Genomic DNA, 230686 nt, shown 5'->3' with positions numbered 1-230686 from the left:
CGCTCTTCATTAGCAGCTTCAGCTTTAGCCTCTTCCCAGATACGGGCATGAGAAACAACGATACGTTTAGCATCTTTGTTAAACTCAATGATTTTAAAGTCATTGGTTTCTTCAGCTTTTATAGTACCACCATCTTCTTTAGCCATATGTTTAGTAGGTACGAAACCTTCAACACCATAAGGTAAAGCAATAACAGCACCTTTATCAGTTACCTTAACAACAGTACCCTGGTGAATTGAATCTACTGTAAAGATAGTTTCAAAAGTATCCCAAGGGTTTTCTTCCAATTGTTTGTGGCCTAAGCTCAATTTGCGGCTTTCAACGTCAAGTTCAAGAACAACTACGTCTAATGTATCACCAACTTTAGTGAATTCATTAGGGTGGTTAACTTTTTTCGACCATGAAAGATCAGAAATATGGATTAATCCGTCGATACCTTCTTCGATTTCAACAAATACACCGAAGTTAGTCATGTTTTTAACTACGGCAGTATGTTTGCTTCCGATAGGGTAGCGCTCAGCAACATTTTGCCAAGGATCTTGAGTCAGTTGTTTGATACCCAGGCTCATTTTACGGTCGTCTCTGTCCAAAGTTAATACTTCAGCTTCGATTTCATCGCTAACTTTCAGGAATTCCTGAGGGCTGCGCAAGTTTTGTGACCATGACATTTCTGAAACGTGGATTAAACCTTCAACACCAGGAATGATTTCAAGGAAAGCACCATAATCAGCTACAGTAACAATTTTACCTTTAACTTTAGAACCAATAGTAAGATTAGTATCTAAAGATTCCCAAGGGTGTGGAGTCAATTGTTTTAAGCCCAATGCAATACGTTTTTTCTCGTCATCAAAGTCAAGAACAACTACATTGATTTTCTCATCCAGGCTCAATACTTCTTTTGGATGCTCTATGCGGCCCCATGAAATATCAGTGATGTGAAGTAAACCGTCTACGCCACCAAGATCGATGAATACACCGAAGTCTGTGATGTTTTTAACGGTACCTTCCAATACCTGACCTTTTTCAAGTTTAGATACGATCTCAACTTTTTGGCTTTCCAAATCATCCTCAATAAGGATTTTGTGAGATACCACCACGTTTTTAAACTCGTGATTGATCTTAACAACTTTGAATTCCATTGTTTTACCCACGTATACATCGTAATCGCGGATAGGTTTGATGTCAATTTGTGAACCTGGTAAGAACGCTTCAACACCCATGATGTCAACGATAAGACCACCTTTAGTACGGCTTTTAACAAATCCGTTGATGATTCTGTCATTGTCAAGGGCTTCATTGATGGTCTCCCATGATCTTTGTGTTTTAGCTCTTTTACGAGATAAGATTAACTGGCCGTTAGCATCTTCAGGGGCTTCCACGAATACGTCAACTTTATCGCCAACTTTCAAATCAGGTGTATCACGGAATTCAGAAGTAGATACCAGACCGTCCGATTTAAATCCAACGTTCAATACCACGTCTTTGTTGTTTATGGAAACAACAGTACCGCTAATGATTTCACCCTGAGTGATTTGATTGAAAGTATCGGTATACATGTCTTCAAACTTTTTACGGTCTTCATCAGAATATTTTCCGAATACTTTATCATCTGCATCCCAGTCAAAATCCTGATCTGGTGTAGCTAATGATGATTTGATCTGTTCGATCGACACTGAATCAGCTTCTGACTCAATAGTCTCTTTTTCAGCAAGACGAGCGTCTGTGCCTTGTAGTTCGGCTGTTTTAGCCTCTAGTTCTTTTTCTGCTACTTGTTTTTTAGCCATTAAAATTAAATCTCCTTTTCCCCGTTAGGGACGGCAAAGATAAGAAATATTCTTTTTAAAGAAAAGATTTTTTTTGTAAACGTTGTTGATTTTGAACCGATTGTCGCACAGTTATGTGCACCTATACGCAAAAACTCGAGTAAGAAAATAATGCAAGAACAGGATCGGGGTCAATAATCAGCCAAATCATTTTGATTTTATTAGGCAAATATCCAAAGTACTTTTTAAATGCACTGCTAAAATGTGTTGGATATCTGTAACCCATTTTTCTGGCCAGCTCTGCTATGGTAATGTCTTTTTCCAGCAGCATAGATTTTGCCTGTTCCATTTTATGCTGGTTCAGATACCCATATACCGTAGTTCCAAAAGCAATCTTAAAGTTACGTTTCAGGTTAAACTCATTCGTGCCCACCATATGTGCAAGCGTGCGGAGCGAAAACTGACTTCCCGTGTCATTGGTGAGGATTTTCTGTACTTCATACATCTTATCAAGCTCATCTTTTTTAAGCTGGTACTTGATATCCCCATTTTTCAACTGTTCATATTGGGACAATTGCAGTACCAGCAGTTCGAGTGCCTTCGATTCCAGGAATAGCTTTTCGCAGAAGCCTGTATGGCCAGAAGTTTTCAAGGCATTTAGTATCGCTATTATTTCTGGGGTAATGTGTAAGTTGAATTTCGAAAAAACTGCTGCCTTATCTTGCTCAGTTCCTTTTTTTAAATTTATAAAGCCTGTATGGTCATGGGGGAGATACCTGGAAAGAAACAAGTAATCAATAGTTAAGAATATCACGTCATGTTCTTCATGTTCGCTATGAAGCTGTAGCTGATGATGGTTCAGTAACAGGTTGTGCTGCTGATCTTTCAGCACCAGCAATGGTTTCTTTGAATTTGGAAGCTGGTAATTTAACGTGCCCTTTAACACAAACATCATTTGCAAACTTTGCTCAGGCCTTTTTTGCGCTTGGTTAAGTTTGTGAAAAGATGCCGCATTTTTGGAATAGCTGATAGAAATTTCTCTTTTTAAATTAAATAGGTGATCGGTAATTTCTCCCTTTAGCGTTAAATCTTCTCCTTTTGGCGTCATAAGCAGCATATATCTTTGCGGCGAAGTTATGGTTATTAAGACTACTTCTAAAGAAGCTATAAAAAAGTTACAATATATAGATGAAACACTGTTTACTCCTAATCCTGATCTTTTGCTTTAGTACTGTTGCCCTGGCGCAAACAGGCACCCTTTCTGGTAAGGTAACTGATGATAAAGGAAAGGCAGTGGCAGGTGCTACCATTACGCTAAAAGAGCTTAACAGATCAGCGATGACTGACGACAATGGGAGGTATGAATTAAAGGCTGTAAAATATGGCAGCTATACGCTGCTGGTCAGTTCAATTGTTACCCAGGGGGAAAGCATGACCGTGAAACTGACCGGAGCCAGTATCACTGCAAATGCCGTAGTAAAAGCCGTTAAAGACAAAGAACTAAGTGAAGTCAGCGTGCAGGGTAAGACAGAAAAGAGAAAGTTGGAGACGTCAGGGTTTGCCGTGGCTATCATTGAAACGAAAGATGCATCACTTAGAAATTTAACTACTAACGAACTACTGGACAGGACAGTTGGTGTTCGGGTCAGACAAAATGGAGGAGTAGGCTCAAATGTTGAATATAATTTGAATGGCATGTCGGGCAGTACTATAGGGATCTTTATCGACGGAATAGAAACCTCCACTTATGGCTCATCTTTCAACCTGAATAATATTCCTCCGGCGATGATCGAACGTATAGAGGTCTACAAAGGAGTGTTACCTTCCCATCTGACCGGAGACTATGTCGGGGGCGCTATTAATGTGGTGCTAAAGAAAGACGCTTCCCGCAACAATGCAACTGTTGCGATGTCTTACGGATCATTTAACACCTATAATGCTGATGCCAGTATAATCCTGCGGGATAAAAAAACAGGCTTGTCATTCAGAGGATCGGGTTTCTATACCTTTTCAGACAACAGTTATGAAATGTGGGGCAAATTCGCAAAATATACCGATAGAAACGGGATATTAATTCGGGATTTTAGGGCGAAAAGATTTAATAACACTTATAAATCCATTGGAGGACGCTTTGAAGCAGGGTTTACCGATGTAAAATGGGCAGACCAGTTTTTCCTGGGCTACAATATATCCGACACTTATAATGAGATACCACATGGTACTACGACTGGACAACCTTATGTAGGGCGTTTTGCCGAATACCAGGCTCATGTACTCACCTTGAACTACAACAAGAACAATCTTTTCATAGACGGGTTGTCGTTGAATATCAACGCAGTAAGAAGCAGCCGCTATACCTATGTACAGGATACTGTAACTACCTTATACAATTGGGATGGCAATCCTTTAATACTACATACGGATTACATGATTGAAGCAGGTGAACCGCCAATAGTCATGAAGTCTCCCATGAATGGCGCGCAACAAGGAATCCCTACAATCAGCCAGGTGGATAGAAAGATAATAAATTCGCGTTCAAATTTGGCATATACTGTTGTTCCTGGTCACAGAATTTCCCTGAACCACAAATTTGAAAGGACCGATAGAGATGATAAAAATCTTTTGAGACCGGTCAATAAGGACCTAATTACCGAAATACAGGTGGCCAAAAATATTGTGTCTGCAAATTACGAAGCGCAAACCTTTGAGAATAAGCTGCGTACCAATGTGCTTGTAAAGTATACCGCAAACAGTACCATGCAGACCGACCCTCAGGCCACGTATAATGCAGATGGTTCCTATCTGCTCAATCCACAAACATCACGAACTTTTAATGACAACTTTGGGTACGGTGCTACCGTTTCCTATAATATCATACCCAAACTTTTTTTGATAGCTTCCATGGAGAACAGTTACATCATGCCCACGGAAGAGCAGATGTATGGAAACCTCGAGAATAACATTTTGCCCAACTTAAATCTGCTTCCTGAGCAGAACATCAATTACAATATTGGTTTTCGGCTGGGGAGTCTGGATTTTGGCAAACACAAGATCTCATTTTACAGCAGTGCATTTTGGCGTAATGGATATGACAAAGTTACCAGGCAAACGGTCGATAGCGTAGTAACCGATTCCGACCTGGACATACAGGCGACCTCATTTATCAATCTCGGAAGAACGCAATCGAGAGGGGTAGAAGCAGAGGTGATCTATGTGTTCAACAACAAATTGAATGCCTCTCTCAACTTTTCAAAGTTCAATGCTTTATATAAACGGGACCGCGATGAGAACGGAACGGTAGACGATCGTTATAACCTTCAAATCCCCAATGAGCCTTTTTTCACTGTCAACGCAAACATTCAATACAGGTTAAATAATCTTTTGCAGCGCAAATCCATCACCAACGTTTATTACAATACAGGCTATGTAGGCGCTTATGATATTGCATGGCATCCATCCGAAGGAAGTCTTACGCCTGCTCAGTTTTCGCATGATTTAGGGGCCAGCTATCGTTTCCCCTCGGGAAAGATCATCGCCAGTTTTGATGCAAAGAACATATTCAATTCGGCCCTGTACGATAATTTTGGTGTTCAAAAACCAGGAAGAGGAATTTATTTTAAGCTGAATTACACGATAGGCAAATTTTAAACAGAAAGTAATTGATAACAATAAATAAATAAAAATATGAAAAAAGGACAATTGTTAAGAGGAGCACTTTTTGGTGCTGTGATTGCATCCCTGACATTAGGAGGCTGTAAAAAAGATAATGAGCCAGCTACTGACGATAAGCAGGACGATACGCGATGGATCACACTTACTGCGGCACTAAAACAAACAACTGATGGTGATGGCAATGGTGGTACCTTGGTTTATGCCATTAGCCATGACCAGGCAATTAATCCGGCATACGAGTTAGATATTTTCCCGGTAGGTAAAGGTTTAAAGCTTGAGTCTCCCCGCACATCGCGCGTACAGGCATCAGCAGACGGAAAATATTTATATGACATTCAGTATACTGGTGCCGACGGAGGTATTTTCCAAAAATTCAGAGTTGATGGAGAAGGTAAGTTTGTAAGAGAAGGTAATGAAGTTAACGCTGCCATTATCTTGGGTACATCTCCCCGTTGGGTAAAATCAACCGAAGGAATAGGTGTTGGGGTAAGTATTGCTACCGAGACAGCATATACCGGAACATTTCCTGCAGTAACCTTTGGGTCTATTAAATCCACTGCGGCAGTAGCATCTCTTAATCTTGACAATCCAAGTATCTTAAATACCGCTTCATTTGAAGTCCCTTTCACCGCAGAAGAATTGGCGCAGGGTTATTCAATCGGACGAATTGATATGCCTATCATCAACCAGGCAAAGAATAAAGTATATATTGGAGGTAATCTCTCTAAAGTCAATCCAAACGGCACTCCTACCCAGAATGCAACCTCTGGAGTCATATCATGGCCGAGTGACGCTGCGAATATTAAAGGTACGGTAACTATAGTTCTTGATTACCCGACATTGAAAAACCCGAAGCTAATTTGGTCTACGAAAAGTAAATACGGCAATAATGGATACCGTACAATGATTCAGCATATTGGCGATGATGGTCACGTTTATCAGGCTACAGGAACTGGGCCTACTGCAGCTTTTCCACATATTCTGCGTATAGATAAGAATACAAACGATTACGACAATACGTATTTGTTCGATTTATCTCAGGCATTGGGTGTTACTGGTGTAGCAGGCATTAAAGCATGGAGGTATCTTGGAAACAATAAAGGTTTTGTGATGTATGACATCAACAAAACTGGAGGATACCTGGCCCTGATAGATTTAAATGCCAAGACAGCTACTAAAATTGCAACAGAATATGAAGCAAAGCTGAACTTTGACCAACACCAGAGCATCGCTGTTCAGGGAGATAACGTGTATGTTCCATTGACCCCAGTAAGCGAAGCTGGAAATGTATTTGTCTACAATTGGAAAACGGGTACGCTTACTAAAGGCGCTAAATTGGCAAACGGTACAGGACACCGTTTTATCGGTGCTTATTAAGCTAATACGAATCCCTAAGTAAAAACAATAAAAAGGAGGTGCCGGAAAAAACCAGGCACCTCCTTTTTTTATGATAACTTCCGGGACTTTTTATGTCTGCCAAGCCAAATGATAAAGCCGGTAATGGGCAAACTTGCGGCTATTAAACTCGCTAAGAAAGCCATTATCTTTCCAGGAAGGCCAAGTACTGCCCCGACGTGGATATCATAGTTCATCCTGGCCAGCTTATCTGCTGCTGTAGCATTCGCAAACTTGCCATACATATGCGCTACTTCTATTTCTTCCAGCGTATATTGGTCATAAAACAGATAGTCTGCCTTCCAATAAGTACCTGGATCGGGGTTAACTGATAACTCCACTGAAGAATGCTTACCATGGGGAGGATGCACGTCCATACTGCCTTTAAAACCGGGTCTTTCAGCGCTCGCCTTTGCCCAGAGAATATCTTCTGCCGGAGCCTTGCCAGCAGCCAGCGCAACTAATTTTGCATCAGATGCACTCTTTGATACACTTTCTTCAAATGGGGTCGCTTGTTTACCTCCCGAAGAAACCCAATACACTGACTTTGCAAACCACTGGAAGCCCATCACCAAGCCAGAGAATGCCAGGAATATCAATATCCAGGTCATATAAAAGCCAAATACATTGTGCAGGTCATAGTTTACCCGGCGCCACCTGGCATTCCATTTTATCGTAAATCGTTTTTTGCTGGCCGCTTTGTTCTTAGGCCACCAAAGTATCAGTCCGGAAAATAAGAGGAAAGTGAACAATAGCGTAGCAGTGGCCAGCATTGGCTGCCCGATATCAGGAGGCAGCCACAGGTAGTAATGCCCCATAATCATGATCCTGAAAAAATCCCAGGCCATGTCCTTCACTTTCAGCACTTCACCTGTATACGGATTTACATATATGGTCCAGTAATAGTCTTCTCCTTCTTTAAAATACGATACTACACTAGCCCTACCTTGCTGATAGCTTATACTGTGTGCCTCCTTGTCCGGAAGGAGGCGGTTGGCAATTTTCTTTATCTCAGAGGGTGGGAGCAAAGGCGTATTTCTGATCTCCGCATACCTGTAAGATTGTACCGCATCTTCTATTTCCCGCTGAAATGCCAATATGCATCCGGTGATACCCAAAAAACACACAAACAGCCCGGATGTTAATCCGAGCCATAAGTGTATTTTTCCTATCCAGTGTTTTAACCGGTATTTATTCTTACTGACCATTAAAATTTATAAGTTATGCTCAACCTGTAATTTCTTGGTGCTTCAGTTTGCCAGTAATAATAATCACCATAAGAAGCACCACTATAAAGATACTTGTCAAGAATGTTAAACACATTAGCTGTTAAGCGTAATTTATCCTTTTCCCAAAAAATACCGCCGTCCAGTTTAAAATAGCTAGGCATTTCCTGAGTTCCTGCGCCTCCCCATGACCAGGTGCTGCGATCGGCCTGGTAACTGAAGCCACCTGATATTCCGGTGCCCTTTAGTGCTCCTTGTTGAAGTTTATAGCTCAGCCATGCATTGGCATTATGTTTAGCATATCCTGTTATTTTAGTTCCAACAGGGATAATTTCTCCATAAACCTCAGTTTCTTTACTTATCCTTGAATCTGTCAGTGCATAGTTAGCTACCAGGTTCAATCCGGTAAAGATCTCTCCGCGCAGGTCAAACTCGATCCCCTTGGTTCTGCTTTGTCCCAATTGTAAAGAGAAAGGGGCAGCAGGGGTGCTGGTTGGATCAGGTGATAATTCATTATTTTTAAGAATGCGGTAGGCAGCAAGGGTGGTATTCCAGCGACCATCAAACCAATCTTTCTTTATTCCGAATTCAATGTTGTTACCTGTCACAGGTTTAGGCTGTTCCCCGCTTCTCAGCGTACCTATCTGTGGAATAAAAGTCTGGTCATACAAGGCGTATACAGCAGTCTGATTATCAACAGAAACACTTAAGCCTACCCGTGGCGTAAATTTCTTGTCTTCTGTTACGGTACCATATTCAGATTGTTGTACGAAGGTATACCTCCCTGCCAGTGTCAATCGGATCTTGTTTTCCAGAAAGCCAAGCTCATCCTGCAGGTATAAACCGGTATACGATTGGTTAACCTGGTTATTTGCACCTCTCAGGTATAAACTTTTGCTACGATCGAACTGTGGTATTCCATTTACAGGAGCCCCATAAACCGGATGGTAAATATTAAATGGCTTAGTATCATTGTCAAGTGGAGCTGCCTGCCCCCAGTCGTAATAACGCTCTTTACTACCCAGGTCCAATCCAACCAATATACGATGGTTAACACTTCCAGTTGTAGCACGGCCATTCAAGAATGCCTGACCAAATTTGTATTTCAATGCCGCATCAAAATTATAAAGATCACGAATGATATCGCCATTGGCTGCTACCGATGATGGCCATATATCACTGGATATCTGACTATAATCTATATATGCCAATTGTGCTGTAAACTTCCAGTCGGCATTCAATTGGTGTTGCATGTTTAAAAATAGGCTATGCTCTTTGGCAATATTTGGTTCTATGCCGGGTTCAGACATGGTAAAATCCCTGGGCAATGTTGCATAACCATCCGGTGCAAAGACATAAGCCGATCCTAGATCGGATAGTTTAACATGCTGGTAATTGTATTCAGCTGTCACTAATGTTTGATCATCAATTTGATAACTGATTACAGGGGCTATGCTGTAGCGGTCGTTGTACTCATAGGCACGGTGTGAGTTTTTACTTTGTCCCATTAAGTTCAACCTGTACAAGAGTTTGCCAGACTGGCTCAGCTTGCCGTCCAGGTCCAGCGTGCTGCGGTACATATCATAACTGCCCAATGTAAATGAGGCTTCACCATTAAAATCTTTTCCTGTAGGCTTTTTCGTTACTACATTGTAGATACCACTCGGTTCGCCATTTGACATCATAAAGCCAGAGGGGCCTTTCACAAATTCAATATGGTCTACAAAGCTCATGTCTTCCGTAAGCGGACCCCAGTCTGATGTTAAGTTTATACCGTTTCTGAACGCTGCCGCCCTTGCACCACGGGTGTTTACACGGGTGTAGATATCTCCCCAATGTTCCAATCTGGTTAGCCCGCTTACATTCCTGATTACACCATCACTCATGCTGGTGATTTGCTGGTCGGCTAGTGTAGCAGAGGTAATCACCTGGATATTTTGCGGTGCTTCCAATAAAGGCCCGTCCAATCTTAGGGAAGAAGAAGGGGCATCAATCTTATATTTCTTTTTATTACCTGATACGACTACCTCTTTCAGCTGATCTGAACTTTCAGATAAGGTAAAGTCAAGATAACTGGTCTGGCCTTCTGTTACGGTCACCGTTTTCTCCGCAGCTCTCAGGCCTATTGCTGATACACGGATGGTATAGGTGCCGCTTCTTACTTTTTGGAAAGTATACTCGCCCTTGGTATTCGTGGTTGAAACAGTAGCCCTTTCTTTCAAACCTACTGTTACATAGGCTGCAGGGTCGCCGTCAGCTGTAATTATCTTACCTTTTATACTTCCTTGCTGCGCATATGCGGAAAAGGAGAACACTAGCAGGATAGCTGTTAAACTAGATTGTAAAATTCTATGCATCTTTATTTGGATTAATTCTAATTAAGCACAAAGAAAGCACCTATTCTGATATTATCAAAATTTATTTAGAATTAATCTAAGAAGAATACACTTGATCTTTATTTCCAACCGCCTCCCAATGCTCTATACAGGTTTACTACCGATTGAAGCCTTTGAAGTTTATCGCTCGTACTGCTAAGTTGTGCAGCCAAGAGACTTTGTTCTGAGGTCAGTACGTCTGTATAGTTGGTCGCAGAACTGTACCTGAGCAGTTCTTTGGTAAAATCTACCGCCTTAGTCAGGGCTGCTACCTGTTTTGCTCTGGTAGTCTCTTTTTCAATTGCAGTTTGGTAAGAAAATAATGCGTTTGACACTTCTTGTCCACTAGTCAGCAGGCTTTTCTGGAATTCATAAAATGCTATCTGCTGTTGTGCTTCGGCAGTTCTCAACCGTGCTTTATTCAAACTCCTGTTAAAAATAGGCTGGCTCAGGCCTCCGATTAAATTATAGAATATAGAGTTGTCAAAAAAGCTCTTTAAATCAAGCGTCGACAGACCACCATTTGCGGTCAGAGTCAACGCAGGATAGAAGGACGCCCTCGCTACGTTCTTATTTTCAAATGCTGCCCTGAAAGCAAATTCTGCCGCCTGCACATCTGGCCTGTTCTGCAGTAATTGTGCAGATACCCCTGTTTTCAGATCAGTGTAGGATTGCTGCTGATCCAATGTGGTACGGGCTACACTACCGGCGCCTTTTCCTAAAAGTATACTTAATGCATTCTCTGTTTCCCTGATGTTTCTCCTCAGGTCAGGAAGCGTTACCTGAGCAGCATACAAACTGGCTTCACTTTGTACCACTGCTGCACCGTTTACCACTGCGCCTTCTTTTAGCGCTTTCATGGTTTCTACGCCCTGTTCCCTGCTTTTGATGGTTTGCTCAGTGATGGCCAGTTGCTGATCCAAAGCCAACAGGCTATAATATGAGTTGGCTATGCTGGCGATTAACTGGGTCTGCACTGCTCTCTTAGCTGCATCCGTCTGCAATAAAGAAGCATATGCCGATCTTTTGGCACTGCTCAGCCTGCCCCAGATATCTGCTTCCCAGCTGGTGCTCAACTGTGCCCTGTAGGTCTGGGTCTCCGTATTGATATTAATCCCCGGCGGAAAATTTAATGCGGCCCTCGATTGCTTGGCATCAGTTACCGACAGATCTGCTGAAAGGCTTGGCAACAAAGCGGCCTTGCTCTGAAATAGCGTAGCCTCCGCAATTTTGATCCTTTCCACTGCCTGTTTTAGATCCAGGTTTTCATTGATGCCTTGTTCTATCAGCGTTTGTAAGGTAGCATCGGTAAACAGGCTTTTCCATGGTAGATCAGCTATTGTGGTGCTGTCGCCGGTAACGCCCGTACTTTCATTTCTATAAAGCCCATTGCTGTTCAATGCCGGGCGCTCGTACTTTTTTGCAACACAAGCCGTCAGTGTCAGTATCGAAAAACCGATGATAAAGTGTTTATTGTATCTGGTGTTCATGTGTTCTTTAAATTAATGCTCGCGCTTGTCAACCTCTGGAAAATCTATTCTTCCTTGCTCACCATAACCCTCCTCAAATGGAGATTTATTACTAACCCTTTCCTGAAGACGCTGGAAAACGATGAATAATGCAGGGATAACGAATATCCCAAATATGGTCCCGATCAGCATACCGCCTACCGCACCCGTACCGATAGATTTATTACCTGCTGCTCCCACACCGGTCGACAGCATCAAAGGCAATAAGCCCAGGATAAACGCAAATGAAGTCATCAAAATAGGGCGAAGACGTGCAGTAGCGCCACTGATGGCCGCACTCACTATCGACATCCCTTTCCTTCTCCTGTCTACCGCATATTCTACTATCAAAATGGCGTTCTTGGCCAACAATCCAACCAGCATGATCAGCGTTATCTGCGTATAAATGTTATTGTCTACCCCAAAGATCTTGTCAAAGATAAACACCCCTGCCAAACCGATAGGAAGAGATACCAATACCGCCAAAGGCAATAGGTAACTCTCATATTGCGCACATAGTAAAAAGTAAACGAATATTACACAAAGCAGGAAGATAAAAATGGTCTGGTTTCCTCCAGCCATCTCCTCGCGGGACAATCCTGAAAATTCATAGCCATATCCTGCCGGTAAATGTATTAAAGCTTCTTCCTGTACTGCTTTTAATGCGTCACCGGAACTGAATCCGGCATTAGGACTACCCGTTACCGCAATAGAGGTAAAGAGGTTAAACCGCGATATAGCCTGCGGACCATACACTTTTTTAAGCGTAATGAAATTGCTGATAGGTGCCATCTCGCCACTTGAGTTCCTGACATATATGCCGTTTAAAGTTTGCAGATTGGCCCTGTACTGTGCATCTGCCTGGTACATTACCCTAAATTGCTTGCCAAACTTGTTGAAGTTGGAGGCATATACCCCACCATAATAGCCTTGCAATACACCCAAAACATCACTTACGCTCAGCCCTGCCTGTTTTACTGTAGCCACATTTACATCGATCTGGTATTGAGGAAAATTAGGATTGAACGAGGTAGAGGCAAACTGGATCTCAGGCCTTTTGCTCAGTGCTGCCAGAAAATCATTCCCGATTTTGTTGAATTTATTGATATCTCCACCCGTTTTGTCCTGCAACTGAAATTCAAATCCACCGCTCGTTCCAAAGCCCTGAATAGTAGGAGGGGCAAAGAATATGATTTTTGCGCCTTTAATAGTGGCTGTTTTGGCAAACAATTCTCCAATGATGGTCTTCACATCGCGTTTGCGCTCATCCCAGGGTACTAATCTGGAGATCACCATACCATACGAACTTCCTGAACCGCTGATCATACTGCGGCCCACGATCCTCAGCGAGTTTTTAATCTCGGGGATGGTATGTACTATGCTGTCTATCTGTTCGATAACCTCTCTGGTGCGTTCCTGTGAAGTAGCCGGAGGCAATGAAATATCGGACATAATTGTTCCCATATCTTCATTTGGTACAAACCCTTTTGGCGTGGTATTCATCGTCCAGATCAATATTCCCACAAAGGCAAGGATTCCCAGACCCGCCAGCCATTGTTTTCTGGCCAGAAAGCTTACCGATCTTTTGTAGCGGTTGGTCATCAGGTCAAACGACGTATTAAATGCCGTATAAAAACGCTGCAAAAATCCTTTTGGTTTGCCATGATCTTCTGCATGGGGCTTTAACAATAAGGCACAAAGCGCAGGACTTAATGTCAATGCGTTGATGGCCGAAAGTATGATGGCAATGGCCAGTGTCAGACCAAACTGTTTATAGAATACGCCAGACGAGCCCTGGATAAAGCTCACCGGGATAAATACGGCTGACATCACAAGCGTGATGGAAATGATGGCGCCGGTAATGTCTTCCATGGCATCGATCGTTGCTTTTTTGGCCGATTTATAGCCATGGTCCAGCTTGGCATGGACAGCCTCAACGACGACAATTGCATCATCTACCACAATACCGATGGCCAGTACCAAAGCGAAAAGGGTAAGCAAGTTGATCGTAAACCCAAATAAATTCAGGAAGAAGAAGGTACCTATAATGGCTACGGGAACACTAATAGCCGGGATTAATGTAGAACGGAAATCCTGAAGGAACAAAAACACCACCAGAAACACCAATATAAAAGCTTCTACCAGTGTATGGATTACTTTTTCAATTGAAGCATCAAGAAAATCATTAACATTGATCAGCGTATTGTAGTGCACACCCTTTGGGAAAGATTGTGACGAAGCTTCCAGCACTTTAAGCGCACCTTCTATTACCTCTTTTGCATTTGAGCCCGCAGTTTGATTAATCGCCACCCCGATAGATGGTCTTCCGTTAAACTTACTGGTACTGGCATAACTTTGAGCACCAAGCTCTATCCTGGCAATATCCCTTAGCCTAAGTACCTGTCCGTTATCCGCCGTTCTGATGATAATATTGCTAAACTCAGTCTCATTTTTTAAGCGGCCGGAGTATTTCAGGGTGTATTGAAATGACTCCCCTCCCTGTTCTCCAAACTGTCCGGGAGCAGCCTCTATATTCTGCTCGGCAAGGGCTGCGCTGATGTCACTGGGAATCAAGCCATAGGTAGCCATCACATCCGGCTTCACCCAGATCCGCATGGAATAGTCCATCAAACCAAAGGTGCTTGCATCACCCACACCGGCAATCCTTTTTATCTGCGGGATTAGGTTGATGTTGGCATAATTCTGCAGGAATTTCTGATCGAAAGATGCACTATCACTATGCAGCGTAAAGATCAGTACGTTACTGGCCTGTCTTTTGGCAGTAATCACACCCGACCTTGTCACCTCGGCCGGAAGTAAACTAGCGGCCCTGGCTACCCGGTTCTGCACGTTTACTGCTGCCAAATCGGCATTGGTACCCAATTTAAAATTGATGGTAATCGTAGCCGTACCATCATTGCTGGCACTCGAGGTCATATAAGTCATGTCCTCCACACCGTTGATCTGCTCTTCCAGCGGGATCACCACGCTGTTCATCACCACATCGGCATTAGCACCCTGATAGGATGCCGAAACCTGCACCGTAGGAGGGGCAATTTCAGGATATTGGGATACCGGCAAAGTAATCAGTCCCAATATACCCAGTATCACTATAATGATGGATATAACCGTTGATAAAACGGGTCTCTCTATAAATTTCTTAAACATATCGTCTTATTTGCTGATTTCACTATAAACTGAATCTGCATTTTTCTCATCAGGCTTGATCTCCATACCGTCTTTTAGCGACTGAAATCCCTCCAGCACAATTTTATCACCTGCCTTAAGGCCTTTAGTTACCACATAGAAATTGCCTTTTGCAAGCTCCATAATCTCTACCTCAGTATTTTTGATGATTCCCTTACTGTCTACCACATATACAAATTTTTTGCCCTGCAGATCGATAGTCGAATTTTGAGGAATAAGCAGTGCATTTTCCAGATGCTGCGGAATGCGCACCGACGCACTTGCCCCGCTTCTGAGCAACATGGATGGGTTGGAGAAGGTAGCCCTCAGACTTACAGAGCCGGTGTTTGTATTGATCAGTCCGTTGATAGACCCTACTTTACCATTTTCAGCATAGGCTGATCCATCAGACAATACCAATGATACCGGAGGAATATTTTTTATCTGTGCCTGAAGGTCTTTTCCCTTATAGTTTCTTGAAAAATCAAGCAGTTGCTTTTCATTCATAGAGAAATAGGCGTAGACCTTACTTATATTGGAAACGGTAGTCAGCGGTTGCGTGCTGGTTCCGCTTACAAGGCTACCGGTTTTGAAAGGGATACTGCCTATCACGCCATCTACCGGGCTGGTGATACGGGTATAGCCCAGATTGACTCTGGCATTTACCAGTTCCGCTTTAGTCCTTGCCAATGCGGCCTTGCGGCTCTGAAGTGTTAGCTCTGCAGATTCAAGATCATATTTGCTGATGATGTCCTTTTCCACAAGCGGTCTTGTTTTATTTACCTGCAGTTGGGCAGCGTTTACATCAGCCTCGGCACTACTAATGGCGGCGTTGGCTGTCCTTACCAGTTGTTCGTATTGAGGGGCATTGATGCTAAACAGCAACTGGCCTTTTTTAACAGCCGCACCTTCGTCTACATATATTTTTTCTATAAAACCATCTACTTTGGGTCTGATGTCTACATTTTGAATGCCTTCCAGCGTTGCAGGGTAATCAGTTTCCAGCGAGGTGGATATGGCACTTAGGGCAACCACAGGGTAGACCTGTACCTGGGCAGCAGGAGCTGCACCCTTTTTCTGGTCATTTCCACAAGAACTAAATAAAATAAGTGCAATCAATGATAAATAGATAGATTGTATAGCTGTTTTCATAATTGGCAAAATTATTCATCCTGATAAAAAGTTAGAACATCAAATTGTAATGTTTATTGAAGAATGTATTTGTAACTAAACATTTGCAAAAAAAGCGTCAAGTGATTGACTTTTTATATTTTATAGTCAAATGGTCGGTGTTTGTCGGTACAAGATACTGGCTACACAGATAGATGATCCTGTACTTGTTGCAGTGCAAGTTCCAGCTGTTCAGCTTCGGAAAGTGCAGTATTGTCCAGTATGATCGCGTCCTCGGCACGTGTAAGCGGACTTTCTTTACGTGTGGTATCTGCATAGTCTCTATGCGCAAGGTTTTCAAATACTTCTTCCAGTGTGATGGTGGTATCGCCCTTGCTTCTCATTTCTTTAAAACGGCGCTCTGCCCTGATCTTAGGGTCGGCAGTCATGAAGAATTTAACTTGCGCATCGGCAAATACTGTGGTGCCAATATCCCGCCCATCCATTACAATGTTCTTAGATTTGCCCATGCGCTGCTGCTGCCTGACCATTTCCCTGCGTACCAGCTTATTGGCAGAGACTTCACTTACGCTTTCAGATACCGGCATTTGCCTGATTTCTTCTGATACCTCTTCTCCGTTTAAAGTAATGTGTGATTGGTAATCTCTTGAATGAAAATTTAATTCTATGTGCTGAAGTGCATCGATGACTGCTTCATTGTCTGCCATGTCAACGGCATTCCTGATGAAAAACAACGTTACTGCCCGGTACATCGAGCCGCTGTCTATATATATAAAGCCCAGTTTCTTTGCCAAAGCCTTTGCCAGGGTACTTTTTCCGCAAGAAGAATAGCCATCAATGGCTATTACCAGGTTTTTTCTCATCAAAACAAAGTTAATATTTTCCACGTTATGATGTGCTTAAGCAGTTTAAAAAAACAGCTGGCTACTGTTTGATGTGATACGTTTTATTTATAGCCCGGTTCGCACTTGTCCTGTTAGAATTTCTTGGTAGTTAATTGTCCTTTTCTTGCAATTTCAGCGAGCTAATGGTAGCTCAGTTAAAGAAGCGGTCTGACTACCTTCGTAGCAAAACCAATTTCAAAGAATGATTAATCCACTATGAATCCATGTTTTTGTAGAAATACTTGGATTAAAGTTGGACTCAACTTGGACTCAACCTGGATTGAGTATTTACGCTATATGGCGACTTTCGATTCCTTGCCCGAAAAAAAATATTTTTGTATTTCGTAAAAGCGCACATCCAGATTAAGGTTCTGAACTGCTAAACGCCAGGATTGATGATTAAAAAATTAATCTTAAAGTTAAGGGTGTGGTTGGTTTATCCGGAATCTTAATTTTATTATCTTTGCCCGTATGTTGCCGAATAAAGAAGACATTTTAAAATTTGCTCAATTCAGGGCTTCCAGAAGCGGGGGTAAGGGCGGCCAAAATGTAAATAAAGTTTCTAGTAAGGTGGAGCTGGTTTTTAATGTTGCTGAGGCTGATTTTTTTACCGGAGAGGAGCGGGCACTTATTAACGAGAGGCTGGCACACCGGCTGGATCAGGAAGGCAATTTGCATGTTGTCTCGCAGGAAGACCGCAGTCAGCTGATGAACAAGGAACGAACCATTTTAAAGTTGATCGGTATATTGAAAATAGCCCTTCACGTCCAGAAAGTCAGAAAGCCTACTAAAACACCTAAATCTGTGATCAGGAAACGGCTGGCAGATAAACAAGCCAATGCATCCAGGAAAGAATCCAGGCGACGTCCGGCTATAGATTAGTCAAAGCGATAATACATGCTGATGGCCCCAAACTGGTGCCCCGGCGCCCTGCTGCGGACTTCTTTTGTTCTCAGGTACACACCAAAATCGAAAGTGAAGCGGGGGGAACTGTAATTGAGACCCAGTTTCTGTTCAAATACGATGGGTTGTATACCAAATGTAACCGGACTGTCATTGTTAAACATACTGCCCTGAACCGTTGCATCATAAATTATATAATTAAGCTGCGGTCTTGTGTAAAAAAACAATTCTCTTGGCATAAAAGAGCTGGTTTTCTGTTGGTTACTGATCACTGAATTTGTCGCCCCTGAGTTGAATAACTGGTTGATGCGGCCTATTCTGAAGAGAAAACCTGCACCCACTGCATTAAAGATCGTTCCTGCGTTTGCGTAACCTTCAAAAGAAAGGTCAGTAGTATTGTCTTCAGAACGGCTGATGAGCTTGGTATATTGGGCAGATAGATTGATGCTGTTTTCATTTTTAATCTGATATTCCCAACCCGCCAGTTCGTAAAACCCGATGGTATTATGCAGCAATTCCTGTCCGGATTGCGAAAGAGAATTGGGGCCTGTGGTGCCTAATTCTACAGCCATTTTAAAAACGCTTTCTTTTTTACTATACCAGCTCATAGCGGCGCCGGCATACAAGTATCCGGCAAAGGGGCGGTCCTGTCTGTCAGGGTCTGGCGAGTAGCCTGACCTCGGGTTAAAGATTTTTTGCCCTGCAGAGATCTCAAAGATCTTTTTTTCTAAACTTTGTTTAAGATGTTCCTGATTTGTAGCATGGCGGAAATGGATGTACAAGCCGTTGGTATAGTACATGTCTGATCCCTGTGCCAGATAGGAATCGTTATCACTTCTGAAACCGAATTCATTTTTGAACGATTGTCCTTTGCTGCTGTTCGCTAGTATTGTACATAGCGCAAAGATCAGGTATAGTTTATTTTTCATTAATATGGTTCAAAAAAAACTCCGGTAGGTCTGTACCGGAGCTTATAATATTGCTTTTTGCTGAAATTAGAAAGTATAGCCTAAGCTAATTCCACCGTAGTATGGGATAAAGAAATCTTTACCAAAGATAGGCGTGATACCTGCGCGAAATGAAAATCCGGAATCCATAGGCTGCAGCCTGTAGGCGAAACTCATGGTCCCTATCAGTGTGCTGCCGCTGTCATCGCCATCATCATCACCTCCAAAATCCAGAAATGACCCGTCAACGGTTGCCGTGGCATAAGTAGCACCCAGACCTATTTCAAAATAACGTCTTTCCTTGCCCAGAAGGTAATTCAGAGATACCGGAACCGTAGTCACACTACTCCCATCGGATGAGATATGGCCAACGCCGATGCGGCCTCCCAGACCATCCCTTTTGTTGGTAAATCTCGAATCGTAGTTAGCAGTCAGGGTAAGGCCCTGTCCGCCAAGTTCAATAAAAATATTCTGTGCACGCTGACTGGCAGCTTCCTGTGCAACAACTTTAGCCGAGCAGAATGCCATGAACAAAAAGCTGCATACCAATGATAATTTTTTCATTTTTAAATATTTAATTTATAAGGTTATGAAGGCAGGCCTATTTATTTGATCCATAGGCCCGGCTTGTATTCCAATATTAAGTAAAAATTGATTAGTTAGCAATTACCTTTGGTTTTATTTCCAGATTTTGAGGATTCTTTACTTTTTCTTTGGTGAGTGCCAGATCAATAACCTCTTTCATTTCAGACACGTAGTGAAAATTAAGGTCTTTGATATAGCTTTCCTTTATTTCCAGAATATCCTTGCGGTTGGATTTGCATAAAATTACATCCTTGATGTTTGCTCTTTTGGCGGCAAGTATTTTTTCTTTGATTCCTCCTACCGGCAGCACTTTTCCGCGTAAGGTGATCTCTCCTGTCATGGCCAGGTTGGGTTTTACCTTGCGCTGAGTAAAGGCCGAAGTCAGTGCGGTAAGCATGGTAATCCCTGCTGATGGTCCGTCTTTTGGCGTAGCGCCTGCAGGTACGTGTACATGGATGTCCCACTGGTCGAAGAGCAGGTGGTCTATGTCAAACAGTTCGGCATGTGCACGAAGATAGGCCAGTGCTATAATGGCAGACTCTTTCATCACTTCGCCAAGGTTTCCCGTAAGGGTCAGTTTTCCTTTACCAGGGCTTAGGCTTGCTTCTATAAAGAGGATGTCCCCGCCCACTGAAGTCCAGGCCAGGCCGGTTACTACACCTGCTACTTCATTGCCCTCGTAGAGGTCCTTATCATATATTGGTGCACCGAGTATGCGCTCTACATCTTCAAAATTCAGGTTGGGCTCGTAAGTTTCTTCCATAGCGATCTTTGTAGCCACACCACGCACCAGTGAACCTATTTTCTTTTCCAGACCACGTACTCCTGATTCCCTGGTATAGTCTTCGATTACTTTTTCTATCAGCGAAGTTTTTAAAGAAATGTCTTTTGTTTTGATACCATGCTGATTTTTTTGCTTTGGCAGCAGGTACTTTTTGGCGATCTCTATCTTTTCTTCGATGGTATAGCCGTTGACTTCAATGATCTCCATACGATCAAGCAGGGCAGGCTGTACCGAGCTTAAAGAATTGGCAGTGGCGATAAAAAGTACGTTTGACAGGTCGTAGTCTGTCTCCACATAATGATCATTGAATGCATTGTTCTGCTCAGGATCAAGTACTTCCAGCAAAGCTGATGAAGGGTCGCCCCTGAAATCCGAACCTACCTTGTCAATTTCATCCAGTACAAATACCGGATTTGCAGCGCCCGCCTTTTTAATAGACTGAATAATACGCCCAGGCATGGCGCCGATGTATGTTTTTCTGTGTCCGCGTATTTCGGCCTCGTCCCTGATGCCGCCCAGTGCCATGCGCACATACTTTCTGTTCAGCGCTTTGGCGATGGACTTGCCAAGAGAAGTTTTACCCACTCCCGGAGGGCCTACCAGACAGATGATAGGGGCCTTCATGTCGCGTTTAAGTTTTAATACGGCAAGGTATTCTATGATACGTTTTTTGACTTTCTCCAGTCCGAAATGATCTTTATCGAGGATGCGCTGTGCTCTTTTTAAGTCGAAATTATCTTTGGTAAAGTCATTCCATGGTAGGTCCAGCAGCAGCTCCAGGTAATTGATCTGTACGGAATAGTCGGGCGCAGCGGGGTTCATCCTGCCTAGTTTTTCCAGTTCTTTATTGAAGTGTTTGCTAACGGGGGCAGACCATTTCTTTTTCTTGGCGCGTGTCTCTAAAGCTTCGTATTCCAGGTCAGAAGAGTTGCCGCCCAGTTCTTCCTGGATGGTCTTTAGTTGCTGGTTTAAGAAATAATCTCTTTGCTGTTTATCGAGGTCGGTACGTACCTTAGACTGGATCTGGTTTTTAAGCTCGAGCATCTGAAGCTCCAGTGTCAGCAGTTCCATTACCATGGTAGCACGTTCGCGCAGATTGGTCATTTCCAGCATCTTTTGCTTATCTGCCACATCTGCGTTCATGTTTGAAGAGATGAAGTTGATCAGAAAGGAAGTACTCTCAATGTTCTTCAGCGCAATCCCTGCTTCGCTTGGAATATTGGGCGAAAGCTGGATGATCTGACTGGACATCTCCTTGATGGAGGCTACGAGTGCTTTAAATTCTTTATCGCTTTTATGCTTAGCTTCGGTAAACTTACTGATGGTTACTTTGATATAAGGCTCTGACTGAACTTCTTCCAATAAGCGGAAGCGTTGCTTGCCCTGGATGATCACGGTGGTATTTCCGTCGGGCATCTGTAGCATTTTGATCACGTGTGCTACCGTGCCCACGCTGTTGAGCTGTTCAAAGGAAGGGTCTTCTATAGAAACATCGCGCTGGGAAACCACGCCAATGGTCTTGTTGCCTTTGTAGGCATCCTTGATTAGCTTTATGGATTTGTCCCTACCTACGGTGATGGGGATGACCACACCCGGAAATAAAACAGTGTTTCTTAAAGGCAGTATGGGAAGGACTTCCGGTGTTTCTTCGTTGTTCATTTCATCTTCGTCCTGTTGGGACATAAGCGGAAAAAACTCAGTATCCTCGTTTATGATTGGTAGTGCGTTACTAAAATCAAACTGATCTTGTTTACTCATTAAATAACTCTTAAAATTTAAAAGCGACAATCTGACAGTATGTCGATTGCAGTGTAATCATTTGTATTGAATAACCGTAATTTCAACTCCTGTGCCAAAGTCAAAAGCGGCGATTTTCTATGTTAAAAAGTCAGGCTTAAAAATATTCCGCTACAGGCTGATCATATTTTTATTTATCTTACGTTTATTAGTAGTAATTTGTAAATGGTATGATAGCTGTCAATTTAGATCTTTTGGCCTGTATCTGCAAAATAGTTTATACCTTTATTAAGGGATCGGGTTAAAACTAAATATATTTATTATTAAATAAAAGTTAATGAACTATTTCAAACACTTCGCATTGATATTGCTTGTTATTTCCGCAAAAAATAGCATTGGACAAAATTATGATAAAATTGCCATGCAGGCAATGATGAAAGGTGACTATAAAGGTGCGGTAGCGCAGCTGGAAAAGGCAGAGTCTAAAGACCCAAATAATGCAGGTGTAATAAAGATGCTGGGTTATTCTTATTTTCAGTGCGGTGATTATGACAATTCTATTTCTACCTATAGCAGGTTTATTACTTTAAAGCCATCTGATTATTCTGCCTATTATTACCGTGGTAAAGCGAGGCTTAACTTAGCCAACGACCCTAAGGAGTCTTTGAACCAGATGAGGGAGAGCTTTTACCTTTCATCCATTAAGGATTTCACAAAAGCCATAGAAATAAAAGGGGAAGATGATCCGCAGTTGTTGCAGAACCGTGGACTGGCTTACAAGGATTATGGTATTTATAAATCATACAAGATTAAAAAGTCGGCTGAAAAGACTGCATGTATAGCACTGTTTAATAATTCGGTGGCTGATTTTCAGAGTATTTTAACTTCTCAGCCTCAGCGTAAGGACATAACTTCTCTGGTAGAGTATGTTAAAGCACAGATAACCAGCCTTAAATAAGCTAAATATTATGGAAACTTACCGCTGATCTGGTAACGCTTGTCGGACAGGAATAAAATGTTTTGCGCCTTTTTTACCTGGTAAATGCTATCAGGATAATAGATCAGGGTATCAGTAGAGTGGTATAAGAGGTTGATGTTTTTGACAACGATCCGGAAACCTTTTAGCGCATTCAGTTGCGTGCTGCCTTTTTTATAAATTATAGTCAGTTCCTTTACCGGTATCTTTTCATTGTCAGTAGTGTATTGCTGGTCGCCATTTACTTTGGTGATTTTGAACAGGCCTTTCCAGGCAGTCTTATTGATGTCAGCATCTTTAAAAATTTCCAGCTCCTTTCTCCAGTCGGCTATGCGGGTTGTTTTTGTTTCAGATGAATCATTTACCCTTACTGTTTTGACAATGAGCGGTGCAGCTTTTGACAGCCGGATGCTTTCCTGTTCAAAATAGCCCTTCAGGTCAAAATAAGTTAATTCATTCTTTTGCATTTGCTCTGGTGTGCTCTGACAGCCGCAACAAAGCAAAAGAATGAAAAAAGATGCTGTTTTATAATTCATTATACCAATACGTTGCCGGTCATAATCTCCGGCTTTTGGATGCCTAATATTTGCAGAATGGTAGGGGCAATGTCGCCCAGTTTACCATCTCTGATGTTTTTGTAGTCATTGTCTATTAAAATACAGGGAACCAGATTGGTAGTATGTGCGGTATTGGCAGAACCGTCCTTGTTGACCATAAATTCTGAATTGCCATGGTCTGCTAAAATGATGAAGGAATAACCGTTTTCGATGCCTTTATTCACCACAATTTCCGCGCAGGCATCAGCTGTTTCTACTGCTTTTACTACAGCCTCAAATACGCCCGTATGTCCTACCATGTCTGGATTGGCAAAGTTAAGACATACAAAATCTGCCCATCTGCTTTCCAATTCTATTGAAATGGCTGCAGTAATGCCAGCAGCACTCATTTCTGGTTGCAGGTCGTAAGTTGCTACCTTAGGGGAGGGGACCAAGATCCGCTTTTCATTTACAAATTCAAGCTCACGGCCTCCGGAGAAGAAAAAGGTAACATGCGGGTATTTCTCGGTTTCCGCAATGCGGATCTGGTTCTTGTGATTTGCTTCAAGTACTTCACCCAGGGTCTGAGAGAGGTCGTCTTTGGTAAAGACAACTTTTACATGTTGAAAACTCTCGTCATAGGTGGTCATTGTGACATAGTACAGGTTTCGTTTGTGCATGCCAAAATCAGGATAGTCGGCCTGACATAACACCGAAGTGATCTCCCTGCCCCGGTCTGTCCGGTAGTTGAAGCAGATGACCACATCGCCTTCATTGATAGTTGCCAATGCTGATCCGTCGGCTTTTGTTACCACAATAGGTTTGATAAATTCGTCAGTAATGCCATCGCGGTACGATTGTTCTATGACTGCTATGGGGTCTATGGTGGGTTGTCCCACACCAGCAGTAAGCAGGTCATACGCAAGTTTAACCCTTTCCCATCTGGTATCCCTGTCCATGGCATAATAACGTCCTATCAGACTGGCTATCTGCCCTGTCGAGCGCTCTAAATGATGACTGAGATCTTTAATAAAATTTAGTCCTGAATTAGGGTCTGTGTCCCTTCCGTCCATAAAAGCATGAATGAACACATCTTTCAGGCCTTGTTCGCCAGCCGCATCGCAGAGGGCTTTAAGGTGGTTGATGTGTGCATGTACACCACCGTCAGACACCAATCCTATAAAATGTACCGGCTTATTGTGTGTCCTGGCGTAGGTGAAAGCCTCCACTAAAGTTTCATTGCTGTGGAGTGTCCTGTCGCTGATGGCCTTGTTGATCCTGCCAAGTTCCTGGTAAACGACACGGCCTGCGCCGAGGTTCATATGGCCGACTTCTGAATTCCCCATCTGGCCTTCAGGCAAACCAACCGCTTCGCCTGACGCCTCCAGTTTTGAATTGGGATAATTTAATAGTAATGAGTCAAAAAAAGGAGTATTGGCTGCATATGCTGCATCAGAATTGTCTTTTTTGCCGTATCCCCAACCGTCAAGAATAAGTAGTACTAATTTTTTATCATTCATTGTTGTTCTGCTTTTTATTTGATGTATTCAAGCCATAGATGGCGAGGCAATTTTAACTGCTAATCGATATAACAAAGATAAGGCAAATATATTAATGGCATAATTTATGTATCAATATAGTATTAGCTATATACATATCATGAAGCCGCTACCTTATTTCTTGGTTCTGTTAGTGCATTTTTCCTCTTTTGGGGCCATACAGGCAGATATAGTCGATGGTTTGTCCGCACATTTTAAGGGGGCAAACTCCAAGGAAATTGCTGCGCATTTTTCTTCTTCCATAGATCTGATCATAATTGAGGAAGAAGATGTATATTCTAAAGCTCAGGCGGAACAGATCCTGAGAAGTTTTTTTACGAAGTATGTTCCTGTAAAATCATCGGTAATCCACCGTTTAAATACCAATCCGAATTATAGATATGGCGCGCTTTCTTTGGCAACCAAAAACGGTACATTCAGGGTATCTATTACCATGAAAAAGACAGGCAATGCTTTTTTAATTACGGAATTGAGAATTGAGGCTGAGAAATAGTTGTAAAAAATGCTATTTTTGGGTTTAAATTTAAGTTTTGGATAAGCAAATCATAGATCAGTTTATAAAAAATGCGATAGCTGAAGATCTGGGCGACGGGGATCATACTTCACTTTCTACCATTCCAGCGGATGCACAGGGACAGGCAAAGTTGATCATTAAAGAAGACGGTATTGTGGCTGGAGTAGCATTGTCTTTAGCCATTTTCCGGTATATTGATCAAAATTTGGATATTAAAGTATTGATACAAGATGGGGCATCCGTTAAATACGGAGATATTGTGCTCACTGTATCGGGGAGTACACATTCGATTTTGCTGGCTGAAAGGCTGGTGCTTAACTGTATGCAGCGCATGAGCGGTATTGCTACAAAAACCAATCACATCGTAAGGCTGTTGTCTTCCTACAAAACCAGGTTGCTTGACACCAGGAAGACCACACCCGGATTGAGATATCTTGAAAAATGGGCCGTCAGAATTGGAGGTGGGGTAAATCACAGAATTGGGTTGTATGATATGATATTAATTAAAGACAATCATGTTGATTATGCCGGTGGCATTGCTAAAGCGATCACTTCGGCACAAAAATATTTAAAGGATAAGGGCAAAGGCCTGGAAATAGAAATAGAAGTGAGGAACCTGGCTGAATTGAATGAGGTGCTGGCCATAGGAGGTGTAAACAGAATTATGCTTGATAACTTTAGTTTTGACGACCTTGTAAAAGCTGTTGGCATCATTGATCACAAATACATCACGGAGGCTTCCGGCGGGATTACCGAAAGTAATGTTGCTGAATATGCTGCCTGTGGAGTAGATTTTATTTCTATGGGTGCACTTACACATTCGGTGAAAAGTTTAGACATGAGTTTAAAGGCTTTTTAGGTATGATTTCTATCTATTCTATTTCTGCTGTTTTACTGGCATATCTCTTTGGTTCAATCCCTACAGCTGTATGGCTTGGTCAGGCTTTTTATGGAGTAGATGTACGGGAATATGGCAGTGGCAATGCAGGCGCGACGAATACTTTCAGGGTGCTGGGTAAAAGAGCCGGTATTGCCGTGATGACCATAGATATTGCTAAAGGATACACTGCTACAAAACTTGCCTACTTTATAGGTCTGTCCGTTACGGGCCCGCAAAATTCTTCTCAATTTATAAATTATGAGCTCGCACTGGGTGTTACCGCGGTAATGGGACATTTATTTCCAATATTTGCTGGCTTTAGGGGAGGCAAAGGAGTGGCTACGCTTTTTGGAATGATTTTGGCAGTTAACTTTCCGGCAGCTATGCTTTGTGTTCTTGTTTTTGTTGTAGTGTTATTGTTGACTAAATACGTTTCCTTAAGTTCTATATGTGCAGGTTTTACCTTCCCATTAAGTATTGTGTTCGTATTGCAGTCCTCCATAAAGTCAGAGGTTTTATACGGTATGTGTGTTTGCGTATTGATTTTGGTTACCCACCAGAAAAATCTTGAAAGGCTACTGAAAGGCAAGGAATCCAAAGTGTATTTGTTTAAGAAAAAGGCAGCTTAGAAACCTGCAACGGCTTTATATCTAAAAACAAGTATTACTATCATGAAAAAAATCTTATTAATAGGCGTGACAACTATCGGGCTGGCGTTTTCGTCTTGTTCTACGGTTCCCCTTACTGGCAGAAGCAGGCTTAGCCTCGTGAGCGATTCACAGGTATTGCCTATGGCTTTTCAGGCCTACAGCGAATTCTTAACAGAGAATAAAAATGTAGTCTTACCTTCGTCAAATGCCCAGGCGCAGCGGGTAAAGAATGTTGGAAACAAATTGATTGCCTCGGTTAAAAACTATATGAACAATAATGGACATGCTGCGCTGATCCAGGATTATAAATGGGAAGTTAATGTGGTTCAGAGCAAGGAATTGAATGCATGGTGTATGCCAGGCGGTAAGATTGTGGTTTATACAGGTATTTTACCTGTAACCATGGATGATGCCGGGTTGGCTACGGTAGTAGGACATGAGATAGCCCATGCCATTGCAGGGCACTCTGCCGAACGGATGTCGCAGGAAATGGTGGCTCAGGGCGCCGGTGCTATTGGAAATGTGGCCCTGGCCAATAACCCAAAAACCCAGTCTATATTTAATACTTTATATGGAGTAGGAACGCCTTTGGCAATGCTTAGTTATGGACGTAGCCATGAGCTGGAAGCGGATAGATTAGGACTTATATTTATGTCTATGGCCGGCTATAACCCTCAAAGTGCTACTGCATTCTGGCAACGAATGGCTGCCGCATCCCAGGGAAGCCAGAAACCACCTGAATTTTTAAGCACACACCCGAGTGACGCTACCCGCATCGCACAGATACAGAAGTATTTGCCAGAAGCCCAGCGATATTACAATTCACCTTCGGGAATTCCAAAAAAATAAAGATAAGGCTGTCAGAAATGATGGCCTTATTAGTTTTTAAGGGTTTGGATAATGGCAGATGCTTTGAGCATACACTCCTCATATTCATCGCAGGCATCAGATGCATAGGTAATGGCACCGCCAACCTGAAATGACAGGTATTTTGTTGCAGCATGGTAGCAAATACTGCGGATGATTACGTTAAAATCAAAATCCCCTTCTGGATTTATATAGCCAAAAGCACCCGAATACACTCCGCGTTTGCTGAATTCGTATTGTTCGATTAGCTCCATTGCTTTGATTTTTGGCGCACCGGTCATTGATCCCATAGGGAAGGTGTTTTTGATGGCATCTATGCAATGGATATTGGGTGCTATGCTGCAACTGATGGTAGAGATCATTTGATACACCTGTGCGAAGCCGTAGATGCCAAACAGTTCGGCTACCCGTACACTGCCTTTTATGGCACTTTTGGTCAGGTCATTTCTTACGAGGTCCACGATCATCACATTCTCTGCTTGTTCCTTAGTGTCCTTTTGTAATTCGGCTTTAATCAGTGCATCCTCTTCAGGATCAGCACTTCTTTTTGCCGTTCCTTTAATGGGCTGTGAGATGAGCTGATCCCCGCGTTTGCAGAGAAAGCGCTCGGGACTGGCAGACAATATATATTGATCATTGATCTTGAAAAAACCCGAAAAAGGAGTGGGAGAGATGTGGTTGAGCTTGCGGTAAACGGTTAAAGGATCGATGTGTGCGTGTTCGGCAAAAAACTCCTGGCAGAAGTTAACTTCATAAATGTCGCCCCGGACAATGTGCTGCTGTAGTTCTTTGACTGTTTTAATATAGGTTTCCCTGGAGATTTTACTTTTAATATCGATCGAACTGACAGTGTGGTCTGTTACAGTCATCTCATCGATCAGATCTAAGATATCGTCGTTGCCGATGGCTATTTCAATTTCGTCGTCTTTGATAAGGATTAAATACTGTGGGACGAAGAAAAACAGATCGGGAAACAGCAGGCGATCAGAATTGCCGGAATGGAGTTGTTCGACATCATTTTTAAGGTCATAACCCAGTACTCCGAATATCCAGTTTTGATACTGGTCATAAAATGATTTCAATTTGTCAAATGCCTGATCATCAGAATGGAGGGTCAACTGTGCACGGTCTCCCACGGCCAGTAGCAGGTCATATTTACCATAACTGTCGGAATACCCGTTGGAATCATAACAGGCAGCAATATGGAAGGTATTGGCCCATTGTAATGCCTTTTGCTTAAAAGAATGTAGGTCCTGAACTTTCATTTACGTGCGCAAATGTATACAATATGGATCAAATAGTGCTAAATAGAGAAGGCGGCCAATAGCCGCCTTCTCTATTTAATATATTGTCTTTAATTAAGGATTAATGTCTGTACCCTGTCCGGACCTACTGAAAGATACTTAACAGGTACTTCCAGTTCTTGTTGCAGGTAGGAGATGTAATCAGCAAGTTTGGCCGGGATCTCTTCTACCTGGCTAACTTTAGTTACGTCAGTCTTCCAGCCTTCGATGGCTTTTAAAACCGGAACTGGTTTTTCGGTGATGATATCATATGGCATATAATCTATTGTTTCTCCGTTATGCTCATAGTGTGTACACGCATAAATGGTATCGAAACCATCCAGTACATCTGCTTTCATCATGATCAGGTCAGTAACACCGTTGAGCATAATGGCATATTTAAGTGCAGGCAGGTCTATCCATCCACAGCGGCGGGCACGTCCTGTGGTAGCACCAAATTCATGGCCTACCTGACGAAGATTCTCTCCTATTTCATTGTCAAGTTCTGTTGGGAAAGGGCCTCCGCCAACACGTGTACAATATGCTTTAAAAATACCGAACACACGGCCTATTTTATTGGGGGCAATCCCCAAGCCTGTACAAGCGCCTGCAGTAGTGGTATTTGATGAAGTAACGAAAGGATAAGAACCAAAGTCTACATCCAGCAGCGTGCCTTGTGCGCCTTCAGCAAGTACAGTTTTTCCTTCTTTCAGGTAACCGTTTACAAAGTGCTCGCTGTCTACATGCGGAATGCTTTTGATGAACTCGATGGCCTCAAAGAAAGCGGCTTCTTTTTCGGTAAGGTCAAATTCAAAATCATAATGAGAAAGGATCTCTTTATGCTTTTCTACCAGTTTATTGTAGCGTTCTTTGAAGTCAGGTAAGGTAGTGTCACCTACTCTCAGCCCGTTTCTGCCTGTTTTATCCATATAAGTCGGACCAATACCCTTTAGGGTTGAACCAATCTTATCTTTGCCCATTTTCTGCTCATTTGCAGCGTCGAGCAATTGATGGGTGGGTAAAATTAAGTGGGCCTTGCGTGCAATGACCAGTTTGCCTTTTGCGATAGGATCATGACCGGCATTTCTAAGATTGTCCAGTTCCCTCTTCAGGATAATCGGATCAATCACAACCCCGTTTCCTATTAAGTTCATTGTTTTTTCATTGAAAATACCAGATGGTATGGTATTTAGAACAAACTTTTTACCATCAAACTCTAAAGTATGTCCGGCATTCGGACCGCCTTGAAAACGAGCTATCAAATCATATTGCGGACTCAATACGTCAACAATTTTACCTTTGCCTTCGTCGCCCCATTGCAGGCCCAGAAGCACGTCTACTTGCGTCATTATTTAAATTTAAAACTAGAAAATATTATAATTGGATAGGTTAACTTGCATGTTTAATGTCGGCATTCTGTGTATTCATTGCTGCTTTCGCGGAGCAATCAAAGCAGAAGCCATATAAGTTCAGGGAATGATGTTTGATCTCAAACTTTAATAAATCGCCAACCATGCTCTGTATCTGATGGATGCGGGGGTCGCAAAATTCTACAACCTTACCGCAGTCGATACAAATGATGTGGTCGTGCTGATGATAGCCATAAGATTTCTCAAACTGTGCCATGTTTTTTCCAAACTGGTGTTTGGTTACCAGGTCACACGAAACCAAAAGCTCTAGCGTATTGTATACTGTAGCCCTGCTAACGCGGTATTTTTGGTTTTTCATATGGATGTAAAGGGTTTCTACATCAAAATGATCGTCTCTGGAATAAATCTCTTCTAAGATGGCAAAACGTTCAGGTGTTTTTCTCAGACTTTTATTTTCGAGATAGGCTTCGAATATTTTTCTTACCAGCTCGCTGTTGTGGTTTGTAGACATAGTTTTTAAACTCCTTTCAAAGGTACCAATTTTTATATAAAACGCTAATCATTTAAAAGTATTTTTAAGCATCAAACCTGGTCACTCCGGTTACCCCTTTTACTTGTAACAGATTTTCGATCAGGTTGTCCAGGTGTTCTTTGTCATTTACAAAGATCCGGATCGACCCGTCAAAGATCCCATTGTCGGTATCAACGGTAATAGAGCGCATATTTACCTTAAAATCATTTGAAATTACTTTGGTGATGTTGTTGATCAGTCCTACATCATCAATTCCGATGATGTGTAATCCTGTCAGAAATGTAAGTTCCTGCTGCCTGTTCCATTTAGCTTTTACCACCCGGTAGCCATAGTTAGCCATCAGTTGTGCTGCATTCGGGCAGTTGGTCCTATGGATCTTGATCCCTTCATTTACGGTGACAAAGCCAAAAACATCATCTCCCGGGATCGGGTTACAGCAGGCCGCAAGGGTATAGTCTATTTTTTGGAGGTCCTCTCCAATCAGCAGGGTATCAGATTCAGGACCTTTTACCTTTTTAAGCAAGGTATCAATCTGCTGGGGTTCATTTTTCTCAGCACCTCTGTTTTCTATTTCTTTTTCGCTTGCCAGATAATCTTTCAGATCTTTTACCTCGATCTTGCCATTGGCAACAGCGATGAAAAGTTCCTGCATGGAAGGCAGTTTAAAGAAATAGGAAAGTTTATTCAGGTTATCGGTGTTGTAAGTTATTTTTAAGGATTTAAGCTTGCGTTCGAGGGTTTCTTTGCCCAGTTCAGCTATTTTTCGCTTTTCTTCTTTTAATGAAGACTTGATCTTTGATTTGGCCTTGGCAGTAACGACGATATTGAGCCAGTCTTCTTTTGGTACCTGTTTGCCTGAGGTGATGATTTCTACCTGATCCCCGTTTTGCAGTTTGTAAGATAGCGGCACGAGCTTATGGTTTACTTTAGCACCGATACATTTTGCTCCTACGTCAGTATGGATCTCAAATGCAAAATCAAGGGCAGTAGCGCCAAGCGGCAACTGGAGCAATGCTCCTTTGGGAGTAAAAATGAAGATCTCATCAGAAAACAGGTTCATTTTGAAATCATCCAGAAAATCCAATGCATTGGCTTCCGGATTGCTCAACATTTCCCTTACTTTCATGATCCATTGATCCAGGCCATTGTCGTTACTGGATTCTTTGTACTTCCAGTGTGCGGCAAATCCCTTCTCGGCTATTTCATTCATTCTCTGTGTCCGGATTTGTACTTCTACCCATTGGCCTTTAGGCCCCATTACGGTAGTGTGCAAGGATTCGTACCCGTTTCCCTTAGGGGAGGATACCCAGTCGCGCAGCCTGTCGGGATTGGGCCGGTACAGATCAGTGACGATTGAATAGGCTTTCCAACATTCCGCCTTTTCATGTTCAGGTGCACTGTCTAATATAACCCTAACGGCAAACAAGTCATAAACTTCCTCAAAGGGAATGTTTTTGCTCTTCATCTTATTCCATATAGAATGAATAGATTTAGGTCTGCCATAGATATCCGCTGTCAGGCCCTGTTCAGCAAGTATTTCATTGATAGGATCTACAAAACGTTTGATAAACAGCGTTCGTTCTGCTTTCTTTTCATTTAACTGGGTAGCTATGTATTTGTAGGTGTCAGGCTCCAGATATTTCATGGAAAGATCTTCGAGCTCAGATTTGATGGCATAAAGGCCTAATCTATGGGCAAGAGGTGCATACAGGTAGATGGTTTCAGAAGCAATTTTTAGTTGCTTCTGCCTTGGCATGAAATCCATCGTCCGCATGTTATGCAACCTGTCGGCCAATTTAATCAATATCACCCGGACATCATCCGCCAGTGTAAGTAGCATCTTTCTGAAATTCTCTGCCTGCAGGGAACTGTTATAGTCAAAAACGCCCGAAATCTTAGTGAGCCCATCTATGATCTTGGTGGTTTTTTTTCCAAATTCACGCTCTATATCTTCAAGGGTGATATCAGTATCTTCCACCACGTCGTGCAGCAATGCGCAAACAATGGAGGTAGTGCCAAGACCTATTTCCTCTGCGGCTATCTGGGCAACGGCGATGGGATGGTATATATATGGTTCGCCAGATTTTCTGCGCATGTTTTTATGGCTTTCGAGTGCCATATCAAACGCTTTCCTGATCTCTTTTTTGTCCCCTCTCTGAAGTGTTGGTTTACATGCACGCAGAAGCGCCCGGTATCTTTTTAAGATCTCCTGCTTTTCTACTTCTAAATCAATCACTAACGCATTTTTCATTTATTTATAGTTTGCTTATCATTGGTGTGTTAATCTTTTTTTCCTGTTAGGACTTACTTTGTTTTTCTTCCAGATCAGGATCTTTATAAGTTTTTTTACAAATATCGTTCCTGCAGAACAATAAACCATTAAAATTTAAGTTTGTCAATGTAATGGATAATTGTTTTATTTACGTAAAAAAGTACAAATATTTATCTGCAAATGGTTATATTAGAATGATTTTAATATAACTAGATACAAAATAGCAGTACCTTTACAGGAGCATAAATTTATGAAAATTAATAGGTTATTTATTCTGTTTATTGTCATTATTAGTGTTGCTTCAGCAAAGGCACAGGTGGGAGTGGTATCAGTAAAAATGCCTGAACTGGGTAAAAATGATACCATTCGGGTAGCGGGTACAAATGTTGACGGAGAGATGATCCCCTGGATCCCCCTGAATGAAGTGGTCATTTACGGCTATCGGATATTTAAAACACCGGCCGACAGAACTGCCTATAATAAATTGAGGTACAATGTAATGAAAGTAATGCCTTATGCACTGTATGCTAAAAGAAGGTATGAGCAGCTGGAAAAGGACATTGCGCTTACTGAAGATAAAAAGGTACAAAAGAAGCTGGTAAAAAACTGCGATAAAGAGATAAAAGACATGTTTAACCGCGAGATCAAGGAGCTCACGATTACCCAGGGACAGATATTAACTAAGTTGATAGACAGGGAGGTAGGACGGACAACCTTTGATATTGTGAAGGAAACTAAAGGAGGGTTTACCGCATTTCTGTATCAATCGGTAGCGCGTGTGGTGGGGCATAACCTAAAAAGCACTTATAACCCACAGGAAGAAAGGGATATAGAATCTATCATCATTTCCTCCGGATTTTACCAATAAACCATGTCTGATCAAGCAACAAGCATTCACCAATTTGGGATAAAACTTATCAATGGTAAAGAAAAGAAACTTTCTGAATATAAAGGTAAGGTGCTTTTGATTGTGAATATAGCCTCTGAATGTGGTTTTGCACCTCAATTACAAGAATTGCAGCAGCTCAGGGATGTGCTTTCTGGTAGTGATTTTGAGGTTTTGGGATTCCCTTCTAATGATTTTGGCAGACAGGAGCCTCTTGACGGGGAGGATATCGTTACCTTTTGTGAAGTGAATCATGGAGTTCAGTTTCCTGTTTTTCAAAAAATCATGATCCGTGGCGACCAGGCACACCCGCTTTACAAATTCTTAACTAAGACCTCTACTCCAAGATGGAACTTCCATAAATACTTAATTAATAAAGAAGGGGAGGTAATAGATTATTTTTTTCCTTTTACCAAGCCGCTTTCCTCCAAGGTAAGAAAGAAAATACAAAAATTGCTTTGACAACAAATTCGTTTTAAAAACCATCATGAAATTAGATATACTGGTATTGGCTGTACATCCCGACGATGCGGAATTAGGGTGTTCGGGTACTATACTTAAACACATAGCACTGGGAAAAAAAGTAGGCATCGTAGATTTTACAAGAGGCGAGCTGGGTACAAGGGGAACCGCTGAGACTAGGGATCAGGAAGCCGCAGATTCAGCAAAGATTTTAGGTCTTCATACCCGTGAAAATTTAGGGTTTAGAGATGGGTTTTTTAAAAATGATGAGGCCCATCAGCTTGAAGTGATCAAAATGATTCGTAAATACCAGCCTGAAATAGTGTTGTCTAATGCGTTGGAAGACAGACATCCTGATCATGGCAGGGCAGGGGATTTGGCAAATGATGCTTGTTTTCTATCCGGTTTGGTGAAGATCAATACACAACTGGATGGAAAAGAACAGCAGGCATGGAGGCCAAGGCTGCTGTTTCAGTACATCCAGGACCGCTACCTTAAACCAGACATCATTGTAGACATTACCCCATATATTGAAACCAAAATAGCATCAATTAAGGCATTTAAAACCCAGTTTTTCAATCCTGAACTGGATGCACCTGATACTTATATTTCCTCGCCGGATTTCTTTGAGAGCGTAATTGGAAGGTCCCGCGAATATGGAAAATCTATAGGGGTAACTTATGCAGAAGGTTTTACCTCGCGCAAGTTCCTTGGGATCGATAACCTTTTTAATTTGTTTTAAGGAAGCAGTTCAGGTAGTATCTTTTCCATTACAGCGATACCCTCATCGATGTGTTTTTTCTCCATGCAGAGTGATGGCCTGAACCGTATTGTCTGGCTACCGCAACCAAGGAACATTACATTATTCTGTAACCCCTTTTGTATAAAAGTGTCACGCATGCCTTTATCCGGAAAATCAAAAGCACATAGCAGACCTCTTCCGCGCACATTGCTCATATGGCTATATTTTGAAGCCAAATGTTCCAGCCTGGTTTTTAAGTATTCACCAACTATGGCGGCATTTTCACAAAGATTATCTTCAGCTATAATCTGCAGTATTTGCGATGAACGGACCATATCTACCAAATTTCCTCCCCAGGTAGAGTTGATCCTTGATGACACCTTAAATACATTGTTTTCTACTTCATCTACTTTTTTGCCGACCAATATGCCGCATACCTGCATTTTTTTACCAAATGCTACAATATCGGGACGTGCCTTTTCACTAAAATGCTGATGACACCAGAATTTGCCGGTTAGTCCAACGCCGGTCTGCACTTCATCGTAGATTAAAAATGCATCGTTTTCATCAGCCAGGGCCTTAAGTTGGACCAGGAATTCTTCTCTGAAGTGATTATCTCCACCCTCAGATTGAATAGGTTCAATGATTATGGCGCAGATGTCATCTTTGTTGTCAGCAAAAGCTTGCTTTATTTGGATTATGGACTCTTCTTCAGTTTTCCGTACCTGATGCAGGTTATCTCCTTCCAATGGAAATTTTAATACAGGGGTCGAAACCCTTGGCCAGTCAAACTTAGCGAACCATTTAGTCTTATCAGGAAGGGTATTGGTTAAGCTTAATGTATAGCCGGTTCTTCCATGAAAAGCTTTTTCAAAATGCAGGACTTTAAAACCCTTTTCTTCTTTACATCCTTTGGCAAAGTTTTTTTGAACCTTCCAGTCCATAGCTACCTTAAGCGCATTTTCTATGGCTAATCCCCCGCCTGCGATGAAAAATGCATGAGGTAGATAGTCCGGTATACCATGTTTGGAAAATGTATCGACAAATTGTGCATATTGCTGAGTATAGACATCTGAGTTGGAAGGATTGGCCAATGCAGCTTGTAAAAGATTGTCCTTAAAGGCCTCATCATTGATCATCTTTGGATGGTTATATCCCAATGGAACAGATGCAAAGCAGGTGAAAAAATCTAATAACGTGCGCTTATTTTTAGAATCATAAATATATACCCCATTGCTTTTCGCGATATCGTAGGTCAGGTCAAATCCATCCGCTAAAATATGCTTGCTTAGTGTCTCATTTACTTTGTCAGGGCTTATATTTAGTTGATACATAGTTTCTTGTTTAGGTACTTGCCAAAAGTAATCAAAACCCAACGAAGTACCCAACATGTGCCAGGTAGTTTATTGCACTACTCCATTATTGGCTATCCTGCTTATGGCAAATTTTCCTTTCGATAGGTCTGTATCTTTATCTCTGCCCCAATCTCTGTCTTCCCTGAAATCTTCATCAGCGTGAAAATAGTATACCGGTTTTTTAGGAAATGAATACTTGGTGGCATGGGGTTCATGGTGATCAGCTTTCGTTTTCATAGGGATTATTTTTTAAGGATGCGAATTAGCTTTCTATAATTTAAAAGATTAACAATCCTCATGATAAATGGTTTTTTTAAAAAAAAAGTTCAGCATAAAAGAAATTATTGGCTATGTTTATTTGCAATGCGACCGATCAGATTCTTTATCATTACCACAATTTTGCTAAGTCTGGCAAGGTATACGGATGCCCAACAGGTTCATGCTATTGATGACAATGTTCCCCATTATATTTTTAGGTATGGTGAAATTGAAAGCCTGGAGGATAAAACACGGGCCCTGACTTTTGAAGAAATCCTAAGTCAGGAAACGGATGCCCAATTTAAACCAAACAAAATTTCCACGCCAAAGACTTTCAATGCTAATTCTGTTTACTGGTATAAGATTAAGATAAAATCCCTTCCCCAATCAAAAGAGAATTGGATACTTGAATTTTTTGATCAGACAATTGATGACATAAATTTCTACGCCCCAGATCAAAATGGAAAGTACGAGCATTTTAGATTTGGCGCGCAATACCGGTTTAGTGAAAGAAAATATCTTCATAAGAATTTCTTGTATGATCTTGACAATTCAAAACCCGGAATAAAAACCTATTATATAAGTATCCGGTCATCGCAGGTGGCGAGTGTTATCGTAGTGCTGAGACATATGCGCTGGTTTGTCCAGTATTCAATAAAGGAGTATATTCTTTTTGGATTATTTTATGGGATGGTTGCCGTATTTGGGTTGTATAATCTTTTGATGTATTTAGCTATCAGGCAGATCCAATACCTTTATTATGTACTCTATAATTTAAGCATTGGGCTATACGAAATGTGTATAGATGGAGTAGCGTTTCAATACTTGTGGCCTGATTATCCTGATTGGAACAGGTATGCTTATGGACCTGCCTTATATTTAACCAGTTTGTTTGGTTTACTTTTTACCTTGAATTTCTTGTATGTCAGAAGTAAAGCCCCAAAACTTTATTGGCTTATTATCTTCATAATTGTGCTTAGGACTGGATTTTTCTTTTGCTGTATTTATAATCCTCATTTATTTACTTATAAAATAATAGAAATACTGCCTGTAGGGGTAGCCCTGACTGCGGGTATATATATATTTAAGGGAGGCTATCGTCCTGGTCAGTTTTTTGTAATAGGGTATTCATTTCTGCTGCTTGGTTTTCTTGTAAAATTGCTTGTCCTTATCAACGTTCCCTGGTTGCCTTATGGACCGATCTCGCATTACAGTTTAAGTATCTGCTTTGTAATAGAAATGGTATTGGTATCCTTTGCCATCGGCGATAATATCCGCACATTGAGAAAGAAGAAAGAAAAGGTGCAGAAGCGCATTATCACCCAGCTCCAAATAAATGAACGTTTGAAAGATACGCTAAATAGGGAACTGAGTAGTTTGGTGGATGAGCGAACAAAAGAGGTGATGGATAAAGCTGCAATTATTGAGAAGCAAAATGAAGAGATTTCATTAATGAATGCAATGCTGGAAAAGGATAATCAGGAACTGCACCTTAATATTGAAAAAGTAACCAGGGCAAGGGTTATGTCGCATGAAGTTGATTTTGCGGAGTTCAGCAAGATTTATCCTGACAGGGAAACCTGCTTTAAATATCTTTCTGAGCTCAAATGGGTAAATGGATATGCTTGCAGGAAATGCAGTAATGAGCATTATCTTTCGGGTTCGCTTCCTTTCAGCAGAAGATGTACGAAGTGCGGTTATGATGAATCAGTGATTGCTTATACCATTTTTCAGAACAGCAGGATTCCCATCAATAAAGCATTTTATATGTTGTTTTTGGTCTATTCAACGAAAGGAAAGATTACATCATACAAATTGTCTGAGATGTTGTTAATACGGCAAAGTACGTGTTGGGCGTATAACAGCAAAATGCAAAAAATACTTTCAGAGCGAAAAAGTGAGCTAAAGAATGCCGGAGAAGGAGGATGGAACAGGCTAATCTTTGAATCTTGATATGCCTTAAACCGGATAATTTATGCCGATTGTAAGAAATAACATAGGCAGGCCTGTTTTTTCTAATGTTTTTTTAGCGTATCGCTATAAATTCTTTCCATTCTCTAAATGTATCATTATCAAGGATAAGGCATAATGCCGCTTGTTGCTGAAGCGTATTGGGTTATGGTGTAACATTCTATTTATCAGTATGTTGTGATCTTTTTTTCTTGCACTTATGCTATCATTACAATAGCTTTACATTCGTTAATAACCAAATTTAAACCAAACCGAAATTACATGAACAAAACTAGACCTAACCATTCTTAAATCCGCCGCGTTCCCCTGGTTGTGTACACTTTACTTACAGGCATAATCTTAATAGCATTGATCAGTTTTTGTACTGATCCGATATAAAGTAACTACATACTTTAACCAGCCAAGGGAATTTTTAGCCTGAAAATTATTGATCAATAATAACTTCTAAATCAATTACTAAAAGTATTATGAATTTTAAATTTTATCTTTTTTTAAAGAAAATCAGTTTTGCAAACGTTTTCATACTTGTATTACTGGTCTTAATATCCCAAAAGGGGCTTGCTCAGGAGCAACTGAAAGTCAGGGGTTCAGTAAGGGACTCTGTAGGCATTGTTCCCGGAGTCGGCGTGGCTGTAAATGGCACAGCCATTGGTACCTCGACCGACGGAAATGGAAATTACAGCCTCAATGTGCCAACAAGCGGAACCCTGGTGTTCACATTTGTCGGCTTCGTAACACAGCGGTTCGATATCAAGAGCCTGAAAGCTTCGTCAAACGGAGATTATGTCTTGGACGTAGTACTGATGCCTGATGACAATGCGCTGGAAGAAGTTGCCGTCGTCGGTTTTGGTGTACAAAAGAAGACTACAATGGTTGGAGCGGTGACCACAATTAACCCAAAGGAATTGAAAGGGCCCACAAGTAATCTTACTCAAATGCTGGCCGGTCGCCTGGGCGGTGTAATCGCTTATCAGCGAAGCGGTGAACCGGGTTCTGATAATGCTAACTTTTTTGTAAGGGGGCTGGGTTCCTTTGGCGCCGGGCAGGTTAGTCCACTGATCTTGATTGACGGAGTGGAGTCTACGCAAAATGACCTGGCAAGACTTCAACCAGATGATATTGCTAATTTTTCTGTGCTGAAGGATGCAACAGCAGCGGCAGTATATGGGGCACGTGGTGCCAACGGTATTATTCTGGTAACGACTAAAGTCGGGGAGTCGGGAAAAACGAAATTCGGTTTCCGCGTTGAAAATACTGTCTCAGGTAATACAGAGAACTTTCAGTTTGCAGACAACATCACTTATATGAAACTGGCCAATCAGGCCGCGCTTACCAGAAATGAACTGGCCCTGCCATATACGCAGACAAAAATTGACCGCACCGCTGCGGGTGCAAATCCTTACTTGTATCCAAGCAATAACTGGATTGACCAGATCATAAAGGATTATACGGCCAATCAGCGGTACAATATGAATGTTTCCGGTGGTGCCGACAAAGCACGGTACTACATTGCCGGCACCTTCAATGTTGATAACGGTGTATATAAAGTGGATAAGCTCAATAATTTCAATAATAACGTAAAACTGTTAAATTATTCCATTAGGTCAAACGTTTCTATTCAGTTTACCAAAAGCACAAAAGCAGAGGTCAGGGTGTACGGTCAGTTTGATGATTATAATGGCCCGCTCGGTGGTGGTAAACAGATTTTCCAGACTGCTATTGCGGCTAATCCAGTGATGTTCCCGGCAATGTATCCGGCAGAATATTCTACAGGTTTGAAACATCCTATGTTTGGGAATGCAATAGTACCCTATATTCAGGGATCATCACTCGGTGGCGGACTATATAACAATCCTTATGCACTGCTTGTACAGGGATACCGGGAGGAAAACAAATCTAATCTGCAACCTCAAGTAGAGCTGCATCAGGATCTGGAAGCGCTCATTCCGGGATTAAAATTTAGGTTTATGGGCTATGTTCAGCGAAATTCTGCATTCTCAATCAGCCGTGGATATAATCCATTTTACTATTCAGCCAATTCATTAGATGGTCAGGGAATCAGTTTGACAGCAATCAATCCTGGTGGCCCGGGCTCACTCGGAATTACAGGTAGTGAATACCTGAGTTACGGAGAGGGACTGAAAGAAATAAAATCTGCGTTGTATACTGAAACAGCATTAAACTACAATAATGTGTTTAAGGAAGACCATGCTCTGGGAGCGATGGTGGTAACCACCATGAGAAATTCACTCAGCGGAAACGCAGGCAGTTTGGAACTGTCACTGCCAAAAAGAAACCTGGGTGTTTCCGGAAGGGTAACTTACGGCTACAAAGAAAAGTATCTTACAGAGTTTAACTTTGGATACAACGGAACAGAACGTTTTGCCGCCAATAATCGCTATGGTTTCTTCCCGGCGATAGGTTTTGGCTATAATGTGTCTAATGAATCTTTCTTTAAACCTTTGACAGGTGTAATCAGCAAATTTAAATTAAGAGGCACGTATGGTATGAACGGGAACGATGCTATAGGTAGCGATACCGATAGGTTCTTCTACCTGTCAAATGTCAACCTTAATAACGGACCGGGTGCATCATTCGGTGAAGATCCGGGAAATTTATATACGCGTCCAGGCATAACTGTGCTTAGGTATGCAAACGACAGGATTACCTGGGAAACTTCAAGACAGCTCAATCTGGGTACAGACATCTCCCTTTTTAACGCCATAAACCTGACGATTGACGCTTACAGAAAGACCACTTCCAACATACTTCAGACCAGAAGTGCTGTGCCTACTACAATGGGTCTGCTTGCATCGGCTGTAGCCAATGTGGGTAAATCTCAGAGCCAGGGTATTGACTTTCAGGCAGATTATAATAAATCGTTTGGTCGTAAAACCTGGATGCAAGTGAGGGGTACCATGACGTATGCTACTAATAAGATATTGTTTTTTGATGAGCCAAGTTACCCGGCCAGCACAAGTTACCTCAGCAGAGTTGGCCGTTCTTTTGACCAGCAACTTGGCTTCGTAGCGGAGCGCTTGTTCACGGATGATATCGAGGTGGCTAATTCACCGAATCAAAATGCGATCTCGGGCGGTGTACCAGTAAGAGGTGGTGATATTAAATACCGTGATATGAATAATGACGGCGCGATCAATAATGATGACCGGATTTACATGGGGCTGCCTACTACACCTGAAATTGTTTATGGCTTTGGATTCTCTCTTACTCAAGGAAGTTTTGACTTAAACGCACAAATGCAGGGCTCAGCACGCTCCTCTCTGTTCATCAATTCCGGAGGCTTCAATTTCGATAACCTCAGTCAGAGCGGTATTTCACCATTCGTACAGGCTGGTGGCTACCAAAGCGGCTTGCTAAGCGCCATCGCTGACGATCATTGGTCAGAGGACAATCGTAATGCATATGCTTTTTGGCCGAGGTTAAGCAGTGTACTAGCGCCCAATAATACAGTACGGTCCAACTGGTGGATGCGTGACGGTGCATTTCTGCGTCTGCAGCAGGTCGAGGTTGGATTCACACCAAAAGAAAAGTTACTGACCAGATTCGGACTCAGCAACCTTAGGATTTATGCGAGCGCGAGAAATCTTTTCGCCTTCAGTAATTTCAAGCTGTGGGATCCTGAGATGGCCGGAAACGGTTTGGATTATCCACTTCAGCGGGTTTATAATATTGGTTTAAATGTTGGTTTTTAGTAGGAGGATGAAGATGAAAAATAATATAAAACATGCAGCAAAGGGTTTTTTAAGACCTATTGCTCAATTTAAAATGCTAGCGCTCTTGATACCTGTACTTTTGATAATCTCTTCGTGTAAAAAGTATCTGGATATAGTACCCGACAATGTCGCTACTATAGATAATGCTTTTACCAGCAGAAATGAGGCAGAGAAGTATCTGTTTACCTGTTATTCCTATTTGCCTCAAAATGGAGGTGCGACAACCAATATAGGATTGCTGGGAGGGGACGAGATATGGATCCCTAAATCAAGAAGGGGCACGCTGGAAAATTTCAATATGTCATGGGACATTGCCCTGGGCACTCAAAACGTCGGTTCGCCGCTCGCGAACTTCTGGGATGGCGCAAATACTGGCGGCTCCGGTCTATGGAAAGCTATCAGACAATGCAATATTTTTATTGAAAACGTGTCGGACAATAGCAAAGTGCTGGACCTCACTCCCGATGACAGAGCAAGATGGCTGGGCGAAGCAAAGTTTTTGAAGGCTTTTTACCATTATTATTTATTGCGGATGTATGGTCCGATTCCTATAATGGACGGAAACCTGGATATTTTTGCGTCTACGGACGAAATGAAAGTAAGGCGTTTGCCATTTGATGAATGTGTAGATTACATCGCTAAATTACTTGACGAAGCTACGGTTGACTTACCACTGATCATTGGCGACAGGGGTTCTGAGCTGGGAAGAATTACAAAACCTATTTCGCTATCCATCAAGGCAAAATTGCTTCTGTTAGCGGCCAGCCCATTGTTTAATGGAAATCCTGATTACATAGGTTTTAAGGACAATCAGGGTGTTCTGTTGTTTAACAGTACATTTCAGCAGGCTAAATGGGAGCGTGCAGCGGTTGCAGCAAAAGAGGCTTTAGACGCAAGTGAAACGGCTGGCCACGTTTTATATAAATTTCAGCCGATTGGTTTTAAGATCTCAGATACTACTGCCCTGCAAATGAATATCAGAAATGCCATAACAGAAAGATGGAATAACGAAAAGATCTGGGGTTTATCAAACAGTGCAGCCGGTAACCTTCAAAGAGCTGCAATGGGTGCTTTAACTACTGCCTTCAATCCTAACAATTCAAATGGGCAGTTGTCCGTTCCGTTAAAGATGGTAGAACTTTTCTATACCAACAACGGGGTGCCGATTACAGAAGATAAGACGCATAATTTCGTCAACAAGAACCAGTTGCGTACGGGAGTAGCAGAAGAACGTTTTTACATCAGTCAGGGATACCAGACTGCCAGGATAAACTTCGACCGTGAGCCGCGTTTTTATGCCGATCTTGGTTTTGACGGGGGTGTTTGGTATATGATCAACAATAACCCAAGTCCGAATGGAACAGACAACGGGACTTTCTTCATGCAGGCCAGGTATACCCAACCAGGTAACTCCGGTGCTGAAGGATACTATAATGAAACGGGATATTTTGTGAAAAAACTGGTAGACTGGAACCTGGTAAATTCAGCGAGTGCCAACACAGTTAGAAACTATGAATGGCCTGAGATCAGACTTGCAGAGGTTTATCTCATGTATGCGGAGGCATTAAATGAAGCAAAGGGCCCGGGTGAGCAAGACATTTTTACCTACCTTGACAAAATCAGAGAAAGGGCTGGTCTTGCAGGCGTAAAAGAATCATGGACCAACTACTCAACTAATGCTGCAAAATTTACTACAAAGGAAGGACTCCGTGCCATTATCAAGCAGGAGCGGGGGATAGAACTTGCGTTTGAAGGAAGCCGCTTTTGGGATTTGCGCAGGTGGAAAGATGCTGTTACGCAGTTAAATGCACCAATAAATGGCTGGTCAATTTCTCAGACCAATCCGGTATCGTACTATCAGCCCCGGACAGTATACCAACAGACCTTTGTAGCGCCAAGAGATTATTTATGGCCGATCAGAAATTCCAACATTATTATAAATTCTAATTTGGTTCAAAACCCAGGATGGTAATTAATTAAAAATTATTAAAGATGAAAGTATTAAAGTCACTGTTGATAATACCGATACTCATTATCGGATTATCTGGATGTAAGGAATCGAAAATAGGCCCGCAAACAAATAACACCACTCCTCCGGGACCTGTCACACAGGTAAGGGTAGTAAATGAGCCCGGTCAGGTAAAACTTACCTATAATCTGCCATCAGAGCAGGATCTATCTTATGTAAAGGCCGTTTACATGCTCGCCAGCGGTGAAGAAAGAGTGGTAAAATCCTCTTTTTACACCAATCAGCTATTGGTAGACGGGTTCGGAGACACCGAAGAACACGAGATTAAACTCTATGCCGTAAATAAAAGTGAAGTTGCTTCTGAGCCGGTTACTGTAAAAGTTAAGCCACTGGAAAATCCAATTTTTGATGTATTTAGAAGTCTAAAGGTATTGCCGGATTTTGCCGGTATCAATATCCAGGCTAAAAATATGACAAGAAGAGATATTGCAATCATTCCGATGAGAAAAGACGGTTACAAAGGCTGGGTAGCATTTGATGGTATTTACACCTCTTCTGACTCCGTTAGCCGCGATATACGTGGTCTGGATACGCTGTCTTTCGAGGTTGCCGTAATCGTAAGAGACCGTTTTCTTAATCAGACAGATACGTTATTTACCACGGTAAAACCGTTATTTGAGACAGCACTCGCTAAAAACAAATATAAAACCATGGCTCCTTCTATATGGCCTGGAGATCAGCGCTCTAATTTTTCGAATGCTGGTACCGCAGATACTGGTGTCCACAGGATGTGGGACGGTGAAACGCAAGTTTTTCCAAGTTGTGCTTATACACCGCCAACAACCACTGATGCCGGCCCGCATTCTATCACCTTTGATGTCGGTCAACTTGCCCAGCTAAGCCGGATTGTAATCTGGGATTATCCTGAAACAATAAATGGCTTAAAAACCTGGTATTATAGAGGTAATATGAAAAACTTCGAAATATGGGGCTCAGCCAATCCAAATCCGGACGGAAGTTACGACAGCTGGGTTAAATTAGGTACTTATACTTCTGTTAAGCCATCCGGACTTGTAGGGTATGGTGATCTTTCTGCTGAAGATAGAGAAATAGCAGCCGCAGGTTTCAGCTGGAAGTTTAGAGTTGATGTTCCGAAGTTGAGGTACCTGCGTATCAAATGTAATCAAAACTGGATGGGTACTCAATTCTTAATGATTACGGAAGTTCAGGTATATGGTAATCCAAACTAGGCCAATAGACAGTTTCATAACCCATTAAAAAATAGAAAATGAAAAATATTTTTAGCAAACACATTTCATTTATTATGTTGTTAGGCATCGCTATCGGCTTTGCGTCTTGCACCAAGATGAATGATTATCAGGAGTATACAAAATCGGGAGAAATTTCCTATACTGGAAAAATAGACTCATTAAAGATCTTCCCGGGACATGACAGGGTACTTGTGAAAGGTTTGTTCATTTCCGACCCCAAAGTGAAATCCCTTAGGATCTACTGGAATAACAGGAGAGATTCTGTTGTAATACCAGTTACCCGTACGAATGGTGTAGACACCTTAAAAAGAATTCTTACAGGATTGTCAGAAGGGACCCAGAACTTTGAAGTTTTTACCTACGACGGATTGGGTAATCCTTCTATCATCGTCAGGGCTAGCGCAAATGTGTATGGCGAACGCTATACCGCTTCTCTAATCAACAGGCCAATTGCTTCTGTTGAACTGGGTAATGATGGTAACACGACTGTGGACTGGGGGGATGTGGACAAAACAACAGGCGTATTGTCTTCTGAAATCGTATATACAAAAACGAATGGAACTACTGCGACGGTAAAAGTACCGGTTGCTTCTGCTCAAACAATCCTTCCTTCTTATAAGTATGGCAGTACTTTCACTTACCATACCGGATACTTGCCTGATACTTTAAGTATTGATACATTTTATACAGCAGATGCCATTATAAATGTAAAAACAAATGTGACGGAAGATTTTATCATCAATCCAGGTAAAATGGACCCTAAGAGTGCTACAGGCCAGAAATTTCAACCTGTTAGCCTATCGGAGGGCGCAGTGGTAGCTGGTAATGCAGCGACCTGGCGTAAATTGGCAGGCTGGATCTCCAATGCACAGGCAAATAACTGGGGTACAGGATTTGGTACTTATGGTACATGGGTAGAAAGAACTGCGGAGACTATCGCGAATTTTGGGACGCTCTCTCTCGAGGCGGGCAAGAACACTACAACTCCTGCGCTGAATGTAATGACCAATGGCAAAATCTATCAGACTAAGTTGCTCCCTGCAGGTGAGTATACTTTTGAGGCAAGGGTTGGTAATGCAGGTGCAAACAGCGCGATGTACCTTGTAGCCAGTGCCGGCTCAGAGCTTCCCGATATAGAAGTGTTTACAAGCAAGCCCAGCAACAGCACGTTTGCTGGTCAGCCCACCGACGCAGCTTATTTTCCGATCACTGTGGCTGCCCAAGGATACAATGTCAGTGTTAATTTTACCATACAACAGCCTACACAGGTATCATTCGGTTTTGTAGCAACGCTTAAGGGAACAACAACTACCAATCAATTTCTTAAGATCTCGGGTGTGAGAATGAAATCTCTGGCCTATTAATTATTCGTATCTTCAAATCTCAGTCTCATGCAATAAACAGCATATATGAACAGCAAAATTATTAATGGTTCTTTATTGGTCATGTTACTTTTCATGGCCATCACTACCAGAGCTTCAGAAGTTCAAATACTTGTCAACCAGGTTGCATATAATCTTAGGGGACCTAAAACGGCAATTGTTAAAAGCAATGTGCCGCTTGATAATAATCTGCGCTTTCAAATAATAACAGCAGCAGACAATGCTGCTGTTTTTTCAGGGAAGATAGAAAAGGCTCAGCAAATGGCCGACTGGGGAACGGAAGTATCTTACAACCGCATTGATTTTTCCGGATTTACTAAGACAGGTGCCTATAAGATTCAGCTTGCCGTAAACGGGAAAATCTATCAGTCCTACAACTTTACCATTGATGAAGCTGCCATTTCTAAAATCGCTATTCCGGCTATCACAGACTTTTTCTTTCATCAGCGTGCCAGCTCTCCGCAAGAACAGGAAGCAGACAAGAGTATTCTCCTGTTCGGTAGTGACAAGACAGTGGACCTAAGTGGAGGATGGTGTGATGCCTCGGGCGATGTAAGCAAGTATTTTTCGCACCTTGCCTATACAAATTTTATGCTGCCTCAACAGATTCCTATGGTTACGTGGTCTATGGCCAATACTGTGGAGGCTATTCCTGCGTTGCTTGATCAAATTGGCGCAGGTGAAAACCTCAAAAAGGAAGGACTTTATGGCGCAGATTATATCATGCGCTCATTGTCGCCCGAAGGCTATTTCTATATGACTGTATTCAGCTATTTTGATAAAAACCCAAAGGCACGCAGGGTGGTTGGCCTGCTTGCCGATAGTAAGACAACCTCCGACTATCAGTGTGCTTACCGCGAAGGCGGCGGAATGGCAGTCGCATCCCTCGCCAGGGTATCTCAATGGAAAACGCATGGTGACTTTTCTTCACAGCAATACCTTGACGCTGCAGAAAGGGCCTTCGCACACTTGCAGCAGTTCAGCACCAAATATGCAGATGACGGCAAAGACAACATCATCGACGATTACTGCGCATTGATGGCAGCTGCGGAGCTTTGGAAAGCTACGGGTAAGGAGATCTATCGTAACGAAGCCCGCAGGCGTGCAGGCAACCTGCACAAAAGACTTTCTCCTGCCGGATACTTTATCGCTAACGACAGCAAGCGACCATTTTGGCATGCTGCAGATGCAGGCCTGCCCATCATCGCATTGGCACGGTACCTGGATATGGAAACAGACGGCAAATTTAGAAATACGGCCTTATCAACTATAAAAACTGCGATTGACTATAACCTTAAAATAACCAATGAGACCATCAATCCTTTTGGATATGCCCGCCAGAGTTTTCTGTATAAGGATAAAGTACAGAACGGCTTTTTCATCCCGCACGAAAATGAAAGCGGATGGTGGTGGCAGGGCGAAAATGCCCGTTTAGGTTCACTTGCAGCGGCGGCAATAGTAGGAGGAAGGCTGGTTTACCCCGGAAAAGGCCCTTATGGAGTAAAATCTGAACTGGCAGAATTTGCAGGCAATCTGGTCTCATGGATACTAGGCTGCAACCCCTACAATATGTGTATGATGTATGGATATGGACAGAACAATGTCCCTTATATGGCCGCAATGTATGGTCATGGTACCGGAAAAGGGGGGATCTCTAATGGGATTACCGGCAAGGATGGCAGAGGGGATGGCTCCGGACTGGATTTTAAAGTAGAAGACAATGGTAATGAGTGGCGCTGGAGCGAACAGTGGATTCCGCACACAGGATGGTTTTTACAGGCAGTAACAGCAATGGCCACAAATTAAGTTAACAGAGATCACATGAGAAATAAAACAATACTACCGCTGCTTGTCCTGATGCTTTTATCAGTAGCTGTCATTGCCGGGCCTAAGCCCCCAAAATTCAAGGCCCTCGTACTCACCGAAAGAGGGGGAGGTCATGAAGGATTTGTGGTAGCAGCGCTGGAATGGCTCAATGCGTTTGCCGATAAAAATAATTTTGAAATTACGGTGATCAATGATGCCAAGAACCTGGATGAAACTTACTTGTCTAACTATAAAGTCTTTATCCAGCTAAACTTTCCGCCTTATACCTGGAGCGAAAAATCGATGGCGGCCTTTACCAAATATATAGAAGAGGGCCGCGGTGGCTGGGTGGGCTTCCATCATGCTACCTTACTGGGTGAGTTTGACGGTTATCCAATGTGGAACTGGTTTTCTGATTTCATGGGCGGCATCCGTTTTAAGAACTACATCGCTCCAAGGGCCTCAGGAACCGTACATGTAGAGCAGAAGAAACATCCGGTAATGAAAGGCCTCCCAGCTTCGTTCGTTATTCCTGATGATGAGTGGTATACTTTCAATAAAAATCCACGTCCCAATGTGAAGGTGCTGGCTACAGTAGATGAATCAAGCTATCAGCCGCCATCAGATATAAAGATGGGAGATCATCCGGTGATATGGGTGAATGAAAAGATGAAGGCGCGCAATGTGTATTTTCTGATTGGCCACCATGCCAATCTGCTAAAATCTGAAGAATTTAAAAAGATGTTTGCCAATGCCATCTTATGGGCTGCGGCCAATAAAGGAGATAATATTAAATTATGAGCATCACCATACTTAAAGCGCCAAGGATCTTATCTATTGATATCATGCGCGGACTCACCCTGTTCCTGATGCTCTTTGTGAACGACCTCTATTCAAATGGGGTGCCCAAATGGTTGCACCATACAGAAGGCAGTACCGACGGAATGGGACTGGCCGACTGGGTCTTTCCCGGATTCCTTTTTATGGTGGGGATGTCCATTCCGCACGCACTGATTTCCCGGCAGAAAAAGGGTGAAGGCAAACTTAAAATATTCGCACACATTATTTTAAGGACCTTAAGTCTTTTATTGATAGGGGTCCTGATGATGAACGCGGGTAGTTTGAATGAAGAATTAAGCGGAATCGACAGCAACCTTTGGGCAATATTGTTGTATGTTTCTATTTTCCTGGTATGGAACCATTATCCGGAAAATGGAAATAAAAAATACCTGTATGCTGGGCTGAAATTACTTGGTCTGATCGGGATTGCGGTTTTGGCATTTATATTTAAAAGAGGGGATGTTGAAGATCCTGAATGGCTGGAAATTGGTTGGTGGGGTATATTAGGCCTGATAGGCTGGGGCTATTTCGTGGCGGCTACAGCCTCTTTGTTCCTTAGATCTAAATTGATTCCGGTGATCATCTTATGGCTGGTTTTTATCGGGTTAAATATCCTTTCCCAATTAGGAATGACCGGTTGGCTGGATTTTTTAACACCTGTTTTTGGTGTAATAGTGAGCGGTAATGTCCCTTCAATTGTTTTAGCGGGACTTACGGTAAGCCTTATCTTGAGCCAGAAATCATTAGGCCCGGACAGGATCGTGCTGATCATAGCTGCTCTGGGTCTGATGTGTCTTGCTGCTGGTTTTTTTCTGCGCAACTGGTTTATTATTTCAAAAATATATGGCACGCCGAGCTGGGCATTAATTTGCAATGGAATCAGCATGCTCATCTATGCGCTATTGTACTTGATTGTTGATTGGAAAGCTAAGGTTTCCTGGGCAGGGATGTTCCAGGCTGCAGGCAAAAATTCACTGACAACTTATCTCGCCCCCGATGTAATTTATTTTATCTGCTGGGGTATGGGCTTTAATATTTTCATTTACAAACAGGACAGCAGCGCATTGCTGGCCGTGGGAGGCTCATTGGCATGGGCAGCAGCCATGATCGGTTTTGCTGTGTTGCTCTCAAAAATTCATATCCGTTTGAAACTTTAAATACAATATTATAATTCCATTAGCTGCTATGAAAAAAATAATTTTAGTATTCCTTCTGCTGACTGGCGTCCTTGGTTTTGCCAAAGCTCAGGATGTATTGCCCGTCCGTGGACTCTGCATCGCCGCACCCGATGCGGACCACCTTGACCCTTTTATCAAATTTATCGATGAAGAGCTTTCCTCGCGTAAGGTCAATACCCTGGTGCTAAGGGTAGATTTCAATTACCAGTTTAAAAGCCGGCCTGAGTTAAGAGAGAAGAATGCCTTGTCCAAAAAAGATGTACAGCAATTAGTTGCCGTTTGTAAGCGTCACAACATTCGCCTCATCCCGCAGATCAACCTGCTGGGCCATCAGTCCTGGGCAGCTAAGATCGGAAACTTGCTCAAAGTATACCCACAGTTTGACGAAACACCACATGTTCAGATGCCTGAAAAATACGAATGGCCCAATGCGGACGGACTGTATTGTAAAAGCTATTGCCCATTACATCCTGAAGTTCACAATGTTGTATTTGATTTGGTTGATGAGATCTGTGATGCATTTGAAACGGATGCTTTTCATGCCGGAATGGACGAGGTCTTCTACATCGGCGATGATAAATGTCCCCGTTGCGCCGGCCTAGATAAAGCTGAATTGTTTGCCAATGAAGTCAATAAGATCAGCAACCATCTTGTTTTAAAAAAGCGGCAGCTCTGGATCTGGGGCGATCGTTTGCTGGATGGTAAAACCACAGGACTCGGACTCTGGGAGGCTAGCATGAACAATACACACCGTGCGGTAGACCTGATCAATAAAAATGTAATGATCTGCGACTGGCATTATGACCGGCCGGACCAGACAGCTGTTTATTTTGCGATGAAAGGCTTATCTGTGATCACTTGTCCCTGGAAAAAGCCAGACAATGCAATTGCACAGACTAGAGATCTTTTAGAATCAAGAAAGTATGCAACATCAGCGCTAAAACCACGCTTCCAAGGAATGATGCAAACTATTTGGTCGGGCGCAAATTCCTTTCTGGATGAATTTTACGGACGGAAAGCAGCCGGTCCGGAAAGCGAATCTGCCTGTTTCAAAGCACTTTTTAATGAACTAAATAAATAACTTTTATATGATGAAATTAATGAAATCGTTCCTGTTTCTAGTGTTGATCAGTATTACGTATGTTGCTCAAGCGCAAAAAGTAGTGGTCGCCTATGTCACTTCCTGGACTAAAGTAATGCCCGATCCTGCCTATGTGACCCATATAAATTATGCGTTTGGTCATGTAAACAATATGTTCAATGGAATCCGTATTGACAATCCGAATCGCTTAAAACAGCTGACCGCCTTAAAAGAAAAGTCGCCGGGATTGAAAGTCATGATCTCTATCGGTGGCTGGGGAAGTGGACGGTTTAGTGAGATGGCCGCGGCAGACAGCAACCGAAATAAATTTGCAGAAGACTGTTTAAGGGTAGTCAATGAATTTAAGCTTGATGGGATAGACATCGACTGGGAGTATCCTACCAGTGCTACGGCCAAAATATCAGCATCTCCTGATGATACCAAAAATTACACCTTGCTGATGAATGCCATCAGACTCAAGATCGGTAACAACAAATTATTGACGCTGGCTTCCGTGGCTGATGCTAAATATGTTGATTTCAAGGCCATTGAGCCTGTGGTCAATTTTGTAAACATCATGACCTATGATATGGGAAATCCGCCTTACCACCATGCTGGTCTGTACAGGTCTAAATATACCAGGGGAATTAGTGTAGATGAAGCAGTAACGGCACATGTTAGTGCTGGAATGCCCTTAAGCAAACTTGTTTTGGGTATTCCTTTTTACGGACATGGAAAAGATGGCATCAAGGGCTTTATTGACTATAAGGAAATCCTGGAACTAAAAGGCTATCAAAACAAATGGGATGACCTGGCAAAGGTACCTTATCTGGAAAATGATAAAGGCGATTTTGTGTGTACTTATGAAGATCCAAAGTCTATCGCTATAAAATGTGATTACCTGCTTGGCCGCGGCATGCTCGGTGCGATGTACTGGGAATATGCCGGCGATACGGATGATGGTATTTTAAGAAAAGCAGTACATTCGGGTGTCAATAAATAAACTTGCCCTTCATGCCCATAATGCCGAGCAGTCCGCCTGTATGCAACGCCATAATCTGATCAGTTTTTTTAAAATAACCTTTAGCCGTCAGGTCATCAATGGCATAAAAAAGCTTGGAAGTATAGACCGGGTCAATCAACACCCCCTCCTGGCCGACGAATGCTTTGATATACTCAATAAGCGCGGGCTGCGTTTTTGCATAGCCGCCAAAATGATAATCTGTATGCAGTACCAGTTGTTTGGTACTGCCTGCATATTTTAACACCTCATCTGCTATAAATTCTCCTCCTTTTAAAACCGGGACCACATGCAGCATAGTCTTCAGGCCATTTGCATGTATCCCTTTTAGCAAACCAGCTGCAGTTGTACCCGTACCCGCCGCACAAAATAAATGTGTGATCCCATCGGGGCAGTCGACCATCAGTTCATCGACGATTTCTGCACATCCTTTCACAGCCTCGGCACTTGCCCCGCCCTCATCTACAAAATAAGCTTCGGGATCATCACCAAAATGAACACTAAACAATAATGGTTTATTGCGGTATTGTTCGCGGTCGGTAAAGATGAGGGTCATCCCAAAAAGCCTGCAGAGCAACAGCATCTCATTTTCTATACACGCTACAGCATCTCCGCGTACAAATGCAGTACTCTTAAACCCTTTCCGGGCGCAAGCAGCAGCGGTAGCAACAAGGTGATTTGAATAAGCACCACCAAAGGTAACCAGGTGTACTTTATTTAGTTCTATAGCTTTTTTTAGGACGTATTTCAACTTACGCCACTTGTTTCCAGATATATACGGGTCGATCAGATCATCTCTCTTTATGAGGATCTGAGCTCTGGAGTGGTGTTTTAACTGTTGTACCGGGCTGTAAATATCTGCAAACATCTGAACAAATATATCACCCTTTTATCAAAAGCCTTAAAAGGATTAAGGTTTGAAATATATTTTTCTTATCAGATAAGGGAAAAAGTTGAAGATAATCTTCACATTTTGGGTAAAATTTTTCATAACATTGGTATTAGGTAATAAATGGCATCTTATCAAATAACAGGCCAATTTCTTTTTATAAAAATGTTCTTGTTAAAAGATTAGTTTTGCAAAATGAAATTATCCCGCTTTGTAAATATAAAAACAAACAAATTAAAGACGGTTAATAATTTCTTAATATTAGACAAACAGAAATTTAATGGAAAACTTTAGTAGCACGCAGGAACAGGAAGATCAGGAACTGTATGAACATCTGAACATTGTTGTTGATAAAGGACAGTCTTTACTGCGGATAGATAAATTTCTGATGCACCGGGTAGAAAATGCTTCACGAAACCGCATCCAAAATGCCATAGAAGCAGGAAATGTACTGGTCAATCAGAAAACTATTAAGGCTAGCTATAAAGTAAAACCTGCAGATGAGATCTCCGTAGTATTTCCGCATCCTCCCAGAGACACTGAAGTTTATCCGGAAGACATCCCGCTTGATATTGTGTATGAAGATAGTGACCTGCTGGTCGTGAATAAACCTGCCGGAATGGTAGTTCATCCCGGGTATAACAATTATACCGGAACCCTGGTAAATGCGCTGGCATTTCATTTTGAGCAGTTGCCTCAGTTGCCGGGCAATGAGGGAAGGCCCGGCCTTGTTCACCGCATAGATAAAGACACATCAGGATTATTGCTGATCAGCAAGAATGAAATAACCATGACTAAACTGGCAAAGCAATTTTTTGATCATACCATCACCAGAAAATATGTAGCCCTTGCCTGGGGTGATGTCGCTGATAATGGTACAGTTACAGGTTTCATTGGCAGAAGTCTGAAGAACAGGATCGTGATGGACGTATACGATGATGAAGAAAAAGGTAAGTGGTCGGTAACACATTATGCCGTGCTCGAACGTTTAGGCTATGTAACTTTAATAAGTTGCCAGTTAGAAACAGGTCGCACACATCAGATCAGGGCACATATGAAACATATAGGACATCCACTTTTTAATGATGCAAACTACGGTGGAGACAAAATAGTTAAAGGAACCACCTTCAACAAATACAAGCAATTTGTGCAGAATACCTTCAACATCCTACCCAGACAGGCGCTTCACGCACAAACTTTAGGGTTTATTCATCCCAGTACCAAAAAATATATGGAATTTGAAGCGCCTTTGCCTCCGGATTTCGATGCGGCTTTAAATAAATGGAGAAATTACATCGTGCAACCGCAATAGTCAGAGGATAGATGCAAGAAACCTATATTTTACACAACGATGAGTTCATCGCTGCCGGCCAGCCTGTACTAACCTCGCAAAACAGAGGTTTCAGGTATGGTGATGGCCTTTTTGAATCCATGCGCATGATCAATGGGAAACTTAAATTCCCTGCACAGCATGCCGACAGGTTGCAGGGTGGCATGAAAGCCCTTAAAATAGAAGGTGGAAATCTGCTGGACGAGTACTTTTTGAAGCAAAAAACGGCCGAGCTCTGCAGAAAAAACAAACTAAAAGACAATGCCCGGTTCCGGCTTTCTATTTACCGTGCCGGTGATGGACTGTATACCCCTGAGGGCAATAAATCTGGCTATATATTAGAAGCCTCCGCATTGGCAGAGCCAACTTACGAACTCAATAAAAAGGGCCTCATCGTAGATGTATACGATGAAATGGCAAAACCGATAGATAAGCTTTCCAACTATAAGACCGCTAATTCCTTGCTGTTTGTAATGGCCGGTTTATACAAAAAGCAACACCAGCTAGACGAAGCATTCATCCTCAATCAAAACGGTTTTCTCTGCGAAAGCCTGAGTTCCAATGTGTTTGTAGTGTATGACAAACAGATCTATACGCCTGCATTATCCGAAGGATGCATAGCAGGAGTGATGAGGGGTGTGGTTATGAACATTGCCAAAAGCAATGACATCCCGCTCATAGAAGCACAGATCAACCCTGAAGTCCTGAAAGAAGCAGAAGAGGTATTCATTACCAACGCAGTAGGAGGAGTCAGATGGGTGATGGGGTATGGGAGAAAGCGTTATTTCAACGAAGTAACTAAAATGCTGAGCACAAAATTGAACCAGCTATAGCCGCATTCCTCTCAAAAACTCGTCAACCTGCATGCGTTTTTTTCCTTCATACTGAAGGTCTGTAAGTTTGATGAAACCATCTTTGGCTGCAAATTTTAAGTATGTTTTGCCGTCTGTCAGAAAGCCACCAGGAGCGATGCCCGGTTCTTTATCATCCAGTTCAGCCCTAAACACTTTCAGCGTTTTGTCATTGAGTTTTGTAAAGGCTGTAGGGTAGGGGCTTAGTCCCCTTATCAAATTATAAATTTTCTGCGCTGGCTGGTTCCAGTCTATTGCGCAGTCCTCTTTAAAGATCTTTGGTGCATGTTTTAGCTCATTACTTTGCGGCTGAGGCTGCTCGGTATAGTCATTCGCGGCTATTGCTTCAACAGTGCGCACCAATAATCCTGCACCCAGGTCCATGAGCTTATCATGCAGTTCGCCCGCCGTTTCATCTGGTTTTATACTTGTGCTTTCAGAAAAGATCACATCGCCAGTATCAATTTCATGTTTTAAGAAGAAGGTGGTGGCGCCGCTTATCTCTTCACCGTTAATGATGACATGATTGATCGGTGCTGCTCCGCGATACTGAGGCAATAAGGAGGCGTGAAGGTTGATGGTTCCCTTTGCAGGCATATTCCACACTATTTCCGGAAGCATTCTGAAGGCTACTACTACCTGCAGGTCGGCACCTATGGTTTTAAGTTCCTCAATGAAGACCGGATCTTTAAGTTTTAGGGGTTGCAATACCTTTATTCCTTTAGAAACTGCATATAGTTTTACTGCACTTTCCTGCAATTTTTGTCCTCGGCCGGCCGGCTTATCTGCGGCAGTTACCACTGCGGCCACATTAAATCCAGCTTCAACCAGCGCATTGAGTGAGGCAACAGCAAAATCGGGAGTACCCATAAAAACTATTTTCATATGTCTTTGTTTGAGATTAACAGTAATGATGCGACTGCAAAATAACTAAAATAAAACGCATATTTTACTCACACCATATGGTACAGACCTTAGAAGAAATAAAATCAAGTGGACTTACGTACGCAAGTGATAGTCAGCCAGGGATCTATAGAAAAGGCAAGCCCGGAAAATTTCATTATGAAAATAAAGACGGGGAGCGTATAAAATATGAAGACCAGTTGGCCAGGATCAAATCGCTCGTTATCCCACCGGCATGGACCAACGTATGGATTGCAAACAGAAAAAGTGCTTACCTGCAGGTTACCGGCATGGATGCGGCAGGGCGGAAGCAATACAAATACCATCCCGACTGGACTTCAAGAAGATCTGAGAGCAAATATTTCCGTCTGCTTGAATTTGGAAAGGTGCTTCCCTTGGTGAGGAAGAGAATTCTGAGAGACTTGAGAAGAAAGGAATTTGATGAGCAGAAAGTTTTAGCAATTTGCATGCAGGTCATGCTAAAAACCCTGATACGGGTGGGCAATGAATCGTACAAGCAACTATATGGTAGTCATGGACTTACTACGCTTTCCAATAAACATGTTAAGATCACGGGAAACCAGCTGATACTAAACTTTAAAGGCAAAAAGGGTGTACAGCAAAATGTAAATCTGAACGATAAGACGCTGGCAAAACTGGTTGAGAAGTGCAAAGATATTCCAGGTCAGGATCTTTTTCAATATTATACGGAAGGCAAGGAACACCGCCCTATAGACTCCGGCAGGATCAATGCTTATATTAAAGAGATTACAGGTTCGGACTTTACGGCAAAAGATTTCCGCACCTGGGGTGGGACACTGGAGGCTTTGAGACAGCTGGCCATCTGCTCTGATGATGTCAGCGACAAGCCTAAAAAGAAAGTCATCGTAGAAGTGCTGGATTGTGTGGCTGGCAAACTTGGCAATACCAGGGCTGTATGCAAAAGTTCCTATGTTTATCCTTTGCTGCTGGAAGCTTTTGAAAACGACCAGCTGGGCAAATACCTTAAAAAGGTAAACACCAAAACTTCGGTGAGTAATATGGCATTGGAGAACGATGAAAAGGTATTGATGCAGTTTTTAAAGGAAGCTCAGAAGGCAGGGGTTAAAGTTAAACAACGGGCAAGAAGCAAGCGTGCTGCCTGATCTGGCTGCGTAAATGATTCGCTGACCTCTGTAAAAATATACCGGCAGAAATAACTAACTACTATTTGAAGTTTTAAACTTCATTTCATCCCATTTTTTTAGCCGTTCTACTTCTACATTCCCATCTGCGATAAATGCATTCAGAATGGCAACGGGGTTAAATTCAATGATGTTGTGGGACCTACAATTCCTTTGATAAATTTTCCATCTAACCTTGCCATATTTATATTTTTCTCTACACTAGTCCTTTCCCTCCCTTGCATAAGTCCTGCACCTTATACAGCAGCTTTTGCCCAATGAGTTCGGTATGTCTCCGAATTTTTATGGAAAAAGGCGGGCTCAATGCGGACTGAATGCGGGCTCACTCTTAACCCATATGCAGGGGAGAAGAATTTTGCCTCTGTTTGACTTACTTAAAGTTATATTAAATGCAGGATAGTTGTTAATGATGAATTTTAAAAAGAGAACTTTAACTATATTGTAACCCGTGTATGGGAGATATGGTCTTCACAAGATTGGGATTTGTCTGAACTGTTTTTCTACTGCAGGATATAATGCCGTCGCGTTAAAGATAATTGAAGAAGGTCAACATACGTTATACGGTTTCAAATTCACTTAATTAATACTCATGAAAAAAACATTATTGATCATTTCGGTAATTATAAATATTGCACTAATGGCTTGCTTAGCGGCAACATATAAAGACAAGATTAAAAATGCTCTTGTTGATAAATACTCAGTAGTCTTTTTTGGTGATTCTTTAACTGCAAATGGTGATTGGTCAAAACTTACCGGCAACAGTGATACTAGGAGATCTGGGTTTCCAGGATTTACTTCATCACATCTTGTATGGTTATTACAAGACAATGTCATTAAGTATAATCCGGATACTTGTTATATAATGGCAGGTGTGAATGATGTTGCGGTAGGAATACCACTCAAAAGGGTACAAGAAAACTACAGCAACATTGTAGATTCATTGCTATCTTATGATATTTTTCCTGTAATACAAAGTACACTTTACACTTCCAACGATAAAAACAATGTTTTGATTGATTCTCTGAATCAATATTTGATTGTATTGGCCAAATCGAAGGGAGTAAAGTTTCTTGATGTGAATAGCGTAATGTCGAAAAACAAACAAATCATATCAGCATATTCTACAGATGGTGTTCATTTAAATAAAACCGGATATAATAAATGGGCCGAATATTTAAACTCGAACTAATAAATATAAATTGGCATCACTAAATATATATAGAGGATAGCGTCTCCTTCGACAAAATACAAAAGCCATTTTTATACTATTTCTTTTATTTTAACGTTCTAATTGTATCTAAATTCATATTCGTATGTCTATCTATCTAGAATTCCCCGCAATTGAAGATTATCCGGTATACATCCCCTTGGAACACATTGTCACAATCATTCCCGAATGGATCGTAAGCTCATTTCAAAGCTGCTCGCCAGAGTCAGGTTTGTTGAGTACGGAAGAGAAATAGCACCATGGAAATGTGCTATTCATTCAGGGTTTTGTATAAATCATCTCCACTATACTGACATAGATTTGTATTGTATTTAAAACAATATAATCATGTCAAAAATAATTCTAATTACCGGAGCCTCACGGGGTTTTGGCAAAATATGGGCAAGAGCCCTTTTACAACGCGGCGATAAAGTAGTAGCGACCGCAAGAAATTTAGCAGACCTGACTGATCTGGTGCAGGAATTTGGGGAAGCCGTTTTTCCTGTCCAACTGGATGTGAATGATCGCGCAGCTGCATTTGCTGCGGTAAACAAGGCAAAGAATCATTTCGGTCGTATCGATGTGCTGATCAATAATGCTGGTTTTGGACTTTTCGGTGCCATAGAAGAGACAACCGAGCAACAGGCGCGGGCGCAGATGGAAACCAATTTTTTTGGATTGCTTTGGGTTACCCAGGCCATTGTCCCAATTATGAGGGCCCAGCAAAGCGGACACATTATCCAGGTATCGAGCGTGCTGGGTTTGGTTGCATTACCTGTTTTGGGCTTGTATAATGCTTCAAAATACGCAGTCAACGGTTTAACAGAAACCCTGGCGACAGAGGTAAAAGATTTTGGGATCAACGTAAGTTTAATCGAGCCAAATGGATTCTCAACAGATTGGTCGGGTGCTTCAGCTTTCCAGACAGAAGCCATGGAAATTTATGCGCCGGTTAAAAAGGCATTTGCCGATGGGGCACCTGCAGATACCTGGGGTAATCCGGCAACTACCGCCGACGCGGTTTTGTCATTAATAGATGCTGAAAACCCTCCTTTACATTTCTTGTTGGGTAAAGTGGCATATCCTATGGTTAAGCAAGCCTATGCAGAGCGACTGGCCGACTTTGATAAATGGGAAGCGATTTCTGTTGCCGCCCACGGTCATTAATAAATCAAAAAAAATCGAAAATCACAGTCTGCACCAGTAATTGTGTAGATTGTGATTTGTTTTTAAAGTAAGCAATGAAACATTATAAAAATCTGAGCGAATTGCACCGTGATAATGGCTTTACACCGCCAGAAAATCCTTTGTTCAGCATCTATCAATGCAAGCATGATTGCCAAATGGGCGACCGCGAATTTACCAGTGACTTTTACATGATCGGTTTTAAAAAGGTAAAAGCAGGTAATATTTTATATGGCCGCACCAAATATGACCATGAAAGTGGCTCGATGATGTTTTTTAGGCCAAGGCAGCTGATTGAAATGAAAAATCTGCATTTGGAAGAAGATGGCTTTCTCATTTATGTACACGATGATTATTTGAATGGACATTTGCTGCACGATGAAATCAAAAAGTATCGTTACTTTGATTACGAAACCAATGAAGCGCTGCACCTCTCGCCCAAAGAAGAGCAAACGGTATGGGACCTGTACCATAAAATTGAAAGTGAGTACGCCAATAACCAGGATGAGTACAGCCGGGAAATTATGCTGGCCAATCTGGATACAATGCTCAAATATGCACAGCGGTTTTATAAAAGACAATTCCTTAACAGGGCAGTAATTGCTGGTAAGACTATAACGAGGTTTACCAACGAAATAGACAAGTATGTAGCGGGTGGATTACTTGGCCAGAAAGGCTTACCGACGGTGCATTACATTGCTGATCGATTAAATATTTCTGCAGGTTATTTAACAGATCTGTTGAAACAGGAAAGTGGAAAGACGGCATTGGAACACATCCACATTTATTTAATAGCCGAGGCAAAAAATAAGTTAATAGGAGAAGATCAATCCGTTTCTGAGATTGCTTATGCACTGGGCTTTGAAAATTTATCCTATTTTTCCAGGTTGTTTAAAAAGGAAGTGGGGATGAGCCCGAATGTTTTTAAGAAGCAATTAATTGCTTAATTACCATTTCTGCATTCCTGTTATAATATCATGCGCAACAACCTTAATTATTTATCATGATACCAAGTTTCTTGTCTTTGTTACGCAGGTCGATCCCCCCCTCGTAAACTGACTTTAAATTATGTAAATAAAAAGCCCAGCCACTTGAGCATCCCAACCGAATGTGCTGCCTGGAATTGTCATCCTGGGGGATATTGTGGTGACGTAGTTCCACAATCACGTATTCATCGAGCATACTCAATTTGACATCTACCACACTTGAACCCTCAAAAGTAAACCGGAGAAAATCTTTTCCGTTTGTACTAAGGATTTCTCCCTGCATTGGGGTCGCATCAAGATACCAGTACCAATCGTAGTGAGTACCGGTTTCCGCTGGCTTAGTAGATTCTGACAAGTTGCCTGCACTATCCTGAAAAACCACACGTTCCAGGAACCATTTTTCTAAGCTGGACGCTACTGTCCAGGCCTCATAAATTTCAGAGAGAGAAGATTTAATAGCTATGCGCTTTGTAAATGACGTCCAGTCAAAATCTTTCATTGTAAAAAGTTTAGATTGCAAGAGTTATACTGCGGTAAGAGTAAAGATAATAAACAAGCTTGAGATAGCAGACAAAGTAGTTTTCATAGTGACGACTTAAGCTAATATAAAGGCATAATTAATTTTTCATTTTTGAAAGCTTTTCAAGATCAAGGATCGTAATGTTTGTCCCTTGCCGATCGATCAATTTTTCATCTCTAAAGTCTGTTAATGTTCTGCTTACCGTTTCTGTCGCTATGCAAGACATTGCAGCTAAATCTTCCCTTGAGATAGAAAGATGATCATTTTTAATAGTTTGCTGACGATACAAACGCAGAATGGCTCCTGCCATTTTTTTTCTTACAGAATTGTAAGCTAGCTGGAGGAGTTGTTCTTCTTTATCCTGGTTATCGCGAGATAACAGATGAATAAATTTTCTGGCAACATCTGGATATAAATTGAGTACTTTTTCCATCTCCTCACTTGGAATCATGCAGACTTTACAGTCTTCCATAGCTGTTGCAGTATCAGTATGCGGGCTGTTACTCAAAACCGCATTTATACCGATGTAATCACCAGCGGCATACATGCCTGTCATCAGTTCTCGCCCGTCCTGTGACAACTTGATCGTTTTTACTCTTCCTTCTATTAACAGGTATAAGGCCCGGCCTATTTCTGATTCATAATAAATGATCTGATTCTTTCTAACCTCATGATTCCTGTGGCCTTCTATGAGCTTCGCGAATTCAGCCAGGCCGTCTGTTTTGGAAATGAGCACTTTAAATTCATTGGTTTTATTTTGTTGCTGAAGTTCGGTATAGGCTTTTTTTCTAAGACGGATTTCAATGGCATTGAGCAATTCCATGTCATCAAATGGTTTGGTTAAGTAGTCATCTGCTCCCATTTCCATTCCTTTGCGCAAATCGCTGTGATTTACTTTTGCTGTGAGAAAGATGAAGGGAATTGTTGATGTTTCTGCATACTTATTTAGCATATGCAATACGCCATAGCCGTCAAGCTGAGGCATCATAATGTCACATAAGATGATGTCCGGCAGGTGTTTAAGAGCAGTTTCGACCCCAATTTTTCCATTGTCAGCTTCATACACCTTATAGTTGGCCATCTCAAGGATCTCAACAACGTTTTCCCTTATGGCATCATTGTCTTCTATGATCAGTATTTTCTTGTTCATATTATAGGAAATGTAAGGATGAAAAGCGTGCCCTTATTAATTCTGCTTCTAAAGTCTATCTTACCCTTCATCAGGTCTGTATACCGGGAGAGAATACTCAAGCCTAGTCCACTTCCGGATATCTTACCGGTATTATGAGCCCGAAAAAATGCTTCAAAGAGATGCGTTTGATCACCAATGGGTATTCCAATACCGTTGTCGCAAATTCTGATGGTACAATTGTTATCATTGATTTTGGTATAAAACTGTATCTCACTTTCTTCTCCGGAGTATTTGATGGCATTATCAATGAGTATGACAATGCAGTTCTTTAAAAGATTTTGATCCAGTTGAATGGCCATTTCTGGTCCTCTGTGCTTGTATATTATTTTTTGCTGACCCTTCAATGCAATTTGCATTTCATCTGTAATTTCACCGGCCAGATTTGCCAGGTTAAATTTATCCTGCTTGGTATGAATTTTTCCACTGTCGAGCTTTTCCAGGGAAAGAAAGTCATTCAGCATTGCTGTCACATTTAATACTGCCTCTTTTATCTTTACCACATGCTTTCCTATATTTTGGTTTTCGTAAGGAAGCGCGTGACGTTCGATTAAGGAAGCGGACAATTGAACCAGACTCAAAGGGGTGCGAAATTCATGAGAGGCTATAGAAACAAACCTGCTTTTGAGTTTGCCGAGTTCTTTTTCTTTGTCTAATGAAAGATTGAGTTCCCTTTGGGTTTGCTCAAGGACACCTACTGTATCCCTTAAATGCTCAAGGGACAGATTCAGCTCTATTTTGGTTTGCTCCAAAACAGCAACGGTTTCTCTTAAGGAAAGTGTGCGTTCCTGTACCTGCTCTTCCAGCATCGAGGCATAGTCCTGTAACTTGGATTCGGCTTCTTTTTCCCTGCTCAAATCATGAATAAAGCCTGCATAGATGATTCTCCCCGAGTATTTAACCTCACTTACGCCAAGTCTAAATGGAAACTGGGTGCCATTTTTTGTCAGGCCTGTCAATTCTCTTCCTATCCCAATTATACTGGCTTCTCCTGTTTTCTTATACCTAAAAAGGTAACCGTCATGATGTGTATGGTCGGATTTAGGCATAAGGATAGAAATGTTTTTTCCTAAAACTTCCAGTTCTGTGTATTTAAAAAGTTTGCAGGCCGAGGGATTTATCGATTCAATTATTCCATATTCGTCTATGGTAATGAGACCGTCTATCGCATTATCGATAATCGCTTTGAGCAGAACAGCTTTTTCCATAAATTATTGATTTACAGATTATCTCAATCCGTACCTTAAAGATACAATCCAAAGCCAGCATTGTTTTTATAATGTTTTTCAATCTATTATCAGCACCTATGATTACCATCATTATTTTTAATGGGTGTTGTCATTTCTGGAAGGTGATCATTTGCCTACATTTGATTACTTATGAATAAGTTGGGAATTTACCAGGTTGCCCGTTTTGCTGCGCCTAATAATTGGCCGGTAAGATTCACCCATTTCAATTGCGTATCTTTGTACCTGATCCATATATATCGATCAACCGATGGAAAATCTTTCAAGATTAATTAAAAATATTATATCAATATCCCCGTTGCCTATGGCAATCGTTGATACTAATATGCGCTACCTTGCGGTCTCGGAAAAATGGACCCTTTTCTATAAACTGCAGGATGTCCAATTGATTGGCAGGTCGCATTATGACATATTTCCCGAGATCGGGCAGGACTGGAAAGACATCCATTCCCAATGCTTGCAGGGAGAAGACCAGAGCAATCCCAACGACAGGTTTGAACGTGCCGATGGATCTAGCATGTATCTCAAATGGGAGGTCAGGCATTTCAGAGACGAAGAGGGGAAGATCGCAGGCATGATGATGACTAGCGAGGATGTATCTAAAAACACCGGAACTGTGATCAACGAAAACAGATTCCAGCTTTTTATGGACCATTTTCCCGGACTGTGCTGGATCTCCGGAGCGGACCATTCCCTTAAATATGCCAATAAGTGCTTCTATGAAACCCTGCGCCTGACCAAAGAGATCATCGGTAAAAAGAGTGCAGAGATCTTTGGGCAAGATATTGCCTCGGCGGCAAAGACCAGAGACGAGCATGTACTGGAAACGGGCCAGGGGATTGAATTCCAGCAGACTGCAAGGGATCAGCAGGGGCATCCGCGCGTCTATAAGATCTACAAGTTCCCCTTTGTCGATTCCAAGGGAGAAGGGAACATGGTCGGTTCCATTGCTTTTGATATTACCAAGAGCATGCAGATGCGAGAAGAGCTCGACAAGAGCGAAGCCCAGTTCAAGCTGGCCTTCGAACACTCGCTTATAGGCATGGCGCTGATCAGTCCAGACGGTCATTGGAAAAGGGTGAACAAAAGCCTATGCCAGATGCTGGGCTATTCCGAGGGAGAAATGAAATTGTTATCTGTACACGAGCTTACCCACCCTGATGACCGGGAAAATAGTATGGCCATACTTAACGAACTCAGCTCTGGAAGCATCGAACGAACCAAGTTTGAAAAGCGCTATCTCCATAAGAAGGGAAACATCATCTGGGTTATCATAGCTGCCACCATGCTATATGATAATGAAGGGAGCCCACTGTACTATGTTTCCCAGATCGAGGATATCACCAAGCGTAAAGAGATCGAGAATGACCTCATACTTAGTGAGAAAAAATACCGGACCATCTTTGAGAACGTCCAGGATGTATTCTACCAGACCGACCAGAACGGAATGGTAATAGAGATCAGCCCATCAATCGAAAAATATTCTGGATATGCACGGGAAAAAATCATCGGAAAACCCGTGGCCGATTTTTATTTCTATACCCACGATAGGGAGCGAATCATCGAAAGCCTTCGCACCAACGGATTTGTGATTGATTTTGAGGTCAGGCTGAAGACCAGCGACCAAGAACTCCGGTATGCATCTGTCAATGCAAGGCTAGTGATAGAAAACGGGAGCGTTATTGCCACCGAGGGCAGCATGCGGGACGTTACTGCCAGAAAATTCCAGGAGAATACGCTTAAGGCACTTAATTCAGAACTCACCGAATCAAACCAGCAAAAGAACAAGCTACTTTCGATCATCGGACATGATCTTCGCAATCCCATAGCAGGAAGCCTACAATTGCTTGACCTGACAATCGATGATTTCGAATCAACCGATCTCCAGGAGCTGAAATCTTATCTTTTGGCTATGAGGCAGGAGCTTTTCAATGCCAATAACCTCCTGGAAGACCTGCTAGACTGGGCAAAATCGCAGTTCAATGCGGTTATCTTTATGCCTGTGCAAATTGATGACATCCAGAAACTGGTTGACAAATGTATAAAAACCATTCTGCCGATGGCCGCCAAAAAGCAAATAGAAATCACCTTTGATCTTCAGGAGGGCATTTCCCTTGAAGCGGACAGCGCAATGCTGGAGACCATCATTCGTAACCTCATGTCCAATGCGGTAAAGTTCACCCCAGTTTTTGGCAAGGTGTCATTTTCAGCAATGGTAAACGAAAAGGGAGCAAAATTTTCTGTAAAGGATACAGGTATTGGCATCCCCAGGGAAAAAATCGCCGTTCTCTTTGGACCAAGTACATTTACGACTTTTGGTACCCAAGGGGAAAAGGGTACTGGACTTGGCCTTGGCTTATGCCATGATTTTGTTGCAAGGCACAAGGGACAGATTTGGGCAGAAAGCGAAATAGGAAAGGGCAGTAGTTTCTTTTTTACAATTCCTGCAAGAACTATCCAGGATAAATGAGGTATGATTCCGTTTCCGTCACCTAAATATGATCTGTGTCGTGTTTTTCCGGTTTTAGCTCAGACTGGATCATTTCATTTTCATACTTCTTTTTATCTTTCCTGTTCCTGCGGATCAGAAAAATAATCAGCCCAATTACCGCAACCAGCACCAGGCCTACAAGTGGATAGTTTATTTCCATAATCAACTTATTAATTTCAAACCAAATTCACTAACACTAGCGTAAAGATACAGCATCTTCAGAGCGTTAGATCCCACAATTAATTGTTTAACAGTTTGTTAATAAACAACTACAGCTTTTTCGGTGGCTGTTTCACCGAATGCACAGGCTGCTCGCTTTCTTCCCTTTTTTTAGCAGGGTTTTTAAAATCAGCTTCTTCCTGCTTATAAACTTTGTCTTCTGCCTGCTTTACTGCTTTATCGCCCGAAGGCACTTTATCCTTAGGGATTTCCTCACGATAATTACTGCTGGGATTGTCATTTTTCTTTTTCGGGGCGCTATTCATAAGGCTTTGTTTAATGATACAATTATGGATACAACAAATACATCTTGCGCATTGTTTTATACTTGCTCAGGCCAGGCTGCCAGCTTGCCCTGATTTCTTTTTCAGATGCACCCGCAATGATCTGGGTTCGGAAATTGGAAACTCCGATGAGCTTTTCAATGGTGCCCATTTGGTTACTGAGCTTGCTATTAAAGAAATCCGCCTTATTGGGTGATGCCTTGTAGAGCGCTATGATCCAGGACAGGTTTAACTGCTTTGTCTTTCTGAAGTTGTCCGTATCGTAACTCCTGAGATCCAGTCCATAACACACCTGGTTCATAAATAATGGTGTTTCTGCCATTCCTTTGATGCTGGTAGGGCTGAAGGTGAAGTCGTATTTTCCTTTCAGAAAGGGCGAGCCGATTACAGTAAAAGGAAACTGGGTGCCCCTGCCATGGTTCAGATAAGTCCCTTCAAACAGACAAGTAGAAGGATAAAGCAAGATGGACTGTGCAGTATTCAAATTTGGCGAAGGCTTTACAGGCAGCACATATGGTGTGTCGTGCGTATAGTTGGCCACCTTGATAATTTTAAGCTTACACTTTAGCTTATTGTCCAGCCAGGCTTCTCCGTTCAGCATCTGGGCATATTCGGCCACGGTAAGGCCATGTACAATCGGGATGGGCTTCAATCCTATGCCCGATTTATGCTGGGGTTCCAATATAGGTCCGTCTATGTAAAATCCATTTGGATTTGGCCGGTCCAGTATCATGACCTCTTTGTTATGTGCTGCACAGGCCTCCATTACATGTTGTAAAGTATTGATGTAGGTATAAAAACGAACCCCAACATCCTGTATGTCAAAAATCATGATGTCTACATCAGCGAGGTCTTCTTTAGTAGGAGTGGCATGCTTGCCATAAAGCGACACAGCCTTGATCCCTGTTTTAGCATCTACATCATCAGCTACATGCACTCCTGCACTCGCATTGCCCCTGAAACCATGTTCCGGCCCAAAGATCTTCACGATGTTCACTCCCAGTGTCAGCAGGCTGTCTACAGAGGTCTGATTGCCGATGATAGAAGTAGGATTCACTACCATGCCAACGCGTTTACCTTTCAGATAAGGTACATATAAAGCGGTTTGTTCGGCGCCTGTGAGCAGCTTAGCAGCAGGTTTATCAATGTTCTCCGCTTTTACTTTGTACGGATTTGGTACGTTTGAATTGAACTTTATTTTGGTAGCAGGACCACAGGCCAGTAACGAAACTGCCAGCAGTACTGAGCTAAAAAAAACAGGTGTAGATGTGATCATGTCTTTTTGATATAGTATGTTATCAACAAAGCTAATGAAAAAAGGTTACGCATATTGCACAAAAAAGGGCGTTCTAAAAATCAGAACGCCCTGCTTTATTTAAATTATTCCGGTTACAGACAGGTATACTTAACTACCATCATCAGCTCTTCCAGATTGGCAGTGGCAGCCGAGAGGATAAATGGCGTATCCCATTCAAGGTCAGAACTTAGGCCCCGCACGATCTTCAGTTCATCTATCCGGGAAAGGTTCAATGCAGTTCCATCTATGCCGACAGGGAAACTTGCCGGATTATTGCTCAGTTTGCCTACAAACATCACTTCAGCAATTTCAGTATCCATCAGTTGCACCCAATACGGGAACCTCGATTTCTCGATGTTGATTTCCACCTGTCCGTTGGCCTTCAGTCTATGCCATTTGTCCTGCAGCTCGTGTTTCATATTGATCGCCAGATGCAGACCATCCTGACCCAGTCCTTGTCTGATGGCGTTGAGCTGATCTTTTACGACTGCATTTGCCGCCATTTTCATAGACGAGCCGCCTTCTCTGGCTGTGTACCTTACATGAAGAATTATATCAGAAATGGTACTGTAGTCAAATTGTTTTACTTCAGTTGGTAGTTCTATCCGCCATCCGCTCACTGCACCTGCACCTTCAAACGGCAGGTATCTTTCGTCTTTGAAACTTAACTCAAATACCCCGCTGTCATTTTGTGAACTGCTGGTCACGACCGACTGGATCGCTCCGCTGGTATAATTGAAGCGTTCGTCATTTCCAGGATCTTCTGCATATCCTGTTCCTGCCAGGTTATCTGCATTGGTATTCTTCCTGAACTTATTGCTCACTAGCGACATTTTTGCGCTCACAGAAGTGTAGGGGCCTGCTATACATGGAATACTCATGCTTACAGATTTTAGCCTTCTGAAATATTGCCCAGGATTATCCAGGTCGTACAGCACCTCGGGAATTTCAAAATCGCAGATGCCTGAAGCTTTAAATCTGGCGAGTGCCAGCGGATCCAGCTGTGCCAGCGACACATGTTTGGTGATTTCATACTGGCGTTTGTTTTTGTCCAGGTAGCCTGTTTCCATTCGCTTAATGTCATGGATCAGCTGGTCTGCGCTTTGCAGCCCCTTTTTCATGCTGTCCCAGTAGCCATAGGAGATATATGTATCATCATTGCCCAGTTCAAACTTATAACATCGCTCTGCTTTCTTGGCAAAATCATGCGCCAGCTGGTAAGATTTAAAGTAAACGGAACTGATCTGTCCGACCATCCAGTCGTACAATTCCTTGTTGGTATACTTACCGCGCATAAAATCGTCAGTTTTCTTTGCATTTTCAATTTGCAGTTCATGATTTCTAAGGTCTGTCTCTGCAATTTCCTTGCGGATCTCTGCTGCTGCAATCTGCTTGTCAATAGAAGCAAGTTCTTTACCGGCCAGACGTTCCTGAAGTTTCCAGTCGGCATACCTTCTGTCATACCCGCCCAGTGTAGAAGCTCTGCTGGCTTCATAGGAAGACATGGTGCTTAGAATGTTTAAAATATCAGCACCGATACTGGTGGCGGTCGATATGGCCGATCCGCCCAGCTGCATCACTACCTGCGGAGAACCACCGAATCCGGATGCCCCCACGTGAAATTCGGGGATCATCCTCAGCGCGCCGGCCACCGTACGGACGATCTGCGATTGGAACTGATAATCGTTTGCATCTTTAAGCTTATCCAGGTTTAACTGCTCTTTTGAAATGATCTTCTCGATGCCGGCATAGTATTTCTGACGTTCTTCGGTGACCTTTTTAGTCCGCTGCAATACCTCTATCTGTTCTTTAGACTCGGTTATCTGTAGTTTTTTAATGTCTTTGACCGCATTGAGCACTTTCAGTTCCAGTTCATTTCTCAGCAATCCCAGCGATTCTGAATCTCTTTTTTCCAGCGCCTGTAGCAATGAGCTGCCCAGCGATCTGATTTCCTGGGTCAGTTCGCTTGCTTTTTGCGACATGATACTGAACCTGTAGTATGGGGTAGGTGCATTCAATCCAGCTATTACAGACGAAAGGTCCAATCCTGAAGCTGCGGCCCGAACCAGCATGGCCGGATCGATAGGAGGGGCAAACAAAGCAAGGCTCCGTTCTATGCCATCTATATTCTGACAATGCCTGATCTTAAATAATCTGTCGGCCACCAGGTTCCAGTATTCCGTCATTTTTTCGTTGTGCGGGATGCAGAAGTACAGCATCGAAAGCGTGATTGGCGGAGCGGGCAGTTCATCACCACCCTCAGGCAATACAGTCAGGTCAGGCAGGATATTTTCCAGCTCTATCAGCGCATTGCCAAAGTTGTCCAGCTTGCCTTCAATCTGGTTGTAGGTTTCATAAGGTGGTTTTACTGCCGGGCTTACGATCCTTGGTTTTGGTCCGAGTAGTTTATCGGCCAAGATGTACATCTGGGTAGCTTGTGCTATGGATTCCATGGTGTCCTGTCTGAACAGGTAATCACCCCATTCTACCAGGTTGTCTATGTATTTCATTAGCAGGGCCTTTTGATAGGCTACCGGTCTGAACCTTGCGATCACATCGGGCCTGAACGGTTTGTTTCTCCATTCTTCAATGGCAAATTCAAGCTCTTTGATCTGCGGGTTGGATGCATCGGCAGTGCCGTACATTAGGGTGTCTATGCGTTGTGCTACATAATCGGTTTCCTGGTTCAGGTAAAAAGGCTTGGTCACCCAATACTTTTGCACGCCGTTGCCCGGAAGGGCACCTGTAGGATTAAACATATAATGGAACCAGGTTAGCGCCTCTTCAAAACGCTGGTTCTTGGTCAGGCTGCCTGCAATATGAAGCGGAACCCTGAAGAACAAGTCCCAGTTATACACGCTGTAACTCCCGTCACTGGTAAAATCGATGTCCTCCACAGGAAATGAAGGGGTTTGTGTACCGTCTGGATTCTTAGCCAATGTCTGTGGGACCATGTAGATATTTGGCTCGTAATGCGCAGCGAAATTAAAGCCAGTCTTTTTGAGCTGTGTATCACGTTTCATCAGCGCCGGAATACCGTCTTTATAGAGAATGCTCCTGAGTGCGCATACAAGCGGATGGTACATGTTCTTAAACTGCTCCCCATATACCAATCCTTCAGCATCTCTCAATCCTTCTAAAAGCTTATCAAAGTCGGTATTGCCGGTTTTTCCGATCAGAAAGTTCAGTACAAAATCCAATGCTTCATATTTGGAAAGCTCTGTCAGGATATCCTGGAAATCTGCATCGGTGATCACCACCTGAACGGCTGCTTCCAGATCTGCAGGTGGATTGGTCTCAAACTCGAGGATTATTTTCTTAACCCAATTGATTACTGCATCCATCAGTTTAAACACATCAGAGGCTGTCCTCTTTTCTACATCGGTAAAGCTGTAGTCGGTCATATTTGTACCCCGTTTTAGCTCTTTCCTGTAAAATCCCGGAATCACCACATAGGCATGTTTGCTGTCCTCTTTAAAATAGGGAAGGAGCGTTCCCAGCGGGAGCTTAAAGCCTTGCCTTTTGTATGTAGAAGATTCTTTATTTAAGATCAGTTGGAACAGCTGATAGATCAATGCGATCAGGTCAATGTTGGTAAACTGGTGCGGATAGGAGATGCGGAATTTTCCCGGTGTTTTATTCAATAACTGAAGGAATGAAAATTGCGAAATGCCGTTTCGTACCGCCAGATCGTCGGGCGCTATCTGCACCAGTTCCTGGTAGCGCTGCGCTTTAAACTCAGCATCTTTAAAATCGGGCAGAAAGTCAGGGAAACCTGCATTGCCCTGGAATACCAGCTCAGGGTAGCCTTTGCAGCCCGCGATATTAAATATACCATTGATGTTGTGGTAATCGTCACCCTCCCACGTACTGCTGAATATACATACCTGATCGGTTGGCTGTGAATAGATCAGGTTGTATTTGTCTTTTACAAAATAGCTTTCATCATTGGTGAAGTCATTAGGCGTTAGCACGGCATCCCGGGATATTTTTTTTGGCTGCCATTTTTTGTTGGTGTATTCACTGATGGCCAATTGGATTTTCAGTTTGCGTTTAGGCTTGTCATTGTCTACATAACCACCCTGATCTGATGCTGCAGGCACTTTAGATTTCTGGTCGGGATTGGCTTCTTCACTAAACATTGGCCAGGCCAGGTGCAGCCTGTTGTTCCTGCTGAATGCCAGCAGGTGGTCACCATTGATGTCCAGTTCCACTTTCTCCCATGGTGTCCAGTAGCGCTCGTTCTCAAACCTTCTGTAGTAATAGATGGAAGGTTCGCCGCCTTTGGTGCGGGCAAAGACATGCATGTTCTGCGTAGCCGTATCATACCAGGTGGCCATGACTTCCAGGAAGGCAATGTTGTCGAGTTTTTCGAGATATTTCTTAATGGCTTCTTCGGCGGTATCATTGGTCAGTTCATTTTGCTGCAGCTCATTGATAAACTCAGTGAGGAGGTATGACTTCTCATCGCTCAGCGTTACATCGTAGTAGTTTTCGGGATATAAGAACACTTTGCGGTTTGCTTCCCATACGCGGTAGTTCTTCATCCATTTCCATTGGTCCCAGCTTGGATCTTTGTCCATATCAGCAATTGCATCCGGTTCCAGTCCCATCATGCAGCGCTGTACAAATAGCTGTATGCTGTTATGTGCCTGGACAATTCTTGACGAAGGCATACAAGCTTCCATCTCCACGTCGACCAGGAAGTAATCATACAGGTCGTTTTCAGACTTGATCTCTGGGTTGGTAGCCAGCAAATAGGTGATCAGTGCATCTCTTTTTTGCGGGCGTACTTTGTCCATCACTTCTTTAAGTGTACTCAGCCAGGTGTCTTCATCATACCTTGATTTGAGACTGGTCCTCAGGTCACTTACCTCTGCCGCGCCAAGAGCCGGGCGGATGTATCCCTTGATCTGCGCTACGGATGCATCCAGCATCCTGCCCATTTCTGCAGCCTTGAGTACACGGTCTATGTTTGCAGATTTTGCATAGTTTGCAATGTCAAAAGCAGCAAACAGGTGGGCATCCAGTTCTTCCAGGAATGTTTTGTCATATGCGGTCAGTAAAGATAGCGCATCAAAGAAATCATTGCTGCTGGCCGTTCCTGCAGGTAAGGCAAGCAAATCTGCCAGGCTGAAAAAAGAAACGGGTTTTTCCGCATCCAGCGGATTGGCAACAGGGCCGAATTGCCTGGAGAAGGCTACTATTTTAGCAAAGTCCAGGTATTTTGTAAAACTGGCGGCGGACTGTCCGCTCTCAAATGGAATATCGTCCAGTTCCAGCCATTGGATGGTAGCGCTTGCATTGTTGCTTAAATACCATTGTACCTCTGTTTCGCTTAGTTTGAAAGCATTGACCAAGGGGAATAGTTTGTACAGCAGTTTAATAGCCAGGTATTGATCTGGATAATTGGTAGTGTCAATGGTATTGTCGAAATTATCTGTAAGTAAGGTAGATACAGGGTCGGTTCCGGGAGCGGTTTTTTTTAATAGGGCATACTTCAAAACAGGAGCAGCGATGGACAGGTCTGTTTTGAATGCCGCAGCAATGGTCTGTTCCAGCAGGGTCTTTTTGCCAATACTGATCTGACGATCCGCTATGGCATCCAGCAATTCTTTGATAAGGCCTTTCTGTTCATTACTGGTATCTGCACCTGCGGCAACTACGTTCAATGCATCGATAGCCGCGTTGATTTTTGTTCTGCTGATCGTGGCATCTAGTTTCTCATCTATAAATGATTTGGCATTTGCTGCCGTTGTCCATTCTTTGCCCAGATAACCAACGATGGTTTTGACATCTGCTTCCGTTACTCCCTCAAGTCCTGAAAGTACTGCAGTCAGTGTTTCGGTTTGCTCTTCGGCATTCAACAAAGGGTTGTATTTTGAAGAATTTTGCGTGATTACCGCTTTGTAGGCTGTTTTCATCTTATTGAGGATTTCCTCAATTTTTTCGGTTTTAAGCTCCCTGTCGGCCAGATTGACTGCTTCATGGTTCAGTAGGAATTTTACCTCAGTAATCTTTAACGGTGAGTTTTTAAAGTCGCCGGCAAGTGCAATAAATTTAAGCATCTCTGAAGGAGAAGCAGTGCTGTCAATGCCTGACAGTTCTTCAAGCAATGCAAATTCTTCTGCTTTCATTTTTAGCTTTTTGATCAGCCGGGATGTTGCAAGGAGCTTACTTAAATTGGCATAATTTAGATTGTTATCAGGCAATAAGGGAAAGAGTAACTCCAGGTCTTTTTGTTTAAATTGCAGACAGGTGGCCAGTATGCCAGTATGGTCACTCAATGGCTGGCTGCCTGTTATGTTCTGCGGCAACAGTCTTTCATCCAGGACACCGTTTTTTGCCTTATTCAGAAATATCTGATGATAAAGTGGTTTTGCCGCATCTTCCAATAGGATCGTATGCGGAATATCACCAAAGCATCCTGTTAGTTCCTCTATCTTGATGCCGGTTTTATCTGATATTGCTTTTATTTCTGCAGCTATGATCAGAGATGGATCACCTAGTAGCCCGGCACCTAAATTTGCTTGTGAAAGGATGGCATCAAGCACCTCAAATTTCCATCCTGTCTTTTTCTGTAAGCGCAGGAAACGATGGATGCGGTCCAGCACATCCAAATCAATATTGGCGATCTCCTTTTTTGCGGTGTCGCAGGATAGGTCATTGTGACGGATGAAAAGATCTCCGTTTTTATCGATGAAGCTCAGCTTCAGTAAAAGGTTAAGGTCTTTATAACTGATACCCGTTCTGTCCATGAACTGATCGGCCTGTTTCATATAATCCAGCACATTGCCCGGAGCCGGTACATTCCAGAACCCCTGTTGGGCGGCATTGTTGTTTGGAACGGGTGCAGCCACAATTAATTTGTATTCAGCTTCCGTTAATCCAAGTCTTTCTGCTGCAATTGCTTCATTAGCGGGATTGCCTGACTTTTGGAAAACCTCCATCAGCTCCGGTCTTCCTATATCAAAACGGTTAAAATAAGCTTTTCCCTCTACGTGGTTTAGGTCGAAGGGCAACTTGAAGGCGTAGTTTTTATTACGCAGTTCATTATAAGCTTTAATGTTTACATATTCCGGAGCGGCATCCAGTTCTTCGGCGGTCGACAAGGTCTGTCTCAGCCTGTAGATTTTATAACTGTTGCCACTGATGTTCACAATCTTGCAAACTACTTTTGTATCCCTGAGGTAGTGATCCAATGTATCGGAAGACATCAAGGCTGATTCAGTTTCATGGATCAGTGCATTAGCCGTCACCGGCAATCCTGCAGTTTTTAAAGCGCTCAATAAGCTGGCAGAGATTTTCCCTTTGAAGGCGTCTGCTCCATCAGCCAATGGGCCTGAATAGTTAATGCCCTGATCCGGTGCTATTGTTTCTTCCAGCAATTCACAAACAAGGTCAATGTATTTTACAGGCGTATTTGCATTGGCGCAGCCGAGGTCTATGTCGCCCAGATCCGGTCTCCTGTTAAATAGTATACTTTTGGCATTTCCGGCCACCACACTTCTGTTACCTAAAAATTCCAGGATCTCTACCAGGTAGGCTGCCGGACTATACACTGATCTGCAGTGCTCACATGCGCAGCTGTCGGTCAGCTTAAACAAGGATTTTAAATTTGGGAAGTCCTTGCTCACGGCTTCTAATTTAGCTGCCAGCGTAGTAGTTTCAAAAGAAGCCACATCCATTACACTCATGCTGTCCTGCAGGTTGCCCAGCAATAACATGGCGCCGGTGTTCTTTGCTTCCGCTTTGCGGTATACATCGGAAGCTTCTTTTTTACTGAGTCCGGCTTTTGGGCCTATTTCATTAACAAATTGTGTCTTTCCCAGTGCTACAATACGCTGCGCAGAATGGATGCGTTCATTGTGCAATGCCATAGTTTTACCGTAATGGGGCACCAATTTAAATATCCGCTGGATGGACTTTAACGCTTCCTTAAATTCCCCGCTCTCTCTAACTGATACCTTGTTTTCTTTCAGATAGCGGTCTAAATTGTCTTTTGTCAGATCAAATTTTTCTTGTTTATTAAGGAAGGAAACGATTTGCTCCTGACCTTTAACTACCTTTTTTTTCTCTCTTTCCAATTGAGCGGTAAAGGCCACCGTAGGGAATTCCTTTTCAAGTTTTCTTACCACAGCAGAGGCATAAGTACTGATGGCCTGTGTGTCTTTTAGGTCTTTATTGCCTTTGCTGAGTTCTTTTACCCATTCTGCCTTATTAAGCCGGGCCAGTTTCCTGATGTCCTCAGGTTTTTTGATGTCCCTCAGTTTGGCAGCGTTAAGAACGGCCTCATTACCAAACCCAAATAATTTACCTAGCGCTATATTGGCTTTGGCTTCTTTTTCATCTTTTTTTGATGCAAAGAATGCAGGATCAGTAACTTTCTCAAAAAAACCGTTCAGGTCATTTTTATTGTCCGCAAAGAGCTGTTGTATTTCAGCCAGCTTTCCTTTCTTCAAAAATGAAGCAATCAGGCTGATAGCTTTCTTTGGATGTGCTTCTTTATAGTATTCCTCTGCCTGTTTACGGTATTGAGATAGGATCTCCAGATTTCTGGAGGCTAATTTGGCAACTGATTCTGAAACAATTCCTTCAGATACTGCGGTCTTAATATCTCCAATAACCTTCTTCTGATCCGCCAATGCTGTGTCAAAGAGCAGCGTTTGCAGGTCGTTGTCCAGGTCAATAGATAACCTGACGCTGCCAGTTTTTAATAAATCATTGGAAAGCAGCGTATCTTTTCTGAACAAAGCATAAAAGAAATCTGCATCTATTTTGGACAGTTGCTGCAAGCGGTGGGCCAGCGCCAGGTATTCAATTTTTTGTACAGATACTTCCAGTTCCCTGGATAGAAAGGTTACATCCTGCTGTTCATTATTTTCTACCAGGTCGGCAATGATGACGTCGTTTGCCAGGAAGGAGACATCATTTCGAAGTCTTTCAAATTCCGAACCTTCAACAGGAATTGCCACGCTGATCGTCACGTTGATCTCTTCTCTCCTGCCGGCATTGAACTTCACATCTGCCAGGGCTGATTTAAAGAGCTCGTTGCCTTTGATCTCTTCGGTTGCAAGTCCGCCTCGTTTCTGTAGCGCTTCAGCTTTTTCCAGCTCTTCAGGGCTCATCGGACTAATGCGCAGGTTGTTCTCCCCACTAAATACTTTTACTGCCAGATCGGCTGTTTTTTTACCTCTGTCGTTAACCTGTTCCTGGGTCCAGTAGACTTCATATTTTCCCTGGCTGTCGGTTTTGGCCCCCGTTATTGCGTGCCATTGTCTCATATCTACATCATATATTACTACTGTCAGGTTTGCCAGCGGGCGACCGCTTTGGTCGGTTACTTTACCAAAAACCGTATTTGGACTTTGGGTTAGGATGATTTTTGCCATGATTTTTTGTTTTATAGTTTAAATAGGTTGTCTTTTTTACCGTAGTGCTACCCCTTTCGTTAAAAACTAGGCATATAAAGCCTGTAAATCCCCTGGGTCCAGCTTCTTTCTACTTCATTAATTGTTCTGACAGTGGTAGCTGCCGGATTTAAAATGGCATCTAAAGTGGGATGATGTTGTGTAAATAATTCAGCACCAAATGCCTGTCCGCGGTTGTTGGCCAGCATGTCATATGAATCGTATCCTACATCGCTTGAAAACCAACTTGGGATTTCATCATAAATAATTTCCTTCCCGTATTGTCTGATGTCGGTTCCAAGACTGGTATTCTCAAATTCCGAAACTGCAGATGCCACAAAATGCTGCACTTTATCAAACCCCGTATGTTCACCATTCCTGGCTAGTGCTTCATATAGATGTAAAGCGGCCATTCCCTGAGTATGGTCTTCAGAACCAAATACTTCCCCTGCAAGTTCTACCCCGTCGTCTGCACCATTCAACCTTATGCTTTCATTCACCACTGCTCTCCCGAATGTAACATTGTAGTCAGCGGGAAACGATCCCCGGTATCGTGCGGTGTCACGTTGAAGCATTCTGATGCCAAATTCCATTAGGTCAGGAGCGGAGGAAGGGTCATTTATCTGATTAACTGTTCTTTGCGTTGTTATGCTTAACCTCCCGTTTCGCGATATCAGTGCTTCGCCAGATCCTATTGCTCTTTCAAATTGTGCTTCCGTCTGGCCCAAGCTGGATCTGGCACTTTCATAGGTTGTTCTATCTGCTCTTCCGGTTTCCCTGTTAATAGTATAAATGTTAGGATTACGGACAGTGTCGTCAGGATGCGCCGTATTCCACAAACTTCTCAATCCCTGTTCATTATAAGGGCCTGTAGCAGAGCTTGCGAAATCGCGATAAGACACATAATTTAAAGGGTTATTGGGGTTTGTGTCATTGAGATCTGTTGGCATGGCCTGATGTCCGCTTTTGTCGGTCAGTATGATGGGGTTGTTTTTTGTATAGGCATATAAATTTATCCCATCACCAATACCTATAGGGTCACTACTGCACCATCGGCCCAGCCACGATAGGTAATATCTGGCACTATGGTATTCCAATCCCGTCTCCTCATCCCTTTCCATTCCTATAAAGCGGTACTGTTTGGCAGTAGATTTTATAGCACTGTTTTTTGCCTGAAAGGCGGTAGTCCCAAATGGGTGATATTCTTCGTAAGTGATTACCTGAGCATTGAGATCCAGTTCCAGCCCCGCTGAACCCAGGTGATTATGTAATTTGTACCTGACCAGTTCCTTTTCGGTACCATCATCTATCTGGTTGCGTGTCTCTACCGTTACAAAGCGTTGGCCCTGGTCTATCAGACTGAGACTTACACGTTCCAGTCCCGCATTCGTCCCACTGTGCTTTTTATACAATTCGTATCCGGCTATGTAGATTCTTTCTTCTTTTTTATCAGGAACAATGCCCGGTGCAGCCTGATTTTCCGTGATCTTGCGGATACGTTGACCCGCGCTGTCGTACTGGTAATAGGTAATCTCGGCAGTGCCCCCATCCGTTCTTTTTTGCCGGATGGTCTTTACCAGCTCTTCTTTAAAATTCCAGCCCATATCCTCCAGATGAGGCATTTCTGTAATAAAGCCATGTTGCAGGTGGGTAGCATACTGATAGGTATTACTACCCAGCTGTGTACTTTTTAAACGGTTATTGGCAGTTTCATAGGTATAGGCCCTGGTCCAGTTATTTCCAGTAGCAAGGTGTTTCATCTCTAAAATATTCCCGACGTGATCGTATTGATAGCTTTGTATATAGCTGCGCACCGACATTGGATCACCGGGATTCAGTTGCTGCATGAACTGGATGTCATTCCAGTTGTCTTTGGCTGAAAAGGTCATGGATGATGTATTTTCACGGCCTGAAGCTTCCGCCAGCCGGTAAAGGGCATCATAGGTGTATTCAGAAATGGCAGCTACTTTTTGGTTGCTGAAGAATACGACAGGCACATTCTTATCCTCTATAGCTGTGATATTGCCTACTGCATCAAAAGTATAATGCCAGTCCTGAAGCGGGTCATTGTTCTGACGTTTGCTTTCCAGTCGTTTTAACCGGAAGGTTTCCTTGTCGTAATAGTAACGGGTAATTACATCATTGCCATAAATGATCTTCTCACGCTGGCCTTTTTCATTGTAATTTATGTCTTTAATGTAAATACGTTCTGCTGCTGCGCCCGGATGCAATATCGATTCACCGCTGAAGAGTCCGGCTTCATTATAAACTGGGTTAATAATGCTGCCGTCAGGGGTCTCCTGTCTGCTAATCCTGCCCATTGCATCATTGGTAGTGGCATAAATGAAGGTGTCGGTTTCCAGGTCGCTCAGCAGGTTTGCATTGATCCAGTTGGGCAGCTCTTTATATTTTTTAAATAGCCTTCTTGTGGTAGCGAGGGGCTTGGATTTAAAGTCGTAGTCAGGACTTTCGGTCAGGCCACCGGTATCGTAATGCTCAATAGGATTTCCAAGTATATTTCTTGCCTGGAGGGCAGCTTCATTGGCTCTTCCCGGCAATAACAGGCTTTCTCCATAGATCACCTTGTTTACAACATGGTCAAGGGTGGCCGTTCCATCTCCGCCAGTCACTTTGCTGGTTAAAGGGCGCTGCAAAAGATCATAGGTATATTGAAACTCATGGTTACGCTCATCCCAGGTGCGCAATGGGCCGCCAGTAACATTGAGCAGCAGCCATCGTTGTCCGGCATCCATGCTTTTTTGATAGACTTTATTACCCAGCATATCATATTTGTACTCCATAACGGTATTGCCCCTGTCATCCATCACTTTTCTTAAATTTCCTTCGACATCCAGGTTTGCCGTTGTGTGATAGTACTCATCAGAATTATCTGTAAGCTTCCTGTTGTGTTCTACCGATAAAATAGCCTTGCCAAGTGTATCAAAATGCAGTACATTGGGAGTGCTGTCATGCTTAGCGGCCTTTGCTGCGGCCAGCTGTTCTTTAGGATCATTTATAAAGTCGGATCTGGTATTGTCTGTCCGTTTCAGGTACCAGTCGCTCCTCATTACGGTATCATTGGCATCGTTAACAGTTTTTTTCCAGGAGTCAAACAGTATTTCAGAAAAGGTACCGTCGGGCATCGCTGTTTTTACCAGTCTGCCCGCGCCGTCATAGTACATTACCGGGCTTACCCCGGTTTCTACCAATTCCTTGAAGTTCTCATAGCGATGGCTGACCGAGAAATAGGATTCATACTGCTTCACAGGATTGCCCTTGTTGTTTTTAATGGTGCGCCCGTTTCCTATCCAGCGAAGCTGTGCCGGTGTAAAGGTGGATGTGTCTATCTCAGCTACGGATATACTCCCATCGGGATTAACATTTACATTTTTAGCCTTTCCGGGTTCTGCCTGTACTTTTTTCATCACAATCTCACCTGTTCCGCCGGAGTATTCAAAGCTGATCTGAACGGCAGAGTCAGGTGCTTTTTTGAAATGTTCCTCTCTGAGGATTGCGGCCACAACAGCCGGCCTACCAGTGTTTTTGTATACTTCAAAATCATATACAAAGCGTGAGGTGGCACCCCTTAGCAGGTTTTTGGCGGCGCTGGTCAACTGTAGGGAATCAGGGGCATTCAGAAAGTTTTGCACTTCAGCGGCTTCAGCCGCGCTGCTGATCTCTGTGAATCCCGTCAGCAGATCTGCTTCGTCCCCTTTGCCCATCAGCGCCACGGCTTTTACCATACCCAGTTCGTCATGGACTACCTCCGAAAAATTACCGTTAATGTCCCTGATCTTTACAGGAGCTAAGGTTCGGAAATTGAAACGCGCTACGCTGGATGTATTTCCCAGTGCATTCAGGGTTTGCTGCATCATTAAATAATAGCTTTCATACGCCACCGTTGTGGTAGCGCCATATGGATCTGTATAGGCCATTGGTGTAAAAAAGCGGGCTTGTGCATCGGCTGTAGTTTCACCGCTTAGCACAAACTGTGTAATGCCCGACCGCTGCCACCAGTTCGAATCCTCATTGCCTGCCGCATCTATGGCATGGCTAAATTTGCCTTCTGTCATCAACGCTGCCAGTGCGGCATTATTGGCCTTCGATGCATAGATATCAGTAAGTAGTTGTGGTGTATAAGCCAGCTGATATCGCTCGTAAGGTATGGCCCTGGCCGATAACTGATGCAGTGGTAGGGCTGCCGTCAGTCCGCTGTTGTAATAAACAGAGCAAATATGCTCTATTAACCTTCTTTGTGCCTTTCCGGCTATCAAAGGCTTATTCATTTCATGATATAAGGCCAGGTCAGATTTGCCGTCAGTAAGAATGTTTTTAAAATCTGCAGGCCCGTAAAAACTACCGGCCCTGGCAAGTCCTTTGAGTTCGAAAGTTTTTACCTCCGAAGGCAACCTTAAACGGTAAGCACCGGCAGATATCACGTCATTTGTATAGTGGCTTTCGGTATAAGTAATCACCGTCTTGCTTTGTTCCGATTGTGTTGCCAAAGGGATTGAAGTATCTGCAACCAGTCTGGGGTATACTACCGAAGCAGACTCCAGCACATTACCGTATTCATCCAGTTTGATGTTCAGGTTGTGCGCAATCCGGGGATCTGCTGCGTTTCTTTCATAACTATAGGTAAGGGCTTCGCTTTCTTTTACCATAAACACAGCATGCTTGTTTTTTCCTTTAGGCTGCAGCATTTCAATAAAGCAATTGTGGGTGGCTACAGAATACGGGGTCAGTTCCCTGATCCTTGACACTTCCGTATTTCCAAACTTTACCGCATCTAGCGCAAAGGTTTCTGCACGAAGGGTCATCCCTTTGCAGGCCCTTAATGCTTCCCGGAGTTCCTGGTCTGACAGGTTTTGAGGCAGTTCATCAGGCAATTCCACCTCAGGATGGCTTACTGCAAAACCCTGCCGCTCCATTTCTGCGTACCAGTAATCCGCCCTGAACTGGTTCAGTATCTTTTCTTTCCTCAAAAAAGCCCCTGTATGCTGCCAGGTTTTTGACACAACAGGTTCCTGATGCAGTGTTGCGTCTGTAATGTTTGTCGCCCCGCTCTTTTTCCAGTGTTCAAAGGTTTCGGTATCAGTCTGCTCCACCATTCCAAATCCCCTGAATTCCCCTTCTTCATGGTCGTAATATCCATGATGGTAACGGTATCCGGATACAAACTGATGACCGCTGACTTTATCAATAGTAGTGGTCTTGACTACGCAATGCACCGGGAAATGCAATTTGGTAACCCAGGGATTGCCGGCCAGTTTGTCCTCCAGGTAGAACCGGGTAGAGGCACTGTATTCAAGGCTGGTTTCCTTGCCCATATTGTTCTTATAAGAAACCAGTATGTGTGGCTTTTTGCTGTTCATCAGGTCGATGTACCTGAGGGGGGCTGCGGTATCTTTGGTAAGGGGACTAGACCAGACAATACAAGACACACCATTGCCCAGCAGGTCAGTTACAGTCACTTTTGTCTGCCCATTAATTTGCGGGAAGGCAGGTATCTCAAACGGGGTGTTGCTAAACCTGTTGCCACTCAGATTTTTATAACAGGTAAATTTATTCCTTCCAAGATAAATAATATCTGAGGTGCCCGATCCATCGATATCTGCTATTTTTATATAGTTAGGATTGAATGCCTCCTGGTGGTCAAACACAGGGGAATTGTCGATCGCTACTTTTGCGCCAAACCTTCCGTATCCTAAATTTGGCCAGTAGCACGTCTCACCGTTCCTGATCCTTACCAGGTCGGTCAGACCATCACCCGACATGTCCGCCAAAAATATCGTCTGTGTTGGCTCTGAAAAAACCATATGCGGGCCTGCTTCTTCATCAAAGGGTTTTGGGGTTCTGATAGCCGGACCATAACCCGCTCTTCCGATGGAGGGGTACCAGGTAAACACCTGGTCTTCTGTGATGAGCATATCCGCCTTTCCATCCCCATCCAGGTCCAGCATGCGGGTGTTCGGATCGCCGGGATTTGCGTTCAATACTTCGCTAAAGGAGCGGAACGGTTGCCATTCATTGTCATCATCCAGTTCGAAAAATCCTTTTGGTTCCGAGCCGAAATTTGCCAGTTGCTTGCCGCCGTCTGCATCAAGGTCAGTGAGTTGTAATTGTTGCTTCAATCCTGTAAAAGATGGTTTAGGAGTAACCAGTTTTGCCTGTGCAAATTCACCGTTGCCCAGGTTGTGTTTGTAATACCAACCATTTGCCTGCTCTGTTAACAGGCCAGAAAGCCCCTCGTTGTATAGGTCAGTAAACTGGTATTGCTGTTCGTCCAGGCCCACAGGAGCATGTACGAGATCTTTGGTCGCCACAGACCTGATCTCCCTGTTCCAGTCATGCGGCTGATAGGCAAATTCCATCGATGGAAGTGCCTTTTGCGCATAACTGCCTTCTTCATTTTTGATATATCCAATAGAAGTAATTGCAGTCAGGTAAGTGAAATCTGCTTGTGGATCAGCTGCATGAGTAAAGTCAAGGGATTTTACCAATCCTTCATATTCTCCTTCACCTGTAAAATGATGGAGCAGCATTACCCTTTTGCACAACCGGGTAGTCCTTTTTTCAAAGCCGGCACGGTAATCTGAAAATGCATCAGGCCTGAATGCCCAGTCCTGCACTTTGTTATATGGTGCTTCAGCGGCGTATTCTCCATAATCAAACAGGGTAGAAAACAGGAAATTATCTTCCTCCGGATAGGTGTCCCCAAAGGCAGTGTATGGGGTTTTATTGCCGTAAAGTACTTTTTCTAAATATACATTCGCATAGGTAATGCCGCCGTTTTTGAAACGGTTCTTATGGTGGAGCAGGCTATGATCAAAGCCAGCATCATCTTCTTTCTTATACAGGTAACGGCAGCAATTTCCCCTGTCGTCAAACATAAATTCCGGCAGCCATTCAAAGATCTTAGTGCTGTCTTTCGGATCGGTCAGTACCGAATCTGCTGTCCATCCGTATAGGGTGGTCAGGTTCTCTTTGCTGCTGATCCTCCATTTTATAATTCCACCTGCCTTTTCAGTCCAGCGTTCTATCCTGGCAAAGGATCCTTCTATGCGTGGCCTGTAACACCTGATGGTATGCAATCCGTCAGCAGCATCTTTTTCATGGATGATATATTCACCTGCTGCATCTACTGAAAAGCTGCCATCGGCCTCCTTCTTAAATTCAGGTACCAGGTCTTCGGCATCAGACAGCAGAAAGGTATCTGAATCAATGCTGTCAAGATAATGTGGCAGGCCTTTATCAGTTTTACGTTTTACAGAGGAAAGGCCAAGGTTCCAGCCAAGTCCGAAGATGCCATTTCCTGCACCCGAACTGTAAGACACGGTTAAAGCAGGTGTTGCCCCTCTGGGACTGCCCACTGGGAGCTGGAAATTAAAAGAAGAAGTACCATTTACTGCATTAACAGAAAATTTCTCGTCAATGCCTTTTAGTGCCCCGCCTCCCTTTGGCAATGTTACCGAAGGAACTTCAATGGCATTTGATTTGGTTTTACCGCCTTCAGTATTTAAAAACTGTTCTGCTGATTTATTATCTGATGCATTGTTCATTGTTTCTACAATTAGGGATGATTACAATAGGGATGATTGATTATGTCTTTATGTGACAAATCAAAATTGCAAGTTTACGGGTGCGGCATCAAGGTAGGAAGCACGGATTTTGCGCCGGTGTGTTTACGTATTTTTAGTAAGTGCTGTCACGGTAAATGCTGAGTGCCAGTACGTAATCGGTAAAAACCAATAAAAGAAACTGATAATAAACTTATTTTTGATACTTAAACCTATTTGTATGATGATCTCAGAAAAGAATCAATTCCCTATCACCGGCCGTGAAGGCGATCCCATGGACCTGGAAACCGCTTCACAATGGACTAAAAACTATCGTCGGATGCACCCCAATGAGACCGTATCCCATTTCTTCGGAAAAGAGATCCTGCAGCAGCTGATGAATCAGGAAGGCAATATGGGCATCCGCATTTATTATTCAAACAGCCTGTCCCTTACTGCATGGCAGCGCTTTATCTACTGGATCATCAACTGTCTGCGTAAATGGGCAGGGGCAGTAGGTGAGAAGCATTTGATCCTTTCCGGCGCTTCTCAGGATGGCACTGACCAATTGCCAGGCACCCCGCAAATGTTTATGCTGGCACAGCAGGCTTTGCCATGCCCGGGTGCACCAGGATGTCCAAAAAATGAGCTGACAGAAGAAAAGTAGTCATCATATTTATAGCAGCAAAATGACAGCATCAGTTTTATTAAACAATATTTCCATTATATCGGCCATCTTTCCGGTTATTGCTGCTGTCAAAAACAGGCTGTATTTGAACGACGTACTAAAAATTGCTGCAGCTTTTTTTGTGCTTTCCGCAATGTTTGATCTGCTACTGGTATTGGTCATGCAATTTGGGCTGAGTAACAATGCGCCCATTTTGCATCTTTTTATTGCGCTCAGTACCTGCTTTTTCACCTGGATATATTTTGTAGCGTTTTACAGTCCTGCTTTAAAAAAAATCACTGTCATCCTCGGTGCCATTACCCTGATCGTAGTATTGTTCAATGCTGTGGGAGGGGACGGCATTTTTGCCTATCCTTCTATATCAAATACGGCGGAAAGCATTTACCTGATCATACTGGCGCTACTTTACTTTTATCAGTTGCTAACGCGTCAGGAATTTATACACATTGAAAAACAGGCACTCTTCTGGATCAACTCCGGCGTACTCATTTATTTTTCTGTCAACATCTTTTTATTCATGCTCTTCAGCCGTATCCTGACGGAACATATCCAGAATTTCTGGGTTATTCATTCGGTTTCAAACTTAATTGCTAACTTACTTTACGCTATAGGATTACTTTGCAGACCTCAGAAAACAACATAACAAATGTCTTGATAATAGGCACCCTGGTGGTAGTGATACTGGTTGTATTCCTGTTCTTTTTTGTGATCATTTACCAGCGCAAGATGCTGACCAACCAGGTGGCGATTCAGAAACTGCAAAAAGAAAAGCAGCGGGAACTGCTGAACGCTGTATTTGAAACGCAGGAATCTGAACGGAAGCGACTTTCCGAAGATCTTCATGACAGTGTAGGGCAGGTATTATCGGCCATTAAGCTAAATCTTTACCGCCTCAATACCCTGGGTGCTGAGAACAACACGATGAGTCCTGTAATAGAAGATACGAGGGCACTCGCCGAGGAATGTATCCTGGAGATAAGGAACATCATCCAAAATGTGCTGCCTCCGCTGCTTACCGATTTCGGTCTCGGAGAAGCACTTGCCGATCTGTGTGCAAAAATGCAATCTGCTACGGGCATTCAAGTTGAATGTAAAATAGATGCACTGCCCGGGCGTTATGAGCCCATCATAGAGGTAACATTGTACCGCATTGTACAGGAATTGTTTGGAAACGCCACTAAGCACGCCCAGGCTTCTGAAATTAAGGTTTCACTGATCAGGCAGGAAGGAGGTCTGGAGATTTACTTTAAAGACAACGGCATTGGATTTAATAAAAATGAAGCAAAGCCGGGTTTCGGGCTTAAAAACATGCAGAGCAGGATGCAGCTCATCAAAGGGGAACTGGAGATTACCTCCGAACCCGGAAAGGGAACAGCTGCATTTATCACCCTGAAAATTTGATAGTTTTGCAGAATCAGAGTATATTCGCTACATAAGACATATCCCTATCTAGTATGCCTATAAGAATCGCGATAGCTGATGACCATAAAATCTTTAGGACAGGCTTAATTGCTGTATTAAAGGATGTTGACGAGTTTAATGTGGTGCTGGAAGCAGGTAGCGGCACTGAACTCATTGAACAGATAGCGACCGAAAAACCGGACCTGATCCTGATGGATATCAAAATGCCTGATATGGATGGTTTGCAGACCACCCTTTACATCCGTGAGCACTTTGAAGACATAAAGATCCTGGTGATTTCCATGTATCATGAAAATAAATATATCATAGATATGATGAAGGCCGGAGCAAATGGCTATCTGCTAAAAAATGCTGAGCCTAAAGAAATCATTCAAGCCATTAATACGGTATATCATACCGGTTTTTACTTTAATCAGCCAATGTCTGGTACTTTAATGAAGGACCTGCTGGGCTTGCAGCCATCATCGTCATCGCAAAGTGAGGCCGTACTCAACGAAAGGGAGATAGATGTCCTCAAGCTGATCTGCGAAGAAAGATCAAATGTGGAAATAGCCGATAAGCTGTGCCTCAGCGTAAGAACGGTAGAAGGGTACAGGACCAAGCTGTTTGAAAAGATCGGATCAAAAAACATTGTGGGACTCGTTCTCTACGCTGTAAAGCAGGGTATTGTACCTGTTAAATAATAATCACACTTGATACGCTCAGATTGGACAGTCGTCCGGCCTGTTTAATCTTTTTAATTTATATTTGAGTTATGAACATGACCAAACTTACCAACTCAGCGTTGTTCTTATTTCTAATTTTAATCGGGCTTAATACAAATACCTTTGCGCAAACGGGCAACAGTGCCTTCGAACCCGGGCAAGTTTGGAAGGATGACAAAGGTGTCCATATCAATGCTCACGGTGGCGGCATCCTGTATCACAAAGGTACTTACTACTGGTTTGGAGAGCACAAGGTAATAGGTCGAATAGGGAATACCGCTCAGGTAGGAGTTCATACTTATTCCTCAAAAGATTTATACAACTGGAAGGACGAGGGTGTAGCGCTGAAGGTTTCGGAAGATGCGAATAGTGATATTGTAAAAGGAAGCGTCATCGAACGCCCAAAAGTGGTATACAATGCAAAAACAAAGAAATTTGTCATGTGGTTCCACCTGGAACTTAAAGGACAAGGTTACAAAGCAGCTAGAGCAGGAGTCGCCACTTCAGATCAAATCACAGGTCCCTATACTTTCATTAAAAGCTATCGGCCAAATGCTGCTCAATTGCCATTTTATACCGCAGATGTAAAGGAAAGCGAAAAAGTAAATTGTGAGCAGCCGGCAAACACTTATGACGGTTATTTCTGCAGAGACTTACCAGGCGGTCAAATGGCAAGAGATATGACTGTGTTTGTAGATGATGACGGTAAGGCATATCACGTTTTTGCAGCAGAAGAAAATTTCACATTAAACATCGCAGAACTGTCCTCAGATTATGCTTCACATACCGGAAAATTTATTCGTATGCAGGTTGGCTTTCAAACCGAAGCACCGGCTTTATTTAAAAGAAATGGTAAATATTATATGGTCGGATCCGGATGTACAGGCTGGGACCCAAATCCCGCACGCTGGTTTGTTTCTGACTCAATATGGGGAAAATGGCAATACAAAGGCAATCCATGTATAGGCGAGGGAAGCAACCTAACTTACGGTGGTCAAAGCACGCATGTACTGCCCATCCAGGGCAAGAAAGACGCGTTTATTTTTATGGCAGATAAATGGAAACCTGAAAATCCAATAGATGGGCGTTATTTATGGCTGCCTATTACATTTAAGGGCGATGATATGGAAATCTCCTGGAGGGATAAATGGGATCTAAGCATTTTCAAAAAATAAGTAGAGTGGATCGTATCGTGCCTGTTAAATAATATTTGCATTTTATCTTCATGCAAGGGTGGATTATGGTACTTTTGTATTTTACAATTAAAGTACAGGATTGAATACAGAATATTTTATAGCGGGCCGTATAGCGGTAAAATCCGAGCGTACATTTTCTAAACTGATCGTTCGCATTGCGATAGCTGGCGTGATGCTTAGTCTGGCCGTTATGATGCTTTCTGTAGCCATTATTAAAGGCTTCAAGACTGAGATCCGTGAAAAGGTGAGGGGATTTATAGGTGATGTCCGGGTCTTTAAATTTGACCTTAATAATTCTTTCGAACTATCACCCTTTGTACCAGCAAAGGAAACCATAGCAGGCCTTAAAAATAATCCTGATGTGGAATATTTTCAGCCCTATGCTACTAAGCCAGCCATCATATCTGTAAATGATGAAGTAGAGGGTATCAATTTTAAAGGGATCGATAAAACGTTCAACTGGGACTATATCCGCAAGCACCTGGCCAGCGGAACAGTGATTGATTTTGCCGACAGTGCCAAGGCTACCAAGCAGATTATGATCTCCCAATTTACGGCTAACCGCTTAAACCTGAAGATTGGGGACCGGTTTATTATGCATTTTGTGCAGGATCCACCACGACCCAGGCAATTCACAATAGTCGGCATCTATAATATAGGAGTAGAAGAAATTGACAAAAACTTTGTAATAGGTGACCTTAACATCATTAGAAGATTAAACAACTGGAAAGCCAATGAAATAGGCGGAATAGAGATCAGGATTAAAGACTTTTCTAAACTTAAGGAAGTGTCGACCGGTATCTATTCTGATCTTGAACTCAAACTGAAATCGGAATCTGTAGAAGATTATTTTCCGGCAATATTTACCTGGCTTTCGCTACTTGACGTAAATACAAGGGTTTTACTGATCCTGATGATGGTAGTAGGAGTCATCAACATGATCACTGCTTTACTGATCATGATCCTCGAGCGCACCAATATGATCGGTATGCTTAAGGCTTTTGGGATGACAGACCTCAGTGTAATGAAAATCTTCCTTTATAATGCATTTTATCTGGTTGGGATAGGGTTGGTATTGGGAAATATATTGGGACTTGGACTCGGTTTTCTTCAATATTATACCCATATATTTAAACTCGACCAGACCTCCTATTACCTTTCTTACGTGCCCATTGAATTCCATTTTTCGGACGTGCTTTTGCTGAATGTGGCCACCGTATTTATCTGTCTCATAGTACTTCTAGTGCCGTCGATGCTGGTCAGCAAGATCAGCCCGCTAAAAGCGATCAGGTTCAAATAGCAATACCAAAAAAAGGAAAAAACTTCTTTTCTGAGGTGCAAAGGCAGCACAGTACAGGTCGCCGACCATAATAGTACAGGTTGCCGACACATTTTAATTTAGATAATATTGGGTTTAGTCACCAAATATAATCTCCCATGATACGTACAAATCTGAAGCCCTATGTCAGTTTTTTGATTTTTTTTATTGTTGCCAGTTGCACGCATGCCCAGAGTTTGACAAACTATGCGGCAAATCTTCCCGCTACTGATGCGCTGGGAAGAAAACTCCCTGAATTCAAAGAAGTGGGTGATGTTAAAAAAGGTAAGCTCATCGGTATGTTTTACTGGACATGGCATTACCATCAAGCTGCTAACAGTCCTAATAATACCACGGAATTTGTAAAAAAGTATCCTAATGCACTCAATGACTATAACGATCCAGTATGGCCTAAGAAAATAATGAATTTTTGGAATGAGCCACTGTTTGGCTTTTATACCAATTTTGATAAATGGGTCCTGTACAGGCATGCCGAAATGCTGGCTGATGCAGGAGTTGACATGATCATGTTCGACTGTACAAACGGAGATCTTGTCTGGAAACCTGCATACATGCAATTGTGCGAGGTATTTACCGAAGCGAGAAAGAATGGCATCAAGACTCCACAAATTGCGTTTATGATGGGTTTTGGGCCTACACCTGCTACCAAGAGTGCGGTGGATCAGGTTTATACCGATCTATATAAGCCCGGATTGTATAAGGATCTTTGGTTTATGTGGGAAGGCAAGCCGCTAATAATGGCATATCCGGACAATATTGCACCGGACATCAAAGACTTTTTTACCTTCCGACCGGGACAGCCTGTATACGACAAAGGTCCTGAGCGGCCAGATCATTGGGGATGGTTAGAAATCCACCCTCAGCATGGTTTTGCCCAAAACACCGATGGTAGTTTCGAACAGATGACTGTAGGTACATCACAAAACTGGAGCAAGGCAAATGGGTTGAGCGCCATGAATTATCCGGGGTCATTTGGAAGAAGTTATACGGATAAAAACGGCCATGATACACGTCCTGATGCCCACCAATTTGGTTTAAACTTTCAGGAACAGTGGGACCATGCGCTAAAGCAGAATGTGGAACTGGTATTTGTTACCGGCTGGAATGAATGGATTGCCGGGAGATTTGATAAGTGGATGGGTCAGCAAAATGCTTTCCCGGATCAGTTTGATACAGAGCATAGCCGCGATATTGAACCGATGAAAGGTGGCCATAATGACAATTACTATTATCAACTGATTAGTAATGTCCGCAAATTTAAAGGCATGCCCCCACCTGAAAAAGTATCTAAACCTAAATCAATCAAAATTGACGGCAAATTCGAAGAATGGGCCTCTGTACTTCCCGACTTCAGGTCGCATAAAGGCAATACCCTGCACCGCGATGCGGATGGGTTTGCAGGAACTCATTATACCAATACTACTGGCCGGAATGATATCATTAATGCCAAAGTCACACACGATAAGCAGTTTTTCTACTTCTACGTAGAAACTGCCGGTGATCTTACATCTGATAGTGACCCAGGATGGATGCACCTTTTTATCGATACAGATAGGAATAAAGCGACCGGATGGGAAGGATATGATTTTGTAGTAAATAGAAAATCACCCAATGGCAAGTCGTACCTCGAAAGATCCGCTTCGGGTTGGAGTTGGGGCCAGCCAACCGAGGTAAACTTTAAATACGAAAAAAACAAACTTGAAATAGCAATACCGCTTAAGGCACTAAATATAGCAGGCCCCCTAGACATTGAATTTAAATGGTCCGATAACATGCAAAAAGAAGGTGATATCATGGATTTCCTGGTTAACGGAGACGTAGCCCCATCAGGGAGATTCAATTTTCAATACACATCGAAATAAACGAGCAACCACTAAATAACCAATTATAAACTTAAATGAATCCCTAAAATGAGGCAATCACACCTTTATTCAAAGTTGTATTGTACAACAATGCTAATGCTATTAGTCTGTTGTTCACTACATGTCCGGGCACAGGACTTAATTACCATCACAGGAAAGGTCACGGACTCCGTCGATAATGCTCCGGTTCCAGGTGCGACAGTCGTTGTCCAGGGCACAAAGATCGGCACACAAACCAACACAGATGGACAATATACCATCTCTGCACCCGCTAACGCAGTGTTGGTGTTTGCCTATGTGGGATATATCCAGAAGACTATAAGGGTCAACGGACGCACAGAAATTACATTGACCCTTACGCCGTCTGACAATAAACTAGACGAGATTGTAGTAGTAGGCTACGGTCAGCAAAAGAAAATATCGGTGACAGGCGCCGTCTCTTCCATCACCACGAAAGACCTTAAACAGAGTTCCTCTGCGAGTATAGCCAACTCGCTTGCAGGCCGCCTGTCGGGGCTTACCTCTATTCAGTCAGGAGGTGGCCAGCCTGGAAGGGATGATGCGACCATGTACCTGCGCGGCGCTGCGACCACCAATGGTAAAAGTCCGCTTATTTTGATAGATGGAGTGCCCCGGGATAACATCCGTACCATTGATCCAAATGAGGTGGCTTCCATTTCCGTTCTTAAGGATGCTTCTGCCACAGCAGTGTTTGGGGTAAGAGGGGCAAACGGGGTAATCCTGATCACGACAAAAAGAGGGGAGCAGGGCAAAACCGAACTTACCATCAACGGCGAACAGAGTTTTTCTTCGTTTACCAGGGAGCCGGAGCGTCTGCATTCACTTGATTATATAGGCCTCAGAAATGAAGCGTCCAAAAATGACAACATCTCACCGCTGCCATTTACGCAGGAAATCATAGACAAGTATGCAAATCCTCTTGCGGGATTGGATCCCGCCGATCCGGACTATGAAAATAAGGCTAGAGTCAGGAACTATATGTTTCCTGACCATGACTACTACCGGGAGTTTATTGCGCGCTATTCACCACAAACAAGGATCAATACAAGTGCAAGTGGTGGTACGGAACGTGTTTCTTATTTCGTGAATGCAGCATACCTGCATCAGGGCGGAAATTTAAAAGCGGAACCCAAATCAAAGCTTGGGTACGACCCTTCATCATGGATGGACCGCTATAATTTCCGGGCCAACCTGGATTACAAAGTGACCAGCGCACTGAAAGCATTTTTAAACATCGGCAGCTACCTGGAAAAAGTAAATATGCCATCTGCAAATCTCTATGGGGGAGATACCAACTGGATGATGCGCGACCTGATTTATCAGGCGCAAAGTGTATTGCCGATTACACCCGGGCCAACCACCATTGATGGTTTTGGTGTTCCTTCCGGACTAATTGTAGATCCTGGTTATCTTGACCGCTCTGCTTTTGAGATCATGAACCGCATGGGCTACCGCAATGAGATGAGGTCTAACCTGAACTCTACCTTCGGACTGAACCTGGATTTGGGTAATTCAATTACCAAAGGCCTTAGTTTGAAAGGAATGATCTCATATGATGCTAAATCGACTTCTGCAGAACAGGGGAGTAAATCAGAGGTGCTTTACCTGGCGGAATTAAACCCGCTCACCAATGAAATGTCATATGCCATCAAACGTGCTGACGAATCACTTCTTGCCATTACCAAGGGAGTTGATTCCCGGTATAACATCAATATGCAGGCTTCTGTTAATTATAACAGGGCGTTTGGAAAGCACGATGTGGGTGGTATGATACTTGGCCAGCGTGACCATTGGGAAGTTCCTTCGGGCCAGATTCCTTTTAATGTACTTGGCATAGCTGCCCGTGCTACCTACGCTTATGACAACAGATATTTGGCTGAACTCAACATGGGCTATAACGGTTCAGAACAGTTTGCACCTAAGAAGCGTTTTGGATTTTTTCCCGCAGGGTCAGTTGGATGGGTAGTCAGTAACGAAAGCTTTTTGAAGGGTAACAATGTGCTGACCAATCTTAAATTCAGGGCCTCATACGGTAAGGTAGGAAACGACCAAATTGCCGGAAACTCCCGTTTTCTATATCAAAGTGACATCACGTTGGGCGGCGGACCGTTGGGCAGCCTGGGCGGAGGGATCAACCAGGGTCTGTTGGGCAATCCAAACATCACCTGGGAGGTAGCGAAAAAACAAAATTATGGCATCGATCTTCAGTTGATCGGTAAGTTGGGAATTACTTTTGACCATTACATTGAGCAAAGGAGCAATATCCTGATTACGCGCGGCACAGTTCCCGAATTTCAGGGAGTTCCCTTAGGTAATTTGCCTAAAGTAAATATGGGGCTGGTAGACAATAAAGGTTACGAGATTGAGCTTAGCTATAATACACCGCTTAGCAGAAGCCTTTCTCTTAATTTAAGAGGTAACTATAATTATAACCGCAACACCGTAAAGTTCTTGGATGAATCCACTCGTGATGATACTTATGCATACAGGTATCGTTCCACCGGTTTTTCTCTGGGTCAGGCTTGGGGCTATAAAGTTGACTATAGCAATGGAAACGGCTATTTCAATTCGCAACAGGAACTGGAGGACTACCTGGCAAACACCACATATGATTTTGGAGACCCAAGAGTCGGAGATTTAAAATACCAGGACTTGAATGGTGATGGGGTAATCAGCGATAAAGACCAGTCGCCAATCGGCTTTACCAGCATTCCGGGTGTCACCTATGGTTTCACCTTCGGCCTATCATTTAAGAATTTTGATTTTACAACTTTCTTCCAGGGTGTAGGTAAATATTCAACTAATTATTCTTCTCAGGGTGTATACGAAAATATTACCCGCGGAACTTATTTTGCGTACCATAGAACTGCCTGGACTGCTGAGCGTTATGCCGCTGGTGAGGAAATTACCTATCCTGCGCTGAGCACACGAACCACTACCAATCATACCGGAAATGATTTTTTCATTATGGACCGTTCATTTATCAGGTTGAAAAACATAGAGCTTGCCTACACGCTTCCGGCAAACCTGTTGAAGCCAATAGGAGTGAGCAGGTTACGTCTATACGTCAGCGCCCAGAATCTTTACACCTGGGATAAGTTAAGACTGGGCCACCTTGACCCGGAAAACAATGATGCATTGGGATATCCGGTGACCAAAATGTCAAACTTTGGTCTGGACCTAACATTTTAACCTAAGAAAGAATAATTATGAAACTCAAATATATATTACTAACCCTATTTGTCCTTTGCATAAGCTTGGGTGCTTGTAAAAAGACCCTTGATATGGCGCCGGATGGTAAACTCTCTTTAGATGACGTATTTGCTGATAATGAAAAGGTACGTGCTTTTCTAAACAGCTGTTATGCCAACATGCCCGGAAAAGGTGCAAGGTATTTCTTTTGGTCGCGCGGACCCGTGGTTTGGAGTGATGAAGCCTGGGATACGGATGCTGAAGCTGAGTCAGGCCTAATGGCAGGCCGCATGTACAATGGCAATGCATCGGCAGATAACCACCCGGCTGTAAACGTGAGTACTGAAGCAGGAAATGGAAACTATTGGGCACGGTACTGGTCGGCCATACGCAACTGCACGATGTTCATCCAGCGCATTGATGCGGTGACTGTTTCTGCCCCTGCAGACAAAAGCCGCTGGAAAGCGGAAGCTCAACTGCTTCGTGCGTACTATTATTCGGAATTGTTGAAATGGTATGGAGCCGCATTACCTATAGAGCGTGAGGTTTACGATTTTGATGCTGATTTTTCTACCATAAAAAAGGAAAGCTTTTATGATGTGGTAAAGTTTATCATCGAAGACTGTGATGCTGCGCTTGCTAACGCAGAGCTTCCATGGAGGATTACCAGCGCTGGCGAAGCTGGTCGTGTTCAAAAAGCACTCGCCGAAGCCATTAAATCCCAAATGATTCTTTTTGCAGCCAGTCCGCTTAACAATGCTGGGAAAAACTATTGGGAGGAAGCTTATCAGGTCAATAAAACTTCGTTAGCCAATCTAAAAGCAAATGGTTATGAGTTATACAATCAGGTAAATTATCCGCAGATCTATTTGTCGAATGATGCCTTCCTGGGTCCGGATAAAAATGTAAAAACTGCCCTGTTCAATGAATATTTCACACAGAATATGGCTTATTCCGCCACACCTGTAGATCGTGAAACGATCTTTCAGAGTCGTGAAGGCCAGGGGAATACCTGGGATGTCGATGGTATAGGTGCGCAGAATGGTTACAAATCAGGCACCTGTCCTTCACAGGAATTGGTTGATGCATTTGAAACAACAGACGGACAACCAATTCTCAATCTGGGCAATCCATATGCTGATGAGCAGCATACGCAGCCTAACTACAATCCTCAAAACACGCAGTACGATCCTGCCGATCCTTATAAGAACCGCGATCCGCGTTTCTACGCAAGCATTTATTACAATGGGTCTAAAAGAAAAGCACAATGGAATTTTGCAGAGGTTCCGGAGTCGTACGAAAACTTTCCAGCACCACAAGCCAACCGCACCAGGATTATCGCCACTTATGTAGGAGAACCACAGACAGGTATACATGCTACCACCAGAAGAGCTACGCGTACGGGATACTTTGAGCGTAAGTTTCTTCATCCAAATTCCGGAAATGACAATACCGTTGCCGGAGCTAACCATAAGTTATTCCGTTTAGGAGAGATCATTCTGAATTTTGCTGAAGCCGCGGCCGAAGCCGGGAAGCTGGATGAGGCTACCGATGCAGTCAACGAGATCCGGGTAAGGGTAGCCATGCCATTGCTGGCTAAGGGCCTTACCAAAGACCAACTGATCCTGCGCATCCGCAATGAGCGAAGGGTGGAGCTTGCTTTGGAAGAGAACCGCTATTTCGACGTTCGTCGCTGGACGCTTCCCACAGGTGATCTGGCCGATACAGACCAATGGGTGACAGCCATGGAGATCACCAGGAATTCAAATGGTAGTTTTACTTACAAACGCCGTCCGGTTAGACCTACAGAGCGTAAAAATTACACCAATAAGTTCCTTTTGCTGCCAGTTCCGTTAAATGAGGCCAACCGCCTTCTTGGAATCACAGGCATCAACTGGCAAAACAACGGGTGGTAATCACAATTTTATAGCATTCAACGATAAATAAGATGATGAATAATCTAAAGATCAATATACTAGCATTTACTTTTGTGGCTCTGATTTGTGTCTGGAACAAAAGTAGCGCGCAGGAAGTGCCCATTCAGATAAAAGGTACGGTAAGAGACAATCATGGCCGGCCAATCCCGGGAGTAACGGTAAATGCCGGACCCGCAAGAGGGACAGTGACCGACAATAAGGGTGAATATACACTGGTAAAAGGCGATCAGCCCCTGACTTTTTCGTACAACGGTTATGTAACCCAAAAGATTAGCACTGTTGAAAAAGAACAGCTTAATATTACACTGCAGCCCGACGCGCATAACAGAGACGAAATCGTATACCTTGGGTATACTGCTCAGCGCAGGGGCGATGTATCCGGAGCCGTATCTACGGTCAGTGGGGAAGAACTTGAGCGTGCTCCGGTGGCCAATCTTACCCAAACTTTTCCAGGCCGGTTGGCTGGTCTTACCGCACAAGAGGTCTCTTCTGAACTGTCAAGGGCTACAACTAACCTATATGTTCGGGGAATATCTGCCGCAAGAGGTGCCGGGCCTTTGGTGATGATAGATGGAATCATTAATTCTTACAATAGTAATCAGACGCTGGACTATATCAGCGCCAATGAAATTGAGTCGGTTACCCTGCTTAAAGATGCTTCTACACAGGCGCTATATGGCATACAAGGTGCCAATGGTATTTTGGTAATTACCACAAAACGCGGCAATAAAGGGGATGTACAAATTAAAACAACACTGGATCAGGCATTTCAAGAAGTGACGACCAAACCGCATTTTTATAATGCAGCAGCGTATGCGACAATGAGGAACCAGGCAGCCGTTAATGATGGTCAGAATAAACCCTTCTCAGACCAGCAGATGGAAGGTTACCGAAGCGGTACAGATGAGCGCTATCCGAGCACCAACTGGTACGATAGATACATGGAAAATTATGCTTCTATGCAGCGCGCGGCAATAAATGTGACGGGTGGCAGCGATAATGTGCTGTTCTATTCCAACCTGAACTTCATGCACCAGGGCGGTCAGTTCATTACCGACCAGACGGAGTACAATCCCAATGCAAATAACGTATGGGTAAATTACCGCTCCAATGTAGATATGAAACTCAACCGTTATCTGAAAGCTTTTGTTCGCTTAAGTGGAAATGTTAAGAGAGAACGAACACCAGGTGCAGGAAATGCTACCGTTTATAGCAGTTTGTTCCAGATACCTCCTACCATGTACGGCCCTTTAAGCCCGGATGGAAAGGTGCTGACCACACAAAATGTGGCTTCACCAACGTACGGATTGCTCAACCGTACCGGTTATGTGAGGCATACAGTCACCAATATTACTTCGCAGTTTGGGCTTGATCTGGATATGGGCTTTCTGACCAAAGGATTAACACTGAATGGTACAATGGCTTATCAGACCAACGCTGTTGGGAGTTTGAGTACAAGAGAGGATTACGAGCGATTCATCAGGTCAGGGGCCGACGACGCACTTACTTTTATTAAAAAGGGTGATCAAAATGAAACCCCGCTTGCCTATAGCAAAACACATTCTTACTATTATCACCTTACCTACAACACGGCGTTAAATTATCAGCGCGACTTTGGTAAACACAATGTAGGCGCAATGGCCTACATGTTTTTTCAAAATTTAACCAGAACCGAGACCTCATCTCCGGGCTTATTACCTTATAACCGAGTTAGTTCTGGGGCTGAGTTTAATTATGGTTATGATAGAAGGTACCTCGTCAAGTTTGACCTTGGCTATTCCGGATCCGAGCAGTATGCCAGGTCCCATAGGTTTACTGCTACACCTGCAGTATCCGCTGCCTGGGTGGCATCAAATGAGGTCTTCCTAAAGGACTTTAACTGGCTGAGCAATCTGAAGCTCCGTGCTTCTTATGGTAAAACGGCTAATGACAATAGCGGGCTTGGTCGTTTTGCCTATCTGGATAATGTTACGGTCAGCAAAGGCGGGCCAATTGGTTACCTGCAATATTTAATAACCCAGCAACAAGTTGGTAACCCTTTTGTAGAAGCGGAGGTGGCTATCAAACAAAACCTGGGGCTTGACCTTGGGTTCTTCAACGCAGTTTCTATATCAGTCGACGTTTTTAAAGAGCGAATGAGCAATATGATCGTTGGAGGTGCTGCCACTATACCGCTGTACCAGGGTGTTCCGCTCGGCAATTATCCAAGGGGAAACAATGGAGTGTTTGAAAATAAAGGCTATGAAGTGACGGCCGGTTACAATAAGGCCATCAATAAGAATCTGAGTGTTTCTATTGGGGGGCAGCTTAGTTATATCGACAATAAAGTGATCAGTGTAAACGAGGCAGTACGTACGCCTGATTATGCTTATCCAAAGCAACAAGAAGGATTTCCTTTCGGCCAGCAATTTGGATACCTGGTAGATTACAGCAATGGCAACGGTTTTTATAACACACAGGAGGAGCTTAATAACCGAATTCCGTTTAACAATGCCGAGACCAAAATCCGCCTGGGCGATCTGAAGTATCAGGATCTGAATGGAGACGGACTTATCGATTTGCATGACAGGGCGCCTATTGGTTATGGTTCTTTACCTAAATATTCATACGGAATCTCCGGTGGACTTACCTACAAGGCGTTCGACCTAAACTTCCTTTTTCAGGGGATTGGTAAATACACAACGTTCTTTAGTGGTCAGGGTGTATATGAGACAGACATCGATGGGGTCTTTGGATCACTGCATCAAAATGCATGGACAGCGGAGCGCTTTGCTAATGGCGAACCGATTACTTCACCAGCGCTTTCTATCGTAAAAAGCATCAGCCATGAGGCAAGCGATTATTATAGCTATGACCGCTCTTTCATTCGCCTTAAAAACATGCAATTGGCTTATACACTGCCTGCCAGACTGTCGAAAGCGATCACCGCTGATAAAGTTAGGTTCCTGCTGAGCGGACAAAACCTGATCACCTGGGACAATATGAAATCCAAAGACTTTGGTCCTGACGGCGGAGGTTATAATTCCTTTCCGGTATACAGAGTTTATAACCTAGGAGTAAACGTGATATTTTAATTTACCAACATGAAAAAATCAAATCTTTATATAGCCATATTGACCGCAGGGATGCTATTTTCCTGTAATAAAAAACTGGATCTTCCAAGTGATGGAAGGATCACCATGGACCAGGTATTTAGCGATTATAACCGCACACGCGGTTACCTCAATTCCTGCTATGGTTTTGCACCGGCACTTTCGGTAGACCGTGCAGGCTTCACTGACGATGCGCAGGATGCGGACGACATCACGCCGGGCTCACGCTTCCAAGCCTGGTATGCAGGGAATATTACGACGACGAATTATCCATCGGTATCTATAGACGGAAGTCCATGGGCTCGCTTGTATGAAGGTATAAGGAGGTGCAATGTCTTCATAGAAAGCATTAAAACAGCTACTGTATTTGCTACTGAAGCTGAAAAAGGAGGTTGGACTGCACAAGCACATACCTTGCGCGCCTTGTATTATCTTCAGCTGATCAAGCGTTATGGAGGGGTACCGATTTTTGATAAGCCACTGGAAATCAACCATGATTTTTCTAAAGACCGAAAGGCTACTTTTTCTGAGGTTGCCAGGTTTATCATTCAGGATTGCAATACTGCATTATCTTATCCAAATACCAGGGAAGGCTTCCCATGGGCAATCTACGAGAACCAGTTTGGCATCATGTCTAGGGCTGTAGCCTATGCTATCAAGTCGCAGACCGTAACTTTTGCGGTGAGCCCTTTATTTTCAGATGGTACATTCACGGTGGCTGAAGCCACAACCATTACCGCCGACGCCCTGGCGCAATGCCTTGCCAATGACTATAGGTTGTTCAATCTGGTTCCTGCTGCTACGGTAGCACAGAATTCATATGCCCTGTATCACTTTACGACTTCCAATGACCAGCGCGCGACAGACAAAGAGACGATTTATCAACTTGGTGGACAAATGCGCATGTGGGAATTTGCGGGCATGCCGTCTAATCCAGGTGTAACCAAAGCAGGTCCCAATCCGACTCAGGAACTGGTAGATGCTTATGAAATGGCAAACGGCCAGGTACCTATTACAGGTTATTCAGACGCGGACCAGCTGGTTCCGATTGTAAATACAGCCTCTGGATACGATCCCGAAAATCCATATGTGAGCAGAGACCCAAGGTTTTATGCTTCCATCTACTACAATGGAGCAGTGCGCTTTTTAAACCAGCCGACCGGGAAGAAAGTTGCAACCAATATAGGTGGCGCTGAAGGAATTTCGACAACCAATCGCATCAATACGCGCACAGGCTACTATACAAGGAAGTTCAACAATTCTGCTTCGGGCCGCACCAATAATGCCGATGGTTCTATCAGGCTTTTCAGGTTGGCTGAACTTTATCTGAACTTTGCTGAATGCGCCTATCAATCAGTAGGCCCAGATGCGCAGGTAACCTCCGGTTCGTTCAATATGAGTGCCAGGGAGGCCGTAAATGCTGTTCGTGCCAGGGTAAATATGCCTGCTTTTCCAGCAGGAATGTCTAAAGAAGCATTTGAAGCCAGATACCGCAACGAGCGCCGCATCGAACTTGTCTTTGAAGACCACCGCTTCTTCGATGTTCGCCGCTGGAAGATCCTAGATCAGACAGATAAATCTGTTACTGGTATGCGGATTGAAGGCACAGTGGCAGCGCCAACTTATACCCGTTTCAAACTAGGAGATAGAAATGCCCACTCAGAAAAATACCTTTTGTATCCAATAGATCAGGAAGAGGTCAACAAGGTGATGAATTTAACCGGACAAAATTGGCAAAATCCTGGCTGGCTTGACTAAATTGCATTCGATAGCCGTTATGGCCTTTCTGAAAACCGGAACAGACTATAACGGCTTTACCAAAACACCATAAAAATGAACGATAAAACAACCAAACTAACCGCGATATTCGCGCTCTCCATCTCGGTCTTTATCTATGCATGCAGTCCAAAGCTAAGTAAGAATAGGGTCGCAAAACAAGACTATGACGTTGCGGCATTTTACTGGCCAGCCTATCATTACGAACCGAAGGCCGAATTTCTTTTTCCTGACAAAAAAGGTGAATGGGAAATTATCTATAAATCGACGCCTAAAGAGCCTGGTCACGCCCAGCCAAAGGTTCCCATGTGGGGATACCTGGATGAGGCCAATCCAAAAGATATGGACAAAAAGATCACCGCTGCGGTAGCGCATGGGGTCAATACTTTCATCTTCGACTGGTATTGGTACAACGACGGGCCCTTCCTGGAAAGCTGCATCAACGATGGATTTCTAAAGGCCAATAAAAACAGGATGAACTTCTACCTGATGTGGGCCAACCACGATGCAACTACGTACTGGGCTAAGGATAACCCAAGAAAAGATTCTGTGATCTGGAAGGGCTCCGTAGACCGTAAACAGTTTGATATAGTAGTCGACCGCGTAATCAGCAAGTATTTCAAAAACCCGTCTTATTACAAGATCGATGGTGCACCTGTTTTCTGTATCTATGAACTGCATACCCTCATTGCCGGATTGGGTGGTGCCGAGCAAACCAAAGACGCACTTAATTATTTCAGAAAGAAAACAATGGCAGCGGGCTTCCCGGGGCTTCATCTGCAGGGAATTCTTTGGGGGGCGTTGCCGTCCAGCCTGGTAGGCGTGCCAGGTGAAAAAATAGAAACTCAGAACAAAGTGATGGAATATTTTGGCTTTAACAGTCTGACGAACTATTGCTGGGCACACCTGCAAAACCCTGACGGGGACTATGAGAAATGGGCCGACCTGTCTACCAATATGTGGGGCGGCTTTAGTAAAGATTTTACCATCCCATATTTCCCTAATCTTACTATTAGCTGGGATGCCAATCCAAGGTTCCCTTACAAGACAGGCTACATCAATAATCCTTCCCCTGCTAAGTTTGCGAAGTACGTAGAAAAGGCCAAGGCCTTTGCCGATGCACATCCAAATCAGCCTAAAATAATAACGGTCAATGCCTGGAACGAGTGGTCGGAGGGAAGCTACCTCGAACCCGATACCCTGCATAAAATGGGCTACCTAGAAGTGATGAAGAAAGCATTTATTAAGTAGCAGGTCGGGCAAGAAAGTCTGTACCTGGCTGCCTATGCTAAACCATCCCGCCCATTAGCGGATCTGTAAAACTGGATTTTTGATGTTCCACATGCCCGGCATATTGCTGGGCATATTTTTTATTGCCATCCAGGCGGATCGTGAAGTCATACCAATTGCGGCTGTTTATCAAATCTATCGTAACACTTAGCTCAGTTTTACCTGCCGGCAGCACAATGCTCCTTGCTTTACCGCCGTAGGCATTGTCAGCAAGGATGAATTTAAGAGCCTCATTACTGCCGGTGCCGTTTCGCTTTAAGTGGACAACCACATTACCTGTTGGTACCGTAGGCCTATTCTTTTCCCGCTCATAGCTTAGACTTACCAGCACCTGCGGATCTCTGGCATCACCACTATAACTCCGGTAAAACCCGTTGACACCGTATACTTTAAGGTCGTATAATTCATCGGCGAAATCTTTCAAAGGCCATGCATACGACACAGTGTCACCAGCCGCTACAGTAAATGCCCAGTTCCTTCCTCCACCATATACATTGTATCCTGCGCCACTGCTGCGCTCGCCAAACACCGACTTACCAGCTGCAAGATCAATCTTAAGAGCAGAACGATCAGCACTCATTCCAGCGGTCGCATATAGCTCATAAGGAATCGCATTGGCAGGTTTGATTCCTTTTTCCTGTTGCGGCACATGTTGGTTTCTCAAAGGATTTTTAAGCACTTCAGTTATTGCTTGTTCATCCAGCTTTCTGAAATTGTCAGGCAGCTTCGCATACTGTGCTTTATGGATGGATTCCAGGAAAGGTTTTCGCTCTACCGGCTTTGGCATATCGATTTTCTCTCCGTTGTATGGACGGAATACCGAAGTAAGGTCTCCGCACAAACTTCTTCTCCAGCTGCTGATGTTGTCTTCAAATACTTTCTCTCCTGTTTTATGGCTTAGAAAATGTTCCAGAAACTGAATTGAAGAGGTGTGGTCAAATACTTCTGAGTTGACATAACCACCCCTGGACCATGGCGAGACTACCACCATTGGTACCCTAAATCCCAGACCTACCGTACTTTGCCTGCTGCTTTGCTCGCTTTTGTGCACAAACTCCGGCCTGGCGTCAAGTGATGCTGAAACCTTACCGCTGGTGGGATCTTTAGGGTCTGGTGCTACAAAAGGAGGGAGGTGATCAAAATATCCGTCATTCTCGTCATAGGTCAACACAAAAATGGTCTTCTTCCATACCTCAGGGTTCTTAGTCAGGATGTCTATCGCTTCTGATAAATACCAGGCCCCATACCATGGCGAGCCAGGATGGTCAGAGAAATTGGACGGTGCCACAAGCCAGGATACAGTAGGCAGTTTACCATTGTCCACATCGCTGCGGAACTGGTGCAGTACATCTCCTTTAGGTATTTTTGCGGTCCGTTCAGTACCATTGTCATCATAGGCAATTGTTTCCAGCGTATGGTAGTCCGGGTCGTTTACATTTGTTACAAAAGCCCGTTTGTGCAAATCCAGCTGCTCGGGTGTCAGCTCTGCCAGTGTGTTTTTCTCCAAAAACTCAATGTCTTTGATCACGCGCTCCAATCTGCCCTTTAGCTTCTCGTCTGTCTTGTTTTGCAACTGCTGCTCCATTTCCAGGCGCTGTTTTTTCAAGTGTGGCAGGTGCAGCGGATGTCGCTTTACGTGATACTGCTTGAAGAACTCCATGTCATTGTCCGTAAAATTAGCCAGCCAGTCATCTTCGTCGCCGTTCAATCCTACACCCACACTTAGTTCATTCTGGTAGATCTTCCAATCTACCTTATGCTTCGATAGCCGTTCCGGGAATGTGCTCCAGTTTACCCTTTCAGATCCGTCTATAAAACCGTTGGAAACATGCGGCAGGGAGCTTTCATTTTGTTCTTCCCTGATCTTGCCTGTCCAAAAGAAACAGCGGTTGGGGCTGGTTCCCGTCAGCATAGAGCAAAAGTTGTGGTCACATACGGTAAAGGCATCGGCCAGGGAATAATAGAATGGGATATCCTCACGATTGTAATAACCCATCGTTAGCGGCATATCAGCATATTCTTTATTTCCCGATCTTTTTGCCTCCAGCCATCCATCATAATCACCGTTGTTTCTTGCGTCCACCTGGTTTTCCCAGGAATGCGGCAAGGCGTTCATCCAGGTAGCTTTAGTATCTTTTATATCAAGGCGGAAGGGCGCATAGGTTTCTCCTTTTTTATTGCTTTGCAGCCATACTGGATAGTCGTTGGGCAATCTGATAGCCCGGGGATCATTGAAACCCCTTACGCCCTTCAGCGTCCCAAAGGCATGGTCAAAAGACCTGTTCTCCTGCATGAGGAATACTACATGCTCTGCATCAAGATAGGTGGTACCTACAGCAGGATTTATGGCCATAGCCCGCTGTATAGACTCGGGTATCAGCCCCGCCATGCCCAGCGCACCGGTCAGTAGGGATGCTTTTTTAATAAAATCTCTTCTGCTTTCCATATAGTGTCTAGGAGAAAATAGGGTGGTGGTTAATTTTAAGCCAAAACTAGGTTAGGACTATAACATCAACATGAAAAACCTATTACCTTATTATAAACAAGCTGATACCTACCAGCCCTTTCTTTTCTTCAATTCTGTAATCTGCGCCAGATGGTGCCTGCCATGATGAGCATACAAGGCCACAACTTCCGATAATTTGATTGTTTTTCCATGTTCAGGATGGACAAATGCCTTTGTTAAGTCCTGGTCACTTAGCGATTTTAACAATGCTACCCAACGTATGTGCAGGCCTTCCAGCAATTGTAAGCTGGAATCTACCGGTGTGTTTTTACCATCTTGCAATTCCGCCCAACGCTCCTCAAAGTATGGCTTTATAGTAGGGTTGTCTTCAGTCAATGCCAGTTTACACCTGATATAGCTGTTTATGTGGCTATCTGCTAAATGATGGACTACCTGACGTACTGTCCAGCCCTCAGGCCTGTATTGTGTATCTAACTGTTCCTCATTTAAGGCGAATACTTCTTCTTTGAGCGCATTTGGAAGCGTTTCAATCTCCATAATAAAGGTATCTATCATCTCCCTGGAAAGCGTAGAAGGCGGTATATACTTTCCTATCGGAAAGCGAAGTTTTTCAAGCTGTTCGGTATCCATGTTTTCTATTGCTGATATTTTCGGCTCTAAGACCCAATATTTTATATAATCTTATAAATTTAACAAACCTTTTTAATTCTGTGCAGTTATAACTCATCTAACTTTAAATTACGATCATGGCAAATTTAAATGTACAACCAAAAAAGAAAAGCCAATTTTGGCTTTGGGTGATGATTATCTTTGTCCTCGGCTTATTGTTGTTTTTCTTTTTGAATAAGGACAACACCGAAACTTCCGATAAGATCGAAAACGATTCTCTCTATACCCAGCCGAACTAATCAAAGCAAATTTTCAGTGTTTCTGATGCATTTTGAATGCGTTCAGACAGCCTTCGTTTTGACTGAAATATAAATAAATAATGACAAGACTATAAGTCCAACTTTTACTAGTAAATAGTTGGACTAAACTTGGACTCAACTTGGACTCAAGTTGGATTCAGTTCGTAGGCTGATACTAGCCTGCTTCTTATCCTGCCGAAGTAAGGTGATTTAGCATTCTATAAAATTGTTGTAAACTATTTTAGTTAAATTTGCTGATTAATACTAGAAAAGTGTCGTTAGATAAATTAAAACTGAGCAAGCCATTGATTTCGGCTATGACAGATGCCGGATACATCTCGGCTAAAGAGATCCAGGTCAGAACTATGTCGAGGATTATTGGTGGTCAGGATATCATTGCAGTAGCCCCTGAGGGAAGCGGCAAGACCACAACCTACGTACTCGCGGTTTTGATGAAACTAAAATACAGCACCGATGAAGCACCAAAGGTACTTATATTGGTGCCAGATGGGGAGCGTGTGGAAGCTGTCATAGCACAGTTCAAAATGCTGAGCGGTAACAGAAACCTGCGGATCATGGGACTGTATGGTACTGGGGGGACAGAAGAAACAATCCTCGACCTTCTTGAAGGAGTGGATATTGTTGTGGCTACACCTACGCGAGCACGGGCAGTATACCTGAAACTGGGATTAAACCTAAACAGGCTGCAGATGCTGATTGTAGATGATGCTGAGGTGATTGTGAAACAGGGAATGCAATTGCCTGTTTGTGAGTTAGCAAGAAGTGCTGGCAAAGTGCAGCATCTTATTTTTACAACAGTGGTGCATGAAAAATTGAATCATATGATAGATCAGTTCCTCACTTTTCCTACTACAATTGAGGTAGAAGAACTAGGGGAGGAAAGGGTAGAGACACATCAATTGCTGCTTTATCAAGTTCCCAATTTTAAAACCAAGATCAATCTATTGAATTTCATGCTACGTGATGATGAGGTCTTTGAGAAAGTAGTAGTATTTGTAAATACCCGTCTTACAGCCCAGAAACTTAGCAAGAGCCTGGTTGCTTATAAACCTGGCGAGGTATTAGTCCTGAACCCGCTATTCTTTGACGAAGCCGGTTTTGATCATATAGAAGATTTTAAAGAAGCAAAAGGTGCAAGGATGCTGATTGTGGCAAACGAAGGTAATTCATCACCGGATCTGTCCGGTATACCATTTATCTTTCATCTTGAATTGCCAGAGCAGAAAGAATTGTTTTTAAGCAGGGTAGTGAAAAATAGTGATGAAGAGGCTGTAGCAATAACTTTTACTACTGATCTTGAACTGGCCGACCTCAGGAAAATCGAGCAGTCCCTGGGCTTCAAAATCCCCGTGATGGACTTGCCCGAAGATTTGGTGGTTGACAAAGTCGAAAAATCTCCTGGCAATAAGGTTAAAACAGTAAAAGAAACCATCGACGATTCTCCAAAAGGAGGAGGTGCATTTCACGAAAAAAAGGAAAGCAACGCCAAAAACTATAATTTTGGTATAGGTCAGAAACTAAAGATGACGATGAAGAAGAAGCATGGCTAAGAGCTAATCAATGATGCAATAAATAGCTAGTTATAGCTATTGACGCAAGCGCTTTTTATAGTCAATTTAGATCAGAAATATAAACACCTTATAAATGAGAAAATGTTTACTTCTGTTCTGGGTTTTAATTCCTTGTGTCCTTTTCGGGCAGTCTAATCCATCCGACACGGTACCCGGTATAAAAGGAGCCCTGTCGCTCCAGTTACAGGCAGGTACGCAGGGGTTAGGCGCTGATCTGCGCTATGCTGTATTGCCGGCACTGTCTCTGCGGCTAGGGGCCAGCTTCATTCCTGTGACTGTTAAAAATGCCTTCACTTTTTCAGGCTTTGAGTCCAGAAATGATGTGGACGTCAAATTCTCCAATGTTCATTTACTGGCTGATTTCGTCCCTTTTACAAATATGAAGGGCTTCAGGGTTGTTGGCGGTGCAGGTTACTTATTTGAAGCAAATGGGGGAGTCAATGTTGTACCTACGGGTAAATACAATTTTGGCGAAATTGCGCTTACACCTGCACAGGTTGGCAAAGTCAACATCGATGTTTCCTGGCAAGGGCTTGCGCCATACTTAGGTATAGGGTTATTTAAGAGCTTTCCCAAGAAGCTTTTCAACATCAATATTGATCTGGGTAGTTACTACCTGACTACACCAAAGACTACTATTGTGGGAACAGGTATGTTGTCTGGCAATGACTCCCAGGAGGAGCTCATCAACAGCAATATGAGTAGTTACCGCTGGTTGCCCGTAGCTCAATTGAACTTCAATTTTAAACTAAAATAATCCGCTACCTATGAAAAATATTTACTTTACAACAAAGCTTGTATCGACTTATATTGGCTTGGGTTTTATCTTCCTCGCTTCTCTGTCTTCTTGTAAGAAATCACCAATCGACAACGTCCGGATCGTGATTGACCCCGATGTTATTAAATATTCTATGCTTTTAGAAATCAGGGATGCCGCTGATAATAAAATAAAACCACAGGATGTAACTGTTAGTTTTTCAGGTCAGGATGCCGGACACATTTATGAGGCAGCAGGAAAGAAAAAGTTTACCGTACAGGAGGGTGTAATCAATATCGGGCTTGGGCCAGACAGAAAACCTGTCACCGGCAGCCCGGCAAAATTTACTGTAGTAGTGAATGCAAATGGTTACTTGCCTGTTACGCGTGACCTGGAAATTTCGGATGATAAAAATTCACAGGTTGTGAGTATAAAGTTAATTAACATTAATAAACCTCCTGCAGGCTTAGAGATCATACAGCAGTCTGTATCCCTTGCAAATGGAAGCGTAGCCCAGCGCGCAGCTTATGGGATATCATCCAAAGCACCATCGGTAAATAGAAAACTATCAGGTGATAAACTAAGCGCAACATCAACGGCATCAGCTACCACCCCAATTGATGATCAGACACAAGTTGTATTACCTGAAGGAACTAAGTTTTATTATTATCAGGCAGAGAATACAGGCACTGTTACCAGTACTATCAGGGTTCCCGTTTCTAAGACAGAAAATGTCGAACTAAATGAGGGTAACGGTACAGCTACATATACGCGTATAGTCGACTATGTGACTAAAGAAATCGTTGAGCCCGCTACCACCTATCGGAAAGTTAACCTGAGCAAGGAGAATGTGATCATTACTGCTGTCTATCGTAAAGGAGAGGACATTCCTTATTCGGTATATCCTTATGATATTTATAAATCATTCGATGCCAAACTTCTTACCGGCCAGACCTTAGCTGAAGATAAGATACTTTATAAAAGTGCGGTAACCAAGAAGCTTGTAGACCTCTTTTTTACGGCTAAAGTAGAGGATAAAACGGGAACTACAACTACAATACGTGAGGTAGTTGTTACCCCTGAAAATCCAATCAGCTGGTACACAAGTTTTGTATTAAATCCATCTTTTATCAATCCGGTGACTAACAAAGCTATTGTTAATGGCGACGTAATTGAATGTGGTCTGGATCCAAAAAACAAAACAACTTTAAGAACAACGGTAAAGGAAGTAATCCTTGGCAATGGCAGTAAACAATTAAGGGCAGAAAGTCAGACTACTGATATCGGGTACTATTTTCCTGCTGTTTATACGGCTGATTACAATTATAGTTTCAATACAGCGTTGTCAGCAGAAATAGCAGATGTATACAATGTTTATGGATATATATATATTGGCATAAATACTGGAAGTGCCAACCTGGGTACGCAATACAAGATCTCCCCAGATCGGGGAGCGGCAGCGTTAAGCGGAAAAATACGCTCTTTTACGCCTATTCAAATAAGCTCCGGATATACTGTATCTTATTGGGGAAAGTCCTATTCTTCTATTCCAATATCCGGTGGTAGCGGTACGTTTAATGTATTTGCCGATATAGCACAAAAACTGACTATTGAGCCCGCAGTTTCATTAGATCTAAAGTTTACCTGTCCTGGGAAGGTTGAATACCTTGGCTTTGGTACCGCATATATAACTGGTAGCGACGAAAAAGAAGGCTGGGCCCATCTCAAGAATGGAAAATGGGCTACAAATGGCTTTACTCAGGGACAAAGCTATCATGCAGAGATAAATATTGATGGAGGCCTGATCACATGGGATAATAAGATTGAAAAGTATAATTACGTTGAAAAAAAATCTCTTAAAACATGTCCTGATAAGTAATGACCAGCTATACCGGGAGCTGCCTTTTAAGGGAGCTCCTTAGCCTCATTCCAGTACACATCCATCTCAGCCAGGGTCATATCCTGCAGTGCCTTGCCGTTTGCTTTGGCTTTGGTCTCCAGATATTGAAAGCGTTTGATGAATTTCTTATTGGTTTTCTCAAGCGCGTTCTCCGGGTTGATGTTGATGAAGCGGGCATAGTTGATTAACGAAAAAAGCAGATCGCCAAATTCGCCTTCTGCTTTTTCTATGTCAATATCGGCTTGATCGGCTAGGTTGTATTCGTCTTTAAATTCCTGGAGTTCTTCCTCTACTTTTTCCCATACCTGCTCTTTATTGTCCCAGTCAAAACCCACGCCACGTGCTTTTTCCTGTATGCGGCTTGCTTTGACCAGTGAAGGCAGGCCCGCTGGTACACCCGCGAGGACAGATTTGTTGCCTTCTTTTAGTTTCAGCTTTTCCCAGTTGCGTTTTACATCATTTTCATCCTGTACTTCTACATCGCCATAGATATGGGGGTGGCGGCTGATCAGCTTCTCGCACACACCATTCAGTACATCTGTAATGTTGAAATCGCCTGTTTCCGAACCAATGCGGGCATAAAAAACCAGGTGCATCATTACGTCGCCAAGTTCTTTTTTTACCTCATCCAGATTGCCTTCCAAGATAGCGTCAGACAGTTCGTAGGTTTCCTCAATGGTTAGATGGCGGAGAGTTTCCATGGTCTGTTTTTTGTCCCATGGACATTGGGTACGCAACGTATCTAATACGGTAAGCAACCTTGTAAAGGCAGAAGCTGCATCTGGTGCAAAAGGAGGAGGAATATTATTAGGCATTGTGCTTATTTTATGATGGTAAAGGTAACTATCATTGTCGTCAATTATTCCTGTTCTTCCAGTTTAATGTTTTTTGTGATGTGATATACCTTACGCTTATGAGGCTTATCCTCGCCACCAAGTAGTATACCCCAGGGTTTTAACTGGTCTATGCGTTCAAAAATGACCTTGAGCATAGCCATATATGGAATGCATAGAAACATACCTGATATGCCCCATATCATTTCACCTACGATAATGCCAATAAAGGCGAAGAGTGCATTTATCTTCACTTTCGAGCCTACCACCAGTGGCATCAATACGTTACCATCGACTGCGTGTACTGCTACAAATGCAACCATAACGATCAGCATTTTTGCGGCACCTGCGGTGGCGAACGTGATCAGTGCGCTGATCAGCAAAGCGGTAAAGATACCTATGTATGGGATGATGTTGAAAATGCCCGAAATGAGGCCCAGTAATACGAAGTATTTTACACCCAATGCCCATAGCACCAGGATCATGATCAGGGTTACGATGATCATTTGCAAAAACAGTCCGGTAATGTATTTCTTGATGATGTATTGAATACGCGACACGATATCGCTTACTTTTTCCTTGTGCTGTTCATCAAATACTGAGGTTAGGAACCTAAACAGGATCCGTCGGTAGTTGAGGATAAAAAAAGTAAAGAGCAGCAAAAATGACAGGAAGAGCAGGGTAGAGGATAGTGTGAGCAAGGTAGCACCAAGTACGGTAGCACTGGTTGCCAGAGCGCTTGCTGTGCTGTCTTTCAGGTAGTCAATCTGATTTTTTGTATTGACATGAAACGTATTGGAGATCCAGACCTGCAGGTCATGGAAGGAGGTTTCAGCTTGTTTTTTCAACAGTGGCCAGTCTTGCCAGAGGTCGGTCATCTGATTTACCAGGAAATACATAACACCTGAAATAAACGCGATCATCAGGACGACTGATATGATCGATGCAATGCTCCTTTTAAAGCGCCATTTTTTCTCGAGGAAATTGGCCAAAGGCAGGAGCAGCAGCGACAATAGAAATGAAGTAAGCAAAGGGGCCAGCAATGTTTGCCCGATTATGGCGATATAGCCTAAACAAATGACAGAAAATAATACGAGTGCCAGTTTCGCATAGAATGGTAGCGTGATATTTTTCATAGATCAATGCCAGTCGCTGGCTTCATCTAATATAGCAATATCTTCTGTATTTAATTTCAATGCTGCAGCTCTTGTAAAATCTTCCAACTGGTCCATGCTGGTCACACTAGCTATCGGTGCAGTTACAGATGGCCTCGCTATTAGCCAGGCCAGTGCTATACCGGCCTGGTTGGCACTGTATTGTTCTGCTACTATGTCCAGTGCTTTTAGTATTTTAAATCCTCTTTCGTTCAGGTATTTTTTGATCCCGCCCCCGCGCTGGCTTTTATCCAGATCTTCTACTGAGCGGTATTTGCCTGTCAGGAAACCGCTGGCAAGCGAGTAGTAAGGGATCATGCCAAGGTTATTGTCCAGCACCATCTGCTCGTAGTTTTTTTCATAGCCTTCCCTGGCGTAGAGGTTGTATTCCGGCTGCAGGGTCTGGTATCTGGGAAGGTTTAGCCGGTCAGACGTTTCCAGCGATTCTTTAAGTCTTTCAGGCGACATGTTTGACGCGCCAATCCACCTGATCTTGCCTGATTTGACCAGTTGGTCGTATGCTTCTAAAGTTTCCTGTACTGGAGTTTCCAGGTCATCATAATGACTCTGGTAAAGGTCTATGTAATCTGTTTTTAATCTTCTTAGTGAATCATCCACAGATTTTAAGATGTATTCTTTAGACAAGCATTTCTTGTCAGAATCAAACAGGGAACCTACTTTGGTAGCGATGACCATTTGTTCGCGGTTCTTTTTCTGACGCATCCAGTTGCCGATAATATTTTCAGATTCACCGCCTTTATTGCCAGGCACCCATTTTGAATACGAGTCTGCAGTGTCAATAAAATTAAAGCCAGCTTCAGCAAAGCCGTTCAGTATTTCAAATGATTTCTTTTCGTCTATGGTCCAGCCAAAAACGTTGCCGCCAAAGGCAAGCGGATAAACCCTCAGGTCTGAATTGCCAAGTCTTCTTTTTTCCATGATATGTTGTTGCCATAACAAATATAATGCTGTAGTGTTTCCCTAAGGTATATTCTTTGTAATATTAAAATAGCTTTTTGATACTAAAATAACTGGTCCAGCAAATCGTCTTTTACTACGTTGGGCAATGTGACCTGAAGTAAGGGAGTACGCTCCATTTCTCTCCGGATGGCAAAATTGGCTTCTTTGTTCCTGGCCCAGCTTCGTCTGGCTATGCCGTTGTTGACATCAAAGAAGAGCATGTTCTTCAGCTTTTCATCCGCTGTTTCAGAGCCGTCGAGCACCATTCCAAATCCCCCGTTTATTGCTTCTCCCCAGCCCACGCCGCCGCCATTGTGGATAGATACCCAGGTAGCTCCTCTGAAACTATCGCCGATTACGTTGTGTATGGCCATATCTGCGGTGTAACTGCTGCCATCATAAATATTACTGGTTTCCCGAAAAGGGGAGTCAGTGCCGCTCACATCATGGTGGTCGCGGCCTAGTATCACCGGCGCAGCAAGCACCTGAGCTTTTACCGCTTCATTGAATGCCACTGCTATTTTAGCCCTGCCTTCGGCATCGGCATAAAGGATCCTGGCCTGCGAGCCAACCACCAGGTTGTTTTGTTTTGCTTCCCTAATCCATTTAATGTTGTCTGCCAGTTGCTGACTGATCTCCTCTGGTGCCGTTTGTTTAATTTCCTGCATTACTTTCAGTGCTATGTCGTCTGTGAGCTGCAGGTCTTCGGCCTTGCCCGATGAACATACCCACCTGAAAGGTCCGAAGCCGTAGTCAAAGCACATCGGCCCCAATATGTCCTGCACATAAGAAGGGTATTTAAAGGTTTTGCCCTCGGGCGAGATTACATCAGCACCAGCCCTGCTGCACTCCAGCAAAAAGGCATTGCCATAATCAAAGAAGTAAGTTCCCTGAGCTGTATGCCGGTTAATGGCCGAAGCATGTCTGCGCAATGATTCCTGCACCTTTTCTTTAAAAAGTTCCGGTCTTGTGGCCATCATCTCGTTTGCTGCTTCAAAAGAGAGCCCGGCAGGATAGTAGCCTCCCGACCAGGGGTTGTGCAGTGAGGTCTGATCTGAGCCGATCTCTATAAATATATTTTCCTCAGCAAAGTGCTCCCATACATCTACTATGTTTCCGATATAGGCCAGGGCTACAGTCTCTTTATTAGTTTTAGCGGTTTTAACCCGTATGGTTAGTTTATACAGGTCATCAATAAGTTCATCCACCCAGCCTTGCTCATATCTTTTCTTTGCTGCGGCAGGGTTGATCTCAGCGCATATTGTAATGCAACCTGCTATATTGCCAGCTTTTGGTTGGGCACCGCTCATTCCACCCAATCCTGCTGTAAGAAAGATCTTTCCTGCGGGGCTTTCATCAGGAGCCAGTATCATTCTGAATGCATTCATCACCGTAATGGCCGTGCCATGCACAATGCCCTGCGGACCAATATACATATAGGAACCAGCAGTCATCTGCCCGTATTGTGTTACGCCCAGCGCATTATATTTTTCAAGATCATCAGGCTTAGAATAGTTAGGCACCATCATGCCATTGCTCACTACTACCCTTGGTGCCTCCGGCCCTGAAGGGAATAGGCCCATCGGGTGACCGCTATAAATATGCAGGGTTTGCTGGTCAGTCATCTGCGATAAGTACTGCATTGTGAGCAGGTATTGTCCCCAGTTCTGAAATACAGCGCCATTTCCACCATAGGTGATCAGTTCTTCAGGATGCTGTGCTACTGCGGGATTCAGGTTGTTCTGGATCATGAGCATGATACAGGCGGCATGCTCATTTTTTGCCGGGTAATCCTGTACAGGCCTTGCATACATTTCATATTCAGGTAGGAAACGGTACATATAAATACGGCCGTACTGGTTGAGTTCCTGTAGAAATTCAGTGGCAAGCGCTGGATGCCATTCCTCAGGGAAATACCTTAGGGCATTACGGAGCGCCAGTTTCTTTTCTGCTTCGTTTAATAGGTCTTTGCGGCGTGGCGCATGGCTGGCTTTGGTGTTGTAAGGCCTTGCGGCCGGCAGTGCAGCCGGAATACCTTGTACGATCTGTTCCTTAAAGTTCATGTGCAAATGCTTAAAAGAGATCAAAATATTCACTGTATGGGGTACTGAGGGTCAGGTTTTCCAGTTCTGCAGTGGCCTTCGCTACTTGTGTCAGTTCCTTATCTTTAACCAGTTCAATGCAGGTCTGCATCATTTCATACATGATGCCGTCAGTTTCAATATGCGGCACTTTACTGCGCAGCAGTTTGTGGATGGCTACAAGGATCTTTCCCGATTGCAGGGGATGATGAAAGTCCATCGCCTGTGCAGCGCAGAACAGCTCTATACCCAGTATTTTCTCTACATTTTCTATGACCTGCAGTGCTTTGCGGCCGCTTATAGAACCCATGCTTACATGGTCTTCCTGACCCAGAGAGGTAGGGATGCTATCTGCACTTGCCGGAAAGCAAAGGCCCTTATTTTCACTTGCCAGCGCTGCTGAAGTGTATTGGAGGATCATGAAGCCCGAGTTTAAGCCGGTTTCTCTGAACAGCAATTTAGGCACATTAGGCGTATTGCCTTCCAACGATAGATAGATTCTTCTGTCGGCTATGTTGCCCAGTTCCGACGCCGCCAGACAAGCATAATCCAGGGCCATAGCCAATGGCTGACCGTGAAAGTTCCCTCCACTAATGGTATGGTCTTGACTAAATATCACCGGATTATCGGTCACGGAGTTCAGTTCAATTTCCAGCAATTCCTTTAGGTGCAGCCATGCATTTCTTGACGCACCATGTACCTGCGGTATGCATCTCAATGAATAGGGGTCCTGCATACGGGTACAATTGGCATGCGAGGGGACGATCGCTGAGCCATTTAAAAGATTCATGATGCTAGCAGCCACGTGGATATTGCCCTTAAATGGCCGTAGCTGGTGCAATTCCGGACTAAAGGGTTTTACAGAGCCCATCAGCCCTTCAAGCATCATGGCTGCAGTAATATCGGCCGTATCCAAAACATTTTGCAGTCTCTCGACCACTTTTACCGCATGCGCGGCAATGAACTGCGTGCCATTGATCAGTGCCAGTCCTTCTTTTGGTCCCAAATGCAGGGGTTCTATGTTGTGCTGTTTCAATAGCACCTCTGTTGATATCAATGCACCCTGATAATGCACTTGTCCGAGTCCTATCAAGGGCAGGAAGAGGTGAGATAAAGGAGCCAGGTCGCCTGATGCACCTACCGAACCCTGTTTGGGCACTACTGGAACCGCATCATTTTCTATATGCCAGATAATCCGGTCCAGGGTCTGTTCCTGGATACCTGAATAGCCCTGCGCCAGTGCCTGTACCTTTAGTATCAGCATCAATTTAGAGATTTCTTCTGCTATTGGTTCGCCTATGCCCACCGCATGACTCTTAAGGATGTTGTCCTGCAGTTTTTTGGTGTCCTCTGCCGAGATCATGGTGGTGCATAACGGGCCAAATCCGGTATTGATGCCATACACCGCCTTATCTGCCGCCGCTATATTGGCAACTGCCCTACCGCTTTGCATTATTTTATTTCTTGTTTCGGGTGTTAATATCCCTTTAATTGAACCTTTGCTGATTGCGAGTGCTTTACCAGCAGTAAGAAAGTCTGTGCCGTATTGAAAAATAGTTTCCACGCCTGAGTTTTTTTATGAATAGGCAAATATATTTGAAAGTTGACCGCTAACTAACATTCAGACCAAAGTATTTACTGGTCTAGTCTTTAATAGCCCTGAGCATTTCCCTTTTTCCCGGTGCTCCCGGTAGCTTTTCTATTGTAAAACCATTGCTTTTTAAGGCCCGTTTTAATTTGCCGGTAATGGCATAAGTGACAAATATCCCTCCAGGTTTCAGAAACTGACAAGTATGCGCAATGATCTCATCCGTCCACATCTCGGGCTGGTGCTGTACAGAAAAAGCATCGAAGTAAACGAGGTCAAACAGTTGTTCAGTCTGGTATCTATGCAGGTAAGTATGCATTATTCTAAGTTGCTGGTCGGGCAGGATGTTTACCGACTGCTGCATAGCCTTACCATAATTATGAACCATACTCGCCCAGATTTCCGCAGGAATGTATTGCCCATAACCCGTAGATTCCAGTTCTTCATTGGTCAATGGGAAAGCCTCCAAAGACGTATACTTAAGCTTTATATGATGCCATGCACAGTAAGCTGCGCTTAGTAAAAAGTTTAGCCCTGTACCAAACCCTACCTCCAGCACATTGATTTCCTGATCAGGAAACCTGGCCACAGCATGTTCCAGTCCCGCTGCGATAAATACATGCTTGCTTTCCTGCAAAGCACCATGCTTGGAGTGATAATGCTCGCCAATACTTTCATTATATAAAGTATTAGATCCATCAGCGGTGGGAGTCAATTTGTTCATGGGGGTAATCTTGAATCTGTTCGTACAAACTTATACAAAGGCAGCTATAGTTTAAGAATTGTTTTATACTTTTATACATTATAATTCCTATACTTGTGTACTATGAATTTGTCTCCCCAGCATATTAGTAGCATCAACCGTTTTTTTAGCAGTATACCTGTTAAACGGGCTTATTTGTTTGGCTCCTATTCCCGTAATGAAGCCAATGAAGGTAGCGATATAGACATACTTGTTGAGCTGGATCACTCGACTCCTATAGGTATGAAATTTTTCTTCTATAAAGACGAGCTCGAGCGGATTCTAAAAAAGAAAGTTGATTTAGTAAGTTATGAGGGGCTTTCTAAATATGTTAAACCTTACATTGATAAAGATAAGGTATTGATTTATGAAAGGTAACTTAGGTGATAGAGTAAGGTTACATCACATTTTAGATGCCATTTCCGAGGTTGATCTGTATTTACAGAATGTGTCTTTTGAACAATTCGTATCGAATTCGGAAAAGCGCTTCGCAACTATTAAGCAAATTGAAATTATAGGCGAAGCTTGTAATGCTTTGACGTCCGAATTAAAAGAGGTAAATCCACAGGTTCAATGGAGACAGATTATTGGATTTAGAAACTTTTCAATACACGGATATTTTGGGATTGACAATCAGATAGTTTGGGAAATTGCAAAGAATGATTTATCTGAGCTGAAAGATCAAATGGCAAATATTCTTGAGTCGTTAGTTAACTAGAGAAATCCAATTAAAAACAAGGACAATGGACATAGAAACATTCAGAGAATTTTGCCTGAGCCTTAGAGGGACTACTGAAGGGATGAAATGGGACCACCTGTGCTTCATGATCGAAGAAAAGATCTTTGTACTCGCCTCATTGGAAGATGGTGCGCTCTGTCTCAAGTGCAATCCCGATGATTTCGACAATCTTGTAGCAAGACACGGCATTAAACAGGCTCCGCATTTCGCACGCCGCCAGTGGATCGTACTCGAGAATCTTGAAGTAATGCCCGATCAGGAATTAAAGACCCGGGTGGAGCAGTCAAGAACACTTGTCCTAAGCAAATTAACCAAAAAACTCCAGGCAAAATATCTGTAATTTGCTATCTGCCACTGCAAATTTAGTGTCTGATAGAGGACATAGCGTCCTTTGTCCGATCCTTCATCGGGCCTAAGGAATGCCGTCCGAAAGCAGATCACTCAATTTGCACCCTTTATCTGTTAAACCAGTAATAGATCTTTGTAAGACCAAGTTTCTTTAGAATAGCTTCCGTAACAGAAAGCACATTTAATGTTTTCATGACTAAGTAAGTATATGTATTTAACACTTTTTAACATACTTTATTGTGTCATGAGCGAAAAAAATGCTTGCCGCTATGCCTTCAAGCTCTTCCTTTGCCCCAAATAAAGCCCAAACACGACCAGCAGTGTTCCTGATACAGTATACAGCGTAATCGGTTCATCCATTAGCCACCAGGCATAAAAAAAACCGAACAGCGGACATAGGAACAGCCATAAAGAGGCTTTGACCGTATCAATTTTGAGCAGGTAAAACCAGCAGATCAGCCCGATTACGGAAACTGCCAGACTAAGCCATAAAACAGAATATATAAAACGATTGTCTACCACCACACTTGAAAACTCACCAAAGGCAAGGGTAAATGGCAAAAGGAACAAGCCACCCAATGCCACCTGCCATGCATTGATCAGAATATTGGGTAGTTTCCATTTCACCCGCGCATAATATACACTGGCAAAAGACACGGAAATCATACTCAGTATCAATATACTAAGGCCCGCAAGGGTGGTGCTGCTATCTTTTAACAAGGGAAAAGTAGCAATTCCAATTCCTGTCATCCCAATAATGATGCTCCAGATCTCTGCTTTTGCGGGCCTGCGGCCAATAAGCCAGGAAGAAAGCAATACAATGAACAATGGGTTGGTAGAAGTAGCCAGACTGCCTATACCCGCTGCGGTATATTTCATGGCATATACATAAAGTCCCAGGTAAACTGTGGTATTCAAAAAGCCGAAAATAGCAAGCTGCCGCCACTCCAGCGCATTAGGCATTCTATATTCCTTGTCTTTTTTAAAGCCATAGCCGTACAGCAATAATACGCCGCCTGCCAGAAAGAAGCGTACATTGGCAAGGATCAGGGGTGGTGCTGATAAAATGCCAAATTTGGTAGCTACAGAGGCTGATGCCCATAACAGCGCAAAAAGTAAGCCTATAAAGATGGTTTTCACACACCAAAGGTAGTGCAAGAAAATGAACAATTTTATCTAAGTTTGGCGCCAACTTATTAATCATAACATATCAGCAAAAAATAAATAAATGAAAAGACTGATTTTAGTAATTCATCTGATCTCCCTGGGTTTTTATGGCCTGGCACAGAACAAGCAACTGACCATGATCGACGCCATGACCAACGCCCGCACCTTATTGGCGCCGGAAAATAGGAGCCAGATCCAGTTTATCTACGGAACGGAAGATTATGTATATGCCAAACGTGTAGGTAATGCGCCTGTCTGGTATAGCGGTAATTTTAAATCACAAACAGAACAACCTTTTCTTTCTTTAGGGCAGTTGAATGCCAAACTGGCAACTGCCGGACTTGACACGCTAAAGAACATGGTGATGGTGCAGTTCAACCAGGGGACGGATTGGATCCTGAGTGCCAGTAAAGGTAAGATTGCCCTTGATCCCGTTAAAAATACCTACAGGCTACTGGTAGAGCAAAGCTTGCTGGCCAAAGAAAATGTGGAAGAAAGCAAGGACGGCTATATTGCATATCTGGACAACTTCAATCTGTTTGTAGCCAAAGATGGCGATGCAAATCAGGTTACCAAAGATGGTACTAAAGATATTGTATATGCGTCTTCTGTACACAGAGAGGAGTTTGGTATCTCAAAAGGGATCTTCTGGAGCAACACAGGTAAAAAGCTGGCGTTTTACAGAATGGACCAAAGCATGGTGACAGACTATCCAATTATCGACTGGAGTACCCGGCCCGCTAAAAACGTAAATATTAAGTATCCTATGGCCGGTGATAAGAGCCACCAAGTAACGCTGGGTGTTTACAATGCAGAGACAAAGGCGGTGGTGTACGTGAAAACCGGAGAACCTGCAGAGCAGTACCTGACCAATATAGCCTGGAGCCCGGATGATAAATATCTGTACATCGCCATTGTGAACCGCGAACAAAACCACATGAAGCTAAACCAGTACGATGCTGCTACGGGTGAGCTTACAGCCACTGTGTTTGAAGAAAAGGACGATAAATACATAGAGCCATTGGTGCCCATGCTGTTCCTTAAGAATGATCCTTCCAAATTTATCTGGCAGAGCAACCGCGACGGCTGGAACCATTTGTACCTGTACGATCTGAAAGGTAGAGTATTGAAGCAGCTCACCAAAGGCAACTGGGAAATAACAGAAGTAAAAGGATTTGATGGCAAAGGCGAACAATTGTTCTATACAGCTACTGAAGAATCACCAATCACCCGCAACCTATATGCGTTAAATATAAAAAACGGCAAATCTAAACGCATTACACAAGGCTTTACGGTGCATAATACACAGGTAAGCAGCAGTGGTAATACCGTGATCGATAACCTGAGCAGTCCGGAGCAACCCAGGCTGATCAACCTGATCGAAACAGCCTCCCTCAAAACTAAAACCTTATTAAAAGCTGCAAATCCTTTAGCAGATTATGCTACGCAGAACTCCACTATCTTTACCATTAAAAGTAAAACAGGTGATGACCTGTATGGCAGCTTATATAAACCAGTTGGTTATGATAGTACGAAAAAGTACCCGGTTATCGTATACTGGTATGGCGGGTCGCATGCGCAATTGATACTGAACAGCTGGAATGCCGGTGCCGGAGATTACTGGTTCAGGTATATGGCTCAGCAAGGATATGTAGTGCTGACGATAGATACAAGGGGCAGCGACAACAGGGGCAAAGCATTTGAGCAGTCTATGTTCAGGAGAGTTGGAGATGTGCAGATGGAGGACATGATGAATGCGGTGGCTTATTTAAAAGGATTGCCGTATGCAGATACCACCAATATGGGATTATTTGGCTGGAGCTTTGGCGGATTCAATACCGTAGATTTTATGCTGAGCCATCCGGGTGTTTTTAAGGCAGCTGTGGCCGGCGGACCGGTGATCAACTGGCAATTTTACGAGATAATGTATACCGAGCGCTATATGGACACTCCGCAGGAAAACCCTGAGGGATACGCTGCGACTTATCTGTCATCAAAAGTAGATCAGCTGAAGGGTAAGCTGATGCTGATCCATGGCTTGCAGGACCCGGTAGTGGTACAGCAGCACTCTGTAGATTTTGTAAAAAAGGCGGTGGATAAAGGCGTACAGGTAGATTATATGATCTATCCCGGTCATGAACACAATGTGATCGGCAAAGACCGTGTACATTTGTATCAGAAAGTAACGGATTACTTTATGCAGAATTTGAAATAAATAAGGGGCCGAAAGGCCCCTTATTTATTTTTTACCCTTCCAGCGCGGCCAGGCTTTCTTCAATGATTTTGATCTTGCCTTCGGCATCAGCCTTTTTATTCCTTTCGTTCTGAATGATCTCCGGCTTGGCATTCTGCACAAAACGCTCATTGCTCAGCTTAGCATCTACAGACTTCAAAAAGCCCTGTAAATATACCAAGTCCGCATTCAGCCTTTCCCGTTCTGCATCTACATCTATGTCCTCATGCAGGTGGATGAAGAACTCATCGTTGCCCTGCATAAATGCCACTGCTCCAGGTATTTTATCATTTACAAATTCTACCTGGCTAATATTTGCCAGTTTAAACACAATGTTCAGCCATTTCTCATAGTCCATTGCAGAATTTACCTTGATAGCCAGCGGCAAAGTCTCTTTAGGAGAAATCTGCTTGGTATTCCTAACATTCCTGATCTCGGCTACCAGACCCTTGATCACTTCCACTTCTTTCAGTAAAGCAGCGTCTGCTAACCCTACTACCGGATAGGATGCTACAATACAGCAGTCCAGTTCGCCTTTCTCGCCAAACAGTTCATCGTGCCACAGTTCTTCCGTAAGAAAGGGCATAAACGGATGCAATAAAGTCAATATTTTTTCAAAGAAACCAACAGTCACTTTCAAGGTTTCTGAATCTATAGGATGCTGATAAGCAGGCTTGATCATCTCCAGGTACCAGGCACAGAAATCATCCCATACCAGTTTGTAAGTAGCCATCAAAGCTTCTGATAAGCGGTATTGTTTAAAGTTGTCCTCAATCTCGGCAAGTGCTTCATTAAACCTGTTCTCAAACCACAGGATGGCTTGTTGATTAGGGTTTTCCAGTTGGTCATTTACCTCCCAGCCTTTTACCAGCCTGAATGCATTCCAGATCTTATTGGCAAAGTTACGGCCCTGTTCACAATAGCTCTCGTCAAACATCAGGTCATTTCCGGCAGGAGAGCATAGCAACATACCTACCCTCACACCATCTGCACCGTATTTCTCAATAAGCCCTATCGGATCAGGCGAATTGCCCAGTGATTTCGACATTTTACGGCCTTGTTTGTCCCTTACAATGCCAGTCAGGTATACATTGGTAAAAGGTTTTTGTCCGCGGAACTCATGGCCTGCCATGATCATTCTGGCCACCCAAAAGAACAAGATCTCAGGAGCAGTTACGAGATCATTGGTAGGATAATAATAATTGATATCCGGGTTATCAGGGTTTTTAAAACCGTCAAACACCGAGATCGGCCACAGCCATGAAGAGAACCAGGTGTCCATCACATCCGGGTCATGCTTTACAAAAGAAGCCAGCTGATGCTTAAAGCCATTGGCCTCTTCCTCTGTAAATACACCGTCAATATCTTTGAGTTTCAGGAACTCATTCAAGGCCTCATCTTTGGTCTTCGCTACCACCCAGTTGCCCTTATCATCATACCATGCAGGGATTTGCTGACCCCACCATAGCTGGCGACTAATGTTCCAATCGCGCACGTTTTCCATCCAGTGTTTGTAGGTGTTCACAAATTTCTCCGGGATCAGTTTTACGTCGCCATTAAGCACGTCGTCTAATGCAGGCTTAGCCATCTGGTCCATTTTACAGAACCACTGCATAGACAATTTAGGTTCAATAACCGCATTGGTACGCTCAGAAAAACCTACCTGCGATTTATATTCTTCTACTTTTTCCAGGTGACCGGCTTCATCCAGCAACACGGCAATTTTTTTACGTGCAGCAAAGCGGTCTTCGCCTACCAGGATTACGGCCAGTTCGTTTAACGTACCGTCGTCATTCAATATATCTATAACTGGCAATTTGTGTTTCACACCCAGTTCATAATCATTCAGGTCATGTGCAGGGGTTACTTTCAAACAGCCAGTTCCAAAATCCATCGTTACATATTCATCCTCGATTACAGGAATCTCCCTGTTGATCAGTGGGATAAATACCTTTTTACCTTTCAGGTGCGAATATCTTTCGTCATTTGGATTTACGCAGATCGCTGCATCGGCCATGATCGTTTCAGGGCGGGTAGTAGCTATGGTAATTGAATTGGTACTATCCAGTGCAGCACCATCTGCCAGTGCTTTCTCACAAATTGAATACTTAATGTAATACAGCTTCTGGTTTACTTCCTTACGGAGCACTTCCTCATCCGAAACAGCAGTTTTTCCGGCAGGGTCCCAGTTGACCATACGGATACCCCTGTAGATCCATCCCTTTTTATGCAGATGGATAAAACTGTCAATCACCGCATCAGAAAGGTCATCTTCCATGGTGAAACGAGTGCGCTCCCAGTCGCATGAAGCGCCCAGTTTTTTAAGCTGATCGAGTATAATACCCCCATATTTCTCTTTCCATTCCCAGGCATATTTCAAGAATTCTTCCCTGCTGATGTCGGCTTTATTGATGCCTTTTTCTTTTAACATGGCCACAACTTTAGCCTCAGTAGCAATGGACGCATGGTCCGTTCCTGGTATCCAGCAGGCATTTCTTCCCTGCATGCGCGCTTTGCGGATCAGCACATCCTGGATGGTATTGTTGAGCATATGGCCCATGTGCAAGACCCCGGTCACGTTGGGTGGAGGGATTACAATGGTATAAGGCTCACGTTCATCAGGTTCAGAATGAAAAAAGTTTTTAGACATCCAGTAGCTGTACCACTTGTCTTCGGTTGCCGCCGGATCATATTTTGTAGAAATGCTCATTATTTCGAAAAGTATCAGATTGAAAAAACAAAAATAAGAATAAAAAGGGATTAATGCCTCCCTTGTACCTCAGTCTTCGCTAATTCGGAACTTAGACGTAATTTCTTTGCAAATTGGGTAGTTTTTGCGAATAAGTACCGAAGAAGTACTGGGTTTGTTCCGAAGGAAATATAAAGGAGATATGACGTAGGGGTAAAACAGGATTTAGGTGTCATAAGGAAAAACAACAAATTAAATATGAAATTTCCTTACTTACTTCTTGTCGCTTTTCTATTGCAAAGCATCAACATTAAGGCTCAAAACAAAGACTCTGTTAGGTTTAGTGCCCGGATTACTGGCCAGACTATTAAAGGTACGGTTATCGACAAAGCGACAAAATTGCCGATGCCCAGTGTAACCGTCAGGCTATCTTCCAGTCCGGACGTAAAAGCAACCAATACGGATCAGGACGGTGTTTTTCGTTTAACGAGTGTACCGTTAGGCCGGCAGGTGCTTCAGGCCACCGCCATAGGCTATCAGCAGGCTGTTGTTTCAGAGCTGCTCATCATTAGCGGTAAAGAGCATGTGCTCAACCTTGAAATGGAACCGAAAAGCAATAACCTGAATGAGGTGGTAGTCAATGTAAATGCGGACAAAAAGCCACTGAACCAGATGGCGCTGACCAGTGGACGATCTTTCTCGCCCGAAGAGACCAACCGGTATGCCGGGGCATTTTTCGACCCAGCCAGAATGGCTCAGAGCTTTGCAGGCGTAGTGGCCGGAGGTGACGACAATGAAATCATTGTAAGGGGAAATTCACCGAAGAGCCTGCAGTGGAGGTTGGAAGGCATAGAGATCATCAACCCTAACCACTTTGGCAGTGAGGGCGCTTCGGGCGGAGCGGTGAGTATGATCAATACCACTGTTTTGAGTACTTCCGATTTTTATACAGGGGGACTGGCTGCTGAATACAGTAACGCATTATCAGGCGTGTTTGACTTAAAATTCAGGAAAGGAAATTCCGACAAGCGGGAATATGCTTTGAACATTGGGATATTAGGCGCCGGGGCTACACTGGAAGGCCCGTTTAAAAAGGGTGGAAGCGCTTCTTATCTGATCAGCTACCGTTATTCTTCACTGAGTCTGCTGGAAAAAGCAGGGATTAAAGTAGCGGATGAAGGAGTGCCCAAATACCAGGATGCGTCCTTTAATTTTGTGTTCCCAACTAAAAAAGCAGGGACCTTCTCGCTTTTCGGAATTGGAGGCTTGAGTAAGCTCAGTCAAGATGCCGAAAGGGACTATGCCAAATGGGAAGAAAGAATGGATGGGCAGGACATGGCGTTTGGTTACAATGCAGGGAGTGCCGGATTGAAGCACATGTATATAGCCAACAGTAAACTCTATTTTAACAATATTATTTCTGTATCGGCCAACCGCAGTTCCAATCATGTGGATACGCTGACAAATGATTACCAGAAAAGCTTGTCTGACAAGAACCTGTATACCAATACCTCAGTACGGTATTCGGGAATAATGAATTACAACATCAACGCTGCCAATGTGCTGCGTGCTGGTATCAATGCCAGTTTTTTGAGTTATAATCTGAATGGATTGCAGTACAATACTGAAATAAAAGCGGTAGAAGAAGTGATCAATCAGAAAGGCAGCACCAGCAGTTACGATGTTTTTGTGCAGCATAAAGCAGAGCTGGGCAGCGGGTTTACTTTAAACACCGGTATACATGCCAATTACTTTGTACTCAGCAAAAGCTGGACGGTTGAGCCACGTGCAGGACTGAACCTGAAGCTTCCTGCGGATCAGCAACTCTCCTTTGGCGCGGGGATCTACAGCCGCCTGGAACCCCTTTCCTATTACTTTGCCAAAGGTGCTGCGGAACAGCCGGGCAGCAGCCTGAGTAGTCAACTAGAACCGACCAAATCGGCACAGGCAGTGGTGGGTTATGAAAAATTGTTTGGCGGGGGGCTGAAATTTAAAACGGAAGTTTACTATCAGCATTTGTATGATGTTCCTGTGTCTTCTGACCCTTCTGTAAATTTCTCCTTGCTCAATGTGTCTGATAATTCTGCTGTGTTCTCTTCCGCATACCGCTCGCTGGTCAATGAGGGGATAGGTAAAAACTATGGTATTGAGTTTTCACTGGAAAAATCATTGAGCAGGGGCTATTATTTTATGGTAACCTCGTCATTGTTTGATGCTAAATTTGAGGCTTTGAGCAAGCAGGAGTTTAACACCGCTTTTAATACCCGTTATGTAGGCAATTTGTTGTTTGGTAAAGAGTGGATGACGAGAAAGAACAATTTGTTTGGGCTAAACGGAAAACTGATTTATGCAGGAGGCAGGCGCTATACACCGGTACTGGTAGAAGAGTCGATGAGGCTGGATGAAGAAGTGATAGACCAGGGAAGGATCAATACTTTAAAGGCAGAACCTTATGTGCGCGTAGATTTTTCTGCCAGTTACCGGATGAATGGCAAAAGGGTGAGCCATATGATCCTGATGGATGTGCAGAATTTGCTGAATAAAGAAAATACAGTCGGTATGCATTACAATCCGAGTAAGCGGGTGATCGAGGCGTCGACATGGGGAGGGATTATTCCGACAGTAAATTATCGGATTGAGTTTTAGCGAAATTTATGGGAGAGAACTTTTCCTTTGTCTGTGATCAGCAGTCCCCGGTACACGGGGAACTGCTTTAGCAGCTTTAGGCCTTCTTTTTCTCCCAATACCATGAGGGAGGTGCTGAGGAAGTTTGCAAACTCAGCAGTCGGGCCGTAAATGGTAACGCTGGTCAGTCCGGTAGATGGGTAGCCTGTTTTGGGATTGATAATATGTGAATAGTGCCTGCCGTTTATTTCCGCATATTTTTCATAACTACCTGAAGTAGCGACCGCACTTTCTCTCATTTTCAGTATTCTAACGATTTTATGTGATCTGAAAGGGTTGTTTATACCTATGGTCCATGGTTTTCCGTTTGGTTGCTGACCCCAGGTGGACAGATCTCCTGAGGCGTTTACTATTCCGCCCTGTATTCCTGCTGCCTGCATTAAAGAACGTCCCCTGTCTGCGGCATAGCCTTTTCCTATAGAGCCGAATCCGATCTTCATTCCGGGTTTTGCTAAATAAATGGTCGTGTTCAGGCTGTCAAGTACGATGTTTTGGTAACCTACATTTTCTACAGATTTTTTTACGGCTGTTTCCTCAGGCATGGTGGTCATGCTGCCGTCGAATTTCCATATTCTGTCCATGGCAGCGGTACTGACATCAAAAGCTCCTCCGGAAAGTTGTGAATAATAGATGGCCCTTTTTGTAAGGTTGAAAACCTCCAGGTCTACTTTAATCGGTTTTATGCCGGCGTTGCTGTTGACCTCCGATATTTGCGTTTCAGGATTCCATTCTGAGATCAGATTTTCAATGCGCATTACTTCGGTAATGACTAAATCAATGTTTTTATTGGTACTTACTGTGTCTTTATCTACCAGGGTAATTTCAAAGACTGAGCCCATTAATGTCACCTGCCGTTTCAGCAAAACCTGGGCATAACAATGGTTTGTGCTACTGAGGCAAAGGAAACTCAGCAGGAACAAAGTAAGCCGGGCTATGTAGTATTTACAAGCGTTCATTAATAGCAATCGGTCAGGATCTGATTATTTTCTTTATAGTATTTAATTGATTTATTGTTTTTGGCAATGGAAAGTTCTTCCAGTACTTTTTCCACATCCTTTTGCATGTTTAAGGAGCCGCAGATCATCACCACGCCATTGTTTTCCAGGAGATCGATAAAGAGTGCGGCATCTCTGCGGATTAAATCCATTACATACCTTGATTCCTGTTCCCTGGAAAAGGCGATGTCAAATTTCGTAAGCTGCTTCTTTTCTATTTCTTCTGCAGCGAACTGCTGATATTGTTGTGTTAGCGAATTGCTGTTCCTAAAACCGGCATACAGATGAATCGGCATCTGTGTACTGTTGCTCATGATCATTCCCAGGAAAGGGGCAATGCCTGTACCATTTGCAATCATTGCTACAGCAGATACACTGGAAGGGAAGTGAAAATTCGGATTACTCATGACGCGGGCTTTTAGGATACTGTTCATTTCCAATTGGTGGATAAAACCCGAGCCCAGACCATTGGGAAGCAATTTTACCATCAGTTGGATCATTCCATCATTATTTCCAATAGAGTAGAAGCGCTCCCTATTGTCGCCGGCCGGATAAATGGCCAGGAGGTCTCCTGACTGAAACCTGATATTTGAAGCAGGTTTTAACAGTATTTTGAAAGTTTGGTTGTCTTCAGTGGTACTTGTTTTGGCTACCACTTTGAATTTTTTTAATCCGGCTACTTTAGAATTGTACACTGCCGGGGCGGTAGCTAAAGCAATCAGGGATTTTTCTGCCCAATGATGAATCCATTTAATGAATTCATCAACTGATTTGTCATTGACAGTATGTAAATCAAGGAAACGATCAGCCCATTTTTGACCGGCAAGCAGCTCATCGATGAGGGCGGCATAAGCACAGTAGTCCGGATAGGCTTTTGAACCAAATCCAAGCACTGAAAATGCAATGTCTTGTTGCTGAGGGAATTTTTGAAGCAGCTGTTCAAATTGTGTGGCATTGGCCGGAGCAGTCCCCAATCCGTAGGTGGAAGTAAACACCAATAGCTGTTGCGCTTTAGGGTAAAGCTGGTACTGGTTCATCATTGCGATAAAAGAACGTTTGCCATCGGCCAGCAACTGCTTGTGAATCTGGTGGGCGAAGAATAAGGTACTGCCATTTTCAGTACCTACAAGCATAATTATTTCCGAATTTTCCGCTTTGAATTTATTCCTGATTTTGGTCTTTGTCCTTTTAAAAGTGATGACAAATCCAGTATAAATAAAGAAAAGTATGTTTAATGAAGCAATGCCTAATATAATGGCCCATATGATGTTGGTCCTTCCGGTATGAAGATCGAGGCTGAGTGTTTCTAAAAGAGCAGCGTATGGATATTTGGTCTCTTTTACGATCTCCCCGTTGAGCTGACTGGCAGATAATACCCCGGTCTTCAGTTTTAATACATAAAATTCTTCCGGATCATCTTCCATAAAAGGAAATTCAATTTTCTCTACTTCAGAGAGTGTTGTTTCCCGGAATATTTTAAAGTCCTTCATGTTTTTTGAAGCAATACCTTCAGCTATCTGGGGATGGCTAATTTCCACATCGGCCTTTTTGATGATCTCCATGCGGATCATAAACAGGTAGGTGCCAGTAAGGGCGATCAGGAATATGGGGATTAACAATATGCGCCCGCTGACCACGTGGAAGTATTGTGCAAAGAAGTCGCGGTTTATTTTTGCAAAAAAGTGTCTGATACCCTGCTGACGTTTAATGATCAGCGCGATGCCGCTAAGGGTGATCAGCAGGAGGAGAAAGGAGACTACGCCAACGGTGACCCGACCTATATCCTTTAAGAACAGGGAGCGGTGCAAGGCAATGTTCCATTGTATGAATTGGCTTTTGGGTTTGACTTCTCCCAATACTTTCCCGTTGTTGGGGTCAATATAGGCTTTGATGCTATTGCCTTCACCATCGATGGCGTCGATACTTACAAACTGGTTATGGTCGACCGTAATCTCTGTGATTTCCGGATAAACCTTGCACAATTGAGGGATCACCTGTGCAAGGTTTAAGGAATTGAAATTTTCTGCCCTGTATGCAGGGGCTTTTTCATTTATGGCATCGATTGCCAGGATCACTCCGGTAACGGAAAGAATCAGTAAAAACAAGGACGATACAATAGCTAAGGCTAAATGCGCATACCTCCAAACGGATAACGTCATCCTGCTTACTGAACTTTATTTAATTTGACCAGGCGGATATAACCCTTGCCATTGGCACGTTCAGTAATGGCCTCAGTAGTTAATGGGATCTCGACATCGATGACATGGTATTTTTGCTCTTCAACGGCCGATTCAAAGCGCAGCTTATACCCCTTGTTTAATTTAGCATCTTCTATTTCTATGGTCCGCATAGCACGATCGCCACCCCCAACAGAAGCCCCGGTAACGGCGCTTAACTTTTCTTTTGTTTTAGTCTGGAATTTATACCAGTCTTTAAGCGTGTTGTACCATTGTTTGTCTGTGCCTAATACAGAAAGTGTTTTTTCGTAGGCGCCGCTGGGATTTATTAGCGATATGATTACATAAGCAGCTTCGCCCTCGTAGCTCGTCATTTGAATCATGCATTTGTATTTTGAAGACTGCGCAGATAAACCTGTTGTAAAGAACGCACAAAAAAGTATCGCCAATAAGTATTTTAAAGAAGGTTTCATGCTATTTATTTTAGAAAATCAACAGGAATATTGTTTTTTGAAAGGAACTCGTTTTCCTTTGCAAGGTCATAAGCTGTTTCGTCGAATTCGGTTTTAAGGTCTTTTTTTGCACCTAATTCAATTAGTGATTTCAACAAGGTATCGTTTTTGGCAATCAGGGCAGCTTTATGCAGTGCAGTGGCACCTTCACCATCCTGGGCGTCAATATTAGCGCCAAGCTCTTTTGCCTTGTTTACCAATTTCAGACTTTCTTTAGCTACTGCCAGATGAAATAGCGTACTTCCATTTTTTTGAGGAGCCGCTACATCAAGTCCGCTGCTTTTTAGGACAGTTAATTTACTTCCAAACTCATCACCTTGAGGGCGTTGCGCGCCCGCCCCTTGCGGACCACCACCTTGTGGGCTGCCCATTGCTCCCGGTGCAGCTTCTCTATAAGTGTTAAACCAATAATAAGCCAGGTTATTGCCATCCTTATTCAGGATTTTAACGTCTGCACCATTTTTTATCAATAATGACGCTACTTCTGATGATCCTGTTGCAATTGCCTGCGTAAGGGCAGATTCTCCTTTTTCATTTACAGCGTTTACATTCTTTACTTTCGACAATAGCAACTCCACAAGCTTGACATCCCTTCCGGCGGCTGCAGCCATCAACACCGTATTTCCTTCATTATCGGCCTTAGCAACATCTACTCCTTTACTCAGAAAATAATTAATGAGTTCCGTATTTGGGCGGCGCACCAAAGTATGTAAAATAGTAGCACCATCTTTGGGGTTAACGGCTTTCGGATCTAACTTTAATTGTTCCACTAAGTACTTATACGTTTCGATTCCGTTTTGAGATGTTCTGGAACCCTGTGTTGCAAAGAAAAGCGCCCTGCTGGTAGGCTTGATGCCTTTAGCTATCAATTTTTCCACCAATTCCTTGTTGCCAAGCTTTACTGCATAATCTACCGCAGTACTGCCATACTCATCCTTATCATTGAAGGACAGACCTTTGGACACGAGATAATCTGACAACTTTAATTCATTGTCCCGGGATATTGCCTGCATCAATAGAGTGGCACCATCCTCGTATCTTTTTTTAGGATCTACCCCTGCGCTAAACAACGCTTCGTAAACTCCTTTTTCCTGGTTTCCGTTAGCGGCTGCATTGGAAATTACGGCGGCACCATGGCTATCGGTCAAATGTACATCAGAACCTTTTTGGATTAAATACGTTACCAGTTCTGTATTTCCCCTTGATGCTGCCCAATGCAGGTAAGAGGCACTATGGTGTGTTTTTTTCTTTACGCCGTTACCTTCCTGTTCCACCATGAATTTAATCGTTTCTAAGGGTGCATCGTTAAGAATAGCTCTTGCTGTCGGGTCCCATGAAGCGGCATCGGGTTTTGAAGGGCTATTCCCCTTAGCTATCTCAGCTTTTACCTGATCGACGTTAGGTTTGGACTTCCAAAACTCTGGATTCATCAACGTGTTGTTTTGCGCTTGTCCGCAGAATGCAGATAATAATAAGGCTGCCAGAAAGATCTTCTTCATAACAATAATATATTTATTTATATTAAATCTAAATTGAGAGCAAATATATAAAAAATGATGTGATTCCAGTATCTGCTGAGGATTTTTTAAAAAGCAAAATCTATTTCGGATTAGGACAAGCCACCATATTATTATTTCTTCATTTTTTTGAAATGTTTTTGGACTTGGCCCGTCTATACTATTAAGTACCATACTTATAAGCGCTGATGCCCGAAGAAAAGAACAGTTATTTGACAAGAACCATTCAGGATTATGGGAAAGGTCTGCTGTCCTTTATCAGGGGAAAGGTGTCCAGCGATGCTGATGCACAGGATATTCTGCAGGATATCTGGTATAGCCTGAGCGCGCTGGTCAATACTGCCCCGATAGAGCAAACGGGCGCATGGCTGTACAAAGTGGCCCGTAATAAGATCACAGACAAATACCGCAAGCGGACAGAAAGTTTGCTGGATGATATGTTTGGCGAGGATGAAGAAGGCGAGCAGGATTACACTTCGATCCTGTTTCCGGATCAGGCTACTCCAGAGACGGAATATTTGCGCAACCTGTTTTGGGAGCAGCTGTTTGCGGCACTGGAGGAGCTTCCGGAGGAGCAGCGGCAGGTATTTGTATGGCAGGAGCTCGAAGATATCCCCTTTAAGGAAATAGCTGAACGAACGGGGGTAAATGCGCAGACGCTGGTAACGCGAAAGCGCTATGCGGTATTGCACCTTAGGAAGCGACTGAGGCAATTGTACGAGGAATTAACAGATTAATAGTCAAAAAGATGAGAAGAAATAATTTTATTGAAAGAATGGGTAAGGGCAAGTACGTCTTCATTCCCTTGATGGTGTTTTCAATGATGGCATTGTTCACCTATGTGGTGATGCTGTTGTGGAATAATATATTGCCCGATGTGATCCATGTAGCGACGATCACCTTTTGGCAGTCGGCGGGTATCATTGTGTTGTGTAAACTGCTTTTTGGATTTGGCGGAATGGGCGGTCCTGGTGGGAGAGGTGCGTTTAGGAAGCGCCAGCTGGCCGAGAAGATGAAGAGCATGAGTCCGGAGGAACTGGAGCGTTTCAAGGAACGTATGGGCGAGCATAAGTTTGGCCGCTTTGGTAATTGGTGCAGGGATGAAAAAGAGGAAGGAAAGTAAACCTATTTAATAAGCTTTGAGATATGGTATTAATTTTTAAAACAAGTATTGGTTCAAAACACGATCTGCGCAGGGTAACACCGTTTTTAAATGCGCTGGCAGCTGACATGCGCTGGACAGTGGATATTGATGACTGTGACAGAATTCTCAGGGTAGAGTCTGGTGCTGATAAAGCAGATCAGATAGCATTGGTGCTCAGTAGCCACGGCTTTTTATGTATCAATCTGGCGAAGTTCTATGCCGAACCTGAGTTCAGCTAGGAAATTCTTCGGGTCAGTTTTTATCAACGGATGCCTGATCCAGATCATGGTATCCGTATCTTTTGAGCAGCCAGGTAGAAGCAACTGCCCCGTTTGAAAGTAGGAATAGGTATTGGTAGATATTTGATTGTTAGTCATCTGATTGATAGTTTCTGTTTTATAATCTGTCTTATAATCGTAGCTGACCAGGTTCGTGAGTCCGCTTATAAGAAGCATTATGGCGGCAAGGAATACGGCTATCTCAAAGAATACCTTTTTTTCTGTTTTTAAATCAAGCTCCTCCTCGTTGTCGAACTTAAAAAGCCTGAGCAGCATACCCGTTTTCATCAGACAGAGGTAAGCGAAAAATCCGGCCACTGCTATGTTTAGGAACATGGAGATACCAAGGATGGCCATGAAGCCGCCCTGTGTACCGAAGTTGGACAATGCAGAAGCGAATATGGTAAACCCCGCAAATAAAGTAGGAGATGCCATAACGGCATGCCAAAGGGCAACAAGACCGGTTATTTTAATGGCGAGTTCGAAGAGCGTTGATTTTTTCATTGTTTTTTTGGAAAGATAATGAAATTGGGCCTGAATTACGAATCTTCGTAAAAAGGCAAACCAATTGCCGTCGACAAAGGTTATAGGTATTTAAAAACTTATATCATGGAAAATAATAATGAAATAATCAGCGACCTGAAAGGATTGATTAATATTGTAAACGACGGTAAAGAAGGGTATGAATCTGCTTCTGAAGCTACGGATAGTATAGAACTAAAAGGGCTGTTCTTAAAATATTCAGCGCAGCGCGCAGGTTATGCGATGGAACTAAAAGAACATCTGGCCTTGCACGGTGGTGATTCAAATAATGAAGAAGGTGGCATTCTTGGTGTGCTTCACAGAACCTGGATAGATATTAAGCAGGCCATGAGCAGCAAGGAAGATGCAGCGATATTGGCTGCTATTGAGACTGGTGAAAAAGCTGCAATTGAGAAATACGATAAGGCTCTTGAAGATTATTCTACCCACGCAGACCATATAGAACTGCTGCAGCGTCAGCGTACGGGAATTTTGGAAGCACTAAAAGAAGTGGAGACTTATCGCCTGCGGCTAGCTCACTAAAAAACATAGTTCAGGGTCTGATTAGTTTATTCCAGTAGAATATAATAGGCGTCGGCAGGCAGGATTAATTCGACAGTGTCACCAGTTACTTTTAGGTTGAGGTCTTTAACCCTGTATCCTGCGGCATCTAATTGGATCGCTTTGTCAATATGTTTGTTTTTAATCTTTACGCTTCCCTGTGCGGGCATTCCCAACCAGGGTAGTATTCCAGTATTGGTGATCTTAAATCCTTTGACCTCTTTGTTGTTGTGACTATAAGCAGAGGGCTCTTCATTCCAGTTGGTTGGCCTAAATATTGTACCTACCTGCAGGAGCATCTTCTTCGACTGACTAATGTTTTTATCATCCATACTAACTAGTTCGATAGTAGCATATTCGTTGTCTGACGAAATGATTACTTCGCCTAACTCAAACACCTTCTGGGTATTTAGAAAGCCTGCGACTGCTTTTGCCTTTGGCGTGTTGAGTATGAAGATGCCATTTTTATAATCCAGGCGATGTTGAGCGGTAACGGAAGCAATCAGGCTTCTTTCCGTATCTATTAATTTTGACTGGTCTGCATAAATCGCCACCGTGTCTTTATCGCTTCCGTACGTGGTAGATACATTGCCGGTTAGGAAGGTAAGGGGTGATAAGGTACTTTTGCCTTCATTATTTTTGTTTCCGATAATAAAATCCCGGTTTGGATCGAAGGACTGCTCTTCGAAGATCGAAGGGACCTCTCTGTCGAGCATGCTGTTCATGCTGCGCTGTTCCGCTACTGCTTTGCCTTCTTTTACATAGCCCAACCTGTGAATGAGCGCATTAGCAGGAAACATGCCTGTTTCACCCGGAGTAGAAGTACTCCATCGGTTCATGGGGTGTTGACCGTTGATCTTTGTCCATGTAAAATGCAGCTGGGTAGCAAAGGTAGTGGCAGTAGGACAGAACCAAAAAAAGGCATCCAGGCCTGTTAGGCCTCCGTATGCCGCCATGAGTAATGGCCCTTCGGTCTGATATTTATTTGGCAGGTTCCAGGCACTTTCCGTGATCATCATAGGCCGGCCGGTCACATGTTTAAGGTTGGATGGGAGGTCCGCCGGGTTTTTAAGCGCGGAGGGAGCACCATAATGGTCACCTGGTTCTATCCGCCATCCATCATTTGGACCTTTGTGCTGCGGATCAAAATATTTGTTGGCCGCAATTACGTCCACGCCGCTATTTGTCCAGCGCTCGAGATCGAGCAAGCGGCTTTGGGAGGCTGTCCGCCAGTTATTGCCATTGATGATTTGCTTGCAACCTAGTTCTTCACGGTAGTATTTTGCCATGTCATCATAAAATGTGCGCTGTATATGTGCGTAGAATTCGGTTTGGTCTTTTAGTCTTTCTGATACTCCGGGCGAGGCGGGGATGGTCAGTTCATAAATATGGTTTAAACCAATTATCCCTGAGGCGAAATCATCGTCTTTATGACTAGCCGTTCCCCAGCGCTGTTTTACTGCGGCCAAGCTTCCATATTTGGCTTTCAGCCATTCTGAAAATTGCTGACCGGCCATTTTTGCCAGTGCAGGTTTTATAGAACCCATGGTCCAGAAAAATACCGCATCTTCATTCTCAATCTGTATGATGGCCACGGCAGGTTCGTCTTTTAAGGCAACCCCGGTATACGGATTGGGTGTGGTGTAGAGTTGTTTGACCCATGATTTATAACCCTGCCTAAGTTTGTCGTTGAAATACATTACTGCCCATAGATCGTCCTTGCCGGAATATCCTTCAATTCCCCATTCTTCAGGGACCCATCCGCCCATATGTCCGTTGTGAGGCCAGAAAGGTGAGATGACGGTGTAAATTCCATGTTTTTTCATGGCGGCTACACAGCGCCAGATATTAGTGATTTCTTTAGTGTCGGCATCGTTGATCCCGGTATTTTTGCCTCTCGGATTGATAGCGCCATGGTAACGGACCAGGTTTACGCCTTTACTGGCCAGGAACCTTGCGAGTGTGTCCAGCTGTTTGTCCGTAAATTCGCTGGCAAGACTGCCACCATTACTGGCCCAAAAGCGAATTTCCAGACCTTTGCCGTTTACAAAGGAATTACCGTCTTTGCTCAAACGGATAAAACCATTTTTGCCTGCAAGGGGTTCATTTAAATACCGCAGACTGAGAAGCCCGCTGTCGGGGGCCCTATTAGCAGGGTAGCTGAAAGTCCACCAGCTTTTGTCGGGTATTTGTGCGCTGGCACTGAGCAGCAGGCAGGTTAGCAGTAGAAAGAGGACTGATCTTTTCATTGTCGTATCAGGTAAGTATTGGATTATAAATCTGCGTAAAAAGGTAATTCCTCAATAAAGAGGAAGCTTTCTTTGGTGTGGTCTATTTGTGCATAACAGTGTTTTAACCCATTGGTGACTACCAGCCATTTGGTTTTGTGCACGGAATTGTACCGTGCTGCCTGATCGAATACCCCCTGGTTAATCCTCACTGCCGGTGCTTTACATTCTATGACCATAATGCGCTGGCCCAGGTTGTTGAAGATGACAATGTCGGTTCTTTTCTGAAGCTGATTGAGGTTCAAGCCACCTTCTATCTGGATAAGCGATCTTGGAAACTTTTTTTCGAGAATGAGGTATTGTATGAAATGCTGCCTCACCCATTCTTCAGGAGTAAGCACCAGGTGTTTTTTACGTACCTCATCGAATATAAAATGCCTGGAATCCTTTAATGTGATTTTGAAAGGATACTGAGGCAGATTAAGGGCGGTTGGGGTAAATGACATTTGTGTAAAAGTAAACAAAATTTTTATCTAAGTTTGGCAATCATATGACTGCCGCAGATATCATAAAAGACATTAAAGCCAGAAAGTTTAAGCCCGTATACCTGTTGCACGGAGAAGAACCCTATTACATAGATCAGGTGATCCATTATATGGAGGCCCACGTACTGAATGAAATGGAAAAGGGTTTTAACCAGACGGTGCTTTACGGGAAGGATACGGATATGTCAATGATCATGAATGCGGCTAAGCGCTACCCTATGATGTCTGATTATCAGTTGATCATAGTAAAAGAAGCACAGGACCTGAAGTGGGCGAAGGAGACGGAAGGAAATAGCAAAAGTGCCGAATTTGTACTCAATTACTTTGAGAAGCCGATGCCAAGTACAATCTTGGTGCTGGGCTATAAATACGCCAATTTTGACAAGCGTAAAAAGATCTATAAAGCGATCGATAAGAATGGACTGGTATTTCAGTCTGAACTGGTGCGCGACTATAAGCTGGCTGGCTGGATAGAAGAGCTGGTGAGAGAGAAGGGATATAAGATAGCGCCTCAGGCATCGGCCCTGATGGCGGAATATCTGGGTACTGACCTTTCGAAGATAGCCAACGAGGTGGAGAAGCTATTCTTAAATATTGGTAAAGAAACTACCATAGATACTGACCTGATCCAGAAAAACATAGGGATCAGTAAGGAATACAATGTTTTTGAACTGCAGAAAGCCCTGGCTGTAAAGAATGTTTTGAAGTGCAACCAGATCATCAATTACTTTGCAGATAATCCAAAGGCGAATCCTATGGTGATGGTAATGGCCAATCTGAGTGCCTATTTTACCAAGATCCTGAAATACCATTACCTGCAGAATAAGGCTGATGCGGCAAAGGAACTGGGCGTAAACCCATACTTTGTGAAAGACTTTGAGACTGCAGCGCGCAGCTATTCACTGGGTAAAACCTTCGATATCGTAAGCTTGCTGAGGGAATATGATTTAAAGAGCAAAGGAGTGGACAGTACAGGAAATACCACGGATGGAGAATTGCTTAAAGAATTGCTCTTCAAAATGATTCACTAATGTAACTGTAAAGTTATAGTGTAACAGCGTGTTTTTCTGATAGCTGGCGTAACTTTGCCGAAAGCTAATGATCAAATCAATCATAGTAAACTAAACTTATTATTACGTTTAATGAAAAAAACAGTTTTATTGACCATGTTAGGTATTGCTGTGGCATCTTATGCGGATGCCCAGACAAAGCCTACTACAAAACCTAGCACGCCATCGGCCAAGGCCGATACTACCAAAAAGGGGCCGGCAGTGCCTCCAGCAGCTCCTGCAAAACCAGGCCCTAAACCTTACAAAGATGTAATTACGGCTAAAGCCAAGACTGATAAAGGCCTCTTTTGGGTGCACAACATAGACGACCGCTATTTCTTTGAGATTCCGGATAGTTTGCTAAACCGCGAAATTTTGCTTGTCAACAGAATCAGTAAAGCTGCGGCGGGAAACCGTGCTTCCATGATGGGATATGGTGGTGACCATATAGGAGATAATGTGATTTCTTTTGAAAAAGGACCTGGCAATAAGTTGTTCTTAAAGAGCATTTCTTTTGATGAACGCTCCCGTGATACAACGGAGCAGGGCATGTCCAGGACATTGCTGAACTCTAACATTCAGCCCCTCGTAGCTGCGTTTGACATCAAGGCCTTTGCCAAGGATTCTGTCACTAAAAAAGGCGGGGTTGTGATCGACGTTACAGACTATATGAATGGTGATAATGATATTTTCTTCTTCTCAGCAGGTGCTAAAAGAGGCCTTTCATTAGGCGGTATTATGGCTGACAGAAGTTACATTAAGGAAATCAAGTCTTATCCAATGAACATCGAGATACGTACTTTGAAGACCTTCACTAAATCTGCACCTGCGCTGCCAGGTATGATGGCGCCACCTGGAGGGGCTACGCCAGCCACTTATGAGCTGAATAGCTCTATGGTACTATTGCCATCAAATCAAATGAAGCCCCGCAACTTTGATCCCAGGGTAGGTTATTTTGCTACCGGTTATGTTGACTTCGATGCAAACCCTCAGGGAGTTAAGCGCCAATCTATCATTACCCGCTGGCGACTGGAGCCGAAACCGGAAGATGTGGAAAAATACAAGAAAGGTGAATTGGTAGAACCTGCCAAGCCTATCGTGTTTTATATAGATCCGGCTACACCGAAGAAATGGGTACCTTACCTGATTGCAGGTGTGAACGACTGGCAGGCTGCTTTTGAAAAAGCGGGTTTTAAGAATGCTATTGTAGCTAAGGAAGCTCCCAAAGATCCTAACTGGAGTATTGACGACGCGCGGCATAATGCAATTGTCTATAAACCTTCTGATATACCAAACGCAAGCGGTCCGCATGTTCATGACCCGCGTACTGGCGAGATCCTGGAAACGCATATTAACTGGTACCACAATATTATGCTATTGCTTAGGAACTGGTATTTTATCCAGGCTTCTGCAATAGATCCTGCTGCACGTAAAACCAAATTTGATGACAAGCTGATGGGTGAACTGATCCGCTTCGTATCTTCACATGAGGTGGGCCATACCCTGGGCCTGCGCCATAATTTTGGTTCTTCAGCTACTGTGCCGGTTGAGAAACTCCGCGACAAGAAATGGGTGGAAGCGAACGGACATACACCATCTATTATGGACTATGCGAGGTTTAACTATGTAGCACAACCTGAAGACAATATCACAGAGAAAGGAATTTTTCCGCGTATTGGTGACTATGATAAATGGGCGATAGAATGGGGCTATAAATGGATGCCTCAGTTTAAGACCCCTGAGGAAGAGGAAGCGTATTCCAACAAGACCATTATCAAACGGCTTTCAGCTGATAACCGCCTGGTATTTGGAACAGAAATGGATCCTAACGATCCACGCAACCAAAGTGAGGACCTGGGAGATAATGCGATGAAAGCAAGCGAGTACGGCATCAAAAACCTGAAGCGCATCATTGTTAAAATGCCTGAATGGGCGAAAAATGAGAATGAGGGATATGAAGATCTTTCGACGCTATATTCAGAAATGCTTGGGCAGTTTAGCAGATACATAGGCCATGTGGCTAAAAATGTAGGTGGTGTTTATACTACTCCAAGGACTGTAGAAGAAAAAGCGAATGTGTACTCACGTACTCCTTATGCGATTCAAAAGGAGGCGATGGACTTCTTCAATAAGAATGTATTTACCACACCGACCTGGCTGGTAGATCAAAAAATCCTGGACAATATCGGGCAGAACCCTACCGATGTGATCAATCGCGTGCAGATTTCTGCACTGGCCAGATTACTGACTACCAGTACAATGAATAAACTGATCAATGCAGAGGTTACAGATGGAAAGGATGCCTATAAGCTAACGGACCTGTTTGCAGATTTAAATTCTGGTATATTGACAGAATTGAAATCTAACTCTGAGATTGACATTTATCGCCGTAACTTGCAGAAGACATATGTGGATGTACTGATCTCCATTGTGAAGCCGGCACCACCGGCAGCTCCGGGAGGTATGATGGGCAGGTCGTCGGGGCCATCAGCCAGTCAGACTGATGTTTCATCCTTTGTGAAAGCACAATTGCGTGAGATTTCTGGGATGATGAAATCTGCTGCTCCATCTACTACAAGTATGACTAAATATCATCTGGAAGATTTGTCTGACCGGATAGAGAAAGCATTGTCCAATAAAGACTAATCAATATTGCTTTATAGATAAGAAGGCAGTCCAATGGGCTGCCTTTTTTTATGAATACTTTTGGTGTCTATTGTAACATATTAATTACGCTAAAATTCTTTCTATAAGCATGTTGTATTTTTACCTGCACACACAAAAAACTCAATGAATCTTTTATTCAAACCAATTCTTGTAATACTGTTGCTTACGGGTATTGCGTTTTCCAGCAAAGCGCAAAACTATGTAGTAAAGGGGAAAGTACTTGACACAGCAGGCCTGCCCTTGCCAGGTGCGGTCGTCAGAATAAGCTGGACAACAGACAGCCTCGCGATGTCGGCCAGTGCAGATGGGGCTTTCAATTTTAATAAGGTGAAATCGCGTCAATTTACGCTATCAGCAGCGTTCGTAGGTTTTCAGGCATTTATAAAGCAGTACAACATCACAGAGGGAACAACGTTCACCGCTCCAGATATCAAACTAAAATTGATTGCCAATACATTAGACCAGGTTACCATATCCGGTGTTCCACCGGTTAGGGTGATGGAAGATACTGTCAGTTTCAACGCTGCATCTTTTCCCGTTAGGGAAGGAGATGCTGTAGATGAGATATTGAAAAAGTTACCCGGTATAAAGGTAGATAAAGATGGCAATGTCACCAATCAAGGTAAGCCGGTGACTAAAATAAGGGTAAATGGAAAGGATTTTTTCGGTACGGATGTCGCAACTGCAATAAAAAACCTTCCGGCAGACATCATCCAAAATCTCCAGATAATTGATGATTATGGAGAACAGGCAAAGCTGACAGGGATAAAAACGGGAGAACCTGAGAAGGTGCTCAACCTCACCATTCAGCCGGACAAAAAGAAAGGCTATTTTGCACGGGCTTCAGGGGGGCTGGGAAATTCGGAACGGTACAATACAAGTGTACGCGCCAACAGTATGAAAGGTGAACGTATGGTGTCATTTGACGGAACGGTAAACAATGCCAACCTCAGGGGCGGGGGAGGAGACGGGATCACCACCAGGAATGCGGGAAGTGTCAACTATAAGAATGAATGGAATCCGAAAGTGTCTGCAGACGGAGGATACAACTTTAACAATACCAAAAACAATACGGTCAGCAGTGCTTATACTCAAAACTTCCTGCAGGAATTTACAAGATTTGAAGATTCAAGGAACGACAATCAGAGTACCCGTTTTGGCCATGATTTTTGGGGAAACCTTGAGCTGAAGCCCGATAGCATGAACTTTCTGAAGATCTCTCCAAACTTCTCCTACAGCACGAACGAAGGTTTATATGGTGGTGTTTCCAATATTGTGCAGCAGGACCTAGTCACCAACAGGATCAGCAATAACATTAACAACGACCGGAATTTGAATGCCCGCACCAGTGTGTTCTTTAACCATAAGCTAGCCAAAAAGGGTAGGAATTTTAATTTCTGGGGTAGTGTTAATTATTCAGAGGGAGAAAATTTAAGAGATGTATCTAACGATTATGTGATTACTGAAGGAGGTCTGGATTCTGTAAGATTCCAGAATCAGCTTGCAGACCAGAACAATAATAATTTCAGTACCAATGCCGGCGGTTCATATATGGAGCCTATTTGGGCAAAGACTTTTTTGGAAGTCAATTATAACTGGAGCAGGTCAGCAACTACCAATAACAAAGATACCCGTGATGTTATAGGCGGGACGGAAGTGTTCAATCCTGATCTGAGCAATAATTTCAATTACCAGTTTATTACGAATAAACTGGGTTTGAATTACCGGTTCATTGATGAAAAATATAATTACACGCTGGGTATAAATGCACAACCCACCGTGTTAAAGGGGCAGAATGTGAGCAAGGACATCAGTACAGAGCAAAAAAACTTCAACGTTATCCCCTCTGCAAGGTTCGTATACAAGTTTACCAAACAGGAGCAATTTGATGTAAACTATTGGGGCAGAAATAATCAGCCCAACTTTTTCCAGTTGCAGCCTATTTCTGATAACTCCAATTTGCAAAACGTGGTGACAGGTAATCCGGATTTGAATCCAGAGTTTATCCACAGTGTTAATGCCCAGTATAAAAGAAGCGATTGGGACAAAGGGCAGATGCTGACCCTTGAGGCCTCATATAACCAGACGGAAAATAAGATTGTTACCACTAAGGTTTTGATACCAAATACCGTAAACCAGGTGACGAGTTATACGAATACAGATGGCTTTCGTGCTGCGTTTGGTAAATACAGTGTGGCAAGACCTTTCTTTGACCGGAAGTTTACCCTGGAACTTCAGGGTGAAGGCCGGTTAAATAACGAAGTAACATTTATCAATAATGAGCGAAATACGGCGAACATCGCTGGCTGGCGACAAGAGGTAGAGCTTAGACTGGACCTCGAGGATATAGTTAATCTGGAAATTGAAACCTCCTATGCGCAAAACAAGGTTCAATATTCTCAGGACGGTCTGGATGACAGGCTCACAAATCGGTTTGAGTATGGCATCAATGGTAGAAATTACTTTTTTGAGGACCTCACGCTCGGTTATGATTTTACTAAGGTAGTCAATACCGGATTTGACAATTCATTTGTAAATAATCCTGCTATTTTAAGGTTATTTATGGAATACAAATTCTTAAAACGAGGTATGGGGACATTAAGACTGGACGGTTTTGATTTGTTTGACCAGAACTCAGGTGTGACCAGGGATGTGTTTGACAATGTGATTGTGGACAGGAGGGTCAATCGCCTTGGAAGGTATTTTATGATGTCGTTTATATTCAGAGTCAATAAGTTTGGTGGATAGCAATTGTGTTCAGGTTTTATTAGCTTTGACATCAAAATAAGAAACGATAAAATGAAGCATTGGTTAGTAAAGTCTGAACCTTTTAAATATAGCTGGGATAAATTTAATGAAGATGGCAGGACCTTTTGGGATGGTGAGGCTAGTTTTTGAACCGTTTTGCATTTCGGTCTAGCATCTCTTTTCATCCTTAATTTACCCTAAAATCCACATATTTCACTCATTTTGTCGGCTGTTTTGTCGGCTGTTTGTAACCTGCAATTATCATTGTTATCTTTGTTTAAAGTGCAGCAAAGGCGTATTTATTAACAAAAGCTGCGTTGTTAATAATCTTGTTTATTCAAATGTAATATAATGTAGCCACTTATCAATGAATCATCTCATTGTATAATGTTGGAGATTTACAGCAATCCAACATCAGAAAAACTATAATACCTATCATTACTTATTATCAAATGATCAAGTACAGCAATATCTAAAATCTTACCACCTGCAACCAATCTTTTAGTAAGCTCTATATCTTGATGGCTCGGCTCAACCTCCCCACTCGGATGGTTATGTGCTAGCACAATTCCTGAAGCACAGGCAGTCAATGCAGCAGCAAATATCACTTTAGAATCCACGACAACTCCTGCAAATCCACCCATCGAAAGATTAATTATTCCAAGAGTACGATTCCTTCGATTTAGCAGGATGATTTTAAACTCTTCTAAAAACTCCAATCTCCCAACCTCCCAGTAGTTCATCAAAAGTTGATAAGTCTCTTTAGAACTGCTTATTTTTGGTCTGTCAGTAATTCTGTAATTTGGCTTGTAGGTCAGTTCGATCTCAGCCACTTTGTTTAAGTTTTGTTCCATAATGATTAAATTAATTATAGAACCCAACCAAGCTTTCAACTCAATCTATGTGCAAGAAGCAACGCATTAAATGGGTGGTGCGTTGTAATGAGCGTTTAAGGGGGAATTTCTTGACACTTGTTGAGGGGACAAGCTTAACTTCGTGTGATAATTAATATATCAATATGGATTTTGTCGCTATAATTGTTTAACTTACAGTATCCTAAACACTTAAGATCATGAATCAAAAATTACTATTTGTTGGACTTTGCTCTTTAATTCTCTATTCAGTCGAACTTCAAGGGCAGGTTGTAAGCAGTAACGTCAAGGTTACTTACACGTCAGATAATAATGAACAAATTATAGATAATCACCCGGAATACTATATTGATAGCGTGCTGGTTAAAGGAAATTTAATAGGTGCGATTAATCCTAAGGACATCATTTCAATAAATATTGATAAGGGGAATGGATCAAGCAAAGTATTCATAAAGATGTCACCATCCCGAAAGTATTCTTTTATAACTGTAAAACAGTTAAAAGAGAAGTATGTAAGCGGACAAGATTCGTCAATACTATATTTATTAGATGGCAAACTAGTTAAGGACGACCAACAAATGATTGATGAGAATTATGTGTCGAGAATCAATGTAGTTCAGCCTTTAAGTATTCCTTACCTAACTAGAGCCGAGGTTTGTGTAGTTGAGATCACCACTCTGAGCGAGAAAAAATCTAGGTAAGGAGAAATAAACTTACATCAAGAGTTGCACTCGAAATAACGACTTTGCAAGTGAAGCCAGGCTAATAAGCTAGCTAAATGTAAATTAGATTATTCGTTATGGATTTAGGCAATGATTAAGCTCATCAAATTCTACTATATGTCCCGATATTCACTATCGTCAAAATCATCGTTGATAGTAATAAGGGATGCTTTCATATCAATATCATCACCATAAGCATTCACCCAAATATCAAATATATCTTCGGTAACTTTTTCTTTTGCGTATACTATCACAGATTGCATAAACTCCTGCTTATCGACACCTACTTTAAGTTGGATTTCATATGAAGTTGAAAAATATTCCGTCTCTTCGATTGGTGTAACCCCACTGTTATGTTTTCTATCATCAATCTTAACAACGTAGGATGTCCCAATACTTTCTTTTTTCTCGGTAATGATGTCAATATACGGTTCTAAATTGATTTGAAGGGCTTTTATAAATGTCTCTCTGGTCATTATCATTGGTTAGTAATTCGATGTTGTCCGATTTTACCACCCGATACAGCACCGATTATTGTTGTTATAGGTGCAATAATAGGTAACAGCATTCCCCATTGACTTTTCTTAGCATTTGTTCTTATTAATCCGAATGCTGAAATAAAGCCGAGCACTTCACCAATTAAGGCACCAGATACCGTATTCATGTTATTAATCCTCGGATTTGCTTAGATTGATAGTATCGGTGGTTCCATCTTCAGTATGGTTAGCCTTGTAATGCCCTTTCATCAATGTGATTTGTTCACTCAGCAAATTGTTTGTCTCCTGCTGAGTTCTGATTTGCTGGGCTTGGTTGTCAATTATCGTATTAATCTTCCAATACCACATAACAACTTCCCTTAACAGGAGAAAAATTAAAATCATCACTGCAAATGTAATTACTCCTCGTATGAGACCTCCTGAGTCAAAAGATGCAGTTTGAGAGAAAGCCAGTGTTGGAATCAACACGGCAATTATTGTTAGTGTTCTTTTCATTTTGAGCAATTTAGACCCTGTAATATACAAATAAACACTAATGTTCTCAGAGAATCACATTACGAATCGAAGCCAGGCTGGTCAAGACTAGCTGAGTGCTAAAAAAGTTGTATTGATATTTTTGTAAAGGATGAGATAAAAAAAGGACAGTGATTTAGTAGTATCTAACCCCTTCAAATTTACTGTCCTAACTTTTTCTGACATCAAAAACGCTGATATTTAGATAAATGTTTAATTTTTATGTAAAAAAACGACGAAATAAATAGATGGTGTGGTTGATATTATTTCCTTCTCATAATGAATACAATACCGGAGGTTCCGCCCGACCCTCCATCAGTATTAGTATAATCTAATGTAGACACAAGTTCGAATTGGTTCTCAACCATGTAATTTAAAATAGCAGCGTATGACTTCTTATCAGTTAGCTTTTGAGAATATTCCTCACCAGCCTTCAATTGTTCTGGGGTGTCCCCAAAGTCAACTGACACCTTTAGCTTCTTAGAGAATACCTTCCCTTTAATCAAGATATATGCATAAGAATGAACTTTTTCTTTTGCTTGAGAAGTGGTGTTAGTGCTTTCCACTGTCTGTGAAAAACTTGAAATTGAAAATACCGTAATAAACAGTATTGTTAAGATCATTCTCATATTGTAATGGTTTTGTAGGTTAACATGAACATGCAATCTAAGTATTATACAGCATAATCATTGTAATAAATACTTCTATAGCTCACCATACCTTGCGAATTTCTATTAAAATGTAAGCAGATAGAATCCGTAGGATGGCTGCTTGCTAAGGCTTGCCAAAAGACTTGGTATCACTAATTATTTCGCATTATTCGGAAAAGCAATGTTCGGGCGTTTTAAGCTACTGTCTATTGTTTTTATCATCTCTTGATTCAATGAATCAGCATCAAGTCCATATTCGTCGACATACTTATTATTACCGTCAATTTCTTGCAACGTAACGTTGTAGTCATAATCAGAAAGTCCTTTTGTGAAAAACTCCTGTTTTGAAAGCTTCAGGACAAATCTGTTATTTTCCACTTTAAAATACTCCCGATGTACTTGCAGTAGTTTTTTTATCGTTACATTTTGCTGTTCTGTACGAAGGCTGTCAGGAATCTGTCCTAAAAACTTATATTCTTTACCTCTTGAATCTAGAAAAGTAGTGTCTTTAATTTCCTGAGCGACATCTTCGGAATAATCACAGCCTTGTGTAAGTAACGAAGTAGTCAGCAAAATTAGTGCAATGGTCGGCTTTATCTTCATGTTACAAGATAATAATTATTTAGCAATTCGGCTTAAGTGCCTAGTCGCAAGCCAATGACCTTTCTTAGGAAGGAAGCGAGAGTCAAAAGTAGCTCACCTAACCAAGCGAATTGAGGTGAAAATGTACGAAAAGAAGCACGCAGTGCGATTCGTGCTATGTCGAAGGCACGAGCGAAGCGAAGTTTTCACCGACGCGTAGGTGAGCATATAAAAACGCTGACTGTAACAGTTGAAATCAATTGAGCAAAGCGAGTGCAGATTTTGAATGTTCGGGAAGTCAGCATGGAGCAATGAAGTTTTCGGAAAGCATTTATGTATGACAGATATGTAAGAGTGAGTGAATCCAGGATAAGCCTATCCTAGATGAATGAGCAATATCTGGCATTCTTAATGCACCGATTACAAATGCGAAATACCTTATTTCCTGCGTCTGGCTTGGTTCAAAACCTACAGGCTTAATGATAGAACGAATTGTCCGCAGTTTCGGTAATGGAAAGTACTGATCGATGTTTACCCAAAGATGTATGACTAAACCAAGCCATTCCGCACTTAAGCACCCTTTTGAGGGAGGGCTTGGATTAGGAATAGGTTAGACAATGTTAAGTAAGGTAATGGATAAATCATCGCTGTTTCTGTGGATAAAGAATTCGTCCCTGAGATCTAAGCAACTCGGTAGTTAGAAACTTATAAAAATAATGCCTGCGACTAGGTTCGTATCGTTCATTTCCACATAGGTAATTGTAAAACATTGTGATTTTAGGATCATATACTCTAACGCCATCAATATTCCATGGAACATAATGATAACCAAAAGAACGGGCTTTTGCGACAATTGTATCACCTCGCAGCATTATTAACTTAATTTGATACAAGGTTTGATGGTCTCTGAATTTCGGTATAAGTGAATTTTCAAATGCCTGTCGTAAGTGAAATTCATTGTTGATGTCTTTAACGATGGCTAACTTTCTATCTGTTGAAATTGGAATAGGCATTGAATCCAAATAGCTAATTAAAGTATCCTTACTGATTTTGAACTCTGCTATATTGTTCGTCAGAATTGGATTGGTAAAGGAATTTAACAAGGAGCTCAGATAACTCGCTGGTATTTTACGAATGAATGGGTCTTTCGAAGTTTCATATTTAGTAGCCCCCTTCGCATAGGTAACTGTTCGCTTAGATACCCAATTATCCCCCTTATTTCGCTCAATTCTATACTCAAAAATTTCACCACTCATATCGCCCGAAACCTCCAATAATTCGATTCTTTTTATTGCACCTAAATCCAAATGTTTTGTACTGGCTATCTGAGAAGAACAAGTTTCAATCAAGAGCCATGACAGAATGATAGTTGAGAGAGCAATTTTCATAAGGGTTAAGTTACAGAATTATGATGACATTAATAGGATGCAAGTAATATTGAGTATCCATAAAAAGAGCCACAATTATTGCGGCTCTTATATTCCTACTATGATAAGATAAAATCAAACGCCACCAATGCAGGTTCACCATTGTCCTTTTAATACACACCTCTAGTAAACACACCTTAGGGCGTAAGCTTTAATTTAGGATTGTCTTACTTTGATAGATTAAATGTGGTCTTTTAGTTCTTCTTTAAGTCTATGGAATTGTTTTAGTTTATCGGCCAGAATTCTTTCATCTATGTTAGACCAACCTTCTTTAATTTTGGGAATCGTGATCTCACTTTCATCAGTTATTTTAATCCGTATTTCATCACCGATTGTCAATCCCGCACCATACCAATCTAACATGGTATTATCAATAGAATTTAAGCCTGACACCGTTAAGCTTAGACTTTCATCATTTAATTTCTGCCTTCTAACCCATGTAGTAATCATTGATAAAACACCAAACTCAACGGTAATACCAGCTGTTGTAACTAGCTCACCATTAACATAGATCTCAAATATTGGATTTTTCATTGATTGGACTTTTCTGATGTTGACATGAGTTCGAAAATAATAAAAAAGGGCAATGATGCATGGCCCTTGCCAGTATTTATTACGAAACTATAAAATCAATCGCAACTAATCCAGGTTCAGCATTTCCATTTATCACGCTGTTAAATGCCTGAGCAGTTGACCGTGATCCAATCAAAGATGTAAAGTAAAAATCAAAATATGCCTCATTTAAGCTTTGACCTCCATTAGGATAGATCAATATGCTTTCAACAGCTCTGTTTTCGTAATCCAGTTGTATCTTCAGATAGGAGCGAGGCTACCGTTAGTAATTCTTCCTTTTCAAAGACTTTAAATCTTGTAGATTTTGCTTCATCTTTTATTAGTTTCATATTACCAGCATTCTTACCAACATATTTTCTAATTCGCTGTTGTTTGCTAGCTTTGATGTCTAAATAATAGAAATAAATAAATGGCTTATTGGAACCTGCAAAGGATTTGGGAATGTTTAAATAGAACTCATAATCTTCCCAGATGTGTATCAACTGAGATTGTTTTGACTGTTTCATGAAGTTGCGTTTGTCGCCACTTTTGTCGCCAATCCTTAGATTGAACTAAAATATGCCCTTTATAGCACTATAAACAACGATAAAATGAAGCATTGGTTAGTAAAGTCTGAACCTTTTAAATACAGCTGGGATAAATTTAATGAAGATGGCAGGACCTTTTGGGATGGTGTACGCAATTACCAGGCACGCAACAACCTCCGGGAGATGCAGGAAGGTGATCTTGTGCTTTTTTATCATAGCAATGAAGGCAAGAATGTAGTGGGTATAGCTAAAGTAGTCAAAGAAGCGTACCAGGACCCTACTACTGATGATACCAATTGGGTAGTAGTTGATCTGTCGCCAGTCGAGGCCTTGAAAAATCCAGTGTCTCTGGAACAGATCAAAGCTGAAGAAAGCTTAAAAGATATCTCACTGGTAAGACAAGGAAGATTATCCGTTATGCCTTTGCGTGCAGACGAGTTTGATAAGATCCTAGAAATGTCGTTAAGGTAATTACTCGGGGAAAAACAGCGCTTTTAGTTCTATTGCATCGTTAGCTTGCATTTTGCCGCTTAGTATCAGTCTGATCTGTCTGCGTCTTAATGCACCGGCATATAGTTCTATTTCTTCGTCAGTTTCGGGTTTCAACTCAGGCACAGGAATTGGCCGGCCACTTTGGTCTACCGCTACAAAAGTATAATAAGCCTCATTGGATTTTGCCCGCGTACCTGAAGGGATATTTTCTGCCCAGACATCCAATCTTACTTCAACAGAGGTATGGAAAGACCGGGTAACCTTAGCTTCAATGGTAATTACATCACCCAGTTTTATCGGTTGCTTAAACGATACATTATCTACTGATGCAGTCACTACGATCCGGTTGCAATGCTTCTGAGCAGATATTGCAGCGGCGATATCCATCCAGTGAAGTAATCTGCCACCCATTAAATTGTTTAGCGTATTGGTATCGTTGGGTAGCACCAACTCGTTCATTATGGTGAAGGAATCCTTCGGACTTTTAACTTTTATACTCATAATCTCGACAAAAATAAACAAATTGTACCACTTAACGTTATCAACGCATGGCCAACAAAATTTTGATCCAGTATTTTCACTGGTATTATAATGACACTGAGATACTTTGGAACAAGGTAGCCCAACAGGCCGGGGCACTTTCTGCCTTAGGGATCACCGGGGCATGGCTTCCTCCGGCTTATAAAGCTACCTCTGGAGATGTTTCCGTCGGCTATGATTGTTATGACCTGTTTGACCTAGGTGAATTTAACCAGAAAGACTCCGTTGCTACCCGTCACGGAGATAAAGCAGCCTACCTGAACGCGATAAAAAAACTTAAGGACGCAGGTATCATTACCATTGCTGATGTGGTGTTCAACCACAAGGCCGGAGGGGATGAGATAGAAACTGTAAAAGTAAGAATGGTAGATTCGGAAAACCGGACGGAGTTTGCATCTGAGTTAATCGAGATCGAGACATGGACTAAGTTTACGTTTCCCGGCAGGGGAGGTGAGTATTCAGACTTTGTCTGGGACCATACCTGCTTTAGTGGGGTAGATTCTGCAAAGGACATAGCAGGAAATGCCATATTCGCTATCCAAAATGGCTATGAGGACGCATGGGAAGATGTGCCTTCTGATGAATTTGGCAACTATGACTACCTGATGTTCAACGATATAGAATTCAGAAACCCAGCTGTACGGGAAGAGCTTAAGCGCTGGGGAGAATGGTATTACCAGACTTGTGGTATGGAAGGTTTCAGGCTTGATGCGGTAAAACACATCTCTTATGAGTTCCTGAATGACTGGCTGGACCACATGAAAAATACTTTTGATAAGGAGTTTTTTATTGTAGGGGAAAACTGGGTGGTGGATAATGTAAAGCGCTTGCATGACTATATAGTGCAGACCGAAGGAAGGATGCACCTTTTTGATTCCATTCTCCATCACAATTTGTATAGGGCAAGTCTGCATCCTGAAGCATATGACCTGAGCAGTATATTTGAAGGAACATTGACCCAATCCAATCCCGAATTGTCAGTTACCTTTGTTGACAATCACGATTCTCAGCCATTACAGGCATTACAGTCCTACATCGAATTCTGGTTCAGGCCTATGGCTTATGCGCTGATATTGCTGCGCGAGCAGGGTCTGCCATGTTTATTTTACCCTGATCTGTACGGTGCTTCCTATATTGATAAAGATGAAGACGGTAAGGAGACGAGTGTAGAGTTGATCCCACTGGCCGAACTCCCCGGCTTATGCCGCATAAGAAGGGACCTCAGCTACGGCCTGCAGCGTGATTATCTTGACCATCCAAACTGCATAGGCTGGACCAGGGAAGGAATTGACGAACAGCCGAATTCAGGATTTGCAGTGATCCTAAGCAATGGTGCAGAAGGGGTCAAACTTATGGAACTCGGACTACGTAATGCTGGTAAAACCTATGTTGACGCATTGGAGAACAGTACCCATGAGGTGATCATTAATGAGCAGGGCATTGGGGAGTTCAGTTGCCATGCAAAAAGTATTTCTGTCTGGATACTGAAGCAAGATTAACGTTTCATATTGCTTACGCTGGAGTAACCGATCAGTTCTTCCCATCGTGATCCCGGTTTTTTGTAATAAGCCAGTACCTGGTAGGTATTCTCTGTCTCAAAATAGGAACCTTCAAATAACGTTTGGTCTGTTTTGCCGGTGGTTTTATCCAGCCATAGATATTTATAGTCGTAGAGACCTTGTTTTAGAAAGATGTTTCCATAAAAGCGCTTCCTTGAAGCATCAAAAGTAAGCCGGCTTGTTTCGTTGAGGGCAAAGTTGTTGAAGCGGCCAATTACATATACATCCCCGTTTGAAGCGGGCGGTGTAGCATTTAAGGTAAAGGTAATCCCTGCATAATCACTGTCAATACGATCTTCCCTTCCTTCCTGGTTTCTGATAAAGAAGTTGCCGTTTTCATCAATCAAATTGCTGTATTTGGCTTTGTTGGTATTCATATCCTGGAATAGAATAACGTTTAATGCTGTATCCTTAATGATGTCTTGTACATTTTCCCCTTTAAATCGCAAGCTGCGGATATCAAACTTCCTATACTCGTTCCCAGCCGGGAAATCGTTGCTGTTCAGTTCATTGTATACCAATGTTCCAGGCCTGATAAAAGAAGGCTTCGTATTGATCACAGCTGTCTGTGGATTGTTGTTTTGCATCACCACCGCCTTGAGGTCGAGGTATGGGTTTTGAATTGGCACCTGATGCGCAATGGTAAAGTTTACCTTCTGATTGCTGAAGCGAAGTGCTACTTGCTGACTAGGTACAATTTCTATAGCAATATTCGTCAGGTTCTCTACCACATAGAAGCGCTGCGTAATAACCAGTTTTTTCTGATCGCCATCTTCATATACTTTCAGGAGATAGTTGCCCGAGATCTTGGGCTTGATCTGGCTGTTAGGCAGTGACAGCTCATAATGCGTATACTTCTGAATCGTACCCAGGGAATATTTGTATTCAGTGATCCTGTCTTCCGTCAGGCTTTCAAGATAATCTAAAGAGGAGAGGCGGGACGACTTCCAGTCGGACGTACAATGCTCTACCGTATACCAGTAGTTTTTGCTGCCACCATCGAGGTCGTCAAAAGAAAAGAACAACTGCTCATTTGATTTCAAAGCAATTACGGGCAGTGATTGTTCCTTTAATGCATTATAGCATTGAACGGTTTTGATCTGCTGCTGGTATACCTTATTCTCGTATGCCAATTGCCGGGTCTGTGCCACAGCAATCTGCATACTCAATATCAAGAAGACCAGCGCAGTTTTTATCATTTGCTCTCCAGCTCCATAATGTCTGACGCAAGTGCTTCCCAGGTATTCTGGGCAGTGTCAAGCTGGCGCTTGGCATCGAGGTATTTTTTATTTACATCAGCCAGTTTTTTTGCGTCAGCATATACGTTCTCATCTGCAATCTCAGCTTCGATGGACTTTACGCTTTGTTCAAAGTCAGCAATCTCCGTTTCAATCTTTTTCAGCTGCTCGTTAAGTTTTTTCAGCTGCTGCTGATTATTGATCACCGGGGCCGGTTTATTTTCTGCCACTTTTTTAACCTCTTTATCAGGCCTTACCGGTACACTGGTTGGCTGCGCAGGAGGTCTTTTGGCATTCCATTCCTCGTATTCAGCGTATGTGCCAGGGTATTCTTTGATGTCCTTGTCTTCAATAAACCAGATCTTATTGGCTACGTTATCTAGGAAGTACCTATCGTGAGATACCGCTATGAAAGTGCCTTCATATTGTGTTAATGCCTGGATCAGGATGTTCACCGACTGGATGTCCAGGTGATTGGTTGGCTCATCCAGGATCAGAAAATTGGAGTCTGTGGTCAGCGATTTTGCCAGTGCCACCCTTGACTTTTCCCCTCCGGATAATACGCGGATCTTTTTAAATACATCGTCGCCGGTAAAAAGGAAACATCCCAATATACCCCTCAATTCAGTATCGGTATGCTTAGGTGCAAAAGCCTGTAGTTCTTCCAATATGGTGTTTTCCAGGTGCAGTGATTCCAGCTGGTGCTGTGCAAAGAAGGTGGTAGTTACGTTGTGGCCGGTTTCGCATTTACCGGTAAAGCCCTCTGTGCCAGCAATGATCCGCAGCAAGGTAGATTTACCTTTACCATTGGCACCGATCAGGGCAATCTTGTCGCCTTTTTCTATCAGTCCTTCCGCATTTTCCAGGATTTCTACGTTAGGGTAGCTTTTATAAGCCTCTTCTACGCGTATTACATGACGGCCGGAAGGTTTTGAAAATTTAAACTGGAAGTTTACAGTAGGGTTGTCATCATCCACATCCTCAACGCGCTCCATTTTATCCAGCGCTTTCATCCTCGACTGCGCCATTTTAGCTTTAGATGCCTTAGCCCTGAAGCGTTCTATCAAGCGTTCTTCCTGTTTGATCTTGGCCTGCTGATTTTTAAATTCTCCCTTTTGGATCTCGCCTCTCAGTGATTTTTCTTCAAGATAGAAAGTATAATTGCCGGAATAAGGTGTCAGTTTTCCTTTACGAGACTCTACGATCTTGTTTACTACCTTGTCCAGGAAGTACCTGTCGTGCGATACGATCACGATAGCACCTTCAAAACTACCTAAATAAGTCTCCAGCCATTTGATGGAGGGTAAGTCCATGTGGTTGGTGGGCTCATCCAGCAATAGGATGTCTGGTGTCTGCAATAGGATCTTGGCCAGCATTACGCGCATGCGCCATCCTCCCGAAAAAGTATTTAGTGGCCTGTGCTGGTCATCGGTGCTAAAACCAAGACCCGCCAGGATCTCATTTGCGCGGTATTCTATGTTGTAACCATCCAGGGCTTCAAATTCCTGTTGCTTATCGCTCAGTTTATTTAAAACCTCTTCAGAATAGTCTGTTTCAATCTTTTTTAACAGTTCTTCTATTTCATCATGCAATTGGTTCTGGCGCTCAAAAGCCTCCATTGCCACATGCAGGATGCTGTGGTGTGAGTCGTAAGAAAGCAAATCCTGGTTTAGGTAACCGATCTTGATGTCTTTAGACATAGATATGGTACCTGCCGAAGGCGCGTATTCCCCGACAATTATCTTTAATAAAGTTGATTTTCCGGTTCCGTTGGCACCAATTAATCCTACTCTGTCTCCCGGTTTAATATGCCAGTTTGCCTCGTCGTATAAGGCTCTGGAGCCTATTAAGAATGTTAAGTCGTTTATTGAAATCATGTAATTGCAAAAATACAAACAAATGTGCATTTTTGGCATATTAAATATCTTCATTCCATGTATCAACTCATTAAGCCATTATTCTTCAAGTTTGACCCCGAAAACGTACATTATTTCGTTGTTAAGCGGCTTAAATGGTTTCATGATCATTTCCCATTGGGACAAACCATCCTGCGCAGCAGCTTTGATGTCAACATTAAAGGACTGGAAAGAGAAGTCTTTGGTATCAAATTTAAGAATCCGGTAGGCCTTGCAGCGGGATTTGATAAGAACGGAGAGTATATTGAGGCGCTTAGTGATCTTGGATTTGGATTTATTGAAGTAGGCACGGTAACCCCTTTGCCACAACCTGGCAATGACAAGCCAAGGATGTTCAGGCTGGAGGCAGATGGTGCCATCATCAACCGGATGGGTTTCAACAACAAAGGTGTAGATACACTGGCGGAAAGGTTGAGGCTGCTGAAAAGCAAGAATACAGGCATCGTGGTAGGCGGCAACATCGGAAAGAATAAAAATACCCCCAATGAAGAGGCGGTGAACGACTATATTAAATGTTTTGACAGGCTGTTTGATGTAGTGGATTATTTTGTAGTGAATGTAAGCTCACCCAATACCCCTGGTCTGCGGGCATTGCAGGAAAAAGGGCCTTTGATGGAACTGTTGAATACCCTGCAGCAGCGGAACAATGTAAATGGAATATCCCGGCCTATCTTGTTGAAGATAGCACCGGATCTGACCAATGAGCAGCTGGATGATATCGTTGAGATTGTATTGGAAACTAAAATAGCAGGTGTCATTGCTACGAATACTACCATAGATAGGAACGGACTGTATACGCCTGAAAGTATTAAAAATGAAACTGGCGGACTGAGCGGAAAGCCACTGGCCCTTCGTTCTACAGAGGTAATCAGGTATTTATCCACCAAGTCCAATAAAGCTTTTCCGATTATAGGAGTGGGGGGGATTCATTCACCTCAGGATGCCAAAGACAAGCTTGATGCAGGAGCATCACTGGTGCAGCTTTACACAGGCTTTATCTATGAAGGCCCTGGTCTTATTAAAAAGATTTGTAAGGAGCTGGTTAAATCAGGAACTAAGTAAGCCTTAATCATTAACACTCCAAACGGGAATGCTAAATCTTCAGGAATAATTTTCTATTATAGAGGACTTGTAGCAGTTTAAGTTGCAGGACAAGCACGCCGCACCACAGCAAGGCCTGCTGATAGGCGGCGGGCGCCTTACCGATGATACCGCCAAATAGAATTTCTGCAGTTGACCCAAAATCAATAAGTCCATGTGCCGCCATGTAAATTAGTATCGAATTTGTTCCGATCCAGACAAAAGGGAGGCACCAATTATGGTAACCTTTTACATCTATTATAAAATAGAACATAGCCAGCAGCAGCACACTCCAGCCTCCTGAAAATAGGACGAAGGAACTTGTCCACATGTTTTTGTTGATGGGTAAAAACAAGTCCCATGCCGATCCCAATAAGAGTAACGCAATGCCGGAAGCGATGAGAATGCCTGTTTTTTGTTTAGGGTTAAAAGCGCCGGATTGCTGTTTTAAAAATTGTCCGGTAAAGATACCCAACATTGCCGAGGCTATGGCTGGAATGGTAGAGAGCAGGCCTTCGGGGTCGTATATGGTTTTGTGTAGTTTTCCAGGAAGGTATAACCGGTCGAAATAGGCGGATAGGTTCCCTTCAGGCGTTAAGTTTCCAGATCCGTAACCCGGTACGGGAATTAGTAACATCATGGCACAATAACCTGTAAGTATGAGTATAAACCACAGGATTTGCATCCGAAAGGAAGAATTGAGGTAAATGATGGCGGCGATAAATGTAGCAAGGCCTATTCTTCCCAGCACACTGGCGAATCGGGTATTTTCATACCCCTGGAATTTAAGCAAACCATTGACTACCATTCCCAGAATGATCAGTATCAGGGTTCTTTTTGCCAGGGCAATATATAGTTTTTTCTTCGCGTTTATTTTGTTTGCAGGTTCGGTTTGGTTAAAATATTTATGGTAAGAAAACGGCATCGAAACCCCTGAAATAAAGATGAACAGCGGGAAGATCATGTCATAAAATGTAAATCCATTCCAGGGGGTATGGTGCAACTGGTTGCTGATCAGGATTAACAACTGCTCATAGTAGGAAAGGTGACCATTTGATGCGGTTTGCCAGTCCTGGGCATTACGGACCAATCCATGTTTGTCCATGACTACATTGGCCAGACTGTGGAAAATCCCCTCGCCACTGATGATCCAGAACATATCAAAGCCACGTAGTGCATCTAAGGATAGGAGTCGCCTGTTCATGAAACAATATATGATTTATAAATGGTTGAAGTAAGAAGTAAAATTCCCCGGAGTCTTTGTTTTCCGGGGAATTAATGTTTATCCTAAGGCTGCCTGAAGGCTATTGGGCGTATCCGTCGTTTTGTGTCAGTTTAGGATTTAATACTCTGGCACTGGCGGGTATTGGCATTAAACGTCTTCGTACATCGCTATTCGTTTTAAAGCCCCATGTGCCTTCATACTTTCCAAAGCGGATCATGTCATTACGGTGCCAGCATTCCCAGGCAAACTCCCTGCAGCGTTCTTTATAGAGGTCTTCCAGGGTAACTGAGGCCCATGGAGTGCTGGTTGTACGTACCGCTCGCAACTGATTCACAAGCGATAAAGCAGTCTGGCCCTGTGTAGGCGCCGCGCCACGCAATATCGCTTCTGCTTTCATCAATAAAATATCGGAATACCTGAACATTGGAAAATCATTATTTTGATTCCTGTTAGATGAAGTACTGTCACAATAGAACTTATTGTTGCGATAGCCCATGTTCCAGGCGATTTCATCATTACCTGCATCAAAAGGTCTGGAAGCATCACGTAAAGTAACGTTTGGTGTAATGTCTACCTGATAAGTGATTGGAGTAGCACCATCAGCTCCCGTATAGAATTGATCGTATCCTTTCTTTGTGGTGGATACATTAACAGGCGCTCCCGAGAACAAGAATTGCGGACCTTTGATCCATTGCGTATTTCGCTTGTCATTAGGGTCATTAAAATTTGCATAGTATTCAGGTAGTGTACTCATAGGTGCACTTGGTGTATGTTTCAAGCTGAACTTCGCTTGTAAAGAACGAGGCAATGAATACCTTGCGAAGAAGAGATAACCATTTGAGAAACCCGGATCAAAGGGTAAAGCGAAAATAAACTCTTTGATTTGAGACCCATTGTCTATAAAGAACATCTTTTTATAGTCTGATTCTAAAGCGAATGGACTTCCAGCTGCCGTGATAATGGCATCACACTGCGCTACAGCATCGGTATAGCGTTGTATTCCGGTGTATACCTCTGCATTCAAGTACATCTTAGCCAATATTGCGTTAGCAGTGTATTTAGTAGGACGACCATAAGTAGCGGCACCTACAACTGAACTAAGGCTAGGTAAAACTTCTTTGAGCTCAGCCTCGATGAAGTTAAAAACCTCTGTTCTGGATTTTGTTTCAGGAGACGTGGTCTCGCCAAATGTTGTAACGATAGGGATGTTTCCCCATAGATCCATCATCATGAAAAAGGCCAGTGCACGTGTGGCTCTAACTTCTGCTAAAGCTGTAGTTTTAGCTGTAGATTCCGGTGCATCCTTAAGTAAGAACAAGCTTTGGTTGGCCTTGCTGATTACACTTGACAGCCATCCCCAGCCACTGCTCACATGTCCATTGTCAGGATCCCAGGTATGTTTGTGGTGTTGCTCATACCTGCCACCATCGTACCAGTTACCTCCTCTTGCAGGCATGATGGATTCATCAGTACTTAGTGATTGCATGAAAAAATAATCGGTGGTGATGCCCTGACGCAACTGGACGTACACCTGTCCGGTCAATTGTATAAAATGCTGATCTGTTTGAGGAAAGGTTTCAGGAGTTAACTGGGTTTTTACCTCCAGGTCCAGTTTATGGCAGGACGTAAGTATTGTTAGTGATAAAATTACTCCGGTTGCTATGTTTATAAGATTTTTCATCTTCTTAAGATTTTAATTAAATGATACATTTAAACCAAAAAGAAAGGTTCTGGTTTTTGGATAAAAGTTATTGGTATCTACACCTGGCGCCAAACCACCCTGATTGATCTCTGGATCAATACCTTTATATCCGGTAATCACGAATAGATTGTTGGCAGTAGTGTAGAGACGCAACGAACCAACCCCTGGAATAATGTTTTTCTTAATGGTGTAGCCCAAAGTTGCATTGTCTAATCTCAGATAACTACCATTCTCCAGAAAGCGCGAAGAATACCTGTAAGAGTTAAAATCTGCTGTAGACTCATTTTCTACTTCAACAGGTATATTGGTAAATTGAGCAGTGTTAGGACGGAATAGGTCGGCACGGGTTACATTCATGATCTTGTTCCCCAAAACGGCTCTCATAAAAACACTGAGGTCAAAATTCTTATACCTTACATTGTTTGTCCAGCCAATCAAAGCCTTAGGTTGTGCATTACCAATTACGTAATAATCAGTTTTATTCAGTAAGCCCTGTGTCTTGATATTTCCTGCTGCATCGTAATATTGAGAAACTCCATTGGCATCTTTACCCGCATATTTGTAGGTAAAGAATGTTCCTATTGGCTGTCCGGGAGATAGAATCTGCAATGTTGCCCCGCTTTGTCCACCACCGTCAGGTTGAAAAATTAGCCTATCGTCGATTTTAAACTGGCTGTCTGAAAGTGTGAGTACTTTGTTGACATTGTGGGCAAGGTTGATTCCTGTAGTCCAACTGAAGTTATCATTACTCACCGGTGTACCATTCAGCACAATCTCAACCCCCTTATTACTTAATTTACCTACGTTGGCTGTTAGCTGGCCTGATGGGTAAAGGTTCTGATCAACGTCAAAACCAATGATCAAGTCTGTGGTTCTTTTATCATAAAAATCTACTGAACCGCCCAATCTTCCTTTAAAGATGCTGAAATCCATACCAATGTTTGCAGTAGCTGTTTTTTCCCAACGAAGATTCGGGTTCTCATTTTGAATAGCACCATACGCTCCTTCTCTAGGAGATCCGTTGTAATAAAACTGTCCCACTGCACCATAGATCAATTTTGTAGAAAGTGGAGCAAAGCCTAGCGAGTTTCCGGCGACACCATAACTTCCACGTAGTTTCAAGGTACTGATCAGGCTTTGATTTTTTAAGAAATCCTCCTGATCGAGGTTCCAGCCCGCACCAATAGAAGGAAAGTATCCCCATTTTTCGTTTTTACCGAATACGTTCGATCCATCTTTACGGATAGATCCTTGCAATAAATACTTATTTTTATAGTTGTAATTTACCCTTGCGAAGTCAGAAATTAATAGAATTTCCTGATAAAGGTATTCCGGGCCGTAGTTTACACGGAAATCAGTGACTGCATAAGGGTTACCTAAGCTCAGGTTGTAATAGCCTACCTGATTTATCGGAAAGTTCGTTGCGGAAGTCTGTAAACCATCGTTGTTCAATGATTGCTGATAAGAATAGCCGATTACTGCATTGATATCATGATCACCAAACTTTTTGTTCCAGGTCAGGTAAGTTTCAACGATCTTATTGGTATTCTGATAAGCGTTTCTCAAGGCCAAACCATCTTTACCCACCAGTGAAACAAAGGAAGGATTTGCCGGAGGGTCGGGTGTGTTCCTTACGTTATTGTATCTCGACGTATAAATGCTGTTGTAAAAAGCACCATATATGGTTTGGGTATTCTGATAAGAAGCCGCAACATCATAGGAGAAACCAAAAGGTAATTTAAGGTTTATAGTAAATGTTCCCAATATATTTTTAGTTTTCAGGTTCTCAGTTGCGTTCTCCAGCATGGAAACCGGATTGTAATAACTGGTCTGAATCAGGTTATCAAAATATGATCCATCAGGGTTTTTAACCGGCGATGTAGGCAGGTAAGTAAGCATCTGAGAAAGGACCGTATTACGGTAAGGTACCAAGTCGGCATCGCTGATCGAATTGCTAAGGTTCAGTCCAACTTTCAATTTGTCATTCAGGGCTTTTTGTTCAAGACCTATACGGCCGATGAAACGGTCCAGGTCGCTTGTCCTTACAATACCCTGTTGTTTGAAGTAATTCAAACTGGCATTGTAAGTAGTTTTATCTGTACCACCACTAAGCGAAAGGTTATGGTTTTGAGATATTGCATCTTTACGTTGCACTTCATTTTGCCAGTTGGTGTTGGCACCCTGATCATTGGCAGGTGTTAGGGCGGAGTTGTTTCTAGCCAGGAAAGCTTTCAATTGCTCAGCATTCATCATCTCGTACTGGTTGGATACATTCTCAACACCAAAATAAGTGCTGTAAGCAACTTGGGTTTGCCCTGCACTGCCTCGTTTTGTAGTTACCATGATTACTCCGTTCGCAGCCCTGTTACCATAAATGGCGGCAGCAGCGGCATCCTTCAACACGTCGATTGAAGCAATGTCATCCGGTGCCAGCAATGATATATCAGCACCAGGTACGCCATCTATAACGAATAAGGGCGATTGTGCACCCTCGCGCAGGGTAGATGCACCACGCATTACGATCGCAGCGTTGCGGTTAGGGTCGCCGCTTCGGCTGATGTTTAGTCCAGGAACCTTGCCCTGTAACATCTGTCCGACGTCACTAATGGCACCTTTGTTCAGGTCATCGCCTTTTATGCTGGATATTGAGCTTATCAGGGCTTTCTTTGTACTTTTACCATAACCTACAACAACAACATCGGATAGGTCTGTACTACCCTGGTTAAGTGTTATCGTGTAGGTTGCGGCATCGGTTACCACGATTTCTTTAGTTTCAAAACCGATAGATTTAACAGTCAGTACATCGCCTTTTTTTGCAGTAATGGTAAAAGCACCATCAGATCCGGTTGCGATTGCTTTCGAAGTTCCTTTTACTGAAACCGAAGTGCCGGGTAGCGGAAGGTTCTGGTCGTCTACTATCTTACCGGTAATTTTTCGTTCATTTTGTGCCAACGCTACATTGTAGGACTGACAAATTAACAATAGCAGCATACACAGGCAGCTACGCTGAAAAAGTCTATTAATTAATCTCATGGTTAGGTAAGTTTAGTTTCATATTTGGTTATTTATTATTGGTTTAAATTGCCTTTGATGCTTCAGGCGGCTATGCGCTACTGAAGCTAGAATTTGAGTGTTACAGGCAGGTATTTTGCTACAAGCTCCTGGTAATATGGCTTTAGCTCTTCCAAGCTTTTCTGGTCGTATTCCCATTCGTCCAGGTTATACAGAGGGCTGTTATTCTCCGCTGCGAAGCTGATTTGGTTCGTGCTCATTAGATTTATAATTAATCGTAATAATATATTTGGCTGGTTTCTGTTGGATAAAGTTGTAGTTTTGATTTGTTAGATTTTTATCTTTGAGCCGATTTATTTACTTAACCGATTAAGTAAATGAGCCCAAACAGAACCAAATTATATGTTGTAAAATGGGTAATATCACAATTAAAATGCTAGCCAAGCAGTTAAATTTATCTACAGCTGCGGTTTCAAAAGCATTGAGAGATAGTCATGAGATTAGCCCCACAACGAAGCAGCGGGTGCTGGATTTGGCTGCTATTCTAAATTATATTCCGCATCCGTATGCCGGAAGTCTGCGTGAAAAGAAAAGCAGGACCATTGCCGTGGTGATCCCTGAAGTCGCGGATAGTTTTTTCTCACTCGCTCTGAACGGGATTGAAGCTGTTGCGATAGAGAAAGGCTATCATGCCCTGATTTATCTTACACACGAAAATCAGGAACGCGAAAGGGAAATCTTGAAAGATCTGGAATCAGGAAGGGTGGATGGAGTGATCATGTCTGTAGCCATGAAAACAAATACCTTTGAGCATATTAGACTGTTACATCAGGCTGTACCACTGGTGTTTTTCGATCGGGTATGTGAGGAAATTAATACGGCGAAAATTACCACAAATGATTATGAATGCGGTTACCTGGCGACCAAACACCTGATTGAAGCTGGTTGTAAGAAGATAGTGCTTTTATCTGTTTCTGAATCACTCTCCATCAGTTCCAGAAGAATGCAGGGTTATAAACAGGCGCTGCTTGACCATCAGATGGATGAGACGCTATGCCGGGTTATTGATTACAATGAGGATCTGACGATGAACTATGACTTATTAATAGAGTTGTTAAAAAGTAAGGACAGACCTGATGGTATTGTCGCTACTGTAAGTAAAATGACAACGGAAATTTATCTGGCTTGTATGGAACGGGGTCTCAATATTCCGAATGATATTAAAGTAGTCTGCTTTTCCAATGATTCTAATGCACCTATATTCAACCCCTCCCTGACTACGATTACTCAACCTGCATTTGAGATGGGCAAACTTGCGGCAACAATCCTTTTTAAGGCATTGAAGAGAAACTCCATGGTTTTAAGCGACGAAAGTGCCGTAATTCCTTCGGACCTTTTAATTAGAGCGTCGACAGCTGGATTATTATAGTCGGCTAAAAACCAGTTTACGTAATCGATTAAGTAAATAAATATAGCCGATAGTGCCCGATTAAAAGGTAAAATTCTGATTTTGGAAAACTATAAACCAAATATTTACCCATTTGATGAGAGCTCCACACAGATTTATTTTTTATTTTTATCTGTTAGCTATGCTGCCGTTGGCCAGTCATAGTCAGACCAATGATCTGGTGAAATACGTGCAGCCTTTATCAGGCACCGCGGCAAGTACCACCATTTCAGCACTGAAGCATGGTGAAGACGGATCAGAGAAGTTTGCGAATACCATTCCGGCAGTAGGCTTACCCTTTGGGATGACGCAATGGACACCGCAAACGAGGACAACAGAAGTGAAGTGCCTGCCACCTTATTTTTATAGTGACAGCCTGTTAAGCGGATTCAGGGCAACGCACTGGATCAGCGGTTCCTGTACACAGGATTATGGCAGCTTTACTTTCATGCCCATTACTGGTAAGTTGCAAACCGAAGCTTCGGATTACGCTACCCCTTTTGCTCATAAGGATGAGGTGAGCACGCCCGCTTATTATAGCCTGAAATTGTCGGAATATAACCTGCAGACCGAGATGACGGCAACCTCACGTGCTGCGATGTTGCGGTTTACGGCGACAAAAACGGATAGTGTGTATTTGCTAGTTACCTCTAACAGTGATGAAAAACAAGGTTTTATTAAGGTCGATCCCAAACGGGGAGAGGTTTACGGTTATAATACGGTACACCGCATATACCAGGGATGGGGAAAGCCGGCAGGTTTCAGCGGTTACTTTGTAATGAAGGTAGAAAGGGTAGCTACTCGTACAGGTACTTTTAGTGAAGGGAGCGTGTTTTCAACAGATAGCATTATCAATCAGAAAGATATTGGCGCTTACCTTGGATTTAAACTTCAAAAAGGGGAACAGTTACGCATCAAGATAGGAACATCATTTTCCAGTATTGACGGAGCCAGAAAAAATCTGGAGGCCGAAATTCAGGGATGGGACTTTGACAGCCTTGCTGAAAAAAATAAACAAGTATGGGAAAAAGCTTTGGGGCAGACCCATGTTCAGACTTCAAGTGAAAAAGACAAAAGAATATTTTATACCGCACTTTATCATGTGATGCAACACCCCAGGTTATACAATGATATAGATGGCACCTATCCACGCTTTGCCGGTAACTATCAATTGAATAAATTGAGCAAGGGAAACTATTATGATGATTTCTCTATGTGGGACATTTACAGGGCGCATTTACCATTAATGGAGATCTTGCAACCTGGGTTGGTAAATGACTGGGCGCAGTCGATGGTATTAAAAGGTACGCAGGGAGGCTGGCTGCCTATTTTTCCGTGCTGGAACAGTTATACCTCCGCAATGGTAGGGGACCATGGAACTGCTTTCATCGCCTCGGCATACAACAAAGGCATAAGGGATTATGACGTGGATGAAGCTTACCGGCTGATGCGGCAGAATGCTTTTAAAGTTGCCGGTGATACTGATTATAAAAATGGAATGGGACGCAGGGCACTGAGTTCCTATCTTAAATACGGATATATCCCAATGCAGGATAGTGTGCAGGAAGCATTTCATAAGAAAGAACAGGTGAGCAGGACACTGGAATATGCTTATGATGATTATGCCTTAGCCGAAGTTGCCAAAGGATTGCGCAAAACCAGTGACTACAATATCCTGATGAAGCGTGCCGCGAACTATAAAAATGTTTTTGATCCCAAGGTAAAGATGATGCGGGGTAAAAATGAAGATGGGACCTGGTACAAGCCGTTTAAGCCGGATTCAAGAGCGCCCTATATTACTGAAGGTACGCCCCGACAATACACTTTTTATGTGCCCCAGGATGTACCCGGGCTTGCTGGCTTAATGGGAGGACGTCCACAGCTTGAAAAGGCCTTAGATTCTTTGTTTGCCAAAAAAGAATACTGGCATGGTAATGAACCCGGACATCAGATTCCCTTTATGTATAATTATACTTCATCGCCATGGAAAACTTCCAAACATGTACACCAGATTTTAAGTGAAGAATATAGCGATGGGCCCGGTGGCCTGAGTGGTAATGATGATGCCGGACAAATGTCGGCCTGGTATGTTTTCGCCGCAATGGGCTTTTATCCCTTAAACCCAGTTTCTGATGAATACCTTTTATCGGTGCCGTTATTTGATCATGTTAAAATTAAGCTGGCTGATAACCGGCTTTTTGAAATCGTCAGACACCAGAAAAATGACAAGGCTTCTTATATAAAGAGCCTGAAGCTGAACGGGAAACCTTATCCAAAAACATTTATCAGGTATGCGGACATAATCAAAGGAGGAAAATTGGAGTTCTTCATGGATGAACAGCCTTCCCAATGGGGTAAGGCGTCAAAAGACCAGCCGGCAGGTTTAAAAGGCCGGTAGGCTGTTGCTGATAAATTGTTTTTCAAAATATAAAAAGATATAAAAATGAATATAGCAAAGAGATGTGTAATGATTTTAAACATCATTCTGATGGCTGCCACACCTTTATTTGCACTGGTACTACCTTCGGAAGGTTTTGGTAAAGATTATAATATCATTACGTACGGGGCAGTGGGGGATGGCCGTAAAGATGATGCCGCAGCCATTCAAAAGGCGATTGACGCCTGCTCTGCTGCGGGGGGAGGTCGTGTAGTTGTGCCTTCGGGGAAAACATATCTTGCCGGACCTTTCAAGCTGAAGTCTTTCGTAGAATTTTATGTGGAAACCAACGCTAAAGTATTGGCTAACCCTGATGAAAAGGTATACACAGAAAGTGCCTTTCGTGCCAATAAAGGGGAAGGGACGATATGGATTGGCGGAGAAAACCTGGTGAATGTAACCATTAGTGGAAATGGGACTATTGATGGCAATGGGATCTCTTTTATGGGGGCTGAACTAGAAGATTCCTATGTGTTAAAACCATTTAATGTGATAGATCCAAGACCGCACATACTGACCATTGTGGGCGGTAAAAATATCAGGATCCACGACCTTACCATCAGGAACTCTGCTTATTGGACGGTCCATTTAATTGGTTGCGATGATGTGGTGATTGATAATATTACGCTTTTAAATAGCTTAAAAGTAAGGAACAGTGACGGGATAGATCTTGATCATAGTAAAAATGTCCGGATCAGTAATTGTTATATTGAGTCTGGGGATGATTGTATTTGTTTGAAGAACAGAAGGGAGTACGAAGAATTTGGTGCCTGCGAAAACATTACCGTAACTAATTGTACGATGAGTTCGCGCTCATGTGCAATTAAAATAGGTTCTGAAAACATGGACAGCATTAATAATGTAATCATCAACAATTGCATTATATCAAAAAGCAACAGAGGGATCGGTATTCAGAATAGGGACGAGGGAACGGTTTCGAATGTTATATTCTCGAATATCATTATTGATTCACACTTGTTTTCTGATGTTTGGTGGGGAAAAGCAGAACCTATTTATGTGACTGCCTATCCACGTGCAAAAGGAAACAATAAAGATGCCGGCTGGCGTTTTCCAAAAGGGCAAACAGAGGGGCGGGTAGGCGCGGTAACCGGAATTTATTTCAACAACATCAAATGCAGCAGTGAAAATGGTATTTATGTAGGCGCTGAGTCAGCCGAAAAAGTTTCCGGGGTTGTTTTTGATGGGGTAGATGTATTTATTAATAAAACCACAGCTATACCAGGTGGTGTTTACGACCGCCGGCCGAGCAATGTGGAGGGGCTGTTAAAAGCACGCACATCGGGCTTTTTTCTGGATAAGGCAAGTTACATCACCATACAGAATTGTGGGGTGACCTGGGGCGCAAACAAACCGGATTATTTTGCCGATGTTATAAAAAGTAATGAGGTTATTGGTCTAAAGACGATTAACCTGGAAGGGGAACCAGCATTTCCTGTTAAGAAGAACTAAGGTGAGTTTTCATCATCTTTTGTTGCCCCACAATCAAAAATTACTTTACTGGTACAAGCTTACCATGTAGGGTAACACGGTTTTCATTATCAGGATTAATGGTTATGGTAAAATCATATTCTTTCCCTTTTTCAAAAACAGCCTTAGATTCTAAATTCAGTTCTGTTTTTCCAAACGGTTTAATTGGAGGTATTATAGCACTTGCGAGTTCGGTCTGCTGGCCGTTGTCTATATAGGTTATCTTTAACTTGGTATCCTTAGCGTCTACCTGTCCAAAATTCTCAACTACTATTTTCACTCCAACACCTTTATCACCAGGAGTAAATATTGGCAAACGCGCTGACAGTATAGCCTCTATTTTGTTAATCCAAGGCAAAAGGGCATAACCAAAAACAAGGTTACCGGATTTGGTTTTACCCAATAGTTTAGCGGCGTAGCCGTCGTCGGAAATGTTTTTTCCCGCTACATTAAAGGTAATGACCATATCTTTACCAGCCTTCTCTGTTTTAACCACCTTAAAGCCACGGCCATAGTTTACCTCTTCTGATGCACCAAAATTCAAAGAAGTAAAATCAATATCTTTTTGCGGGTCAAAACCTTTTTCAGCCGCTATCTTTATGCGTACAGTTTTGGTAATGGCAGTAACGGGCGTCTTATCCAGAATGGTGATCAAACGCCCTGGCATCAATGGAATGGTAATGTTTTTTGAGCTATGGATATCACTACCCCTATCCAGATTTTTCTCTACATCAATAACTGCAAAATTGGCTTGAATGGCCCTACCATAAGTATCCTGAAAAACCCCCATGCGTTCATACTTCCACCAATCCTCCTTCGTGCCATCCGCATGCCTGGCGATTCCGGGCATATAGGCTTCTCCAGATTCTGTTTTCCAGTTCTGACCATCTTTTGAACGCAGATAATACGCTATCCGCCCATACCAATCATTTACAATAAGGTTATATTGTATATTGTCCCGCCAAACCACCGGGTCTTCGAAACTGCCTTTAATAGCTGGATAGGCACTTTTCTCCGAAATTTGGTTATAGGCGGATTCACCTGTTTGGCTAAACCACACACCACCACCACGGTTAACCATCAGATAGCTGCCATCTTCCCGCTGTGCGAAGACACAGTTCGACATGCCGTCCATAATGTTGCGGTCGCGGTTCTGAAAATCAAACTTTTTATAGGTCCATGGCCCCTCAGCACTGTCGCTTATATAATAACCATCTATTACATACACGATCCAGCGACCATCTTTCAGCTTGAAGCCCACAGAGTTGTGCCCCTTTCCAATAGTATCCCTTACCATAAAAGGACCAGTCATGTTATCAGCCGTTGCATGATAGAGCGTAGAGGCTGGCCAGGTATCATGACCTTTTGTTGAACTTTCAGGCCAACCAACTACAAACATATGGTACTTTCCTTTATCGTATTTAATATCTGCACACCAAAAAGACAATATTGAGTTTTCAATACCATTTTCAACATAACGGGGCAATACACCTTCAGAACCCCAGGTGTCCCGCCTTGCAGGTTTACCATTATTCTCCATAGGTAGGAACCTATCCATAAAACGTCCACCAAAAATAAGGCTTTTCCATGCTTCGGGGCGGGGCCGCTCTGTTGTTTGTGCAAAGACTCCAAACGGGAGTAAACAAAATGTTAGCAGTGAGGTTAATAATAGTCTTTTCATTAAATGATTGATTTGATCATTGTTTAACTGTTAACTCAAAGAAAAGCTATTTCTAAAAAATGTTATCTATGAAGTTATCAATTTATTAAGATATATTATCATACAATCAAGATAAATAGCATATTTATGAATAAACATGAAACCACATTTAATAAGTTAGGTGCAAATGAACGCGGCGGTACAGTACAATCTCGAAAATGCAGTTACCGGTGTGGCACCAAATTATTTGATGAACTATGTGAATGTGCTGCAAAGCCGCCGCAACTGATAAAGCTGTTTTTGTTGTCTACAATCCGGCTAAGCATGATTTTGTCGTGCAGATGGGTGGAGCTGTAAGGTCAGCTCTTGAATATGAGCTGTTATTGCCGGCAGATTATACCGGGGATACCGTGCATAGTTGGATAGCATTTATGAGCGCTGATGAAAAAGAGGTGTCGACGAGCCAGTATGTTGGGACGGTGATAGTAATGTAAACAACCTTTATTTTTGTTTGGTAGGTTGGTTGCTAATGTATTAGTATATATATTTAAGTACGATTAATACTGCACCCTCAACTAATTCTCGCTGAGATATGGAAAAACAAGACTCAAATTTTTACCTCACAGCTAAAAAATTTTGGAAAACTGTTGTAAATAAAGAAACAGCTGCAGATCCTGCTAAGCTACAGCAACAAATAGAGCTGCATAGAAGACTCTTGAATGTATTTCAGGCCGGGAACTATTTTTATTTCATTTTTAATATGTATTCTGGAGATACGGAATTGATAAGCCCCAGCGTTACAGAAATTTTGGGATACGATCCCGAAGAAATATCGGTAGCATTTATAATGGACAAGATGCACCCGGACGACAAGCCCTATTTCCTAAATTTTGAGTATAAGGTTGTAGCATTTTTTAAATCGTTGCCCTTTGATAAAATAGAGTACTACAAGGTTCAATATGATTATAGGGTAAAAGCAAAAAATGGTATTTATGTACGTCTGTTGCATCAAGCTGTTCAAATAGATTATGATAAAGACAATTTCTACCGGACATTGTGTTTGGATACGGATATATCCCATATCAAACCGAAAGGTGTGCCGTGCTTTTCCATTATAGGGCTTGATGGAGAGCCATCCTACTATAATATACAAGACACCGAAGTCTTTACCAAATCTTACGATCTGTTTACCAATCGAGAAAGAGAGATCCTGAAATGCATTATAGAAGGCAAAAACAGCAAAGAGATAGCTGACGAATTATATATAAGTCTGCACACCGTAAACGCACACAGAAAAAACATCCTTAAAAAAGCCCAGGCCAAAACTCCTGTAGATTTAGTAAGCAAAGCTATAAATGAAGGCTGGATATAGTTCTTCAAAATAGCTAAAGTTAGATGTTTCCCTGTAATTGACCGAAAACAACTATAAGTAGCGTTGATACAACCATAAGTATTTCTGTTTTTTTGATTCCGACAATGCGTCCGTATACCTTTGGCATATCGAAAAATAATAGATAGTCTATGTTAAATACAAAAATGATCGGTAATAGGATTGCCGAAGCACGAAAGAAAATAAATGTCTCCCAGGCCCAGCTTGCCGGTTTTCTATTTATCAGTCCACAGGCAGTTGGAAAATGGGAGCGCGGAGAATCAATGCCGGACATTACTACTTTTAACCGGCTCTCGGAAATTCTGGGTGTCGACCTAAACTATTTTTCAGAAAACTTCCAATCCGCCGGTGAAACAGTTTCAAAGATGCCCACTGACGGTATTGGCGATATTGATCAAACGGCAGAGGAAGTTTCTGATCTCTCCCGGTCGCAGGAGCGGCAGTTGCCGATAAACCTCACTGCGGTCAATTTGGAAGAAAGTGACTTCGCGGGTGTTATTTTGCACAAAGGAAAATTCAAGGCGAGTCCGCTACGCAAAGCCGACTTTACTGGTGCCGACTTGACCGGTACCTTATTTGAGGTCAGCAATGCACGTGAAGCCAATTTTGACGGTGCTAATCTTACAGACTGCATCTTTTCCATCACAGACCTTGCAGAGGCGAGCTTCCGCAAATCCATCCTTATAGGTACCGACTTCAACAAGTCGTTAATGGCGGGAACAAAATTCGCAGATGTAGCATTAATCTTTGCGAAGTTGACCATGACCGATCTTAGAAAAACAATCTTTAAGAACTGTATTTTTAACGGCGTGGATTTCAAATATTCCGACCTGCGGGGAATGCGTTTTGAGGGGCACACCTTCATCGGTGTTCAGTTTGACAAATCCGCACTGGACAATGTTTCGTTTACAGGAGCGACACTTAGGGACGTGTCATTCCGTTTGCCTTTTTCAGTAACCAACAAATCTTACCGTGCCTTTAAAACTGTGTGCTTTGACGGTGCTATAATGGATAAGCTAACCTATGCCAGACTTAAAGGTCTATGGGTTGTTGATTTGTCAAAGGTTACAATTATATAAAATGGTAAAATATTTAAAACCCAAACTATTCAACTATCGGGAGCAGGAAACAAAACCTGCTTCCTTCACCGATCTCGCTCTCTACCCAAATCTTCCCACCTTCTGCTTCAATAAAATCTTTGGAAATCGCCAGTCCCAGTCCAGAACCTGACTTGTTGTTACCATCAGTCGGTACCTGGAAATAGCGATCAAATAACCGTTTTTGGTACTGTGGCTCTATACCTTTTCCAAAATCCCGTACAGAGAACTCAATGTTATTCCCGCTTTCAATAATCTGGATAACCACTTTGGATTTTTGGGGACTATAACGCATGGCATTGGACAGGAAATTGACCAGCACCCAGGCAGTTTTTTCGGTATCTACGTTTACCGTTGGCAGGTCATTCCTTGAAACCAGTTCCAGCGCTATTGTTTTCTGTTCTGCTTGGAATCTGACAGCGTCCATCGCATAAATGGCAATCTTACGCGGATCGGACTTCACGAAATTCAGTTGCAGATTGCCGGTTTCCACCTGTGACAGGTCCAGCAGTTCGCTGGTAATCTTTAGCAAACGTCCGCAATCTTCTTTGATGTGCTGGATCAGTTCTTTCTGCTCTTTATTCATACCACCTACACGTTCGTCATCCAACAGCTTTAGACTCATCTTGATAGAGGAGATCGGCGTTTTGAGTTCATGTGATACAGTAGCAATAAAATTGGTTTTGGCCTCATCCAGTTCCTTGTATTCGGTTACGTTTTTAAGGATGTAGACTTCGCCTGCTGTTCTCATGGACTCTTTGATTACGTTGTCCTGTTGGTCGTCGAAAACAGGTACCAGGATCTCCCGGCGTTCCAGTTTAAAGTAAGATTCCTTACCGTCTGCATAGATCTTCATCGGTTTGGTATTACCACCTGATTGCATTAGGGTACTGAGCAGGTCATTTTTTTTCATGAGTTCCAGTGCGTCTGAGCCAATTACATCTCTCTCATTTAGATTCAGAAGCTGTCCTGCTACCTGGTTTAAAAACAGCACCTCATTTTTTTCATTCAAGCCAATGATCGCGTCCTGCATCTGTCCGATAATGGCTTCTATCCTCATTTTTTCAGACTGCAGTTTGGCCAGGTTACTGTTCTCCCATTTGTTGAGTTGCGCGGTCATGGCATTGAATTCTTCTGCCAGTACCGAGAATTCGTCGTTGCCCTTAAACTCAAGGCGCTGTTTGTAATTTTTCCGGCTGATGGCTTTAATCGCCTCAGAAAACTCTCTCAAAGGATTGGCCACAAAACCCGGGAAGTTTACACTAAACGAGAACAGGATAATGAAACATAGCGAGGCCGCAAATATCAGATAAGTAGCAGCCTTCTCTACGCTCGCCTGCGCAGCATCATTTTTTCTTACGATCGCCTGCATGTTGACCTCATCGATGACCCGGAGTTGCAGATGCATTTTACGGACCGCTGCCCGCTGGGCATCCAGACCCGCGTCTGGCATTGTTAATTCTGCATAGGCTTTTGCAAATGCAGCAACAGCCTCGCCCTCTCCCTTCTCAGTGATGTTTTTTTGTTCGAGCCGCAGCTGGGTGGCCAATTTATCTTTAGCGGTCTGGGCAAGTGGCAGCTCATAGTCATCCAGTATCGTCCGCATCTCCCGGGCATACCTCAGGCTTTCATAATTATCCTTCAGAATGACCTTAGAGCTGATCGAGATCTTGTTCATGTAATACAGGGATATGGCCCCGAAGAAGATGACCACCACGAATAAGAATCCGAATCCGAGGCGAAGTTTAGTTTTAATCTTCATGATTTTATAGTATTAATCTTTTATCAGGAAAGGATCACCAGATCCCGCTCCGTTTCAGATATGTTTTTTAAAAGTTTGTTAAAAATAGCCGTACGCATAATCACCTGGAACAGATTTAGATGTGGTTTTCCGATGCAGATCGTCGTGATCTCTTTTTCGGATGCGATCCTGGTAATCGTTCCTGTCACATCTTCACTTTTTACCTTGAGTACTTCTGCCCCAAGCTCGGTCGCAAGTTTAAAGTTATTGATCAGGTGCCGCTGAAGGTCTAGTTTGATCCTATCACCACCTTCATGGCTGCGCTGCACGTACAGCACAATCCAGGGCGACCGGTAATAAGAGGCCAGTCGGGCTGTTTTGCGGATAATGATCTTTGCCGTTGCATGATTCGTCGAGATGCAGGCCAGGAACTTCTCAGGACGGAGCTTGATCTGCTTGGGAACCTCCACATTGATCTTTCTTTCCAGGTGGTGTGCCACTTCCTTCAGGGCAAGCTCCCTTAGCTGGAGTATCCTTTCTGGCTGAAAGAAATTATCCAGCGCACGCTTGATTTTAGTGTCGTCATAGATCTTTCCCTCCTTTAGGCGGTCTATTAGCTCATCAGCAGTTAAATCTATGTTTACTATTTCATCAGCTGTTTCCAGGATCTTATCCGGTATGCGCTCGGTGATCGGGATACCGGTAATGGTCTCTATCTCCTCGTTCATACTTTCCAGGTGCTGAATATTTACAGCCGAGATCACGCTGATCCCAGCATCAAGAATGTCGGCCACATCCTGCCAGCGCTTACCGTTCTTGCTGCCTTCCACATTGGTATGGGCCAGCTCATCGACGATCACCACCTCTGGATGTTTATTGATGATCGCCTGAACATCCATCTCTTCCAGTTCTTTGCCTTTATAAAAGATCTTTCTCCTTGGAATCAACGGGATACCATCTAAAAGCGCATGTGTTTCCGCCCGGTTATGCGTTTCAATATAGCCGATCTGCAGGTCGATACCGTTTTTCAACAGTGCATGGGCTTCCTGCAGCATGCGGTAAGTCTTGCCTACACCTGCACTCATACCAATATAGACTTTAAATTTCCCACGCCTGGATTTTTTAACCAGGTCAAGGAATTTTCTTACAGATCCTGCTTTATCGTCCTGTTCCATTATTTGTTAAATTTACCATTCAATTATAACATATCCATAGTCTTAAAATGATACCGCTATACTTGCTGTAACCGCCGCATTGTTATCCGCCGGATTGTCACTTCGCACAAATATTTTGTCCTTGCTGTTGTACATTTTTCCTTCCAGCCTGATTACTGCATTGCTGATTGGGACATAATCTAAGTTCAAAGAATAACCTGTTGTTTTAAAGCCATTTGTTGTTCCGGTAGCAATTAATACCCCATTTTTGTCTTCATAATATTCTACTCTTCCAGCCACAGTCCATTTGCTGTTGATCTTGTACCGGGCAATGGCTACCGGCGACAATATTTCATTTTTATCGTCGCTTCCTTTTGCTTTTTGCTGTGTTCCATAATCAAAACCGACTGTCAGACCAAACTGGTCAGTCAGCTGAATTATACCATATACATTGTGATAAAAGCGTCTCACACGGACTGAATCTGCACCTTCTGTTCCAAGGTAATTGCTGTAATTGACCGTGATTTTTCCTGTGGGCTTCCAGGTCAGCTGCAATCCGCCTGCTGGTTGGCTGTTTCCGTTCTGGCGTGTTATCCTCTGCCATCCGTTCAGGTAAAAAGCTATCGCTGTCAACTTTCCATCATCAGTACTATAAGTGATTTTTGCACCTGATTCATAGTAAGGTGTGTTTTCGGAAGAAATGTTCCTTGTCAGCACCCAGCAGTCTTTAGATATTGCACTTTCAAAACCAATATGTGAGGAGAAGATGCCCGCATCCATCCACAGGTTGCCAGATTTGGCAAGTTTCAATCCTGCATTGGCTTCAAAGATATTTTGCAATACACCAGGCTCTGCTGTAAGATTCGCATTGGCATAGGTGCCAGCCATCAGCGCAAGATTTGCCCTGATCATTCCGTTTTCGTAGCTACCTTTAATAAAACCGAGGTTCAGGTTTATTTCATTGTGGCGGTTGTGGGAATAGATAAATCCTGGTCTGTTGTTATCGGCGGGCTTATTAAAGTCATATCCAAAATAAGTTTCCAGGTAACCGCTTACTTTGATCTTCGGCTCTTCCTGTCCGTAGGCAATTGATCCTGTTGTTAATGCTGCAGTTAATATGAGTAGTTTTTTCATTTGATTATTTATTTCTTTAATTCATCCAAAGCAAGGTTCAGTTTCAGTACATTCACTGATGTTGGGCCAAACAAGCCCAACAATGGTCCCTGAGTATTTTTAACCACCAGCTCTGCAACTGTTTTTTCATCTAACTGACGCGCAACGGCAATTCTTTTAATCTGGATAATGGCCCCCTGTTCGGAGATATTCGGATCGAGACCACTTCCTGAAGCGGTAACCATATCCGCTGGTATGTCTGCCTTTTTAATGGTCGGATTGTATTTTAGCAAAGTGTCAATACGGTCAGATACCTGTTGCAGGTAATCCGAATTTGACGGACCTTTGTTTGAGCCTGCAGATCCTGCAGCGTTATAATCTACAGCAGATGGCCTGCCCCAGAAATATTCAGGTTTGGTAAAGGACTGGCCAAGCAGGGCATAGCCCACAACTTTTCCGTTTGTAGTGATCTTTTCACCACCCCCTTTACCTTTGGAAAAACCTCCGGCAAAAGCAACAATGAGCGGATAGATGACGCAAAGCAGTACCATTAAAACTGCGGTTAAGCGTATGGATTGTAAGATATATTTTTTCATGTTTTCTATATTTTTAAAAGCTTATACAAATAGGCCTACCAGTAAATCGATTATTTTGATACCGATGAAAGGTGCGATTACTCCACCCAAACCATAGATCAGCAGGTTCCTGCGCAATAAAGCACTGGCGCCGATTGGTTTGTATTCGACACCTTTCAGTGCCAATGGGATCAGGATCGGGATGATGATCGCATTGAAGATCACCGCCGAGAGGATCGCACTTTCAGGGCTGTGTAATCCCATGATGTTCAGGCTTTGCAAAGCTGGTATCGAAGCGATGAACAAAGCCGGTACGATAGCGAAGTATTTGGCTACATCATTGGCGATGGAGAAGGTTGTCAGCGTACCACGGGTGATCAAAAGCTGCTTACCGATCTCAACAATCTCGATCAGTTTGGTCGGGTCATTGTCCAGATCCACCATATTGCCAGCTTCTTTAGCAGCTTGCGTACCGCTGTTCATGGCTACACCTACATCAGCCTGGGCAAGGGCGGGGGCATCGTTGGTACCGTCACCCATCATCGCAACCAGCTTGCCAAGGGCCTGTTCTTCCTTGATGTAGTTCATTTTATCTTCAGGTTTAGCTTCTGCAATGAAGTCATCCACACCGGCTTTTTCTGCAATGAATTTTGCTGTAAGCGGATTATCACCGGTTACCATTACAGTCTTTACACCCATTTTGCGCAGGCGCTCAAACCGTTCGCTGATACCGGGTTTAATAATGTCCTGCAATTCGATAACACCCATGGTTTTTTCGTTGACCGATACCACGAGCGGGGTACCTCCATTGCCGGATATTTTTTTGACCTGTTCTTCTGTTTCCGGAGGAAATGGATTGCCCGCCAGCAATACTATATTACGGATGGAGTCAAATGCACCCTTACGTGTTCTCTTACCATCTGCGGTATCCAGACCGCTGGAACGTGTCTCAGCAGTAAATTTGATGAACGTAGATCCTGCAGGAGCAGGCATCACTTTGTGTCCTTGTACCACTGCCAGCTCAATGATAGACTTACCTTCGGGGGTTTCGTCTGCCAATGAACTCATCACGCAGGCTTCAATAAAGTCTTTAGTGTCTATGCCCGGCGCAGGATAAAAACTGGTGGCTTTACGGTTACCGATAGTGATCGTACCCGTTTTATCTAACAGCAATACGTCGATGTCGCCTGCTGTTTCGACCGCTTTACCCGATTTGGTAATGACATTGGCCCTTAATGCTCTGTCCATACCCGCAATACCAATGGCCGAGAGCAGGCCACCGATAGTGGTAGGGATCAAACACACAAACAGTGAGATCAGCGAAGCAATTGTGATTGGAGTATTCGCGTAATCTGCAAATGGCTTTAAAGTCACACATACAATAATGAATACCAGGGTGAAACTTGCCAGTAAAATGGTCAAAGCAATCTCATTAGGCGTTTTCTGACGGGACGCACCTTCTACCAAGGCAATCATTTTATCCAGAAAACTTTCGCCTGGCTGGGTATTAACCTGTACTTTGATCTGGTCTGAAAGGACTTTAGTGCCGCCGGTAACGGATGATTTATCACCACCCGATTCCCGGATGACCGGAGCAGATTCTCCGGTAATGGCAGATTCATCAATGGTAGCAATACCTTCAATGATCTCACCGTCTGTCGGAATGGTGTCACCAGCTTCACAGACGAATACATCTCCTTTTTTAAGTAATGAAGAAGAGCGTATTTCTACTTTTCCATTAGACAAAACTACTTTGGCTGGCGTTTCTTCTCTTGTTTTTCTTAAGGAATCCGCTTGTGCTTTACCTCTTGCTTCAGCAATCGCCTCAGCAAAATTGGCGAAAAGCACCGTTAAGAGCAGAATAAGAAAAATAATAAAATTGTATGCAGGGGAACCTTGTCCGGTATTACTCATCGAATACACCGTTACGTAAGCCATAATCAGGGTTCCGATCTCTACGGTAAACATGACCGGGTTTTTGATCATGACCCTTGGATCAAGCTTGATGAAGGATTGTTTTAATGCTGTTTGCACTAAAGCAGGTTCAAATAATTTATTTGATGATGTTTTCATCTGGTTGTTTATTTATCTAAGTATTATTTAAGCATGGTAAAATATTCTGCCAGTGGACCTAAGGCCAGGGCAGGGAAATAAGAAAGTGCATTCAGCACGATGATCACTGCAAAGGTCATCAGTGCGAAAGTCATGGTGTCTGTTTTCAAAGTACCGGCAGATTCAGGAATATATTTTTTAGATCCCAGTAAACCTGCTATGGCGACAGGGCCAATAATTGGCAGGAAACGCCCAAGCAGCAAAACAAAACCAGTAGCCACATTCCAGAATATGTTGTTATCACCCAGGCCTTCAAAACCTGATCCGTTATTGGCATTGGACGAAGTCATCTCGTATAGCATCTCTGAGAAGCCATGAAAGCCTGGGTTATTTAACCAATTCTTTGGTTGTACTGCCCATGCGGCCTCACCGTGTGTGGTAAATACGTAACTAGCAATTGCTGTTCCGGATAAGATCAGAAATGGACTTAAAAGCGTGATCAGCGCAGCGATCTTAACCTCGCGCGCCTCTACTTTATGACCGAGAAACTCTGGCGTTCTTCCCACCATCAGTCCTGATATGAATACCGCAAGGATCAGGTAGATGAAATAGTTCAATACTCCTACACCACAACCACCATAAAAGGAGTTAATCATCATACCCAGCAGCTGCCACAAGCCGGTCAGCGGCATTGTACTGTCATGCATACTGTTTACCGAACCAGTCGAAATGATGGTCGTAACTGTACTCCAGTATCCGGATATAGCAGGCCCAAAACGAACCTCCTTACCTTCCATAGCGCCTGTAGCTTGTGAGATACCCATTTTTGCGATTGCCGGGTTTCCACCAAGTTCAGAGCTTACGGTTGGGATCAACAGGAGCAACATGCCAATGGTCATGACACCAAAAATTACCCAGGCCAGTTTACGTCGTCTGATGAAAATACCAAAGGCGATCACCATCGCAATAGGAATGATTACCTGTGCAATAAGTTCAACGATATTGGTAATGTAATTCGGATTTTCCAGCGGGTGCGAAGAGTTCACTCCAAACCAGCCACCACCATTAGTACCTAAGTGTTTGATGGCAATAAAACCGGCTGCCGGACCTCTGGATACATTTACCGTATCACCTTGGACCGATATAAATTGATCTTTACCCTCATAGCTACTTGGGGTACCGTTAAATGCAAGAATGATTGCCATAACCAGTGATAAAGGAAGCAGCAGACGGGTGATAGATTTAATAAAGAATTCCCAGAAATTACCCAGTTGGGTGCTTGTTTTATCACGGAATGCTTTAAAGAAGACCACAGCCGCTGCGATACCTGTTGCTGCACTTACAAACTGGAGAAACATCAATACAAAATGCTGGGTCAGATAGGTCACACCAGATTCTCCTGAGTAATGCTGCAGATTGCAGTTCACCACGAAACTAATAATGGTATTAAAGGAAAGATCTGGTGTCATGCCTGGGTTGCCATCAGGATTGAGCGGCAGTTTATCCTGGTATATCAGGACAAAAAATCCGTAAACTAACCAGACCAGATTTATGGTTAGCAGTGCTTTCATATGTTGCTTCCAGTTCATCTCTTCTTTAGGGTTAATACCGGAGAGTTTATAGATTCCGGATTCAATAGGTTTTAAAAAGTCAGTCCAGACTTTTTCTCCGGCAAATACCTTAGCCAGGTACTTGCCCAGAGGAATAGCGATCACCAGTGTGAGCCCATAGGTGGCTATGATTCCAAGTAATTCAGTGTTCATGAGTGTTTAATTAAAATTTTTCGGGTTTGATCAGCACGTAGATCATGTAAATGAAGACGGCGATGGCGATAATGAATAATGCGGTCATAATTTTTAGATTTTTTCGAACCAGTCAATGGATTTGTAAACCACCCAGACAAGGATCAGCAGGGCCAGAAATAGTAGGATTGTTAGCATGATATTTTATTTTATAATCACGCTAATGCCAATAGCGGTGCCACACTTTTAACTCAATTCACAATTACTTGTAAATCAATATATTGAAGTGAAAAATAATAAAAAATTTGGCTTTTACATAAAAATACCCTTCCATTTTGGAAGGGTATTTATCATATTGGAGTTAGTCCCCGTCTATTTGATTCTTTTCATTTGGATCGGATCAGGAATATCTACGATCAGGGGAACCTGCTCAATACTCACAAAACTGGAATCCAGTCCGAAACCTCTTCTTTCGGAGATGCCCAGGAATTTTAAAACCCTGTGGTAAGATATGGTGACTCTCTCTATAAAAGGCAGGCTGCTAGAATTGGAAAGGATTTTTTCAATCACCACAAAACGGAAATCTCCGGGTATCTTTCTTTCATGTAGTGATTTGTATTTACTGGTAATATCTATTTCACCACTTTTTACGAGCTCTTCCACCACTTTTCTAAATAACAGATTCACCCGTTGCTCCACCCTGAAACCCAGCCTGAAATCAATACGGATCAGCTTTCCGGGAATCATATGGTCTACTTCGTATTCCATGGTATAAGGTTCGTCAGTCACATCGACGTGCAGTATCCAATAGACATCCGCTCTTTTTGGCTGCTTTTGAACAATAGAATAAATCACCGAGGATTCTATCTCCGTATTGAAATTAGCGCTGGTAAGATAAACCAGATTGGAAGCATATTTGGCAATACTTTCATCAGCACTGATACTTTTGATTAAAGGATAAAACTCTTCTATGTCTACAAATTTCATATACCTGTTCCTGATCCTGCGGCCATTGTGCCAAGCCCACATGACAGAAAAAAGTATCATACCCAGAATTAGCGTAAACCAACCACCATGTGCTATTTTTGCTGCGTTTCCGGCAAGAAAAGTCAGCTCGATCATGCCATAAATAACCAGAAATATGATGATCAGGTACATTGGCACCCTTTTGCGCATTAAAAATATCGATATTAGGATGGTGGTCATCAGCATGGCTACGGTGATGGAAAGCCCGTAAGCCGCCTCCATGTTCACCGATTTTTGAAAGATCAGAACCACGATTAGACAACCTGCCCATAATATCCAGTTCATAGAAGGTACATACAGCTGGCCTTTTTGCTCGCTCGGATAATTGATCTTCACCTTAGGCCAGAGGTTCAGTCTTACAGCCTCGGCAATCAACGTGAAGGAACCTGAGATCAACGCCTGACTGGCAATTACTGCTGCAACCGTTGCGATCCCTATGCCATAGATCAAAAACCAGTCCGGCATCAAATGGTAAAATGGATTAACCTCATTAAGATGAGTTCCCTGAAGTTTCCAGAGCCATACACCCTGACCCATATAGTTTAAAACCAGGCAGACCTTTACATAGATCCAGCTGATCCTGATGTTCGAGCGTCCGCAATGGCCCAGGTCGGAATACAGCGCTTCAGCTCCGGTAGTACATAAAAATACTGCGCCAATAATCAGGAAGGCTTCCGGGTTAGTGGTTAAAATGTGGTAAGCATAATAAGGATTGATAGCCTTTAATATTTCGGGTAATTCGATTATATAGGAAATGCCGAGCACTGCGATCATGGTAAACCAAAGCCACATAACCGGACCAAATGCTCTACCGACCAGTGAAGTCCCATATTGCTGCAGGACAAACAGTAGCGTAATGATCGATAGTACGATCGGTACGGTCGGAAGACCTTTGTAAACCAGGTCCAGTCCTTCAATGGCGGCTGACACGGTAACTGCCGGGGTCATGATCCCATCGGCCAGCAGAGCCGCCCCACCGACCATAGCCGGAATGATCAGCCATTTTGCCTTGCGTTTGACCAAAGAAAACAAAGAAAAAATACCACCCTCACCTTTATTGTCTGCCTGCAGGGTGATTACCACATATTTAAGTGTGGTCTGCAGGGTCAGTGTCCAGAAAATACAGGATAGTCCTCCAAGGATCAGGTCTTTGGTAATTAGGCGCTCGCCTATTATCGCTTTAAAAACATAAAGCGGCGAGGTACCTATGTCTCCATAAATGATACCTAAACTGATTAATAAGCCTGCGGCGCTTAGTTTCTGGATGTTTTTATGATGACCCATGATCTTGAAATAATTGGGCAAATGTATCAATTATATGATAGCAAGAAGCATTAAGTAAGGTTTTATAGCATAAATGCTATTTTGAATGTGGTTCCCTTGTCCACTTCACTCTCCACTGTTATCTTACCATGCAGTTGCTCAACCTGCATCTTGACCATATACAAGCCCATACCTTTACCCTCTATATGCGGATGAAAGCGTTTGTACAATCCAAATAGCTGACTCTGATGCCTTTCCAGATCAATGCCTATCCCATTGTCACTAAATTCAAGGATCAGTTTGCCTTTTTCAATTTTACTTGACACATGGATCATTGCTGGGGTATCCGGCTTGCGGTATTTAATGCTGTTTAAGATCAGGTTATAGAATATACTGTGTAGATAACTTTTGAAAGTATGTATACGCCCAATTTCCGAAAAATTGCTGGTCAGTTCGGCTTTCCCGGCAGTAATCAAATTGGCGATACCAATCTTGATATCCGTCATGAGTTCCTCAAAAGTCACAAGTTCTTTCTTCTCATCGATCTTACGGTTCATGTTCAGGATTAAATTCAGGTCTTTAATGACGTAGTCCAATTTATCGGTTGATTCGTTAAGCGCATCAAAAACTTCTTTTCCGTCCGGACCTAAAGTGGAATGTTCCAGCAATCCGATGAGTGAAATGATATTGGCTAAGGGAGCCCTTACATTGTGGGAAACAACATAGGAAAACTGTTCCAGGTCCTTATTGCGCTGTGTCAGATCAGTAATCATTTTTATCCGTTCCAGTTCAGCATGTTTTTGATCGGTAATGTCATGGGCTACCCCGTGAAGTCCTATTACCTTTCCCCGTTCATCAAATTCGTATTCACCTTGTGAAAATATGTACCGTACAGAGCCATCATCACTGCGGATGATCCTGTGATAGATTGCCGAACTGCTTAAAGAGCTTTTAGCTTCGCCTACGATAGCCATCACATGCCGCAGATCGGCAGGGTGGATCATCTCCATCCATTTGTCATAATGGTGCTTGTTGTCATCAATTGCGAAGCCGTATATCCTGCACAGTTCTTCTGACCAGGTAGAGATGTTGGTAGCAAAGTCGATCTCAAAGCTTCCTACATGAGCGATCGACTGGGCCTGCTTTAGCCTGATTTCCGAATCCCGGTTTTTCTTTTCGGTGCGTTCTCTTGACCGCTCGCGTTCAAAAACATTCATGGCAAAAGAGATATCGGCCACCACTTCTTCCAGAAGACGGCACTCCTGTTCGTCGAAAAAGTCATATTTAGACGCATAAAGGTTTAGGGAGCCAATGGTTTTCCCGTTTTTTTTAATCGGAAGGATCATAAACGACTTTATACCGTTGACATCCGCAAAGCGTTTCCATTCGGGCAGCATCAATTCAGATATGTTATTACATATAAATGGTTCTCCGTTTATAAGAACTTGGTACATTGGCCCGGTTTTGCTGAATTTAGCATTCTTAAAATTTTGCAGATATTGTATGTCAATTCCTGTGCTTTCAGAAAGATCTATTTCAGTTCCTTCTTCATTAAAAAAACCAATCCAGGCCATCTGAAATTTTCCACATTCAATAGCTATCCGGCAGGTTTCCTTAAGTACACTGTTTTGGTTTTCAGCATGAACAATGGCCTGATTGATCTGGCTGATAAATGCATACAGTCTGTTGGCATTGTTCATCTTCTCTATTGCATGTACATTTTCTGATACATCCCGGAAATTATCAACAATGCCACGAATATCTGGATCATGCAGCATATTGGTAACCACAGCTTCGTACCAGTGCCAGGTACCGTCCCCATGCATCATTCTGCCGGTATGCCCCCTGACGGGGACACCTGGATTTGCCATCACTTCGGCCATTACTACATGCAATCCCGCTATGTCATCCGGATGAGCTAAGGCCATTACATCCAGGCCATTTGCTTCTTTGACAGTATAACCCAAGACTTTGAAGATTGATGCCGAGGCATGGACCAGTTTGCCACTATCGTTGATTATCACCACTGCATCACCAGCATTTTCCAGAAGTGTTTGATACTTGCGCCTGGACTTTCTCAGCCTGACCCTCAGGTAAAGTATGCAGATAAGTAACAGTAAAGCTGTTCCGGCTATCAGATATATTTTGGGATGAATATGGAGCATCGGACGACAATGATTAGGTGTACTCTACCGGAAGACAGATAAAGATACAAAAATTTAATTGTCAAATTTTCTCGGAAAATAAGTAAGTGTAACCATGAAATATTACTGCAGAACGTTGACCGTTCCACGGATGATGCCATTGTTGTTGGCAAAGTTGATTAGACTTATATTTCGTCTGAGGAGATCAAATAGCGTATTTATCGAAAAGATAGGATAAAATAGACGTGGCATATCTTAAACATAAAAAAGCACCTCTGCATGACAGAGGTGCCTTATACTTTTAAGCAGAAATAAAGCTTATGCTTTTGTAGTAAGTTGCAATAAAACCGCGTTGTTTTTAGCCAACTGATCTGTAGTAGATTGTCTTGAGCGACTGCCTAACTCAATGTTAGTAGCTAATTTCAAGTTTTTCACATCTAATTTTGCGAAAGTTTTATTTCTTCTGTCTTTTCTTTTTAATCTGGTAACTGCCATGTCAATATTTTTTATTTATTATAAAATCTGGAGGTCGAGAGCGGATTCGAACCGCTGTAGGAGGTTTTGCAGACCTCTGCCTAGCCACTCGGCCACTCGACCCTGTTAAAATTCAGGCTGCAAAAATAGTAATTATAAGTTACTATCCAATTTATTTCTGTAAATTTCTGCTAATATCGGCACATAATATAGCTGCAGAAACTGCAACGTTTAAGGATTCGGCAGCGCCTACCCTTGGGATCGTTACAGGATGGGTAATTAAGTTCATAACCTGCGGAGTAATTCCCTGCCCTTCATTGCCCATTATGATCAGTCCTTCCTTGCCCCAATCTGTTGTATACAGGCTGGTTCCATCCAGTACCGCGCCAAATATGGGCAGGTCACAATGCTCCAGAAAGGGGGGAAGATCGGTATAGTATACTTTTACCCGGCTCAGTGAACCCATAGTAGCCTGTACAGTTTTTGGATTGTAAACCTCTACTGTATTGCCCGAACAGATCACCTGCTTAAAGCCAAACCAGTCGGCCGTTCTGATGATTGTGCCCAGATTACCCGGGTCCTGCACTCCATCAAGTACAATGGAAAATGAGTTTTTCAGCGTATTGGGGTCTAAAACCAAATCTTTTGGGATATGAACCAGTGCGATAATACCTTGTGGGGTTTGCAACGTACTAATCTTCTCCAATTCAGCGTTGTTTACTTCAAATAACTTTATATTTGCAGGCAAATTTGGTAATAAAGACTGATATTGTGACAGGAAATAGACACTATGGATCTGGTAAGAAGAATGAATAAATTCTACAATGGATTTTATACCTTCGATGATAAATATCGCGTTTTCTTTACGGTACTTTTTTTGATGTAACGATTTTATAAACCCTATCTGAGATTTTGAAAGCATACTGTAATTATAAAAGCAATGTCCGGTTTCCTGCAATATTACCATTTATTATTCTTTTTGTTACAGCGTGCTCGTCAACAAAATACATAAGTGATGAGCAGGCAATCGTTAAAAGGGTCAGAATAGACAGCGTAGATAAAGCCTTTGAGGAAGAAGCGCTCAACTATATACAAAAAGATATCCGGCCAACATCTACCATAGGTATCAATGTGTTGATATATAACATTTTTAATACCAAAAATGGAAAGTATAAAACCAGCAATATTAAGCCGCTTGGTACCCCGCCTCCCATACTAGACAGTACTTTGGTAGAGATATCCCGTACGCAGATAGAGAAATTTCTGGCTAGTAAAGGCTATTTCAAAGCTAAAGTAAAATCCAGTATCGAAATCAAGAATAAACGTGCAAAAGTATTGTTTAAAGCAGATCAAGGCCCTTCTTTTTCAATCAGTAAGATCTCTTATGATATTCCGGATTCGCTGATCAAAAGATATTACTTTGAAAACAAAGCACTGTTTAGTCACCTTAAAGAGGGAATGAGGTACGATGATGATTCGCTGGCATATGAGCGCAATCATATTTATTTTGTGATGAAGCAAAATGGGTATTATGATTTTGCCCGTCCCTATGTTAAATTTAGTGTGGACTCCGGACTTAATGCCAGCAAGGCAAATGTAACCCTGGTCATTGATAATCCGCAGGATAAACCCAGTCATGTTAAGTATTCCATTGGTGAAGCAAACGTAATCATCGCACCCGATGCTGATGGTTTTCCAGATTCAATTTTGCGGAATGATAAAGCACTAAGAGGAACGAGGTACACTGATCTGTCCCGGAAATTCAAAAGAGGCCCAATTGTACGGTATAACTTTTTGAGGGATTCTACAACATACGACATCAGGAATGAAAACCTGACCTACGACCGGATGTATGAGCTGAATGTGTTTAAAAACGTAAAGATCGATTATGATAAGGCTAAAGACAGTTCCAATAAAGTGCTTCCGGTTATTTATCTGATCCCGCAAAAGATCATGAGCAACCGGGTGGAAGGTGAGGTGCCATTTAATGCAGGTACTGTTGGTTTTACTTTGAGTAATACTTATACAAACAACAACCTGCTGAGGGGTGCTGAAAGATTCGATTTTCAGGTAAAAGGTGGTTTACAGTCTAGAATTGGTAATGGGAGTAGTCTATTTAGTGATATTTACCAGCGTGATTTATCTTTAAGCGCCAATTTATCTGTACCCAGGCTAATGGTGCCATTCATTAGCGCAAGGCCTGGAAGACGCGGTGGAATGCCGCATACTATTTTCTCTACAAGCTATGTGTATTCCCTGCAGCGGGCAGTCTTTGAAAGGCATGTGTTTCTTAGCTCCGTTACCTATGAGTTTACGGAGTCGAAATCTAAATTCCATTCCCTTACTCCCTTAAATTTTGAATACCGATTTGGAGGTTTGCTATTTGATGTAAATGATCCGAACAATTCTTCTGATATATTGCAGAATTTCTACAACTTGTCGTTGCTGGACAGAAGAGACCTGACTTTTGGTATTAAATATACCTTCTCACTAAATGCCGAAAAACTCCTGTCCACCGGTGATTTTGTATATTTCAGGGGAGGTATGGACATGGCAGGCAATATGCTGCAGTTATTTACCAAGCTATCGGGCAATAAGCACAATCCTGACAGTGCAGATTATGGAAAAGTACTTGGCCTGCCATTCAATCAATATATGCGTCCGGAGGCCGATGTACGCTGGTATAAGAGCCTTGGTGGTGACCGGCAATTGGTAGCGAGGATCAACGCCGGTGTAGGATACGCGTATGGAAACTCTACCTCAATGCCTTTTGAGAAACTATTTTTTGCAGGAGGATCGAGTGGTGTGCGGGCATGGCAGGCAAGGACACTCGGCCCGGCCAACTATAACAGAGGGGACGAGCTTCCTGTTGAGGATCTTAGGAAAGCGCTGTATGGCCTGGATCAGCTGGGAGAAATGCATATAGAGGCCAATCTTGAATACCGGTATAAGCTGCTTAATAATTTCTTTGGTGCAAAGCTTAAAGGTGCGTTCTTTCTGGACGCGGGAAACGTCTGGAACGTGACGGCCAACAGGGTTAAATCGACTTATTTCGATTTCAGCAAACTGGGCAACCAGATAGGCATCGGTACCGGAGCGGGCTTCAGGTATGACGTTCAGTATTTTGTATTCAGGTTTGATGTGGGATTAAAGCTTAAAGACCCTCAGTTTCCGGTGGGTGAACAATGGGTGATCGGCAAGTTCCTAAATGGTGCAAAAGACTTTAAAGATCAATACTTTATCTCCCACAGCCCAGAAAGATACCGTTTTCTCCAGTACAATTTTGGTATTGGGATGCCTTTCTAAAACACCGACTTTAACCCGTCAAATATCGTTTCGAAGAAGGTGCCGATGCTCAGTCCGTTGCTATGGTTGAAATAGATAAAGATAAGTAGTATTATTACCGCTGCAATGATGAACTTCCTAAACGCGAAGGCCAGGAATATAATGATGGCCGGAAAGAGTACCAACCAGAAGCTGCTAATGGCATAGGGATTAAGATTGCCATCCTTTTTATAAACATACAGGAGTTTGCTGTGCGTACCGGCATCATTTTGGTGCTTAATGTATACAAAAGATGATCTTTCAAGCTGCAGTGGCAGTATGGCTATACCGTCGTTGAACTTTAGTTCCTGTGTAAACCCGCTTACTGTAAAGGTATAGATCCCGTTTATCGTCTCCACCGGGTTATCCAAAGAATCTGCAGCAATGATGGCTAGCTTGCTGTTTTTGAGCAGGCTCTCTTTTACAATAAAATTATTGATTGCTACATTTTGGGCAAAACTGGCACTGTAAATTACCATGAGCAGTATCAGCGGGTATATCCTTTTCATTCTATAGATCGTTTATTGTAAATCAAATATCCCAAATGTAATAAAACCCCGTTTCTTTTTACGGGATCATCATATAAATTATAACTGAAGCTGATAGGACCCACAGGCGTATGGTATACCATGCCTGCTGTAGCAGCGTATTGCCATTTTGTGAAGGTATTCATGTAATCTACCCCCTGCAGCCCGATCTTTTCAAATTTGCGATGAGGCAGAAATGCATAGCCCTCCAACCTTAGGTCAAGGTTTCTTCTGAGTTTATAAACGTTTTTTATCCCGCCTGCAAGGTAACTGGTAGCCCTGAAGTTCTCCAGAAATAAGGAACGGCTGTCCTGAAGGGGGTAAAAGGACGGTGCGGTCAACAATGTTGAGTAATAATTGCTCCACAATGGCTGGTTGGACAGTACGGTTTCTGCCAGGTAGCCGATGGTATATCTGGGTGTGATCGGGAAATAATTCTCGTCACTTATTTTTAGGTTAAGCCAATGTCTATACTGCTGGTCAACGATCTTTTTACCTGCCAGCATTGGGATATTAGTAAAGGAATCATTGTAGATATTGCCGGGAGTATAGCTCTCCCTTCCTGCAAAATAATTTAAGCTCCATAAAAAATTACGGCCTTTGGATGGGTACTGCTTTCGATTGAAGGTATACTGTTCAAATGCCAGGGTAGACCTGGAAGCATTGAAGATGGTCTTGTCCAGTTCATCGCCCACAGAGAAGGTATTGTCGGGACTATACTTGTCACTATTGTTGATGAATGCCGTATTGAGTGTTATTTTGGTATTTCTGTTTAGCGGAAATCCAATTTTAAGATCAATCTTTCTGTCTGCCTGCTCAATATAGGTGGGGTGTGGGTTTTCGATAAAGATAGAACTGGTGTTGTAATAATCAAAGTGATTGTAGGTCATTTCCATAGCCAGGAAGAGTGGCAGTCCTGATGGATAATCTATGCGCCCGCTTAGCTGTAGCGATTCATAAAAACGGCCTGAATATACATTGGCGCCAAAGGTGTACGACTTGCGGTTCAGGTAGTTGTATTGTAAGCCCAAAAACACATTGCTGATGGGCCTGGTAGAGATGTTGCCGCCAAAGTCTACCTTAAAACTCTTTTCCGGTCTTGCTATGATTTCAAAATTGTAGGTGTCGGTGACCGGGTTGTAAGATATTTTAGGGTAAATTGTTTCAAATGTTTCATCTGCCACGAGCTTGTAATAACCGCGCTTGATGTCTTCCAGGTTGAAGGTAGCACCGTCCCTTTTAAAAAGGCGTTCGATGTATCTTTTCTGCTGCTCGTTGACCCCGGATATCGTAATGCCGCTAAATGCCAGGTTGGGTTTTTTATTGTTGAAGTTATTTCTTTTGTGCATTATCTCTGTCTTACTCACGCGTCTGCTTACTCTTTTTTTGATCAGGTCCATCTCAGCGATGGTGGCGTCATAACCCTGTTTGATCAGGGCTGCTACCGGATTAAAATTGGTCACTGAATAATCGGCAAGATTTGGCTGGATGTATACTCCATTTTCACCTATCAGGGTTGAATCTGATTTGGACAGGAACATAAATACCATCAGCCGGCTCATCAGACGTTCATCTGTATTCTTCGGGTATTCATTATACGTTTTTGCAGACACATTAGAGCCGATGATCATGTCCGGCTTAAAACTCTTCTTCATTACATCGGCCGGAAAATTATTGTACAGTCCGCCGTCAAAAACGTATTTGTCGTCGAGTTTGATGGGCCTGTAGATCAGCGGAACAGTCATCGTACCCCTTACGGCTTCGGCAAGGCTACCCTTGCTTACGGTGATGCTGGTCTGGGATAATACATCAGAAACCATACACCTGTAGGGTACAAAGAGGTTGTCAAAATTGTCTTTTGCAATGGCAGATGCCTGCGAGAAAAGTTCCAGCAGGGCAAAGTTTAAAGGGATGTCATTTACCAGGTTCGACCTGAAGTTCATCCTTAAATTTGTGTCTACAGAGAGTTTGGCCGTCAGTATGGAAGGGCTGATGCTCTTTTTCTGGAAAAAGAAACTGTAGTCGCTCTGATACCTGCCACCCACCCAGTCCTGGAAGTCCCTGCTCAGGGCAATTTTTTCAATTTGCTCAGGTGAATATCCCGCTGCGTACATGGCGCCTACTATGCCGCCCATAGAGGTGCCGGTGATGTAGTCAACAGGGATATCGTTTTCTTCAAGCGCTTTAAGGATGCCAATATGTGCAATTCCCTTGGCTCCGCCGCCGCTCAATACGATCCCCACTTTTTGTGCAATGCTCGCAAATGCATAAAAAGTGAGGATAATAATAAGCAGGGTTTTATGTAACATGATACCTTAAATTTAAGGTTTTTCAGCCTCACTTTATCAGTTCAGCGCAAATATGTTATAGGTAAGCACGCTGGCAAAGCTAACCCATAAGATATAAGGAATAAAAAGCAGTCCGGCAGTTTTATCTATTTTATAAAATACACGGGCATTGATGATGATCGCTACCAATAGTGCGATGATCTCAATTAAAGCTATGCCAAGTTCATGCGCGTAAAAAAACAGGAAGGACCATAATAGATTCAGTACCAGCTGGATAAAATATATCGCAGCTGTACGCGGAAAATGTGCGATCTGATCCCTTTTCTGCCAGATCAAGTAAGCAGATATCCCCATCAGGATATACAGTGAGGTCCATACCGGGCCAAATACCCCGTCAGGCGGATTAAAGGACGGCTTGTTTATCGTTCTGTACCAGGTGTCTACCGATGAGGCAGTAAAGTAAGCTCCTATAGCGCCAATACCCAGTGGGATGGCCAGATTGATAATAAAGGCAACGAAGTTAAATTTCTTTGCGGACATACTGAGGTATTTGATTAATTGTTTCGATTAACAACAAACATACCTAAGTTTAGTTTATTTCTTCGCTATAAAACGTTCTTTGGCAAGATATCTGCCGCGGTCAAGTCTTTGCCCAAACTTTCTTTTAGTGTAATTGTTGTAAGACGGGAGAGGCAATAAAAACTTACTTAACGGTTTTTAAAAAGAGAAATATGATCAACGAGAATGAAGAACAGTTTGAAAACCCCGATGTAGATCCGGGTTTTAAAGGTCATCAGGATGAAGGCCTGGCTGGACGCGAAGACAAAAGGACGCATAACATTGACGCCAATATTAGTATCAAAGAAATGCGGGGAGGCAAAGACGCAGAACAATCAGAAGAAACACCGCCTGAGGCGCAGGAAAATGATGCCATGAACTATAAGAATGACCGGGCACAAGGTGCGTTTAACCCTAAAAATATTTAAGAATGATATAAAGAGGCGCGAATCTGTTAACTTTGGTTTTAGCGTGTGTTACAAAGCGCCAAACCTTATGCTATTAAAAAATACCCTCAGGTTTTTATGTGTTCTGGTACCGATGATCATAATGGCCTTCACTGTTACCTATACTAACAAACCTGCACCTAAAAAAGATTTGCGGCCAAACATTGTACTCATCATGGCCGATGACCTTGGTTATTCAGACCTGGGTTGCTATGGTGGGGAAATCAACACCCCTAATCTTGATTATCTGGCTGCAAATGGGCTTAGGTTCAAAAAGTTTTATAATACTTCCCGTTGTTGCCCATCGAGGGCCGCATTGCTAACCGGGCTATACAACCACAATGCCGGCATAGGTGAAATGACGGCCGACCGAAATATGGAAGGTTATAGAGGAGCGCTGGGCAAAGATGCGGTCACACTGGCTGAGGTGCTTAAAGACGCCGGATACAGGACCGCCATGTCAGGCAAATGGCATGTGTCAAATACTGTTGAACAAGCCACCCCACAAGCCCAGCTGGACTGGCTGAACCACAAAACCAAACATCCATTATTTTCTCCGATAGAACAATATCCGACCAACAGAGGCTTTGAGAAATTCTTTGGAACGCTGTGGGGCGTAGTAGATTTTTTTGATCCCTTTAGTCTGGTGAGCGGAACTACACCGATTAACACCGTACCTAAAGATTATTACCATACCGATGCGATCAGCGATTCTGCCACCGCATATATTAAAGAATTCAGTAAAGGCGACAAACCGTTCTTCTTGTATGTAGCACAAAATGCCCCGCACTGGCCTTTGCAGGCTTTGCCGGAAGATATAGAAAAGTATAAAGACACTTATAAAGCTGGATGGGATGTTATCCGCAAGGCGAGGTACGATCGTATGCTAAAATCCGGTCTGATAGATTCGGTTACTACCAAAATCTCCCCAAGGATAAATGACGACCTGCAATGGGAGGACAATCCGGATAAAGAATGGGGAGCCAGGGCTATGGCAGTTCATGCGGCCATGATAGACCGTATGGACCAGGGCATAGGCCGGATGATTGCTGCATTGAAAGAGACAGGGCAATTAGATAATACGCTGATTGTATTCCTGAGTGATAACGGCGCCAGTCCCGAAGACTGCTCCCGCTACGGAAAGGGATTTGACCGACCGGGTGAAACCAGGGATGGCAGAGAGATTGTCTATCCGGTAAATAAGAAAGTATTTCCAGGCCCGCAAACAACCTTTGCTTCTATAGGCCAGCGCTGGGCCAATGTAGCCAATACCCCGTATCGCTTCGCCAAGGAACAATCGTATGAAGGTGGGGTACGGACGCCGATGATCGCCTTCTGGCCTAAAGGCATTACTGCTAAAAAAGGATCTATGACAGATCATACCGGCCATGTGATGGATTTCATGGCTACTTTTGCTGACCTTGCAGGGGCCAAATATCCGGAAGTATATAAAGGAAATCAAATAAAGCCCATGCAGGGACTGAGCTTTGCGCCAGCATTTAAAGGTAAAAAAAGCATCGGTCACGAGTACTTGTTCAATGAGCATTACAATGCACGGTCTGTCAGGTCTAAAGAATGGAAGATGGTTTCTTTATCTTCAGATACCAGCTGGCACCTATACCGCGTAAAGGATGATGAAAGCGAGTTGAATGACCTGGCGGCACAATACCCCGGGAAAGTAAAAGAACTCCATAAGAAGTGGCAGGAATGGGCGCTTCAAAATCATGTTTTACCAAAGCAAAAAGCCAGATAATGCGGAGCATAAGGATACTATTTTTTGCTGTGCCTTTTATGATAGCCTGCAATTCAACTGAGAAAGATAGCAGTACCCTGAATCAAACTGCCGCCGATTCATTCGCCTCCTGTTCGGATGGGCTCCCAAAAAGGTATGGAGTGGGTCTGGACAGTCTGCGCATAGCAAGAGGAAAGGCCAGTCACGAAGGCATGGTTCAAATCCCTAAAGGTAAATCTACTTCCGAATTTTGGATAGATGTTCATGAAGTTACGAATGCACAGTTCAGGAAATTTGTACAAGCCACAGGCTATATCACAACGGCAGAGAAGGCGCCGGATTGGGAAGAATTGAAGGAACAAATGCCACCCGGAACACCCAAACCGCATGATAGCCTGCTTGTAGCAGCCTCGCTGGTATTTCATTCGCCGCGACAGGTAAATGGCCTCAGTGATCCCGGACAATGGTGGAGGTGGACAAAAGGCGCAAGCTGGAAACATCCCCAGGGACCAAAGAGCGATATAGATAAGAAAGATGACTATCCGGTAGTACAGGTATCCTGGGATGATTGCACGGCTTACGCCAAATGGGCAGGTAAGCGCTTGCCTACAGAAGCAGAATGGGAATTTGCCAGCAGGGGAGGTTTGGCCGATAAACCCTTTCCATGGGGTGATGAACCTATTGAAAGTGGCAAGCCCAAGGCCAATACCTGGCAGGGTAATTTTCCGCTCCGCAATACCAATTGGGACGGATTTTACGGACTTGCAGCAGTAAAGCAATTTAAGCCCAATGGCTATGGACTATACGATATGGCTGGCAACGTTTGGGAATGGTGCAGGGACTGGTATACAACAGGACTTCAGGGTTCAGCACCTTCAGAGAAAGTAATTCGGGGCGGCTCTTTCATGTGCAATGACAGCTATTGCCAGGGCTATAAGGTAACAGCCAGGATGAAATCATCCAGGGATACGGGATTGGAAAATACCGGATTCAGGTGTGTAAGCCCTAACTAGCAGCCAAATAGGTATTGATCGTATTTCCCAGCTCAATAAGGTCAAAAGGTTTAGGGATGAATTCCTCCGCTTTACATCTTTTTACGGCCGCCTCATCGGAGTGTGCAGACATGATCAGTACCGGTACTTCAGCTGACCTTGAATCATGCTTTATTAAATTGCAAAGGTCAATTCCGTCACCATCGGGTAGCATTACATCTACCAGAAAAATATCCGGTACTTCGTGTTTAAATGCCTTTGTAAAATCTTCTGCTCTTGCGAATAGCCGCACCTTGAACCCTTCTTCTCTAAGAAAATAGTCCAGGATGAAACCAATGTCTTCATTATCCTCGATAACAAATATGCTTTTCATAGCTGATGCCATAGTTATATTTAATAGGTAAAACAATTGTATAACCAGCGAGTGCCTAAATGGTTTTGGTTAAATTGTTAAATTAACATCTATCTTCGTGATTATCTGGTGTTTTGTTGGATTAGGTTCATTTGCGGTAATGCCGGGCCAGAGACAGAGCAGGACAGTGCATGATGCCAATCCGGAAATAATTGCGGATACTAGTAGCGTACCAATTAACCATTATGAACCGTATATTACCACACAGCACCCAACGGCTACTGCAAGTATCAGTCCTTGCAGCATTGCTGATAGTGAATTTTATCGCATTTACACAAAATGCAGCAGCACAGAAAATAAAATTAACAGGCCTTCAGGTCGAGCATCAGGACAATCCAATGTCTGTAGATGCCAGCGCACCACGGATGAGCTGGAAGATCAGCACAGCCATAAAAAATACCGTTCAGACTTCCTACGAGATCAGGGTAGGTACTGACCAGGCTGCGCTTTCATCAGGTAAAAAGATCTTCTGGAAAGGTAATAAAAATAGTGAACAGTCAGTATTGGTCGCTTATGATGGCCCCGAACTGCAGTCTAAAACTCGCTATTACTGGCAGGTGAGAATAAAGGACAATCATGGGAATACCTCGGCCTGGAGCCAGGTACAGTACTGGCAAACGGGACTAAAACCGACAGACTGGACCGCCAAATGGATCACAGTCGGAACCACCGATACCTCGGCCAAAAGTCCTTTGTTCAGAAAAGAATTTAATTTGAAAAAACAGGTAAAATCTGCACTAGCTTATATCACCGCCAAGGGATTGTATGAAGCAAATATCAATGGTAAGCGAGTAGGCGATAGTTATTTTGCTCCGGGATGGACGAGTTATAAAAAGCATTTGCAATACCAGGTTTACGACGTAACCGGATATTTGACAGCGGGTAATAATGCCATAGGGGTAACACTCGGAAATGGCTGGTACAAAGGCAGGATAGGATTTGGCCACCAGCGTAATTTTTATGGTGATACCAGAGGGCTGCTGATGCAGGTTGAGGTTGTTTATACTGATGGCAGTAAAGAAACCCTGCAGACCGATGAAAACTGGAAAACTGCTTATGGGCCAATCGTGTTTTCAGATATCTATGACGGGGAGATCTATGATGCAAGACTGGAGAAAGCAGGCTGGAACAGCGTTGGCTATGCAGAAGATGCAGAATGGAAAGCCGTAAGGATACTTGAAAAAGGAACAGAACAGCTGGTAGGCATGAGCGGACCAGAGGTAAAAAAACATGAAGAGTTCAAAGCATTGAAGATCTTTAAAACACCTAAAGGCGAAACAGTAGTTGATTTCGGACAGAATCTGGTAGGCTGGGTAATGCTGAAAGCCAAAGGCTCCGCAGGTACAAAAATTACCTTAAGTCATGCCGAGGTATTGACTAAGGAAGGTAATTTTTATACCGTAAACCTGCGTTCTGCCAAAGCTCAGGATGTTTATATTTTGAAAGGTGATACCGACCAGGTATTTGAGCCGCATTTTACCTTTCAGGGTTTCAGATATGTGCAGGTAGAAGGCTATCCTGGTGAACTAAAACCGGAAGACCTGACTGCTGTAGCGGTTTACTCTGATATGAAGGCTACTGGTAAGTTTACTACTTCCAACCCATTGCTGAACCAGTTGCAGCACAATATTCAATGGGGACAAAAAGGCAATTTTGTAGATGTACCTACCGACTGTCCGCAGCGCGATGAGCGTTTGGGCTGGACAGGAGATGCGCAGGCATTTGCCAATACAGCAGCCTATAATATGGATGTTTCTGGATTTTTTACCAAATGGATGAAAGATGTAAAGGCAGATCAGCATAAGAATGGCAGCATTCCTTTTGTGGTGCCGGATGTGCTTGGTCCAAACGATGCCGGTGCAACAGGATGGGCAGATGTTGGCACCATCATTCCATGGTCAATGTACCAGGCTTATGGCGATAAACGCATTCTTGAAGCACAGTTTGACAGCATGACGGCATGGGTAGAGTTTATGACCTCAAAATCAAAAAACAACCTCTGGAATACAGGCTTTCACTTTGGCGACTGGCTGTTTTACAGACCAGATGATGACAATGACGGCCGTGCGGCAGTAACAGATAAATATATGATCGCGCAATGTTTTTATGCCAATTCTGTACAGATCATGATTGACGCAGCGAAAGTACTGGGAAAGAATGATATTGCAGACAAATACAGCAAGTTGCTTACTGATATAAAGACTGCTTATGTAAAAGAATATATGACACCGGGAGGGAGGCTGATTTCGTCTACCCAAACGGCCTATGTACTGGCATTGCAGTTTGATATGCTGCCGGAAAGCATGAGAAACCAAGCCGCAGACCGTCTGGTAGAGAACATCCGCAGCTATGGCAATCACCTTACAACCGGCTTTTTAGGCACACCATACCTCTGTCATGTGCTTACGCGCTTTGCCCACAACGAGGTAGCTTACGATTTACTGATGCAGGAGAGCTACCCTTCGTGGTTATATCCTGTCAAAATGGGTGCTACCACGATATGGGAACGATGGGATGGAATTAAGCCAAACGGAAGTTTCCAGACACCGGACATGAACTCTTACAACCATTACGCCTACGGTGCCATCGGCGATTGGATGTACCGCAACATGGCCGGTATCAATTCAGATCCTTCTGCACCGGGCTACAAAAAGATAATCATTGCACCTAAACCAGGTCGCAAGATCAGCTCTGTTTCGGCTGAGCTGAGTACACCATATGGACCGGTACGTTCATCCTGGAAAATAGAGAATGGGGTATTTAAGTTGGATGTTGTCATTCCTGCAAATGCTACTGCAACGGTAATATTACCGGGTGGCGCCTTTAAAGATGGCGAACAACTCACTAATAAATCAGAAATTGGCTCTGGAAGCTATCACTTTGAATGCAATGTGCCGGAAGGCAGTGCTAAGTAAGAGAATTAGATAGTTGCGGTACAACATATAATAACATGAATTTTTTAAATAAATCCCTCAATGCGCTTTTAATAATGTTTATCCTGCTGCCATTTACCCAAAAGGTATATGGCTTTGCAGCAATACAGCCATCTGCACTTGAGTGTGAGCACCTGATCAGACCACTGGGCATTGACGCGGCTAATCCGCGCTTATCCTGGCAGTTAAATGATGCCAGGCAGGGAGCCAAACAGACGGCCTATCGTATTTATGTTAGTAAAGACTCGGCTGCTGCAGCAGGTAAAAAAGGATTGATATGGGATTCTGGTAAAATTATGTCATCATCCAGCTTACTTATTTATAATGGCAAGGTGCTCGAACCCTTTACCAAATACTACTGGATGGTTGAGGTATGGGACAAAGATGGCAAGCCTGTCACGCCAGCTGTTTCCAGTTTTGAAACCGGAATGATGAAGATGGAAAACTGGAGAGGTACCTGGATCAGCGACAGAAATGACATCAACACCCTGCCTGCCCCGTATTTCAGAAAGGTATTTGACACGCCAAAGAAAATCAAATCTGCAAGGGCATATATCGCCGTTGGCGGATTGTATGAACTTTATCTAAATGGGAAAAAGGTAGGGAATCACCGCCTTGACCCGATGTATACCCGTTTCGACAGGCGTACCATGTACGTCACTTATGACATCACCACGCAGTTGCAAAGCGGTAAAAATGCAGTGGGCGTATTGCTGGGCAATGGCTGGTATAACCATCAGTCTATCGGAGTATGGGACTTTCATAACGCACCCTGGAGGGCAAGGCCTACGTTTTGTCTGGATATGCGGATTACTTATGAAGACGGGACTACCGCGCTGGTTACTTCCAATGGCGACTGGAGAACAAGCTCGAGTCCGATAGTACTGAACAGCATCTACACCGCAGAGCATCACGATGCCAGACTGGAACAACCAGGATGGAACACTGTCGATTTTGATGATAAAAAGTGGCATGGCATTACACTGCGCGCGGCACCATCCAACAACATTGTTAGCCAGGCCATGCAGCCCATCCGCAATGTAGAAGAGATGCCAGTAAAGTCACTGAAAAAGTTTAACGATACCACCTATGTATTTGATCTGGGCAGAAACATTGCAGGTGTGACCCGCATCCGCGTAAGCGGAGAAAGCGGTACAGTACTCCGCCTTAAACATGGTGAACGGGTATATAAAGACGGCAGGGTAGACCTGACGAATATTGATGTATACCATCGTCCTAAAGATAAATCTGATCCCTTTCAGACAGACATCATCACGCTGGACGGCAAAGGCGAGGTAGAATTTATGCCTAAGTTCAACTACAAGGGCTTCCGGTATGTAGAAGTAACGAGCAGCAAGCCTGTTGCGCTGACCAAAGAAAGCATTACCGGCTATTTTATGCACAGCGATGTAGCGCCAACCGGCAAGATCAGTTCGTCTAATCCATTGGTAGACAGGTTGTGGTGGGCTACAAACAACTCCTATCTGTCCAATCTGATGGGTTATCCGACCGACTGTCCGCAGCGCGAAAAGAATGGCTGGACAGGTGACGGACATTTTGCCATAGAAACAGGTCTGTACAATTTTGACGGGATCACCATTTACGAAAAGTGGCTGGCAGATCACAGAGATGAGCAGCAGCCAAACGGCGTATTGCCAGATATTATTCCTACAGGTGGCTGGGGTTATGGATCGGCCAACGGAACGGACTGGACCAGTACCATTGCCATCATTCCATGGGAGATTTATCAGTTTTATGGCGATAGCAAGCTGCTTTCTGATTCGTACAACAGCATTAAAAAATATGTGGGTTATATCCAGCAGATCAGTCCGGAAGGCCTGACTTCCTTTGGTCGTGGCGACTGGGTGCCGGTTAAGTCTACCTCCTCACTGGAATATACCTCATCAGTCTACTACTACGTAGACGCTACCATTCTTGCCAAAGCTGCCAAATTGTTTGGCAAGCAGGCAGACCATGCTTATTACACCACCTTGGCTGAAAAGATCAAGTCGGCCATTAACAAGAAATACTTTAACGCGGCTACCGGGATCTATGGAAGTGGCGTGCAGACAGAGTTAAGCGTGGCGTTGCAATGGGGTATTGTGCCAAAAGGCATGGAAGCCAGGGTAGCAGAAAACCTGGCCAAAAGAGTGGCGCAGGACGGCATGCACATCGACGTAGGTGTATTGGGGGCAAAGGCGGTGTTAAATGCGCTGAGTGACAATGGACAGGCAGAAACAGCCTATAAACTTGCCTCACAGGATACCTACCCATCATGGGGATGGTGGATTGTGAACGGAGCCACAACCCTGTTAGAAAACTGGGATATGAAGGCAGAACGAGATATCTCCGACAACCACATGATGTTTGGCGAAATAGGTGGCTGGTTTTTCAAAGGCCTCGGTGGAATTAAAATTGACGAAGCCAATCCCGGTTTTAAAAATATCCTGCTAAGACCTAATTTTGTAAGCGGTCTTACTCATTTTGAAGCCAGTCACGATGGCCCTTATGGCACCATCTTGTCATCCTGGAAAAGATCAGGAACGGCGGTGATATACAATGTTACGGTACCTGCCAATTCCACCGCTACTGTACAGTTTAACCTGACCGGGACGCAGAAAGCTTACAAAGATGGAAAATTGCTAACCGCCACCACAAACATTGGCGCAGGTAAATATCAATTTGAAATTAAATAATGAAGAAGACCAGTTTTTTTGACTTTATTGTTATTGACGGGGATTCGGCAACGCCTAAATACCTGCAGCTCTCCAGCGCCATCATCAAGACCATAGAGCAGGGTAAGCTGAAAAAGAACGACCTCCTGCCGTCCATCAACGAACTGAGTTATAAACTGGAAATATCCAGGGATACTGCAGAAAAAGGATATAAATATCTGAAGAACATTGGGGTCATCAATTCCGTTCCGGGCAAGGGATACTACATTACCAATACAGAGTTCAAAAGAAAATTAAAAGTCTTTTTATTGTTCAATAAGCTTAGTTCACATAAAAAGATCGTGTATGATGCCTTTATTGCCGCCCTCGGCGATGAAGTATCTGTTGATTTTTATATCTATAACAATGATTTTACACTGTTTAAGAAATTTCTGACCAATCAAAAGGAGGATTACTCACACTATGTGATCATCCCGCATTTCATAGAAGGAGAAGAGTATGCACAGGAAATCATCAATACCATTCCAAAGGAGAAGCTGATCCTGCTCGACAAAAGAATAGCAGGTGTGGAAGGAGAGTATGCGGCTGCCTACGAGAATTTTGAAAAGAACATCTATGATGCCCTGGAACAAGCGCTTTCTCATCTCAGCAAATACCATACATTGAAGATTATTTTTCCTGATAAAAGCTATTTCCCAAAGGAGATCCTGCGCGGTTTTCACCGTTTTTGCCAGCAGTACGCGTTTTCTCACAAGGTAGTAAGCAACATCTCTGCCGAGGCTATTGCTGAAGGCGAAGTGTTTATCAGCCTGATGGAAGATGACCTGGTGATCCTGATAGAGCGGATCATAGGGATGAAGCTCAAAGTAGGAAAAGACGTAGGAGTGATCTCTTACAATGAAACACCCTTAAAGAAAATCATTCTGAATGGCATCACTACCATCTCTACCGATTTCAAGTTTATGGGTACCATCGCTGCAAATTTAATACTGGACAATAGCAGGCGCCACGTGGAAGTTCCTTTTTACTATACCAAAAGAGCCTCTTTGTAAACCAGTGACATGATAGTACAGGACAGTTTAATTAAACATCTTGTATACATTAGGGTAATCAAATTAAACCAAATATAAACGCACAATTTTTATGCAGGTAATCTTCGGAGTTATTTTTCATTTTATCGGTGGCTTTGCTTCCGGCAGTTTTTACATCCCTTATAAGAAAGTGAAGGGCTGGGCCTGGGAGACATACTGGATTGTTGGGGGATTGTTTTCCTGGCTCATCGTTCCGCCTATCGCCGCATGGCTTACCATTCCTAATTTTACAGATATCATAGCTACCACCAATGGACAAATCCTATTGTTAACCTATTTCTTTGGTGTGCTCTGGGGTATAGGGGGGCTTACCTACGGGCTTGGTGTACGATACCTGGGCGTATCCCTCGGTAGCTCCATTATATTAGGTCTCTGCTCTGTATTTGGCGCACTGATACCTTCTGTATATTACAATTTCAACCCTACCGCAGGCAAAGACAGCCTGAATGATATGCTGGCGAGTCAGTGGGGGCAGTATGTACTTGTCGGCCTGTTGGTCTGTGTTATCGGGATCATCGTATGCGGTAAGGCAGGAGGCATGAAAGAGAAAGACCTGATTGCTGCTGGCAAGGGCGATCCATCCAATAAAGAATACAAGTTGGGTATCGGATTGTTTGTGTCCATTGTATCTGGTATCCTGAGTGCCTGTTTTGCTTTCGGTATTGATGCCGGTAAGGACATGGCAGCAGTGGCTAATGAAACCTGGAAGAGCATCCATCCGGGCGAGGGAGAATTCCTTTATCAAAACAACGTAACGTATATTCTGATCATGTGGGGTGGCCTGACCACCAATTTTATCTGGTGTATGATCTTAAATGCACGCAATAAGACCTTTGGTAATTATACTGATAAAAAGACCCCTCTTCTTCGCAATTATGTATTCTCGGCCATTGCTGGTACCACTTGGTTCCTTCAGTTTTTCTTTTATGGTATGGGCGAAAGTAAAATGGGCAATGGTGCAAGTTCATGGATTCTGCACATGGCCTTTATCATTCTGATAGCCAATGCCTGGGGTTTGGTATTGAAGGAATGGTCGGGTGTTACGAAAAAGACATTTTATACCGTGATTGCTGGTATAGCGATCATTATATTATCCGTGCTGATAGTCGGATATGGCAACTCATTAAAATAGCGCTCAAACAAGAAGAGGTTGGCCAACGCCGGCCAGCCTCTATTTTATTCCACCTGTAATTACTCGGCCTCCAGCGGATATCCTTTTGAAGTCCAGTTAGTGTTCAGGTTATCAGTCAGGTTTAGTAGTTTCACATTCTTCAGACCAGCTATTCTTAGCGCATTAAATGCCGGACGTATGTTGGGGCATTTGGCAAAAGGGCAACAACCACAGTAAATTACAATCTTAGTACCCTTAGGCAATGCAGCAGCAGTTTTTTTCAGGTTCTCAATATTCTCGGCTTTGTTTCCGGCGCCTACGTGTACCGCACCTTTAATATCCTGTACAGAACCGATGTTAAATATTACAGGCGCTTTCTTAGCCTTTATAGCATCAGCAAGTTCTGCAGGTTCTATTAAATGAGTTTTAACCCATGGATCTTTAAGTCCCAGCGGGTTTGACTGAATAGGGGAGATTTGCGCAAAGGCATTTGATATTCCCGCTGTTACCATGAACAGGCATAAAAGGGCAGGTAGGGTGATTTTTTTCATTGGTGAATTTAAAGATTTTCTTTTATAACTGATCAGATTATCTGCATTTTAGAAGGCAGTTGATTTGGAGATATTGTTATAAAGTTTCCCTATATTTAAATATAATTAACGCTTAACCAAATACTTATATGAACAAATATTATATAGTATTCTTCATTACCCTGGCTCTTGGACAGGTACAGGCTCAATCGGACACTTATAAGATTGAAAATATAACTAGACCTGAAAAGTTGCTCCATACGGTTTCCGCTGATAAATTGTACAGCAATGTTGAAAAAGACTTCCTTAAACTTTCTGTTACAGAAAACCTTGTTGATTTCGGTACACATCCCGTTATCACAGGTTATTTGAGAGCCTATCAAAACCACTATCCACTAACAATAAGTCCTGATATTGCCTGGTTGCTAATCTGCCAGGGTTTTGCTAACCATGTAAATGCAGACCCTGAAAAGATCAGATCGCAGTTTGTAAATTTCGAAGGGAAAAAGACTTTGAAAGTTGAGCGGGATGTAAGCAATCTGAAAAATATTACTGACTTCCAATGGGAAACGGTGTTTCCGGAGTTTGCGGAACAGATAGGCAGCTTTACAGGCAAAGAGTTGATTGATAATCTTTCTGCTGATTTTACCACCACCACTCCAACAGTACTTGTAGCTAGTCAAATCACGATTATGGAATCCATGAAAGAGTTTTTTAACTATAAAGTCACGTTTGTAGGTTGTGGCATTTCTGAGGTCACCGTACAAGGAAGCGTTAAAGATTGGCAAAAGATCCTCAAGCGCCTCGACTACTTATCTAAATATGACTTGGAATGGTGGACGTCGGAATTGAAACCAGTAATTCAGAAGATCATTGATACCAAAAAGGGAAAGCTAGATAAGCAATTCTGGATGAATATGGTTAAATACCATAAGTTGGGTGCGTATGGCTCATACGATGGTATTGATGGCTGGCTGTTGAAGTTCTACCCGTATTTGCAAAGTAACAGTCCAGTAGTAGTTGAAGCCAAAGCTGTTGCCAATAATGGGCTGGCTGCCAAAGGCCCTTCGGATTTTCCGGTTTATGTAGGCTTACCTTCCAAAAACCGGACTTTATATTTAAAAAGGTCGGCGTTCAAAGAGATCAAGTACATAAATGAATTACCTAAAGAGTTGGCCAATGTGCCTTTTATCCTTGAGATTAAAGATGAAGCTGGAAATCTTAAACAGTCTTTTAATATGGAGTTCTGGGCAGGTTTTATGGGTGTTAAACAGAATCCGCAAACCTTTAATGTAAAGCCTGAAATTGGCTGGGCGGTAAACCGTAGAGGCGAGATTCCGGTCAAATAATCACGGTCAGCTTATGAACTTCATATAGTGTTTAGGGCTGTATCATCTCCGTTGACAGCCAGCTCGTCTGATAGACTTTCTTCTCTCCCTGATACATACTGATAAAATAGTTGATCGTATTGCTTCCTTTTTTCAAGTTAAGTGCAGTGTATGGTACCTGCATTACAAAGTTTCTGGAGTTTCCATTATAGACCGTGTTGAAATAGGCAGGTGTAATATTTAGGTGGTTGGCCACCAATGCATTGTCTACTTTAAGGGGCTTTTTGTTCTCGTCGTAAAACCAGATAGAAACCTTCAGCGGCACTAAATAAGCATTCTTCACTACAAACTTAGGGATTACAGAAAACATGCCGGGCTTGAGCACAAAATCTGTCGAGACGCTAAAGTCAGTTACGGAGATCCCTTTTGAATAATCAAACGTATAAGATCCACTATTGGCAAGTTCCTTTCTGTCTTCATCCCAGATTGACAACTTATAGCTGAGTTTAGAATCGCCGTCAGGTGCGTGCAACTCGTCATACGGCATAAACAGCTCAAAATCGGTATAAGTGGCCTTTGGGTAGGATGGAGAAAAGCTTTTTCCCACTGATACTTTACCAGTGGTTGTCCTAAAGCTGTTGTTCAAATCGTTCAGCGCAGCGCCATTGTTGTCGTAGTAATATGCCGAGATCAAGCACTTTTTATTCTGTGCATTATCTATCGCAAATGAGGCGAATATTTTCATCCCTTTTTTGCCGTTCAGTACCACATTGTGCTGCATAGTAATGTCTTTAAATATGCTTGACGATGTACTTGCTATCGCCCCAGTGTTGCCATTGGGCTTTACTATAGGCTGCTTTGGATACATCTCTGAGATCAGTTTAATGTCGCCCTCAGACACATCCGTATTCCAATCTACCGAATAACCATCCAAAGTATGATTGGCAGGAATCGGATAGTGCATCACAGACTTAGGATCATACTGGTGATTGGACATAGTTACGCTGTATCTATTCAAAACTTCTTCGTCGACCTTTTGCACAGACCAGCCTTGCTGCTGGTAGTAGCCATAGATCACCGCCTTATTCCACTTGATCTCGCCCAGCGGATTTTTGTGTTCGTGCAATAGTCCCAAGGCATGTCCAAACTCGTGAAGGGTAGTGCGCTTAAAGTTCTTCTCTTCAGTATTGTCATTAAACCAGCCAAAATTCATAGTGTTTTTTCCAGTTTTGGCAACGGTCCTGCAACCCACACCTACATGGCTATAGGATCCCTCACCTTCTCTGAAAGAGATAATCATATCGGGCTGGCCCTGACTAATGTAATTAAATTTGATGTTGGCATACTGCTCCCAGATTTTAGCATATTGCATGACTTTAGCCCTAACCTTTTCGGTACCACCTGTAAACATAATATTTAAGACAGTGCCATTGGTCCATTTTGTTGAATAATCCGACACACCATTCATGACACCGGCGGTGTTATTTCTTACGACGGGTACGTCTACGCAAGTAGTGATTTGGGCATAGGCCGGACTTATAATACCGAGTATTACAAGGAGAGATTGAGCAAAAAATTTCATAACGAGTAACTTAGATAAGTAAACATAGCTGTTAATTTCTACTTAATTTAGTTTTCTATAAATTTTATTGATTATTAATTGTTAAATAATATTCTTTATAGAGTACTTTTAAGCTTCATCTAATAATGTATATGAAATATTTATTTTTAACAATTCTCTCAATGCTGGCCATTTGCGCCAATGCGCAAGATGCCAAAACCGACGGTAAACAAAAGGGCTACTTTAACATCACAGAACTGGGCATTTATTTTGGAAAAGCGTTTCGCGAAATGGAAGAACCCAAGCCCGGCACGCCTTCATATTTTAAAGGAAATTCTACAATGACAACCGCCCGTACCATCAATGGGGTATTCCTGAATCCCCACTTATCACTTGGTATCGGGCTTGGGCTGGAAAACCACACCACAACCTGGGATGTCAATTATGCATCGCTGCTTTATTTTTTAGATACCAGGTTATACTTAAGTAAAAATAAACCGAATTCGCTTTTCGTTTTTTTTGATGTAGGATTTACTTCTGTGTTAGGCGACCATGGATTGCCATCTAATCTTATCAGTACAGGGGCGGGTTATAAATTTAGGGTTGGCAATGCGCTATTGCTAAATGTAAGTGGCGGTTATGACAGAATTCAGCGAACAACGGGCGGTATGGGAAGTTATGATTTTTCTACCACAGGCATCAAAGCAGGTGTACTTTTTTAATACAGAAATGTCGCTGTCAATGGCAGGATTATTGCATATTGCGACCATAAATAACACATATGGCTTCAGGAATATTCGCAGTTTTAGATGACATTACCGCACTGATGGATGACGTAGCTGTCACCGCAAAGATAGCAACCCGTAAAACTGCCGGAATTCTGGGCGACGACTTAGCCGTTAATGCCGAGAAAGCCACAGGATTTCTTTCTTCAAGAGAACTGCCGGTGCTTTGGGCTATCACCAAAGGCTCGCTGGTCAACAAGATTATCATAGTGCCCATTGCACTGTTATTGAGTGCTTACCTTCCAATTGCAATCACAATAATCCTGATTTTAGGAGGCTGCTACCTGGCATATGAAGGAGTAGAAAAAGTAGTGGAATTTATCTTTCACCGGGAAAAAAAGGGCCATGAAGTAGTAGAAGAAATAAAGCAGGATGATACTGAAATCGAGAAAACGAAAATTAAATCTGCTGTGACTACTGATTTCATTCTCTCCGTCGAGATCGTTATCATTGCCTTGGGAACGGTGCTTAATGAGAGTTTAACACTTCGCATATTAACAGTCTCAGTTGTCGCATTAGTAGCTACTATTGGTGTGTATGGCATCGTAGCCCTCATTGTCAGATTGGATGACATTGGCTATCAAATAATCAAACGTTCAGGTGAAAAGGGCGTATTTGCTGCAGTTGGAAATATTCTGGTAAAGTCACTTCCGATCATCATCCGGATCTTAAGTGTAGTGGGGACGATAGCATTGATACTGGTTTCAGGAGGTATTTTCGCGCATAACATTGATTTTTTTCATCATCTACTTCCACATATACCAGCAATGCTAAAAGAATTTTTGATAGGGATAGTTGCGGGTTTAATAGTCCTGGGTATAGTTACCGTTGGAAAAAGTGTGTACGCAATGTTTAAGAAATAGGCTTTATCTGTTCTACTCAAGAACTATGAAATTTACAATCCAGTTCTGCTTGTTCAATTAAAAAAAATAGAACATAAAAAATGCCCTAGATTCTCTAAGGCATTTTATGTGCTCCCGAAGGGATTCGAACCCCTATCACGAGGACCGGAACCACGCATTCTATCCATTAAACTACGGGAGCAATGCGGCAAAGATATAAAAACAATGCTATAAAATTTGATCTTTTGAAATATTAAAAAAAGAGCCTTTTTCTAAGGATGAACACTAGTTGGCTTGAGCCATTTGGTTGCCATTACTTAACTCCAGGCTATCAATAAACGCACCTATTGATGCTACATAACGTTGCTCAAGGTAATCTTCAGTACGTTGCATCCATTCGCTGCCCACTTTATACAGAATGATCTCTTTTCCATTACTGAAATCAAGCTTCCAGACCTTAAGCTTTTTGAATGTTGTGGCAATGATTTTTACTATTTGAGTTGTGCCGTCTGCTAACCGGATTTTGTAGTTTACTGTGGCGATTTGCATATGTAAAATAGTTTTATTGGTCAATGTAAATATATAACGGAGTAATCCCAAAAAGGTTGTTCCGATATCAGAATTATTACAATGTACTGGCAAGCCATGTGCTTTAATGTTTAACGTATGGTAATTCCTTATAAGTATTCATTATACTGGCATTTCGTAAATGGATATTTACTGATGAAATAAGTTTGTATGGCCTGTTAAAGGCTTCCTGCTTAACTTTAAAATGATCAGCCAATTTCCTTATTACTTCTTTTGAAAGCCCTTTTTTGTAATGCAATATATCAGAAACATAACCTTTGCTGATGCCTAATATTCCAGACATATCCTGAGCTTTCAGATGGTGATCATTCATGAAAGAACGGAGTAAAGCAATAGGGTCCAATTCTTTAAAGGTACTATGATCCTCATCATATTTTGTAATTAACAGAGTTAACAAATCAATCTCGTCCTGAAGATCATTAGCGTTGGGCTGAATCACCAATTTGCCCAGTTGATCGCAATATTGATCATACTGATCTTTATCTTTAATAATGGTATATTTCATTGGTGTTGCTTTCATTGCTAATATATATTAATTGTGTATTGTTTATTATGATTACATAGCTTATCATAAGCAGCATGAGTCCCAATCCAACAAACGAATAGATGAACTTGGCTATTACCGAATTGATACTTACATATGACCCGATAACTATTTCCACCTATGTCAAATACCACTCTTTTGCTGCCTTTACCTAATAGATCTACAGTGTTAAATGTGGCTTTCATATCAATAGGTTCTTCCCAATTCGCAAACTTTATTTTTTCTGCCCAGTCTTCTAGTGGTATTTTACTTGATGAATATTGTTTTGAAAATTCTTCTAGCGTCTGCTTTTTTATCAAATGAACTCTCATTGATTATACAAATATAGATTAATTGTTCTCATTTTGTGAACTTTTTTAAATAGAATATTTAGTCGGTTAAAATAATCAACTTTGTTACTTAGACCCTACTTTAAGAATAAAACTGGCCCACCACTTGCGCACCTTAAGTCAGCCTTAAGGTATACAAAGTAGGAGGGAACTGGCCGCGTATCTGTATACTTCGGTAAGAAACCGTGTGATCAATGTATTTACTAAAGACAAGATCAGGCAGGAGTATGCGGTTTCATTTGCCAAGTACGCCGAAGAAGGTACGGAGGAGACGGATGAACGGCTGAGGGAAAGAGAGCTGGCAGCTTTAATAGAGAAGGAAGTTGCTTCTTTGCCAGATCAGATGCGAAAAGTATTTGAAATGAGCAGGTTTCAGCACCTTTCGCACAATGAGATTGCTGAGATCATGAAGACGAGTCCGCTTACAGTGCGAAAGCAGATTCAGAGCGCATTAAAGATCTTGCACACTAAGCTAAATGATTCGGCATTCCTGACTTTATTGTAGTTTTTAAAGCCTGTGGTGCAAAAGCTGGCGTTTAAAATCATCATTTATTAATAGTAACTGAACACGCGGGAGGTAGTTTTGAAAAAAAATTCAAAATCTTCGCTGTGGATAAGGATGATCTCTTAAAAAGACTTAAGAAAGGACAAGTAAAGGCATTGGAGCAAATGTACAAAAGCTACTGGGAGGCCCTCTTCGACGACGCGCTGATACGTACACAAAATGAAGATGTTGCCAAAGACATTGTTCAGGAAGTCTTTATCTCCATATGGGAAAAGCGTAGAGACCTTAATATCAAAGGTTCAATTGAAGGTTACCTGCACCAGGCGGTGAAATACCGGGTAATTAATTTTTTCAGGAATGAGCTCACTGCCGGGAGCCATTACCAGGAATTGAAGCACACCCAGGCTGCAGCACAGCCGTCCCCGGACCAGCAACTAATGGCCAAAGAGTTACAGGGTCAAGTAAATGAAGCCATTGCAAGCTTACCCGAAAAGATGCGCCTTATATTTATGCTTAGCCGAACTGAGCAAAAATCTATTGACGAGATTTCTCTTGAGCTGAGCCTGAGTAAGCAAACCATCAAAAACCAGCTATCTATAGCAACCAGAATATTGAAAGAGAAATTTTCGTACCTGTTGTTTATTCTATCTTTGTTTTATTAACACGGCGTTCACGAAAGCTTAACATTTTTCGTCGGTACTTTCTGCCTCCAGACGTGACATACTGGTGATGACAAATAAGGAAAAAGCAGAAAAAATTCTGGACCGGTACCTAACTGGCAAAGCCAATACAAAAGAGCGTAAGCTGGTAGACAAATGGTACTATTCTTTTAAATCCACGATATCCCGTGATGAGCAATCAAGGAAGCAACTCGAGGAAGAGTTATTTAAAGCCATCGTTTCACAAATAGATCATAACGAAACACCCACCTTTAAACTGCTGCCCTATTTGAAATACGCTGCAATTCTCCTTTTAGTAAGTGCTGCGGGAATTGCCTCATGGAACTGGAAAAGTAACGGTAAACCTGCAGCAGCGTACATGATTATCAGCACTGCAAAGGATCAGCAAAAGAAAATAATGCTGCAAGACGGCTCTGTAATCCTGCTTGGGCCATTGAGCCAGGTAAAATATCCGAAAAGGTTCAAATCAGACAAAAGAATTGTTGAACTTTTAGAGGGGCGGGCTTTCTTTAACATCCACCATGAAAAACAGCGTCCTTTTAGCGTATTGTTGCCAAACCAGCTTTACACCCACGTCTTAGGGACCTCATTTACCATCAATGCTTATAAGCGGTCTGAGAGGATTGATGTAGCGGTAAGTTCCGGAAAGGTTGCCGTAGGTAATGATGCAAAATTATTGGGTGTACTCGTTAAAGGAGAGCAATTGCTATACAATAAAACCACCCGCAAAAGCACAGTAAGCCTATTGGTACAGCCTGTGAGGAGCCTTATTTTCGACAATTCGCCAATGTCTGAAGTGTTGGCTACGCTGCAAAGCGCTTATGGCATAAAGATCAGTGTACAACCGGGCTTAAAACTGGAGCATTTGAAGTTTACCGGAACGTTTTCCACAAGCCAGCAGCCCGGGAAAATCCTATGGCTACTATCCCGGATCCATCATTTTAACATAGATGCATCCGCAGATGACAAAACCTTTAAAATATTTATGAATTGATGTATTAGCCGTAAAAATAAACCTGCACTGATCAGATCAGTGCAGGAAATATAAATGGGGCAACAAAATGCGAATTTGTAGCCCCAGTATTTTCAACAAAATAACAGCATGTTAAAAACATTATAAAAATATGAATAAACTTTTAAAATATAGTTGGAGCATGGTGCATATGTCGGCTAAAGCCGGTCTGATGCTATTGGGAACTGTATTGTTTTTTATGAACTCTTTGGCTTCCCAAGCTTCGGAACAGCCATATGTAAATGGCGAAATTACAATGACCATTAAAAAGAACCGCTCTGTAGGAGCGGTGCTAAAGGAAATAGAAAAAATATCTGGTTTTGGGTTCATTTACAATCCTGCCTCGGTCGATGAAAGCAGAAGTTTGCCAGCTATGTCTTTTACAAAAGTTAAAATAACCGAGGTGCTTAGAAAACTGGGTTTTGAAGCAGAAATAAACGGGAAATTTATCATCATAAAAAAAGTCAAAATAGTTAAAGCAGCGGCAGACCATGTATTAAAGGGAACTGTAAGAGATTCCCTGGGTAGCCCGATACCCGGTGTTGCCATCAGGGTGCTGGGTTCTTCCCGTGCCACGGTTACAGATGTACAAGGAAAGTATAGCATTACCGTACCCGATAATGGTACACTGGTGTTTTCAATGATTGGCTTTAAAATTCTGGAAATGCCCATTAACAGCGGCAGCATCATGGATGTGACCTTGATGGAAGAAAACTCCACACTGAATGAGGTAGTGGTAGTTGCCTACGGTAGCCAAAAGAAAATAAGTGTCACTGGTGCACTTACTACAGTAAAGGGCGAAGAGCTTGCCAAATCACCTACGGTTAATTTAGCTCAGGGGCTTGTGGGCCGTACTTCCGGACTGTTTGCTCAACAAACTACGGGGGCTCCTGGTAACGAGCCTATTACGCTCCGCATCAGAGGCTCAAGTACCTATGCTTTAAACAGCGACCCATTGGTATTGGTCGACGGTATTGAACGTCCTTTTAACAGCATCAATGCTGAAGAGGTTGATAATATTACGGTACTAAAAGACGCTTCCACAACTGCCGTATATGGTATTAGGGGAGCAAATGGGGTGATTCTGGTTACCACCAGGCGGGGTACTGTCGGACAGCCTAAAATTGGCCTGAATAGCAATTTTGCTTTGCAAACCCCCACCCGGTTGCCTGAGTTTTCAGGTTCCTATGACTATGCCTTTTTGTACAATGAGGGGATGAAAAATGACAATCCGGGTTTGACACCTGACCAATTGTACTTTAAGCCAATCGACCTGGAAAAATTTAAGGACGGAAGCGACCCGTTACTGCATCCGAATATCAACTGGTTTGATTATATGATGCACAAAACCGCCCCACAGACGAAAAATACATTAACTATAAACGGAGGGAGTACTTTCGCCAAATATTTTGTGTCGCTTGGCTATGTGGATCAAAGTGGGCTGATAAAAGAATTTAACAAGAATTACGGGTATAGCAATAACACAACTTATAACCGTTATAATTTTCGTTCGAATGTAGATTTTAACCTGACAAAATCTACCGTCTTCAAGCTTTCTCTCGGAGGCTACTCAGATAAATACCATACGGCAGGCTCACCTTTCAGTACCATAATGCGTGCCGGTGCGGGTGCTTCACCAGGTGTGATAGGCGATAAGATTATTCAATCCTATATAAATCCTGTAACTGTGGTATCTGCCGGATATGATGACAGGTTTATCAACCAGTTTAATATTACCGCCGATCTGAACCAAAACCTTGATATGATCACAAAGGGCTTGTCCTTTCGTGCAAAACTCGGATACGATTCTGATTATGCTACAACCATGGGTAAAAATGTGACCCGGCCGACATACGAAATCCTTGAAACTGTGGTGGATGGTAAAGAAACGTTTGTTTACTTGCCAAATACCGATCAGTTAGTGGGCGGAGTGACAGCGCAGGTATTTAGGAACCGTTCCAAAAGAGTCTATCTAGAAGCAGCGATGCAATACGACAAGACCTTGGGCAAACACAACATTACCGGACTGGTGCTTTATAATCAAAATAAGCAGTACTGGCCTTTCAGCGGCAGTTATACATTCCAAATCCCGGAAGTACCAATTGGATACCTGGGTGTAGTAGGAAGGGTGACTTATAATTATGATTACCGATATATGCTGGAAGGTTCTATAGGCAGAAATGGTTCGGAAAATTTCCCTGCCAGCAAGCGATACGGAACGTTTCCAGCGATCTCTGCCGGTTGGAATGTCACCAGGGAACCGATGGTGCAAAAACTACTGGGAGATAACAGTATGCTTAGTATGCTAAAATTGAGGGCTTCTTATGGTGAAACCGGAAACGATAAACTCATTGCTGCCGATCCGATTACCAATGCGGTACAATATTACCGGTTTATGTACCTTCCTGCTGTCTATGATATTATGGCCAACAGGGCGCGTTTTGGCGAGGATATCAGAGGTGTGGACGGGGTTGTAGAAGGGCAGATTGGAAATCCGGATATCACCTGGGAGAAAGCCGTAAAGCAAAATTATGGAATTGAAGCCGCTTTCTTTAACGATAAATTAACCCTTAATGCCGACTATTTTATAGATTACCGGAATAATATTCTTTCTAACAGGCCTGTCATTGCCCACGTAGCCGCCTCCATTCAGGACGCATATAACCTGGCCAGGGTTAAAAACCAGGGGTATGAACTTCAAGTTGGCTGGAGCAGTCAGATCGGAGCATTAAAATATTCCCTTAACGGTAATTTCACTTACGCACATAACAAGCTATTGGAGAACGGCAGGCCGGAAACCGCTCAAAACCAATTAGGTAATTCCATCAGCCAAACTTACGGTCTGATCGCCCTGGGCTTTTTCAATACGCAGGCCGAGGCTGATGCTGCACCATTGCAATACTCAGCAAAGCCTACTCCCGGTGACGTGAGGTATATGGATTCAAATAAGGACGGTAAAGTTGACAAGGATGATTTCGTTCCTGTCGGATCACCAACCTACCCACAGGAAACTTATGGAGCAGAATTAGACCTCTCGTACAAAGGTTTTGATTTTAGTGTGCTTTTTCAAGGGGCAGGGCGGGTTAGCCGATTGGTGAGCGGGTATATGCAAAAGCCGGGCAATCAATTTGGAGGCATCCTTGCCAATGTGATGGAGCAGCGCTGGACACCGGAAAATGCAGCCAATGCAAAGCTTCCTAAATTGAGTGCTACCTATGCTAACGGCACGAACTACCAGAATTCTACTTTGTGGATAAGAGACGCATCTTACCTGCGGTTAAAAAACATAGAGATAGGATACAAGTTTGGCAGCAATGACTTATTCAAAAAATTAGGAGTTGGCAGTGCCAGGTTTTATGTAAGCGGACAGAATCTCCTTACCTGGGACAAATTAAAACTGGTGGATCCGGAGCAAAATGCCAGTGATAGCATGGGATACCCTCAATTGCAGATATTCAATGCCGGATTAAGTGTTCAATTTTAAATCTTATCATTTAAATAATACAATCATGAACAAAATGATAACTCCCATAGCAGTTGCTTTTCTATTGCTGCTGGGATCAATGATGACCAGTTCCTGTAATAAGGATTTTTTGGAAAAACCCTTTTCAGTGACATTTAATGAGGACTCTGTATTCGTTAAATATGAAAATACAGAAAAACTGGTTAATGACATGTACAATGCGGGTCCATATTATCTGCAGTTGTCAGTAGGGGTAACCAGCACCACCCGTCTGGGCGGATCCATGCTGGAATCTGCAACTGATTTTGGCGGGAGCTTCAGGGCCAATGCCAACTACGGCGCACACAAATTTAATTTCGGTACCGTGGATGCTGAATGGCTTACCAACAGCAAAACGGGGGAGGACATCTACGCTAACCATTATAAAGCGATTCGCAAGGCCTTTACCTTATTGGAACGGATTGACGAAGTGCCCGATGCGACTCCGGCGCAAAAGGAACGGATCAAAGCTGAGGCGCAGACAATGATCGCACTACAGTATTTTGAACTCATGAAACGCTATGGTGGGGTACCACTGGTGACCAAAAAGTTAAATGTGCAGACGGATGAGGTAAATCTTCCCAGGTCGCCCTTAAGTGATATCTATAATTATATCATCCAGATGCTTGACGCCGCTATTGCGAACCCAAATTTTGCTGCCAGGTATGACGGATTGGATTTTGGACACCTAAATAAGGCATTTGCCTATAGCTTAAAAGCCAAGGCCGCCTTATATGTCGCGAGTCCACTATTTAATACTGCAACGCCATATATGGATTTCGGCGGCAACAATAATTTGATCTGTTTGATGGGGTATGATCCTGCGCGCTGGGAAACCGCAGTCAAATTTGCTGATGAGGCGATTAAATATTGCGAGTCAAACTCCTATGCCATGGTCAATACGTCAAATGTTAACCTCAACTATACCATTTCATACCAGTACAAACCCAATCAGGGAAATACGGAAATGATCTGGGCTACCCAACTGGTTACCAATCCGTCTATGGCCTACTGGATTCCCCGGGGAACACCATTTTCAGGAGGATTTTCTTCCAACCTGGTAAGTATGAATATGGTAGAAAGATACCAGAACAAAGATGGTTCCTATGTGAACTGGAACGGTGTGGTCACCACACCTCCAAATGACCCTACTGCTCCCTATAAAAACCTGGACCCAAGGTTTAACCAGACTGTGATGCACAACATGCAAAACCTGTATGGAACTACACAGATACAATATTATGAGCATGAAAACCCTTCGCTGGCCGGCAATAACAGTCCTTCAAAAGCCCAGACACAATGGTCTCACCAGGTGAGGAAACATGTGTACGGATATGAAGACAGGGCCCTGACACAAAAAACCTGGTCACCAATATGTTCGCAAATGCGGGTGACCGATCTGTATATGATGTATGCAGAAGCACTTAACGAAACACTTGCTACTCCCGACCAGCGGATCTACGACAAGATTAACCTGATCAGGAGCCGTTCTGGCATGCCGAATATACCCACCGGCCTCTCAAAAGACGAGATGCGAATAAAAATACAGAACGAATGGGCTATTGAATTTGCATTTGAAGAATACCGTTTCTGGGATTTGAAACGCTGGAAAATGGGCAGTGTATTTAAAGGGCCTGTTTATGATGTAGCCGTAAAAAAATTAAACAACAACACATATACCTATACAAAATACAAGTTTGAAGACCGTCCATTTTATGACTGGTATTACCTGCATCCTTTCCCGCCTTCGGAAGTGAGTTTACAGTATGGGTTGGTTCAAAATCCTGGATGGTAATTAATTTAATAATTAAATGAAATCATATATATATAAATATTTACTTGCCTTTATTGTGCTCTTTCTGGCTGGTTATACCACGTTTGCGAGGCAACAAAACGACACAGTGCCGGAAACGGATACAGCATCAGCCAAACGCAGGGCGCTGACCTATTCTATTAGTACAGTCACTAGTAAAGATATCATCGGTAATTCTGTTTATCTCCCCGGCAACAGCTTGTTCGGAAAATTACCAGGTTTAACCGTGCAGCAAAGAACCGGTGAACCCGGAAATGATGCGCCCGTATTTTCCCTGCGTGGGAGAAGCACAATGGCAGCTAGTGAACCGCTGATTATGGTTGACGGCATTGAAAGAAATATTAATGACGTGCAGCTTGAGGATATAGCAAGCATTACTGTACTTAAGGATGCGGCTTCGGCTATTATCTATGGAATCCGGGCCGCCAACGGAGTGATGCTAATCACGACCAAAAGGGGCGTTGAAGGAAAGTTAACTATAAACGGAAAAATAGAGCAGGGGCTGATGTCACCGACCCGTAACCCAGGATTTGTCAGCTCTGCAGACTTTGTGAAACTATACAATCAGGCGCTCAGCAATGATGGGCTGGCACCGGCTTATACACCTGCTCAGATAGCAGGATATGAGAACGGAGATCCTTATTATTATCCAAACGTTGACTGGAGGAAAGAGGCAACCAATAATAATGCTTTAGGTACAAAAGCGAATTTTGATGTTTCCGGAGGCGATAAGATCGCGAAGTATTACGTTGGGCTTGGTTATTTTCACCAAGGGGGCCTTTATAAAAATTCAGACAGGAATGAAGGTTACTCTACGGGCATCTTTCTTGATAATGTATCCTTCAGGTCTAACCTTGATTTAAACGTAAATAAACACTGGAGCTTCGGACTGGACCTTAACGGAAGGGTTTATCAGAAAAACGCTCCTTATACGAATACCGCTACCACCTGGGATATGCTATATAAATATCCTGCCCACCTTTTCCCTGCTTATGTCCAGGATGGTGTATATGCAGGGACTACGGTATATCCAAACAATCCGATAGGCTATATCAATTCATCAGGCTACAGGATTACAAACAACAGGGTTATTCACTCTACCCTTTCTACCAAATATGATTTTAGCGAACTCATAAAGGGCCTTACTACTGGTCTGCGATTTTCGACAGATAATTTTTACAGCAACCAGGAAGGATATAGCAAAACCTTCGGTGTTAGGGAATTATTGGGGCAAAATGGATCAGGAGCGCCCCTGCTTAGTTCGCTGATCGGTACTAACGGGAACCTGGAACCAATAGGTGCAGGCGGATATCCTGAAAATGACGTCCAGAATAAGCGGAATACATTGGAAGGAAACATTGAGTATACACCACAGCTGGGACCTGATCATTCCTTTAGCACACTGTTGATATATCACCAGGACAGGCTGATTATTGGCAGCGAAAGTCCCTACAATTACCAGTTCCTGAGCGGACGTATGAATTATGGATATTTAAACAGGTATTATGCGGAGATCGGCGCTTCTTACAGCGGTACAGAAGCTTTTCCAAAAGGCAACAGATTTGGTCTGTTTCCGGCGGTATCTGCGGGCTGGGTGATTTCAGAAGAGGGCTTTTTAAAGCAGAATAACTACCTGAACTTATTAAAAATCAGGGTATCAGCAGGTGCGGTGGGCAATGCTGCAGTTGGCCAGCGGTTCAGCGATTTAAGGCAATATATAGCTGCCAGCGGTTATAATTTCGGTAATGCCAACACTGCCCAGGCAGGCTTGTATCCCGGCATAGCGCCTAACCCCAATCTAACCTGGGAAACCGCTTATAAATATGATGCAGGAATGGATGCCCGTCTATTTAATATACTCGATCTATCGCTAACCGTATTCTATGAAAAAAGAAAGAATATCCTGGTTTCAGAGGATGTACTTGTACCTGGGATAATAGGTCAGGATTTGCCGAATATTAATGCAGGCATAACGGCCAATAAAGGTCTTGAAAGCAGCATTTCCGTATCTAAACAGAAAAAGGATTGGGGATACCATGCAGGTGTAAATATCAGTTATGCCACAAATAAAATAACTTACCTGCCCGAAACCATCCAGCCTTACAGCTATTTATATCAAAAAGGCAACCGCATTAGCCAGCCTTTTATGCTTGAAGCTATTGGATTTTTTAATTCTGAAGCAGAAATTCAGAATAGTCCGGTCCAAACTTTTGGCACTGTAAAACCCGGAGATATCAAGTATAAGGACCAGAACGGTGACGAGATCATTGATGCGTTTGATGAGATTCCTATGGAAAAACCCAATTTACCAAATTGGGACATGGGACTTGATGTCGGGTTTAATTTTAAGGGATTTGATGTCAGCGCATTTTTTCAGGGACAGGTAGGCAGGAGTATATACCTTGGAAATGCCCCATTCCTGTTCTGGCCGTTAAACAACAATGGTGGACGAATCAATACCTATGCGGAGCAGTTTTGGACGGAACAAACAAAAACTACCGCAGATTACCCTCGATTGACCACACTTGAAAATAAAAACAATTACAGGGAATCATCTTTCTGGTATGTAAATGGCGATTTTCTGCGCTTACGCAGTCTTGAACTAGGTTATACATTGCCGGAAAGCCTTAGTAAACGTGCAAGGCTGAGCAATGCCAGGATATTTTTGAGGGGCATGAACCTCTTCACATTTGATCATCTGAAATATACAGACCCCGAGGTTTTATCGGGCTACCCGGTGATGAAATCTTATAACGCAGGTATCAGTTTACAATTTTAACAGCAGGAAATGAATAACTTAAAAAAAGGCCTATTAGTTTTTATCGGGGCAGTAAGCATCGCCTCATGTGAGGTCGTTGAACCAGAAAACTTAACATTTGTAAATGATAAAGAAATCTATAGCAACATTACGCAGATCAGGAACGTCCTGAACAATGTCTATAGCGGTCTGCCAAATGGTTTTTCGGACATTGGTACATCCTGGCTGGCAGCGGCAAGCGATGAAGCAGAAGAAGTGAACAATGTGGAGACGATTCAGAATTTTAACACTGGAAACATTACGCCATATTCAAATCCTGATGATGTTTGGAATAAGACCTATGCATCCATACGTAATGCTAAAATATTTATCCAGTCTACCGATACCATTACCTGGAAGATCTGGCAATATTCAAATCCAACAGAATATACCAGACGGGTAGAGCTGATAAAGCAGTATAAAGCAGAGGCAAAATTCCTTACTGCATTTTTTTACTTTGAACTGGTTAAACGTTACGGCGGTGTTCCAATAGTAGATGAAGTGATCGATAAGAATACAGACTGGATCTCCCGCTTTCCGAGAAGGTCATTTTCAGATTGTGTAGATTTTATTGTATACAATTGCGACTCTGCGGCGGCTGGTCTGCCTGCGACTTATGATACAGGAAATTATGGGAGGGCGACCAAGGGAGCTGCTATGGCACTGAAAGCGCGCATACTGTTGTATGCCGCCAGTGATCTTTACAATCAGTCTTCTAATGCTGATCCGTTGCTCGGATATGTGGGCGGAGATCGTACAGCACGCTGGGTGAAAGCGGCCGAGGCCAACAGGGCAGTGATCACCTTTACACCTGTTTACGCATTTCAGGCGAAGTATGAAACATTGAGCGTACTAGCGGCGACAAAGAGTACCGAGGTTATTTTCGAAAGAAGGTATGCAGCCAGCAACACTTTCGAAAAGCAAAACACTGCAGTGGGCTTTCCGATGGGGGCTACAGGCACCTGTCCCTCAGGAAATCTTGTTGATGCCTTTGAACACCTGGATGATGGTAATTTTGACTGGAGCAAACCCGCTCATGCTGCCAATCCATATAACAGGCGTGATCCGCGGCTTGCGAAAATAGTTGCCTTTAATGGCGCTCCATTTGGTAAAGTTCCGGCGCCAGTTGAACTGTTTGCCGGGGGGATCAACGGGAAACCAAGAGACAGGGCTTCTAAAACAGGTTACTATTTAAGGAAGTATATGAACGAGACCCTGGATCTTCAATTGGGTGAAGTAGCGCCAAAGCAATGGATGTTTATCCGCCTGGCTGAAATTCATTTAAACTATGCCGAAGCGATGAATGAAGCATATGGCCCGGAAGGTACAGGGCCGGGCACATTGACTGTTAGCGCAAGAACAGCTTTGAATTCGGTACGTACCCGTGCAGCGGTAGCGCTGAAGGCTATTTCCGCAGGGGCAGACCAGCAAAGCATGAATGCATTGATCAGGAACGAAAGACGTGTGGAACTGGCTTTTGAAGGCCATCGTTTCTGGGATGTCAGGCGCTGGATGATTGCCGGTCAGGCAATCGGCGGTACTTTGCGCGGGGTTAATGTGGTCAAAAATGCGGATGGAACATTCAGTTACACACCAACAGTAGTAGAAAACCGGGTTTGGAATGATAAACTTTACTACTATCCAATCCCGCAGTCAGAAATCTCAAAATCAAATGGTGTAATTGTTCAAAACCGGGGTTGGTAATTAACCCAATTATAAATATTAAATAATGAATATGAAAAGAATACTCCTCACCGCAATGGTGCTAATGATGGCCGGCAAAATGCAGGCCCAGACTACAGTAAAAGGTTTTGTATACAACGACCTTAATAAAAATGGAAAACATGACAAGAAAGACCCAGGCATAGACAAAGTTGCTGTTACCAATGGTGTGCAGGTAGTGCTAACAGATAAAAACGGCCAGTATACCCTGCCGGTTGGAAATGACAACATCATTGCGGTCATAAAACCTTCCGGATATAAAACAGCTGTAAACGCCGAACAACTTCCCCAGTTCTACTACATTCATAAACCGGGAGGCTCGCCTGTACTTAAATTTAAAGGTGTTGCTCCTACAGGGCCGCTACCTGCATCAGTCGATTTTCCATTGACCCCTGTTAAAGAAGCCGAAAACTTTAAGATGTTGGTATTTGGTGATCCCCAGCCAGTCACGCTTAAAGATGTTGAACATTTCTACAGAGGCGTAGTTTCTGAAGTTAAAGGTATTAAAGGAATAGAGTTTGGCTTAAGCATGGGTGACCTTGTGAATAATAACCTGGATTTGTTTAAGCCATACATACAAGCTGTTAAAGAAGTGGGAATTCCCTGGTACAATCTGATGGGCAACCATGATATGGATTTTGATGTAAAAGAAGATTCACTTTCTGATGAAACTTATGAAGCGCATTTTGGTCCGGCTAATTATGCCTTTAACTATGCAAAGGTGCATTTTATAATCTTGGATGATATCCTGTATCCGGATCCAAATGATGGAAAAGGTTACTGGGGTGGCTTTCGCAAAGATCAACTGGACTTTGTTGAAAACGATCTAAAACATGTCCCGGAAGACCACCTGATCGTACTGGCGTTTCATATCCCAATTAGCGAGCCTAAAGAAGGTGGCGATCCTTTCAGGGATGCAGACCGTGACCGCTTGTTTAATATACTGGCACGTTTTCCCCACACGCTATCTCTTTCTGCACATACGCACGCACAGAAACAGGATTTCTTTACCAAACAAGAAGGCTGGAAACAGGATAAACCACATCATCACTACAACGTAGGAACTACCTCCGGAAACTGGTATTCAGGTGAACTAAATGAAAAAGGCATTCCCGTTTCAACAATGAGCGATGGCACACCCAAGGGTTATGCTTTCATCAATTTCAACAAGAACGCATATACCTTAGATTATAAGGTTGTGGATATGCCTGCCGATTATCAAATTGCCATTACCGCACCCAAGTTGCTGGAACATAAGAAAAAAACCACGGCAGCCATTTATGCAAACTTCTTTATGGGCAGTCCTACAGATACCTTGATGTGCCGCGTTGATGGCGGCAAATGGATTGTAATGGAATATGTACTTCAAAACGATCCTATTTTCATGGATCTTTTGCATAAATGGGATCATGCCGAGGTACTGCTTAGCGGCAGAAGACCGGGAAATCCCTCCCTTAACCGCCACTTGTGGAAGGCTCCTGTACAGGTTAACCTGCCTGTCGGCGAACATATTATTGAGGTAAAGGCAACCGATATTTCCGGAAGGACATTTACACAAAAAAGCAGTTATAAAATTGCGATGCCGGCTGACAGCGGAAAGTAAACAATGTTTGGTTTAAAAGGAGAGGTTGATCATGTTTTAAATGATCAACTTCTCCTTTTTTTATGCTCAAATAAGCTAAATCAAAACATATTCAATAAATTAGTGTCCGATAACTAATCATGAATATAGAAATACACGAAAAAGGAGATAGGAAGATAGCTGAAGTTACAGCTGAGGGTATATTAATCACCAACGCTGAAGAAGCGCTGCAAATACTAGCTGATTTATATTACCAGGAATGTGATGGCATTATTTTGCATGAACAGAATATTAGCCCTGATTTTTTTGATCTGAAGACTGGTCTGGCTGGAGAAATATTGCAGAAATTTTCGAATTACAGAATGCGATTGGCCATTGTCGGGGATTTAGGTAAGTATCCGGGGCAAAGTATCAAAGACTTCATTTTCGAAAGCAATAAAGGCCGCCATATTAATTTTCTGACGAGTGTAGCAGAAGCAAAGGAAAAACTGTGAACCAGTTGTATATAGCCCTCCTAGAGCCTCAGGCGATTATTATTTCTGCCTTAAGGTTCTGAAAGAGCCCGCTTTCGATCACACCTGTGATGCATTTAATTTTGGTTTCCATATCCTTGTCAATTTGGTCAAACCTCACATCAAGTATCAAGTTGCCATTTTCAGATATTATAGGTCCGTCTTTCCCCTGCGCGGGGCGCAGTAATATTTTCGTAGCACCGAGCTTTTTGAGCTCGGCTTCCACTGCCATCAATGCGGAAGGGAAAACCTCAACGGGAACTGGGAATTGTGCGCCTAATTTTTCTACCAGTTTACTTTTGTCAATAATGATATAGTTACGTGAGCTTGCGGACATTATCAGCTTCTCTTTAAACATAGCTCCGCCACGTCCTTTAATCAGGTGGTTATTAGGATCAACCTCATCCGCACCATCAAAATACCAATCGGGGCGATTTTCTTGCAGACTAACGACAGGTATTCCTAAGCTGATGCAAGTCAATGCAATCTCGATAGACGTAGGGATTGCTCTCACGGAAAGTGCTTCAGTCTTGATCTTTTGGGCGATGGCCAATAATGCCAGGTATGATGTAGAGCCAGATCCTACGCCTATTGTATCACCATCTTTTACTTTATTGGCAATCTGCTCCGCAACTTTTTCCTTGCTTTCCCGGTTTTGTATGCTATCGGGCCAAAGGCTATTGGTTATGCTGCTATTCCAGTCCATGGCGTTATGATTGAGTTTGTTAAATATAAGACGTCAAAGCGTTAATTTCTGTTAAACTGCTGTTCCTTTGATCTAATAATACTTATGTTTAAAGATAAACTTTATGCAGGTATGCTCAAAAATAACCTTTTTCTAGTATTTGCTTTACTGGCCCTTGCTCCGATTCAAATCTCTGCTCAACAAAACAACTCATCAATCGTAACCAATCTTAACAAAGTAATCAAGCCCATTGAGCATTTTAGCGGTGACACAGATTTTAAAGACATAAATTTTTTAAAGGAAACTTTGAAAGACAAGGAATTGATTGCTTTGGGAGAGGTAACACATGTCACTGCGGAAGTTTTCAACTACAAAGATCGCTTGGTCAGATTTTTGGTTACCCATCTTGGCTATAAGGCCATCGCGTTTGAGAGCGACTTTTTAGCCATGGCGTACATGAATGATTACATCATTGGTAGGGCCGATAGTATTAAATATGTGGCAGGTACAGCGATTATGAGAAGCAACCATCAAATGATCGAATGGCTTAGGCGACACAATATAGGCCAATCTGATGCAGATAAAGTCCGGATCTATGGTCTGGAAAGTAGAAACTATACCAACATATTTAATAAACTAATAGCTGTAATCCCCAATCTTGAAAAAGCAGATAAGGATTTGATGGAAACCTATCTTGCAAAACCCTTTAATAGCAAAATAACAAAGCAAGAAATGAAAGGCCTGAAATCAATGTTATTGAAATTTCAAACTTTGCAGTTGTCAGACCTGAACCGACAATATGTAGTAATGCTTGATCAGCTTATAAGTTATGAAGGGAAAAGACTCATCAGAGATAACTACATGGCAAAAAATGCGACATGGATAAAAGAGCGGGCAAAAGATAGTAAATTAATTATCTGGGCACATAATGGACATCTCACAAAAGATGAAATACACAATTATCCATCATTAGGCACGCATCTGTATAAAAGATATGGGTCCAAATATTATGTAATCGGCACTGATTTCAATTCAGGAGAAGCATATGTAAATGTGTTTATTGCTAAAAACAAACCTCTATTGGGATTTCAACCATATTATTTTGGCGAAGTGAGGTCTAACAAGTGGTATGAATACTATTTTAATCAATGTCAATATAAAAACTTCATCCTGGACATCAATGCTGCGTCTAAAGACAATGCACTAAATCAATTTTTAACGCAGCCACTTATTATGAGGAGTATTGGCGCATTAAGTTCCCCGGAAGGCCAGAAATTATCTATGTCGAAGAATTTTGATATGATCGTATATATTGATAAAACTACGAGCATTTAGGCTGATGACAATTGAATTATTCGTCTGCGGATGAAGAATTTAATTTCCGCATTTTTGTTTGCTAGCCCATTAAGGTTTTATTATTCCGTCATCGTCAACATTATCGATGGATTTGACCGCTTCACCTGTCTTATACACAGGCTCATAATCATAACTCAATCCCTTAGGATTATCCCCATAGTCATTGGGGCCGATATCACCATCTGCAAAAACCATCCAAAATCCGTAAAAAGGTATGAGTTGCCACCAGCCGCTATTATTCCTGTCGTGACAGCGTTTGGCACCTTGTGCAATCATAAACCAGATTGCCGGGGTTGCTAACAAATACACTGCTACGGTATCATTCTGACCACCGGTCCCTTCTACAAAAACACCCAAAACAATGATTTCTAAGACCAAATACACAATATAAATGATATAACTAAGGCCGTACTCCAGCCTTCTGATTCTTCCTTCGATGGAAAAGGGATTTTTAAACATGATAAGCGGTAATTAGGTTAAACTATTTGGTTTACCAAATCTTAAGAAAATAAACCATTAAAAACAACTGTCGCTAGATGTATTTCAGACAATCCGACGATTGAATGCTCAATACGTATCAAGGGTGCCATCGAATATTTTAATGGAAAAGAACGCAAAATTCTGCTAGAAGGGGAAGCCTATTTTGAAAGCGGTGAGCGGCCTTTGACTTTTTATGACCTGCAGCATGAAACTTGCGACTAAAGGTCAGTCATTAATAATCAACGTAGCCAATATACCTGCTATCACTGATCTTTTTTCTATCGTCGCTGGCAAAAGCAATGTAGGCCTGAAGTTTATGTCCTTTAAAATTCAAAGGCAATTCCATAAAATCCGTCTTGTCCATAATTCTCGCGGCATTTAAGTTGTAAAACGACTTGCCGAGATCTTCGCAATACACAAACAACATCGCCCTTGACTGAATGTGATAAATGCTTGCCATGAGTTCAGGCTCCCAATTAAATGTAACGCCGTTTGCCATGGGCACAATTTCAGCTTGCTGCACTCCGGGCATGTTGCCTTTGGCAAGCATTACCTTTTCAAAGTCGATGCTTACTGTGGGATATTCGCCCTTCAGCCCATAGAGTATCTGGTGGGAAACTGCATCCGCATAGGCTGTTCGCCTTTTCCTGGCGCCAGATTGGGCAAAACCTATCGCCACAAACGTTTTTGCCGTGTTGATAAATTTGACTGCTACCGACATTCTCTTTCTTGCCTCGACCTGCTTGTCCGAAGCCTTCTTTTTTTTCTTTTTGGATTTCATCTTAATGTAAGATTTCCCAAATCGGATGTAACCGATTACATCCCCGATTTTTCCTGTAAATCCACCAAGGATTCCGCCTTTTAAAATTGCCATATGTTCTTTTTTTTTGTTTCTGAGTTCTTGTTAATTACTACTCTTAATTTTAATATTTTTGCTTCAAAAATGTTTGGCAGATGCCTTCTACCG

General features: G+C 42.8%; 172 protein-coding genes, 2 tRNA genes and 2 pseudogenes (1 of these 176 cut by a window edge). 88 read left to right on the top strand and 88 right to left on the bottom strand.

The features are described 5' to 3' along the window. Both rpsA and EZ437_RS18165 read right to left on the bottom strand, forming a co-directional pair. Positions 1 to 1784 carry the 5' portion of a 30S ribosomal protein S1 gene (gene rpsA, locus EZ437_RS18170; RefSeq protein ID WP_131597490.1) on the bottom strand. Its footprint begins 148 nt before the window's first position, so the window shows 1784 of its 1932 coding nt (coding positions 1-1784); it begins with the start codon at positions 1782 to 1784; its stop codon lies beyond the left edge, outside the window. Positions 1785 to 1905: 121 nt separating this feature from the next. Next, complete coding sequence (locus EZ437_RS18165; protein WP_165500469.1) at positions 1906 to 2871, bottom strand: helix-turn-helix domain-containing protein; 966 nt, start codon at positions 2869 to 2871, stop codon at positions 1906 to 1908. A gap of 80 nt (positions 2872 to 2951) precedes the next feature. On the opposite strand from EZ437_RS18165, the gene EZ437_RS18160 reads away from it, so the two are divergent. Beyond that, on the top strand, positions 2952 to 5411 hold the full coding sequence (locus tag EZ437_RS18160) for a TonB-dependent receptor (protein WP_131597488.1): 2460 nt from the start codon (positions 2952 to 2954) through the stop codon (positions 5409 to 5411). 36 nt (positions 5412 to 5447) lie between these two features. Then, positions 5448 to 6812, top strand: coding sequence for a hypothetical protein (locus EZ437_RS18155; RefSeq protein ID WP_131597487.1), 1365 nt, complete (start codon positions 5448 to 5450; stop codon positions 6810 to 6812). Between the two features lie 68 nt (positions 6813 to 6880). On the opposite strand, the gene EZ437_RS18150 is transcribed toward EZ437_RS18155, so the two are convergent. The 6 genes from EZ437_RS18150 to cmk form a co-directional block, all read right to left on the bottom strand. After that, positions 6881 to 8038 carry a PepSY-associated TM helix domain-containing protein gene (locus EZ437_RS18150; RefSeq protein ID WP_131597486.1) on the bottom strand — a complete coding sequence of 386 codons (1158 nt, stop codon included), beginning with the start codon at positions 8036 to 8038 and terminating at the stop codon, positions 6881 to 6883. Continuing rightward, on the bottom strand, positions 8038 to 10413 hold the full coding sequence (locus EZ437_RS18145; protein WP_131597485.1) for a TonB-dependent siderophore receptor: 2376 nt from the start codon (positions 10411 to 10413) through the stop codon (positions 8038 to 8040). The genes EZ437_RS18150 and EZ437_RS18145 overlap by 1 nt, the downstream gene beginning before the upstream one ends. Before the next feature lie 98 nt (positions 10414 to 10511). Beyond that, on the bottom strand, positions 10512 to 11921 hold the full coding sequence (locus EZ437_RS18140) for an efflux transporter outer membrane subunit (RefSeq protein ID WP_131597484.1): 1410 nt from the start codon (positions 11919 to 11921) through the stop codon (positions 10512 to 10514). Between the two features lie 12 nt (positions 11922 to 11933). Beyond that, on the bottom strand, positions 11934 to 15107 hold the full coding sequence (locus EZ437_RS18135; RefSeq protein ID WP_131597483.1) for an efflux RND transporter permease subunit: 3174 nt from the start codon (positions 15105 to 15107) through the stop codon (positions 11934 to 11936). 6 nt (positions 15108 to 15113) lie between these two features. Beyond that, positions 15114 to 16277, bottom strand: coding sequence for an efflux RND transporter periplasmic adaptor subunit (locus tag EZ437_RS18130; RefSeq protein ID WP_131597482.1), 1164 nt, complete (start codon positions 16275 to 16277; stop codon positions 15114 to 15116). A gap of 161 nt (positions 16278 to 16438) precedes the next feature. Continuing rightward, the gene (gene cmk / locus EZ437_RS18125) at positions 16439 to 17119 is read right to left on the bottom strand and encodes a (d)CMP kinase (protein WP_131597481.1); all 681 of its coding nucleotides are present in this window, start codon (positions 17117 to 17119) and stop codon (positions 16439 to 16441) included. Between the two features lie 492 nt (positions 17120 to 17611). On the opposite strand from cmk, the gene EZ437_RS18120 reads away from it, so the two are divergent. After that, positions 17612 to 18022, top strand: coding sequence for an aminoacyl-tRNA hydrolase (locus EZ437_RS18120; protein WP_131597480.1), 411 nt, complete (start codon positions 17612 to 17614; stop codon positions 18020 to 18022). Here EZ437_RS18120 and EZ437_RS18115 read toward each other — a convergent pair. The 3 genes from EZ437_RS18115 to lon form a co-directional block, all read right to left on the bottom strand. After that, on the bottom strand, positions 18019 to 18972 hold the full coding sequence (locus EZ437_RS18115) for a lipid A deacylase LpxR family protein (protein WP_131597479.1): 954 nt from the start codon (positions 18970 to 18972) through the stop codon (positions 18019 to 18021). The two genes, EZ437_RS18120 and EZ437_RS18115, sit on opposite strands and share 4 nt — an antisense overlap. Positions 18973 to 19038: 66 nt before the next feature. Then, complete coding sequence (locus EZ437_RS18110) at positions 19039 to 19554, bottom strand: hypothetical protein (RefSeq protein WP_131597478.1); 516 nt, start codon at positions 19552 to 19554, stop codon at positions 19039 to 19041. Positions 19555 to 19645: 91 nt separating this feature from the next. After that, positions 19646 to 22117 (bottom strand): endopeptidase La, encoded by a 2472-nt coding sequence (gene lon / locus EZ437_RS18105; RefSeq protein WP_131597477.1) that lies wholly within the window; start codon positions 22115 to 22117, stop codon positions 19646 to 19648. Positions 22118 to 22433: 316 nt separating this feature from the next. Here lon and EZ437_RS18100 point away from each other — a divergent pair, with 316 nt between their 5' ends. Beyond that, positions 22434 to 23054: a tetratricopeptide repeat protein gene (locus EZ437_RS18100; RefSeq protein WP_131597476.1), complete on the top strand. Its 621-nt coding sequence runs from the start codon at positions 22434 to 22436 to the stop codon at positions 23052 to 23054. An 8-nt stretch (positions 23055 to 23062) separates the two neighbouring features. Here the strand turns inward: EZ437_RS18100 and EZ437_RS18095 are convergent, their stop codons facing one another. Both EZ437_RS18095 and gpmI read right to left on the bottom strand, forming a co-directional pair. Further along, positions 23063 to 23539, bottom strand: a complete 477-nt coding sequence (locus EZ437_RS18095) for a hypothetical protein (RefSeq protein ID WP_225869617.1) — start codon at positions 23537 to 23539, stop codon at positions 23063 to 23065. Positions 23540 to 23607: 68 nt separating this feature from the next. Continuing rightward, entirely contained in the window at positions 23608 to 25128 is a 1521-nt protein-coding gene (gene gpmI / locus EZ437_RS18090; protein WP_131597474.1) for a 2,3-bisphosphoglycerate-independent phosphoglycerate mutase, read from the bottom strand. Positions 25129 to 25267: 139 nt separating this feature from the next. Here gpmI and EZ437_RS18085 point away from each other — a divergent pair, with 139 nt between their 5' ends. The 4 genes from EZ437_RS18085 to EZ437_RS18070 are packed head-to-tail and all read left to right on the top strand — an operon-like array spanning position 25268 to position 28060. Continuing rightward, positions 25268 to 25660, top strand: a complete 393-nt coding sequence (locus EZ437_RS18085; protein ID WP_225869616.1) for a DUF4783 domain-containing protein — start codon at positions 25268 to 25270, stop codon at positions 25658 to 25660. A gap of 37 nt (positions 25661 to 25697) precedes the next feature. After that, the gene (nadC, locus tag EZ437_RS18080) at positions 25698 to 26540 is read left to right on the top strand and encodes a carboxylating nicotinate-nucleotide diphosphorylase (protein WP_131597472.1); all 843 of its coding nucleotides are present in this window, start codon (positions 25698 to 25700) and stop codon (positions 26538 to 26540) included. Positions 26541 to 26542: 2 nt separating this feature from the next. Further along, positions 26543 to 27190, top strand: a complete 648-nt coding sequence (gene plsY, locus EZ437_RS18075; RefSeq protein WP_131597471.1) for a glycerol-3-phosphate 1-O-acyltransferase PlsY — start codon at positions 26543 to 26545, stop codon at positions 27188 to 27190. A gap of 42 nt (positions 27191 to 27232) precedes the next feature. Continuing rightward, positions 27233 to 28060 (top strand): M48 family metallopeptidase, encoded by an 828-nt coding sequence (locus EZ437_RS18070; protein WP_131597470.1) that lies wholly within the window; start codon positions 27233 to 27235, stop codon positions 28058 to 28060. 29 nt (positions 28061 to 28089) lie between these two features. Here EZ437_RS18070 and EZ437_RS18065 read toward each other — a convergent pair whose 3' ends face one another. From EZ437_RS18065 to EZ437_RS18050, 4 genes are all read right to left on the bottom strand, one after another. Next, positions 28090 to 29343, bottom strand: a complete 1254-nt coding sequence (locus tag EZ437_RS18065; protein ID WP_131597469.1) for an anthranilate synthase component I family protein — start codon at positions 29341 to 29343, stop codon at positions 28090 to 28092. A gap of 89 nt (positions 29344 to 29432) precedes the next feature. Next, positions 29433 to 30710 (bottom strand): adenylosuccinate synthase, encoded by a 1278-nt coding sequence (locus EZ437_RS18060; protein ID WP_131597468.1) that lies wholly within the window; start codon positions 30708 to 30710, stop codon positions 29433 to 29435. A gap of 40 nt (positions 30711 to 30750) precedes the next feature. Further along, positions 30751 to 31242, bottom strand: a complete 492-nt coding sequence (locus EZ437_RS18055) for a Fur family transcriptional regulator (protein ID WP_131597467.1) — start codon at positions 31240 to 31242, stop codon at positions 30751 to 30753. 64 nt (positions 31243 to 31306) lie between these two features. Beyond that, positions 31307 to 33514 carry a RelA/SpoT family protein gene (locus EZ437_RS18050; protein ID WP_131597466.1) on the bottom strand — a complete coding sequence of 736 codons (2208 nt, stop codon included), beginning with the start codon at positions 33512 to 33514 and terminating at the stop codon, positions 31307 to 31309. A gap of 271 nt (positions 33515 to 33785) precedes the next feature. Here EZ437_RS18050 and EZ437_RS18045 point away from each other — a divergent pair, with 271 nt between their 5' ends. The 3 genes from EZ437_RS18045 to bshB1 are packed head-to-tail and all read left to right on the top strand — an operon-like array spanning position 33786 to position 35625. Continuing rightward, on the top strand, positions 33786 to 34403 hold the full coding sequence (locus EZ437_RS18045) for a DUF4294 domain-containing protein (RefSeq protein ID WP_131597465.1): 618 nt from the start codon (positions 33786 to 33788) through the stop codon (positions 34401 to 34403). A 3-nt stretch (positions 34404 to 34406) separates the two neighbouring features. Then, the gene (locus EZ437_RS18040; RefSeq protein ID WP_131597464.1) at positions 34407 to 34883 is read left to right on the top strand and encodes a glutathione peroxidase; all 477 of its coding nucleotides are present in this window, start codon (positions 34407 to 34409) and stop codon (positions 34881 to 34883) included. A 25-nt stretch (positions 34884 to 34908) separates the two neighbouring features. Next, on the top strand, positions 34909 to 35625 hold the full coding sequence (bshB1, locus tag EZ437_RS18035) for a bacillithiol biosynthesis deacetylase BshB1 (protein ID WP_131597463.1): 717 nt from the start codon (positions 34909 to 34911) through the stop codon (positions 35623 to 35625). On the opposite strand, the gene lat is transcribed toward bshB1, so the two are convergent. Both lat and EZ437_RS18025 read right to left on the bottom strand, forming a co-directional pair. Then, positions 35622 to 36959 carry an L-lysine 6-transaminase gene (lat, locus tag EZ437_RS18030; RefSeq protein WP_131597462.1) on the bottom strand — a complete coding sequence of 446 codons (1338 nt, stop codon included), beginning with the start codon at positions 36957 to 36959 and terminating at the stop codon, positions 35622 to 35624. The two genes, bshB1 and lat, sit on opposite strands and share 4 nt — an antisense overlap. 69 nt (positions 36960 to 37028) lie before the next feature. Beyond that, positions 37029 to 37217 (bottom strand): hypothetical protein, encoded by a 189-nt coding sequence (locus EZ437_RS18025; protein ID WP_131597461.1) that lies wholly within the window; start codon positions 37215 to 37217, stop codon positions 37029 to 37031. Between the two features lie 126 nt (positions 37218 to 37343). Between EZ437_RS18025 and EZ437_RS18020 the strand changes: the two genes are divergently transcribed. The 10 genes from EZ437_RS18020 to EZ437_RS17975 all read left to right on the top strand — a co-directional run bounded on the left by EZ437_RS18020 (position 37344) and on the right by EZ437_RS17975 (position 53473). Then, entirely contained in the window at positions 37344 to 39191 is a 1848-nt protein-coding gene (locus tag EZ437_RS18020) for a 7TM diverse intracellular signaling domain-containing protein (protein WP_131597460.1), read from the top strand. Between the two features lie 485 nt (positions 39192 to 39676). Further along, on the top strand, positions 39677 to 42922 hold the full coding sequence (locus EZ437_RS18015) for a SusC/RagA family TonB-linked outer membrane protein (RefSeq protein WP_131597459.1): 3246 nt from the start codon (positions 39677 to 39679) through the stop codon (positions 42920 to 42922). A gap of 13 nt (positions 42923 to 42935) precedes the next feature. Beyond that, positions 42936 to 44915, top strand: coding sequence for a RagB/SusD family nutrient uptake outer membrane protein (locus EZ437_RS18010; RefSeq protein ID WP_225869615.1), 1980 nt, complete (start codon positions 42936 to 42938; stop codon positions 44913 to 44915). A 20-nt stretch (positions 44916 to 44935) separates the two neighbouring features. Next, complete coding sequence (locus EZ437_RS18005) at positions 44936 to 46162, top strand: DUF5000 domain-containing lipoprotein (protein WP_131597458.1); 1227 nt, start codon at positions 44936 to 44938, stop codon at positions 46160 to 46162. Positions 46163 to 46200: 38 nt separating this feature from the next. Beyond that, positions 46201 to 47547, top strand: coding sequence for a DUF4998 domain-containing protein (locus EZ437_RS18000; protein WP_131597457.1), 1347 nt, complete (start codon positions 46201 to 46203; stop codon positions 47545 to 47547). A gap of 45 nt (positions 47548 to 47592) precedes the next feature. Further along, positions 47593 to 49371, top strand: a complete 1779-nt coding sequence (locus EZ437_RS17995; RefSeq protein WP_131597456.1) for a glycoside hydrolase family 9 protein — start codon at positions 47593 to 47595, stop codon at positions 49369 to 49371. A gap of 15 nt (positions 49372 to 49386) precedes the next feature. After that, positions 49387 to 50172 carry a ThuA domain-containing protein gene (locus EZ437_RS17990; protein WP_131597455.1) on the top strand — a complete coding sequence of 262 codons (786 nt, stop codon included), beginning with the start codon at positions 49387 to 49389 and terminating at the stop codon, positions 50170 to 50172. Continuing rightward, the gene (locus EZ437_RS17985) at positions 50169 to 51368 is read left to right on the top strand and encodes a DUF5009 domain-containing protein (RefSeq protein ID WP_131597454.1); all 1200 of its coding nucleotides are present in this window, start codon (positions 50169 to 50171) and stop codon (positions 51366 to 51368) included. Before EZ437_RS17990 ends, EZ437_RS17985 begins: the two co-directional genes overlap by 4 nt. Before the next feature lie 28 nt (positions 51369 to 51396). Beyond that, positions 51397 to 52470, top strand: coding sequence for a family 20 glycosylhydrolase (locus EZ437_RS17980; protein WP_131597453.1), 1074 nt, complete (start codon positions 51397 to 51399; stop codon positions 52468 to 52470). A 7-nt stretch (positions 52471 to 52477) separates the two neighbouring features. After that, positions 52478 to 53473, top strand: a complete 996-nt coding sequence (locus tag EZ437_RS17975) for a glycoside hydrolase family 18 protein (protein ID WP_131597452.1) — start codon at positions 52478 to 52480, stop codon at positions 53471 to 53473. Here EZ437_RS17975 and EZ437_RS17970 read toward each other — a convergent pair. Beyond that, on the bottom strand, positions 53463 to 54359 hold the full coding sequence (locus tag EZ437_RS17970) for a 1-aminocyclopropane-1-carboxylate deaminase/D-cysteine desulfhydrase (protein ID WP_131597451.1): 897 nt from the start codon (positions 54357 to 54359) through the stop codon (positions 53463 to 53465). The genes EZ437_RS17975 and EZ437_RS17970 overlap by 11 nt on opposite strands. A gap of 301 nt (positions 54360 to 54660) precedes the next feature. Here EZ437_RS17970 and EZ437_RS17965 point away from each other — a divergent pair, with 301 nt between their 5' ends. Next, positions 54661 to 55692 (top strand): RluA family pseudouridine synthase, encoded by a 1032-nt coding sequence (locus EZ437_RS17965; protein WP_131597450.1) that lies wholly within the window; start codon positions 54661 to 54663, stop codon positions 55690 to 55692. 11 nt (positions 55693 to 55703) lie between these two features. Further along, positions 55704 to 56543, top strand: coding sequence for an aminotransferase class IV (locus tag EZ437_RS17960; protein WP_131597449.1), 840 nt, complete (start codon positions 55704 to 55706; stop codon positions 56541 to 56543). Here the strand turns inward: EZ437_RS17960 and fmt are convergent. Next, complete coding sequence (fmt, locus tag EZ437_RS17955) at positions 56538 to 57446, bottom strand: methionyl-tRNA formyltransferase (protein ID WP_131597448.1); 909 nt, start codon at positions 57444 to 57446, stop codon at positions 56538 to 56540. The two genes, EZ437_RS17960 and fmt, sit on opposite strands and share 6 nt — an antisense overlap. Before the next feature lie 77 nt (positions 57447 to 57523). On the opposite strand from fmt, the gene EZ437_RS17950 reads away from it, so the two are divergent. The 5 genes from EZ437_RS17950 (at position 57524) to EZ437_RS17935 (ending at position 61987) form a co-directional block, all read left to right on the top strand. After that, positions 57524 to 58609, top strand: a complete 1086-nt coding sequence (locus EZ437_RS17950; RefSeq protein ID WP_131597447.1) for a DNA topoisomerase IB — start codon at positions 57524 to 57526, stop codon at positions 58607 to 58609. A gap of 628 nt (positions 58610 to 59237) precedes the next feature. Next, positions 59238 to 59837, top strand: a complete 600-nt coding sequence (locus EZ437_RS17945; protein WP_131597446.1) for a GDSL-type esterase/lipase family protein — start codon at positions 59238 to 59240, stop codon at positions 59835 to 59837. 124 nt (positions 59838 to 59961) lie between these two features. Further along, positions 59962 to 60111, top strand: a complete 150-nt coding sequence (locus EZ437_RS21680) for a hypothetical protein (RefSeq protein ID WP_165500468.1) — start codon at positions 59962 to 59964, stop codon at positions 60109 to 60111. A 92-nt stretch (positions 60112 to 60203) separates the two neighbouring features. Further along, positions 60204 to 61022: an SDR family NAD(P)-dependent oxidoreductase gene (locus EZ437_RS17940; RefSeq protein ID WP_131597445.1), complete on the top strand. Its 819-nt coding sequence runs from the start codon at positions 60204 to 60206 to the stop codon at positions 61020 to 61022. A 74-nt stretch (positions 61023 to 61096) separates the two neighbouring features. Next, positions 61097 to 61987 (top strand): helix-turn-helix domain-containing protein, encoded by an 891-nt coding sequence (locus EZ437_RS17935; RefSeq protein ID WP_131597444.1) that lies wholly within the window; start codon positions 61097 to 61099, stop codon positions 61985 to 61987. Positions 61988 to 62030: 43 nt separating this feature from the next. On the opposite strand, the gene EZ437_RS17930 is transcribed toward EZ437_RS17935, so the two are convergent. The 3 genes from EZ437_RS17930 to EZ437_RS17920 all read right to left on the bottom strand — a co-directional run bounded on the left by EZ437_RS17930 (position 62031) and on the right by EZ437_RS17920 (position 64943). Beyond that, a complete protein-coding gene (locus EZ437_RS17930; protein WP_131597443.1) occupies positions 62031 to 62525 on the bottom strand; it encodes an SRPBCC family protein in 495 nt (164 codons plus the stop codon). A 118-nt stretch (positions 62526 to 62643) separates the two neighbouring features. Further along, entirely contained in the window at positions 62644 to 63696 is a 1053-nt protein-coding gene (locus tag EZ437_RS17925) for a response regulator (RefSeq protein ID WP_131597442.1), read from the bottom strand. After that, on the bottom strand, positions 63693 to 64943 hold the full coding sequence (locus tag EZ437_RS17920) for a PAS domain-containing sensor histidine kinase (RefSeq protein ID WP_131597441.1): 1251 nt from the start codon (positions 64941 to 64943) through the stop codon (positions 63693 to 63695). Before EZ437_RS17920 ends, EZ437_RS17925 begins: the two co-directional genes overlap by 4 nt. Before the next feature lie 289 nt (positions 64944 to 65232). Between EZ437_RS17920 and EZ437_RS17915 the strand changes: the two genes are divergently transcribed. Further along, the gene (locus EZ437_RS17915) at positions 65233 to 67452 is read left to right on the top strand and encodes a PAS domain S-box protein (RefSeq protein ID WP_131597440.1); all 2220 of its coding nucleotides are present in this window, start codon (positions 65233 to 65235) and stop codon (positions 67450 to 67452) included. Between the two features lie 22 nt (positions 67453 to 67474). Here EZ437_RS17915 and EZ437_RS21675 read toward each other — a convergent pair whose 3' ends face one another. From EZ437_RS21675 to EZ437_RS17895, 5 genes are all read right to left on the bottom strand, one after another. Continuing rightward, positions 67475 to 67633, bottom strand: coding sequence for a FeoB-associated Cys-rich membrane protein (locus EZ437_RS21675; protein WP_165500466.1), 159 nt, complete (start codon positions 67631 to 67633; stop codon positions 67475 to 67477). 109 nt (positions 67634 to 67742) lie between these two features. Beyond that, on the bottom strand, positions 67743 to 67958 hold the full coding sequence (locus EZ437_RS17910) for a hypothetical protein (protein ID WP_131597439.1): 216 nt from the start codon (positions 67956 to 67958) through the stop codon (positions 67743 to 67745). A gap of 22 nt (positions 67959 to 67980) precedes the next feature. Continuing rightward, positions 67981 to 69252 carry an exo-beta-N-acetylmuramidase NamZ family protein gene (locus tag EZ437_RS17905; protein WP_131597438.1) on the bottom strand — a complete coding sequence of 424 codons (1272 nt, stop codon included), beginning with the start codon at positions 69250 to 69252 and terminating at the stop codon, positions 67981 to 67983. Between the two features lie 113 nt (positions 69253 to 69365). Further along, positions 69366 to 78665: a Tc toxin subunit A-related protein gene (locus tag EZ437_RS17900; RefSeq protein WP_131597437.1), complete on the bottom strand. Its 9300-nt coding sequence runs from the start codon at positions 78663 to 78665 to the stop codon at positions 69366 to 69368. 59 nt (positions 78666 to 78724) lie between these two features. Beyond that, positions 78725 to 86245, bottom strand: a complete 7521-nt coding sequence (locus EZ437_RS17895; RefSeq protein ID WP_131597436.1) for a SpvB/TcaC N-terminal domain-containing protein — start codon at positions 86243 to 86245, stop codon at positions 78725 to 78727. Between the two features lie 238 nt (positions 86246 to 86483). On the opposite strand from EZ437_RS17895, the gene EZ437_RS17890 reads away from it, so the two are divergent. The 12 genes from EZ437_RS17890 to EZ437_RS17835 all read left to right on the top strand — a co-directional run bounded on the left by EZ437_RS17890 (position 86484) and on the right by EZ437_RS17835 (position 104722). Continuing rightward, positions 86484 to 86909 carry a hypothetical protein gene (locus EZ437_RS17890; protein WP_131597435.1) on the top strand — a complete coding sequence of 142 codons (426 nt, stop codon included), beginning with the start codon at positions 86484 to 86486 and terminating at the stop codon, positions 86907 to 86909. Between the two features lie 22 nt (positions 86910 to 86931). After that, entirely contained in the window at positions 86932 to 87573 is a 642-nt protein-coding gene (locus EZ437_RS17885; protein WP_131597434.1) for a hypothetical protein, read from the top strand. Positions 87574 to 87581: 8 nt separating this feature from the next. After that, on the top strand, positions 87582 to 88331 hold the full coding sequence (locus EZ437_RS17880) for a sensor histidine kinase (protein WP_131597433.1): 750 nt from the start codon (positions 87582 to 87584) through the stop codon (positions 88329 to 88331). A 53-nt stretch (positions 88332 to 88384) separates the two neighbouring features. Beyond that, positions 88385 to 89035 carry a response regulator transcription factor gene (locus EZ437_RS17875; RefSeq protein WP_131597432.1) on the top strand — a complete coding sequence of 217 codons (651 nt, stop codon included), beginning with the start codon at positions 88385 to 88387 and terminating at the stop codon, positions 89033 to 89035. Between the two features lie 71 nt (positions 89036 to 89106). Next, positions 89107 to 90231 carry a glycoside hydrolase family 43 protein gene (locus EZ437_RS17870; protein WP_131597431.1) on the top strand — a complete coding sequence of 375 codons (1125 nt, stop codon included), beginning with the start codon at positions 89107 to 89109 and terminating at the stop codon, positions 90229 to 90231. A gap of 100 nt (positions 90232 to 90331) precedes the next feature. Further along, positions 90332 to 91552: an ABC transporter permease gene (locus tag EZ437_RS17865; protein ID WP_131597430.1), complete on the top strand. Its 1221-nt coding sequence runs from the start codon at positions 90332 to 90334 to the stop codon at positions 91550 to 91552. A 137-nt stretch (positions 91553 to 91689) separates the two neighbouring features. Beyond that, a complete protein-coding gene (locus EZ437_RS17860; protein WP_205942748.1) occupies positions 91690 to 93453 on the top strand; it encodes a hypothetical protein in 1764 nt (587 codons plus the stop codon). Positions 93454 to 93549: 96 nt separating this feature from the next. Then, positions 93550 to 96666: a SusC/RagA family TonB-linked outer membrane protein gene (locus EZ437_RS17855; protein ID WP_205942747.1), complete on the top strand. Its 3117-nt coding sequence runs from the start codon at positions 93550 to 93552 to the stop codon at positions 96664 to 96666. A 17-nt stretch (positions 96667 to 96683) separates the two neighbouring features. Next, positions 96684 to 98582, top strand: a complete 1899-nt coding sequence (locus EZ437_RS17850; protein ID WP_131597428.1) for a RagB/SusD family nutrient uptake outer membrane protein — start codon at positions 96684 to 96686, stop codon at positions 98580 to 98582. 32 nt (positions 98583 to 98614) lie between these two features. Next, positions 98615 to 101677 carry a SusC/RagA family TonB-linked outer membrane protein gene (locus EZ437_RS17845; protein ID WP_131597427.1) on the top strand — a complete coding sequence of 1021 codons (3063 nt, stop codon included), beginning with the start codon at positions 98615 to 98617 and terminating at the stop codon, positions 101675 to 101677. Between the two features lie 9 nt (positions 101678 to 101686). Next, the gene (locus tag EZ437_RS17840) at positions 101687 to 103453 is read left to right on the top strand and encodes a RagB/SusD family nutrient uptake outer membrane protein (RefSeq protein WP_131597426.1); all 1767 of its coding nucleotides are present in this window, start codon (positions 101687 to 101689) and stop codon (positions 103451 to 103453) included. A 75-nt stretch (positions 103454 to 103528) separates the two neighbouring features. Then, positions 103529 to 104722: a glycosyltransferase WbsX family protein gene (locus EZ437_RS17835; RefSeq protein WP_131597425.1), complete on the top strand. Its 1194-nt coding sequence runs from the start codon at positions 103529 to 103531 to the stop codon at positions 104720 to 104722. A 37-nt stretch (positions 104723 to 104759) separates the two neighbouring features. Here EZ437_RS17835 and EZ437_RS17830 read toward each other — a convergent pair whose 3' ends face one another. Next, positions 104760 to 107207, bottom strand: a complete 2448-nt coding sequence (locus tag EZ437_RS17830; RefSeq protein WP_131597424.1) for a phosphocholine-specific phospholipase C — start codon at positions 107205 to 107207, stop codon at positions 104760 to 104762. A 108-nt stretch (positions 107208 to 107315) separates the two neighbouring features. Beyond that, the gene (locus EZ437_RS17825; protein ID WP_131597423.1) at positions 107316 to 107858 is read right to left on the bottom strand and encodes a YfiT family bacillithiol transferase; all 543 of its coding nucleotides are present in this window, start codon (positions 107856 to 107858) and stop codon (positions 107316 to 107318) included. A gap of 550 nt (positions 107859 to 108408) precedes the next feature. Here EZ437_RS17825 and EZ437_RS17820 point away from each other — a divergent pair. From EZ437_RS17820 to EZ437_RS17810, 3 genes are all read left to right on the top strand, one after another. Continuing rightward, a complete protein-coding gene (locus tag EZ437_RS17820; protein WP_165500465.1) occupies positions 108409 to 109707 on the top strand; it encodes a DEAD/DEAH box helicase in 1299 nt (432 codons plus the stop codon). 94 nt (positions 109708 to 109801) lie between these two features. Then, a complete protein-coding gene (locus tag EZ437_RS17815) occupies positions 109802 to 110485 on the top strand; it encodes a hypothetical protein (RefSeq protein WP_225869614.1) in 684 nt (227 codons plus the stop codon). A gap of 10 nt (positions 110486 to 110495) precedes the next feature. Next, complete coding sequence (locus tag EZ437_RS17810) at positions 110496 to 112364, top strand: hypothetical protein (protein WP_131597422.1); 1869 nt, start codon at positions 110496 to 110498, stop codon at positions 112362 to 112364. A 26-nt stretch (positions 112365 to 112390) separates the two neighbouring features. On the opposite strand, the gene mazG is transcribed toward EZ437_RS17810, so the two are convergent. The 6 genes from mazG to mnmD form a co-directional block, all read right to left on the bottom strand. Next, complete coding sequence (gene mazG / locus EZ437_RS17805; protein WP_131597421.1) at positions 112391 to 113200, bottom strand: nucleoside triphosphate pyrophosphohydrolase; 810 nt, start codon at positions 113198 to 113200, stop codon at positions 112391 to 112393. A gap of 44 nt (positions 113201 to 113244) precedes the next feature. Next, entirely contained in the window at positions 113245 to 114354 is a 1110-nt protein-coding gene (locus tag EZ437_RS17800; RefSeq protein WP_131597420.1) for an AI-2E family transporter, read from the bottom strand. Between the two features lie 3 nt (positions 114355 to 114357). Continuing rightward, on the bottom strand, positions 114358 to 115311 hold the full coding sequence (locus tag EZ437_RS17795) for an aldo/keto reductase (protein WP_131597419.1): 954 nt from the start codon (positions 115309 to 115311) through the stop codon (positions 114358 to 114360). A gap of 83 nt (positions 115312 to 115394) precedes the next feature. Next, positions 115395 to 117395: a urocanate hydratase gene (locus tag EZ437_RS17790; protein WP_131597418.1), complete on the bottom strand. Its 2001-nt coding sequence runs from the start codon at positions 117393 to 117395 to the stop codon at positions 115395 to 115397. A gap of 10 nt (positions 117396 to 117405) precedes the next feature. Continuing rightward, on the bottom strand, positions 117406 to 118977 hold the full coding sequence (gene hutH / locus EZ437_RS17785; protein WP_131597417.1) for a histidine ammonia-lyase: 1572 nt from the start codon (positions 118975 to 118977) through the stop codon (positions 117406 to 117408). A gap of 79 nt (positions 118978 to 119056) precedes the next feature. Beyond that, complete coding sequence (gene mnmD / locus EZ437_RS17780; RefSeq protein WP_131597416.1) at positions 119057 to 119725, bottom strand: tRNA (5-methylaminomethyl-2-thiouridine)(34)-methyltransferase MnmD; 669 nt, start codon at positions 119723 to 119725, stop codon at positions 119057 to 119059. Between the two features lie 102 nt (positions 119726 to 119827). Between mnmD and EZ437_RS17775 the strand changes: the two genes are divergently transcribed. From EZ437_RS17775 to EZ437_RS17765, 3 genes are read left to right on the top strand one after another with little or no spacing between them, the layout of a single operon-like run. Then, positions 119828 to 120121 carry a nucleotidyltransferase family protein gene (locus EZ437_RS17775; protein WP_131597415.1) on the top strand — a complete coding sequence of 98 codons (294 nt, stop codon included), beginning with the start codon at positions 119828 to 119830 and terminating at the stop codon, positions 120119 to 120121. Then, positions 120111 to 120461, top strand: a complete 351-nt coding sequence (locus EZ437_RS17770) for a HepT-like ribonuclease domain-containing protein (protein WP_131597414.1) — start codon at positions 120111 to 120113, stop codon at positions 120459 to 120461. Before EZ437_RS17775 ends, EZ437_RS17770 begins: the two co-directional genes overlap by 11 nt. Before the next feature lie 25 nt (positions 120462 to 120486). Beyond that, complete coding sequence (locus tag EZ437_RS17765) at positions 120487 to 120822, top strand: MmcQ/YjbR family DNA-binding protein (RefSeq protein ID WP_131597413.1); 336 nt, start codon at positions 120487 to 120489, stop codon at positions 120820 to 120822. Positions 120823 to 121097: 275 nt separating this feature from the next. Here the strand turns inward: EZ437_RS17765 and EZ437_RS17760 are convergent, their stop codons facing one another. Next, positions 121098 to 121970: a DMT family transporter gene (locus tag EZ437_RS17760; protein WP_131597412.1), complete on the bottom strand. Its 873-nt coding sequence runs from the start codon at positions 121968 to 121970 to the stop codon at positions 121098 to 121100. An 88-nt stretch (positions 121971 to 122058) separates the two neighbouring features. On the opposite strand from EZ437_RS17760, the gene EZ437_RS17755 reads away from it, so the two are divergent. Next, positions 122059 to 124212, top strand: coding sequence for a S9 family peptidase (locus EZ437_RS17755; RefSeq protein WP_131597411.1), 2154 nt, complete (start codon positions 122059 to 122061; stop codon positions 124210 to 124212). 31 nt (positions 124213 to 124243) lie between these two features. Here EZ437_RS17755 and EZ437_RS17750 read toward each other — a convergent pair whose 3' ends face one another. Continuing rightward, on the bottom strand, positions 124244 to 126940 hold the full coding sequence (locus tag EZ437_RS17750; protein WP_131597410.1) for a valine--tRNA ligase: 2697 nt from the start codon (positions 126938 to 126940) through the stop codon (positions 124244 to 124246). A gap of 237 nt (positions 126941 to 127177) precedes the next feature. On the opposite strand from EZ437_RS17750, the gene EZ437_RS17745 reads away from it, so the two are divergent. Further along, positions 127178 to 129565: a TonB-dependent receptor gene (locus EZ437_RS17745; protein ID WP_131597409.1), complete on the top strand. Its 2388-nt coding sequence runs from the start codon at positions 127178 to 127180 to the stop codon at positions 129563 to 129565. Here the strand turns inward: EZ437_RS17745 and EZ437_RS17740 are convergent. The 4 genes from EZ437_RS17740 to EZ437_RS17725 are packed head-to-tail and all read right to left on the bottom strand — an operon-like array spanning position 129562 to position 134787. After that, positions 129562 to 130560: an FAD:protein FMN transferase gene (locus EZ437_RS17740; RefSeq protein ID WP_205942746.1), complete on the bottom strand. Its 999-nt coding sequence runs from the start codon at positions 130558 to 130560 to the stop codon at positions 129562 to 129564. The two genes, EZ437_RS17745 and EZ437_RS17740, sit on opposite strands and share 4 nt — an antisense overlap. Further along, complete coding sequence (locus EZ437_RS17735) at positions 130560 to 132758, bottom strand: PepSY domain-containing protein (protein WP_131597408.1); 2199 nt, start codon at positions 132756 to 132758, stop codon at positions 130560 to 130562. Before EZ437_RS17735 ends, EZ437_RS17740 begins: the two co-directional genes overlap by 1 nt. 5 nt (positions 132759 to 132763) lie before the next feature. Then, positions 132764 to 133249 carry a DUF2271 domain-containing protein gene (locus tag EZ437_RS17730; RefSeq protein ID WP_131597407.1) on the bottom strand — a complete coding sequence of 162 codons (486 nt, stop codon included), beginning with the start codon at positions 133247 to 133249 and terminating at the stop codon, positions 132764 to 132766. Between the two features lie 5 nt (positions 133250 to 133254). After that, the gene (locus EZ437_RS17725) at positions 133255 to 134787 is read right to left on the bottom strand and encodes an ankyrin repeat domain-containing protein (RefSeq protein ID WP_131597406.1); all 1533 of its coding nucleotides are present in this window, start codon (positions 134785 to 134787) and stop codon (positions 133255 to 133257) included. 206 nt (positions 134788 to 134993) lie between these two features. Between EZ437_RS17725 and EZ437_RS17720 the strand changes: the two genes are divergently transcribed. From EZ437_RS17720 to EZ437_RS17710, 3 genes are read left to right on the top strand one after another with little or no spacing between them, the layout of a single operon-like run. Further along, the gene (locus EZ437_RS17720; protein ID WP_131597405.1) at positions 134994 to 135542 is read left to right on the top strand and encodes an RNA polymerase sigma factor; all 549 of its coding nucleotides are present in this window, start codon (positions 134994 to 134996) and stop codon (positions 135540 to 135542) included. 11 nt (positions 135543 to 135553) lie between these two features. Next, on the top strand, positions 135554 to 135928 hold the full coding sequence (locus EZ437_RS17715; protein ID WP_131597404.1) for a hypothetical protein: 375 nt from the start codon (positions 135554 to 135556) through the stop codon (positions 135926 to 135928). A 23-nt stretch (positions 135929 to 135951) separates the two neighbouring features. Next, the gene (locus tag EZ437_RS17710; RefSeq protein ID WP_131597403.1) at positions 135952 to 136188 is read left to right on the top strand and encodes a hypothetical protein; all 237 of its coding nucleotides are present in this window, start codon (positions 135952 to 135954) and stop codon (positions 136186 to 136188) included. On the opposite strand, the gene EZ437_RS17705 is transcribed toward EZ437_RS17710, so the two are convergent. Then, positions 136141 to 136731: a hypothetical protein gene (locus EZ437_RS17705; protein ID WP_131597402.1), complete on the bottom strand. Its 591-nt coding sequence runs from the start codon at positions 136729 to 136731 to the stop codon at positions 136141 to 136143. The two genes, EZ437_RS17710 and EZ437_RS17705, sit on opposite strands and share 48 nt — an antisense overlap. A gap of 105 nt (positions 136732 to 136836) precedes the next feature. Between EZ437_RS17705 and EZ437_RS17700 the strand changes: the two genes are divergently transcribed. Further along, on the top strand, positions 136837 to 137292 hold the full coding sequence (locus EZ437_RS17700) for a ferritin-like domain-containing protein (protein WP_131597401.1): 456 nt from the start codon (positions 136837 to 136839) through the stop codon (positions 137290 to 137292). Positions 137293 to 137318: 26 nt separating this feature from the next. Here the strand turns inward: EZ437_RS17700 and EZ437_RS17695 are convergent, their stop codons facing one another. Next, positions 137319 to 139559, bottom strand: coding sequence for a beta-galactosidase (locus EZ437_RS17695; RefSeq protein WP_131597400.1), 2241 nt, complete (start codon positions 139557 to 139559; stop codon positions 137319 to 137321). A gap of 23 nt (positions 139560 to 139582) precedes the next feature. After that, positions 139583 to 140044, bottom strand: coding sequence for a type I restriction enzyme HsdR N-terminal domain-containing protein (locus EZ437_RS17690; protein ID WP_131597399.1), 462 nt, complete (start codon positions 140042 to 140044; stop codon positions 139583 to 139585). A 44-nt stretch (positions 140045 to 140088) separates the two neighbouring features. Here EZ437_RS17690 and holA point away from each other — a divergent pair, with 44 nt between their 5' ends. The 4 genes and pseudogenes from holA to EZ437_RS17670 all read left to right on the top strand — a co-directional run. Beyond that, a complete protein-coding gene (gene holA, locus EZ437_RS17685; protein WP_131597398.1) occupies positions 140089 to 141114 on the top strand; it encodes a DNA polymerase III subunit delta in 1026 nt (341 codons plus the stop codon). Positions 141115 to 141225: 111 nt separating this feature from the next. Next, the gene (locus EZ437_RS17680; RefSeq protein WP_131597397.1) at positions 141226 to 143778 is read left to right on the top strand and encodes a zinc-dependent metalloprotease; all 2553 of its coding nucleotides are present in this window, start codon (positions 141226 to 141228) and stop codon (positions 143776 to 143778) included. Positions 143779 to 143922: 144 nt separating this feature from the next. Next, positions 143923 to 146547: an outer membrane beta-barrel protein gene (locus EZ437_RS17675; protein WP_131597396.1), complete on the top strand. Its 2625-nt coding sequence runs from the start codon at positions 143923 to 143925 to the stop codon at positions 146545 to 146547. A gap of 51 nt (positions 146548 to 146598) precedes the next feature. Beyond that, positions 146599 to 146694: pseudogene (locus EZ437_RS17670) on the top strand (EVE domain-containing protein); the annotation flags it as partial. Positions 146695 to 146945: 251 nt separating this feature from the next. Here EZ437_RS17670 and EZ437_RS17665 read toward each other — a convergent pair. Further along, positions 146946 to 147401: a JAB domain-containing protein gene (locus EZ437_RS17665; RefSeq protein WP_131597395.1), complete on the bottom strand. Its 456-nt coding sequence runs from the start codon at positions 147399 to 147401 to the stop codon at positions 146946 to 146948. Positions 147402 to 147619: 218 nt separating this feature from the next. On the opposite strand from EZ437_RS17665, the gene EZ437_RS17660 reads away from it, so the two are divergent. Further along, a complete protein-coding gene (locus tag EZ437_RS17660; protein WP_131597394.1) occupies positions 147620 to 148120 on the top strand; it encodes a hypothetical protein in 501 nt (166 codons plus the stop codon). Between the two features lie 134 nt (positions 148121 to 148254). Here EZ437_RS17660 and EZ437_RS17655 read toward each other — a convergent pair whose 3' ends face one another. From EZ437_RS17655 to EZ437_RS17620, 8 genes are all read right to left on the bottom strand, one after another. Then, entirely contained in the window at positions 148255 to 148617 is a 363-nt protein-coding gene (locus EZ437_RS17655) for a hypothetical protein (RefSeq protein ID WP_131597393.1), read from the bottom strand. 2 nt (positions 148618 to 148619) lie between these two features. Then, positions 148620 to 148805, bottom strand: a complete 186-nt coding sequence (locus tag EZ437_RS17650; RefSeq protein WP_131597392.1) for a hypothetical protein — start codon at positions 148803 to 148805, stop codon at positions 148620 to 148622. Positions 148806 to 148809: 4 nt separating this feature from the next. After that, positions 148810 to 149133, bottom strand: coding sequence for a hypothetical protein (locus EZ437_RS21770; protein WP_205942745.1), 324 nt, complete (start codon positions 149131 to 149133; stop codon positions 148810 to 148812). 281 nt (positions 149134 to 149414) lie between these two features. Next, the gene (locus tag EZ437_RS17640; protein WP_131597391.1) at positions 149415 to 149780 is read right to left on the bottom strand and encodes a hypothetical protein; all 366 of its coding nucleotides are present in this window, start codon (positions 149778 to 149780) and stop codon (positions 149415 to 149417) included. Positions 149781 to 149957: 177 nt separating this feature from the next. Beyond that, positions 149958 to 150404 (bottom strand): hypothetical protein, encoded by a 447-nt coding sequence (locus EZ437_RS17635; RefSeq protein WP_131597390.1) that lies wholly within the window; start codon positions 150402 to 150404, stop codon positions 149958 to 149960. 620 nt (positions 150405 to 151024) lie between these two features. After that, positions 151025 to 151771 carry a hypothetical protein gene (locus tag EZ437_RS17630; protein WP_131597389.1) on the bottom strand — a complete coding sequence of 249 codons (747 nt, stop codon included), beginning with the start codon at positions 151769 to 151771 and terminating at the stop codon, positions 151025 to 151027. Positions 151772 to 151990: 219 nt separating this feature from the next. Beyond that, on the bottom strand, positions 151991 to 152344 hold the full coding sequence (locus EZ437_RS17625) for a hypothetical protein (RefSeq protein ID WP_131597388.1): 354 nt from the start codon (positions 152342 to 152344) through the stop codon (positions 151991 to 151993). A gap of 245 nt (positions 152345 to 152589) precedes the next feature. Next, on the bottom strand, positions 152590 to 152889 hold the full coding sequence (locus EZ437_RS17620; protein WP_131597387.1) for a hypothetical protein: 300 nt from the start codon (positions 152887 to 152889) through the stop codon (positions 152590 to 152592). 84 nt (positions 152890 to 152973) lie between these two features. Here EZ437_RS17620 and EZ437_RS17615 point away from each other — a divergent pair, with 84 nt between their 5' ends. Further along, positions 152974 to 153381, top strand: coding sequence for an EVE domain-containing protein (locus tag EZ437_RS17615; RefSeq protein ID WP_131597386.1), 408 nt, complete (start codon positions 152974 to 152976; stop codon positions 153379 to 153381). Here EZ437_RS17615 and EZ437_RS17610 read toward each other — a convergent pair whose 3' ends face one another. Next, positions 153382 to 153903, bottom strand: coding sequence for an acyl-CoA thioesterase (locus EZ437_RS17610; protein ID WP_131597385.1), 522 nt, complete (start codon positions 153901 to 153903; stop codon positions 153382 to 153384). Between the two features lie 47 nt (positions 153904 to 153950). Here EZ437_RS17610 and EZ437_RS17605 point away from each other — a divergent pair, with 47 nt between their 5' ends. Beyond that, complete coding sequence (locus tag EZ437_RS17605) at positions 153951 to 155441, top strand: alpha-amylase (protein ID WP_131597384.1); 1491 nt, start codon at positions 153951 to 153953, stop codon at positions 155439 to 155441. Here the strand turns inward: EZ437_RS17605 and EZ437_RS17600 are convergent. Further along, positions 155438 to 156664: a type IX secretion system plug protein gene (locus EZ437_RS17600; protein ID WP_225869613.1), complete on the bottom strand. Its 1227-nt coding sequence runs from the start codon at positions 156662 to 156664 to the stop codon at positions 155438 to 155440. The two genes, EZ437_RS17605 and EZ437_RS17600, sit on opposite strands and share 4 nt — an antisense overlap. A 32-nt stretch (positions 156665 to 156696) precedes the next feature. Further along, positions 156697 to 158616 carry an ABC-F family ATP-binding cassette domain-containing protein gene (locus EZ437_RS17595; protein WP_131597382.1) on the bottom strand — a complete coding sequence of 640 codons (1920 nt, stop codon included), beginning with the start codon at positions 158614 to 158616 and terminating at the stop codon, positions 156697 to 156699. Between the two features lie 57 nt (positions 158617 to 158673). On the opposite strand from EZ437_RS17595, the gene EZ437_RS17590 reads away from it, so the two are divergent. After that, positions 158674 to 159717, top strand: coding sequence for a quinone-dependent dihydroorotate dehydrogenase (locus EZ437_RS17590; protein ID WP_131597381.1), 1044 nt, complete (start codon positions 158674 to 158676; stop codon positions 159715 to 159717). Positions 159718 to 159748: 31 nt separating this feature from the next. Here the strand turns inward: EZ437_RS17590 and EZ437_RS17585 are convergent, their stop codons facing one another. The 4 genes from EZ437_RS17585 to EZ437_RS17570 form a co-directional block, all read right to left on the bottom strand. After that, on the bottom strand, positions 159749 to 160939 hold the full coding sequence (locus EZ437_RS17585; RefSeq protein ID WP_131597380.1) for an acyltransferase family protein: 1191 nt from the start codon (positions 160937 to 160939) through the stop codon (positions 159749 to 159751). A gap of 100 nt (positions 160940 to 161039) precedes the next feature. Next, a complete protein-coding gene (locus EZ437_RS17580) occupies positions 161040 to 162641 on the bottom strand; it encodes a RagB/SusD family nutrient uptake outer membrane protein (RefSeq protein WP_131597379.1) in 1602 nt (533 codons plus the stop codon). 12 nt (positions 162642 to 162653) lie between these two features. Continuing rightward, a complete protein-coding gene (locus tag EZ437_RS17575) occupies positions 162654 to 165695 on the bottom strand; it encodes a SusC/RagA family TonB-linked outer membrane protein (RefSeq protein WP_131597378.1) in 3042 nt (1013 codons plus the stop codon). Positions 165696 to 165781: 86 nt separating this feature from the next. After that, the gene (locus EZ437_RS17570; protein ID WP_131597377.1) at positions 165782 to 165934 is read right to left on the bottom strand and encodes an inositol oxygenase family protein; all 153 of its coding nucleotides are present in this window, start codon (positions 165932 to 165934) and stop codon (positions 165782 to 165784) included. A gap of 152 nt (positions 165935 to 166086) precedes the next feature. Here EZ437_RS17570 and EZ437_RS17565 point away from each other — a divergent pair, with 152 nt between their 5' ends. The 3 genes from EZ437_RS17565 (at position 166087) to EZ437_RS17555 (ending at position 171028) form a co-directional block, all read left to right on the top strand. Then, positions 166087 to 167103, top strand: a complete 1017-nt coding sequence (locus tag EZ437_RS17565; RefSeq protein ID WP_131597376.1) for a LacI family DNA-binding transcriptional regulator — start codon at positions 166087 to 166089, stop codon at positions 167101 to 167103. Positions 167104 to 167218: 115 nt separating this feature from the next. Continuing rightward, positions 167219 to 169519: a GH92 family glycosyl hydrolase gene (locus tag EZ437_RS17560; protein WP_131597375.1), complete on the top strand. Its 2301-nt coding sequence runs from the start codon at positions 167219 to 167221 to the stop codon at positions 169517 to 169519. A 45-nt stretch (positions 169520 to 169564) separates the two neighbouring features. After that, complete coding sequence (locus EZ437_RS17555) at positions 169565 to 171028, top strand: glycoside hydrolase family 28 protein (protein ID WP_225869612.1); 1464 nt, start codon at positions 169565 to 169567, stop codon at positions 171026 to 171028. 40 nt (positions 171029 to 171068) lie between these two features. Here the strand turns inward: EZ437_RS17555 and EZ437_RS17550 are convergent, their stop codons facing one another. Continuing rightward, positions 171069 to 172727 carry a glycoside hydrolase family protein gene (locus EZ437_RS17550; protein WP_131597374.1) on the bottom strand — a complete coding sequence of 553 codons (1659 nt, stop codon included), beginning with the start codon at positions 172725 to 172727 and terminating at the stop codon, positions 171069 to 171071. A gap of 166 nt (positions 172728 to 172893) precedes the next feature. Between EZ437_RS17550 and EZ437_RS17545 the strand changes: the two are divergent. The 3 genes and pseudogenes from EZ437_RS17545 to EZ437_RS17535 all read left to right on the top strand — a co-directional run bounded on the left by EZ437_RS17545 (position 172894) and on the right by EZ437_RS17535 (position 175175). Continuing rightward, positions 172894 to 173200: pseudogene (locus EZ437_RS17545) on the top strand (DUF6266 family protein). Between the two features lie 98 nt (positions 173201 to 173298). Continuing rightward, positions 173299 to 174078: a LuxR C-terminal-related transcriptional regulator gene (locus tag EZ437_RS17540; RefSeq protein WP_205942744.1), complete on the top strand. Its 780-nt coding sequence runs from the start codon at positions 173299 to 173301 to the stop codon at positions 174076 to 174078. Between the two features lie 149 nt (positions 174079 to 174227). Beyond that, positions 174228 to 175175 (top strand): pentapeptide repeat-containing protein, encoded by a 948-nt coding sequence (locus tag EZ437_RS17535; protein ID WP_131597372.1) that lies wholly within the window; start codon positions 174228 to 174230, stop codon positions 175173 to 175175. 25 nt (positions 175176 to 175200) lie between these two features. Here EZ437_RS17535 and EZ437_RS17530 read toward each other — a convergent pair whose 3' ends face one another. The 12 genes from EZ437_RS17530 to EZ437_RS17475 all read right to left on the bottom strand — a co-directional run bounded on the left by EZ437_RS17530 (position 175201) and on the right by EZ437_RS17475 (position 189399). Next, a complete protein-coding gene (locus tag EZ437_RS17530) occupies positions 175201 to 176955 on the bottom strand; it encodes a HAMP domain-containing sensor histidine kinase (RefSeq protein ID WP_131597371.1) in 1755 nt (584 codons plus the stop codon). A 23-nt stretch (positions 176956 to 176978) separates the two neighbouring features. Further along, positions 176979 to 178109, bottom strand: a complete 1131-nt coding sequence (locus EZ437_RS17525) for a sensor protein KdpD (RefSeq protein WP_131597370.1) — start codon at positions 178107 to 178109, stop codon at positions 176979 to 176981. Between the two features lie 42 nt (positions 178110 to 178151). Then, on the bottom strand, positions 178152 to 179222 hold the full coding sequence (locus tag EZ437_RS17520) for a porin (protein WP_131597369.1): 1071 nt from the start codon (positions 179220 to 179222) through the stop codon (positions 178152 to 178154). Positions 179223 to 179230: 8 nt separating this feature from the next. Beyond that, positions 179231 to 179797, bottom strand: a complete 567-nt coding sequence (locus tag EZ437_RS17515; RefSeq protein ID WP_131597368.1) for a K(+)-transporting ATPase subunit C — start codon at positions 179795 to 179797, stop codon at positions 179231 to 179233. Between the two features lie 21 nt (positions 179798 to 179818). Continuing rightward, a complete protein-coding gene (gene kdpB / locus EZ437_RS17510) occupies positions 179819 to 181849 on the bottom strand; it encodes a potassium-transporting ATPase subunit KdpB (protein ID WP_131597367.1) in 2031 nt (676 codons plus the stop codon). Positions 181850 to 181872: 23 nt separating this feature from the next. Then, positions 181873 to 183591: a potassium-transporting ATPase subunit KdpA gene (gene kdpA / locus EZ437_RS17505; RefSeq protein ID WP_131597366.1), complete on the bottom strand. Its 1719-nt coding sequence runs from the start codon at positions 183589 to 183591 to the stop codon at positions 181873 to 181875. 10 nt (positions 183592 to 183601) lie between these two features. Continuing rightward, positions 183602 to 183679: a potassium-transporting ATPase subunit F gene (locus tag EZ437_RS17500; protein WP_084498241.1), complete on the bottom strand. Its 78-nt coding sequence runs from the start codon at positions 183677 to 183679 to the stop codon at positions 183602 to 183604. A gap of 263 nt (positions 183680 to 183942) precedes the next feature. Continuing rightward, entirely contained in the window at positions 183943 to 185880 is a 1938-nt protein-coding gene (locus tag EZ437_RS17495) for a KUP/HAK/KT family potassium transporter (RefSeq protein ID WP_131597365.1), read from the bottom strand. Positions 185881 to 185942: 62 nt separating this feature from the next. Further along, positions 185943 to 188024, bottom strand: a complete 2082-nt coding sequence (locus EZ437_RS17490; RefSeq protein ID WP_131597364.1) for a GAF domain-containing sensor histidine kinase — start codon at positions 188022 to 188024, stop codon at positions 185943 to 185945. 297 nt (positions 188025 to 188321) lie between these two features. Beyond that, a complete protein-coding gene (locus tag EZ437_RS17485; RefSeq protein WP_131597363.1) occupies positions 188322 to 188498 on the bottom strand; it encodes a spore protein in 177 nt (58 codons plus the stop codon). A 28-nt stretch (positions 188499 to 188526) separates the two neighbouring features. Then, positions 188527 to 188600 (bottom strand) — tRNA-Cys (locus EZ437_RS17480). A gap of 49 nt (positions 188601 to 188649) precedes the next feature. Beyond that, positions 188650 to 189399 (bottom strand): TrmH family RNA methyltransferase, encoded by a 750-nt coding sequence (locus EZ437_RS17475; protein WP_131597362.1) that lies wholly within the window; start codon positions 189397 to 189399, stop codon positions 188650 to 188652. Here EZ437_RS17475 and tamL point away from each other — a divergent pair. Then, complete coding sequence (gene tamL, locus EZ437_RS17470) at positions 189390 to 191783, top strand: translocation and assembly module lipoprotein TamL (RefSeq protein ID WP_131597361.1); 2394 nt, start codon at positions 189390 to 189392, stop codon at positions 191781 to 191783. The two genes, EZ437_RS17475 and tamL, sit on opposite strands and share 10 nt — an antisense overlap. On the opposite strand, the gene EZ437_RS17465 is transcribed toward tamL, so the two are convergent. From EZ437_RS17465 to EZ437_RS17455, 3 genes are read right to left on the bottom strand one after another with little or no spacing between them, the layout of a single operon-like run. Next, the gene (locus EZ437_RS17465) at positions 191780 to 192310 is read right to left on the bottom strand and encodes a hypothetical protein (protein ID WP_131597360.1); all 531 of its coding nucleotides are present in this window, start codon (positions 192308 to 192310) and stop codon (positions 191780 to 191782) included. The genes tamL and EZ437_RS17465 overlap by 4 nt on opposite strands. Then, the gene (locus EZ437_RS17460) at positions 192307 to 194637 is read right to left on the bottom strand and encodes a patatin-like phospholipase family protein (protein WP_131597359.1); all 2331 of its coding nucleotides are present in this window, start codon (positions 194635 to 194637) and stop codon (positions 192307 to 192309) included. The genes EZ437_RS17465 and EZ437_RS17460 overlap by 4 nt, the downstream gene beginning before the upstream one ends. Before the next feature lie 36 nt (positions 194638 to 194673). Beyond that, positions 194674 to 195156, bottom strand: coding sequence for a TspO/MBR family protein (locus EZ437_RS17455; RefSeq protein ID WP_131597358.1), 483 nt, complete (start codon positions 195154 to 195156; stop codon positions 194674 to 194676). A 191-nt stretch (positions 195157 to 195347) separates the two neighbouring features. Here EZ437_RS17455 and EZ437_RS17450 point away from each other — a divergent pair, with 191 nt between their 5' ends. From EZ437_RS17450 to EZ437_RS17440, 3 genes are all read left to right on the top strand, one after another. After that, positions 195348 to 195602, top strand: a complete 255-nt coding sequence (locus EZ437_RS17450; protein ID WP_131597357.1) for a hypothetical protein — start codon at positions 195348 to 195350, stop codon at positions 195600 to 195602. A gap of 67 nt (positions 195603 to 195669) precedes the next feature. Beyond that, positions 195670 to 197373: an arylsulfatase gene (locus EZ437_RS17445; RefSeq protein WP_225869610.1), complete on the top strand. Its 1704-nt coding sequence runs from the start codon at positions 195670 to 195672 to the stop codon at positions 197371 to 197373. Further along, the gene (locus EZ437_RS17440; RefSeq protein WP_131597356.1) at positions 197373 to 198365 is read left to right on the top strand and encodes a formylglycine-generating enzyme family protein; all 993 of its coding nucleotides are present in this window, start codon (positions 197373 to 197375) and stop codon (positions 198363 to 198365) included. The genes EZ437_RS17445 and EZ437_RS17440 overlap by 1 nt, the downstream gene beginning before the upstream one ends. Here the strand turns inward: EZ437_RS17440 and EZ437_RS17435 are convergent. Beyond that, complete coding sequence (locus tag EZ437_RS17435) at positions 198358 to 198717, bottom strand: response regulator transcription factor (RefSeq protein ID WP_165500464.1); 360 nt, start codon at positions 198715 to 198717, stop codon at positions 198358 to 198360. The genes EZ437_RS17440 and EZ437_RS17435 overlap by 8 nt on opposite strands. A gap of 224 nt (positions 198718 to 198941) precedes the next feature. On the opposite strand from EZ437_RS17435, the gene EZ437_RS17430 reads away from it, so the two are divergent. The 4 genes from EZ437_RS17430 to rhaT all read left to right on the top strand — a co-directional run bounded on the left by EZ437_RS17430 (position 198942) and on the right by rhaT (position 206587). Further along, positions 198942 to 201671 carry a glycoside hydrolase family 78 protein gene (locus EZ437_RS17430; protein ID WP_131597354.1) on the top strand — a complete coding sequence of 910 codons (2730 nt, stop codon included), beginning with the start codon at positions 198942 to 198944 and terminating at the stop codon, positions 201669 to 201671. A gap of 35 nt (positions 201672 to 201706) precedes the next feature. After that, entirely contained in the window at positions 201707 to 204385 is a 2679-nt protein-coding gene (locus EZ437_RS17425) for an alpha-L-rhamnosidase (protein WP_205942743.1), read from the top strand. Further along, positions 204385 to 205416, top strand: a complete 1032-nt coding sequence (locus EZ437_RS17420) for a GntR family transcriptional regulator (RefSeq protein WP_131597353.1) — start codon at positions 204385 to 204387, stop codon at positions 205414 to 205416. Before EZ437_RS17425 ends, EZ437_RS17420 begins: the two co-directional genes overlap by 1 nt. A gap of 91 nt (positions 205417 to 205507) precedes the next feature. After that, positions 205508 to 206587: an L-rhamnose/proton symporter RhaT gene (gene rhaT / locus EZ437_RS17415; RefSeq protein ID WP_131597352.1), complete on the top strand. Its 1080-nt coding sequence runs from the start codon at positions 205508 to 205510 to the stop codon at positions 206585 to 206587. A 59-nt stretch (positions 206588 to 206646) separates the two neighbouring features. Here the strand turns inward: rhaT and EZ437_RS17410 are convergent, their stop codons facing one another. Next, positions 206647 to 207117, bottom strand: coding sequence for a rhodanese-like domain-containing protein (locus EZ437_RS17410; RefSeq protein WP_131597351.1), 471 nt, complete (start codon positions 207115 to 207117; stop codon positions 206647 to 206649). 128 nt (positions 207118 to 207245) lie between these two features. Between EZ437_RS17410 and EZ437_RS17405 the strand changes: the two genes are divergently transcribed. After that, the gene (locus tag EZ437_RS17405; RefSeq protein ID WP_131597350.1) at positions 207246 to 208445 is read left to right on the top strand and encodes a DUF4419 domain-containing protein; all 1200 of its coding nucleotides are present in this window, start codon (positions 207246 to 207248) and stop codon (positions 208443 to 208445) included. Positions 208446 to 208476: 31 nt separating this feature from the next. Here the strand turns inward: EZ437_RS17405 and EZ437_RS17400 are convergent, their stop codons facing one another. Then, a complete protein-coding gene (locus EZ437_RS17400; protein ID WP_131597349.1) occupies positions 208477 to 210006 on the bottom strand; it encodes a M12 family metallopeptidase in 1530 nt (509 codons plus the stop codon). A gap of 131 nt (positions 210007 to 210137) precedes the next feature. Between EZ437_RS17400 and EZ437_RS17395 the strand changes: the two genes are divergently transcribed. Next, a complete protein-coding gene (locus EZ437_RS17395) occupies positions 210138 to 210707 on the top strand; it encodes a hypothetical protein (RefSeq protein WP_131597348.1) in 570 nt (189 codons plus the stop codon). A 59-nt stretch (positions 210708 to 210766) separates the two neighbouring features. Beyond that, entirely contained in the window at positions 210767 to 211633 is an 867-nt protein-coding gene (locus tag EZ437_RS17390; protein ID WP_131597347.1) for a DUF808 domain-containing protein, read from the top strand. A gap of 109 nt (positions 211634 to 211742) precedes the next feature. Here EZ437_RS17390 and EZ437_RS17385 read toward each other — a convergent pair. The 4 genes from EZ437_RS17385 to EZ437_RS17370 form a co-directional block, all read right to left on the bottom strand. Continuing rightward, positions 211743 to 211814 (bottom strand) — tRNA-Arg (locus EZ437_RS17385). Between the two features lie 83 nt (positions 211815 to 211897). After that, positions 211898 to 212161 carry a hypothetical protein gene (locus tag EZ437_RS17380; RefSeq protein ID WP_131597346.1) on the bottom strand — a complete coding sequence of 88 codons (264 nt, stop codon included), beginning with the start codon at positions 212159 to 212161 and terminating at the stop codon, positions 211898 to 211900. Positions 212162 to 212264: 103 nt separating this feature from the next. After that, positions 212265 to 212720, bottom strand: coding sequence for a helix-turn-helix domain-containing protein (locus tag EZ437_RS17375; protein WP_131597345.1), 456 nt, complete (start codon positions 212718 to 212720; stop codon positions 212265 to 212267). A 2-nt stretch (positions 212721 to 212722) separates the two neighbouring features. Further along, a complete protein-coding gene (locus EZ437_RS17370; RefSeq protein WP_131597344.1) occupies positions 212723 to 213055 on the bottom strand; it encodes a type II toxin-antitoxin system HigB family toxin in 333 nt (110 codons plus the stop codon). 151 nt (positions 213056 to 213206) lie between these two features. On the opposite strand from EZ437_RS17370, the gene EZ437_RS17365 reads away from it, so the two are divergent. The 9 genes from EZ437_RS17365 (at position 213207) to EZ437_RS17325 (ending at position 227180) form a co-directional block, all read left to right on the top strand. Further along, positions 213207 to 213578 carry a sigma-70 family RNA polymerase sigma factor gene (locus EZ437_RS17365; protein WP_131597343.1) on the top strand — a complete coding sequence of 124 codons (372 nt, stop codon included), beginning with the start codon at positions 213207 to 213209 and terminating at the stop codon, positions 213576 to 213578. Between the two features lie 104 nt (positions 213579 to 213682). Beyond that, entirely contained in the window at positions 213683 to 214240 is a 558-nt protein-coding gene (locus tag EZ437_RS17360) for an RNA polymerase sigma-70 factor (protein ID WP_165500462.1), read from the top strand. Between the two features lie 67 nt (positions 214241 to 214307). Next, the gene (locus EZ437_RS17355; RefSeq protein WP_131597341.1) at positions 214308 to 215252 is read left to right on the top strand and encodes a FecR family protein; all 945 of its coding nucleotides are present in this window, start codon (positions 214308 to 214310) and stop codon (positions 215250 to 215252) included. A gap of 130 nt (positions 215253 to 215382) precedes the next feature. Next, positions 215383 to 218754, top strand: a complete 3372-nt coding sequence (locus EZ437_RS17350) for a SusC/RagA family TonB-linked outer membrane protein (RefSeq protein WP_131597340.1) — start codon at positions 215383 to 215385, stop codon at positions 218752 to 218754. A 25-nt stretch (positions 218755 to 218779) separates the two neighbouring features. Continuing rightward, a complete protein-coding gene (locus EZ437_RS17345) occupies positions 218780 to 220567 on the top strand; it encodes a RagB/SusD family nutrient uptake outer membrane protein (RefSeq protein ID WP_131597339.1) in 1788 nt (595 codons plus the stop codon). Between the two features lie 16 nt (positions 220568 to 220583). Further along, positions 220584 to 223364, top strand: coding sequence for a SusC/RagA family TonB-linked outer membrane protein (locus EZ437_RS17340; protein ID WP_131597338.1), 2781 nt, complete (start codon positions 220584 to 220586; stop codon positions 223362 to 223364). 9 nt (positions 223365 to 223373) lie between these two features. Beyond that, the gene (locus tag EZ437_RS17335) at positions 223374 to 225086 is read left to right on the top strand and encodes a RagB/SusD family nutrient uptake outer membrane protein (protein ID WP_131597337.1); all 1713 of its coding nucleotides are present in this window, start codon (positions 223374 to 223376) and stop codon (positions 225084 to 225086) included. Between the two features lie 31 nt (positions 225087 to 225117). Beyond that, positions 225118 to 226707, top strand: coding sequence for a calcineurin-like phosphoesterase C-terminal domain-containing protein (locus EZ437_RS17330; protein WP_131597336.1), 1590 nt, complete (start codon positions 225118 to 225120; stop codon positions 226705 to 226707). Positions 226708 to 226826: 119 nt separating this feature from the next. Further along, positions 226827 to 227180, top strand: a complete 354-nt coding sequence (locus tag EZ437_RS17325; RefSeq protein ID WP_131597335.1) for a DUF4180 domain-containing protein — start codon at positions 226827 to 226829, stop codon at positions 227178 to 227180. A 28-nt stretch (positions 227181 to 227208) separates the two neighbouring features. On the opposite strand, the gene rpiA is transcribed toward EZ437_RS17325, so the two are convergent. Next, on the bottom strand, positions 227209 to 227904 hold the full coding sequence (gene rpiA / locus EZ437_RS17320; protein ID WP_131597334.1) for a ribose 5-phosphate isomerase A: 696 nt from the start codon (positions 227902 to 227904) through the stop codon (positions 227209 to 227211). Positions 227905 to 227988: 84 nt separating this feature from the next. Here rpiA and EZ437_RS17315 point away from each other — a divergent pair, with 84 nt between their 5' ends. Beyond that, complete coding sequence (locus tag EZ437_RS17315) at positions 227989 to 229218, top strand: erythromycin esterase family protein (protein WP_131597333.1); 1230 nt, start codon at positions 227989 to 227991, stop codon at positions 229216 to 229218. Between the two features lie 69 nt (positions 229219 to 229287). Here the strand turns inward: EZ437_RS17315 and EZ437_RS17310 are convergent, their stop codons facing one another. Continuing rightward, a complete protein-coding gene (locus tag EZ437_RS17310; RefSeq protein ID WP_131597332.1) occupies positions 229288 to 229698 on the bottom strand; it encodes a DUF805 domain-containing protein in 411 nt (136 codons plus the stop codon). A gap of 253 nt (positions 229699 to 229951) precedes the next feature. Then, positions 229952 to 230593: a DUF6266 family protein gene (locus tag EZ437_RS17305; protein WP_131597331.1), complete on the bottom strand. Its 642-nt coding sequence runs from the start codon at positions 230591 to 230593 to the stop codon at positions 229952 to 229954. Between the last annotated feature and the right edge of the window lie 93 nt (positions 230594 to 230686).

It is taken from the genome of Pedobacter psychroterrae (assembly GCF_004331695.1).
Classification (GTDB): Bacteria; Bacteroidota; Bacteroidia; order Sphingobacteriales; family Sphingobacteriaceae; genus Pedobacter; species Pedobacter psychroterrae.
The sequence above is the reverse complement of the archived record's forward strand: the minus strand, read 5'-3'. Positions and strand labels throughout refer to the sequence as shown.

Coding starts and splice junctions, on each gene's coding strand:
- EZ437_RS17825 (WP_131597423.1), bottom strand. CDS start 107,858: ATGGATACCGAACAGCTTGAAAAACTTCGCTTTCCGATAGGAAAGTAT.
- lat (WP_131597462.1), bottom strand. CDS start 36,959: ATGTATCAACTAAATATAAGCCCTGACAAAGTAAATGAGACACTAAGC.
- EZ437_RS17850 (WP_131597428.1), top strand. CDS start 96,684: ATGAAACTCAAATATATATTACTAACCCTATTTGTCCTTTGCATAAGC.
- EZ437_RS17465 (WP_131597360.1), bottom strand. CDS start 192,310: ATGAAAAGGATATACCCGCTGATACTGCTCATGGTAATTTACAGTGCC.
- EZ437_RS17560 (WP_131597375.1), top strand. CDS start 167,219: ATGAGAGCTCCACACAGATTTATTTTTTATTTTTATCTGTTAGCTATG.
- EZ437_RS17370 (WP_131597344.1), bottom strand. CDS start 213,055: ATGAGAGTTCATTTGATAAAAAAGCAGACGCTAGAAGAATTTTCAAAA.
- EZ437_RS17640 (WP_131597391.1), bottom strand. CDS start 149,780: ATGAGAATGATCTTAACAATACTGTTTATTACGGTATTTTCAATTTCA.
- EZ437_RS18160 (WP_131597488.1), top strand. CDS start 2,952: ATGAAACACTGTTTACTCCTAATCCTGATCTTTTGCTTTAGTACTGTT.
- EZ437_RS21770 (WP_205942745.1), bottom strand. CDS start 149,133: ATGAAAAGAACACTAACAATAATTGCCGTGTTGATTCCAACACTGGCT.
- EZ437_RS17900 (WP_131597437.1), bottom strand. CDS start 78,665: ATGGCAAAAATCATCCTAACCCAAAGTCCAAATACGGTTTTTGGTAAA.
- EZ437_RS17650 (WP_131597392.1), bottom strand. CDS start 148,805: ATGAATACGGTATCTGGTGCCTTAATTGGTGAAGTGCTCGGCTTTATT.
- EZ437_RS17740 (WP_205942746.1), bottom strand. CDS start 130,560: ATGAACGCTTGTAAATACTACATAGCCCGGCTTACTTTGTTCCTGCTG.
- EZ437_RS17315 (WP_131597333.1), top strand. CDS start 227,989: ATGTTTAAAGATAAACTTTATGCAGGTATGCTCAAAAATAACCTTTTT.
- EZ437_RS18155 (WP_131597487.1), top strand. CDS start 5,448: ATGAAAAAAGGACAATTGTTAAGAGGAGCACTTTTTGGTGCTGTGATT.
- EZ437_RS17715 (WP_131597404.1), top strand. CDS start 135,554: ATGAGAAGAAATAATTTTATTGAAAGAATGGGTAAGGGCAAGTACGTC.
- EZ437_RS17985 (WP_131597454.1), top strand. CDS start 50,169: ATGAGCATCACCATACTTAAAGCGCCAAGGATCTTATCTATTGATATC.
- gpmI (WP_131597474.1), bottom strand. CDS start 25,128: ATGAATGATAAAAAATTAGTACTACTTATTCTTGACGGTTGGGGATAC.
- EZ437_RS17490 (WP_131597364.1), bottom strand. CDS start 188,024: ATGCTCCATATTCATCCCAAAATATATCTGATAGCCGGAACAGCTTTA.
- EZ437_RS17910 (WP_131597439.1), bottom strand. CDS start 67,958: ATGAATAGCGCCCCGAAAAAGAAAAATGACAATCCCAGCAGTAATTAT.
- EZ437_RS17430 (WP_131597354.1), top strand. CDS start 198,942: ATGAACCGTATATTACCACACAGCACCCAACGGCTACTGCAAGTATCA.
- EZ437_RS18095 (WP_225869617.1), bottom strand. CDS start 23,539: ATGCAAAAGAATGAATTAACTTATTTTGACCTGAAGGGCTATTTTGAA.
- EZ437_RS18005 (WP_131597458.1), top strand. CDS start 44,936: ATGAAAGTATTAAAGTCACTGTTGATAATACCGATACTCATTATCGGA.
- EZ437_RS17950 (WP_131597447.1), top strand. CDS start 57,524: ATGGTACAGACCTTAGAAGAAATAAAATCAAGTGGACTTACGTACGCA.
- EZ437_RS17500 (WP_084498241.1), bottom strand. CDS start 183,679: ATGACCGCATTATTCATTATCGCCATCGCCGTCTTCATTTACATGATC.
- EZ437_RS17980 (WP_131597453.1), top strand. CDS start 51,397: ATGAAAAAAATAATTTTAGTATTCCTTCTGCTGACTGGCGTCCTTGGT.
- EZ437_RS17515 (WP_131597368.1), bottom strand. CDS start 179,797: ATGAAAAAATATATCTTACAATCCATACGCTTAACCGCAGTTTTAATG.
- EZ437_RS17530 (WP_131597371.1), bottom strand. CDS start 176,955: ATGAAGATTAAAACTAAACTTCGCCTCGGATTCGGATTCTTATTCGTG.
- EZ437_RS17690 (WP_131597399.1), bottom strand. CDS start 140,044: ATGTCATTTACCCCAACCGCCCTTAATCTGCCTCAGTATCCTTTCAAA.
- EZ437_RS17860 (WP_205942748.1), top strand. CDS start 91,690: ATGATACGTACAAATCTGAAGCCCTATGTCAGTTTTTTGATTTTTTTT.
- EZ437_RS18045 (WP_131597465.1), top strand. CDS start 33,786: ATGAAAATTAATAGGTTATTTATTCTGTTTATTGTCATTATTAGTGTT.
- EZ437_RS17965 (WP_131597450.1), top strand. CDS start 54,661: ATGGAAAACTTTAGTAGCACGCAGGAACAGGAAGATCAGGAACTGTAT.
- mazG (WP_131597421.1), bottom strand. CDS start 113,200: ATGCCTAATAATATTCCTCCTCCTTTTGCACCAGATGCAGCTTCTGCC.
- EZ437_RS17575 (WP_131597378.1), bottom strand. CDS start 165,695: ATGAGATTAATTAATAGACTTTTTCAGCGTAGCTGCCTGTGTATGCTG.
- EZ437_RS17915 (WP_131597440.1), top strand. CDS start 65,233: ATGGAAAATCTTTCAAGATTAATTAAAAATATTATATCAATATCCCCG.
- EZ437_RS18085 (WP_225869616.1), top strand. CDS start 25,268: ATGAAGCCGCTACCTTATTTCTTGGTTCTGTTAGTGCATTTTTCCTCT.
- EZ437_RS17875 (WP_131597432.1), top strand. CDS start 88,385: ATGCCTATAAGAATCGCGATAGCTGATGACCATAAAATCTTTAGGACA.
- EZ437_RS17930 (WP_131597443.1), bottom strand. CDS start 62,525: ATGAAAGATTTTGACTGGACGTCATTTACAAAGCGCATAGCTATTAAA.
- EZ437_RS18110 (WP_131597478.1), bottom strand. CDS start 19,554: ATGAAAAAATTATCATTGGTATGCAGCTTTTTGTTCATGGCATTCTGC.
- EZ437_RS17655 (WP_131597393.1), bottom strand. CDS start 148,617: ATGACCAGAGAGACATTTATAAAAGCCCTTCAAATCAATTTAGAACCG.
- EZ437_RS17695 (WP_131597400.1), bottom strand. CDS start 139,559: ATGAAAAGATCAGTCCTCTTTCTACTGCTAACCTGCCTGCTGCTCAGT.
- EZ437_RS17870 (WP_131597431.1), top strand. CDS start 89,107: ATGAACATGACCAAACTTACCAACTCAGCGTTGTTCTTATTTCTAATT.
- EZ437_RS17840 (WP_131597426.1), top strand. CDS start 101,687: ATGAAAAAATCAAATCTTTATATAGCCATATTGACCGCAGGGATGCTA.
- EZ437_RS17745 (WP_131597409.1), top strand. CDS start 127,178: ATGAAATTTCCTTACTTACTTCTTGTCGCTTTTCTATTGCAAAGCATC.
- EZ437_RS18100 (WP_131597476.1), top strand. CDS start 22,434: ATGAACTATTTCAAACACTTCGCATTGATATTGCTTGTTATTTCCGCA.
- EZ437_RS17635 (WP_131597390.1), bottom strand. CDS start 150,404: ATGAAGATAAAGCCGACCATTGCACTAATTTTGCTGACTACTTCGTTA.
- EZ437_RS18140 (WP_131597484.1), bottom strand. CDS start 11,921: ATGAACACCAGATACAATAAACACTTTATCATCGGTTTTTCGATACTG.
- EZ437_RS18025 (WP_131597461.1), bottom strand. CDS start 37,217: ATGAAAACGAAAGCTGATCACCATGAACCCCATGCCACCAAGTATTCA.
- EZ437_RS17330 (WP_131597336.1), top strand. CDS start 225,118: ATGAAAAGAATACTCCTCACCGCAATGGTGCTAATGATGGCCGGCAAA.
- EZ437_RS17440 (WP_131597356.1), top strand. CDS start 197,373: ATGCGGAGCATAAGGATACTATTTTTTGCTGTGCCTTTTATGATAGCC.
- EZ437_RS17815 (WP_225869614.1), top strand. CDS start 109,802: ATGAGAAAATGTTTACTTCTGTTCTGGGTTTTAATTCCTTGTGTCCTT.
- bshB1 (WP_131597463.1), top strand. CDS start 34,909: ATGAAATTAGATATACTGGTATTGGCTGTACATCCCGACGATGCGGAA.
- EZ437_RS17340 (WP_131597338.1), top strand. CDS start 220,584: ATGAAATCATATATATATAAATATTTACTTGCCTTTATTGTGCTCTTT.
- EZ437_RS17460 (WP_131597359.1), bottom strand. CDS start 194,637: ATGTTACATAAAACCCTGCTTATTATTATCCTCACTTTTTATGCATTT.
- EZ437_RS17535 (WP_131597372.1), top strand. CDS start 174,228: ATGTTAAATACAAAAATGATCGGTAATAGGATTGCCGAAGCACGAAAG.
- EZ437_RS17595 (WP_131597382.1), bottom strand. CDS start 158,616: ATGATTTCAATAAACGACTTAACATTCTTAATAGGCTCCAGAGCCTTA.
- lon (WP_131597477.1), bottom strand. CDS start 22,117: ATGAGTAAACAAGATCAGTTTGATTTTAGTAACGCACTACCAATCATA.
- EZ437_RS17570 (WP_131597377.1), bottom strand. CDS start 165,934: ATGAGCACGAACCAAATCAGCTTCGCAGCGGAGAATAACAGCCCTCTG.
- EZ437_RS17960 (WP_131597449.1), top strand. CDS start 55,704: ATGCAAGAAACCTATATTTTACACAACGATGAGTTCATCGCTGCCGGC.
- EZ437_RS17845 (WP_131597427.1), top strand. CDS start 98,615: ATGATGAATAATCTAAAGATCAATATACTAGCATTTACTTTTGTGGCT.
- EZ437_RS17565 (WP_131597376.1), top strand. CDS start 166,087: ATGGGTAATATCACAATTAAAATGCTAGCCAAGCAGTTAAATTTATCT.
- EZ437_RS17905 (WP_131597438.1), bottom strand. CDS start 69,252: ATGATCACATCTACACCTGTTTTTTTTAGCTCAGTACTGCTGGCAGTT.
- EZ437_RS17450 (WP_131597357.1), top strand. CDS start 195,348: ATGATCAACGAGAATGAAGAACAGTTTGAAAACCCCGATGTAGATCCG.
- EZ437_RS18050 (WP_131597466.1), bottom strand. CDS start 33,514: ATGAAAAATGCGTTAGTGATTGATTTAGAAGTAGAAAAGCAGGAGATC.
- EZ437_RS17350 (WP_131597340.1), top strand. CDS start 215,383: ATGAATAAACTTTTAAAATATAGTTGGAGCATGGTGCATATGTCGGCT.
- kdpA (WP_131597366.1), bottom strand. CDS start 183,591: ATGAACACTGAATTACTTGGAATCATAGCCACCTATGGGCTCACACTG.
- EZ437_RS17720 (WP_131597405.1), top strand. CDS start 134,994: ATGCCCGAAGAAAAGAACAGTTATTTGACAAGAACCATTCAGGATTAT.
- EZ437_RS17835 (WP_131597425.1), top strand. CDS start 103,529: ATGAACGATAAAACAACCAAACTAACCGCGATATTCGCGCTCTCCATC.
- EZ437_RS17855 (WP_205942747.1), top strand. CDS start 93,550: ATGCTATTAGTCTGTTGTTCACTACATGTCCGGGCACAGGACTTAATT.
- EZ437_RS17305 (WP_131597331.1), bottom strand. CDS start 230,593: ATGGCAATTTTAAAAGGCGGAATCCTTGGTGGATTTACAGGAAAAATC.
- EZ437_RS18015 (WP_131597459.1), top strand. CDS start 39,677: ATGAATTTTAAATTTTATCTTTTTTTAAAGAAAATCAGTTTTGCAAAC.
- EZ437_RS18060 (WP_131597468.1), bottom strand. CDS start 30,710: ATGACGCAAGTAGACGTGCTTCTGGGCCTGCAATGGGGCGACGAAGGC.
- EZ437_RS21675 (WP_165500466.1), bottom strand. CDS start 67,633: ATGGAAATAAACTATCCACTTGTAGGCCTGGTGCTGGTTGCGGTAATT.
- EZ437_RS18130 (WP_131597482.1), bottom strand. CDS start 16,277: ATGAAAACAGCTATACAATCTATCTATTTATCATTGATTGCACTTATT.
- EZ437_RS17495 (WP_131597365.1), bottom strand. CDS start 185,880: ATGGGTCATCATAAAAACATCCAGAAACTAAGCGCCGCAGGCTTATTA.
- EZ437_RS17990 (WP_131597455.1), top strand. CDS start 49,387: ATGAGAAATAAAACAATACTACCGCTGCTTGTCCTGATGCTTTTATCA.
- EZ437_RS17675 (WP_131597396.1), top strand. CDS start 143,923: ATGAATCTTTTATTCAAACCAATTCTTGTAATACTGTTGCTTACGGGT.
- EZ437_RS17585 (WP_131597380.1), bottom strand. CDS start 160,939: ATGAACAGGCGACTCCTATCCTTAGATGCACTACGTGGCTTTGATATG.
- EZ437_RS17665 (WP_131597395.1), bottom strand. CDS start 147,401: ATGGAACAAAACTTAAACAAAGTGGCTGAGATCGAACTGACCTACAAG.
- EZ437_RS17325 (WP_131597335.1), top strand. CDS start 226,827: ATGAATATAGAAATACACGAAAAAGGAGATAGGAAGATAGCTGAAGTT.
- EZ437_RS18070 (WP_131597470.1), top strand. CDS start 27,233: ATGAAAAAAATCTTATTAATAGGCGTGACAACTATCGGGCTGGCGTTT.
- EZ437_RS17925 (WP_131597442.1), bottom strand. CDS start 63,696: ATGAACAAGAAAATACTGATCATAGAAGACAATGATGCCATAAGGGAA.
- EZ437_RS17660 (WP_131597394.1), top strand. CDS start 147,620: ATGAATCAAAAATTACTATTTGTTGGACTTTGCTCTTTAATTCTCTAT.
- EZ437_RS17605 (WP_131597384.1), top strand. CDS start 153,951: ATGGCCAACAAAATTTTGATCCAGTATTTTCACTGGTATTATAATGAC.
- EZ437_RS17380 (WP_131597346.1), bottom strand. CDS start 212,161: ATGCAAATCGCCACAGTAAACTACAAAATCCGGTTAGCAGACGGCACA.
- EZ437_RS18135 (WP_131597483.1), bottom strand. CDS start 15,107: ATGTTTAAGAAATTTATAGAGAGACCCGTTTTATCAACGGTTATATCC.
- EZ437_RS18120 (WP_131597480.1), top strand. CDS start 17,612: ATGTTGCCGAATAAAGAAGACATTTTAAAATTTGCTCAATTCAGGGCT.
- EZ437_RS17610 (WP_131597385.1), bottom strand. CDS start 153,903: ATGAGTATAAAAGTTAAAAGTCCGAAGGATTCCTTCACCATAATGAAC.
- EZ437_RS17400 (WP_131597349.1), bottom strand. CDS start 210,006: ATGAAATTTTTTGCTCAATCTCTCCTTGTAATACTCGGTATTATAAGT.
- EZ437_RS18145 (WP_131597485.1), bottom strand. CDS start 10,413: ATGCATAGAATTTTACAATCTAGTTTAACAGCTATCCTGCTAGTGTTC.
- EZ437_RS18115 (WP_131597479.1), bottom strand. CDS start 18,972: ATGAAAAATAAACTATACCTGATCTTTGCGCTATGTACAATACTAGCG.
- EZ437_RS17735 (WP_131597408.1), bottom strand. CDS start 132,758: ATGACGTTATCCGTTTGGAGGTATGCGCATTTAGCCTTAGCTATTGTA.
- EZ437_RS17975 (WP_131597452.1), top strand. CDS start 52,478: ATGATGAAATTAATGAAATCGTTCCTGTTTCTAGTGTTGATCAGTATT.
- EZ437_RS17725 (WP_131597406.1), bottom strand. CDS start 134,787: ATGAAGAAGATCTTTCTGGCAGCCTTATTATTATCTGCATTCTGCGGA.
- rpiA (WP_131597334.1), bottom strand. CDS start 227,904: ATGGACTGGAATAGCAGCATAACCAATAGCCTTTGGCCCGATAGCATA.
- EZ437_RS17750 (WP_131597410.1), bottom strand. CDS start 126,940: ATGAGCATTTCTACAAAATATGATCCGGCGGCAACCGAAGACAAGTGG.
- EZ437_RS17920 (WP_131597441.1), bottom strand. CDS start 64,943: ATGGAAAAAGCTGTTCTGCTCAAAGCGATTATCGATAATGCGATAGAC.
- EZ437_RS17310 (WP_131597332.1), bottom strand. CDS start 229,698: ATGTTTAAAAATCCCTTTTCCATCGAAGGAAGAATCAGAAGGCTGGAG.
- EZ437_RS17705 (WP_131597402.1), bottom strand. CDS start 136,731: ATGAAAAAATCAACGCTCTTCGAACTCGCCATTAAAATAACCGGTCTT.
- EZ437_RS17335 (WP_131597337.1), top strand. CDS start 223,374: ATGAATAACTTAAAAAAAGGCCTATTAGTTTTTATCGGGGCAGTAAGC.
- EZ437_RS17425 (WP_205942743.1), top strand. CDS start 201,707: ATGAATTTTTTAAATAAATCCCTCAATGCGCTTTTAATAATGTTTATC.
- EZ437_RS17520 (WP_131597369.1), bottom strand. CDS start 179,222: ATGAAAAAACTACTCATATTAACTGCAGCATTAACAACAGGATCAATT.
- EZ437_RS17770 (WP_131597414.1), top strand. CDS start 120,111: ATGAAAGGTAACTTAGGTGATAGAGTAAGGTTACATCACATTTTAGAT.
- EZ437_RS17405 (WP_131597350.1), top strand. CDS start 207,246: ATGAACAAATATTATATAGTATTCTTCATTACCCTGGCTCTTGGACAG.
- EZ437_RS17485 (WP_131597363.1), bottom strand. CDS start 188,498: ATGGCAGTTACCAGATTAAAAAGAAAAGACAGAAGAAATAAAACTTTC.
- EZ437_RS17420 (WP_131597353.1), top strand. CDS start 204,385: ATGAAGAAGACCAGTTTTTTTGACTTTATTGTTATTGACGGGGATTCG.
- EZ437_RS17885 (WP_131597434.1), top strand. CDS start 86,932: ATGACAGCATCAGTTTTATTAAACAATATTTCCATTATATCGGCCATC.
- EZ437_RS18020 (WP_131597460.1), top strand. CDS start 37,344: ATGCGACCGATCAGATTCTTTATCATTACCACAATTTTGCTAAGTCTG.
- EZ437_RS17525 (WP_131597370.1), bottom strand. CDS start 178,109: ATGGAACAGGACGATAAAGCAGGATCTGTAAGAAAATTCCTTGACCTG.
- EZ437_RS17830 (WP_131597424.1), bottom strand. CDS start 107,207: ATGGAAAGCAGAAGAGATTTTATTAAAAAAGCATCCCTACTGACCGGT.
- EZ437_RS17810 (WP_131597422.1), top strand. CDS start 110,496: ATGAAAAATATTTACTTTACAACAAAGCTTGTATCGACTTATATTGGC.
- mnmD (WP_131597416.1), bottom strand. CDS start 119,725: ATGAACAAATTGACTCCCACCGCTGATGGATCTAATACTTTATATAAT.
- EZ437_RS17940 (WP_131597445.1), top strand. CDS start 60,204: ATGTCAAAAATAATTCTAATTACCGGAGCCTCACGGGGTTTTGGCAAA.
- EZ437_RS17390 (WP_131597347.1), top strand. CDS start 210,767: ATGGCTTCAGGAATATTCGCAGTTTTAGATGACATTACCGCACTGATG.
- EZ437_RS17755 (WP_131597411.1), top strand. CDS start 122,059: ATGAAAAGACTGATTTTAGTAATTCATCTGATCTCCCTGGGTTTTTAT.
- fmt (WP_131597448.1), bottom strand. CDS start 57,446: ATGAAAATAGTTTTTATGGGTACTCCCGATTTTGCTGTTGCCTCACTC.
- EZ437_RS17375 (WP_131597345.1), bottom strand. CDS start 212,720: ATGAAAGCAACACCAATGAAATATACCATTATTAAAGATAAAGATCAG.
- EZ437_RS17775 (WP_131597415.1), top strand. CDS start 119,828: ATGAATTTGTCTCCCCAGCATATTAGTAGCATCAACCGTTTTTTTAGC.
- EZ437_RS17730 (WP_131597407.1), bottom strand. CDS start 133,249: ATGAAACCTTCTTTAAAATACTTATTGGCGATACTTTTTTGTGCGTTC.
- EZ437_RS17580 (WP_131597379.1), bottom strand. CDS start 162,641: ATGAAAAATCTTATAAACATAGCAACCGGAGTAATTTTATCACTAACA.
- EZ437_RS17395 (WP_131597348.1), top strand. CDS start 210,138: ATGAAATATTTATTTTTAACAATTCTCTCAATGCTGGCCATTTGCGCC.
- EZ437_RS17445 (WP_225869610.1), top strand. CDS start 195,670: ATGCTATTAAAAAATACCCTCAGGTTTTTATGTGTTCTGGTACCGATG.
- cmk (WP_131597481.1), bottom strand. CDS start 17,119: ATGAGAAAAAACCTGGTAATAGCCATTGATGGCTATTCTTCTTGCGGA.
- EZ437_RS18010 (WP_225869615.1), top strand. CDS start 42,936: ATGAAAAATAATATAAAACATGCAGCAAAGGGTTTTTTAAGACCTATT.
- EZ437_RS17970 (WP_131597451.1), bottom strand. CDS start 54,359: ATGTTTGCAGATATTTACAGCCCGGTACAACAGTTAAAACACCACTCC.
- EZ437_RS17890 (WP_131597435.1), top strand. CDS start 86,484: ATGATGATCTCAGAAAAGAATCAATTCCCTATCACCGGCCGTGAAGGC.
- EZ437_RS17590 (WP_131597381.1), top strand. CDS start 158,674: ATGTATCAACTCATTAAGCCATTATTCTTCAAGTTTGACCCCGAAAAC.
- EZ437_RS17680 (WP_131597397.1), top strand. CDS start 141,226: ATGAAAAAAACAGTTTTATTGACCATGTTAGGTATTGCTGTGGCATCT.
- EZ437_RS17800 (WP_131597420.1), bottom strand. CDS start 114,354: ATGAAAAATATCACGCTACCATTCTATGCGAAACTGGCACTCGTATTA.
- EZ437_RS17615 (WP_131597386.1), top strand. CDS start 152,974: ATGAAGCATTGGTTAGTAAAGTCTGAACCTTTTAAATACAGCTGGGAT.
- kdpB (WP_131597367.1), bottom strand. CDS start 181,849: ATGAAAACATCATCAAATAAATTATTTGAACCTGCTTTAGTGCAAACA.
- EZ437_RS18150 (WP_131597486.1), bottom strand. CDS start 8,038: ATGGTCAGTAAGAATAAATACCGGTTAAAACACTGGATAGGAAAAATA.
- EZ437_RS17555 (WP_225869612.1), top strand. CDS start 169,565: ATGAATATAGCAAAGAGATGTGTAATGATTTTAAACATCATTCTGATG.
- EZ437_RS17895 (WP_131597436.1), bottom strand. CDS start 86,245: ATGAACAATGCATCAGATAATAAATCAGCAGAACAGTTTTTAAATACT.
- EZ437_RS17345 (WP_131597339.1), top strand. CDS start 218,780: ATGAACAAAATGATAACTCCCATAGCAGTTGCTTTTCTATTGCTGCTG.
- EZ437_RS17795 (WP_131597419.1), bottom strand. CDS start 115,311: ATGGAAAAAAGAAGACTTGGCAATTCAGACCTGAGGGTTTATCCGCTT.
- EZ437_RS17410 (WP_131597351.1), bottom strand. CDS start 207,117: ATGAAAAAAATCACCCTACCTGCCCTTTTATGCCTGTTCATGGTAACA.
- EZ437_RS17765 (WP_131597413.1), top strand. CDS start 120,487: ATGGACATAGAAACATTCAGAGAATTTTGCCTGAGCCTTAGAGGGACT.
- EZ437_RS17550 (WP_131597374.1), bottom strand. CDS start 172,727: ATGAAAAGACTATTATTAACCTCACTGCTAACATTTTGTTTACTCCCG.
- EZ437_RS17625 (WP_131597388.1), bottom strand. CDS start 152,344: ATGAAAAATCCAATATTTGAGATCTATGTTAATGGTGAGCTAGTTACA.
- EZ437_RS18000 (WP_131597457.1), top strand. CDS start 46,201: ATGAAAAATATTTTTAGCAAACACATTTCATTTATTATGTTGTTAGGC.
- EZ437_RS17945 (WP_131597446.1), top strand. CDS start 59,238: ATGAAAAAAACATTATTGATCATTTCGGTAATTATAAATATTGCACTA.
- EZ437_RS17540 (WP_205942744.1), top strand. CDS start 173,299: ATGGAAAAACAAGACTCAAATTTTTACCTCACAGCTAAAAAATTTTGG.
- EZ437_RS17355 (WP_131597341.1), top strand. CDS start 214,308: ATGACAAATAAGGAAAAAGCAGAAAAAATTCTGGACCGGTACCTAACT.
- EZ437_RS17700 (WP_131597401.1), top strand. CDS start 136,837: ATGGAAAATAATAATGAAATAATCAGCGACCTGAAAGGATTGATTAAT.
- EZ437_RS18065 (WP_131597469.1), bottom strand. CDS start 29,343: ATGAAAGTTCAGGACCTACATTCTTTTAAGCAAAAGGCATTACAATGG.
- EZ437_RS17790 (WP_131597418.1), bottom strand. CDS start 117,395: ATGAACTTTAAGGAACAGATCGTACAAGGTATTCCGGCTGCACTGCCG.
- plsY (WP_131597471.1), top strand. CDS start 26,543: ATGATTTCTATCTATTCTATTTCTGCTGTTTTACTGGCATATCTCTTT.
- EZ437_RS18040 (WP_131597464.1), top strand. CDS start 34,407: ATGTCTGATCAAGCAACAAGCATTCACCAATTTGGGATAAAACTTATC.
- EZ437_RS17435 (WP_165500464.1), bottom strand. CDS start 198,717: ATGAAAAGCATATTTGTTATCGAGGATAATGAAGACATTGGTTTCATC.
- EZ437_RS17455 (WP_131597358.1), bottom strand. CDS start 195,156: ATGTCCGCAAAGAAATTTAACTTCGTTGCCTTTATTATCAATCTGGCC.
- EZ437_RS17620 (WP_131597387.1), bottom strand. CDS start 152,889: ATGAAACAGTCAAAACAATCTCAGTTGATACACATCTGGGAAGATTAT.
- EZ437_RS17995 (WP_131597456.1), top strand. CDS start 47,593: ATGAACAGCAAAATTATTAATGGTTCTTTATTGGTCATGTTACTTTTC.
- EZ437_RS18055 (WP_131597467.1), bottom strand. CDS start 31,242: ATGTCTACAAACCACAACAGCGAGCTGGTAAGAAAAATATTCGAAGCC.
- rhaT (WP_131597352.1), top strand. CDS start 205,508: ATGCAGGTAATCTTCGGAGTTATTTTTCATTTTATCGGTGGCTTTGCT.
- EZ437_RS17600 (WP_225869613.1), bottom strand. CDS start 156,664: ATGCAGATTGCTGTGGCACAGACCCGGCAATTGGCATACGAGAATAAG.
- EZ437_RS18165 (WP_165500469.1), bottom strand. CDS start 2,871: ATGACGCCAAAAGGAGAAGATTTAACGCTAAAGGGAGAAATTACCGAT.
- EZ437_RS17710 (WP_131597403.1), top strand. CDS start 135,952: ATGGTATTAATTTTTAAAACAAGTATTGGTTCAAAACACGATCTGCGC.
- EZ437_RS17475 (WP_131597362.1), bottom strand. CDS start 189,399: ATGCTTTCAAAATCTCAGATAGGGTTTATAAAATCGTTACATCAAAAA.
- holA (WP_131597398.1), top strand. CDS start 140,089: ATGACTGCCGCAGATATCATAAAAGACATTAAAGCCAGAAAGTTTAAG.
- EZ437_RS17630 (WP_131597389.1), bottom strand. CDS start 151,771: ATGAAAATTGCTCTCTCAACTATCATTCTGTCATGGCTCTTGATTGAA.
- EZ437_RS17935 (WP_131597444.1), top strand. CDS start 61,097: ATGAAACATTATAAAAATCTGAGCGAATTGCACCGTGATAATGGCTTT.
- EZ437_RS21680 (WP_165500468.1), top strand. CDS start 59,962: ATGTCTATCTATCTAGAATTCCCCGCAATTGAAGATTATCCGGTATAC.